We start from the raw sequence: 225,535 nt of genomic DNA on the forward strand, positions 1-225,535 counted from the left end.
GCGGAGTTTGAAAACCTTTGGGTGCGCTGGCGCGGCCCTCTGGGGTTGGCGTGGAAGCAGAAGATTTTCAGCCTGAACCTGCCCGCGCCGGTCCTGACCGATCTTCAGTCCGTCCGCGACCAGGCCGTGCGCCTGTTCGCCCGCGACGCCCTGTTCGGCGCCAAGACCCAGATCGAAATGGGAGAGGGCTCGGAGTTCCAGTCCCTGCGTGATTACCAGGCGGGCATGGATCGTCGCGCCATCGACTGGAAACAGTCGGCCCGCCACGCCGCCTTGCTGGCCAAGGAATTCCGCACCGAACGCAACCACAATGTCATCATGGCGCTGGATTGCGGACGCGCAGCCTGCGAACCGGTCGGCGGCGTGCCCCGCATCGACCGCGCCATCAACGCCGCCCTTCTATTGTCTTACGCCTGCCTGCGATCCGGCGATCGCGCGGGCCTGTTCGCCTTCGATTCCGCGCCGCGCGTGACGACCGGCGCCCTGGGCGGCCTCAACGCCTTCCGCAGCCTTCAAGCGGTCGCAGGACGCATCGACTATTCGACGCACGAGACCAACTACACCCTGGCTCTCTCGACCCTGTCCGGTCAGCTTCAACGCCGTTCTCTGGTCGTCGTCTTCACCGACTTCACCGATTCCACCGCCGCCGAGCTGATGATCGAATCGCTTGGCCGTCTGCTGCGGCGGCACCTGGTGCTGTTCGTGGTCATGCGCGACGAGGAACTGGAAAGCCTGACCGCCGCAGAACCGCAGGAGCCTGAGGATGTCGCCCGCGCCGTCGTCGCCGGATCCCTGCTGCGTGAGCGTGATGTGGTGGTCAGCCGCCTGCGCCGCATGGGGGCCCATATCGTCGACACCCCCGCCGACCGGATCGGCCCGGAAGTCATCAACGCCTATCTGGATCTGAAGCGGAGGGACCTGCTGTGACCGACGTTCGTCCCACCCAATTGCTGAAAAGCCAGCGTTTCCGCCAGCAGCGCGAGGGCGACTGGCGCCGCCTCGAACAACTGATGACCAAGGCCGAGGCGGGATCGGCGTCCAAGCTGACGGACGAGGAGATCCTGGCCATCCCAGTTCTCTATCGTTCGACCCTTTCGGCCCTGTCTGTCGCGCGGGAAACCTCGCTGGACCTGGGGCTGGTCGAATATCTGGAGACCCTGTCCGCCCGCGCCTATTTCTTCGTATATGGGTCTCGCGCCACCCTGCAGGATCGCCTGACCAGCTTCTTCCGCAACGACTGGCCCAATGCCGTGCGTGGTCTGTGGCGCGAAACACTGATCTCGACCGCCCTAATGCTGCTGGGCGCGGCGGTGGCGGCCTGGCTCGTGCTTCACGAACCGGAATGGTTCTACGCCTTCGTGCCGGGTGAGCTGGCCGGCGGGCGCGATCCCGCCGCCTCGACCGAGGCGCTGCGCTCCACCCTGGACGGGTCAGACGGCAATGGCGGCCTGTCCGTCTTCGCCGCCTTCCTGTTCACCCATAACGCCCAGGTCGCCATCCTGGCCTTTGCACTGGGGTTCGCCCTTTGCCTGCCGACGGGGATGCTGATCCTCTATAACGGCGCGACACTGGGCGCCTTCGTCGCCCTGTTCGCCAGCCGGGGTCTGGGCGTTGAGGTTGGCGGCTGGCTGCTGATCCACGGCGTGACTGAACTGTTCGCCGTCATCCTGGCGGGCGCGGCAGGCTTCCGCATCGGCTGGGCCGTGGCCTTCCCCGGACAGAAACGCCGTCTGGACGCCGCAGTAGAGGCCGGACGCACCGCCGCCATCGTCATGGGCGGGGTGGTGGTCATGCTGTTCTTTGCGGGATTGCTGGAAGGGTTTGGCCGCCAATTGGTCGTTCACACCGGTCTTCGCTACGGCGTCGCGGCGTTCACCGCCCTGGTCTGGGCCGCCTATTTCTACTTCCCCCGCAGAGAGGCGCGTCTTGGCCGCTGAACCCGTCGCCCGCTCCGGAACCGCACGCACCTTCGTCACGCCGGAAGGCGTCGATCTGCGTCTGAACATCGGCGAGGCTGGTCAGCGCGCCGCCGCCTTCCTGCTGGACGCCGCCATCATCATCGGCGTGCTGATCGCCTTCACCATCATCGCCTTGTTGATGGGAATCGGCGCGGCCGCAGGGGGCGGCAGACAAGGCGCAGAGATCGTCGCCGTCATCTGGCTGTTGGTCTTCTTCGTATTGCGGAACTTCTATTTCACCGGGTTCGAACTGTCCGCAGCCGCCGCAACGCCAGGCAAGCGCGTCATGGGCCTGCGCGTCGCGTCACGCGACGGCGGGCGGTTGAAGGCGGAATCGGTTTTCGCCCGCAACGCCCTGCGCGAACTGGAAGTGTTCCTGCCGCTGTCCCTGTTGATCAGCCGGGCGGGTCAGGGCGTCAACGCCTGGATGTATCTGCTGGCGCTGGTCTGGGCCGGGATTTTCGTCTTCTTCCCCCTTTTCAACAAGGACCGCCTGCGTGCGGGCGATCTTGTGGGCGGCACCTGGGTCGTGCGTACGCCCAAGCGCAAGCTGACCCGCGACATGGCAGACGACGGCTCGCAACGCCTTACCGCCTACGACTTCACCTCGGCGCAGATTGACGCCTATGGCGCCAAAGAGTTGCATGTCCTTGAAACCGTCCTGCGCCAGCGCGACCGCAACACCATGAAGGCCGTCGCCGAACGCATCGCCAACAAGATCGACTGGTCCCGCACCGACGACCGCGACTACGATTTCCTCAGCGCCTACTACGCCGCCCTGCGCGGTCGGCTGGAGCAACGGCTGCTGATGGGCGTTCGACGCCGCGACAAGCACGACGTCTGAGCGACCTCAGTCGAACACAGACGCCAGTTGCTCTGGCCCCGCGCCTTCCTTGATCGCGCGCAGTTCATAATAAAGCGCCGCCACGCCAGCCGAGGCCACCACGCTGGTCAGGGTGTTGGTCAGGGCATTGGTGATCATGGTCACGACTGCACCGGGCGCGCCGCCGCCGAAGGTTCCACCAGCCGCCAGGTTCACGCCGCCCACCAACATGCCCACGACCATCGACAGGACCAGATAGATCACCAGCAGCCCGAATATGTGCCAGCGATAGCCGCGCGTCAGGTCGCGACTGCGCTGCATGGCTTCCAAAACACCGCGCTTTTCCGCGACCACTGCGGGGGCCGACACCGACCACAGAACCGTCAGCATCACGCCCGGCACAATCAATAGGATGTAGCCGAAGCCCGTCGCTACGCCCGCGACGATCGCCAACCCCAAAAGCGGCAGGAACACTTTCGCACCCGCGCTCAGCGCCTCGCCAAAGGTGGTCTGCTTGTCGTTGAAGCTGTTGATCGCCGCCTTGACGACCATACCCTGCACCACATAGGCGCCCACCAAATACAAGGCCCAGCCCAGGATCATGGCAAGAAACGCCGTAGCGCTGGTCTCACTGGTGGTCAGATCGGCCTGACCGAAGGCCATCAAGGCGCTCGGGATGCCGACGAACAGGGCTGCGGCGGCAAAGAAGGCCATCCAGTTGCCCCTGATGGTCGAAAACGTCCGCCCAATCACCCGCCCAAGATCAAATCCTCCAAAACTGGACGACGTTCGAGGGGTTGCGCTCGCGATCGGCGGCGTCGCCAGGGCCATGATATCCCGCGCCTGGCGGTCGTCGGTGGCGATGAAATCCACGCGCTGCCCCACCTTCAAGGGCGAGGTCGCACGGACGGCGGAAGGCTCAAATCGATAACGCGCACCATCATCGCCAACGATGCTGCCAGTTCCGGCCTCATCGATCCCCAACACTTCACCGCGCATCGTCGCTCCAGCCGCACTGTCGTCCTGCGGCTATAATGACCAGCGATATGCGCGGAGCAAGCCGCCTTCAGGTCACCCGACGCTTTTCCAGTTTCCGCGCCAGGGTGCGTCGATGCATTCCCAGCCTGCGCGCGGCCTCGGAGATGTTGAAATCGGTCTCGACCAGGGTTTCGTGGATACGCTCCCACTCCAGCGTCTTGATAGAGGTGGGACGTGTGCCCAGAGGAGTCTCGGCGTCGCCGTCGGCCCGGCCGAACGCGGTTTCGATGTCGTCGGTGCTGGCGGGCTTGGCCAGATAATGCCGCGCGCCCAGTTTGATCGCCTCCACCGCCGTGGCGATGCTGGCGAACCCCGTCAGAACCACGATGTTCATTTCGGGGTCGAACGCGTGCAACGTCTCCACACAGTTCAGGCCAGATGCGCCGCCCAGCTTCAGGTCGACCACGGCATAGCCGGGCCGATGCACCTTCAACACATCCGCCATCTGCTCAGGGCTGGCCGCGCTGACGACCGTATAGCCCCGGCGTTCGAATGATCGTCGCAAGGTCGTGGAGAAGGATTCGTCGTCCTCGACGATCAGCAGCAGTCGCGTGTCATCGGTCATCAAGGCTCTCCTTCGGCGCCAGCGCCGCCAGCGGCAACGTCAATCGCACCTCGCCCCCGCCCGCAGCGGGATTGGACGCCTCGACCTTGCCGCCCAGCGATCGGATCACGTTCATCAGCAGGAACAGGCCCAGGCCCGCGCCAGGGCGATCCTTGGTCGAGGCATAGGGTTTGCCCAGGTCAGCCAGGATCGAAGGCGCAAAGCCCGGTCCATTGTCGCGCACGATGATGTCCAGGCTGTCGCCGACAAGGCTGATCGTCAGGCCGACACGCCTGGCGCCTGCCTCCACCGCATTGTCGAACAGGACGCCCATCACCTGACGCAGGGCCGGGTCGGCGATGATCACGGGGTTCTGGCTCAGGCGGTCATGGATTTCGGTGACCACGCCATCGCCCTTCCAGGCTTCGACCACGTCGGCGACAAAGGCGCGGACAGTCGTGCGTTCCGGCGCCTGGCCCCTCGCCTCTCCCGCCGACATCAGAATGCCGGTCACGATGGATTTGCAGCGTTCGACCTCGGCCCGCATCACCGCCATGTCCTGCGCCAGGTCTGCGTCATTGGTGAGGGCCGGCATCCGCTTCCAGTCGCTGAGGATCACCGACAGCGACGCCAGCGGCGTGCCCAGTTCGTGCGCCGCACCGGACGCCAGCAAACCCATGCGGACGATGTGGTCATGCTCTGCCGTCTGCTGACGAAGGGCCGCCATCGAGGCGTCGCGCTCACGCAGGTTCTGGCTGATCCGCGTCACGAACAGCACCAGAAGAACCGCCATCAGGACAAAACAGATCAGGCTGCCCTGCAGATACAGGCTCAGCAGCGCATTCTCTCGCGTCGGCGGCAGGTTCAGCGGCAGATTATGAAGGCCCAGGCCCGCAAAGCAGGCGCTGGTGATGGCGATCAACGCCCAGGCATAGACGGGCGCCAGCAGCACGGCGCCCATCACGACCTGCATCAGATAAAGCGCGGCGAATGGGTTGGCCGCGCCCCCCGTCAGGTACAGAAGCCAGGTCAGGGCCGCCACATCGGTCAGCAGGGCGACCATCAACTCCTGGTCCTCAACCCCGTTGCGCCGGGCGGTGATCGGCGCACTGATCAGATTGACGAGCACCAGTCCGGCCGGCGCCACCAACAGCCAGAACAGCGGCAGCGGAATCCGCATCGCATAATGGACCAGCAGAATGGTCGCCACCTGCCCCGCCACCGCCAGCCATCGCAACTGGATCAGCAACAGCATGTTCCGGCGGTTGGCGCCGTCGTGCGACAGCATGGCGACATTCCAGCCGCCCAGGCCCAACAGCCGCTGCAGATTGGTGGTCATGACCTGCGACGACGCTCTTCGCGCAAGAACAGGCCGAACCCGACGACTGTCAGCAAGGCCATGCCGAACCAGGTCAGGGCGTAGATCAGATGGCTGTTAGGGAAACGGATCACCGTCAGCCCGCCCAGCGGCCAGCCGCCGGGATTGGGCGTCGCGTCCGCATCAATGAAATAGGGCGCGGCGTTCGACAGTTCGCGTCGCGCCGAAATCGCCGCCACATCGCGTGAGCGCCAGCGGTCGGCTTGCGGCTCGTTCGCACGCAGGAAACCGCCTTTCGGCTCACTGATGCGCAACAGGCCGACGACCGTCTGTTCGCCCGTCAGCTGACCGTCTGCGCGCAAAGCCGAGTCTCTGCGTTCGGGCGTAACGAAGCCCCGGTTGACCAGAACCGTGAAACCACGGGCGTCCGCTAGAGGCGTCATGACCCAGAAGCCCGCGCCTGCGTCAGTCACCGCCTGCACAAATGTCTCGCGGTCATTCTGGAAGACGCCGTGGACGGACACGCGGCGATACTGATCATTGCTGCGCGTCACCGTCGCCCATTCCGCAGGTCCCGGCGCGGGAACAGGGGTGGCGTGGACCCGGGCGTCGACCTGGGCGATCAAGGCCGTCTTCCACATCAGGCGCTGAACCTGCCAGCCGCCCAACGCCAGAAAGCCGACGAAAAGCACCAGCGCTGCGACCGACACGATGGTCCGTGTCAGTCGCGAACGCGGCGCCTTGTCAGGTTGGGGGTCGATGATCCCGCCCCCGTCAGCCGACCATCTGCGTCATGTCGTGCGTCGGCATCATGTTGGTGTTCAGGTGGTGCATGACCCACAGCGAACCCGCCAGGCAGATGAACACGATCACGATCGTGAAGATCAGGGCCAGCATGTTCCAGCCGCCCTCCGACTTGGTGTTCATGTGCAGGAAGTAGATCATGTGAACCACGATCTGCACGACGGCGAAGGCCATCACGATCAGGGCGGTCGCCTGCGCTGGCAGGGCGCCGGTCATAACCAGGGCGAACGGAATGGCCGTCAGGATCACCGACAGGACGAAACCGATCATATAGCTCTTGAACGAGCCGTGATCGTGGTCGTCGTGCGCGTCGTGACCGTGATGGTCGTCGTGGTGCGCCTCGGCGGCGTGATTGTCAGCGCTCATCGCAGCATGCCCAGCAGATAGACAAAGGTGAAGACGCCGATCCAGATGACATCCAGGAAGTGCCAGAACATCGACAGGCACATCAGGCGGCGCTTGTTGGCGGGGATCAGGCCCTTGAACTTGACCTGAACCATCAGCGTCACCAGCCAGATGATGCCGAAGGTCACGTGCAGGCCGTGGGTGCCCACCAGAACGAAGAAGGACGACAGGAAGGCGCTGCGTTGCGGCGTCGCGCCCTCATGGATCAGGTGTGCGAACTCGTAAAGTTCGATCCCCAGGAAGGCCAGGCCGAACAGGCCTGTGACGGCCAGCCAGATCAGGGTCTGGTTGATCCGGTTCTTGCCCATCGCCAGCATGGCGAAGCCATAGGTTATCGACGAGAACAGCAGCATGGCGGTGTTCACCGCCACCAGATCCAGGTCGAACAGCTCCTTGGGTCCTGGGCCAGCGGCGTAGTTGCCGCCCAGGACGCCGAAGGTGGCGAACAGCATCGCAAAGATGAGGCAGTCGCTCATCAGATACATCCAGAAGCCCAGCCCGGTGCTGGAGCCCTCCGGGTGATGCGGCTCTTCCGGCAGGTGGAAGACGACAGGTTCGTCGGTCTTGATCGCGGTCGCGCTCATGGATCAGGCCTCCGTTCCGGCCAGGGCGCGGGTGCGCGCGTCTTCTGTTTCGCGCACTTCCTCCAGCGGGATATAGTAGTCGCGGTTGTAGTTGAAGGTGTGAGCGATCGCGACGGCGATCACCGCCAGGAAGCTCAACGCCGCCAGCCACCAGATGTACCAGACCAGCGCCAGACCCATCACCAGGGACAGGCCCGAGATGATGATGCCCGTGCCCGTGTTCTTGGGCATGTGGATCGCGGCGAAGCCGGTCTTCGGACGCTTGTATCCACGGCGCTTCATGTCCCACCAGGCGTCGGTGTCATAGACGACCGGCGTGAAGGCGAAGTTGTAGTCCGGCGGAGGCGAAGACGTCGCCCATTCCAGAGTGCGGCCACCCCACGGATCGCCCGTTTCGTCGCGCAGCTTGTCGCGGTTCTTAAAGCTGACAGCGAACTGGACCAGCATGGCCAGGATGCCCACTGCGATGACGGCGACGCCGACGGCGGCGATGACGAACCAGATCTGCAGCGACGGATCATCGAACACCCGCATGCGACGCGTCACGCCCATCAGGCCCAGCACGTAGAGCGGGGCGAACGCCAGCCAGAAGCCGACAACCCAGCACCAGAAGCTGACCAGACCCCAGGTGCGGTCCAGCTTGAAGCCGAACGCCTTCGGGAACCAGAAGTTGATGCCGGCGAACAGACCGAACAGCACGCCTGCGATGATCACGTTGTGGAAGTGGGCGATCAGGAACAGGCTGTTGTGCAGCACAAAGTCAGCAGGCGGCACGGCCAGCATGACGCCCGTCATGCCGCCGACCACGAAGGTCAGCATGAAGGCGATCAGCCACATCATCGGCAGTTCGAAGCGGATGCGGCCACGATACATCGTGAACAGCCAGTTGAAGATCTTGGCCCCTGTTGGGATCGAGATGATCATGGTGGTGATCCCGAAGAACGAGTTCACCGACGCGCCGGATCCCATGGTGAAGAAGTGGTGCAGCCAGACCAGGTACGACAGGATCGTGATGACCACGGTCGCATAGACCATCGACGTGTAGCCAAACAGACGCTTGCCCGAGAAGGTCGAGGCGACTTCGGAGAAGACCCCGAACAACGGCAGGACCAGGATGTAAACCTCCGGGTGACCCCAGATCCAGATCAGGTTCACGTACATCATCGGGTTGCCGCCGAAGTCGTTCGTGAAGAAGTTGGTGCCGACGTAGCGGTCCAGCGTCAGCAGGGCCAGAACAGCGGTCAGGACGGGGAAGGACGCCACGATCAGGACGTTCGCGCACAGCGAAGTCCAGGTGAACACCGGCATCTTCATCATGCCCATGCCCGGCGCGCGCATCTTCACGATGGTCGCGATCAGGTTGATGCCGGACAGGGTTGTCCCCACCCCCGCGATCTGAAGCGCCCATATGTAGTAATCGACCCCGACGCCGGGGCTGTAGCCAATGCCCGACAACGGCGGATAGGCCAGCCACCCGGTGCGGGCGAACTCGCCCACGAACAGCGAGGCCATGACCATCACGGCGCCGGCCGTGGTCATCCAGAAGCTGAAGTTGTTCAGGAAGGGGAAGGACACGTCGCGCGCGCCGATTTGCAGCGGCACGACATAGTTCATCAGGCCCGTGATCAGCGGCATCGCCACGAAGAAGATCATGATCACGCCGTGGGCGGTGAAGATCTGGTCGTAGTGGTGTGCGTTCAGGTATCCCTCAGACCCGCCGAAGGCCATGGCCTGCTGGATCCGCATCATGATGGCGTCGGCGAAACCGCGCAGCAGCATGATGATGCCCAGGATCATGTACATGATCCCGATCTTCTTGTGGTCCACCGTGGTGAACCATTCCTTCCAGAGATAGCCCCACAGTTTGAAATAGGTCAGCGCGCCCAGCAGGGCCACGCCGCCCAGGGCGACGACGATCATGGTCACGACCAGGATCGGTTCGTGCAAGGGCAGAGCTTCGAGCGTCAGACGCCCGAAGATCAGCGGAATGAGTTGGTCAGCGTTCATAGACTCTGTTCGCTCAGGCGGTGGGGGCGGAACGGACGTCGGTCGAAACCGGCCCCGTGGCGACTGGGTTGCGGACGATTGAGGAAAGGGAGGCCATCGGCACGCCCTGCGGCGTCAGGCCCTGCCCGGTGATCCGCGCCAGGCTGACCGGCGCAGAAATGTTGTCCAGTTCGGCGCGGCGGATGCGGTCGGCGGCGGCGGCTTCAGCCTGCAGCGGCGTGCAGATCGTCATGACATAGCTGTCGTTCGAACCGAAATAGGCAGGCGACTTACCGCGTCCGGCGTACTTGTCGTACACCAGCGGCATGGTGTTGCGCACCGAGGCCATGTTCAGACCGCCGCGCTTGTCGATCTCCATCATCTCGCCCATGCACATCTTGCCCGGCTCGACGCACATGTTGAGGATCGAATCCCACAGGGCGCCGTCAACGTTCGCGAAGTGCATGACCGGGACCTTCTCGCTGGGCTTCTCCAGCTCCAGATAGCCTTCACGATCCAGCGAGCGGCTGTCGCTGCGGACACCCGCGATCCACTGGTCGAAGCCAGCCTGATCAAGGCCGTGGAATTTGAAACGCATGTTCGAGAAGCCGTCGCCGGAATAGTTGGCCGAGAAGCCGACATATTCGCCCGGATGGTTGATCACGGCGTGCAGCTTCGTCTCCATGCCGGGCATGGCGTAAATCTGACCGGCCAGGGCCGGGATGTAGAAGGAATTCATCACCGACGACGAGGTGATGTGGAAGCGGATGGGACGATCCACCGGCGCCGCCAGTTCATTGACCGTGGCGATGCCGTACTCCGGATAGATGAACAGCCACTTCCAATCCAGCGCGACCACATTGACCTGCAGCGGCTCGACCTGCTCGCTGGCGGCCTGACCGGGCTTGATCCGATCCAGCGGGCGATACGGGTCCAGAAGGTGGGTTCCGGCCCAGGTGACAGCGCCCAGGAAGACGATAATCAGCAGAGGCGCGCCCCAGATCGCCACTTCCAGCGACGTGGAGTGATCCCAATCCGGATCGTATTCCTTCTCAACGGCCTTGTTCGATTCCCGATACTTGTAGGCGAAGAAGACCACCATCCCCATCACAGGGATGACGATGACCAGCATCAGAAGCGTGGAGAAGACCAGCAGGTCACGCTGCTGCGTGGCGATATCACCCGCAGGATGAAGCACGACCATGTTGCAGGCCGACAGCAGGGCCACGAGGGGCGCGAGCAGGAGTAGGCGCAGACGGCGCAAGGCGGATCCAATCGAAAAGCGTCGGGCAAGGGGGAGGCGCCGCGACGGTTGGCGTTCGAATTGGCGGCGATAGTCAGCTTCGATCTGGAACGACATTGGACAATCTGTCCTATCCTCTCAGCGCGACTTTCGTCGCAAAGGCCGCGCGATCATAATGCGGCAATACGCCGTCGAGTCTAAACCCTAGTTTCAAACGGAGCGACTAAGCCCATGTCCGCCTCGACGACCCCTTCGTCAGAGTCGCTGGAACGCGACGCCGCCGCTATCAACTCGCATCACGGCAAAGTGGATGCAGGCGAAATCGCCATCGGCGTCATTATTGGCAGAACCTCCGAGTTTTTCGACTTCTTTGTGTATGCGATCGCCTCCGTGGTCGTGTTCCCGCAGTTGATCTTCCCGTTCGTTTCGCCGGTTGAAGGCACCCTGCTTTCATTTGCGGTCTTTGCACTCGCCTTCCTGTTCCGCCCCCTTGGAACCCTGATCTTCATCGCCATCGACCGGAAGTTCGGCCGCGGCACGAAGCTGACGGCGGCGCTGCTGCTGCTTGGCACGGCGACCGTGTCCGTGGCCTTCATCCCCGGTTTCGAGAGCATCGGCATGTGGGCGCCGGTGTTGCTAGCCATCACCCGCATCGGCCAGGGCATCGCGCTGGGCGGCACCTGGGATGGTCTAGCCTCTCTGCTGGCCCTGAACGCGCCTGAGAAGCGCCGCGGCTGGTACGCCATGATCCCGCAACTGGGTGCGCCGTTCGGCCTGCTGGTCGCCTCGGCCCTGTTCGCCTTCTTCCTGAACACCCTGTCGGCGGCTGACTTCCTGGACTGGGGCTGGCGCTATCCGTTCTTCGTGGCCTTTGCGATCAACGTCGTGGCCCTGTTCGCGCGCCTTCGCATCGTGGTGACGCCCGCCTTCCAGAAGGCGTTCGAAACCAAGGAATTGCAGCCGACGCCAGTTTCACAAGCCATTCGCGAGGAAGGTCCGCGCATCTGGATCGGCGCCTTCGCCCCTCTGGCCAGCTTCGCCATGTTCCACATGGTGACCGTCTTCCCGCTGTCGTGGGTCTTCCTGTTCACCAACGAAACGCCGGTTCGCTTCCTGTTGATCGAGATGGTCGGCGCGGTCTTCGGCCTGATCGCCATCCTGGCGTCCGGCGTGCTGGCTGACCGTTACGGCCGCCGCACTCTGCTGGCGATCACCGCCGCCGGCATCGCCGCCTTCTCGGGCTTTGCGCCGCAACTGCTGAACGGCGGCGCGGCGGGCGAGCTGACCTTCATGATCTCGGGCTTCATCCTGCTGGGCCTGTCGTTCGGCCAGGCGTCGGGCCCCGTGGCCTCCAGCTTCAGCCTGACGAACCGCTACACCTCGTCCGCCCTGACGTCGGACCTGGCCTGGCTGTTCGGCGCGGGCTTCGCGCCTCTGGCCGCCCTGTGGATCTCCAGCCACTTCGGCCTGATCGCCGCAGGCGCCTATCTGCTGTCCGGCGCGGTCTTCACCCTGCTGGCCCTGTGGCTGAACCGCGAACTGGCGGGCAGCGCCTCTGACCGCCCTCGCAAACGCGCGGCCTGAGACCCAGCGACAAGCTGAAATGACGACGCCGCCCGCTGATCCAGCGGGCGGCGTTTTCGTGTGTGCTCGAATGTGACGTCAGCGACGCGCGGGAAAGCCGCCTACTCCTCATCGGCAAAGGGCGGCGGCAGTTGGCCCGATTTGAAGATGATCGTGGGTTCTTCGTCGTAGTCGCCCAACTCGGTGTCCGCAGATACAGCGAAGGCCACGACGCCCAGACGCAAAGGCGCCAGACGCTCGGCCTTGCGACGCGCCTCCTCTGCGTCCTTGCAGCCGACCTGCGGCTCCGCGCGCAGGGATTTTCCCCTGCCCTGCACATAGGACTGGATAATGTAGACGGTTTCGGTGGCCATCCGCATCCAAGGGGCCTGTTCGGGGCAGACGTCAACCGCCCTGCCCCGAACATCAACTTCAACCCTAGATCAGGCCATGGCCCTTGGGCAGTTCAGCATAGCGGTGAACGCGCGTGGCCATCACCAGGCCAAAGCCAATCATGACAGTCAGCATCACAGTGCCGCCATAGGACAGCAGCGGCATGGGCACGCCCACGACCGGCGCCAGCCCCATCACCATCGCGCCATTGATCAGCACATAGAGGGCGAAAGTCGCGGTCACGCCCGACGACGCCAGCCGCCCGAAATGGCTGTGCGACAGCGAGGCGATACGCAGCGAGATCAGGATGATCCCCGCATAACAGGCCAACAGGGTGAAGGAGCCCAGGAATCCAAACTCCTCGGACACGGCCGAAAAGATGAAGTCCGTCTGCTTCTCAGGCAGGAACTCAAGCTGGCTTTGGCTGCCCAGACCAAACCCCTTGCCCAGCAAACCGCCAGACCCGAGCGCGATCTTGGACTGCATGATGTGATAACCGGTGCCGGACGGATCGGCCTCTGGATCCAGGAAGGTCAGCACCCGGTGTCGCTGGTATTCATGCATGCCGAACATGACATAGGGCGGCACGAAGGCGACGCCTGCCGCCACAACGGCGCCAATGATCTTCCAGCTTAGTCCCGCCATGAACATGATGGCGGCGCCGGTCAGGCCGATCAGCATGGCCGAACCCAGATCGGGCTGGTGCGCCACCAGCAGGAACGGCAGTCCGATGATGCCGATCGGGAAGATCAGCTTCCAATGGAAACTGGCCTCCTTGGCCGATGCCCCGTGATACCAGCGCGCCAGGGCCAACACGACGCCGATCTTCATGATTTCGGAAGGTTGGATGCGCGTAAAACCGATGTTCAGCCAACGCGTCGCGCCCATGGCCGTGTAGCCCAGACCCGGAATCTCGATCAGCGCCAGCATCAGAAGCGCCACCCCATAAACGGGATAGGCCATCGAGAACCAGTAGCGGATGTTGATCATCGACAGGACCAGCATCAGCGCCAGACACATGCCGAAGCGGATCATGTGTTTTGCAGCCCAGGGCGACCAGGATCCGCCACCGACCGAATACAGCATCAGCCCGCCCGTACCGGCGACAACGCAGATCAAGGCCGCCAGACGCCAGTCGATCTGGGTCAATTTGGTCGAAAACCGCTCGCGCTCGCCCGGTCTTGAAATGGCGGAAGCGGTCACTGTGTCACCTCTGGCGGCGGTGCGGCGACATCGACTGCTGGCGCGTCGATGGGCTCTCCCCGGGCCTCGGCCTCACGCACGCCTGCGTCTTCGGGCGCTTCGAAGCCTGCGTGTTCGATACGGGCGCGGATGTCCGGGTCCTTCAGCAGGGCGACCTTCATCACCTCACGGGCGCGCGGCGCGCCTGCCGTGCCGCCGCCCAGACCGCCGTGCTGAACGATCACGGACACGGCGTAGCGGGGATTGTCGGTCGGAGCATAGGCGATGAACAGGTTGTGGTCCTTCTGGGCCCAGGGGCGGCCTGCGCCCTTGCGTGATCCCGCGCCATAGTTCTGGGCCTGAGCCGTGCCGGTCTTGCCCGCCATGCGCACAGCGCCCAGCCCCAGCTGGCTGTTGCGGAAGCCCGTGCCCCCGACGTCCGTCACCGCCTCCATGCCGTCGCGAAGGACTTTCAGCATTTGCGGGTCATAGGGCAGTTCGCCAAACGGCGTGCCCGCCTTCTGCTCGACGCCGCCGATCGACTTGATCAGGCGCGGCATGACGGCCTGGCGGCCATTGGCGATGCGCGACGTATAGACGGCCAACTGCAGCGCATTGACGTTCAAGGCGCCCTGCCCGATCCCATAGCTGGGCGTCTCGCCGGGATACCATTTGCCGTCCCCGCGCACCGGGTTCCGACGCCGCCATTCGCGATCGGGCACCAGCCCCGCCTTCTGTCCGGTCAGGCCGATGTCGAAGGTCTGGCCGAAGCCCAGGTCGCGCGCCGTCTCAGCGATGGCGTCGGGGCCAAACTCGGTGGCGATCGTCATGAAATAGACGTTGCAGGAATTCTTGATCGCGCCGCGCAGGTCCTGCGCGCCATGCCGTCCAAGGCAGGCGAACCGGCGGCCCAGGAAGAAGCTGCCGTTGCACACCACGCGGCGGCTGGGGTCCCAACCGCGCTTCATGGCCGCCAGACCGACAACGGGCTTGAACGTCGAGCCCGGAGCGAAGGTGCCGCCCAGGGCCTTGTCCAGCAGGGGGCGGCGCTCATAGTCGGCCAGCGCGCGGTAAGCCTTGGAGGGTATGCCCGACACGAACAGGTTCGGGTCGAACGACGGCGACGACACCATGGCCAGAATGTCGCCGTTGCGCACATCCATGACGACGCAACTGCCGGATTCTTCGCCAAACACCTCCAGGGCGCGGTTCTGGATGTCGGCGTCCAGCGTCAGGATGACTTCCTGCCCCTGCACCGCCGGACGTGATCCGCCGATGTCCTCGGCGACAACACGGCCACGCGCATCGACCTCGACGCGGTTCCCCCCCGCCTGGCCCCGCAGATCCTGATCCAGCGCCTTTTCGATGCCCTGACGCCCGATGCGGAAGCTGGGATTGAACAACAGGGCCGGCGGCTGCTGCCCCTTGTCGCGAATGGCCTGCACGTCCCGATCCGAGACCTTGGCCACATAGCCGATCACATGGGCGAAGGCGCCGCCGAACGGGTAGTATCGCGCCTCGTTCATGTCAGCCATCACGCCCGGCAGTTCCGGCGCGTACTGATTGACCTTGGCGAACTCCTCCCAGGTCAGGTCGCTCTTGACCGGCACCGGGTTGAACTTGGACGCGGCGTTGACCTCGCGAATGATCGCGCGGCGGCGATCCATCGTGTCGGGCAGAAGCTGCCCCAGCAGATCCAGGGTCTGGTCCAGATCCTTGGTCTCGTCACGCACCACCAGGACGCGGAAACTGGGCCGGTTGCCCGCTATGACCACCCCGTTCCGATCCTTGATCACGCCGCGCGGCGGGGGGACCATGCGGAAGTTGAACTGGTTCTGCGACGACAGGGTCGCATATTCCTGCGCCTGAACGATCTGAAGCTGCGCCAGCCGTCCGACCAAGGCCAGAATGCCCAGACCGCTGAAACCGCCAAACACGAATGTCCGACGCAGGAACGAGCCCTGACGTTCATTGACATCGGAAAAGAAGATTGACGGTTCGCTCATCGGAACCTCGTGTCGCTGTCGTCGAAACGCTCCAGAAGCCAATCGACCGCCGGGTAAAGCAGCAGCGTGGGCAGCACCTGTAGCACCAGCGACAGGATGGCCGGCGGATTGCCCGAACGCATGGCCACGATCAGATAGGCCATCAGGAAGGCGCCCAATGTGCAGGCGGCGTACCAGGCGAAGCGGATCAGTCCTTCATGTCCGGCGATCAGGTTCCTGGCGAACAGGACCGTGCAGTACACGCTCATCAGCGCCAACGACCACAGGCCCAGAGGCCCTTCCCAGAACAGGTCCAGAAACACGCCCAGGCCGAACAGAACCGCCGGTGCGATCATCGACGGCCGGATCAAGGGCCAGCAGAAGGCCAGCACCATCGGGATCACCGGCTCGGGCAAGCGCAATCCGAACAGCTGGACCGGCATGCCGAGGATGATGGTGGCGGCTACAACCGCCAGGGCCGGATAGACAATCCACTGAAGAGGCCCAACGACGCGGACCGCGGTAGACCGTTTCACGGGGCGCCTGCCGGTGCTGGATCAGGTTGCGCAGGCGCAGGCGTCGTGGGGGCCGGAGCAGCCGCCGACGGCTGGACCGGGCGTGCGACGGGGCGCGGCGTCGGCGTACTTGCGGCAGGCGTCGCAGGCGCAGGCGTCGGTGCTGGGGCATTCGCTGCCGCCGCAGCCCGCGCCGCCTGAGCTTCCGCCGCCGCACGACGGCGCGCCGCCGCATCCGCAATGGCTGCGGCCTGAGCCGCATTCGGCTCAGGCGCCGTGGTCAAACCCGCCAGAGGCGCCGCGTTCAAGGCGTCCGGATTAATCAACTGGCCAAAGTCCTGGAACAGCAGCACACGGACATAGTCGATGGCGCCCAGTTCGCTGAACAGCTTGACGCGCCAGCTGCCGTCGACGCCCTTGGCGGCGACGCCTATGGGAATGCCGCGTGGCAGACCGCCGCCGTCGCCGGACGACAGGATGCGATCCCCCGGCTGGACCGAGCCCGTGCCGCGAACAAACTCAAGGCGCGGATTGCCGCTGCCGTCACCCGTCATGACAGCCCGCGCATCCGTGCGGTCGATCAGAACCGGCAGGCGCGACGCCACATCGGTCAGCATGATCATGCGGCTGACGCCGCCGGTCACGCCGCTGATCCGGCCCACCAGACCGTCTTCATTGAGCACAGGATTGCCGACGCGAACGCCCTTGGATGAACCGACGTCCAACAGCTTGGCGCGATTGAAGGGGCCGCGCGCGTCCGAGATCGCCCGTCCGGCGACCATCGCCACGGCAGGCTCGCTGCGCAGGCCCAGCATGGCTTCGTAACGACCGTTGACGTTCTTCAAGGCGATCGCCTCGTCACGCCATGACCGCAGGTCTGCAATCTCGGCCTTCAATCGGCGGTTCTCGGACACGGCGAAGAAATAGCCGCCGACAAAGCTGCTCGCATCGCCAAACCAATGGACCGGCGCAGCCAGGACATTGCTGACCGGCCCGACAACAGTCTCAAACCCGCCGCGCAGAGTGCTGTAGCTGGACTCGGCGTCCGCAGTGCGACGGTCGCTGATAAGCAGAAGCACGGCGCCGATTATGGCGACCACAGCCACGACCGCGGCAGTCCAAGCCAGCGGCACCTTCAGGTTTTCAAAAGGGCCGTCGCGAAACGCCACGGGCGACCTTCCACAAAAGGGGTTTGGAATCGGCGGGACCGGGCCCGCCATTAAGCCTGCCTATCGCAAAATCGAGGCGGGAATGGAACCGTCGATCATGCAACCGGGAAAACTATCGCGGCGCAGATGGCCTGCGCTGCGATTTTAATCAGAGTGCGGACTCAAGCACGCCCTTCATCCAACGCGGATGTTCGAGCACGCGACCGCAACCGACAGCAACGCAGGACAGCGGATCATCAGCGACCGAAACCGGCAGGCCGGTGTGGTCGCGAATTTCGACATCCAGACCGCGCAGCAGAGCGCCGCCGCCCGTCAGCATGATGCCCTTGTCGGCGATGTCGGCGGCCAGTTCAGGCGGCGTGGCTTCCAGCGCAACCTTGACGGCTTCGATGATCTGGGTGACCGGCTCGGCCAGGGCCTCTGCTGCCTGACGCTCCGAGATGCGGACTTCGCGCGGCACGCCCTGCATCAGGTCGCGGCCCTTGACCTCGATCGACAGGCCTTCGCCGTCGGCGGGGATGCGGGCGGTGCCGATATCCTTCTTGATGCGCTCTGCGGTCGTTTCACCGATCAGCAGGTTATGATTGCGGCGCATGTAGCTGATGATGCTGTCGTCCATCTTGTCGCCGCCGACGCGGACCGAACGCGAATAGACGATGCCCGACAGCGACAGAACGGCGACTTCCGTCGTGCCGCCGCCGATGTCGACGACCATCGAACCCGTGGGCTCGTGGATCGGCAGGCCCGCGCCGATTGCAGCCGCCATCGGCTCATCGATCAGGCCGACGCGGCGTGCGCCGGCGTTCAGGCACGAGTCATTGATCGCGCGACGCTCGACCGCCGTGGCGCCCGACGGCACGCAGACGATGATCTTCGGGTTCACGAAACCCTTGCGGTTATGCACCTTGCGGATGAAGTGCTTGATCATTTCCTCGGCGACTTCGAAATCGGCGATGACGCCGTCACGCATCGGGCGGATGGCTTCCATATGACCCGGGGTGCGGCCCAGCATCTGCTTGGCCTCGATGCCCACAGCGTGGACGATCTTGCGTCCGCCGACATTACGCAGCGCAACGACTGACGGCTCATTCAGGACGATGCCTTTGCCCTTTTGGTAGATCAGGGTGTTGGCGGTGCCCAGGTCCATCGCGATGTCGTTCGAGATCGCGCCGAAAAGGGAAAAGCTCATGGAAAATGATACCGTTTGTTCTGACCGAGGGCGTCTGTTCTGCAGTGGACTTGGCGACGCCCTAACTGTCACGGCATCCCCGTGCCGGACAGCGTCCTGATCGTCTTCGCCACGCCTACTCAGGCCCGTTTGCCTGTATGTTTCTGGGATTACAAGCCCTGATCACCGCCTCGTTAGCGTGACATGAATGACAGCGGTCAAGGCTAAGCCGCGCGCGTTTCCAGACATTCCGCCAACGGATAGAGTTCCCGCTCTTCCCGATCCACGCGCTGAGCGACGGCCTCCATCAGCACACGACTGACGACAGCAAATCTATCGGCGTTTCGGCAGATCATTTCGACCGGCCATTGACGCTGATAATCGCACCAGGCTTCGGCCAGACCGCCCATGTCCTCGGCACAGTCTTTTGTGATTTCAACGACGCGGGCATCGTCGCACCCCATCAGGGCGGGATAAAGCTCGATGTCCTCAAGCTCCAGATGAAGGCACAGCACCCGGTCAAGTTGCTCGATCAGGAAGCGCGCGTCTTCGGCGTCGTCCCGACTGCGCACCTCTCGCGACACGCCGATCAGGTCGCTGGCTATGCGAATGATAGCGCGATGGTCCTGATGCAACCTTCGCAAGTCCATAGGCGGCGCTCCGTACACTTATGCACAGCCTGAGCGCTCGCCATGAATGAGGATTGAATTCATCGGTACGCAAAATCCCTGATGAATTTTGTAATTATTCGCCCCGTGACGCCTCTCGACGCTTCACCAGTTCACGAACGCACAGCATGAGAATCAGCCAGGCCAGAGCGACACCAGCCAGGATCACCGAGGTCCAGACGCCGTCGCCGCTGACGGCCGTCATGAAGGATCCGCCGAAGAAGGCCACAAGGGCCGTTTTGGGCAGCACGCCCAGGGCGCAGCCCGCCAAGAACCCAGGGAACGACGCCCGCGCGGCGCCGAACGCCATATTGACCACGATGAAGGGCGCAGACGGGACGTTGCGGATCATGAAGCTGGCGTAGAAGGCGTTCTTGCCGACAAAGCGCGTCAGACGCCCAACGGTCCTGCCGCCGTGCCGCTCCAACAGCCGTGCCGTCGGCCCTCGCCCCAGCCAATAGGTCACGCCTGCCGACACCACAGTGGCGATCCAACTGTAAAGGAAACCGAACCACGGCCCGAAGGCGACCACGCAGGCCGCGATCAGGATGAACTGCGGCGCGCCGAAGAAGGCCGCGATCGTAAACACGGCGATGGCGGCGACCAGCCCCCAGGGGCCATGCCGGAACCCCGCAAGCCACGCCTCAAGCTGGTCTTCCGCCTCCAGACCGAGTTGGCTCTTGCCGACCGCGAACAAGCCGATCATCGCGCCCAGCAGCAAGGCGGTCGCCAGCACAGCGCGCCAACGGCGCGCCTCCATGTTCGACAGGAAATCGATGATCCAGCGCATCAGAAGCGCCGCTTATCACTCCGCCCGCGCATTAGCGAGCATCCACGCATTGTCCCCGGGGGCGACCACGCGTAAGGAACCTCGCCTCCCCGGCAAAAACTTCCAAAACCCACGGGATAATCATGTCCAGCCTGCAATCCTCCGCCCTCTCCCGCGTCAAGCCTTCGGCGACCATCGCCGTCACCGCCCAGGCGCGAAAGCTGAAAGCCGAGGGTCGCGACGTGATTGGGCTCGGCGCCGGCGAGCCGGACTTCGACACGCCCGATAATGTGAAGCAGGCGGCCATCGACGCGATCAATCGCGGCGAGACCAAGTACACCGACGCCGACGGCATGCCTGAGCTGAAGGCCGCCATCGTCGCCAAGTTCAAGCGCGAAAACGGCCTGGACTATACGACGGCCCAGATCCATGTCGCGCCGGGCGGCAAGCCCGTCATCTTCAACGCCCTGGTCGCCACGCTGAACCCCGGCGATGAAGTCATCGTGCCCGCGCCCTACTGGGTGTCCTACCCGGACATGGTGCTGCTGGCGGGCGGCGAGCCGGTCACCGTCGTCGGTGAAGAGAAGGACGGCTTCAAGCTGCGTCCGGAAGTGCTGGAAGCCGCGATCACGCCCAAGTCCAAGTGGCTGATCCTGAACAGCCCGTCCAACCCGACCGGCGCCGCCTACACCCGCGCCGAACTGGAAGCCCTGGCCGAGGTTCTGCGTCGTCACCCCCAGGTCTGGGTGCTGACCGACGACATGTACGAACACCTCGTCTATGGCGACTTCGAATACACCACCATCGCCCAGGTCGCGCCGGATCTCTACGAACGCACCCTGACGGTCAACGGCGTGTCCAAGGCCTATGCCATGACCGGCTGGCGCATCGGCTATGCAGGCGGCCCCAAGCCGCTTATCGACCTGATGCGCAAGGTGGCCAGCCAGACGACCTCCAACCCCGCCAGCATCAGCCAGTGGGCGGCCGTCGAGGCTCTGAACGGACCGCAGGACTTCATGGCCGAGCGCCGCGACGCCTTTGAAAAGCGCCGTGACCTGGTGGTCTCCATGCTGAACCAGGCGACCGGCATCACCTGCGCCACGCCTGAAGGCGCCTTCTACGTCTATCCGTCCATTGCTGGACTGATCGGCAAGACGACCGAGACGGGCGTCGTCATCGACGGCGACAGCACATTCGCCGCTGAACTGCTGAACGCCGAGGGCGTCGCGGTCGTGCAGGGCGAAGCCTTCGGCCTCAGCCCCTACTTCCGCATCAGCTACGCCACCTCGGACGCCGTGCTGGAAGAAGCCTGCAGCCGCATCCAGCGCTTCGCCGCGTCGCTGCGCTGATCCGCACAACAGGCTGAAACAAAAACGGCGGCTCTTTCGAGCCGCCGTTTCTTTTTTGCCTGAAGCCCAGAATCAGGGACGGCTGGCCATACCCAGCTTGACGGGCTTGGCGTCATCCGACGCCCCGCCACGCTTCACGCCCCACAGCAGGATGATCGGCGCACCGACATAGATCGACGAGAAGGTGCCGATGACGACGCCGAAGGCCAGGGTGATCGAGAAGCCGCGCAGGGCCTCGCCGCCGAAGACGGCCAGAACGATCAGGACGATAACCGTGGTGACGCCGGTGATGATCGTCCGCGACAGCGTCTCGTTGATCGACAGGTCGATCACTTCACGCAGCGGCATGACCTTGTACTTGCGCAGGTTCTCGCGCAGGCGGTCGAACACCACGACGGTGTCGTTCATCGAATAGCCGATGACGGTCAGCAACGCCGCGACCAGGTTCAGGCTGAACTCCATCCGCAGGAGGACGATCAGACCAAAGGTCAGCGCCACGTCGTGCAACAGACCCGCAACGGCGCCGATCCCGAACTGCCAGGGGAAGCGGAAGGCGATGTAGAGGAACATCAGCACCACGGCGATGACCAGGGCCAGAACGCCGTTGGTCAGCAGTTCGCCGGACACTTTCGAACCCACGACGCTGACGCCGGAATAGGTCACCTGCCCCACCGCCTGGTCGATGGCGTGTTCGACCTTCTGGACAACTTCCGTCTGGTCGGCGTTGGCCGGGACCTGGAAGCGGACAATGGCGGTCGAGCCGTCATTGGCGTTGGTGTCGCGTCGCGCAATGCCCTGGACCTGGACGTCGCCCATGCTCAGGCCGTTCACAGCCCCGCGCAGACGATCAAGCTCCAGAACCTGACCCGCAGGCTTGGACACCTCCATCGAGGCGCCGCCCCGGAAGTCGATGCCCAGGTTCAGACCGGGATAGAAGCAGCCGACGATCGCCGCCACCGTCAGGATCGCCGACATTATGGCGAATCCCTTGGCGTATTTGACGAACTGGAAGTTCGTCTTGTGCGGCAGCAGTTTGATGATGGGCCAACCGTTCATCGACATCACTCCGCGATCGGCAGTTTCTTGGGCTTGGCCACCTTGAGCCAATAGCCGAGCAGGACTTGGGCCGTCAGCACCGCCGAGAAGACGGAGGTGAAGACGCCGATGGTCAGGGTCCAGGCGAAACCGCGCACCGGGCCCTCACCGAACAGGAACATGATGCCTGCCGCGACCAGCGTGGTCAGGTTGGCGTCGACAATCGTGCCCATGGCGCGGTTGAAGCCGGCGTCCATGGAGGCGATCACCGAACGTCCCTGTCGGGCCTCGTCACGCATCCGCTCGTAAATCAGCACGTTGGCGTCCACGGCGACGGCGAAGGTCAGGATCAGACCGGCGATGCCCGGCAGGGTCAGCGTCGCCTGGGTCAGCGACATGGCCGCCACGATCAGCAGACCATTCAGCGCCAGACCGATGACCGAGATGCCGCCGAACAGGAAGCCGTAGGCCAGGATCATGAAGACCACGATCACGACAAAGCCGAGAGCGGTCGACAGGGCGCCTGCGGCCACGGCGTCGGCGCCCAGTTCGGCGGTGACGACGCGGCGTTCTTCAACCTTCAGGGGCGCAGGAAGGGCGCCGCCGTTCAGCAGGTTCACCAGGGTCGAGGCTTCCTGAATGGAGAAGTTGCCGGTGATCTGGCCCGAACCGCTGGTGATCGCGCTCTGGATCGTCGGCGCCGAGATGACCTTGCCGTCCAGAATAATGGCGAAAGGCTTGCCCAGGTTGGCGGCGGTCGCTTCGCCGAACCGGCGTGCGCCGGCGCCGTCAAAGCGGAAGTCGATGGCGGGACGACCGCTCTGGTCCGAGCCGACGCCTGCGCGGGTCAGGTTCTCACCCGAAACCAGAACGCGCTTCTTCACCAGATAGGGCACGCCCTGCTGGTCTTGCAGCAGTTCGGAATCCGGCGGGACGCGGCCTGCGACAGCGTCGTTCACCGAGTTTTCGGTATCGACCATCTGGAAGGTCAGCTGCGCCGTCTGGCCGATAACTTCCTCAAGCTTGGTCGGATCGCTCTCGCCCGGCGCCTGGACCACGATGCGGTCCGCGCCCTGGCGGGTGATCGAAGGTTCGCGCGTACCCAGACTGTCGATGCGTCGGCGAACCACGGTGATCGACTGGTCAACCGCCGCCGGCCCCATGCCGTTCATCGCCGCTTCGGTATAGGCGAAACGCAGACGACCATCGCCCAGGCGCGACGCCACGCGCTCGGCCTGACCGCCCGGTCCGACCTGTCCGCCCAGTTGCTGCAGCGCCTTGAACGCCGCATCCGTCTGGGACGGGTTGGCCAGCGTCACCACGACGCCGCCCCCTTCACGCTGCAGGCCGCTGGTGGCGATGCCATCGCCGTTCAGGGTGACCCGCACGTCTTCGATCAGGTTCGTGACCCGCTTCTCGCGCATCTGCGGCACGTCGACTTCAAGCAGCAGGTAGGAGCCGCCCTGAAGGTCCAGGCCCAGGTTCAGCCCATGCCTGGGCAGCCACCCAGGCAAGGCCTCACGCTGCGCTGGCGTCAGCAGATTGGGATAGGCCAGGAAGCAGCCGATGATCGCCGAAGCGACAACGAGGATGATCTTCCAGCGCGATAGCTGAATCATGCGGGCGGTCTCGGTTCAGCGATACCGGAAGGGTATCAGGCCTTGGAATCGTTGGCGGCGATGGCGGTGCGGTTGCGGACCTCGGCGATCATCGCCTTGACGACGCGGACGTTGACGCTGGGCGCGATCTCGACATTGACCTCGGCCTCTTCGACGCGAGTCACCTTGCCGATCATGCCGCTGCCCAGGACGACGGTGTCGCCACGCTTCACAGCGCTGATGGCGGCCTGATGCTCCTTGGCGCGCTTTTGCTGCGGGCGGATCAGCAGGAAATAGAACAGGATGAAGATGGCGACGATCGGCAGGAACTGCACGATCACGGCCATGATGCCGCCGTCAGCTTGAGCGCCCATGGTAGTCTCCGAACACGAGGAAGGCTGCCCTCGTCGGCGCCCCCCATTAAAAACGAGGCGCGGAACCTAGGGCCGCGCCTCGACGAATGCAATGTGGCGCGGCGTCAGCGCGGCAATACCGTCAACGGATCAACCGCCACGGGGTCGTCGCCGCGCATCTGCCGGGTCTCGAAATGGATCGACGGACGGCCGTCGCCAGCGGTCAGGCCCACAGTCCCGATCTGCTGACCGGCGCGGACATCGTCGCCGTCCTTGACCGTCGCCGAGCCCAGATGGCCGTAAACCGTGCGCCATCCGCCATTGTGGACGATCAGGACCGTCAAGCCCTGCCCCACCAGATCGTCACCGACATAGGCCACGCGCCCAGCCGCAGAGGCTGCCACGGCTGCGCCTGCGGCGGCGCCGATGTTGATGCCGTTGTTGCGTTCACCCATGCCGACCGGCCCGAACCGGCGTAGCACTTCGCCGCGCACAGGCCATTGCAGGGCGATCGCGGCGGTCGATGTCGGCGGGGCGGCGGACGCCACGGGCGGAACGGGGGCCGTAGGCCGGGTCTGCGCCGGCAGGGCTGCATTGCCTGAGCGCGGCGGCGGCGGCGGCGGGGCGACGCCATTGTTCGGCACCAGAACGCCGACCGGGGACGGGCCGGTCGCATAGGGATCGTGGCCCGTGTCGACGGCTGCGTCCGGCAGGATGATTCGCTGTCCGGTCGTAATGGCGCCGCGCGGGCCCAGGCCGTTCAGGTCGATCAAGGTCTGCACGGGCGTCTGGAAACGACGACCGACGCCGGAAATCGTGTCCCCGGCCTGGATCACATAGGCAGCGCCCGGCGAGACATGCGTGGGCGTGCGTGTCGGCGGCGGCGGCGAATATTCGTCACGCGGCGGGGTGTAGGGCTGCTGCACGGGCGGCTGCACGACCACGGGCGGCGGCAAGGCCCCGCCTTCCACAGACCCGACCGGCGCCGTTGCTGGCGGCGGTGATTCGTAGGGCGCGGTCTGATACGGCTGGGGCGGCGGCGTATTGGGATAACCGCCCTGCGGGTACGGCCCCGCCTGCCCTGCCCCTTGTGTCGGATGGGTCGAATAGCGCGGCTCGGACGGGTAGCTCGTACAGGCCACCGCCGTCAGCGACGCCCCTGCGATCAACGCCGCTTTCATCAAGGCCGATTGTATCGCCACCCGCAACTCCTCACATGGTTAAGACCGGCCCCTGCGGTTTGCCCGCTCAAGCCCTTGAATCCAACCCTTCAATGCGCGCAGAATTGGGGCGTGAAGGTTAACAGGCCCTTCAGATTTCCTTGGCCGTGCCCTCGACCAGCGGCACAAACCGCACTTCCGTCAGGCTTTCGCGGCGGAACGAACCGTCGCCCTGCCCCACATAGCGATGCAGCATCTGCACCGAGGTGCGGCCGACCGGCGCGACCAGAACCCCGTTGGGCTTCAACTGTTTCAGCAGTTCCGTCGGTTCCGCAGGCGAGGCCGCCGTCACCATGATCCGGTCGAACGGCGCCTGCTCGATCCAGCCCAGACCGCCGTCGCCGTGCTTGGTGATGACATTGTCGATACCCAGCGTCCGCAGGCGGCTTTCGGCCTCGACCAGCAGGCTGCGGTAGCGTTCGACCGAATAGACATAGCGCGCCAGCCGCGACAGCACCGCGCACTGATATCCGCTGCCGGTGCCTATCTCCAGCACGCGGTGGCGCGGCTGGACGTCCAGCGCCTGGGTCATCAGGCCGACGATATAGGGCTGGCTGATCGTCTGGGCGCAGTCGATCGGCAGGGCCTGATCCTCCCACGCCTGATCCAGGAACTTCTCGTGCACGAAGACCGCGCGGTCGATGCTTTCCATCGCCGCCAGCACGCGCGGGTCCGTGACCCCCTGCTGGCGCAGCGACAGGATCAGTCGTCCGGCGCGGTCGTCGTGCAGGTTCAAGCGGCCCGGTCCGTCTTCTTGGGCGGGGCGCCGCCCAGCACCTTTTTCAGATCATTGACGCTCTGCATGTGCGTCAGGTCGATATGCAGCGGCGTGACCGAGATGCGGCCCTCGTCGATGGCGCGCAGGTCGGTGCCTTCGGGATGCTCCTGCTTCTCGCCGCGGAAGCTCATCCAGTAATAGTCCCGGCCGCGCAGGTCGGTGCGACGCACGGCGTGCATTTCGCCCACGTCGCGGAACCCCTGTTTCGTCACCTCGACCTGTTCGACCTGTTCCGGGCGGCAGTTGGGGAAGTTCAGGTTCATGACCACGCCGGGCGACCATTTCTGGTCCAGCAGGCGGGCGATGATGGCGGGGGCGAAGGCTTCCGCCGTCTCCCAGTGCGCCACCACCTCGTCATGGAACCGCTCAAGGCTCTGGCTCAGGGCGATTGAACGAATGCCGAAGGCCATCCCCTGCAACGCGCCCGCCACCGTGCCGGAATAGCTGACGTCCTCGCCGATGTTGTGGCCCCGGTTCACGCCCGACAGCACCAGATCGGGCCGCTCCGGCATCAGGTCGTTGACGGCCAGAACCACGCAGTCGGTCGGCGTGCCCGTCACCGCGAACCGCTTTTCACCCAGATGATGCACCCGCAGCGGCTCGGTCAGGGTGATGCCCCGTCCCTTGGCCGACTGTTCGACAGCAGGCGCGCACACCCAGACATCGTCGCTCAGGGTGCGGGCGATCCGTTCCAGACAGGCCAGACCCTCGGCTTCGATGCCGTCGTCGTTGGTAAGCAGAATACGCATCAGGCGCCGACGACCTTCAGGCCGCCCATATAGGGTTGCAGCACGGCAGGCACCGCGATGCTTCCGTCCTCCTGCTGATAGTTCTCCATGATCGCCACCAGCGTGCGGCCGACCGCCAGGCCCGAGCCGTTCAGCGTATGGACGAACTCGGTCTTCTTCTCGCCTGCGCGCTTGAAGCGGGCCTCCATGCGCCGGGCCTGGAAGTCGCCGCAGTTCGAGCAGCTGCTGATCTCGCGATAGGTGTTCTGGCTAGGCAGCCAGACCTCCAAGTCGTAGGTCTTCTTGGCCGCAAAGCCCATGTCGCCCTTGCACAGCAGCATCTTGCGATACGGCAGCTCCAGCGCCTGCAGCACCGCCTCGGCGCAGCCGACCATCCGCTCGTGTTCGGCCTCAGAGTCTTCTGGGCGGGTGATCGACACCATCTCGACCTTGGTGAACTGGTGCTGGCGGATCAGACCGCGCGTGTCGCGTCCCGCCGAGCCGGCCTCGGCCCGGAAACAGGGCGTCAGCGCCGTCATGCGGATCGGCGTCGCCAGTTCGTCCTCAGGCAGGATCTGCTCGCGGACGAGGTTGGTCAGGGAGACTTCGGCGGTGGGGATGAGCCAGCGACGCCCAGCAATAACCTCAACTAAATCTATAGAGTAGGTTTGTTTTGCCTGCGCTCCATCCAACGCAAGGAACAGATCTTCCTCAAACTTCGGTAACTGTCCCGTGCCGAACATCGCCTCGTCGCGCACCAGCAGCGGCGGGTTCACTTCCAGATAGCCGTGTTTGTCCGTCTGCAAGTCCAGCATGAACTGGCCCACAGCCCGTTCCAGACGCGCCAGTTGGCCCTTCAGCACCGCGAACCGCGCGCCGGACATCTTGGCCGCAGCCTCGAAGTCCAGCAGGCCCAGCGCCTCGCCCAAATCGGCGTGATCCTTGGCCGGACCGCCCTCGCGCGGCGTGCCCCAGCGGGACACCTCGACGTTCTGGGCCTCGTCCTCGCCTTCCGGCACGTCGTCAGCAGCCAGGCTCTTCAGGCCCGCCAGCTGGTCGCGCAGTTCCTTGCCGACGCGGTTCTCGACCTCGGCGGCGGCGGCGATGTCGCCCTTCAGGCTCTCGACTTCGGCTTTCAGACGGTCGGCCTCGGCCATGTCCTTCCTGCCCATGGCGGCGCCGATCAGCTTGGAGGCGGCGTTGCGCTTGGACAGGGCGTCCTGCCCCGTCGTCTGAGCCTGACGCAGTTCCGCATCCAGACGCAGAATATCGGCGACCAGACCATCGGCTTCGTCAACGCCGCGCGACGACCAGCCCGCCACGTAAACCTGGGGGTTTTCGCGAATGGCTCTGATGTCATGCATGGCTCTAAACCTTGGTCAGGCGGGAGAAGCCGAACGCTCTACCCGGATGGGCAGAGTCGGGCAACGCGCGACAGAAGCCAAATCCTTCTGCCGCACGGCGATCAGGGTCAGCGGGTCTTGCCCAACAACCGGTCCCGCGCGGCGTTGACCCGCATGGCCAGCCCCTCGGTGCCGCCCTGATCGGGGTGCGCGCGCGCCATGGCGCGTTTCCAGGCTGTGCGGATTTCCGCCTCTGTGGCGTTTCGCCCGACGCCCAGCACGGACCGCGCGTCGGCCTCGCTGATCGGCTCAGACCGCACGACAGGCCGCATCCGCGATGACCAGATGACATAGAGGCCCGCGCCCGCCAGTCCGGCCGCCGCCAGCCATGCGCCGTGCGACGCCGCCAGCACCGCGCCAGCCACCATCACCGCGCCCAGCAGGGTCGCCGTTACGCGCCAGTGCCCGCGACGCGGCTTTTCAGTCTGTCGGCCCAGCCGCACCAGCGCCCAGACGGCGATCCCCGCCAGGGCGACCCAGATCAATCCCATAAACGGCTCAGTCCGCCTTTCAGGCGGCGACGTCCAGCGGCTGCATCGCCTGCTCCAGCCCCATGGCCTTCATCAGGTTGCGAAGCTCCTGGCGCGCCGCGACGTGGGCCAGGGACACCGCCACGGGGCGGATGTCGTTGGACAAATCCGCCACCGTCAGACCGAAGGGGAACAGTTCGCGATAGATGACCCGGTCGCGCAGGCCCGGCCCGACGCGGAAGCCGACCCGCTTGGCCAGCTTGTTCATGCGTTCTTCCAGGCGTTTGCGGTTGCGCGCCTCGGCAACGGCCAGACGGTTGGTGACGACCAGCCAGTCGATGGTGGCGTTGCGGCCCTGGCTGATGGCGCGGACCTTGCGCGCCTCCCAAACGCTCTCAGAATAGATCGACGGCTTCAACAGCTCCAGCGACACCGGATCCACCTCGCCCAGCAGGTCGAAGTCGACGAAGCTGTCGTTCATCGGTGTGACGATCTGGTCCGCCCGCGCGTGCGCGGCGCTGGACACCGCCGTGTCGCCGCCGGGCGTGTCGATCAGGATGCACTCGACGCCCTGGGCCACCGCCTCGTCAAACGCCCGCTCGAAGGCGATGATCTGCTCATCAACCGACGCCTTGGCCAGCACCTTGCCATCGCCCATGTCCGGGATCATCGGCTGCGGCAGCGTATGACCGTTGGCCTCCACCCAGCTGAGCCGATTGGTGAAGAAGCGCTGCATGGACCGCTGGCGCAGGTCCAGGTCGATGATGGCGACCGTCCGGCCCGCGTGCAGCAGGCCCGTCACAATGTGAATGGCCAGGGTGGACTTGCCCGCCCCGCCCTTTTCGTTGCCCAGAACGATCACATGTGGCTGCGTCATGAGGAAATCCTCTGTGCCGGTCGACGCGACTCAAATTCGGCGCGACCCTCAATGGGCGCAGATTCGGCTTCCTGGCGGCAAACGTCAACGGAACCTTAACGCCAGCCTGTGGACGATGTCAGCCCTGACGCGCGCACCAGGCGTCGGCGACCTGAACAGCGTGACAGACGGCCACAGCCGTTTCCGCCGGGATCGGCCCGACCTTCAGCCGTGTCAGGTTGCGCCCGTTGACCTCAACCCCTTCAAACACAGGCGAAAGGGTCGCCAGTTCATCCCTGGTCCTCAGCCGCGCCCACGCCTCGCGCGCGCCAGCCTCGCTGGAAAAGGCGCCCAGTTGGATGGTGCGGCCTTCAACCTTTGCAACAGCGGGGCGAAGCACGGGGGCCTCCAGCGGCTGGACCGGCTCGCGGATCACCGCGCGGACGATTTCGGCCTGTTCGACAATCGGCTCGGCGGGTGCTGTGATCACGCGCTGCGACGGGCTGAAACCACTGCGCAGTCCGTCGGACTGGGCGTCGCGTGCATCCCACATCTCATGCGGGTCCATCAGCGACACTTGTAAAGGCGAGAACCGGCCGGCACGAAGCCCCGCTTCTGCGGCTGAGTTGCTGTGCGGCGCGGCCTTGCCGCCCCCTGACACGTCAATCGCCGCCACCTGTTCGGCCATGGCGTGAAAACGCTGCGGATTTTCAACGACGCCGCAACCGGCAAGCATCGCCCCCCAGGTCATGGCCAGGGCGATCAGAACTGGACGTGTCGCTTGTGCGGGCGTCATAAGCACCACCCTAGTCTCCAGACTTTGAAGTCTGGTGCATGAACAGGCTTAAACTTGAAGGTTAATCGCTTCACCATGACTGACGCCCCGTCCCTGCCCGTTGCCCGCTCCGTCGCCGAGTTGCGCCAGATCGTCGGCGACTGGAAACGACAGGGGCTGAGGGTCGGCATGGTCCCCACCATGGGCGCCCTGCATGAAGGCCACCTGACCCTGGTGCGGGAGGCTGCACGTCGCACCGACCGTGTTCTGGCCTCGAACTTCGTCAATCCCACCCAGTTCGCTGCGCACGAGGATCTGGGCCGCTATCCACGCCAGCAAGAGGAAGACGCCCGCCTGCTGGCCGGCGCGGGCTGCGACCTGATGTTCGCCCCCACGGTGGAGGAGATGTACCCGCAAGGTTTCGCCACCAGCATCGCCGTCTCTGGCCCGGCGCTGGGCCTGGAAGGCGACGCCCGCCCCCAGATGTTCGGCGGCGTGGCCCTGGTGGTCACCAAACTGTTCAATCAGGCCCAGCCGGACGTCGCCGTGTTCGGCGAGAAGGACTTCCAGCAGCTGATGGTCATCCGCCGCTTCGTGCGTGACCTGGACCTGCCGGTCGAGATCATCGGCAGCCCGACCGAGCGGGATGAGCATGGCCTCGCACTGTCCTCGCGCAACGCCTATCTCAGCGAAAAGGAACTGGCCACGGCGCGCAGTCTGAACCTGATCCTGCGCAAGGCGGCGGATGAGGCCGCATCGGGACGCCCCCTGCCCGGCGTCGAGCGTGAGGCCTATTCCGCCTTGCTGAAGGCAGGGTTCGACCGCGTCGACTACGCCACCATCCGCCACGCCGAAGACCTGACGCCGTTCAGGGACGACATCGTCGACGCCCCGGCCCGCATCCTGGCCGCCGCCTGGCTGGGCAAGACGCGGTTGATCGACAATATGGCCGTCGGCGCCTGACAGCCGAAGGGCCGCACCCGTCGCCGGATGCGGCCCTTTTTCAGTTCAAAGGCGCGGCCTAACCGATTGCGCCGACGCAGCCTTCCGCATCGCCCGGCGCCAGTTCGGCGTCCGTCAGGGCGATGGTCCAGCCGTGGTGCGTGTTCAGGCCCCAGCGACGTGCGCCGCCGCCGTCGCCTGCGTCCCCGCCAGCGGTGACCACAACGCGGCGGCCGGTCGGCAGGGCCGGAGGATCAATCTTGCCCACCGCCAGAGACGTCGGCGTCTCGCCGCCGTAACCGTCGAATACGCTCAGCATCGACCATTCGCGACGCAGGCCCATCCACCAGGCGTCTTCGGTGTTGATGGCCAGAACAGCAATGCCGTGCCCCTCCGCCGCGAAGGCCAGCGCCTTCTGCGGATCGCGGACCATGCGGATGTCGGCGGCGGCGCCGAAACGCAGGCGTGCGCCGTCATAGGCGCGGGTCGGCTCGATCGGCGCCCAGACCTGGACCTGCAGACGGCCTTGTCGGGCCAGACCCCAGCCGACGATCTCACGCCACAGATGCTCGACGGCCTCGGCGTTCTCGGGCTGGCATTTGGACAGCATCCGCGCCAGGACGGTCTGCTCGCGGTCAGGCCGCAGCTTGGTGTGCGGGCCGGTGGGGGCGTCCTTGGCGCGACCGACCGTGGCGGCGACGGCCAGACGCTGTTCGAACAGGTTCAGTATCTGATCGTCGATGCTGTCGATCTCGGCGCGCAGGGCGGCCAGAGCCTGTTGCTCGGGGGTCAGATCGGCCACGTCAGGCCACACTTGTTGGACGTTGGAATTCGGCATTGGATTGGGCTTTCAGCATGGGGGAATTTCGATGTGCAGGGGCGAACAGCCGCTCTGATCCAGAACGGTCGCCGGTGAGACTGTCAGGAGCGAAGTAAGCCCGACGCCTCAGCCGGCGTATCGAAAGCCGTAAAAGCCGTAGCCAAAATAATAGCCGGCAACCGCGCGCATACGGTCGGAAGAAACAGAAAGAGCGCGCTGGCGGGACATGGGTCCGGGTCCGGTTATTCAGGATCGTTTGCGATCCGAGCGGCCTTAAAGGACGCAAAGACTATGCGCAGTCAACCCTGCGACACGCCCAAAAGCAGGAAACGCGTCCGATTATCGCTCGAATCTTGCAAATCGTTGCGCAGGATCGACAGGCCATACACCTCAGCCGCACCGACAGGCGCAATCGCCGCCCGCGTGGCGTCGCCTGCTTCGGCGACATCTCGCGCGGCGCCTGCGGTGTCGAAATGTTCGATGATCTTCAGGTGCATGCCCTTCAGCGTGGCGGCGCACTGGGCCAGGGCGATGGGATGGCTTTCGACCGATCGGATATCCGCCAGACGCGCACCTTCAACCGACATCAGGGCATGACGGATAGGACGCCAGACGTCCGCCAGCACCGCCAGACCCGACTCGCGCACCAGCGTCGCTGCGGGTTCGACCGCCCCGATGCTGGAGTTTTCGACCGGGATCAGCGCCATGTCGCAATCACCAGACGTCAGGGCCGCCAGAGCTTCCGCAAAGGTCGCGTGGGGCACAGCTTCATCCCAAGGGCGCAACGCAAGGCAGGCTTCATGACTGAAGGCGCCCAGCGCGCCCTGAAACGCCACGCGGGCGTAGGCGGGTTCATCAGCGGGTGAAGGCGTATCGGTCATGATCGGTCCTGGATGCGCGCCAGTCCTTACAAAGGACCGACGTTGTGGCCGCATCGCGTCCACAACAGATTGCCTTTGCGGCGCCCGCTCGGTCGCGACAAGCCGGGCGGGATAACCGCCTGACCGAAGTCAGGCGGTTTTCTTCAGTTCGTCAGGCCGCAGCCGACTGGTTCACTCGGCCCGACTTCAGGCGTTCGGCCACCAGGAAGGCCAGCTCCAACGCCTGATCGGCGTTCAGGCGCGGGTCGCAGTGGGTGTGGTAGCGGTTGGACAGGTCGTCCTCGGTCACCGCCTGGGCGCCGCCGATGCATTCGGTGACGTTCTGGCCCGTCATCTCTAGGTGGACGCCGCCAGGGTGGACGCCCTCAGCCTCAGCCACGTCGATGAAGGTGCGGACTTCGCCCAGGATGCGGTCGAACGGACGGGTTTTGTAGCCGTTGCCCGCCTTCAGCGTATTGCCGTGCATCGGGTCGATGGACCAGATGACCTTGCGGCCCGACGCCTTCACTTCGCGCATCAGCTTGGGCAGACGCTCGCCGACCTTGTCATGGCCGAAGCGGCCAATCAGGGTCAGACGGCCCGAGATGTTGTCGGGATTCAGGGCGTCGATCAGCGGTAGCAGATCGTCTGCCGTCATCGTCGGTCCGCACTTCACGCCGATGGGGTTCTTGATCCCCTTCATGAACTCGACATGGGCGCCGTCCAGCTGACGGGTGCGCTCGCCGATCCACAGCATGTGCGCCGAAGTGTCGAACCATTCGCCAGAACCGCCGTCCAGACGCGTCAGCGCGCTTTCGACGTTCAGCAGCAGGGCTTCGTGGCTGGTGAAGACCTCGACCCGGCTCAGATCCGGGTGGGTTTCAGGCGTGACGCCGACAGCTTCCATGAAGGCCAGGGCCTCGGTGATCTTGTCGGCCAGTTCGCGGTACTGGGCGCCCGCGGCGTTATCGCCCGCGAAACCCAAGGTCCAGCGGTGGATGTTGTACAGGTCCGCATAGCCGCCGCCCGCAAAGGCGCGCAGCAGGTTCAGCGTCGAGGCCGACTGGTTGTAGGCGCGGATCAGGCGTTGCGGATCAGGCATCCGCTCTTCCGGCGTGAAGCCCATGCCGTTGATGATGTCGCCGCGATAGCTGGGCAGTTCCACCCCGCCGATTTCCTCAAGCGGCGACGAACGCGGCTTGGCGAACTGACCGGCGATGCGGCCGACCTTCACCACCGGCTTGCGGCCGGCGAAAGTCAGCACCACCGCCATCTGAAGGATCAGACGGAAGGTGTCGCGGATATTGTCCGTCGAGAACTCCTTGAAGCTCTCGGCGCAGTCGCCGCCCTGCAGCAGGAAGGCCTCGCCCCGCTCAACCTGCGCCAGCTTCGACGTCAGGTGGCGGGCTTCGCCTGCGAAAACGAGGGGCGGCAGGGCGCGCAGCTCGTCCTCGACGGCTGCGAGCGCTTTAGGATCCGGATAGTCCGCCGGCATGTGCAGGGCGGTCTTCGTTCTCCAACTTTCGGGGGTCCAGCGTGTCATCGCGCAAGAATAAGGCTTCGCAGCGCATCAAACAACGGAAACAGGGACAGATATTGCTTTAATCCGCCGACTGGTCCTCTGGCGGTGATTTTTCGCCCGCCGCCTCGGCTTTTCGCTCGGCTTTCAGGGCCGCCTTCTCCGCCGCCTTCTTCGCCGCCGCCCGCTCACGTTCCTGGCGCTCAAAACTGTAGTTCGGCTTACGGGCCATCGGCGTCTCCATTCGTTGGTCTGATCGCAAGATGGCGACAGGAACATCCGTACACAACGGATGGATTCGCCGCACCACGCGACTGTGCCGACCGATATTTCTCAACATCGGCGTGAAAAGCCCGGCGGACGGCGTGCATCGCCCTCTACGCGATAGGTCGCAGGCCTGACGCCTGAACCTTCCCGTCGCCGGACTCGTTGTCTCTCCATCGAAATGGAGCCGAACATGTCCGCCACATCCATCCGACGCGAATATCTCAGCCGCCCCCTGTACGCCTGGGCCAAAACCGTCCTGCCTGAGATGTCGGCGACAGAGGCCGAGGCCATTCAGGCGGGCGATGTCTGGTGGGATGCCGAGCTGTTCACCGGCGCGCCGGACTGGGACGCCTTTCTGGCCATTCCCCCCCGCCACCCTGACCGCAGAGGAGCAGGCGTTCCTGGACGGCCCGACCGAACAGCTGTGCGCCATGCTGGATGACTGGAAGATCACCTGGGAGGACATGGACCTGTCGTCGGAAACCTGGGACTTCATCAAGCGCGAGAAGTTCCTGGGGATGATCATCCCCAAGGCCTATGGCGGACTGGAGTTTTCCGCCTACGCCCATTCGGAGGTGGTGCGTAAGATTTCCACGCGGTCGGTCGCTGCTGCGGTGACGGTGATGGTTCCCAACTCGCTCGGCCCCGGCGAACTGCTGATGAAATTCGGCACGGAGGAACAGCGTGAACGCTGGCTGCCGCGTCTCGCCGACGGCCGCGATATTCCCGCCTTCGGCCTGACCAGTCCTGAGGCCGGGTCAGACGCCGCGTCGATGACCGACGAAGGCGTCATCTGCGAAGGCGAATATGAGGGCCGCAAGGTCCTCGGCATGCGGCTGAACTGGAAGAAGCGCTACATCACCCTGGGGCCCATCAGCACCGTCCTTGGCCTGGCCTTCAAGATGCGCGACCCCGATGGCCTGTTAGGCGGCGAGGAAGACCTGGGCATCACTGTCGCCCTGATCCCGACGGACACGCCTGGCGTCACCATCGGGCGCCGCCACCTGCCGTCGATGCAGGCCTTCATCAACGGGCCGAACGAAGGGCAGGATGTATTCCTGCCGCTGGACGCCATTCTGGGCGGCCCGGAACGGATCGGCCAGGGCTGGATGATGCTGAACGCCGCGTTGGCCGCCGGGCGCGGCATCTCCCTGCCCTCCCTGTCTGCGGCAGGCGCAGCCCTGGCCGCCCGCACCACCGGCGCCTATTCCCGCGTCCGACAGCAGTTCCGCATCCCCATCGGTCAATTCGAGGGCGTGCAGGAACGCCTGGCCCGCATCGCCGCCAACGCCTATCTGCTGGACGCCGCGCGCCGTTTCACCTGTTCCGGCCTGGCCCTTGGCCATCATCCGTCCGTGGTGTCCGCCATCATGAAACAGGGCGCGACCGAGCGGATGCGCACCGCCGCCAATGACGCGATGGACGTCCACGCCGGCAAGGCGGTGATTGACGGCCCCAGCAACTATCTGGGCAATTTCTATCGGTCCGTCCCGGTGGGGATCACGGTTGAGGGCGCCAATATCCTGACCCGCAGCCTGATCGTGTTCGGTCAGGGCGCCATTCGGGCTCATCCCTACATCCTGAGGGAGATGGAGGCGCTGGCCGATCAGGACATGGAGCGCGGCCTCGCCCAGTTCGACGCCGTCTTCTGGACCCACGTCGTCCACAGCCTGCGCACCGCCCGCCGCGCCTTCACCAGCGCCTGGACGGACGGTCGCTTCGGCGCCGCGCCCCAGTCGGGACCGGCGCGTCGCTACTATCGCCGCATGGGCCGCTACGCCGCCGCCTTCGCCCTGGCGTCAGACATGGCGATGCTGACCATGGGCGGCGAACTGAAGCGCAAGGAGATGCTGTCCGCCCGGTTCGGCGACATCCTGTCCGAGCTCTACATGATGAGCGCCGCGCTGAAGCGCTGGGAGGACGAAGGACGCCAGACCGCCGACCTGCCCCTTGTGGACTATGTGATGCAGGAAGGCTTCCTGACCATCGAGCGTCGGTTGAAGGAGATCCTCGACAACTTCCCCAGCCGTCCTGCCGCCTGGCTGCTGAAGGTGTTCGTCCTGCCGTTCGGGGTCATCCGCTCGGGTCCGCGCGACGCGACCGTGCGCGCCTGCGCCGCCCTGCTGATGGAGCCGTCCGCGACGCGGGATCGTCTGACCGAGAACGTCTATATCGGCGAACAGGCCGTCGGCCGCCTGGAGCACGCGTTCGAGTTGGTGGTCCAGACGCAACCGATCCACGACCGCCTGAAACGCCAACGCATCCGCGACTGGCGCGATGCGCTGGACCAGGGCCTGCTGTCGAAGGGTGAGATCGAACAGCTTCAGGCCGCCGATGAAGCCGTCGCTGAGATTATCGCTGTCGACGACTTTGCGCCGGACGAACTCGCACGGGTCCGCCGCTCGCCGGGCCTGGCCGCAGCCGCCGAATAGGCCGAAGGCAGGGGCGCATAGGCAGTCTGCCGTGCGCCCCGCCATTCTGCATCAGGCGCGTCGCGCCGCCTCCGCCGCGCGCAGCACGCGCAGGAAGTTTCCGCTCCAGATCGCGTTGATCTGCTCCTGCGTATAGCCGCGACGCAGCAGTTCACGCGTCACGTTCGGCGCCTCGGCCTCACTGTCGAAGCCAATGATCCCGGCGCCGTGATTGAAGTCGGTGCCGACGCCGACATGATCCCAGCCGATCCGCTTGGCGACATAGTCCAGTTGGTCGACATAATCGCTGACGGTCGCGCGCGGCAACAGCGGGTTCAGCGCATCAAGGAAGGCCTGTTGACGGTCGCCCAGTCCGCCATAACCGTCGTTCGGCGCAGAAAACTCTGGCGACAGACCATACTGAACCCGCAAGGCGCTGATGGCCGGGCGGGTGCGGCCATCCACCTGCGTCAGATACGAGTTGAACGGCGTCAGCTGCACAATGCCGCCATTCGCCTTGATGGCGTCCAGTTCCGCGTCCGACAGGTTGCGGGTGCTGTCGATCAAGGCCCGCACGTTCGAATGGGTCGCCGCGACCGGCGCCCGCGTCAGGGCCAGGGTCTGAGCCAGGGCCTCGCTGGAAAGCTGCGATACGTCGATCAGGACGCCCAGGTCATTCAGCTTGGCCACCGCTGCTCGACCTACTGGCGACAGGCCGTGATGCTCCGCCACCGGCTGATCGACAGGCCGCGACGAGTCCGAGAAGGCGTTGTGGCCCGCGTGGTTGAAGGCGAACACCCGCACGCCCTCACGATAGAAGGTGTCGATCTGGCTCAGATCGTCACCGATCGACCGAGCATTCTGGAAACCGATGATCACGGCGACCTTGCCCTGCCCCACCAGACGCGTGACGTCGTCCGCGCTCAGGGCGATGCCGACGCGCTGCGGATTGTCGGCTGCAAACGCCTTGATCTTGGCCAGCTTCTCATCAGCCTCGGCCCTCGCCGCGCGCTGGCCTGCCGCATCGCGCGGTCCCGGACCCACCGCGACCGACAACACCACCGCATCCACCCCGCCGCGCGTCAGATGATCCAGATCCACCCGTGATCCGTGATTGGGCAGATAGTATCGCTCGGGCGTGCTGGGCAGCAGCACGTCGGCGTGCCCATCCAGCACCAGCGCCGCCCTGTGCACCGCCTCGGCATTCTGCGCCTGCGCCCAGACCGGCGCACCGCTCAAGAGTGCCAGAGCACTGACTGCTGTCACCAATGATATCGCCCGTGTGATCGCCATTACGACCTCCTCCAAACCAGGTTTCGAAGACGAGGTTAGGCAGGGGGCTGGGCGTTTGGCGCGCCAGAAGGATGCCGCAGCGCTTTAGCGTTTCTGCTGAACCTCATCCTACGCTGCAGAAACAAAAAGGCCGCGCCCGGGGATAGTGGACGCGGCCCAGTTCGAGAATGATCGTCAAGGACGAACACAACCCTTGATACATATTCCCTTCACTTAAATCCCGACAGAAACGCTGACGGCATCGGCAGAAAGTCTCCAGCCTCGGCCATCCCAGACATTTAGATTTGCTGCCGAACCGTCAGACGATCTTGCTTGTCCGCGGCGGGCCAGTCGGCGCTTGATGATGATGCGCCACAGCCAATGGGAGCCCCTTATGCGCATCCAGAACACCGCCTCTTCCGACCGTTCGACGAGCCAGCAGCCGTGCGACCGCATTCGGGTTCCGGTGTCATGTGCGGCGCGCGGCGGTTGGACGATTCACGTCCCCAGGACCGCTGGTCAACAACGGCAGTCTGGTCAGGCCACAGCCTGATTCAAAAGCATTCAGTCTGATTTCAGCGCCGCCCCGTCATGGATGGGGCGGCGCAATCCCATACAACTCCACCAGGCAGGCGATGATCGCCCCCGCACCCGCCACCGAACGCCTGTCCGCATGGGTCGGACCCGGCTGTTCCGTTGTCACGCCCACGGGCAGCACCAGGCGCGGCAGGGTCTGATGCTGCTCTCCAGCCAAGGCCGCCACCGCAGCACGCGGACGTTCAAATGCAATCCGATGCACCCGGATGCGCTCCTCCAGATGCGGATAGGAGTGCAGCACCCCCTCCAGCAATGCAGAGTAGCGGTCGAAATAGACCGCACCCGGAAAAGCCGGGTCCTCGAACCCGGGCGTGAGAAGAAAGAGATCGGCGCGCTGGGGGATGGCGTCTGTCATGACTGCATCTCTCCCCAAGGCGGGCGCATCGCTCAACCTCAGAAAATCTATACCGTCCGTGCAGCGATCTCATTTGCCCCATCAACGCTGCGCGCTGGACAGTCCCCGCCGAAATTGGACCTGAGGGGGACCGCAATGCAACAACCACAGCGACTACACAGACTTAGAGCCTTCACTGCCCTGACGGCCTTGGCTACCTCACTGGGTGGGATGACGGGCATCGCGAATGCTCAGGACGCCACGCACCAGTTGGGTGACGTCGTCGTCACCGGCAAACGCACCTCACAGGCCGCAGTCGCCATCGGCACGGATCAGGTCTCAAACACGATATCGATCACACGCGAAGCCTTGCTGTCGGCGCCCGCAGGCGTTTCTGGATTGAAGATGCTGGAAGGTCTTCCTGGCTTCAATGTTCAGGCCAACGACGCACTCGGCCTCTACGAGTTCGGCAACTCCGTGTCAGTTCGCGCCTTCAACTTCCAGCAGATCGGCTTCGTGCTGGACGGTGCCCCGATGGGGCGGTCAGACCAGTTCGGCGGCAGCCCAATCTTCCGCTACGTCGAGAATGAGAACCTGGCGCGCGTCACGGCCTCCCAAGGCGCTGGTGATGTCACCCTGCCCAGCTACGCGTCGCTCGGACCCATCGTCCAATACGTCACGATCGATCCCGCCCAAAACTTCGGCGTGACCACCACCCTGTCAGCAGGCAGCGACCAGTTGCGTCGTGGCTTCCTGCGTATCGACAGCGGTGAGCATGGCCCGTTCTCCGCCTACGCCAGCTACTCCAAATTCTCCGCCGACCTCTGGCGCGGGCCCGGCGACATCAACCGCGAACATGCCGAAGGAAAGCTACGCTACCGCGCAGCCAATGGCGCCGAGGCAACCTTCGGCATCACCTGGAACGACTATTTCGACTACGATGCGCCCGCCATCACCAAGGCCCAGTACAACGGCATAGCTGGTGACGCGTTCGGGCGCAGCGGCCGCAACTTCGCTTATCTGGGCGAAGTGCCCGTACTGGCCCAAACGGCGCCGGGCGTCATCTACTCGAACCCGCTCTACAATCAGTACTATAAGCAGGCGATCAACAGCCGCACGGACATCCTATACCGCCTGTCCGGCGCACTCCCCTTGTCGAACACCCTTCACCTGGAAGGCACAGCCTATTACGAGGACAAGAAGGGCTACGGCGTCTCGCCAGAAGCCTATGCGACGTCGCTGACAAGCTACAACGCCGAACGCCTGATCCTGACGGACCTTGTTGCGCCAAAGGGTCTGCAATACGGTCTGTCGGAAGTATCTGGTGACAGAAAAGGCGCCGTCGCACGGGCCGTCTGGGATCTTGGGGCGCACCGCCTGACGGCTGGCGCGTGGATCGAAACCGACGATTACCACCGCACCCAGGCCCGTTATAATCAGGCAGGCGGCAGCCCCGACGGCGCCCTGCTCAAGAACGAGCCGGTTCACCGCCAGCGCGATTTTGTCTCGACGCGCGAGACACGCCAGCTGTTCATTCAGGACGTGATCAGCCTGCTGGATGACCGCCTGAAAATCGAACTGGGCGTCAAGGCTCTGGATATCGACTACACGATCAGCGGTTATCGCAACCCCGCCGACTATATAAACCGCCGCCAGCCCTCGATCACCAACAACTGGTCTGACAGCTTCCTGCCCAATGTTGGGCTGGTCTGGAACCTGACGCGCACGGACCAGATCTTCGCCTCGTATGCCGAGAACCTTGCCCTGCCGCGCGGCGCTGACGATGTGTTCGCCCTGGCCAGTCCGAACGCCAAGACGCCGGACGCCGAAATATCCAGGAACTGGGAACTGGGCGTCCGCACGAACCGCCCCACCTTCAACGCCGCACTGGCGCTCTACCGGACCAACTTCGACAACAGGCTTCAGTCCTATGCCGTCACAGTACCGGGCAGCGGCGTCACCGAAAGCTTCTTCCAGAACGTGGGCGAGGTCGAAGCCCACGGCGCCGAGTTCAGCGGCACCTGGAAACCCGAAGGCCTGGGTGGTTTCGTCTATTTCAACGCCAACGCCAGCTACAATGTCGTCGAGTTCAAGAACGATCTTCCCGGTTTCACCCCTGTAACGGGCGCACCGCTGGTCATCTCCGGCAACACTGTTCCCGACAGTCCCGAATGGATCATACAGGGCGGCGTCACCATCGAGCCGACGTCCTGGATCGTGGCCAACGTGTCGGCCCGCCACATCGGTGAGCGCTTTTCGAACTTCACCAACACCGAGACCGTCAGGGGCTATACAATCGTCAACGCCTATGTCGATTTCGGAGATAATTGGTCCATTGGTCCAGCGCGCGATTTAAGGCTACGCTTTAATGTCGATAATCTGCTCGATGAAGACTACCTGGGCACCATCACAACGACTGTGAACACCCCAGCCACCTTCCGTCCCGGCCCGCCCCGCACGGTGCAGGTCTCGCTTACAACGAGTTTCTGATGATCCGATCCAAGTTTCCGTCGCTTCGCCACGCCCTGCACACGTCCACAGCGGCATCTCGTAAAGCCGCCCTTATCGGAGCCGCCCTGGGCGGTCTTATTCTAGCGGCAGGCGGAACCGCATCGGCCCAGGCGACGGCGACGCCTGTGTCCGCCGAGGTTCATGCGCTGCATGAGCGTTTGCTGGTGCTGGATACCCACCTCGATACGCCGATGAACCTGGTCAAGCCGGGCTGGAGCATTCTGGATCGCCACAGCGTCGAGGATGGGTCGCAGGTCGACTATCCACGCATGGTCGAGGGCGGGCTGGATGGCGGCTGGTGGGCCGTCTATTCATCGCAAGGCCCGCTGACGCCCGAAGCCACCGCCGCCTCCTTGGCCGTGGCCCAGGAACGCATCCGCGCCATTCGCGCCCTTGCGACTGACCATCCAGACAAATTCGGCCTGGCGCTAAAGGCGTCGGACGCTGCTCCGATCGCTGCGGCAGGCAAGCGGGTCGTCTTCATCTCGATGGAGAATGCCTACCCCCTGACGGGCCGTCCCGATCAGGTTCAGGCCTTCTATGATCAGGGTCTGCGCATGATCAGTCTGGTTCACTTCGCCAACAATGAGCTGGCGGATTCCGCCACCGATCCTGCGGGTCCGCGCTGGCATGGCCTCAGCCCCGCAGGGCGCCGCATGGTGGCGCAAGCCAATCAGCTGGGCATGGTGATCGACGCCTCCCACGCCTCGGACGAAGTCTTCGACCAACTGATCGCCTATTCGCCAACGCCGATCATCCTGTCCCACTCGGGCGCGCGCGACATCTATGACCATGCCCGCAACATTAACGACGAGCGCCTGCGCCGTCTGGCGGCCTCTGGCGGCGTGATCCAGGTCAATGCGCTGGGCGCCTATCTGAAGGCTCTGCCAGATACGCCTGAACGCGCCGCTGCGCTGGCTGCTCTGCGCACCGAGTTCGGCGCGCCAGCAGATCGCACTCCCGCGCAGAGCACAGCCTATGTCGAGCGACTGCGCGCACTGAACCGCGTCCATCCGGCGACCCAGGCGGACTTTGAGGACTACATCCTGCACCTGCTGCACATTCTGGCGGTCGCGGGGCCGCGCCATGTCGGCATCGGTGCCGACTGGGACGGCGGCGGCGGCGTGACCGGCATGAACGATGTCGCCGCCCTGCCCCGCATCACCGAGCGCCTGCTGGCCGAGGGCTATTCGGAAACCGACCTCGCCGCCATCTGGTCCGGCAACGCCCTGCGCCTGCTGAAACAGGCCGAGGACTACGCCGCATCCCTGAAGCCCGCACCCCGTCGCTAGAACGGAAAAGCCGGGGCGTCGCATCCGACGCCCCGGCTCTGAACATTCCGGCGCCGCTGCAGTGATGCAGCGGCGCTTTTCTATTTATGGATCAGGTCGTCTCCAGCGGCACCGACGGCGTCACATTGGGGAAGATGACCTCGATCCGGTCATCACTGACGTGCGAGGCCATACTGTAGGCGTTCACCGGCTGCGCGCGGTTGACCCACAACGCATAGTACAGATGGTCGGCGCGCGGATCATTGGTGTTGGGATGCAGCAGGATCGTCAGACCCAGGCTGTTGAGCTGCAGCCACGGCACCAGTGTCGGCAGCAGTTCGTTGCTGAACCCGAAATAGAACGACGGCGTCACGTGCGGACCGCGCGGCTCCAGGTTCCAGTTGCCCAGTTCGACGGGGAAACGCTCGGTCGCCCACTTCCGCAGCAGAGCCGCCTTTTCGTAGGTGTCTTCGTCGAAATAGATGTGGGCGTGATAACTCTTGATGTCGGTGTAGGCGCGCGGCAGCGACGGCAACGTCTGCTCGCCGGGACGAACGCTGACGGGCTGAGCCGCCGGTTCCTTGTAGGTCTCATACCCCCAGGGGCTGCGGCCCGTGGCGTTGCGAGGCGTCGAAGGCGCAGCCGCAGCGCCGCTTCGCGGCGCACGGCCCTGGGCCTGAGCCTGGGCTTGGGCGACGCCTGCGTTGGCGACCAGACCGGCGGCCACGGCCAGGCCGGAACCGACCAGCAGATTGCGACGACCAGGAGACAGCAGATCCGCCCAGTCCTGATCGGTTTCTGCCTCGGCGGATCTGCGAGTATCGGATGATTTTGACATGAGCTTCTTCTGGCTTAGCGGCCGCTGTCAGGGCGGTGCGATACCGTTAAAACTTCAGCCTTAACAAGCGTCCGTTCATTGCTCATACGCATATGAGCCCCCGAGAAAACAAGGGTTCCTAAGTAGGCGCTGGGCGCCATGCTGCAATGCAGAACTTCTGACCTGACTTTAGGAAAACTGTCAGCCGCCTGGCTTGATCGACACATGAAATAAGAAAAGCTTCGCTGGCGTGTCGGGGACGCTTGACGATATGTGATGTTATCTCATAACTGACACACCTTCTGGTGAAAGTCCTCCTCCTCATGCGTATGACCTCCCCCTCGCGCGCACTTCTTCTCGGCGTCGCCGCATCCGCCCTGCTATCGGGCGCCGCCACCGCACAGACCGCAACGCCGCCGCCCCAGACAGCGACTGTCGACGACGTGATCGTCACCGGCGCGCCCTACGGCATCAGCCAGCGCGCGACCACTATCGCCACTGACGTCATCGACCAGCAGGCGCTCTCGACTTCGCCCGCCGTTTCGCTGGGCGATCTGGTCAGCAACCGCCCGGGCATCCGCTCGACAGACTTCGCGCCGGGCGCCAGCCGTCCTGTCATTCGCGGCCTGTCAGGCCCGCGCGTTCAGGTGCTGACCAACGGCATCGGCCTGATCGACGCCAGCTCAGTCTCGCCCGACCACGCCGTCGCCACCGACCCGGCCGAAGCCAGTCGGATCGAGATCATCCGTGGACCGGCGACACTGGTTTACGGCGGCTCCGCCATCGGCGGCGTCGTGAACGTGATCGACGACCGCATCCCGACCAAGATCCCCGAAGGCGGCCTGTCGGGCGTCGTTTCAACCCAGGTCTCCAGCGTCGATGACGGGCGCAGCGGCTTTGGCCGCGTCACTGTCGGAAGCGGTCACTTCGCCTTCAATCTGGATGGCGTGCGCCGCAAGACCAGCGACTACGACATCCCCTCACCCGCTATATCCGCCCGCAAGGCCGAGGCTGACGGCATCGATCGCGGTCCCGGCGGAACCCAGCCCAACAGCTACACCGACCTGACCGCCTGGGGCGTCGGCGGCTCCTACATCATCGACAAGGGCTATATCGGCGCCTCCTACAAGGACACCGACAGCGAATACGGCACGGTGGCGGAAGAGAACGTCTTCATCAAACTGAACCAGGAGCGCTACGACGTCCGTGGCGAATACCGTTTTGACGACGGCCCGTTCTCGGCCCTGCGCGGCTCCTACGGCCATGCCAAATACACCCACACCGAGTTCGAGGATGTCGGCGAACCCGGCACCATCTTCAACTCAGACGGCTGGGAAGGGCGCGCCGATCTGGTTCAGCGCGAACGCAACGGCTGGAACGGCGCCGTCGGCGTTCAGGGCCTGTCGCGCAACTTCCAAGCCATCGGCGAAGAGGCCTTCGTGCCCACCGTCGATATCGACGAACTAGGCGTCTATACGGTTCAGCGCCTGGACCGCGCCCACTACGGCTTCGAGGGCGGCCTGCGCTACGACCGCCGCGAACTCAGCGCCACACCCATCGGCGGCGTCAGTCAGGTGAACCGCGAGTTCAACAACTGGTCCGCGTCGGTCGCCGGCTTCCTGCGCCCCGCCCCCGGTCTGTTCCTGGGCCTCAGCCTGGCCCACAACGAACGCGCGCCCAGCGAGGTTGAACTGTTCGCGGACGGCGTTCACATCGCCACCGCCGCCTACGAGACCGGCGACCTCAATCTGAACAGCGAGAAGGTCAATACGCTGGAGGGAACCGTCCACTATGACCGCGGACGCTTCACCGGCGACCTGCACGTCTATCATTCCTGGTACAACGGCTTCATCGACGAGCGCGCCACCGGCGCGGACTACCTCTACGAAGGTGAAGAGTTCCCGATCTTCCAGTTCGTCCAGACCGACGCCCGCTTCTATGGCTTCGAACTGGAGGGCGCCTATTCCCTGTGGGAGAGCGGCGACCGCAAGCTGTCGCTGGAAGGCGCGGCAGACTTCGTCCACGCCCAGACGGACCTGGGTCCAGCGGCGCGCATCCCGCCCTACTCCGTCACCGGACGACTGGCCTTGACCTCCACGCCGTTCGACGCCAGCATCGAGGTTCGCCATGTCGGCGAACAGGATAGGGTCGCCAATGCCTACGAACTGCCGACCGACGACTACACGCTGCTGAACCTGGCCGCCGCCTGGCGTCCGCTGACGGATCACAACGTGACGATCTTCGCCGAAGCCAGAAATCTGACCAACGAAGAGGCGCGCGAACACGTGTCCTTCCTGAAAGACATCGCCCCGATGGCCGGTCGCAACCTGCGTGTCGGCGTCGCCTACCGGTTCTGACCGTCAGACGAAACGAAAAGGACGGCGTCGAGAAATCGACGCCGCCCTTTCTAATTCACGATGGCCCCGGTGCTAGTCGCGATAGTTCAATGCAGGCGAACGCTCGCCCAGCAGGGCGCGGTACTGGAAGTTCGGACCACGGCGCTGTTCGAACTCAGCCTTGGCCTGGGCGATCACATCAGGGCTCTGGAACAGTTCCGCCGTCGTCAGCGCCAGGGTCTTGGCGGCCAAGTGCGCGCCCTTCAGCCCGATGGACGAGCCCGCAGCCACGACATTCTGCCAGCTGTGACCCGCCGAGCCCGGGACGAAGGTCGCCGTCGACAGGCCGACCGTCGGCGTGACCCAGCTGACATCCGATACGTCGGTGGAACCGCCGAAGTCGCCGCCGATCACAGCAGGCTCGATCTCGCCGACGCTGGACAGCGGCGGACGTACCGGGAAGCTTTTCTGGATCTCCGTCGCCAGAGCGATTTCTTCAGGCGTCCAGGTGATGCCGCCGACGCTGCGCAGGTTGCGGTCCATCACATGCATCAGGGCCTCGTTCGGCAGCATGGAATAGACGCCGCCGATGGCTTCGAACTCGACACGTGTGCCGGTGCCCATGGCCGCGCCCTCAGCCGCCGCCTTCACCCGCTCCAGCACATCGCGAACGATGTTGGGATCGGTGTGACGGACGTAATAATAGCTTTCGGCATAGGCTGGCACGACGTTGGGCGCCTTGCCCCCGTCGGTGATGACGTAGTGGATGCGGGTGCGGTCCGGAATATGCTCGCGCATCATGTTGACCATGTTGTTCATGGCCTCGACGCCATCCAGCGCCGACCGCCCCTTGTCCGGCGCCGCCGCCGCGTGGGCCGCCGTGCCGTAGAAGCGGAACTTGCCCGAAACATTGGCCATAGTGTCGCCCTGACGGGCGCTGTTGACGTTGCCCGGATGCCAGTGGATCGACACGTCCACATCATTAAACAGGCCGTCGCGGACCATATAGACCTTGCCCGAGCCGCCCTCTTCCGCCGGCGTGCCATAGACGCGCAACTCGCCCTTGATGTTGTTGGCGACCATCCACTCCTTGACGGCGATGGCCGACTGGACCGAGGCGGCGCCGAACAGATTATGGCCGCAGCCATGCCCGCCCGCCGCGCCAGCCGCCTCCTGAACCGGGCTCAAGGTCTGGGACAGTCCTGGCAGGGCGTCGAACTCGGCCAGAACCGCGATGACGGGTCCGGCGCCGTTCTTGAAGCTGGCCAGGAAGGCCGTCGGCTCACCTGCGATGCCGGGCGTCACGGTGAACCCCGCTTCGCGCAGCTGACCTTGCAGCAAGGCCGTGCTCTGGACTTCCTGATACCCCAACTCGGCGAAACGCCAGATTTCGAGCGCGGCGTGGTCGAGCGCGGGTTGGTTGCGATCAACGGCGGCGACGATCTGGGTCTTGGCTTGAGGCGTCAGTTCGGCGGCGACCGCCGGAGCGGCAAGTCCGGCGAGAGCGGCGGCGAGCGCCAGTGCGCGCATCGAAACAGGTTTCATCGAGAACTCCAGAAAACACAGGCAGATGGGACGGAGAGCGTCACCGCTCTCCGCCCGAGACAGTCAGTTCGGATCAGAAGGACTTGCGGACACTGACGTACCAGTAGCGCCCATAGGGCTGGTAAACGGTGCCGACATAGCCCGCGCCGGACAGCGGCGGCTGCTCATCGGTGATGTTGCGCACGCCGACCCGCACAGCCGTGTTCGACAGACGACCGCCATCGAACTCGTATTCACCGTACAGGTTCGCCGTCAGCGTCGATTCAACAGTCCAGAAATCACCCGCCGAGTTGACCAGAGACGTATCGTTCAGGTCCGAGATGTACTGGGTGAAGGCGCCCACGGTGACGTTCTGATAACGCCAGCTGCCGGACAGCGACCACTTCCATTCCGGCCGGCCCAAATCGCCGATCAGATTGCCCGTGCGACCGCCGAAGGTGATGGCCGGATCAATCGCGCCCGACGCCTTTGCCGCCATCAGCTCCTGCATGCCCGGCGCTGATTCAAGGTAGTACTTGATCAGGTGGGATACGTTCAGGTTCAGGCTGAAATCGCCGTACTTGGTGCCGCGCAGGTTCCACATAGCCCCCAGGTCCAGCCCCTCAACCGTCTGCGGCTGCTGATTGGTGTAGGCGTCCGTGATGTACTGGACTTCACCTGCCGTTGTCAGGCCCGTACCTGCGTAGATGATGTTGTCGGCCGCCGTGGGATCGGCGCGCACGACGTTCGGATTGAAGCTGCCGTTCTTGCGCAGCAGATAGTCCAGGATCAGGGCGTTCTGGCCACGGAACAGGCCGACCATGCCGGTCTGTTCAACCTTCCACCAGTCGGCGGTGAAGGTGAAGTTGCCCAGTTGCTCCGGCAGGAAGCGCGGCTGAATCACAACACCGAACGACGTGGTTTCAGACTCTTCCGGCTGCAGGTTCGGATTGCCCGAGCGCCGTTCGGCCGTCAGCTTGCGCACATGGTTGGTGTTGATGCTGGCCGCATCTGCAAAGCTGGTCGGCGGCGTATAGGACGCGCCGCACTGGTTCATGTTCGTCATCGCGCCACGACGGATCAGCGCTTCGCAATAGGCGTAATCGTTCGAGCTGTTCGAACGCGTGATCACCGTGGCGTTGATCTGCTCCAGGTTCGGCGCCCGGAAGCCCTGCGCCCATGACGCGCGCAGCCGGAAGCCGTCAACGATATCCCAAGCGGCTGCGATCTTGGGCTTAGCCACGTCGCCGAAGTCCGAATAGTGTTCGAAGCGGCCGGCGACCTGGACCTCAAGATTGTGCACGAACGGCACGTTCATCTCCGGCGAAACCAGAGGCGCGGCAAACTCGGCATAGGCCGAGAAGACGTCACGCTCGCCATAGGTGTCCGGGTTTTCCGCCGAGTTGATCAGGTCGCTGTAAACGGCGCCCGATTTGTCGGTGTAGCGGATCGTGCCGTCAATGCGGCTGTCGCGATCATCCAGTTGGGTTTCGGTGCGGGCTTCGATGCCGAATGCAGCCCCGACCGGACCGCCCGGCAGGGTGAAGAGATCGGGACGCGAAATCTTGAAGTCCCACAGTCCCAGCTCTGTCTTGGTCTTGCGGACCATGTCGACGCGGATCGCATCCAGCGCCGCCTGGCTCGACGGCGTCGCGTCGCCGTAACGCGGATGGACGCGGTCACCGCCGTTGAAGAAGTTGTAGGCGTCAGGAGTCGACTTGGCCGCCCATTCCGCCAGACGCGTGGTCGAGATGTTGTCCGACACGTCCTTGGCCGAGGCTTCGGACCACAGAAGCGCCGACTCCCAGTTCCAGCCGCGCCATTCGCCGCGCAGACCGCCCAGGAAGCGATACTGCTGGTTGGTCACATCGACATTGATCGGGCCCATGTCGTTGAACCGGTACCCCGTCAGCAGAACGTCCTGCTTGAAGGGGTTGTAATAGTTCGAGCCCGGGATGGTCATGACGACTGACGACAGGGTGTTGATCGGCGCCTGACGTGCATGGGACTTGGCGTAATAGACGCCCAGTTCGCCGAACGCCTCGACCGAGTCGTTGATCTTGTAGCGACCGGTCAGGAACAGGTTGAAGCGATCAACCTCCGGAATCACGGTCAGATCTTCCTGCGCCGTGTCGCCGCGAAGCGCTGCGTCCACCGTGGTCGTCTTCTTCAGGCACAGGCCATCGCCCAGAGCAGCAGCGCAGCCTGCAATATTGTCAGGCTGAATGGTGAAGGTGGTGAAGCTCTGACCGCCGAACTGGCCAGTCGCCCGATTCGCCAGGGTGAACTGGCCCCAGGGGGTCAGCGAAGACAGACCATTAAGGCTGGAGTTGTTTTCAAAGCCCGTGCCCTCGAACAGAGGACGTTTGTCGTCAGACGCCGTGTACGGCTTGTCCAACGTCGTCATCTCGTCGCGATGGTCATAGTTGAAGAACAACGAGACGTTGCCCCGGCCGTCGTCGATGTCCTTGCCGCCGTAGAGCGAGAAGTTGAACTCCCGCATGCCCGTGCCTTCGGCGGCGCCGTACTGGCTGGAGACGGTCCAGCTGTTCATGTCGTCGCGCAGCACCGTGTTGACCACGCCCGCAACCGCGTCCGCGCCATAGATGGCGGCGGCGCCGTCGCGCAGGACCTCAAGACGCTTCAGACCCGAAACCGGGATCGCGTTGGTGTTGTAGGTCAGGACCGGAACCAGGTGTTCATTCGCCTGAGACGTCGGGTGGCCGACGACGCGGCGGCCGTTCAACAGCACCAGCGTGTTGCCGATGCCCAGGTTGCGCAGGTTGACCGAGCCGGTGTCGCCGCGCGCCGAGTTGGAGGTCGCAGGCAGATAGCTGGAGTTGAAGGTCACGTCGCCCATCTGCGGGATTGAGCGCAGCAGCTCATCGCCCGAAGTCGCGCCGGTGGCCAGGATCTGTTCTTCGCCGACGACCGTGACCGGCAAGGCCGCCGTGACCTTGGCGCCGCGAATCTGAGAGCCGACGACGACGATCTCATCGACCTGGCTGACAGGGCCAGAGTCCGCTTCCTGAGCCATGGCGACGCCTGAGCCGAACAGGGCGGTGGTGGCGAGCATGGCCGCCTTGACGCCGCAACGCACGTTGAATGAACGCATAAACTAGGAACCCCCAAACTGTGAACCGGGCGCAGTATCCCCTCGATGCCCGCGACCGTTTCTGAAATGTCGTTTTCAAAGGACAGTAAACTGAAAGCAACGAGGGATTGTGGAGCCCGCCACCCGAGTGAATTGCCTCATTTCGGACTAGAATGTGTCACACTTTCCGCGTCAAGCTTTGCAGAATAAATATTGTCGTTATACGATAAAGAGCGCAGCAGGATTTCGCGAACTGTGCTTGAATCGACTTTTTCAGCAATGCTATCGCTAAATTTGCAAATTTGAGCTCCACAGCTTTGCCGCGTAAGCATGGCCATGCACGAGACAATGAGGGCGTATTGTGACGAAACGCGTACTGTTTGACCGGGCGGTGAAAACCGCGACGGCGATCTCTGTTTCAGTAATGTTGCTGACCGGGCCAACTCAGGCCCAGGTTGCTCGCGCCGTCGTCCATCCCGGCGCTGGCAGCGGCGGCGATATCGTTGGTTATGGCCAGATTCACAGCCCCGTTGTTGGACGCGGCGGCATGGTCGCCAGCCAAAGCGATCTGGCCACGCGCGTCGGCGTGGACATCCTGCGCCAGGGCGGCAACGCCGTGGACTCCGCCATCGCCATCGCCTTCGCCGAGGCGGTCACCCTGCCCCGCGCCGGCAATATCGGCGGCAGCGGCTATATGCTGGTCCATATGGCGGCGACCGCCGACCGACCGGCTCAAGACATCGCCATCAACTACTACGGCACGGCGCCCGCCGCGACGACGCCGGAACTGCTGCTGGCTGCCGATGGCAAGTTCGACCGCACCAAACCCTCGGGCTTCATCAATGTCGCCGTGCCCGGCACGGTCATGGGGATGTGGGAAGCCCACCAGCGTTTTGGTTCGCTAAGCTGGGCGCAACTGATCGCCCCGGCGATCCGCTTGGCCGAAGACGGCTATGTCCTGACTGACGGCGAAGCCGATGCGACCGGCGGGCGCGCCCGCGTTCTGGCCACCGATCCCGGCGCACGCGAAGCCTATCTGAAACCCGACGCCAGCCCCTATCGGGCGGGTGAAGTCTTCCGCCAACCCCTGCTGGCGGAAAGCCTGCGCAAGGTGGCGCGCGGCGGTGCGGATGAGTTCTACAAGGGCGAACTGGCGCACCAGATCGTGGCGGGAATCCAGGCCCAGGGCGGCGTGATCACCCTGGCCGACATGGCCGCCTATCGCGCCGATGTGTCCGAAGCGATCATGGGCAGCTATCGCGGCGCCCCGATCGCCTTCATGCCCCCCACCGCATCGGGCGTCAGCGTGGCCGAGGCCTTGAACCTGCTTGAGCATTTCGATCTGAAGTCGATGGGCTGGGGCAGCGTCGACACCCTGCATCTGATCTCCGAAGCGATGAAGATCACCTCGTCCGATCGTCGCCTGATCGGCGGCGCGCCGCAGTGGAACACCCCCGCCCAGGGCCTGGCCAGCAAGGCCTTCGCCGCCGAGCGCGTCAAGCTGATCGCTCTGGACCGCAGCCTGAAGGCCGAGGACATTCCCGAGGGCAATCCCTATCCGTATGAAAGCCGCGACACGACCCACTTCTCGGTCGCCGACGCCCACGGCAACGCGGTGTCGAACACCTACACCCTGTCCAACTCCTACGGCGCGCACGTCGCGCCGGTCGGCACCGGCATCCTGCTGAACAACCATCTGGACAACTTCAGCTGGGGCACGCGCGACGAGCCGAACTCTCCTGCCCCCGGCAAGCGGCTGGGCTCGACCATCACGCCGATGATCGTGTTCAAGGACGACAAGCCCTGGCTGGTCACCGGGACGCCAGGCGGCGGCTATATCATCGCCACGATGGTGCAGTTGATCTCGAACGTCATCGACCACAACCTGAACATCGCAGAGGCGGCGATGCGGCCCCGCCTGAACCAGGGTGGCGGCGACAGCCCGCTGGAGCTGGAAGGCGGCTTCTCGCCCGACGTGGAGCGTTTGCTGCGTGAGCGCGGCCACACGGTGCGCCCGTCCATGACCATGGGCAGCACCCAGTCCATCATGATCGAGGGCGATCGCTTCCTCGGCGCCGTGGACACGCGCCGCCCCGACGCCCTGGCGCTGGGCGTCCGCTGAAGCCCGCCTGACCGGAGACATGCCGATGATGCGTAAACTGTTGATGGCCAGTGTCGCCGGCTGCATCGCAGCGACCGGAGCAACCCCCGTTCTGGCCGCAGCCGCCAGTCCGCCAGCCGCCACGGCGACCGCATCACCGACATGGCAGGACGGCCTGTTCGGCGTCCGCCTGGACCAGCAGAAGGCCAAGGTGGCCGTTCGCTTCCCCGCGCCGCAGGCTGACGGAACCCTGGGCCGATACCTGTACCAGCCGGGCCTGTCCGCAGGCCTGGGCATGGATGGCGTCGGTCTGGACCGCGCAGGCCTGGGCCAGGCGCAGATCATCGTCTTCCAGAAGATCGGCGCCCGCGTCTTCGCGCGGTTCGAGAACACCCGCTACCGCGCCGTTGATGCTGACGCCGATCAGGTCAACGCGGTCACGGCCTCCTTCGCCGCTTCTGTCATCTGGTCCGGCGAGATCACGGACACCGGCGCCGATGGATCAGTGTCGGTGGATCTGTCCTCCTTCCTGGAGCGGGATGCGGTCAACGCCGTCGCGCGTTTCAAGCGCGCGCGGCTGGGCGCCTTCAAACTGGCCCCGACACTCAGCTACGTGGACATCGGCCAGACCCTGGTCTTCCCGGACAATGTCGAGTTCGAAACGGTTCAGACCTTCACCAGCGATGAGCCCGGCGCAGACCTGAACCGCGTCACGCCGGACCCCCGGTCAGTGACGCTGGCCGTCCGACACTCCTTCATCCGCCTGCCGGATGAGGGGTTCCAGCCCGTCCCCCACGACCCACGCTCAGGCACCTCGGCCCAGGTGATGGTGACCGACTTCGCCGCCGACTTGGATCAGGCCGTCGTCAGCCGACTGTCGCGGCGCTTCCGTCTGGAAAAGACCGACCCGACCGCCGCCCGATCTACGGTCAAGAAGCCCATCATCTTCTATGTGGACCGCGCCGCTCCGCCCGCCATTCGCCAGGCCCTGATCGAAGGCGGTGGATGGTGGACCGAAGCCTTCGACAAGGCGGGCTATATCGACGCCTTCCGGGTCGAACTTCTGCCCGAGGGCGTGCATCCGATGGACGCGCGCTACAACATCGTCTCCTGGGTCCACCGCGAGACTCGCGGCTGGTCCACAGGGACCAGCGTCAATGATCCGCGCACCGGCGAGATCGTGCGCGGCGTGGTCCAACTGGGCTCCCTGCGCGATCGCCAGGACAAGATGATCTTCGAAGGTCTGGTCGGCGCCGACCGCAGCGGCACGGGCGCGCAGGATGATCCCGACCGCCTCGCCTATCACCGGCTGCGCCAACTGGCGGCGCACGAGATCGGCCACGCCCTGGGCATCGCCCACAACTTCGCCGCCTCGCGTTTCGAAGACCGCGCCTCGGTCATGGACTATCCGGCCCCCTGGGTGATCGCAGACGGCGACCGTCTGGACTTCAGCCGCGCCTATACGACCGGCGTCGGCGCCTGGGACGATTACGTCGTAAACTGGCTGTACGGCGACGCGCCGGGACAAGACGCCAATGCCCGTCGCGCCGCCCTTGCATCTGAAGCCCAAGCCAAGGGCTATCGCTTCCTGAACGACACAGACACCCGCCCGCTGGGCAGCCTGCAGCCCTACAGCGCCATGTGGGACAACGGCGAGGACCCGGTGGCCGAGTTCGCCAATGTCATGGCCGTGCGCCGCATCGCCTTGGCGCGGTTCGGGCTGAACAATCTGCCGGCGGGCGCGCCGACCTCTGATCTGCGCCGCGTGATCGTGCCCATCTATCTGTATCACCGCTATCAGACCACGGCGGTCGGACGCCAGATCGGCGGGGTGGATTACGCTTACTCGGTCAATGGCGACGGGCGTGAACGCGCCGAGGCCACGCCTGCCGCCCAGCAACGAGCGGCCTTGGACGCCCTGATGACGGCCCTGTCGCCCCAGACGCTGGATCTGCGCGACGACCTGATCGACCTGCTGTCCTCGGCCCAGTCGGGCGTCGGCGACCGTCAGACCCAGATCGAGCTGTTCGAGGGCAAGACGGACGCTGTGTTCGACCCATCTTCGGCCGCCGCAGCCGCTGTCGAGGTCGTGCTGGAGACGCTGCTGGCGCCGGAACGGCTGAACCGGCTGGTGGAGCAGCAGCGCCGCGATCCCGGCCAGCTGGGTCTGACCGAGGTGCTGGATCGTGTTTCGGCCACGGTCGGGGCGGGCGCACAACTGTCACCGCGAGAGGCCGAGCTGCGCCGCGTCGCCCGCGCCCGCTACGCCGCCTATCTGGCCAATCTGATGCAGAGCAAAGACCTGTCGTCCACGGCTCAGGGCGCCGTCCGCGACAGCGCGCGCCGCTTCAGCGACCAGTTGAAACGCTGCCGGGGCGATCGGCTGGAAACCGCCCAGTGCGCCTATCTGGCGGACGCCCTGAACGGGTCGCCTGAAAGCCTGAAGGCCCTGATCGACACCCTGCCCGCGGCCCAGCCCGTGCCGCCCGGCGCGCCAATTGGCGGCGGAGACTGGCTGTAGCCGCCTCTCGGTTTCCCTGCCGAAAACGAAAAAGGCCCAGGCGAACACCTGGGCCTTTCTTGTTGTCTGAACCGACTGATCAGTCCTGACGCGTGACCCGCAGGCTCTTGCCCGCATAGTCGCGAGGATCAACGCCGTTGACGCGCTGCACCTTGGGCCCGTCATTGCTCATATAGGTGACTTCGACCGTCACCGGCTCCAGCGTCTTCAGACCGAAGTGGACGGGGATGGCGCTCTGGGCGTTATAGCCGCCGCCTGTGGGCACCTGGCGCGAAGCCAGGATCTTGCCCGTCTGGTCGTACAGACGGACCTCGGCGCCCGGCACGATGGTGCGTCCCGTGGCGTCCAGAACCGTGACGCTGAGGCTGCGGGCGCGCGCTTCGGCCGGCAGATCATTGCGGAACAGGAAGTGTCCGCCAACCGGCCCGTAACCCCGCGTCACCGACAGGTCCAGCGCGCCATCGCCATTGTAATCGACCCATTCAACGCTGTGGTCGGCGGCGTTCAGCAGGCTGTCCTTGGTCAGGACCTGAGTGAAGGTGCCGTCGCCGTTGTTGTGATACAGCAGGTTCAGCGGCGTCTGCGATCCCGGCTCGCCTTCATAGGTGGCGACGAACAGATCCAGGTATCCGTCGTTGTCATAGTCGCCCCAGGCCGCGCCGACGGCATGTCCGTCGTTGTTCACGCCCGCCTGCGCCGCCACCTCGGTGAAGGTGCCGTCGCCATTGTTGCGATACAGCAGGTTCGCCCCGTAAACCGCGACAAAGACGTCGAAAAGGCCGTCATTATTATAGTCGCCGATGGCGCAACCGACGCCGCCCTCGCTGCGATCGCGTCCGGGCGCATCCAGCCCCAGCGCCGGCGCGACATCGACGAAGACGCCATTTCCGTCGTTGCGCCAAAGGGCGTCGGTCGCACCCGACTGGTTGGCCAGGAACAGGTCCAGCCGCCCGTCGCGGTTATAGTCGAACCAGCAGCTTCCGACGGTGGGGCGCAGGTCATTCACTCCGCCCTCGCCGCCCACCTTGACGAACTGGCCGCCCTCGTTGCGGTAAAGCTGGTTCGGACCCGAGCGGTTGGACGCATAGAGGTCCAGTTTGCCGTCGTTGTCGAAGTCGATCCAGTTGGCCTGGCGGCTGACGCGCTCGGGGATGGTCAGGCCGATTTCGGCGGCGACCTCGACGAACTTTTTGCCGCCCTCGTTCTTCCAGACGTAGGAGCGGTTCTGGCCGGGAACGACGGGCACGACGTTGGACCCGCCCAGCAGATCCACAAAGCCGTCGGCGTTGTAGTCGCCCCAGCTGAGGCCGCGGATTTCATCACTGCCCGCCTGAGGCAGGCCGACTTCCGCCCCGATGTTGGTGAAGACGCCGTTGTCGTTGCGGTACAGGCGCACCTCGCCGCTTTTCAGCGAGACAGCGAAGCCCAGGCTGCCGCTGTTGTCGAAATCGGCCCAGGCCGTCGACAGCGAACCGACGACGCCGAAAGTCTCGGGCTGGATCGAGGTGAAGGCGGGTTCCTGGGCCTGAGCCCCCGTCGCCGCAAGGACCATCGGCGTCAGCAGCGTGGCGCCATACAGACGCCAGTTACGCTTGCGATCATTGCTCATCGACGGCTTCCTCCACGGGTGGGTGTGAACGGCGCGCGCTGCTCGACATGGGCCTCGACCTGTTCGCGGCGCAGCCACAGTTCGCGGAACTGGTGATCCGACAGGGCCTGCAGCTGGTCGCTGTGGTGTGTCGTGCCGGGCTGGCGCGAGTTTCCGTAGCTCATCAGGCCATAAGCCTTCACGGGTGTGGAGAATTCGATCATCGCCACCCAGGTCTCGCCATGGTTAGGGGTGCGGACACCCTGAGCATTCAGGTCCGACCAGGTCATGACGCGGAAGGCGCCCAGATTGCCGAAGCCGCCGCTGCCGGGCACGTCCACGCCGTCCAGAATGAAGCGGGACACATCGCCGTAGCGGCGGTCGATGGCGCCATATTTCTGTTTCGTCGTGGCGATTGCGCGTTTCAGTTGATCCACGGCGGCGGCGGTGTCGCGCACGCCGTATGGGGTGCTGATCGGACGCTGTTCCGACCATGGCACGGCGAACCCGCCCTGCCCGGCGAAGTTCGGCCCGGCGAACAGACGCGCCCATTCCTCGAACAACAGACCCGCACGGTTGTCGGCGTCGAAGGTGCGGTTCCAGTTGGCCAGCAGACGGCCCGCCGCCTGAACTTCTGGATCAGGATCGGCCAGTGCGGCGGGAACCAGATCGGTCAGCACACGGTCCGCCATGACGGCGTCCTGCCCCAGCTTCAGCTCCTTGAAGCGGTCCAGGGTGATGCCGTTGTTCTCGGCGATGGCCGTCACGGCATACTGGGCGCGAAGGGATTCAGGGGTGCGCGGGGCCAGATAGGACGGATAGTCGTCCGGCTTGATCGTCACCGGCCAGCTGGCGACCCAGGGCGGATCATTGGCGTTCTGGACAAAGCCGCCGACCGGATCGGTCACACGCGGCAGGTCCTCCAGCGGGTGCGTCTCGGTCCAGAGGTAACGCGAACTGTCGCCCGGGACGAGGCCCGACCAGAAGTTGATGTCGCCTTCGCTGCGCTTGGGCGCGATGCCATTGAAGGTGTAGTCGATATGGCCGTCGCGGTCGGCATAGACGATGTTGAACGTCGGCACCTGCAGGCGTTTCAGCGCCGTCTCATAGGCGCCGAAGTCCTTAGCCGTGACCATGTCGAAATACTGCTGCAGCATATAGGGGCGGTCCAGGCCCGCGACCCGCACGGCCACAGCCGTTCCATCCGCTCGGTCGAACACCGGGCCGTGAATGCTGGAGCGGATGACCAGCGGCTTCTCCAGCTCCGAACCATCCGACTGACGCACGCGATAGCTGGTGCGGCGGGTCTGGAACTGGCGAACCCGGCCGTCATACAGATAGCCGCCGTCCTGCAGCGTCAGCTTGTAGTTGGTCGCCCCCACCATGCCGTTGACGGTGTTGGTGATGCCCATCTGCTGATTGAAGGCGAAACGGACGATGGGCAGGCCGATCTGGGTGGCGCCATAGATTTCGAAATCCGGGCCGGTCAGATGGGCTTCATAATAGATGAAATAGTCCGTCGCCCACGGCAGGTGCGGGTTCTGCAACAGAAGCGCGTGGCCATCGGCGGTCTTCTTGGGCGCGACAGCCCAGGAGTTTGATCCCTGCTCGGACAGGTCGGGCGGATCACCCTCCCCCAGGGTTTTGCCGGGCGAGGCGACATAGACGAAGTTCATCAGACGGTGCGCATGGGCCACCACGTCGACGCCGGTCACGGGCAGGACCTGACGCACGTCCTCGGCGATGGCTTCGGGATGGGCCGTCGCATAGGCGTTGATGCCGGCGGCGAAGGCGTCGAGGTTGGCGCGGAAGGCAGGCGTCTGCTGGTCGTACCAGGTCTTGGCGCGCGCCGGGACGCTGTTGGTCAGCAGCCAGACAGAGGTTTCCTCATACTCCGGGCCCCAGTATTCCGAACCCTTGCCGCGCGCCTCGCCATACAGACGGATGATCGCGCTGGCGTGGCTCTGCGCCTGGGCATAGCCATAGCCGTAGAAGACCGCGTTCCGGTCAGTCCCGTAGATGTGCGGAACGCCATAGGTGTCCCAGAGGATCTCATTGGTGGTCGGCTTGTAGGCCGCCACGGCAGGCGTCGTCGCCGCGCCGGTCGTTGCTGCGCCGGTCTGGGCCAGCACCGGGCCTGAGGCCACGCTGACCAGGGCGGCGGCGGCCAGCCCCATGAAGGTGCGGCGAATGATCATCATATTCTACTCTCCCCGAACACTAAGAAGAGGGGCGCAGCCGAACGGCCGCGCCCCCATTCATCACCACTTGTAGGCGACGCGGACAAACCATGATCCGCCGGTGAAGCCGAACGGCGCAAGGCCGCTGTACTGGTTGGTGCCCAACGCCGCAGACGGCGCATCCACCTGGGTCGGATATTTGTTGAACAGGTTGTTCACCCCCGTGCTCAACCGCACCTGCTCGTTCAGGTCATAGTTGACCTGCGCATCCACGATCCACTCCGCATCAATGTTGCGGTCCTGGGCCGGGTTGGTGGCGTTGCGCGTGACGAAGCTGTCAAAGCGCGTGGCCCGCAGGTTGGCGCTGACACGGCCCAGCGACCAGTTGGCGTTGGCCGAGACCTTGGACTTGGGCAGGGATTCCGTCAGGGCGGCGCGCTTGCTGCGGTCGAACAGTTCGATATTGCCCAGGGCCGCCAGTTGGGGCGGGTTGGCGACAATGCCGGTGATCTCGGTCTTGTTGTGGTTATAGCCCAGACTGAAATCGAACAGGCCAAAGCTGTCGGTCGGCAGCTTGTAGGTGACGACCAGATCCACGCCGCGGGTGCGGGTGTCGATGGCGTTGGTGTAATACTGGCCGCTGATTTCCGGCGACAGACCGTTGGCGACCAGGATGTTCTGGATCTGCTTGCCGATGGTGGTCACGCCGTCCGCCGACAGACGGGTGTCCAGCGGTGAGAATGTCGAGGTCACCGCGATCCGGTCATCCACATCGATCTGATAGGCGTCCAGGGTCAGGGCGAAGTTGCGCCATGGCGTCAGGGTGAAGCCTGCGCTGAGGTTCTTCGACAGCTCCGGCGTCAGCGGTTTGGCGCCCAGAGCAATGGCCTCGGGCGAGTTGACCTGCAGGTTCTTCAGCAACAGCGGCACCAGAATGCCGTTGCCGACCACGTCACGCAGTTGGCTGGTCGTCGCCGAATAGGCCTGCTGAGCCAGGCTCGGCGCGCGGAAGCCGGTGTTGTACGAGGCGCGAACGGCGAACCAGTCGTTGAACTCGTAACGGCCGCTCAGCTTGTAGATGGTCGTGTCGCCCGCCGAGTCGTCGAAGTTCTCGTAGCGGACAGCGGCGCCCAGATAGAGCCGCTCATTCGGGTTCCAGCCCAGTTCGCCATAGACGCTGTAGTTGTTGCGGCTGACGTCGGCCTCGTCTTCGGGACGGAAGCCCGGCGTGGATTGGCTTCCGGGGGCCAGGATCTGACCTGCGCCGGGCTGACCGACCGGACGGACATAGGTTCCCTGGATCCAGCTGGCCTCGTCACCCTGCTTGATCTGATAGTTTTCACGGCGATGCTGAAGGCCGAACGAGACCTGCAGATCGCCTGCATTGTCCAGCTCGAACCCGCGCGTCACGTCCAGGGCGTTGACCCATTCCGCCGAACGAAGCTGGCCGATGTAGAAGTGGCGCGGGCTGCTCGGACCAAGGCTGGCGTTGAAGCTGTTGTTCTCCCAGTCGGAGATGTTCGTGCCGTAGCTGGTGGACAGATCCCAGTCCCAGCCGCGCAGCGTGCCGCGCGCGCCGCCGACCAGTTCATAGTCCTCGTCCTTGATGACGGTCTGGGCGCGGAAACCGTCAGGCGCGATTTCCGGCAGGGCCAGAACATCCGTCGCCGGACGGAAGGTCCAGTTCAGGTCCGACACCCGCTTGCCATAGGTTCCGAAGCCGTAAAGCTCGACATCCGGGTTCAGACGGTACTCGGCGTTCAGGCCGAAGACGTTCGATTCCTGCGGCATCTGGCCGTAGTTCGTCGTGACCAGACGGTCGATGGTCTTTTCGCGCGGGTCAGGCTGACCGTTGACCAGCGGGTACAGGCGCACCGAATCCGCAATCGGCACGGCGCGGTTGGACGCGCCGCGGTCCATGTAGCTGTAAGACAGGTTGGCGAAGCCGTTCTCGCCCAGCGCGAAGCCGATGTCGGCGTCGACGTTGACGAACTTGCCGTCCTGACGATCGAAGTTCTGGCCGTGGCTGACCGAGATCTGGCCGCCCTCGGCGCTCTTGTTCAGTATGACGTTGATCACGCCTGCGACAGCGTCCGAACCATACTGAGCGGCGGCGCCGTCGCGCAGAACTTCGACCCGCGAAATGGCCGACGACGGCAGCATGTTCAGGTCGACGCCGACCGAACCATTGTACAGGGTCGAGACCGAGTTGATCAGGGCGGTGCGGTGGCGGCGCTTGCCGTTCACCAGAACCAGCGTCTGATCCGGGTTCAGGCCCCGCAGCGAGCCGGTGGCGATGACGGTGGCGCTGCCGCCCCCTGCCCGCGTCGGCAGGTTGAACGACGGCACCAGATAACGGATCGACTCGAACACGCCGGTCTGGGCGCCCTGGCTCAGTTGTTCGGCGTTGAACACGTCGATGGGGGTGGGGCTTTCGATCGCGGTGCGCGGCGCGCCGCCCCGGATGCCGGTGACGACCACATCGCCCACTTCCGCAGCCGACTGGTCCTGCGCCATGGCGGCGCCCGCCATTAGGGTCAGGCTGCTGACCGACCCCAATGCAAACAACTTCAGATACGCGTTACTGCACCGACTCGACATAGTTCTTTCCCCCAGGAATGCTCAGGCCAAATACTGATTGGCGGGAGCGTCAAATCCACACTCAAGACGAAACTTGCAACTCAGATATAACTATAAGCGCCTATAGAATTTCTACTCATGCGTAATCTTGCTGTTATGCTTGGTGTCACGCATGCAAACGAAGATAATTAAAGAAAGACCGATCATTCCGGTCACATACCAGAAATAAATACTTTCATTCCCGATCGACTTGAACCACAGGGCCGCATACTCAGCGGTCCCGCCGAAGATGGCGTTGGCCAGGGCGTACGGCAGGGCGACGCCCAGGGCCCGGATGTGCGCGGGGAACAGCTCGGCCTTCACCACGGCGTTGATGGCGGTGTAGCCGGACACGATGACCAGGGCGGCCAGGGCCAGGCCGAACGCCGCCCACGCGTTGTCGACCGACGACAGCGCGGACATGATCGGCACGGTGAACAGCAGGCCCGTCACACCGAAGGCGATCATCACCGGCCGTCGCCCGATCTTGTCCGACAACGCCCCCACGGCGGGCTGAAGCAGCATGAAGATGAACAGGGCCGCCGCGCTGATCTGGGTCGCGGACTCCTTCGAGAAGCCCGAAGTATTGACCAGGAATTTCTGCAGATAGGTCGTGTAGGTATAAAAGGCCAAGGTGCCGCCGGCGGTCAGGCCGAACACCAGCAACGCTTCCTTCGGATGCTTGCGGATCAACAGGGTCGCGCTGGAGCGCGGCGCGGCCTGGGTGTCCTCGGCCTTGAAGGCGTTGGTCTCGTCCAGACGGCGACGAAGCCAGAAGACCACCACGGCCAGAGCGGCGCCGACGAAGAAGGGTATGCGCCAGCCCCAGCTGGCCAAGGCCTCCTTGTCCATCACCTGCTGCAGCACGATCAGCAGGATCAGCGCCAGAAGCTGGCCGGAAATCAGGGTCACATACTGAAAACTGGACCAGAAACCGCGGTTCCTGGCTGTCGCCATCTCAGACAGATAGGTGGCGGACGAGCCATATTCGCCGCCGACGCTGATGCCCTGAAGCAGGCGCGCGAACAGCAGCAGCGCAGGCGCGGCCAGTCCGATGTCCGCATAGCCCGGCGTGCAGCCGATGATCAGAGAGCCGGCGCACATCAGGCTGACCGACAGGGTCAGGCCCGCCTTGCGGCCCTTGCGATCGGCATAGACGCCCATGATCCACGCCCCGACGGGACGCATCAGGAAGCCCACGGCGAACACACCCGCCGCGCTCAGCAACTGGGCGGTCGGGTCTTCGCTCGGGAAAAAGATCGGTGCGAAATACAGGGCGAAGGCCGCATAGGCGTACCAGTCGAACCACTCGACCAGATTGCCCGCCGAACCGCCGACGATGTTGCGCAGCCGCCGCGCCGGGGTCATGGCGACAATCGATGACGCGCCGCTCATGCGGGCGATCCGGACTGAACGATGGCGGACTGAGGAACAATGGTCATGCGAAGCTTCGGCGCCTTTGCGGATGGCGCGGCACGTTCGGGCCGCTGATCGACCATCACTGTGCGCGGAAACGCCTACGCCTCGAAATAAAACTCAGCATGCCGCCGATTTAGGCGCGATTTCTTTGTTTTAGCTCAGCTTTCCCCCCATAGACCCGCCACATTACGGTCATAGACTGTGTGGAACGACACGCATATGCTCCCGCACACTGTGCGTATTCCCATACACATCCTGCGGCGCGCCCTGGCTGCCCGCTATCGCCTCCTGACGCTGACCGGTCTCGGGCTGGCGGCGGCCGCAGCCCTGGCGATCTGGATGTCGGCGCAATGGGTTCACACCGCCGCACAGCAGCAGACCGACGCCGCTGCGCGGGATCAGGCGGAAAAACACGCCCAGATGCTGGCCAGCGAACTGCAGAAGTTCCGACTGCTGCCGTTGGTGCTCAGCGAATACCCCGATGTTCACGCCGCCCTGTCCGGCGGATCACCCAGGGCCGTGCAAAGCCTGAACACCAAGCTGGAGCTTCTGGCCCAACGCACGGACGCCGCCGCCATCTATGTCACCAACAGCCACGGCGACACCCTGGCCGCCAGCAACTGGAACGAGCCAGGCAGTTTCGTCGGTGAGAACTTCAGCTTCCGTCCCTATATTCAGGGCGCGATGGCGCATGGCGAGGCGGAGTTGTTCGCCGTCGGCGCCGTGACCGGACGTCCCGGCCTGTTCATCGCCCGCCGCATCGACGAGGACGGTCGGGCGCTTGGCGTCATTGTGGTCAAGATCGACTTCGCCAAGCTGGAATCGCTGTGGGCCAGAGAAAGCGGCCGCACCGCCATCATCGAATCCCACGGCGTCGTCATCATCACCGGTCATGATCCGTGGCGGTTCCGCGCGACCCGTCCCACCACGCCTGCCGAACAGGCCGAAATTCACCGCACCATGCAATTCGGCAGTCTGTCGCTGGATCAGGTGGACCTGGACCCGAATGCCGAGGGCTATCTGACCCTGCCGGACCATGACGGCCCCTATCGGATTGCTGAAACCCCTGCCGCCCTGCACGGCGCGCGTCTGGTGCATTTCGAACCGCTGGAGCCCGCCCGCACCCGCGCGGCCAGCAATGCGCGACTGACGCTGTTCAGCCTGATCGGCGCAGGCGCTCTTGCCTTCGCGGTCTTCTGGCGCATCCATATGCGCCGTCTGGCCCAGACCGACATGCAGCAGATGCTGGAGGATCAGGTGTCGGCGCGCACCGCCGAACTGCGCCAGGCCAACGACCGACTGAAGTCGGAATCCCAGCGCCGCATGGCCGCCGACAGCCGCTGGCGGGCCGCGCGCGAGGAACTGGCCCAGGCCAACCGGCTCAGCACCATCGGCCAGGTCACCACCGGCGTCGCGCATGAGATCAACCAGCCCATCGCCGCCATCCGCGCCTTCGCCGAAAACACCGGCCGCTTCATCGACCGCAAGGACGTGGACCGGGCCAAGAGCAATCTGACCAGCATCGTCGAACTGGTGGACCGGGTGGGCAAGATCACCACCGAACTGCGCCGCTTCGCCCGACGCGGCACCCCCGCCATACAGGCCGTCAGCCTGACCGAGGCCGTCGACGGCGCCCTGCTGCTGATCGGCGACAGTCTGCGGGCCAATGGCGTGACGCTGGAATGGGCGGGTCTGACCCAGGATGTTCAGGTGACCGCCGACCGCATCCGGCTGGAGCAGATTCTGATCAATCTGATCCAGAACGCCCGCGACGCCCTGGCCGACACGGCTGCGGCGCGGATCGCGATTGATGTCCGCACCGATGATCCGGAGCGGATCTACGTCACCGTGCATGACAATGGCCCCGGCCTTGGGCCGGACATCGCCCGCACGATCTTCACCCCCTTCGTCACGACCAAGCCGGACGGTCTGGGGCTGGGCCTTGGCATCGCGCGGGACATCGCCCGCGAGTTTGGCGGCGCCCTGAACATCGCTCCCTCGCGGCTGGGCGGCGCCGCCTTCTGCATCACCCTGAGACGCGCATGACCGACGCCCTGCCCACGCCTGTTGCGCCCGTCCTGTTTGTCGAGGACGACGCCGAACTGCGCCGCGCCATCACCGAGGCGCTGGAGCTTGCAGACCTTGCCGTCCTGCCCTGCCCTGACGCCGAACGCGGTCTGGCGTCGCTGACGCCCGACTTCCCCGGCGTGGTGGTGTCCGACATCCGCATGGAAGGCATGGACGGGCTTGAGCTGTTCGCCCGCATCCGCGCCATCGACCCCGAAATCCCTGTCATCCTGATCAGCGGCCATGCTGATATCCCGATGGCGGTGCAGGCGTTGCAGGACGGCGCGTTCGACTTCCTGACCAAGCCCTTCCCGCTGGAACGGCTGGTCGGCGCCGTAGGACAGGCGCTGGAGACGCGGCGCAGCGTCATGGAGAACCGCGCGCTTCGCGCCGCGACCGCCACCCTGATCAACACCGACAGTCCCCTGATCGGCGACAGCCCCGTCATGGTGCGGCTGCGCGAAACCATCTCCCACGTCGCCAAGGCCGATCTGGACGTGCTGATCGAAGGCGAGACAGGCACCGGCAAGGAACTGGTCGCCCTGCTGCTGCATCGGCTGGGACGACGACGCGGACGGCCTTTCGTGGCGGTCAACTGCGGCGCTGTGCCGGACGCCTTCGCCGAGGCTGAGTTGTTCGGCCATGCGCCCGACCGCTCCGGCTATCGTCAGCCCCAGCACACGGGCCGCATCGAAGCCTCGGACAAGGGCACCCTGTTCCTGGACGAGGTGGACAGCATGAGCCCCAATCTGCAGGTCAAACTCTTGCGGGTGCTGGAGGAGCGCGAGGTCACCTCGCTGGGCGGCGGCGAACCCCGCCCGGTGGACCTGCGCGTCGTCGCGGCGGCCAAGCGCGACCTGCATGAGGCGGTCAAGGAGGGCAGTTTCCGCGAAGACCTGTTCTATCGGCTGGACGTGGTGCGGCTGCGGGTGCCGGCGCTGCGGGAGCGACGCTCCGACGTCCTGCCCCTGTTCGCCTATTTCGCGGAACAGGCGGCCAGGCGGATCGGCGTCAAGGACTACGCCATGTCCGACAGCGTGCGGCGGCGACTGGTCGAGCACGACTGGCCGGGCAATGTGCGCGAACTGAGAAACTTCGCCGTCAGCGCCGTGCTGGACCTGCCCTCGGCAGGCGGCGTCCAGCCGACCCAGCCCCAGGCGCCGTTGATGGAGCGGGTCGACGCCTTCGAGGCCATGGTGATCCGCGAGGCGCTGCAGTCGACTTTGGGCAATATGACTGAGGCCATGGCCCTGCTGGGGGTGGCGCGCAAGACGCTGTACGACAAGCTGAAGCGCCACGACATCGACCCGAACGACTATCGCCGCCCGACCAGGAGCAGCTAACGCGCCGTTGCGTGCCTGAGCGCGTCAGGCAGCAGGGCCAGGGGCGCCGAACCATGATCGGCGTTAGGCGCAATCAGCAGTCGGGCCGACGACCTCTGGGCGAAGGCCTGAGTCCGGCCGACCATGTCGCGGCGCTGCTCCCGTTCGCCGATGCCCAGCAGCAGGGCGTCGCCGCCCTCAAGCCGCAGGTCGTCGCGCCACCACAACGACGGGCTGATGCTGACCCAGCGGCTGAACAGGTCAGGCTGTTGCGCCAGCGCCTCCAGCACGAATAGCCCGCCCAGCGAATGACCGAACAGAGCGCGGCGGCTGGGATCAAGCGGCAGGTAGTCGCTGACCAGCGGCAGCACCACGTCGGTCAGCGTCCGTCGAAACGCCTCCGCCCCGCCAAAGGCCTTGCCGACTTGCTCTCCTTGCGGCGGCGCGACCGAGGTGTAGTCACGCGACCGTGCGTCGGCGTCCAACGCCCGACCATCACCATGAAAGACGCCGATGACGACCATCGGCTCGACACCGGTCTTCTGCGGACGACGGCTCAGGGCCGATGCGCCGTCGCTCATGGCCGCGAAATGCTGCACCCCGTCCAGCACGAGAATCGACGGATAGCCCTGTGCGGGCGCAGGCGCCTCGGGCGTCGAGACGACGATCCGATAACGGCGCTCATCGGCGGTCACGATGTCCCGCGCCTGCTGGCGGGCGGGTTGATGGGGCGTCCAGTCAAGATCAGCGGCAAGTGTCATGAGGTCGTTCTAGCCCAAGACGGCCCACTGCTGTAATGCGACGCACTATTAATCTCGTGCAGGACGGCGTCGCAGTCGATTGACCCCCATCACCGCTCATCTGACAACGCCTGCCGAAGCCGTCGCCCATCATGGCCGATTACAGGCCAAACGCCGTCTGGTGCTGCTAGCGCTGGCGGTCGGCTGCGTCGCTGCGCTTGCGCTGGACGTGATGGTGGGGCCGTCGTCCATGTCGCCCTGGCGCATTCTTGAGGGCCTGGTGCGGCCCTCGGTCCTGTCGCCGTCAGAGACGGCGATCATCTGGCAAATCCGCCTGCCCTACGCCCTGATGGCCATCATGGTCGGCGCCGCCCTGTCGCTGGCGGGTGCGGAAATGCAGACGGTCCTGAACAATCCGCTGGCCAGCCCCTTCACCCTGGGCGTTTCGGCGGCGGCGGCGTTCGGCGCGTCCCTGTCCATCGTGCTGGGCCTGGGCCTGCCCTTCGTGTCGAACGACACCCTGACGACAATCAACGCCTTCGTCTTCGCCTTCGGATCGGTGCTGGCCCTGCAGGCCCTGGCCAAGGCGCAGCGCGGCGGGGTGCAGAGCATTGTCCTGTTCGGCATCGCCCTGGTCTTCGCCTTCAACGCTCTGACGGCGTTGGTCCAGTATGTGTCGTCGCAGGAGGCGCTGCAGCAGTTGGTGTTCTGGACCATGGGGTCGCTGTCGCGCTCCACCTGGCGGTCCGTGGCCTTCATGGCGGTGGTGATCGTCCTGACGACGCCGTTTTCGGTGCTGGCGGCGCGGGCGCTGACGGCCCTGCGGCTGGGCGAGGATCGCGCCATGAGCTTCGGCGTCAATGTCGGGCGGTTGCGGTTCCTGTCGCTGCTTCGCGTCAGCCTGCTCTCGGCGACGGCGGTGGCCTTCGTCGGCGTGGTCGGTTTCGTCGGTCTAGTGGCGCCGCACATCGCGCGCCTGCTGGTCGGAGAGGATCACCGCGTCTTCCTGCCCGCCAGCATCCTGAGCGGGGCGCTGTTGATGTCGCTGGCCTCGGCGGCGTCCAAGACGCTTGTGCCCGGCGCCCTGCTGCCGGTCGGCATCGTGACGGCGGTAATCGGGGTGCCGGTCTTTCTGCTGCTGATCTTCCGCAATGGAGCCAAGGGGTGAGCCTTTCGGTGCAGAACCTTACGGTCGGCTATCGCGACCGCACGGTGATCAGCGGCCTGTCGCTGGCGCCCATAGCCGCCGGACAGGTGGTCTCGTTGGTCGGCCCGAACGGCGCGGGCAAGAGCACCCTGCTGCGCGCCATCGCTGGCCTGACGCCCGCCAGGGGCGATATGCGTTTGGGCGATCTGAACCTTGGCGCCATGTCGATCAGCGAACGGGCGCGCCACGTCGCCTATATGCCCCAGACCCTGCCGCAGGATGTCGCCCTGACGGTGCTGGAGACGGTGATCGCGGCGCTGGAGGCGTCACCCGTCGCCGAATCTCACACCCATTCGGCGGACCAGGCCATGCAGGCCCTGGTCAAGGTTGGCGCTGCTGAGCTGGCGTCGCGGCGGCTGGATCGCCTGTCGGGCGGCCAGCGTCAGATCGCCGGCCTGGCCCAGGCCATGGTGCGGCGCCCCAAGGTCCTGCTGCTGGATGAGCCGACCAGCGCCCTGGACCTGCGTCACCAGCTGGATGTGCTGACCCTGGCGCGAACCTATGCGCGCGAGAACGACGCCGTGGTCATCATGGTGCTGCACGACCTGCAATCCGCCGCCCGCGCCTCAGACCACATCGTCGTTCTGTCGGATGGCGCCGTGAAGATCGAGGGCGCCCCTCAGCAGGCGATCACGCCAGAAGTCCTGGCTGACGTGTGGCAGGTTCAGGCCCGGGTCGAGAACTGCGGACGCGGCCTGATCCAGGTCATGGTCGACGCGGTCCTCTGAACGCAAAAGAGGCCGGGTCTCCCCGGCCTCCTGAACCCCTCTTACGGGCGGATGATCGTCACCGTGTCGCCGTTCGGATCGACCGGCACAGGCGTGCCTTCCGGTGCGTTGCGGGGCAGACCGCGCGCCTTGTTCGTCACATAGACGGCGTTGGTGGCGCGATCGATGGCGATGGTCTGGGGGAAGGTGCCCGTCGCCAGGTTGGCAAGCACCGAATAGTCGGCGCCGTTCACGACGGTGACCGTGCCCGCCTGGCGGTTCGACACATAGATCTGGCCGTTGCCGGGGTTGTAGGCGACGCTGAGCGCGCCCTCGCCTGTCGGCACCTTGCGGATGATCTCGCCGGTATTGGCGTTCATCACCGTCAGGTCGCCGCTGCCTTGGCTGGCGATGAACAGGCGGCTGCCCGCCTCGTCCACGGCGACGTTGGTCGCGCGGTCGCTGCCGGTCGGATAGGTGGCGGTGGTCGCGCCGGTGGCCAGATCGATGACGCCGACCGTGTTGGAGCCCATGCCCACGACATAGAGGCGGTTGTGGGTGTTATCGATGGCCGCGCCGGTCAGGCTGCCGACGGTGACGTCCAGCTTGCGTTCCAGCTTGTTGGTCGCGCCGTCGATGACCCAGACCTGGTTCGGGCGGCTGGCGTCGCCCGCGTCGCCGCCGACGATGGTGACATAGACCTTGTTGTTGACCTCATCGACGATGGCCTCGCGCACGTGGGCGGACTCTTCGTCGCCGTCCTTGATCGTGGCGATAACGCGGTTGGTGCGCACGTCGATGGCGGCCACCGTGCCGGTGCGGGTCGCGGTGCCGTACAGGGTCTGGGTGCGACTGTTGAAGCCCAGGCCGTACAGGGCGTCCGACGACACGTCGATGGAGGCGCCGGGCGCCAGGGTCGTGGCGTCCAGACGCGCGATGGCGGCGCGGTTCTCGCCGCGCGGGCCGACGGCGGCGACCAGAACCGTCTTGTCGGCGGGGTTGAAGACGATTTCATAGACGCCGCCCGGCGCGACCTTGACCGAGCGGTCAATGGTCGGGGCCGAGGTCGCGGCCGCGGCAGGCGCGCCCTGAACGGTGTAGGCGACGGCAGGCGCCGCTGCGGCCATCAGAACGACGGCGGCGGCCGCCGTCAGCAGGCTTCTGTGGAAGGTCATAGTCGATCTCCTTGGGAAAATAGCGGTCATGCGGGCTTCAGATCGGCCCAGTAGTCGCCGCGATAGGGAACGGCGAGGAAGCGGCTGTTGATCTCGTCCAGCGTTGCGCGCGGATCCAGATCACCGAACAGTTCGGGGTGGATCCACTTGGCCAGCGCCTGAACGGCGACCACGTCGATGGGCGAGTTGATCAGTTGGTGCGACAGGCCGTGGACCCGACCCTCGCGCACCGCCTTGAGGGTCGCGATGCCGGGACGCGAAACGACGCGGCGCAGCCCCGCCTGCGACTGCTCAGGCGTGAAGCCGGGTCCGACGACAAAGCCGCCCGCCTTGGCCAGGTGCGGGCCGCCGGTCGGGATATAGACGTCGGGGTCGCGCTGGATGACATATTCCAGGTTCAGCTTGCCGAACGGCTGGTTCAGCACGTCCGCGCCGATGTTGCGCCCGCCGACGAAGGCGATGTAGTCGCCGACATTGCCCTTGCCCGGCGAACTGCAGCAGTCCGGCGTGATCATGGCGTGGGCTTCCAGGAAGACGGTCGGGCGCTTGTCTTCGGGGATGGTCGCGACCTTGGCGGCGATGGCGTCCAGACGCGTCTGGCGGAAGGCGTTGAAGGCCTCGGCTTCCGCCGTGCGGCCAATGATCCCGCCCAGCAGCTTCAGGCTGCGCGCCTGGTTCTCGAAGGGGTGGGAGAAGAAGTCGATGAAGGCGACAGAGACGCCTGCGGCCTCCAGTTGCGCGGCCTGGGCGTCGGTGGGGCCCGAATCCTGCGACACCACCGACACGGCGGGCGAGGCCGCCAGGATGGCCTCCAGATTGAACTCGCCGCCCGATTGCGCGGTCTTGGGCAGAGTGGCCAGTTGCGGCGACTTGGCCAGGAAGGCCTCGTACATGTCCGGGCTGATGCGGTTGATGTCGCCCGACCACGCCGCCAGCAGCGACACCGGGTCCGGGTGGATCAGCGACAGGGCGATCAGATAGCGGCCATCATCGATGGTCAGCTTCCCCCCCGGCGGAAGCGGCCGCACCGGACGATCCCGCAGGTCCTTGAGCGCCGTCGCGCCCTGCCCCGCCTGCTCACGACCGCAGGCGGCCAGAAAGGCCAGACCGCCGAATGCGGCCAGCGTCGAACGTCGCGACAGGTTCATGAAAGCACATCTCCAGGTGCAGGCGCGACGCCCGCGAAGGACAGAAGGGTTGGGATCAGGGAGGCGGACAGCATTCCGCCGTGCCCCTGACCGGGTATCTCTGCGAAGCGGACATCCACGCCCGCGGCATGCAGTCGTTGCGCCAGGTCGCGTGTCGCGCCTGAGGGGACAGAGGACCACATGGGATTGGTGCGCGTGCGGCCGCCCCGACCCGCGACCTCCTCTTCGCCGACCAGCAGCGTCAGGGACAGGGCGGCGGGATGCGGGCGGCTAAGGAACGGATCGACCTCGGCCAGCACCGACCCGTAGTTCCACCACAGGGACGGACTGACGGAGACGAAACGACCATAGGCGTCCGGCCGGGTCAGGGCCGCGTGCAGCACGCACAGCCCGCCATACGAGTGTCCCCACAGCAGACTACGCGTCGCGTCAACGTAGACGCGCGCCGTCACCTCTGGTGCAATCTGGTCGTGCAACAGCGTCAGAAAGGCGTCCGCCCCGCCGCCGGGCCGCCCTGCCGCATCAACCACATAGGCGCCGTCCTGCGCAGGCGGCGTATAGTCATAGGCGCGGGCAAGAACATCGAACTGACGATCCCCCTGATAGCCGACGGCGACGATGACCGGCGGATCGCCCGCATTCAGCTGCCCCAGCAGCGTCTCGTCGATCCGCGCCATCGCCGCATCGCCATCCAGCAGATAGGCGACCGGATAGCCCCCCGACCCCGGCGCCTTGCGCGGCACGCCGATCTGCACGCGATAGACGCGGGCGCCATCAGCAGACGTCACCGACACCTGCTCGAACCGATAATAGGCGGAACCTACATCGGCGATGGTCGGTCCCACCGCGCGCGGCGCAGGCTGCGCCAGCGCCGCCCCCGCCATCAGGGCGAACAGGGCCGACGCAAGAATAAGACGGGCGCTTCGCATCAGAAGTTGTAGTTCACGCCGAACCAGTAGCGACGACCATCGCCCTGATAGTCATAGTCCCGGACTTCCAGCACCTTGTCGCCGAGGTTGTAGACGCCGAACTTCAGGGTCACATCCTTACGCACAGCCCACGACGCCCCAATGTCGATCAGGGTGTAGTCGGGATAGCGCCGCCCCACCTGACGCGCGCCTTCCAGCACCGGCTGGCCATTCGTGCCGACACGCAGGCCCGCGTTGATCTCCTCGCCGCGATAGGTGACTGTGCCCCACAGGTTGAGGCGGTCCGTCGCCTTATAGTCCAGGCGGGCGTTGGCCATGTGCTTTGGCGTCCGGCCCAGAGGCTGGCCAGCGTAAAGTCCGCCCTTCTGCTCAGAGTCGGTGAAGGTGTAGTTGGTCTTCAGGGTCAGGGCGTCTGTCGCCTTCCAGACGCCGCCGAATTCGACGCCCTGGATCCGCGCGTCGCTGACATTGTACCAGTAATAAAGCTGATACAGCGGGTCCTGGTCCCACCGCGCGACCTCGCTGGGGACATCGCATATGCCGTTGTTGTTCAGGTCCGGCCCGCAAACCCGGTCGTCGGCGATCTTGTCCTTGAAATCGGTCAGGAACAGCGTGGCGTTCAGTGACAGGTTCGCGCTTGGCCGCCACAGCGCGTTCACCTCATAGCTGGTGCTGGTCTCTGGCTTCAGGTTGGGATCACCGATGATCACCCCGCACAGGCCCGCGCCATAGTTGCAGTTGGCGCCGCCGGTCTCATAGGCATAGCCGTCGGCTACGGCCCGCACTTCCGGCGCGCGGAAGCCGGTGGAGACGCCGCCCTTCAGCGTCAGGGTCTCGCTGGGCGTCCAGACCAGATAGGCGCGCGGGCTCCAGTGATCGCCGTAACGTTTGTGATCATCCCAGCGCAGCCCCAGGGTCAAGGCCAGATCGTCCGTCAGACCGATTTCGTCTTCGACAAACAGCGCCCGCTGCCAGACCTCAAACGTCGCCGCGATATTATTGCGGGCGCCGGGGTTCACGTCGACCAGCTTGTTCTGATTGATCTGACCACCGAAGACCAGATTGTGATTGCCCAACAGGGTTCCCGTCAGCGGCACGTTGAACAGAGCGTCCCAGACCGTGTTGGTGATCTCCGGCGCACGCCCGCCCCGGATCAGACTGCCCGTTGCATCCGCCGTATAGGTCACACGCTGGGCCTCTTCACGCATGACGGAAACCGCACTGGTTCCCCAGCTCCAGTCGCCGTTCCAGCTCAACGAGGCGCTGTCGCGGTTGTGGTCGTTGCGGACGCTGCGTCCTGTCGGAGCCACCGTCAGACCCGCCGTGCTGGTGCGCTCGATCTTGGCTGTATCCAGTTGCAGCAGGATTTCCTGGCTGGTCGTCGGCGTCCAGGCGATGCGACCTGCCAGATTATATTCATCCGACCCCATCGAACCCGTGCTGCTGGGCGCATTGTAGATGTGGTCTTCGTCCCGGTTCAGCGACCGCCCCCAGAACTGAAGACCCAGCTTCTCGGACACGACGGGCCCTGCCAGATAGAACTGTCCTTGATGCCAGTCGCCGCTCCGGCCGTTTTCCTGCGACACATAATCGGCGCCGACAGAGCCGCCCCAGCGGGCAGGCACCTTCTTGGTGATGATGTTGACCACGCCGCCCAAGGCGTCCGATCCGTAGAGCGACGACATCGGTCCGCGCACGACCTCAATCCGTTCGATCGCGCCCACGGGCGGGGTGAAGCTCTGCTCCAGCCCCCCATTGCCATTGACCCGCGCCTCACGCGTCGACTGGCGCCGTCCGTCCACCAGTGTCAGGGTGTAGGCCCCCGGCAAGCCCCGGATCAGGATGTCCTGAAAGTTCGATCCGCCGCTGACGGAGACCCCCTCAACATCGCGCACGGCGTCGAACAGATCGACATAGGCCTTGTTCTCCAGCTGTTCGCTGGTCACCACCGAGATGGAGGCTGGCGCCTTGGCCACGGATTGCGCTCGGGTAGAGGCGGTCACGACCACATCATCCACCTGTGACGCCTGCTGGCTCTGCGCAAAAACCAAGGTCGGTGCGGCGGCGCAGGCGCTGGCGAGAAGCAGGGTGCGGAAGGCGGAGATCATGGCGTGTTCCCAACAGAGGCGCTTGCGGTACTGCAAATGGTTCGCATCTGCAACCTGGCAGATCGTCTCAGCCTCGTCATGCCCGCGACAGCCATCAGCAAGACGAGAAGAGTTGCGCTGGGATTCAGCACGGCCTATCTGCTTTTGATTATTACTCGCATTAGAAGTTGCGTATCCAGAGGCCCGCCATGTCCGCCTATGCCCTGTTTGACATCACGCTGAAGTCCCGGCGGGATGTCAGCCCTTCCCTCGCCTGCTTCACATTCGGCGGCGATATCGAGCCGTTGACCACCTTCGCGCCGGATCAGCGCGTCAAACTGTTCTTCGCCGCAGATCGCGCGGCGCCCCGTCTGGCTCAATGTCTGGCCGGCCAGGATGACTGGTACGCCGCCTATCGCGCCCTGTCGGACGATGAACGCCCTGCGATGCGGACCTATACGATCCGGGCCGTGCGCCGCGATCCGGTCGAGGTGGACATCGAGTTTGTCCTGCATGGCGACAGCGGTCCTGCGACACGCTGGGCCACCACCGCCCAACCGGGCGACAGCCTGTCGATCAGCGCCCCGGTCCTAGGAGGGGATCTGGTCGGATTCGAGTGGAAGCCGTCGCCCCACATCGACGATATCGTCCTGGTGGCCGACGAAACCGGCCTGCCCGCCGCTATCGGCATCATCGAGGAACTGGACGCCCGCCCGGTCAAACCTCGCGTCCGCGCCGTTTTCGAAACGCCTCTCGCCGCCGACCGCCAGACTTTGCCCGGCTGGGTCGAGGCCCTGTGGACCTCACGCGAAAACGGCCACGTCGCGCGTGTCGGCCAGACGCTGATCGACGGCGTCGAAGCCCTGAACCTGCAGACCGCCGCCCTGCCCGACGCCGCGCCCGCCGAAACCGATCCAGACGTGGACACGGAAATCTACTGGTTGCCTGCGACGCTGGCGGCTGAAGACCGTCTCTATGTCTGGATCGCCGCCGAGTCCGCCGTCGTGCGTGACATCCGACGCCGTCTGGTCAACGAGCGCGGCCTGTCAAAGCGCAGCGTCGCGGCCATGGGCTACTGGCGCGAAGGCCGCGTGCTGGAGTGAGGCCCTAATAGACGCCTTGCCGCCGGATCACCGCCGGAATGGTCAGCAACAGAATGACGCAATAGGTGCGGACAGAGCGTCGCCGCACCAGGGTGACGTCCATCGCCACCCGCCGTCTGTACGGCACGTCATTGCGCCCCTTCACCTGCCACAGGCCGGTCAAACCGGGGCGAACGGCGGCGTAATGACGGATGCGTTTGCCGTAACGCCATATCTCGTCGGCCACGATCGGACGCGGCCCGACCAGTGACATGTCCCCGCGCAGCACGTTCAGAAGCTGGGGCAGTTCGTCCAGGCTGGACACCCGCAACAGCCGCCCCAGCGGCGTCACACGCGGGTCGTCCCGCAATTTGTGCGTCAACGACCATTCCAGCTGCTGAACGCCGGTGCGGCTGATCAGCTGATCCAGCTTCCGCTCGGCCCCCACGCTCATGCTGCGGAACTTCAGACACTCGAAGACCAATCCGCCGCGCCCAATCCGCGGCTGGTGATACAGGGCCGGACCGCCATCCTGCAGACGGACCAGAATGGCGATCAACACCATCGTCGGGGCCACAAGCACCAGCGCCAGCGTCGCAATGGCGATATCGAGCGCCCGGATCAGCACATCGGACCACACGATCCGGCGCGGCGACGCACCTGCAGGCGCACAGATCCCCGTGCGTATCGCCCCCACCGATGGCATGTCACACTCCCGACCTACCCCACGTCAGGCCACTATCTCATTAAGGTTGACAGATTTGCAACTATGGCGATGCGATTCGCCAAGACCCTTTGTAGTCCTGCCTGGAGGTGTTAAACAGAATCACACTTCAAGGTTGCATTTTGAAATCAGGCCGTGCCCCACGCCAGCGCGACCCGCGCCGGACCGCTCAATCACAACCGCCTCGGGGCAACCCCGCAGGCGCCAAATGGTCTGCGCGAACCACCCTTGCCGTCCTGATCGTCATCAGCCTGCTGCTATGGGGCCTTGTCGCAGGCGCGGCCTATCTGATCGCCCGCCTCGTCGCCTGACTTCAGTCGCCGCCCCACAGGCCCAGCCGCACAGGAATACCGGTTTTTCCGACGGTCAACGTGCCCGTCAGCACTGCGGTCTGGTCACCCAGGTTGCGCCGCGCCGTGGCCAGGTCGCCCTGATCCAGCTTGCCGACAAAGGCGACAGTCTGCCCGCCTGCTGAGACGCCGCTGAACCGGAAGACGTCATCCGTGATCTGATAGGATTCCGGCCCGACGCGGACCGCGCCCTGAGCCGTCTTGAAGGTGACCGTAACCGGCGATGCGCCGCCCTTGCCCTCTTCCCACGCCTTCAGCGCCGACACCTGGCCGACGAAGATGGATTCCAGCTCCGCATCGCCCAGTTGAACCGGCTGGAGAGGTCGGTATTCGCCTGACACATCGCCCGACAGCGCATGGCGATAGGCCTGCTGGGCCGCGGGCGCCGCTGCCTCATCCGGCTTAGCCCCGCCAAACCGGTCGCAAGAGGCCGCCAGCAACGCCAGGGCCAGTACGGGTAGAAGTCGACGCTTCATCGATCCAGAGCCTTGTCGAGTGCGTGGAAGGCGGCGATGGCCAGTTCGCTGGCGCTGATGAAGACCGAGGGCGTGATCCGCTCGAAATCATCAGACGGGCGGTGATAATCGGGGTGATAGTCGACGCCCAGATACAGGAACGGCACGCCCTTCTCCTGGAAGGCGGCATGGTCGGAGGCGTCGACCCAGTTGTCCTCTTCCTTGTCCTGGGGCGTATCCTTGCCAAAGGCCAGCGACACCGCGCCATTGGCGGGCAAGACCTCCAGGATCGGGCGCAGGTTCGGGTTCTGATACGTCCCCGTCACCCACAGATGCCCGTCCGTCTCGGTGCGCGAAATCATGTCGAAGTTCAGGTTCAGGCTCATGGCCGCCAGCGGCACGGGCGGCGAGGCCACGAACTCACGCGCGCCCAGAAGGCCCCGCTCCTCTCCGTCCAGAGCGACGATCAGAACGCTGTGCTCCGGCGGGTTCGCCTTCAGCCGCGCGGCCAGCTCCAGCATGGTCGCCACGCCCGAGGCGTTGTCGTCTGCGCCGTTGAAGATCTGACCGCCGTTGATCCCGACATGGTCATAATGGGCCGTGATGACGATGTAGCGATCCGCCACCCGCGTGCCGGGAATAAAGCCGATGATGTTGACGCCATTGAAGGTCTTCACGCCCTCGCGCGTGCGTCCCGGCGCCTCGAAGCGCTGCAAGCGGCCGAAGGGCGCGGGCTGCACGCCCATCGCGTCCAGGCGGCTGACGATATAGTTGCGCGCCCTCTCGCCCCCCGCCGACCCGGTGTCGCGCCCCTCCATGTCGTCGGCCGACAGGATGCGGACATCGGCCAGCAACTGCTCATGCGACGCCTCGGCGATCACTGCGGGCTGTTCGACCACGGCCACCTTCGGCGATTCGGTGACACAGGCCGACAGCGCAAGAACAGCACAGCCCGTCAGGGCCAGTCGCAGGGCGGAATGTCTCATGCAGCCTCCAGAACCAGTTCCGCGAACCTAGCCGCCCGATACGGCGGCGTCAGCATACGGATCGGTCATGAAACGCAGAAATCGCGCTGGCGGATCGCCGGGCCTGCGCGTGCGTTCGTGCTGGTGTTAGACAGGGGAAATCATGGCCCGCGCGATTCCCGACATCATTCCCCTCGATGACCAGACGCCTCAGACGGCGGCGGACGAACTGGCCTGGCTGGCTTCAGAGATGGCCCGGCACGACGCCCTGTACGCCGAGGCGGCGCCCGAGATCTCCGACGCAGACTATGACGCCCTGCGCGCCCGAAATCTGGAGATCGAGGCGCGGTTCCCCGATCTGGTGCGCCCGGACTCGCCGTCGAACAAAGTCGGCGCCGTCGCCTCCAGCCAGTTCACCGAGGTCCGCCACGGCGTGCCGATGCTGTCGCTGGACAACGCCTTCGACGAGGGCGAGGTGCGCGATTTCGTGGCCCGGATCGCGCGTTTCCTGAAACTGCCCGCCGACGAGCCCATCGCCTTCGTCGCCGAACCCAAGATCGACGGTCTGTCCGCCAACCTTCTGTATGAAAAGGGCAAGCTGACCATTGGCGCCACGCGCGGAGACGGTCGCACGGGAGAGGACGTCACCGCCAATCTGAAGACCATCGCCGACGTCAAACAGACGCTGGCGGGCGACGACTGGCCTGACAGAATCGAGGTGCGGGGCGAGGTCTATGCCCCCAACGACGCCTTTGCGGCCTTCAACGCCGACGCCGAGGCCGAGGGCCGTCGCACCTACGCCAACCCGCGCAATTTCGCCGCCGGCTCGCTGCGTCAGAAGAATGCGAAGATCACGGCGGGCCGCCCGCTGAACTTCTTCGCCTATGCCTGGGGCGAGCATTCCAGCGACTTCGCCGAGACCCAGTGGGAGGCGTTGCAAAAGCTGAAAGCCTGGGGCTTCCCCGTCAACGCCCGGTCGAAACGGGTCGAGGGCGCTGAGGGGCTGATCGCCGTCTATCGCGAACTGGAGCGCGACCGCGCCGCGCTGGGCTATGACATCGACGGCGTCGTGTACAAGGTCGACCGCATCGACTGGCAGCGCCGCCTGGGCTTCGTCGCCCGCAGCCCCCGCTGGGCCATCGCCCACAAATTCCCGGCCCAGCAGGCCACGACCGTACTGGAAGGCATCGACATTCAGGTCGGACGCACCGGCTCCCTGACCCCTGTTGCGCGCCTGCACCCGGTGACGGTCGGCGGCGTGGTCGTGCGCAACGCCACCCTGCACAATGAAGACGAGATCGAACGTCTCGACGTGCGGATCGGCGACACCGTGCGCCTGCAACGCGCCGGCGATGTCATCCCGCAGATTCTGGGCGTCGTGCTGGACCAGCGCCCCGCAGACGCGGTTCCCTATGTCTTCCCAGACAAATGCCCGGTCTGCGGATCAGAGGCCGTGCGCGAAGGTGACGAGGTCAAGCGCCGCTGCACAGGCGGTCTGATCTGTGACGCCCAGATCGTTGAGCGCCTGAAGCATTTCGTCGGCCGCCGCGCCTTCGACATCGAGGGACTGGGCGAGAAGCAGTTGATCGCCTTCCATGCCCGCGGCTGGATCAAGGAGCCCGCCGACATCTTCCGTCTGGCTCGCGACCCCGAGCGCCTGAAGCAGTTGGAGAAGGACGACGGCTATGGCGAGACCAGCATCCGCAACCTGATCGCAGGCATCGACGCGCGCCGCACCATTTCACTGGACCGATTCCTGTTCGGGCTGGGCGTGCGCGATATCGGCGAACAGACCTCCATCGTCCTGGCCCGCGCCTTCGAAAGCTGGGCCGCGCTGAAGGCCGCCTGTCTGCAGGCCGCCAATGGCATACAGACCGATGCCTGGACGGAACTGGCCTCCGCCCACGCCATATCGCCCCGTGTCCTGACCCTGATGACCGAGGCGAGTCCCCCCGCCGATGATCCGTGGCCGGATGCCCCGATGGACCAGAAGATCGCCCTCGCCTTCCCCGGCATGGCCGCCCCCGCCCGCCGTTCTCTGGCGACCATGACGAACGATTGGGCCGGTCTGGTGCGGTTGGCCGGGATCGCCCGCAACGAAGGCCCGTCGGAGATGCTGAACCAGATCAGCGCCGTCACCGGCGTCGGGCCTGTGGCGGCCCTGGCCCTGGCCCACTTCTTCCATGAGCCGCACAATCTGGAAGTCGTCGCCGCGCTGGAAGCCGAGATGACCGAAATCGTCGACGCGGAACGCCCCAAGGCGGACACCCCGGTCGCGGGCAAGACCGTGGTCTTCACCGGCTCGCTGGAACGCTTCACCCGCGACGAAGCCAAGGCTCGGGCCGAAAGCCTGGGCGCCAAGGTGTCGGGCTCAGTGTCGAAAAAGACCGACTATGTCGTCGCCGGCCCCGGCGCAGGGTCAAAGCTGAAGGACGCTGAAAAACACGGCGTCCAGGTGCTGACCGAAGACGAGTGGCTGGCCCTGATCGCCTAGATTAGATCGACAGTCAGCTCAGAGCCGTCATTCCGGGGCATCCGAAGGGCGAACCCGGAACCCAGGAGGCTCGCATCCGGCATGGAATGCGTTCAGCGGCACGGTCGCGGCTCTGGGTTCCGGGTTCTTCGCTCCGCGCAGCCCCGGAATGACGATCGGTGGGAGGTTGGCCACTGATCGACGATCAAACTCAGCCGCGCAACTGCTCCAGCGCCGCCGGGTACCGCCGCGACAGCGGGGCCTCAACGGCGCCCAGCTCCACCGTCCAGTCGCCTGAACCATCGGGGCGCAGGCCCGTGACGCGCTCAGTATTGACCAGCCATGAGCGGTGAACCCGCACAAAACCGAACCGCGACAGTTCCGCCTCCACCGCCGCCAGGGTCGCCCGCATCAGGGGCCGCCGTCCATCCGCCAGCCGGAACTCGACATAGTTCCCCGCTGAACTGACCGCCAGAATGTCGGCCAGAGGCACGCGGATGATCCGAGCGCCGTCGCGGATGTCGAAGCTGACCGGCCGCACCGCCTCATTGCGCCGTCGCCGCAGATAGGCGCTCAGCAAGAAGGTGCCCGCCAGCAGCCCATAGGTCACCAGATCCTTGCGCAGTTCATAAATGAAGGCGCCGCCGAATTCGTACTCACCCGCCCCCATCAGGGCGTACCCGGCCTTTCGCATCATGACGAAACCGATGACGTGCAGGGCGGAAAACGTCAGCACGCCCGCCAGATGGATCAGGGCGAACCGCACCTTCGGCCGCCAACCCTCGCCAGCCGCCTCATCCGGCGGGGCCAGACTGATCGCGCCCCAGGGAATCCACATGGTCGCCAGAATGGTGATGCTGCTGGACACCTCCCAGAGCATCGGCTTCCAACTCGCGATGTTCGGGTTGTCGGCCTGGGCGCTCAACACATTGACCGTCGTATCCACCAGCGAGAAGGCCAGCACCCCCAAGGCGCAGGCCCAAAAGACACGCGCATCCAGTCGCCCCTTGATCCGCCCCCAGCCGCTCGTCACGGCAGGCGCGCCGTTCGTCCCCGCCAGGCCGACATCATCCCGGCCAGACGGCCGCGCGCCCCCTGACGATTGCTGATCCGCCCGCTCATCCGCGAGTACGCGGCTCATATCATTGGCCAAGGAACTCTCGCATGTCTTCACCGCCCCTGCTCGCGTCGCCGCCCGGCATGTCGGACCGACGATACGATCTGGACTGGATTCGCGTCGGCGCCTTCATGCTGCTGATCCTCTATCACGTCGGCATGTTCTATGTGCCCTGGGACTGGCATGTGAACAGCCCGCGTCAGATCGAGGTGCTGGAGCCGATCATGATGCTGACCAGCCCGTGGCGGCTGACGCTTCTGTTCCTGGTGTCCGGCTGCGCGACACGGTTCCTGGCCGACGGATTTGAGGCGCGCGGCAAAAGCGGATGGGCGCTGGCCGGATCACGCACCCTGCGCCTGCTTCCGCCCCTGTTGTTCGGCATGTTCGTGATCGTGCCGCCCCAGAGCTATTACGAGGTTGTGGAGGCCGCCAAGGGTCTGGGCATGGCCGACCCGGCGCACGGCGCCGTGCTGAAGGATTTCTGGATCCGCTACGCCACCTCGACCGGTCACTGGTGCGATGCGGACGGGTGCCTGACCACCCCGACCTGGAACCATCTGTGGTTCATCGCCTATCTGCTGCCCTACAGCCTGATCCTGGCGGCTCTGATCGCCATTCCCGGCGTGCGGCGGGGGCTTCTGGCGGGGGCGGAACGGCTGTTCAGCGGCTGGGGCGTGATCGTCTGGCCGATCCTGTATCTGTTCGCCATCCGCTGGTTCCTGGCGCCCCGCTTCGACATCACCCACGCCCTGACGGATGACTGGTACAACCACGCCCTCAGCTTCGGCGCCTTCCTGTTCGGCTATCTGATCGCGCGATCCGAAGAGGTGCGTCAGACGCTGATCCGCATTCGCTGGCCGGCCCTGATCGTCGGCCTGTGCGGCTGGGCCGGCTGGGCGACCTACGCCTGGGTCTATCGGGGCGACGCCACGCCGCCCGAGCAGCTGCGTCAGGCGATGCGGTTCGTCTATGTGCTGAATCAGGCGGGCTTCATGGCCGCCATACTGGGCTTCGGCGCCCGCTGGCTGAACCGTGGCGGTCCTGTCCTGCGCTATCTGTCGATCGGCGTCTTCCCCTTCTACATCGTGCACCAGACAGTGGCGGTGGTCGCGGCGCACAATCTGGCCCTGCTCAAGCTGCCCTTGGGTCTGGAGGCTGTTCTGGTCATCCTGATCACCGCCCTGGGATGTTTGGCCGCCTATGAGGTCGCACGACGGCTCGGCTGGCTGGGGCTGCTGCTGGGCGTGAAGCCGGGCGCGGCCGCCAGGTCTTCGTCTGCGGTCACGGCCTGACGCCTTGAATGGCGACTGGAAAGTTGACGTAACGTCCCGTCAATTCGTGATTTCCGGTCGCCATTTCCGTCTTGTTTTGGACCGAAACCGGGATCAGCGTGTTCTTCGACAGGCCCGGCGCAGACCGGTTCCAGGAAAGGGAATGACCATGAAGACCAAGATCATGCTGGCCGCCGCCGCACTGGCCGCCGCGCTCGCCTCGCCTGCCTTGGCTGGCGATCCGACCGGCCTGTGGCAGACGCCGACGAATGGCGGCCAGGTCCGCATCGCGCACTGCGGACAGGCCCTGTGCGGCACGCTGGTGACCTCCGACCACATTCGGGCCGATCCTAACACCCTGGATGTCCATAACCGTGATGCAGCCCAGCGAGGCCGCACCCTTCGCAATCTGCCCATGCTGACCGGATTCACGGGAGGCCCGACGGAATGGCGCGGCGGTTCGGTCTATAATCCGGCTGACGGCGGCACATACCGCGGCACCATCACCATGACCGGCGACAACAGCCTGCGCCTGCGCGGCTGCATCGTCGCCCCTCTGTGTAAGAACCAGACCTGGACTCGCATCCAGTAGGCCGCACACCGGACACACAAAGGCCCGGCCGGAGCGATCCGACCGGGCCTTTTTTCATGCCTGTTGACCGATGATCAGCGGTTCAGGGCCGCCCGCGCCGCCTCGGCATAGCGATGGCCCACCGCCGCCCCCTTGGGGAACACCGCCTCGATGCGCGCCAGATCGTCAGGCGTCAGCACCAGATCGACCGCCGCCGCGTTCTGCTCCAGCGTCGCCACCCGCCGCGTGCCGGGGATCGGAACCAGATCCTCGCCCTGCGCCAGAACCCAGGCCAGAGCCAGTTGCGCGGCCGTCACGCCCTTGTCTTCGGCGATGGCCTTCACGGCGTCGACCAGATCGAGGTTCTTCTGGAAGTTCTCCCCGACGAAACGGGGGTTGGTGCGACGGAAATCATCCGCAGCCAGATCGTCGATCGACTTGATGTCGCCGGACAGGAAGCCACGCCCCAGCGGGCTGTAGGGTACGAAACCGATGCCCAGTTCGCGGACGGTGGCGAACAGTTCGTCCTCCGGTTCACGGCTCCACAGCGAGTATTCGGTCTGAAGCGCGGTGATCGGGTGAACCGCATGGGCCTTGCGCAGCGTATCCGGCGCGGCCTCCGACAGGCCCAGGAAGCGCACCTTGCCCTCTGCGACCAGTTCGCCCATCGCCCCCACGGTTTCCTCAATCGGCGTGTCCGGATCGACGCGGTGCAGATAATACAGGTCGATGTGATCGACGCCGAGGCGCTGCAGGCTGCCTTCGACCGCACGGCGCACATTGGCGGGGCTGCCGTCCACCAGCAGCCGAGAGCGATCTTCGTTGTAGTTGATGCCGAACTTGGTGGCGATGAAGGCCTGGTCGCGCCGATCCTTCAACGCCTTGCCGACCAGAACCTCGTTGGTGTGCGGCCCATACATTTCCGCTGTGTCGAACAGGGTGACGCCCAGATCCAGCGCCCGGTGAATGACGTCAATGGATTGGGCTTCGTCAGAGCCGCCGTAGAAGGCGCTCATGCCCATGCAGCCCAGGCCGATGGCTGAAACCTCAGGACCGTTGCGGCCCAGTTTGCGCGTCTTCATGAAGCGCTCTCCTGTCGATGTGGGGGATCGGCGATCATGCCGACGATCAGGAGATGGGCGTCCACCCTGTGCCTGACAAGGCCCGTGGGCGCTTCGAGATGGTACCGCCTCTCAGGCTTGAACTGAGGACCTCCGGTTCCACAAACCGGCGCTCTAACCAACTGAGCTAAGGCGGCCCGCTCATCGCGAGGCGCGTTCTGTAGCGAGGCCTTACGGCCCGATCAAGCACAGAGTGCGCCTTATACAAACAAAAACGCCCCGGCCGAAACCGGGGCGTTCTCGCGATCTTTCGATCAGTCTTATCCGAGGCGGAAGCGAACCGTGAAGCGCGCTTGTCCACCTTGAGCCACACCATCCACGGTGCCCGGCGCAAAACGAGCCGAACGCATGGACGAGAGAGCTTCGCGGCCGAAGCCTGCACCGGACGGCGTTTCCGACACGATGCTGCAGTTGGTCGCGGCGCCATTGGCTTCAACCGAGCACAGCAGAACCACGGTGCCTTCCTCGATCCCACGCTCTTGAGCGCGAGCCGGGAATTCCGGTCGAGGCTGACGCGACCACGAAACGTTCGTGATCGTGGCCGGCCGGGCCGGAGCCGGAGGAGCGGGCGGAGGCGGAGGTCCGGGGACGATAACGGGCGGGCCCGTATATTCGACGCGGTCTTCCTTCTTCGTCGGCTCGATCGGCAGCGTGACCGGAGGCGGCGGCGCTTGCGTGTTGACCACGGGCGGACGCACCTGAAGCTTCGGCGGCGGCGGCGTGTCGGGCGGAGGCGGCGGCGGCGGGGGTGGCGGCGGCGGCGGAACCGGCGCAACCAACTCAACCTTCACGGCCTCGTCGACGTAGTTGAACTCCTTCAGCTTGAACTTCGACTGTTGCAGGAAGAACAGAAGAAGCGCGAACAGAATGGTGACGATCAGGAGGCAGACGATCAGCACGGGGTAGGAAACCCCCATGAAGCCCTTCTGCTTCGGGATGTCGTAACGACTGCGATGATATTCGACGTCTGTCATACTATCTCCGCACCTCAACTCGTCGCTTGGTCTTCGCCGACCAGGGCGACGCTGTAGAAGCCGTTATCCTGCAGAGCGTTCATGACCTGCATGAAATCGCCGTAGCGGGTGTTCTGGTCGGCACGAATGAAGATCCGCTCATCAGCCGGGTTCCGCGCGCCGATCTGATCGCTCAGATCCGCACCCAGAGAACCGACGCTGGTCTGGAAGTCGCCCACATAGACGGAACCGTCTGTCTGGATCGAAATATAGACCGGCTTGGGCGGGTTCGGCGCCGCCTTGGCGACAGCGATAGGCAGTTCCACCGGCACCGACACGGAGGCGAGCGGTGCCGCAACCATGAAGATGATGAGGAGGACGAGCATGATATCAACGAAAGGCGTAACGTTGATATCGCTGTTTGCCTCAACCTGGTTGCCAGCGCCGCCCGTTTTGATCTTGGCGGCCATGCGTATTACGCCCCCTTGTCGAGCTGACGCGAGATGCCGTTCAACAGTTCAGCAGCAAAGCCGTCGGCGCGCGTGCCGTAACCAGCGATGCGGGTGTTGAAGTAGTTGTAGAACACAACGGCCGGGATAGCGGCGAACAGACCAATACCGGTGGCGAGCAGAGCTTCAGCGATACCCGGAGCAACGACGGCCAGGTTGGTCGTGTTGGATTCCGCGATGCCGATGAAGGAGTTCATGATGCCGTACACGGTGCCGAACAGACCGACGAACGGACCAATCGAACCAACCGAAGCAAGGAACTGCTGGCCGCCCGACAGGCGCTTGGCCAGACCGGCTTGAACGGCGTTCACGGCGGCGGTGGCGCGGCCCAGGGCCGAGTCCAGGTGATCGCCGGTGACCGACAGGCCCGATTGACGCGACAGTTCGATTTCTTCGGTGGCGGCGGCTGCCATATCAGCCAGCGGGTTGCCGTCGAACTCTTCTTGCGTCGCGATGGCGCGCATGTCCGAGATCGTGCGAGCGCCACGGAAGGTCTCGAGGAAGTTGTCCGTCTTGCGGTTCAGCGAGCCAAACTCGAAGAGTTTGATCAGCAGCAGGGTCCAAGAGAAGATGGACGCCAGCAGCAGGCCGATCATGACGACCTTAACGATCACGGTCGCTTCCATGAACATCGAGATCGGCGTGATGCCGCCGCCGTGATGCGAGGCAGCGGCTTCTTCAGTTGCCGGTGCTGCATCAGCTGCCGGGGCAGCTGCGGGGGTTGCTGCACCAGCGGCGGGTGCAGTTGCCGGGGTCGGCTCGGCCGTGGCCTGGGCCAGAACCGGCGAGCTCGCCATAAGGGCGGCGGCGCCGGCCATGGCGAGGAGGATATTCGTCTTCTTGCTGTTCAGCATAGTTCGCCAGTTCCTGCTTGGTCTGACTCGTGGAACCAAAGATGCGGCCATAGTCAGCGACCGCATCCCAACCTGAAATGTTTCCTTCAGCCCCCCTTCCGCTCGGGAGCGGGGAACTGAAATCTTTTAAAAAGAGACGTGGGCGGTTGCCCGTCCAGCCTCCGATGTCGAACCGTCGGAGAGCACGCCTCCTGAAATCCGTGACGCCCTATTGATAAGGCGTCTCAACCCCTTTGACGAACCCTTACCGGAGCGTCAAGGGCGAAGCGCCCGATTTCACTTAACGGGATACATGGAGTGAAGTCGTGCGCGACAGCCCTATCTGAGCAGCATCACGCGACATTTTAATGATGTTTGGCCGAACTTCGGAGCAAGGATGTTCGAAAACGCCTGATAACGAAGAAATCGTTCCCCATGGCGTCAGATAGCGGCAATCGCCTTCCCCAAGCGTGGCGGGAGAGCGACCATTTCTGCTACGATTTTTAGGAAAAAACGCAACGACCCCAAAAGTCGTTGAGAGATGGTGCCTGGAGGCGGGTTCGAACCACCGACACGCGGATTTTCAATCCGCTGCTCTACCAGCTGAGCTATCCAGGCGCCGACGCGGCGTCGCGAGAGGCGGGTCTATAGGCGAGGCTTTTCGGCCTGTCCAGCGCCGTTTCAATCCTTTTCCACATCATCTTCAGCGCTCTCGTCCAGAGCGGCCGGAATAGCATAGGCGCCGGTGAACCAGCGCTGCAGGTCGACCTCGGAACAACGGCGAGAGCAGAAGGGCTTGTACTTGGGATCGGGCTCGGCCTTGCGGCAGATGGGGCAGGAAGCCATGGGTCAGTTCTCTTCTATATGTCCGCGGCCCGCGGCGACGGCGGCGTCGCCCAGAACGCCCGCACGCGGCCCCAGCCGCGCCGCCAACGGTCCAGCGATAGCCGCCTCTTCCGGGGCGCAACGCATCAACAGACGCGGCGAAGCCGTGTCCGCCAGCATTTGACGACGCAGGCGGCGCACCAGGGCAATCGCGCGCGTCTGAACCGTGGGGCGTCCGTCCGGGACCAGCAGCCGCTCTTCAATCGGCGTCCGCCGCCAGGGCAAGGCGATCTGCAACAGGCCGAAACGACTGACCGGCGCAAACACCGCCTGAGGTTCATGGGCGAACACAGCCCGCGCGGCCTTCAACTGCGCCTCGCCGTCCTGCCCGTCGCCCACCAGGTCGATCACGACCAGCCCGGCCCAGTTCCTGAGTTCGATCAGCCGCGCGGCCTGGCGCAGGCCTTCGCGATTCGCGATCGCCCTTCCCTGTTTCGGGTCTCGTCCCGCCGTCGGCGCATAATCGATGTCGACCGCGACCAAAGCGCGCGTGCGCTCGATCGACAGGTCGATTCCGGCGCTGGCGAAGGCGTGCGCGCGGCTCAAGGCCTCGTCTTCGGCCTCGAGCACGGCGTCGATCGCTTCGATTCCCGTCACTGATTCCACGCCGGGCGCGAAGCTTTGCAACTGGAGCGCAATGGAAGGGGCGGGCTCCAGCAGACGCGGCGCCCCCTCACCCGGCCCGAGGCGACGAACCGCCGCACCCTTTCCGCCGCGCGATTCGGCGGTGACGACAACCTCAAGACGCTGCCCCTGCGTCAGACGGTCGTTGCGAGGGAAAGGCAGGAAGACCGGCGAATCGGCGCCGATGTCGACGAAGGCGCCGCGCAGGGCCGGATTGACCTCGGTCACGCGCCCGACGGATCGGGCGCCGAGGCGGGTCTGCGGGCAATCGCCCTCACGATGAATCAGAAGATGGGTGTAGCGGCCGTCCCGCATCACGGCGCCGCGCGTCTCACCCGGCGTTTCGTCGAGGAAGACCTCGAGATCGCCGCTCAGCGGGGTCATGCCCGCCAGCCGACGCCGTTCAGCAGTTGGACGGCCTCATAGACCGGCAGGCCCATCACGGAGGGATGGCTGCCGACGATGCGTTGGATAAAGGCGCCCGCAGGCCCCTGGATGCCGTACCCCCCCGCCTTGCCGCGCCAGTCGCCGCTGGCGACATAGGCGGCGATCTCATGGTCAGACAGGGGTTTGAAGGTCACGCGCGTTTCGTTGACCCGCGACGACAGCTTGCCGTCCCGAATGACCGCCACGCCGGTGAAGACGCGGTGATTGCGGCCCGACAGCAGTTTCAGGAAACGGGTCGCCTCCGCTTCATCGGCCGCCTTCTCCAGAAAGCGGCGGCCGACCGACACGACCGTATCGGCGGCGATGATCACGGCCTCAGGACGACGGGCCGCCACGACCTGCGCCTTGGACGTGGCCAGACGCTCCGCCAGACGCGGCGGCGTTTCGCCTTTCAGCGGCGTCTCGTCGATATCGGCAGGGTCGATATGGTCGGGCTTGATGCCGACCTGCGCCAGCAGTTCGATGCGGCGCGGGCTGGACGACGCCAGCACAAGTTCAGGACGGGCCAACTCGGCCTGTCCTTACTTGAAGCGGTAGGTGATGCGACCCTTGGTCAGATCGTACGGCGTCATCTCAACCAGGACCTTGTCGCCGGCCAGCACGCGGATGCGGTTCTTGCGCATCTTGCCTGCGGTGTGAGCGATGATCTCGTGGTCGTTCTCGAGCGTTACGCGGAAAGTGGCGTTCGGCAGCAGTTCGCTGACGGTGCCGGGAAACTCGAGCAGTTCTTCCTTAGCCATGCGGCCTCTCACGCCCGTCTGAAATGCGTTCAACCCCACGCCGGGCGGGCGCGTGGGGCGGAATGGAGGGGCCTAATGCCCGAAAACGTAGAGATAGTCGAGGTCAGCCGCGACGGTAGAGGGCGCAGAGCAGCGTAAACAGCCGCCTGGAGGTCTCATGATCGACCACGATCTTGCCTTCCAGCCGTGTCTCCAGCTGTTCCGCCCCTTCGTTGTGCAGGCCGCGACGGCCCATGTCGACCGATTCGATCTGGCTGGCGGACGAGCCCCGCAGGGCCTCGTAGTAGCTGTCGCAGATCAGCAGATAGTCCTTCACCACCCGCTTCAGCGGCGTCAGGCTGATGGCGTAGGTGCGGGTGAACTCGGTCGCCGTGATGTCGAACACCAGACGATTGTCCTGCAGCGACAGCTTCAGCTGATACGGGCCGCCCTCGGCGCCGACCGGCTCGAAACTGTTCTTTTCGACCAGATCGAAGATGGCCACGCGGCGCTCATGCTCGATCTCTGCGGTCGCCGCCGGGAGCGTCGCGGCGTCCAGTTCGACCGAGGAAAGTCTGTGAGGACCGCTCATGCTGCATCTCCATTATCCAGATGGACCTCATCCAGATGGGTCGGGGCGATCCGCGCCGGCCAGCGTTCCGAAATATCCGTCACCACGGCGTCCAGGCATTCGACATCGACCCGCAGGTCGCCGCCGCCCGCGAACATCAGGATGACCTTGCCGCCGGGCGTCTCGGTCGGAATGAAGTCCAGGGCCAAAAGCTCCAGCGAGGCGTCCGGGCTGCGCGACAGGCGGCGGCTCTTGACCCCCTGCACGTCGCCGAACTGCATGGCGCACATGACGCGCGTGCCTCCGCACTCCCAGCAGAAGCGGCTGAAGGCGATGGTCAGGGTGCGGGCCTGCTTCTCCCAGACGATGTCAACAGGCCGCAGGATGGCGTCCTGAAGCGCGGCGGAAATGATCTGAAGATCGTCGGCGTCCTCCGCCAGCAGACGCAGCGGCTCGACCGGCGTGCTGGGAACAGGCGGGACGCCGTCGATATCAGTGCTCATCACCTGTTCCCTTTATCCGCCGAATGTCAGCCCCGCAGGCGCCGAGCTTTTCTTCCAAACGCTCGAAACCGCGATCCAGATGATAAACGCGTCCGACCGTGGTTTCGCCCAGGGCCACCAGCCCTGCAATCACCAGGCACATCGACGCCCGCAGGTCCGTCGCCATGACCTGCGCGCCGTGCAGAACCTCGACGCCGGTGACGTGCGCCTCGCCCGCATGGACCGAGATGTCGGCCCCCAGGCGCGCCAGTTCCGGCACGTGCATGAAGCGGTTCTCAAAGATGGTCTCGCGGACCGTGCTGACGCCTTCGGCCGTCGTCATCAGGGCCATGAACTGGGCCTGCAGATCGGTGGCGAAGCCGGGATAGATGGCAGTCTCCACATCGACGGCCTTCAGCCGCTGTTTCGGGTCACGCTTGATCAGCACGCCGTCGGCGGTGGGCGACACCTCGACGCCCGCCTCGATCATCTTGTCGGTCAGGGAGCCGATCAGCTCGGGGCGCGCCTTGGTCAGACGCACTTCACCGCCCGCCATGGCGGCTGCGACGGCGTAGGAGCCCATTTCGATCCGATCGGGAATCACCGACCAGGTCGTCCCGTTCAGCGACGACACGCCAGTGATGGTCAGGACGTCGGTGTCGATGCCTTCGATCTTGGCGCCCATCGCCGTCAGACAGTGGGCCAGATCGCCGATTTCCGGCTCACGCGCGGCGCGGCGCAGAACCGTCGTGCCCTGCGCCAGCACAGCCGCCAGCAAGGCGTGTTCGGTGGCGCCCACGGAAACGAACGGGAACTCGATCTCGGCGCCCTTCAGGCCCTTGGGGGCGCGGGCGGTGACATAGCCCTCTTCCAGCTCGATCTCGGCGCCCAGCGCCGTCAGCGCCTGCAGGTGCAGATCCACCGGACGCGCGCCGATGGTGCAGCCACCGGGCAATGACACCTTGGCCTCGCCAGTGCGGGCCAGCAGCGGCCCCAGCACGTTGAACGACGCCCGCATCTGGCGAACCAGATCATAGGGGGCGAAGGTCGAGGTCAGGTCCTTGGCGTGGAACAGGCTCTCCTGTCCGTCCGCGCCGTCACGCTCGGTCACCTCGATGCCGAACTGACGCAGCAACTGCCCCAGGAACCGTGTGTCCGCCAGACGCGGCATATTGGTCAGCAATAACGGCTGATCCGTCAGGATCGAGGCGGCCATCAGCTTGATGGCGGAGTTCTTGGCGCCGCTGACGGGGATGTCCCCGAAAAGCTGGGCGCCGCCCTGAATGGCGATGCTGTCCATGACGTCCTTGAAGCGCGCCCGAAGGAAACGCCTCGGGGGGATCGTTCTCTAGCAAGCCGTCAGCCGCTTGCCAAAGGGATGCGTGGGCCTGCGGCGATGACTTTGCGTTGCCGACTTCAGTTACGCGGCTTGGGCGCTGACGGCGTGCGCTGCGGCGCCTTGCGACGACGCAGGTTGTCGCGAAGGGCGGCGGCCAGACGCATGGCCTTCTCCGCCTTGGCGCGCGCCACTTCAGTCTGGGGAGTCGAATCGCCAGGCGCCCCGGAAACGGGATTCAGGGGCGTATCGGCGTCATGCGGAGGTTGAGTCATGGCCGGATGATGCCGCGATGACGGGCTATTTCCAAACTTTCTTTCGTAAGATCAAAAAGCCGCTTCCCTCCCCCGATCTGTTTGGCTATACGGCCGCTTCCTCAGTCGGGGCCGCCGTAGCTCAGTGGTAGAGCGCATCCTTGGTAAGGCTGAGGTCGTGGGTTCGATTCCCCCCGGCGGCACCATCTGAGAACTGAAAAGGCCCGGCATTCGCCGGGTCTTTTTGCGTTTCCGGGCCAAGGTTTCTGCACGGCGCATCAGGGCGCGCCGGTCGCCTCAACGGCGGCCTCAGCCGAGATCGCGTTTGGAACGGCTGCTGGCGTCGATTGTTTTGTTTGGGCAACGGAGAACACGATGACCCAGCCCGACACCCCCTCGCCCGCCGAAATCGAAGAGCTTCAGCACGAGGCGGACGATCTCGAAGACTGCGCCGAACACGACGGCATCCTGCCCGACGACGAAGCAAAGGGCGACGGCGTAGGAAGCGTGACAGGACTGGTGCCCTGAAACCAGCAGCGCCCCTGAACTCCGTGGGCGTTACTCGTTCAAGGCAAACGCGCGCCTGGCCTCTTCGATCTCAGGCAGATGGGTGCTCACCCAGCCGCAGATGCCCGTAACCAGCGCCAGCAGACTATGGCCAAGCGGCGTCAGTCGATACTCGACCTTGGGCGGCACCACTGGATAGACCTTTCGGCTTATCAGTCCGTCACGCTCCAGCTGACGCAGGGTCTTGGTCAGCATTTTCTGACTGATGCCCTCGATGGAATCGCGCAGTTCCGTGAACCGCATCTGCTCGCTCTGTCCCAGTGTGGCGATGATGAGCAGGGTCCATTTATCACCGATCCGGTCGATCATCTCACGGGCCAGGGCGCGGTCTTCGTCGCCAATCTGCACGGGAATTTCGTTGATGGGGCGCATGGTTTCCACGCGGAAACAGTACCACTTCAAAGTGCCTTCTTCCTAGAAGAAACTCACTCTCCTACGGTTACAGACACAACCAATGGATACTCTATCTCCACTGGCGACATTTTTGACCGATAAGGATGTAATGAGATGCGTGCCTTAGTTGCGACCGGAAACGCGGATCGATTGGTTGAACTGACCAATGTCGATGAGCCTGCGCTCGCCCACGACGAACTGTTGGTTTCCGTCGAAGCCTTCTCCCTCAACCGACCCGATTTCCTGTGGCTATCCGTCCCGAACCCACAATGGCGTGTCGGCATCGACTTCGCCGGCAAGGTGATCCAGGCGGCGGCCGACGGCCATGGGCCAGCCGTTGGCGAACGGGTCATGGTTCACGCGCCTGACGGCGGCGGCGGCGCAGAGCTTGCGACCGCAAAACCGCAGTTCACCACCACGATCCCCGCCAATGTCAGTTCGGAAACCGCCGCCGCCCTGCCCCTGGCGGGCCTGGTCGCCTTGCGCCTGGTGCGTGAGGCAGCCATCAAGAAAGGCCAGCGCGTCTTGATCACCGGCGCAACCGGGGGCGTGGGGCACTTCGCTGTCGAACTGGCGTTGAACGCGGGTGCGTCCGTCACCGCACTGGCCCGCCCCGGAGAACCGGTCGACACCCTGATCCAGCGCGGCGCCCAGGTGATCTATTCGCTCGATGAGGCGACAGAGCCATTCGAGACCATCCTCGAATCGATCGGGGGCGGCGTGCTGACGCAGGCCTTCGCCAAACTGGCGCGAAGGGGCACGATTCTATGGTTCGGCGCCGCCAGCGGCCAGCCTGCCCAGATCGACTTTTTCAGCTTCTTCCCTGATCGATCCAGCATGACGCTCAAACACTTCGTCTACAGCGAGGTCGAGGGCGACGACGCCGCAGACCTGCAAGAGCTGATAAACTTGGTCGCGAAGGGCGTGTTGAACCCACACATCTCAAGGATCGAGGACTGGAGCCAGACCAGCGAAGTCCTGAAATCAATTCAAACCGGGTCCCTGACCGGCAAGGCGGTTCTGACAGTCAAGACGTGACATCAACCCGCAACGAACGTCACGGCCGCCATCCCTGGATGCTCAATAGGGCGGAAAGAACGGCCGGTCGCGGCGTTCGTCCTTGTCGCCGTCCTTGCTCCAGCTCAGGCCCACCGACACGGTGCGGCTGGTGGAGTCCTCGACGCGGTAACGGCCCATGCCATAGCCGGGATAGTAGCCTGGGCGTCCATACCAGCCCGGCGCGCCATACAAGCCCGGCGAACCATACAGCCCCGGCATGCCCCAATAGTCGTTCTTGCCTTCGCGATAGGCCAGATCCAGACGGCCATTCTCGCCAAGAGGCAAGGAAACCGCCGCCCCATAGGTGCGATAGCCGCCGGTGCCGATTCCCGCCTCGACCATGCCGTGCATCTTGCGCTCAGGCGCCGGCCCGGAATCGACCGGTTCGTCGAAGCTGGCGCCCGGCGTGCGCGAGGCGATCCAGTTCTGGATCTGCTGTTCTGTCGTCAAGCCATGCGGCGCCGCATCCTGGGCGGTCGGAACCGCCACGGCGACAGCGGAAGGCGCGGCCATCGCCGCCGCCACGTCCAGGGCGTTGGAAGGCGCGGTGGCCACCACCCCGTCGGGGTCGGTCAGGGCCACAACTGCAAGCAGGCCGGCGATCAACATGGGAACGTCTCCTTCAGGCGCATCCTAGCACAGCGATTAAGGCCAAGGTCAGGCCGTTCCGTCACCCCGATGCAGCGGATCAGGCAACGCCTCGCCTTCTGCAACAAAAGTCAGCGCTACCGAGTTGATGCAGTAGCGATTTCCTGTCGGCGGGGGGCCGTCAGGAAAAACATGACCCTGGTGGCTGCCGCAGCGGGCGCACTGGGTCTCGACACGGATCATGCCGTAGCTGGTGTCCCGGATCGCATGAACATGGCTCTCGTCCACCGGCTTGGTGAAGCTGGGCCAGCCTGTGCCGCTCTCGAACTTGGTCGCGCTGCGGAACAGCGGCAGACCGCATTCACGGCAGCAGAAGACGCCGACGCGCTTTTCGCCCAGCAAGGTGCCGCAGAAGGGGGCCTCGGTGCCATGGGACAGCAGCACGCGCTTCTCTTCGGCGTCCAAGTCCGCTTCCAGCCGCGCACGCTCTTCTTCATTGGGCGGCGTCAGGTCGAAGCCCGAGGGCGAGCGCAGATCGTCGTGGGGTGTGGCGGTGTCGGTCATGGTTCTCAAATGGGAAGGGCCGGGCCGAGGTTCCACCCCTGCCCGGCCCGGATTGGCTGAAGTTCAAACCCGATCCGCTCAGGGCGGACCAGCGCCCCCTAGAACAGGGTTCCGACCCAGGTGCGGACAGCCGCTTCATCCGTGGTCACGCCGGTGTAGGCCAGGCCGGCGGCCGGGGTGAAGGGCGTGTTGTTGGCGCGTGCGCGTGTCGTCCAGGCCTTATGCCCATAGGACAGGTCGGCGTAGTTGGACGGCAGGCGCTGCACGGTCGGTTCGATGAAGATGGTGTCCTGCGCCGTGACGGAACCGGCCAGACGCACGTTGGGCAGCCGCGTCAGCAGGTCCAGCGTATCCAGGCAGCCGCTGGTGCAGCCGCCGTCGACCAGAACGACCACTGGCCCCGCGACTGGATTGGCGACGCCTTCATCCGGCACGGACGGGCGGCCCGGCAGGGTGAAGGTCTGCTGACCCGCCGCCAGGGCCGAGTCGAAGGCGGCGACGATGGCCGCCGTCTGTTCGATGACCGGACCCGATTCCTGCACGAAGCGCGGGTCAGACTGCATCCGGCCCAGGGTGTCGGCGTACCACTGCCGGTTCGCCTGGGTGGCGCGATAGGTGATGGAGCCCGCCGGGGGTTGGCGGCTGACGGTGAACTCCGGCGTCCAGATGCGGTTGGCCAGGCCATAGCCGCGCGAGGTGGCGTTGATCGACTCGCCGCTGGCGCCGCGCAGGTCCAGCACAAAGCCCTGCGGACCGCGGATCGTGCTCAGCTGACCTTCGATGGCGGCGAAGAAGGCGTCCCAACCGGCGTTGTCCGCCAGGCTGTGCACGCTGATCCACGGGCGGCCGTTGACGGTCTCGATCGAGAGCGGAACCGAGCCCGGCGTATAGACGCTGGCGCGATAGGCGGCTTCCAGCGAGGCGGCGTCAGCCGGTTGCGAGGCCAGGGTGTAGTCGCGGTCGCGGCGGCCCTGCTTGAACTTGCACTGAACCGTCGGCACGCCGCCCGTGAACGGGTTGTTGCGGTTCCACAGCAGATAGGGCGCGGTGCGGACGCGGCCCGCCTCGGTGGTCAGGTCGCCTTCCCACTTGTCCAGACGGGTGCTGGCCATGTCGGCCGCGCTCTGATCACCGCAGCTGACCAGAACCGCGCCCAGCGGCGGGGCGTTGCGCACGCCCTCCTTCACATAGGAGACGACATATTCTCCGTTGCGCCAGGCGGTCGCGAATCCGGGCCAGCCGGTGGCGAAGAACGGCCCCAGACCTTCATAGGTCGGGCGGATCGCGATGTTCGAATCGCGGAATCCGTTGGCGTAGTAGCGCATCAGATAGGCGTGGCTGTCGCCGCTGTTGACGCGCGGTGCCTTGGACTGGGCGTCCTGCAGCCCCGCATCGATCCAGCTGCGGAAGGTTTCGCTGGCCGGGCCGGGAATGACGGCGGCAGGGTGGTTGGCGGCCAGGGCGTCGTGCGCAGCCTGAAGGTCCTGTTGCGCCAGAGCGCGGAAATCCTGCGCGACGGCGGCGCCAGCGGCGAGCGTCAGCGCTAGAACGGCAGCCGATGCGGCGGCGGTCATGCGGTTCATAGGTCGGTCTCCTGAGCCTGCTTGGGGGAAGCTTTGGTGGAGCCGTTAAACCTCATGCGTCGCCGCCTTGCCAAGTCCGCCGCCGCGTTTTCGCCGGAATGTCACCCGATCTGCGGCGATGAAACGCGCGTCAGAAGGGCGCGGCGGCCTCTTGCACATCGCCGAACAGGCGGCGGAAGCTGGTCTTCAGCGCCGCGTCCGCCTCATCCAGCGTCGCCAGCACGCCCAAGTCCACCAGACTGGTGACGCCATGCTCCTGGATCCCGCACGGCACGATACCGCCGAAATGCTCCAGGTTCGGTTCGACGTTCAGGCTGATGCCGTGAAAGCTGACCCATTTGCGGACCTTCACGCCGATGGCGGCGATCTTGTCCTCACGCGCCCAGCCCGGCCCCTTGCGTTCGACCCAGACGCCGACGCGGCCCTCGCGCACATCGGCTTCGACGCCGAACTCGGACAGGCCGCCGATCAACCATTGCTCCAGCCCCCGCACGAAGGCGCGCACGTCCTTGCCGCGCCGGTTCAGGTCCAGCATCACATAGGCCACCCGCTGGCCCGGCCCATGATAGGTGAACTGCCCGCCCCTGCCCGTGCGGTGGACCGGGAACCGCCCTGCATCCAGCAGGTCCTCGTCCCGTGCGGAAACTCCGGCGGTGTAGAGCGGCGGATGCTCCAGCAGCCAGACCAGTTCGGACGCCTCGCCCGCCGCAATCGCGGCCACGCGCGCCTCCATGAAGGCCTCGGCGGCGTCATAGGGGACATAGTCGCGCGACACGGCCCATTCGGCGGGTCGGTCGTCGTCGCGGTGCAGCTTTAAAAGCTCGGAATTTAACGGGTCGGCAAGCATGACGCTTCAATGTGCACCCTACGGCGATTGCGCAAGGGTGCGGCGTTCGCCTGAATGAGCAAGACCTTGAGCCAGATCGAAGCCGTAGACGTTGAAATCTCTGTCGTGCTGGGCCGATCGGTGCTGCCCATGTCCCAGCTTCTGCGCATGGGTCGCGGCGCGGTGATTCCACTCGACGCCTCGGAACATGACGAGGTCTGGATTCTGGCCAACAACCACCCGGTTGCGCGCGGCGAGATCGAAATTCGCGACGACCGCATCGCAATCACGGTCACCCGACCGGCCGATCTGTATGACTTCATGGCCGGTGCGGTCTAGTTCGGCGCGCCTTTCGACCAAACTAACAACGATAAGCGCAATAAAGCCGCTTTTCTTTTCCGGCGGCTTCGTCTATTCGCCGCCCTCCGATGCGAGCGGTCGTGGCGGAATTGGTAGACGCGCAGCGTTGAGGTCGCTGTGGGGCAACCCGTGGAAGTTCGAGTCTTCTCGACCGCACCATCTGGCTAAACAGGGCGATTCATCGGCTAACTACGGCTGGACATTCTACCAACGGAGGCGACAACGTGAGCACCACGGACAACGCCTTCAATCCAGCCGAAGCGCCTGAGACCGAAGACCACGCCGCCCTGGATGAGGACTATGTCCTCACACCTTCATTCGTCGAAAAAGTCGTGGACGCCGCTGACGACGGCGACGGCATGCGGCTGCGTTCGCTGCTTGAAGACCTGCACCCCGCCGACGTCGCCGACCTGATGGGCTTCCTGACGGCGGAGCATCGCACCGTCGTGGTGTTGTGGCTGCCGCCGGAGCTGCTGGCCGAGACCCTGCCCGAACTCGACGACGGCATTCGCGAAGAGGTGCTGGAGCGCGTGCCGCACGGCACCCTGGCCGAAGCGCTTCAGGAACTGGATTCCGACGACGCCGCCGCCGTGGTCGAGGACCTGGAGGACGACCAGCGCGAGCGGGTTCTGGCCGCCATGCCGGAAAACGACCGCGCCGCCATCGAGAGCAGCCTGGGCTACGAGGAAGAGTCCGCCGGCCGCCTGATGCAGCGCGAGGTCATGGCCGCGCCCCAGTTCTGGACTGTGGGCGACACCATCGACCACATCCGTCGTCAGGGCGACGACCTGCCCGAACTGTTCTTCGACATCTATGTGGTCGATCCCGTGAACCGCCCCGTCGGCGGCGTCTCGGTCAGCGGCCTGCTGCGCGCGCCGCGCACCGCAAAGCTGACCGACCTGATGGAGCCGGTCAATGTGATCGCCGTCGATCAGGATCAGGAAGAAGTCGCCTACATCTTCGAGAAATATCACCTGATCTCGGCGCCGGTCGTCGATGCTGGCGGGCGTCTGGTGGGCCAGATCACCGTCGATGACATCGTCAACATCATTCAGGAAGAAAACCGCGAGGACATCCTGCGTCTGGCCGGTGTTTCGGACGAGGACCGGGGTTCGTCGGTCACCGAGATCGTGCGCAGCCGCGTGCCCTGGCTGGCCATCAACCTGGCCACGGCGGCCCTGGGCGCCAGCGTCATCGGCCTGTTCGAGGGCACTATCCAGGCCATCGTCGCCCTGGCCGTGCTGATGCCCATCGTGTCCGCCATCGGCGGCAACGCAGGCACCCAGGCCCTGACCGTGACCGTGCGCGCCCTGGCGACGCGCGAGCTGAACTCGGCCAACGCCATGCGGACCTTCCTGCGCGAACTGGTCGTGGGCCTGGCCAATGGCCTGGTCCTGGCGCCCCTGATCGGCGTCGCCGCCGCCGTCTGGTTCCGTGACGAGGACTGGCGTATCGGCGTCGTCATCGCGGTGGCCATGGTGCTGAACCTGCTGGTCGCGGCCAGCGTGGGCGTGCTGACGCCGTTAACCCTGTCGAAACTAAAGTTCGACCCCGCCGTTTCCTCGGCTGTCTTTGTCACAGCAACGACGGACTTCTTCGGCTTCCTGATCTTCCTCGGTCTGGCGACGCTGGTCCTGCTCTGATCCGGGCGGGCGCGGAGCAGAGGCGCCCTCCTTGCTGTGTTCGCTACGGGGGCTGCGCGCCCGTCTCGAATTGGGTCAACTGTGTCCGACGTCGTCCAGAAACCAACCAAGGTGTCCCGCGAGGGCGTGATCCTGATCAAGAGCTTCGAGGGCTTCCGTCCTCGTGCGGTTCAGCGCAACGACGGCCGCTGGATGATCGGCTATGGCCACACCCAGTCCGCGCGCGAAGGCCTGACGATCTCCGAAAGCGACGCCGAACTGCTGTTGCAGCACGACCTGATTCCGGTCGTCCGCGCGGTCAAAGCCATCCAGACGCCGCTGAACCAGCACCAGTTCGATTCCATCGCCAGCTTCGCCTTCTCGGTCGGGGTCGACCGTTTCAAGACCTCCGACGTCCTGGCCCGGCTGAATGCAGGCGCGCCTGCCGAGGCCGCCGACGCCATGACCGGCTGGGCCGATGACGCCGCAGCAGAAGGCCCGCCGCGCCGTCGCGCCGCCGAACGCGCCCTGTTCTTCGCCCGTCCCGGCGCTGCTGTGGCCCTGGCCGACCTGCTGGCCGCCCCCGTGCCGCACCTGCCGCATGTGGTGCGTTTCGACGCGGCCCCCGCAACCCTGGTCTCCACGCCCCTGGCCCTGTCGTCCGACACGCCGCAGGCCGCCGCCTTCCCTCTGGACGAGGCCGCGCCCCACGCGCCCGACAGCACCATTTCGGCCGCCGCCGAGGACGTCGCCCCCTTCCCGCTCGATCCCGACGCCCCGGCGCCGACACCTGTCGAGGAAGAGACCGTATCGAATCTGGCTGACCCCGCCCCCCTCGCGATTGATCCGGTCGAGGCGACGGCGATTTCGACCAAATCCGCCTTCCACAGCTATTCTCCCTTCGGCCAGAAGGTCGTGGGACCGCTGCCGCATTTCGACCAGCCGTCCGGGGTTCTGGCGGGTGATCCGTCCGGCGTGCCATCGACCGTCAAGGATGAGGCCGCCGCCCTGCCCCTGGTCGCCGCCAATGATGTTCAAAACGCCGTGACCGCCCAGGCGGCCTCGACGTCGAACGACACCCTGAACAGCTTCCAGAACGCCGTCGAAGGCCAGTCGCCGATCGTCGCCTCGCCGCTCGCATCGCTGGACAGCCCCGCACTGGCCTTGACGGCGCCTGACGACGCAGAGACGTCCACCGGCGGACAGGCGGCCCGGTTCGATCCGGCCGCCCAGGCTGCAGCCCCCAAGAGCCCGGAGCGCCCCTATAATCCCCGCAAGGCCCTGCCTCGTCGGTCAGGCCTGGGCGAGACATGGACCTTCCTGGCCATGGGCGGGCTGGGCCTGATCGCCCTGGGGACCGCCATCGCCGCCTTTCGCCGCGCGTCGGTCACGCAAGCGCGTGATTCCGCCACCATCGGCTGGGTTCTGGCCCTGATCGCCGTGGCCTGCGTTGGTGTGGCGGGCTGGAACCTGTATCAACGCTGGGGCCGAGCCGAGCGCCGATAAGCGCGCTTTACGAAAAGGAATGCTCAATGCTACGGCTTTGGGCATGAGCATTCCCTTCGCGCCCCAATCCATGGAATTCGGTCTCGGCGAGAACGCCGACGCCATTCGTGACGTCACGGCCCGCTGGGCTGCCGATCGCCTGGCCCCGCTGGCGGCCGAGATCGACGAAAAGAACGAGTTCAAGCGCGAACTCTGGCCCGAGATGGGCGGCCTGGGCCTGCATGGCATCACGGTCGAGGAAGAGTTCGGCGGCCTGGGCCTGGGCTACCTCGAACACGTCGTGGCGATGGAGGAGGTCTCGCGCGCCTCGGCCTCCATCGGCCTGTCCTACGGCGCCCACTCCAACCTGTGCGTCAACCAGATCCGCCGCTGGGGCACGCCCGAGCAGAAGCACAAATACCTGCCCAGGCTGATCAGCGGCGAACACGTCGGCTCCCTGGCGATGTCAGAGGCGGGATCGGGTTCGGACGTCATGTCGATGCGCACCCGCGCCGACAAGAAGGGCGACCGCTACGTCCTGAACGGGACCAAGTTCTGGATCACCAACGCCCCCTCCGCCGACACTCTGGTCGTTTACACCAAGACTGATCCCGAAGCCGGATCAAAGGGTTGCACCGCCTTCCTGATTGAAAAAGGCATGAAGGGCTTCAGCGTCTCCAGGAAGCTCGACAAGATGGGCATGCGCGGCTCCGACACCGCCGAACTGGTGTTCGAGGACTGCGAAGTGCCGGAAGAGAACATCATGGGCCCGCTGGGCGGCGGCGCAGGCGTGCTGATGAGCGGCCTGGACTATGAGCGCGCGGTCCTGTCCGCCGGACCGCTGGGCATCATGCAGGCCGCGCTGGACGTGGTCCTGCCCTACGTCCGCGACCGCAAGCAGTTCGGCAAGCCCATCGGCTCGTTCCAGCTGATGCAGGCCAAGGTCGCCGACATGTATGTCGCCCTGAACAGCGCCCGGGCCTATGTCTACGCCGTCGCGCGCGCCTGTGATCAGGGCAAGACCACCCGCTATGACGCAGCGGGGGCGATCCTGCTGGCCTCCGAAAACGCCGTGAAGGTGTCGCTTGAGGCCGTTCAGGCCCTGGGCGGCGCGGGCTACACCAAGGAATGGCCGGTCGAGCGTCTTGTCCGTGACGCCAAGCTTTACGACATCGGCGCCGGCACCAACGAGATCCGTCGCTTCCTGATCGGTCGGGAACTGCTGGGAAGCTGAGGGCTTGTTCCGGGCGGAAGGAGAAATCCCATGCCCGCCAAATCCGCAGCACAACAGAAGGCCGCCGGCGCCGCCCTGTCGGCCAAGCGCGGCGATACGCCGAAGTCAGACCTGAAAGGCGCCTCCAAATCCATGGAGAAATCCATGACCGAGGCCGAGTTGGAAGAGCTCGCGTCGACCAAACGCAAGGGCAAGCCCGATCATGTGTCGAACTGACACACCGCGAATTATTTGACTTTGTTGCGGTTCTGTAAGTGGCGGCGCAGTCCACGACAGCCTAGATGGGCGCCACCCCTAGCAGAGCGCCCCGTCTGATGTCCGCCGTCCCGCCGCCCCCTACTGACGACCTGAGGCGGTTTTCCGACGTGCTGGAAGACCTTGGCTCCGCGCCCGGCGCCAAGCTGACCATGGCCGAACTGGTCGCGGCGTTCGGAGAGCGCGGCTTCGGGGCCATGATCCTGATCCTGTCGCTTCTGGCCCTGTTGCCCTGGCCGCCCGGCGGCAAGGCGGTCTTCGCCATTCCGATCATCCTGATGTCGCTGGAACTGGCGTTTCAGCGCAAGAGCGTCTGGCTGCCGCGCTGGATGCTCCAATCCTCAGTATCGCGCGCCGCCTTCGCCTCGTTGATCGTCAAACCTTTCGCCGCGCCCGAGTGGCTGCGTCGCTGGGTCTTGACCTTCAAGATCAGGATCGGCCGCCGTCGCTACGTCTTCACCAACCGCGTCCGCCGCATGGTGCGCCGTCGCCCGCACGGCCTCAGCGTGCTGAAGATGGTTCAGGGGATTGAGCGCCTGACCCGCCCGCGCCTGGCCCTGCTGACCGGCGATGTCGCCGACACCTTCACGGGGCTGGTTTGCGTGGTTCTGGCGCTGATCATGGCCTTGCCGATCCCGTTCGGCGACGCCCTGCCCGGCGTCGCCCTGGTGCTGTTCGCCCTGGGCATGATGCAGCGCGACGGCGTCGCCATCCTGCTGGGCGCCGCCATGACCGGCGCCTGCGCCCTCTATATGATCCTGATCTGGACCACGGTCGTCGAGGGCGTCCACCACCTGGCCCATTGGGTCACCCGTCTGTTCGCCTGACCCCGTCCAGACAAGACGCAGATACAACAAAGGGCCGCCGCGTCGCCGCGACAGCCCTCCATTGTCTGACCGCGAACGGCCGGACCGCAACATTCAGCCTGAAAGGATCAGGCCCGGACCTCTCCGAGGACCAGAGTCGCGGCCACCGCACGCGATTGATGACAATGAGACACTGGATCACCTCCTTTCGACTGTTGAACAGGGAAGTCGAAGGTGGGACGCCACGGGCCGCTCGTCAACCGGTCGGGACGATAGATTACGATTCGTCTTGCGTACCTCTTGCGGCCTCTTCCTGAGTGGCGCTCGAATACCCAGATCGACCCGTTGCGGACATCCACGCGGAAAAGCATACTTGGCGGATGTCAGCGCCGGATTACAACGATCCTAGATCCAGACTTAAGCTGCGTTTGAGGCCGATACGCGGTTCAAGTGCCGGCGCCGCGCTTGCCGCAGGCCTATCCACCCTCGCCTCCATTGTCTGCCTGATCGCTTTCTTGGCCAGCTTTCTTCCCGGTGTCGAAGGCAGCGGAAGTCCGATTTGGCACCTAGCAGGCTCCGCAGGCTTCGCTCTCAGCGCAAGAGCCTTCTATTCGGCTCACAAGTTCTTTCGACGCCTGCGCTGACCACCCTGACGGGCGCCAACCGGCCGATCCCGCTTCTCATAGTGCGGCAGTTTCGGCTACCATTCCTCATCTATCGGGGAAATCATGACTGACCAGTTTGCAGCAAGGCAGGGCAATAGAATCTGACGACAATGGCGACAGGAAGCGGGCCACGCCGACCGATGTCCCGGTTGCCAGATCTGAGGGATTTCATCTTGCCAAACGGCTGACTGAGTATTTTTCGGTCGTCACCGCCGCATCGTTCGCCCTGTCAATATTTGCAAATCAGGCGGTATTTGATCGCTGGGGTCTGAACTTCCTCCAACTCGCAACGATCACTGACGTCGTAATGTCGGGACTATCGCTTCTCTTCTTCACCATTCCGCTGGCCATGGCCCTTCTGGCCGCCTGGGTCATCGGCGGCCTTGGAGGGCGTTGGCGTTGGATTGGCCGGATTGCGTTCATCATCGCCGCCCTTATTTTCGCCCTCGGCCTTTTGGGACTAGCCCAAGGCGAAGCCGACCAGGGCGCAGCGGCCGCGGTGTCTTCAAGCGGCCTGGTGCTGGTCGGTCTGCTCGGTCAACCCGCGCTGCGTTTTCGCAGGGAAAAGAGCCTGCGCGCCGGCATCGCAGCCATCGCCGCCGCCCTCCTCGCCGCTGTGACCCTGGCCCAGACAGTCGCATACACCGTGAAGAGGTATGAGGTGCGCGGCTATTCCGCCGACGCCCAGCTCTATCTTCAGTCCGCGATCCCTTCCTGCAAAGGTCGCGCACTGTGGGTTGGCGAGCGCGCCGTAGTGCTCGACTGCAGCGAGCGCAGCGCCCCCCGCAGCATCAGCGTCATCTTTGGACAACAGGATCGTCTCTACCGCGCTGTGGCGCCGCAGCGGGATGGGGAAGTCCGCTAGCCCCCTAACTGGCGTTAGGGACGCGGCGACATAGAGCGTCCCGGGCCGAAGAGCCCAGCGTCCCTTCCAACCCTAGCGTAAGATCGAAACGGCCGCCGTCGGCCTCACGCCGCCTGCTGAGATCCTGACAGGCCCTGCATCATCATGCGGTTGATGTCGATCAGGTCCTGGAAGCTCTCTTCCCCGCGCATCACCGCCGAGGAATGGCGGTTCACGAACAGGCTGAGCGAGATGATCTGGGCGCGCATGGATTGGCCCAGCACATTGCCGGGGTCGCTGCAGTCGTTGGCCAGCACTGACCAGAGGCGGCGGTTCCAGTCTAGGGCGTCTATGCGCGTCGCGATATCGGTCGCATCGACGCTGGCGGCATGAACAAGCGCGCGCGTCACCTGGCCGAACAGCCGGTATTCCAGGTCGCGAGGGGTCTCAGCCCTGGTCGCCGCTGCGGTGTACGCTTGAAGCGACATCCAACACCTTTTCTTCGTAGTCGACGATCTTACGGGCGGCCATCAGGGCCTTGTAGTATTCGCGCGCCAGCACGTGACGCGACACCGAGACGCATTCGGCCAGGATGTCGGTGTTGCGCGTGGCGCCCATGAATTCGCTCAGGCGCAGGGCCAGCTCATCGTGGAATTTGGCGGCGCCCGCCTCATCCAGATACATCATCATGATCGGGAAATAGATGCGGCGTCCGGGCGTGTTCACGTCCTCGACCTGCATGATGTCCTTCTCGCGCAGGACGCTGGCTTTGTTCTGCAGAACCAGCACGCCGCGCCGGTCGCCGTTCTGGACGACAGCGCCGTTGAGCACGAACTTTTCGCCCGGCTTCAGAGATAGTTTCAAAGCCATGGATGGCGGCCCTCACGACCTGGCTTAAGTCGCCCCCGGTTTAGGGCCGCCAGAACGAATCCACCTTAAACAGACAGGGTTAACCATCTCTTGTCTAACAGCTACGCTGGAACGCCGCGGGCGGACGACACGTTTCCTTCAACAGGAGAGGAACACGCCATGTCGGACAATGACTATCAGGACGATCAGGAACAGTCGGAGACCTTCGACGAGACCCATCTGGACGATGAAGGCGACGGCGATTTCCTGCTGGACGAGGCCGATCAGGTTCTGGACGTGACCCAGGCCGACGGCGACGCGGACGAAGAACCGTTCGACGAAGACGATATCGAGCTGGACGATCAGCTCGCTCTGGACGGCATCGAGGCGGAGGCCGACGCGCTGCTGGGCGTCGACGGCGAACGCCGCAACCAGTCGGACGCCGCCAGCAACGGCCTGCGCGGGCCGGACGAGGTCGAGCTGGTCTATTCCGGCCTGATGGAGAACGAGCGCGGCGCCCAGGCCAGCGCGGCCCACTGGGAATCAAAACGCCTGTCGGACGACGACATCGAGGACCTGGGCTACGGCCCCGACGAAACACCCTCGCAACCCACCTAACAGGAGACGAACCATGGATCCCCACACCAAACGCGACTCCAACCAGGACACGCCCCACGCCTCACGCACCAAGGACGAAGGCGGCAAGCCGGACCAGTTGAACGAGGAAACCCGCAAGTGCGAAAGCCGCCAGGAGGCCCTTCTTGACGAAGGCATCGAAGAAACCTTCCCGGCCAGCGACCCCGTATCGGCCAAACGGATCACCTGATCGCTGTTCAGGATCGTTTTGATCCGCTACCCACTCCGCTGAAACAGACGGAGTGGGTTTTCATGAGCCGTTTCGAAGGCACCGATCGCTATATCGCCACCAATGACCTGAAGGTCGCGGTCAACGCCGCCGTGGCGCTGGAACGTCCCCTGCTCATCAAGGGCGAGCCGGGCACCGGCAAGACCGTCCTGGCCTATGAGATCGCCAAGGCCTTCGACTCCCCCCTGATCACATGGCACGTCAAATCCACGACCAAGGCCCACAACGGCCTCTATGAATATGACGCCGTCAGCCGCCTGCGCGACAGCCAACTGGGCGACGAGCGGGTCCACGACGTCCGCAACTATCTGAAAAAGGGCAAGCTGTGGGAGGCCTTCACCGCCCCCGTTCGTCCCGTGCTGCTGATCGACGAGATCGACAAGGCCGACATCGAGTTCCCCAACGACCTGCTGCAGGAACTCGACCGGATGGAGTTCTATGTTCAGGAGACGGACGAGACGATCCGGGCCGAGGTGCGCCCCATCGTCATCATCACCTCGAACAACGAAAAGGAGTTGCCCGACGCCTTCCTGCGCCGCTGCTTCTTCCACTACATCCGCTTCCCCGACGCCGAGACCCTGTCGTCCATCGTCGACGTCCACTTCCCCGGCATCAAGCCGCGCCTGGTGTCGGAGGCGCTGAAGACCTTCTACGAAATCCGCGACACGCCGGGCCTGAAGAAAAAGCCGTCCACATCCGAACTGCTGGACTGGCTCAAGCTGCTGCTGGTCGAGGACATCGACCCCGAGACCCTGCGCGAAAAGACGCCGAACAAGCTGATCCCGCCCCTGCATGGCGCCCTGCTGAAGAACGAACAGGACATCCATCTGTTCGAGCGCCTGGCCTTCCTGGGCCGTCGCGAAGGCGGTCGTCCCGGCGCCTGAAACACGCAAATCCGCCCCCGGCATTACCGCGATTTCACTGGATCGAACGTCGTTCAAGCGCGAAATAGCAACCATGGACGTCACCAAACCGACTCGTCTTCTGATCCCCGCCCTGATGACCCTGGGGCTGGCGGCCGGTCTGACCGCCTGCGACGGTGAAAACTCGATCCGCATCACCGCGACCACCACCAACTCGGACGCCAAGGGCGTGCTGAAGGTGGTCGATACGTTGAAATGCCCGGACACGGTCGGCGTGCTAACCCGCAAGGGCTCGGCCGATCCCGGCGGCGGCTCCTGCACCTATGGCGGGCCGCGCGGCGCAGAAGTGGTCCTGTATCTGGCGCGTCTGGACGGCAAAACCGCGCCCGAGGTGCTGCGCGACTACGAAACCCGCCTGTCGGCCGACATCCCCAACGCCAACGCCCGCGCCAACGTCCGGGTCGCCGACAATGGCTCGAACGACGCTTCGGTTCAGGCGCCGGGCGTGAACATTCAGGCCAAGGGCGAGGACGCAACCGTCAGCCTGCCGGGACTGCACATCGAGACCAAGGGCGACAACGCCACGGTCCGCATCGGCGGCATCAACATCGCGGCCAAGGATGGTCAGGGCAAACGCGTCGAAGCCCCCATCGTGGACATCGACGCCCACGGCGACCGGACCCTGGTCCGCACCCAGGCGCCGGGCGAGGCCACCCGCATGACCTTCGTTCTGGCCGACGACTCGGCGGACACCGGCCCCTGGCGCCGGGTCGGCTTTGAGGCGCGCGGCCCTGCCGGCGGCCCTCTGGTCATCGCCACCGTCCGCACCAAGGCCCGTGACGAGGGCGTGTTCGAGGCCGCCAAGGATCTGGTGACCCAGAACGTCGGCGAATAGAGGGTTTTCCACCCCAAAAGGGCGTCTTGCCTTGATCCTGTCCCCTGTTTGCGTCACCTGACCGACCCGAAAGCGAACAGGATCGAAGCATTGGCCGAGCGCCCCAGGAAGAAAAACGAATCCCGCGCCTGGCAGCGGATGCTGTCCGGCCGTCGCCTGGACCTGCTCGACCCCTCGCCCTTCGACATCGAGATCGAGGACATCGCCCACGGCCTGGCGCGCGTCGCCCGCTGGAACGGTCAGACCATCGGCGAACACGCCTTCTCGGTCGCCCAGCACAGCGTCGTGGTCGAAGAGATCGCCGCCCACATCAAGCCGGGCCTGGATCCGAAATGGCGTCTCGCCGCCCTGCTGCACGACGCCTCTGAATATGTGATCGGCGACATGATCTCGCCGTTCAAGGCGGCGCTGGGTTCGGGCTACAAGGACTTCGAGGCGCGGCTTGAGGCCGCCATCCACGTTCGCTACGGCCTGCCGCCCAAGACGCCGCAGACGATCAAGACCCTGATCAAGAAGGCCGACAAGGCCTGCGCCTTCTTCGAGGCCACCCAGTTGGCGGGCTTCACCGAAAAGGAATCGCTCGGCTTTTTCGGCGCCCCGCCCGAAGGCTACAGCCTGACCATCAAGCCCCTGCCCGCCTCACAGGCCCAGGCGCTCTATCTGGAGCGCTATAATGTGTTGGCCAAGGCGGTCGGACTGATCCCCGCCGACGACGCCTGGCACACGGAATAGATCATGGCGGGCTCGGCGGAACAGGGCGTGCGGATCGGCCTGTCGGTCGTCGTCATGACGCTCAGGGACCGCCGGGCCGTCGTCCTGACCACGGCGGGCGAAGACGGCGCCCGCGCCCTGCCCTTCGGCCCGTTCGATCCGGCGCGCGACCGCACGTTCGAGCGCGCCCTGCGTGACTTTGTGACCGACCAGACGGGCTTTCCGCTGGGGTTCGTCGAACAGCTCTACACCTTCGGTGACGCAGGCCGCGCCTCGCCCCGCGCCACCCCCGGCCCGGACCAGAAGCGCGAAGTCTCGGTCGGCTATCTGGCCCTGACGCCCGACGCCGCAGAGGGCCAGACCCACGACTCGCGCTGGGACGCGCTGTTCGACTTCTTCCCATGGGAGGACCGCCGCGTCGTCGATCCCGCCCTGAACGCTTACATCAGCGAGGGCCTGACCGCCTGGGCCGCCGGCGACGCCCAGCGCCTGACCCGCGCCCGCGCCCTGTTCGCCCTGACGCCCGAACACCGCTGGAACGAGGAGCGGGTGCTGGAGCGCTATGAGCTGCTTTACGAGGCGCGTCTGGTCGCCGAGGCCTTCCGCGACCGCGACACGGCGGCGCCCGCAGACACCGCAGGCCGCCCGATGACCTCCGATCACCGCCGAATCCTCGCCACCGGTCTGGGGCGGTTGCGCAGCAAGCTGAAATACCGCCCGGTCCTGTTCGAACTGACGCCCGGCGCCTTCACCCTGTCCGAGCTTCAGGCCGCCGCAGAGGCCGTGTCCGGCCTGACCCTGCACAAACAGAACTTCCGACGCGGGGTCGAGCGCACGGGCCTGGTCGAACCGACCGGACACGTCACTTCGGCCACTGGCGGCCGCCCCGCCGAACTGTTTCGATTCAAGGGCGTGGACCCTCAAACCGGCGCGGCGCCGGGCCTGTCATTGCCCGCACAAAGATAGTTCGGATTTCTTTCAAGAACGGGTTGCGATACGCCACGGCTCCGATTAGAGAAGCCCCTCGCTCGACCAAGCGACTTGAACACCGCGGAGAGGTGGCAGAGTGGTCGAATGTACCGCACTCGAAATGCGGCGTGCCTGGAAGGGTACCGTGGGTTCGAATCCCACCCTCTCCGCCATTCAACCAATCCCGTAAAACTGATCGCCGCACCGCCGTCCGCGCGGCCTCTCGCCCTGCGTCGTAGGCAAGGTTGAGCGTGCGCCGTTTCATATGAAAACGGGCCGCGCAGTCGTCTGCGCGGCCCGTCTCATTTCAGGGTCTGCTGCGGCTTAGGTCGGGCAGCGGGTCTCGGTCTGGCTGGCGTCCAGCTTGATCTCGGAGACCGAGATGGTCAGCGAGCCGGGCGTGGCCAGATGGAACGGCACCTCGACGCGGGACAGATCGCCGCCGTCGGTGCGGAAGCAGGTCAGCGGGATGCGCGCCACTTGCCAGCGGGCGGCCGGGGCCGACTTCAGCAGGTTGGTCACATCGACCGCCCCGCCGCCCAGCGACAGACGCACCGTATCACTGGGCGCCGCGTCGATGCGGTAGCGGAAGCTGAGCGCCACCGCGCCATTGGCCTGACGGATCAGGTCGACGGGCGTGCCCCAGATCTCGACGCTGGCGGGACCCGTTCCGGCATAGGCGAACTGCTGGCCGCTTTCCTGCGCCAGATCGTCGATCGGGCGCGAGGTGACGCCGCTGCGCGGGCTGGAGGCGGACTTGGCCGTGCCCGGGCGCGTCTGGCCGCCTGCATCGTTCAGCAGCAGACCCCAGGGCGACACGAACCGGCCATCGACGAAATAGCGGTCCAGATTAGCCGCTGCGACGGCGACGCCGCTGTCCTCGGACAGACGCCCGACCCGCGCCGGATGAGCGTAGCTGAGGCCGTAGCCATAGGCGAACTGCGGGTCATAGCCGGGCTGGCCGACATTCAACGGCTCACCCTTGGCGTCCTTGGGCCAGCTGAACGACAGCTTGCCGGTGAAGTCGTTGCGCGGCTTGCCCGCACGATCGCCAATCAGCAGATCGGCAACCCCCGCCCCTTCCGTACCCGGCAGCCAGGCGGCGACGAAGGCGTCGGACTGGTTGATCTCAGGATTGGTCCACATCGGGCGGCCCGACAGGAAGACCGAGACGGTGGGAATGCCCGCCGCCTTCAGGCGCTTCAGCGTCTCCAGCGGCGCGGTCGGCACATAGGCCAGATTGTCGACGTCGCCCTGGAACTCGGCATAAGGGCTCTCGCCGAAGACGACGATGGCCACATCCGGCTTGGTCGTGAACGATCCGTCGGCGCTCAGACTTGCCGTGCCGCCCGACTGGCTGACGGCCTCATTGATACCCGCCCAGATCGACTGGCCCTGCGGGAAGTCGGCGTTGGTGTTGCCCGTGCCCTGCCAGCTCAGGGTCCAGCCGCCCGAGGCCTGGCCGATGTCATCGGCGGCGGTTCCGGCGACCAGAACCCGTGCATTGGCGCGGATCGGCAGGACGCCTTCATTCTTCAGCAGAACCAGCGACTTGCGCACCGCTTCACGCGCCAGGGCGCGGTGGGCGGGCGAGGCCAGCTCTTCGAACCGGCCTTCGACGGGGCGTTCGGCGTTGAACAGGCCGGCCTTGACCTTGGCCGTCAGGATGCGGCGCACGGCGTCTTCGATGCGGGCGGCGGGGATTTCGCCCGAGCGCGCCTGCGCCAGGGTGCTGGCGTACAACGGCTTCCAGCTGTCAGGCGCCATCAGCATGTCGATGCCCGCATTGACCGCCAGCGCACAGCTTTCGTTGGTGCAGCCCGGCAGTTGGCCGTGGGCGTTCCAGTCGGAGACGACGAAGCCCTTGAAGCCCAAGGGCCCGTGCAGCACGTCGCGCAGCAGGGTGTCGTTGCCCGAATGCTTGTAGCCGTTCCAGCTGGAGAAGCTGGCCATGATGGACAGCACGCCCGCATCGATCGCCTGGACATAGCCGCCCAGGTGGATGTCGATCAGCTCCTGCTCCGTGCCGGTGAAATCACCCTGGTCTTTGCCGCCGTTGGTCCCGCCGTCGGCCAGGAAGTGTTTGGCCGAACCTGCGATATGGCCGGGCGCCAGCGGCTGACCGGCGACCAGCGGCCCTTGCAGGCCCAGGGTCATCGGTCCGGCATAGGCGCGCTGCACCTCCGGGTTCTCGGCATAGCCCTCATAGGTGCGGCCCCAGCGGTCGTCGCGCGGCACGGCCAGCGTCGGACCGAACGTCCAGTCGGCGCCGGTCACGGCGACTTCCAGCGCGGTGGCCACGCCGATGCGGTGGATCAGGTCAGGATCGCGCGCGGCGCCCAGGCCGATGTTGTGAGGGAAGATGGTCGCGCCCGGCACGTTGTTGTGCCCGTGAACGGCGTCTATGCCGTAGATCAGCGGGATCACCGTGCCGCCGCGCGCGGCGTTGGCGGCGCGGAACGCCTGGGCCAGCTCCAGCCATTTCGGCGGCGCGGCCTTGTCGTCGCCCCACGGGCCGGAGCTGCCGCCTGCCAGGATCGAGCCCAGCGGATAGGTCTTCAGGTCTTCCGGCGTAATCGAGGAAATGTCCGCCTGGATCAGCTGCCCCACCTTCTCCTCCAGCGTCATGCGCCGGATCAGGTCGGTGACGAAGGCGTCGGTCTGGGCGTCGCTGATGGCGTCCGGCGTAGCGGCGCGCGGCCAGATGGCGGGATTGGCGCGGGCAGCCTCGGGCACCGGAATGGTCTGGGCCAGCACCGAAGAGGCGCCGCCCAGGGCGATCGTCAGGGCAATCAGGGAAGCGGCTGTGCGACGCATGAATCTTCCTCGTGTTTCAGAACGAGGACGTGCGGACTGTGTCGGAAGGCACAGGCCCGCAGAGGCGGAATGCTCCCATCCCTGCCCGACCACGCGGCGCGTCTGCTCCCGAGCGATCGATCCGCCGCCCTTACCTTTACGATAAGGGCGGCGAACGGGGGTATCGTCAAGCGATTTTTGAGAACGTTCTCAAACATTCACCGGGCCATTTGACGCACGGTGAAGGATCATCAGATTTTTGAGCGGCTTAGGCCGGCAGGTCCTCAGCCAGGATCGCCATTTCGAACATGAACGAACCTTCTTCGTCCTCGTCCTCGAAGACGATGCCGATGAACTCGTCGCCGACATAGACTTCCGCCGAGTCGTTCTGCTTGGGACGAGCCTTCACGATAATGCCGCCGGTGTTGAAGGTGCGCTTGAGGTGGGCCTCGATGCGCTTCAGGTCGGTGTCTTTCACGGGTGGCCTCATAGTCCTTGGATTGGCGGCGGACCCTAGAGAAGTCGGGCCTTCAGGGGAACTGGCAGATGAATTTTTCCGCAGCACCTGGAATGCCATCCCCTGCCGACAGAGCGCCTATAATGGCACCATGGCAATGGCGAAGCCCAGACGGTCAGGACGGCGCAACTGCACGACTCTCGCCACGACCCGCTTGACCAAGGCGTCTGCGATCTGCTGATCCACAGACCCGTCGATTTTCGAGAAGCGCGACATGAATAAAAACGAGAGAGTGAAGGTCGCCATCGGCTTTCCGCTGGGCCTGTGCCTGGGCATCATCTTCGGTGCCCTGATCCACAACATGGCCATCGGCATCATCGTTGGCCTGGCGCTGGGCTTCGGCGTCGTGACGTTCAGCCGCAGGAAGCCATAAACGGCCTTCAGATCACGAAGTCGTACACGACCTCGGCCAGGGTGTGGTCCATCGTCCGGGCGGGTTCTGCGCCTGTGGGGCAGTTGACCAGACGGGCCGGAACACCGGCAACGGTGCAGCCCGTCGGCACGTCCTTCAGCACCACCGAACCGGACGCCACCTTGGCGAAATCGCCCACGTGGATATTGCCCAGCACCTTGGCCCCCGCGCCCAGCAGGACGCCGTTGCCGATCTTGGGGTGACGGTCGCCGCGTTCGGCCCCGGTGCCGCCCAGGGTCACATTGTGCAGCATGGAGACGTCGTCGCCGACCACCGCCGTCTCGCCGATGACGATGCCGGTGCCGTGGTCCAGGAACAGGCCCTTGCCCAGCCGCGCCGCCGGATGGATGTCCAGTTGGAACAGTTCGGAAATGCGGCTCTGAAAGTGGAAGGCCAGGGTCTCGCGGCCCTGTCCCCACAGCCAATGCGCCACGCGCCAGGCCTGCAATGCCTGGAAGCCTTTGAAATACAAGAAGGGCTGCAACAGGTTGCGGATCGCCGGGTCGCGCTCGGCGACGGCCTGCAGATCGGCCTCGGCGGCCTCGACAATGCTGGGATCGGCCTTGAAGGCGGACAGGCAGACTTCGCGCACAGACATCGCGCTCATTTCCCCATCGGCCAGCTTGCGCGCGATCTGGAAGCTCAGCGCGCCGGACAGGTCGTCGTGCGACAGGACGACCGCGTTCATCTGGGAGCCCAGTTGGGGTTCTTCGCGCGACGCAGCCTCGGCCGAGGCGCGCAACTGGCGCCACACGCTGTCGTTTTCCGCGACGATTTCCAGCTTGGCCATGATCGGCTCCTTCGGGGGCATCATACGCGCCCAAGCAGGGCGCGCGCCAGCGCTTCGGGCAGTTCCCCGTTCTGGGCCATATGGTAGGCGCGGTAAGCCGTCGCCACCGTCAGGCCGTCTCGCACCGTCCCCCGCCCGATTTCCTCCAGCAGCGCGGCAAATGGAACACGCACGATGGTGATGACCTCGGTGGGATCAGGCGCGACCGGCACGGGGCCAAGCCCCCAGGCCAGCCAGGTGTAGGCCATCTCGGTCGTGACCGAATTCGACACCTCCATCGTCAGGGCAGGCAGCCAATGAGCCGCCTCCAGCCCGGCCTCTTCGGCCAGCTCCCGCCGCACCCCGTCGAACGGATCTTCGCCCACCGGCGCGCCGCCCTCGGGTATTTCCCAGGAGTATGTGCCCAGGGCGAACCTCTGCTGGCCGACCAGAACCACCGTGCCGTCGTCGTGGATCGGCAGCACCCCGGTAGCGACATTCTTGGGCTGCATGATCGTATAGTCGCTGGCCAGCCCCGTCGGCGCCACGACCTGATGCTGGGTCAGGCGCATCCAGGGGTTCTCGAACACCGTCCGCTCGCTCTCGCGACGCCATGCAGGCGGCTTGACCAGCCCCTTGGCCCACTGCGGTTCGTCGACGGGTTTCGGCGTATTGTTCATGCTGCGGGTATGGCGGATCGGGGGTCAAAAGCCTAGCTAGGCGGCATGACCCAGTTGCCCGTTTACGCCCTGAACGACGCCGTTCCCCTGCCCGTCCCGTCGCCTGAGTTCCGTCGGCGACTGGCCCAGCGCCGTTCGGCCCCGGCGCAGTCCCTGACCGCCCCCGGCCCGACCGACGCCGAACTGGACGAGATCCTGCTGCTGGGCGCCCGCACGCCGGATCATGGCAAGCTGTTCCCGTGGCGGTTCGTGGTTCTGGGCCCGCAGTCGCGCGCCGAAATCGCCGAACGCCTGGCGGTCCTGGCCGAGGTCCGCAACAAGCCCGCCAAGGATCAGGCCGTGCTGGCCAAGCTGACGGCGGCGCCGATCACCATACTGGTCATCTCCACCCCCATCCCCGACGCCAAGCCGATCTGGGAGCAGGAGCTGTCGGCGGGTGCCGTCTGCATGAACCTGGAACACGCCGCCAGCGGCTTCGGCTATTCGGCCAGCTGGATCACGGACTGGTACGCCTATGATGCTGAAGGCTCCGCCCTGTTCGGCGTCAAGGACGGCGAAAAGGTCGCCGGCTTCATCCACATCGGAACCCTGACCGAACCGCCTCTGGAGCGTCCCCGCCCAGAAATCGCCACGAAGGTCACACGCTTGCCGTAACTCGGCGGCATAAAGTCGCTTCACGTCGGTTTAGTCTCGACCGCCGCCGCCTCCTCCCCCAAGGCCTCAGTATGGATTCCCTGTTGCAAGCCGTGGGCGACTTCATCGCCCGCAATCATATGTGGGCCGGCGTACTCTTGGGCCTGATCACCTTTCTAGAGTCCCTGGCGGTCATCGGCGCCTTCGTGCCGGCGACCGGTCTGCTGGTCGCGGCGGGCGGTCTGATTGCGGCGGGGGTTCTGGACCCGGCCAATGTCATCATCGGCTGCGTCGTCGGCGCCGTGCTGGGCGACGCCGTCAGCTATTGGGCGGGCCGCCACCTGGGCATCCGCTTCCTGCAGCGCCCCATGTTCAAGCCGCATCGCCGCCGCATCGCCTGGACGCGTCTGTACTGCCGCCGCTACGGGGTTCTGTCGATCTTCGTGGGCCGTTTCTTCGGCCCCTTGCGCGCCTTTGTGCCGCTGACGCTGGGGATGCTGCGGATGCGCCAGCGGTCGTTCCAGTTCGGCAATGTGACCTCGGGCATCGTCTGGGTTCTGGCCATGCTGGCGCCGGGCTATCTGGCGGCCCAGGGCCTGGCGAAGATGGAGCTTCTCAGCGAAGCCCACGGCCCCACCCTGCTGATCGGCGCCATCGCCGTGGCCATTCTGGTGGTCGCCATCGTCTATCGCGCAGTGAAAGCCCGCATGAGCCGCAAGTCGGCCGTCATGCGCGGGGCGCTGGAGAGCCGCTGACCGCCTCCTCTTCCGGTCGGTGCACGATCGACACCAGCACCACCGAAATGATCATCAGCAGGAACCAGCTTCCCAGCTTGGCCAGGGACACCATCTCCCAGCCGTCGGCCTGCCCCGGATAGGTCCAGGCCCGGCCCAGCGTGCCCAGGTTCTCGGCGAACCAGATGAACAGGGCCACCAGCCCATAGCCCAGCAGCAGCGGCATCGACCGGCGCCTGCGGTCTGCCGTGAAATAGAACCAGCCCCGCCCGAACAGCAGCGCCGTCGCCACAAACAGCCCCAGCCGAACGTCCTGCAGCCAGTGGTGCGCAAAGAAGTTCACATAGATGGCCGCCGCCAGCACCCAGGTCGTCCATAGCGGCGGATAGCGCCTGACCCGGATATGGAAGATGCGCTGCACCCGCGCGATGTAGCTGCCGACCGCCGCATACATGAAGCCCGAGAACAGCGGCACGGCGCCGATCCTCAGCAGGCTGTCCTCGGGATAGACCCACGACCCATGCGCCGTCTTGAACAGCTCCATGATCGTGCCGGCGATGTGGAACAGGAAGATGACCCGCGCCTCCTCCCAGCTCTCCAGCCGGAAGGCCAGCATCGCCGCCTGAATGACCAGCGCCCCGACCACCAGAAAGTCATAGCGCGACACCGCCGCCCCATCCGGCCACAGCAGCCAGGTGCCCATGATCAGCACCAGCATCAGCCCGCCGAACAGACAGGCCCACCCCTGCTTCAGCCCGAACCAAAGGAACTCATAGGCGTAACGACGCGGCCGCGATTGGTCGGCCCAGATCTCGGCCCGCGTCATCAGGCGACGGCCCCAGACTTCGAGCGGGAGGCGGGGTGATGGGGTCATGGGCGGAGGCTTAGCGGAAACTACGAACAAGGTGAGGGCCGTCGTATTCAATCACCTCAAACCTTGTAGAAATCTATTGAAGCGTCACAGTATGATAGCGGGAGAGGCAATCAGGTGGGCTAGATGGCAAGCAGTTCTTCGAGAAAACCGGCACCTAAGGGCTCCCTAAAAAGCGACAGCGTGCGCTTCGAGGCGGCAAAGCTCGAGTCACTATTCCAGGTTTTGGATGCAATCGCATGGCTAGACGCGCCTTCAAGTTCTGAGATCGCGCAGTTCGCAGGCATTGACCCACGAACCGCTGGAAAACTCCTGAAGAACGCCCTCCATCTGGACCTCGTGGGCCCTATGGCCTCCGGGTACGTTTTGCTTGTGCCATACCCATACAAAGGCCCCCAAGAACAGAAGGAGGCTGCAGTACGTGAGGCCTTGGTCCGATACCCACTCTTAGTCAGCCTACGCCAATTTCTAAGGCTGGGTGAAAAAATCGAAGCCTCCACGAGGAAAGCTGCCACCCTAGTTGGTATCAGCCCATTCGACCCGGATGCATTAGCACCGCTGCTCCGGTGGGCGCAGACTCTTGGTGCGCTTCAAGCAGATTTGCTCGCTGAGGACCTTGTGGATGCTGCTGCCTCAGGCAAGGAACAGCGGCATAAGTCTGACAAGACTAGCCGGGTCGCGTTCCTATCCCACAGTTCAGCGGACAAACCGTTCATACGACAACTCGCCGCCGACCTTTCCGCGAACGGGATTGGCGTTTGGCTCGACGAGCAACGTATTCACGTGGGGGATTCGATCCCAGAAAAGGTAGCTCAAGGCCTCGCGGATTCTGACTACTTCTTAATTGCAGTAAGTGAACAATCCGTAGAATCCGATTGGGTAAAGAAAGAACTAAACGGAGCTCTCGTTAATGAAGTCGAGCGCCGAAAGGTTCACGTGCTACCGCTGAAGCTGGACTCCAGCAAAATGCCGATGGCAATATCTGACAAAAAATATGCTGACTTCTCTAAATCCTACAAATCTGGTCTCGCTGAACTCGTTGCAGCGCTTAAGGCGAAGATAAATGACTGAGCAGGGCGATACCCACGTCAAGAGAAAAATGCCAAAGGGCGTCCGCAAAGGCGGGACGCGTTTCCCACGACAAACCCTCGGAGATTCGCTGGCCTGGGCAAAGAAGCTGGTGGCAAAAACTCACCTAGGCCCACAGCCAGAAGGAGTTGTCCTATCCGGCGTGGTTGGCAATTCCAATTCGGTCGGCCGGGTCCGGCTATCCACCCTCAAACAATTCGGCCTCATGGAAGGAGATTCCAAAGGCTATATTGCATCTGATCTAGCCAAAAGGATCGAAGCGGCACCCACTGAAGAGCGATCAGCTCTATATCGAGCAGCAGTGTTAGCGCCTCCAGTTTTCAAAGCTTTATTCGATACGTTCCACGGAGATGAAGTCACCCATGCCAAGCTAAAGCAGCGCGCTGCAGAATTGAAAGTTCATCCAGAGGAAACTGGAAAATGCGCTGATGTTTACGTTACGTCGATGGTTACGGCCGGATTGGCCACCCTTGATGGCGATAAGATTGCGCACCTGTCAGCGATAGACATGGGCACACCTCCTCCTAGCCCGTTGATTACCGAGCAGGGGGACACTGATGAACCGAAGGTCGCAGACGACGACGGCGAAGGGCCGGAAGATGAAACCCAGCCCGAAGCACCAAATCCCAAACGCGCCATTTTCAACGTAAATGTGACTCTAGATTCTAGCCTAGACACAGAAAAACTGGAACGACAGCTTCGGCTCCTTAAAAAATTCGGTGCCATCTAACGACGAACACGCAGTCGACAACCTAGCGCGGAGCATCGCCCCTCACCCCCGCCCGCGATACGTCGGCACGCCCTGATCGGGCAGCCACAGGCCTTCCGGCGCCACGCCCGTCTGCCAGAAGACGTCGATGGGGATGCCGCCGCGCGGGTACCAATAGCCGCCGATGCGCAGCCATTTCGGCTGCAGCAGGTCGGCCAGTTTACGGCCGATGGCGACGGTGCAGTCCTCGTGGAAAGCGCCGTGGTTGCGGAAGCTGGTCAGGTACAGCTTCAGGCTCTTTGACTCGACCAGCCAGTCACCCGGCGCATAGTCGATGACGATGTGGGCGAAGTCGGGCTGGCCGGTCACCGGGCACAGGCTGGTGAACTCCGGCGCCGTGAACCGGGCCAGATACAGGGTGTCCGCGTGCGGGTTCGGCACCCGCTCCAGCACGGCGGTTTCGGGGCTGGTCGGGGCGGCGGTCTGGGCGCCCAGTTGGCTCAGGTTGTCGGTGTAATGCGTCATGCCCGCCATTTAGGCGTTCGCGTCATCCATGAAAATCCTCCTTTGCGCGGCGGATGGGCCAGGGCTGCGCCGAAACCCGGCCTAAAGACGCGGAAATGCGAAGACTTAGTCTTTCGATTTCAGCCCTTTGATTTCACGACACCCCAATCAACGCACGGCGGCGCGAACCTGGGTTAAGCTGGCCCCGCCAGTCTCCAAGGCCGCGCATTTCCGACGATTCAGACTATTCAGACTGTGTTTTTTCTTGGCGCACGCAATCCATTGCCTTACCCGGCGACAGCCGGTTATCCGTAGCGAAAGAAAACCAAGGAGACGCTCGTGGCTATTCCCGCATCGCTGCAAAAGGGCCTGACCCTGCCGATCATTTCGGCGCCCATGTTCCTGGTCTCCGGCCCGGACCTGGTGGTCGAGGCCTGCAATGCGGGCGTCATCGGCACCTTCCCGTCCCTGAACCAGCGCACGACCGAGGGCTATCGGGAGTGGATCCACGAGATCAAGGCGCGGCTGACGCCGGACGCCGCCGCCTTTGGCGTCAACCACATCGTCCATCCGACCAACCCCCGTCTGATGGCGGACATGATGGTGTCGGTCGAGGAGAAGGTGCCGCTGATCATCACCTCGCTGGGCGCGGTGCGCGACGTGGTCGATGCGGTCCATGGCTATGGCGGTCAGGTCTTCCACGACATCGCCAACATCCGCCACGCGAGGAAGGCCGCAGAGGCGGGCGTCGACGGCCTGATCCTGGTCGCCAACGGCGCGGGCGGCCATGCGGGCATCATCAACCCCTTCGCCCTGGTCAACGAGGTCCGCAGCTTCTTTGACGGAACCATCATCCTGTCGGGCGCCATCTCGACCGGCCAGGACGTGGCGGCGGCCCTGATGCTGGGCGCCGACTTCGCCTATATGGGCACCCGCTTCATCAACACGACCGAGGCCCTGGCGGCGCCGGCCTACAAGCAGATGATCATCGACAGCGGCTCGACCGATATCGTCCACACGCCCGCCGTTTCCGGCATCCCGGCCAACTTCATGAGCAAGTCTCTGGTCGAGAACGGCATCGACCCCAAACACCTGCCCGAGCACAAGCTGGACATGGGCGACGAGGCCAAGGCGTGGAAGACCGTCTGGTCCGCGGGCCAGGGTGCAGGCGCCATCCACGACGTCCTGCCGACCGCCGAACTGGTGGGCCGTCTGCGGCAAGAGTTCGCTCAGGCGACGGAAGAATTCGCGAAAAAGGCGCCCGCTCGCTAAGAGGGAGCCTGACACGCCCGCCGCGCGTTGGAGCCCTCATGATCCGCATCGCCTCGCCCGCCCCGCTCGGTTTCGCTCTTGTGCTGACCGCCTTCGCCACGCCCGCCCTGGCGCAGGCGGGCGGCGACTGGGACTTCCAGGTGGGCGCGGGCTCGGACAACCGGTCCAAGAACGTCTCCAAGTCGCAGACAGACCCCTACGCCTTCGGTTCGGCGACATGGGAAAGCGCCAACGGCCTGTTCTACGCCGGGCCGGGCTTTGAAACGATCAAGGCCGGCGGCTCCAAGGTCGAGCTGAACATGGTCGCAGGCTATCAGCCCGAGGCCTTCGGCTATCAGTTCGATCTGAACGTTGCCTACAAGAACCGCGCGGGCGCCGACGACGGCTATGACGACGACACCTGGGAGTTTACGGGCAACATCAGCCGCTCCATAGGCCCGGCCCGCGCTCGGCTGCAGGTCCAGTATTCGCCCGACGCCGCCGGATCGAACGAGGGCTTCGTCTGGGTCGAGGGCCGCGTGGGCTGGACCTTCACGCCGAAACTGGACGGCACCCTGGCCGTGGGCCGCCGCGAACAGGACAACGGCCCCGACTACACCGGCTGGAACGCGGGCGTGACCTACGCCCTGACCGAAAAGCTGGATCTGGACCTGCGCTACTACGACACCTCGGCCCATTCGGCGGGGGAACAGTACGGCGACGCCCTGGTCGCCAAGATTTCATACGCGTTCTGAGCGGCGCCCCCTTGCGCATGGGTTGTCGGCTTCCCATCTAGGGCTGGTCGATCTCACTGCGTAACGCCGCTGCTCCCTTTGCATCTACGCACCGAGGTCCAAAAGCCGATCCCATTCAGACCCGACAGGCCGACCAGGGACCCCTCCCTGCGGTCAACGCCAGACGGAGGTCTCCAAATGGCTACCGGCACTGTTAAATGGTACAATCCCACCAAAGGCTACGGCTTCATCGCACCCGATGACGGCGGCAAGGACGTCTTCGTCCACGCCTCGGCTGTCGAAACCTCCGACGTGGGTTCGCTGAACGAAGGCCAGAAAATCGCCTACGAAATCGAGCGTGACTCACGCTCGGGCAAGGAATCCGCAGGCCGTCTCAAGGCGGCGGAGTAGGACAAGCTCCAGGCGTCCAAAACGAACGAACCGCCCACGACCCGGATGGGCGCCATCGCCTTCGACGGCGAGATCACGCGCCTGCTGCCGCTGGGCGGTCGCCGTGTCCGCCTGGACAACGGCCATCTGATCACGGTCTTGCCCTCGCTGGGCGCCCAGACGGGCGTCTCGCTGCTGGGTGACCGTGTGACGGTGGAAATCGCCTTCAATCAGCTGAAGGGCTGGCGCCTCTCGCGCCGGCCCTGACGCCGTTTTCAAAAACGGATGCCGCCATGACCCCGCTCGCTGACATGATCCCCGCAATGACCGATGCAGACCTTGTGACCCTGCGCGCCAATGCTGCGCGTCTGGTCGAGCATGGCGCCTCGACGCAGGTGATCGCCGCCTCGGACATCATCCCGGTCATCGACACCGAAATCGCGCGTCGCGCCGCCCTGCCCAAGGCCGCAAAGGCCCCGGTGAAGCGCGCCGCCCCCAAGAAGAAGCTGCCGCCCGTCACCGGCCACCAGACCGCGCTTCCGGGTTGAGGCTGCACTCCGTCGTCATCCTCGCCACGCGGCCAGGATGACGACTTGAAAGCACTGTCAGCCCAGCGCCTGATCCAGATCCGCGATCAGGTCTTCGACATTCTCCACGCCGACCGACAGACGGATCAGGTTGTCCGTCACGCCGCCCGCCTCGCGGACTTCCTTGGGCACGCTGGCATGGGTCATGATCGCCGGGTGGTTCACCAGGCTTTCCACGCCGCCCAGCGATTCCGCCAGGGTGAAGACCTGAACCCGTTCCAGCACACGCTTGGTGCGCTCCAGATCCCCATCCAGTATCACCGTCACCATCCCGCCGTAGCCGCCGCTCATCTGGCGCGCCGCCAGCTCGTGCTGCGGGTGGGCGATCAGGCCGGGATAGATGACCTTGGCGATCCCTGCCCGCGTCTCCAGCCAGCGAGCGATGGTCAGGGCGTTCTCGCAGTGCGCCTTCATCCGCAGCGCCAGGGTCTTCAGACCCCGATTGGCCAGGAAGGCGTCGAACGGCCCCATGATCCCGCCGACCGAGTTCTGCAGGAACTTGATCCGCGTCGCCAGATCGGCGTCGCCGGTCACCAGCACCCCGCCGATGATGTCCGAATGGCCGTTCAAATATTTGGTCGCCGAGTGCATGACTACGTCCGCGCCCAGGCTCAGCGGCTGCTGGCAGAAGGGGGTGGCGAAGGTGTTGTCCACGACCAGCAGCAGCCCATGCGCCTTGGCCACCTTTGACAGGGCGGCGATGTCAGCCAGCTTCATCAGCGGGTTGGTCGGCGTCTCGACCCACAACATCTTCGTCTTCGGCGTGATCGCGGCCTCGACCGCGGCGATGTCGCTCAGGTCCACATAGGCGAAGTCCAGCCCCATGGTGCGACGGCGCACCCGTTCGAACAGCCGCCACGAGCCGCCGTAAAGGTCGTCGCCTGTGACAATGTGATCGCCCGCATCCAGCAGCTCCAGCGCCGTCGAGGTCGCCGCCATGCCCGAGCCAAACCCGAACCCGTGTGTGCCGCCTTCCAGATCGGCGATACAGGCCTCAAACGCCTCGCGCGTCGGGTTTTTGCCCCGCGCATACTCATACCCCTTGTTCACGCCGGGGCTTTCCTGGGCGTAGGTCGAGGTGGCGTAGATCGGCGTCATCACTGCGCCCGTCGTCGGGTCGGGATGCTGTCCGGCATGGATGGCGCGGGTGGAGAAACCCTGGCTGTTCTTCTTGTCAGTCATCGGCTTAGCGATTCAGGCTGAGGTGGTTGATCAGGTCGGTGCGGGTGATCAGGCCGACGAATTTCTCGCCGTCCAGCACGATGGCCACGCGGTCACGGTCGAAGACAGGGATCAGGGCGTCCAGCGGCTCCTTGACCTGAACCGTGTCCAGATCGCGCGTCATGGCCGAGGACACTGGCTTGGCGAACCGTTCCTTGCGCGTGATTTCGTCGGTGTTCATCACCTGGATCAGGTCGCTTTCATCCAGAATGCCGACCAGGCGGCCGTCGTCGATGATGGGCAACTGGGACACGTCCGCACCCTTCATCCGCTTGAAGGCGGTGTCCAGGGTGTCGTCCGGCCCAGCGACCACGACGTCGCCCTTTTCGTATTTGCGGTTGATCAGGTCCGACAGGTCGCCGTGGATTTCACGCTCGCCCAGGCCCTGATCGGCCAGCCAGGCGTCGTTGTAGACCTTGGACAGATATTTGGCGCCGGTGTCGCAGACGAAGGTGACGCAGGTCTTGGCCTCGGTCTGCTCGCGACACCAGCGCAGGGCGGCGGCGATCAGGGTGCCCGACGACGAACCCGCCAGAATCCCTTCCTTCAGCAGCAGTTCACGCGCGGTGCTGATCGCCTCGGCGTCAGAGATCGAATAGGCCTTGTCGATCAGGCTCATGTCCGCCGTGTCGGGCACGAAATTCTGACCGATGCCCTCGACGGTGTAACCGCCCTCCGGCCCCGGCACGCCGTCGTTGACGATGCCCGCCAGGGTCGAACCGACCGGATCGGCCAGAATGATCTCGGCCTTGGAGCCGACGCTTTTCAGATAGCGCGCCGTGCCTGTGATCGTGCCGCCCGAACCGATGCCCGCGACCAGGGCGTCGATGTCGCCGCCCGTCTGGCTCCAGATTTCCGGCCCCGTGGTCTTCACATGGGCCTCGGCGTTGGCGTCGTTGGCGAACTGGTTGACGTAGAAGCCGCCGGGAATGCCCTGGGCCAGACGCTCGGCCATGTCGGTGTAATATTCGGGATGCCCGTGCGGAACGTCCGAGCGCGTCAGGCGTACATCGGCGCCCATGGCCCGCAGATGCTGGATCTTTTCCTTCGACATCTTGTCAGGAATGACCAGAAGCACCTTATATCCCCGCGCCCGGCCGACCAGTGTCAGCGCCAGGCCCGTATTGCCGGCCGTCGCCTCGACGATCGTGCCGCCCTCTTTCAGGAAGCCTTCCTTCTCCGCCGCATCCAACATCTCGACCGCAATCCGGTCCTTGATCGATCCGCCGGGGTTCTGGGATTCCAGCTTGAGCAGCAGCCGGCATTTCCCGGTGTCGATCTTCGTCACCTCCACCATCGGCGTCTTGCCGATCAGATCCAGCGGCGACTTCACAGGCGCGCTCAGGGCGGGGGCGGATAGGGACATCAACGACTCCATTCGGGGTTCAGCGGAAGCTGAAGCTCCGCAATCACTCGGTCAACTCATGCAAGATTTGACCCAAGGGCGCGGTTCCGCGCTACGAAAGACATAATGAGCAAATCACCCAAGAGGCCGCCCGCCGGTCTCCCCGACAAAGACACCCTCGTCGCCTTCCTGCGCGAGGCCGGATCGGCCGAGAAGACCGATATCGCACGCCACTTCGGGCTAAAGGGCGGCGACCGCCGGGCCCTGCGCGAAATGATCCGCGAGCTGGAGGCCGAAGGCAGGCTGGGCAAACGCGGCCGCAAGGGCTTTTCCGAAGCCGGCGCCCTGCCCCCTGTCGGCGTCGCCGATGTGATCGAACGCGATGTGGACGGCGAACTGTACGTCCGCCTGGTCGAGGCCAGCCCCGATGCGCCCCAGGCCCTGCTGATCCCCGACAAGACCAAGGCCGCCCCCGGCATGGGCGACCGCCTGCTGGTCAAGTTCCAGCGCGGCGCCGAAGGCTGGGAAGCCCGGCTGATCAAGAAACTGGATATCGGCACGAACCGTGTTCTGGGGGTGATCCGCAAATCGGCGCGTGAGACGCGGGTCGAGCCGGTCGACCGCCGCTCCAAGGATGTGCTGCTGGTGCCCCAGGCCCAGTCCGGCGACCTGCGCGACGGCGATCTGGTCCTGGCCGCCATCGAAAAGGGCGAGCATCGCTATGGCCCCAAACGCGGCAAGATTCTTGAGAACATCGGCAAGGAGGACGATCCCCGCGCCGCCTCCCTGATCGCCATCTACGCCCACAGCATCCCGACCGGCTTCTCCGAGGCGGTCGAGCGTGAGGCCGAGGATCAGGAACTGCCGACGCTGAAGGGCCGCGAGGACCTGCGCGAGGTTCCCTTCATCACCATCGACCCCGCCGACGCGCGCGACCACGATGACGCCGTCTATGCCGCCCGCGACGAAGATCCCAAGAACCCCGGCGGATGGATCGTCTGGGTCGCCATCGCCGACGTCGCCGCCTACGTCTGCCCCGGCTCCCAACTGGACCGCGAGGCCCGCGAAAAGGGCAACTCGACCTATTTCCCCGACCGCGTCGAACCGATGCTGCCGGAGGTGCTGTCAAACGGCCTGTGCAGCCTGAAGGAGGGCGAGAACCGCGCCTGCATGGCCGTGCGCATGGTCTTCGACAAGGACGGACGAAAGACGGGCCACAAGTTCGTGCGCGGCCTGATGCGGTCGCATGCCAAACTGTCTTACGAACAGGCCCAGGCCGCAATCGACGGCCAGACAGACGACGCCACCGGCCCGATCATGGAGGCCATCCTCTATCCGTTGTGGAACGCCTATCACACCATGCTGAAGGGCCGCCTGAAGCGCAGCCCGCTGCAGATCGAATCCGCAGAGCGCCGCATCCGCATGGCCCCTGACGGCGGCATCGCCTCCATCGAGAAGCGCACCTCGCTTGAGGCCCACCGGCTAATCGAAGAAATGATGATCCAGGCCAATGTCTGCGCCGCCGAGACCCTGGAGCAGAAGAAGACGCCCCTGATCTACCGCATCCACGATGCGCCCAGTCAGGAGAAGATCTTCAACCTGGCCGACTTCCTGCACACCATCGGCAAGCCGTGGAACAAGGGCGAGCCGGGCACGACCAAGCGGTTCAACAAGCTGTTGGACGAAACGCGCGACACCGAACACGCCGACGTGGTCAACGAGGTCGTCCTGCGGACCCAGATGCAGGCCATCTATTCGCCTGAGAACGTGGGCCACTTCGGTCTGAATCTGGACCGCTACGCCCACTTCACCTCCCCCATCCGGCGCTATTCCGACCTGATCGTGCATCGCGGCCTGATCCGGGCCCTGAACCTGGGCAAGGATGGGCTGACGGATCGCGAGATCGCCGAACTGCCCGCCATCGCCGAACAGGTCACCTCGACCGAGCGTCGCTCGATGGCCGCTGAACGCGATGCGATGGACCGCTATATCGCCGCCTTCCTTGAGGAGCATATCGGCGCGACCTTCGCCGGGCGCATCACAGGCGTGACCCGTTTCGGCCTGTTCATCCGACTGGAGGACACGGGCGCCGATGGTCTGGTCCCCGTCTCGACTCTGGGCAGCGAATATTTCACCCACGACGACCGCGCTCACGCCCTGGTCGGCGAACGTACCGGCAAGCGTTTTACCCTGGGCCGTATGGTCGAGGTCAAGCTGCGTGAGGCAACGCCCGTCACCGGCGGGCTGGTCTTTGAAATGCTCAGCGAACCGGAACCCCGCGATCCCAACGCCCCGGCCCCGCGCTACGGCATCCGTGGAAGGGGCGGCGACGGCCCGCCCATGCGCGGCAAGAACCGTCCCGGCCCCAAGCCCCGCAACGGCTCCAAACCCTCTGGCGGCCTGAAGGGCGTCAGGAAGGGCAAGCGGAAATGAACCAGCCCTTCGACGCTGCACAGGATCTGGCCGACGCCCCGCGCGTCGGCGGCGCCCAGCGGCCGAAGGACGCCGCCACCCTGATCCTGACGCGCGGCGGATCGAAGCCTGAGGTTCTGATGGGGCGGCGAGCGCCCGGCCATGTCTTCATGGCGTCGAAATGGGTCTTTCCCGGCGGACGAATTGACCGGTCGGACTTCACCGCCGCATCCGCTGGCGACCTGTCGTCCGATGCCGCGCGCCGACTGATGGCCGAGGCCCCTGCCCGACGCGCCCGCGCCCTGGCCCTGACGGCGGTGCGCGAGACGTTCGAGGAGACGGGCCTGATCCTGGGCCGCCCCGCCCCGCCCGCCGCCGTCGCCGGGCCTTGGCGGGAATACAGGCAGGCAGGCGCCCTGCCCGATCTGTCGGTCCTGTCCTACATCGCCCGCGCCATCACACCGCCGGGCCGCACGCGCCGCTTTGACGCCCGTTTCTTCATGGCCCCCGCCGAAGCCCTGCTGACGCCCGAACCGACATCGGGCTCTGGCGAACTGGACGAGATCGCGTGGCTTCCTCTGGACGAGGCCCGCACGCTGGACCTGCCCGCCATCACCCGTTTCGTGCTTGGGGAGTTGGCCGAACGGCTTGAACACCCCGACCGCCCCCTGCCTTTCGTTCGCATGGTGCGCGGCCAGCACGTGGTCGAGCACAGGGACTGAACCCATGGCGGGCCAGACCATCACGCTTCGGCTGACGATCCAGGCCCCGGTCCCGGGCGTCGCCTACAGCCTGCAGGACAAGACCAACGCCCCGGTCGAGGTCCGGATCGCCGGCGACGCCCCGCTCAGCTTCGACGCGCCGATCACCTTGACGGACGACAACCGTTTCACCGGCCCGTTCGTGCGGCGTGAAGGCCCCACGCGCCGCTTCGTCTATATCTGCATCGGCGCCTCGGCGGGCCAGCACGGCAGCGAATGGAGCCGCCGCGCCAAGATCGACATTCACGACATCCCCGCCGCGCTGCTGGCTCAGGCGCGTGACGGCGTCGTGTTGGAGGTCGTTCTGCCGGGACGCGGCAAGGACGGGACGCCCGCCTGTGCGACGGTGCGTCCGCTTCAGCCCTGGCGCACTGCCTGACCTAGCTTGCGACCGGCTTGGTCAGATCGAACTCGACCCGGAAATGCCGGTTCGGACGACGCAGTTCATAGGCGAAGGTCTCGTGCGGGTGGACCTCGATCGCCCAGGTGTTTGTCGTCGAAACCGTCGCGTTATTGGCGTTGAACAGGGCGATGGATTCCGCGTCCACCGGGAACGCCTGCCGCTCCGCCGTGCCCTCGTTCACCGTATCGCCGCCGTACCAGTGCAGCACGTCCGTCGTGCCGTCCTCATGCCGGTGATCGTGCTTCAGGCGCAGGCCCACATCTCCCCTGGTCACAACCCAGGTCCGCGAGCGATCGTCACCCACGGCGAAGGGAATGCGAATCTCTCCGTCCGAGCAGTCGCGGACATGCATCAACAGCCGTTTGTTGGTGAAATCCGCGTCGGCAGGATCGGTCGTGACGACCCGCCCCTCGAATCGCTGGCCGCACAGGGCGGTCAGGTTGGAGAAGAAGGCGTCTTGGGGATTCGGGGATTCAGTCCCGCCAGCGCAGGATGAAAGGGCGAAACCCAGGGCCGTCGCGGCCAGCGCATATGCTAATTTCATGCTCCAAGCCTATATGTGCGAAATCCCCCATCAACGTGGCATCACGCCCGTTGACTTTAGGCCGTGTCTGAGTATGTTCCGCGCCTCTTATTTTAAGCGGCTGTCGCCGTCGTAGAGGTATTCCGATGGCCAAACCGGCTTCCATCAAAATCCGTCTGAACTCCACCGCCGACACCGGCTTCTTCTATGTCACCAAGAAGAACGCCCGCACCATGACCGAGAAAATGGTCGTCAAGAAGTACGACCCGGTCGTGCGCAAGCACGTCGACTTCAAGGAAGGCAAGATCAAGTAAGCACTTGATCTGCTAGAAAATACGACGCCCGGCTGATCACTCAGCCGGGCGTTTTTCTTTGTCCGAGATAGGCTGGGGTGGTGGCCGCCGAAGAGACTTCAGGCGGCCTTGGCGATGACGATGTTGCGGCCCTTGGCCTTGGCCTCATACACGCCCTCGTCGGCGCGTTTCAGCAGCAGTTCCGGCGTGTCATGAGGCCCGCAGGTGGCCGCCACGCCGATTGAAATGGTGATGGTCAGCATTTCCTTGCCGCCCATGATGCGGAAGGGTTGGGAGGCCACGTCCCGGCGAATCCGCTCGGCGACGCGCCCTGCGTCCTCCAGATCTGCGCCCGGCATGACGACCACGAACTCCTCGCCGCCCAGACGGCACGGCAGGTCCACGGCCCGCACATTGGTGGCCAGACGCACGGCGAACTCGATCAGAACCTCATCGCCCGCATCATGACCGAAGCCGTCGTTCACCAGTTTGAAGTGGTCGATGTCCAGCACCAGCAGGGCGACAGAACTGCCGCCATGCACGGCCCGGTTCACCAGGGCGTCCAACTGGCCGGTCATGTAGCGGCGGTTATGCAGCCCGGTAAGAGCGTCCGTGACGGCCAGCTCCAGGCTGGAATCCAGCTTGTCGCGCAGGAAGTCGGTGTAGCGCTTGCGGCGGATCTGGGTGCGCGCGCGCGCCGACAGCTCGTCCGGGTCGATGGGCCGGTTGACCACGTCCGCGGCCCCCAGCTCCAGCGCCTTGACCATGCGCGCCCGATCCATCGGATCGACAACGGCCAGCACCGGCGCCCGGCGCGCATCGCCTGACTTGGACAGGGCCAGCACCCGCAGGCCGTCGAAGCTGTCAGCCGCCACATTGACGATGACCAGGTCGAGCGGCCCGCGCACGGCCTTTATCGCCGCGTCAGCGTTCGCTTCAATCGTCACGCGATGCTCGACGCCCAACTGGTCGGCGATCTTCTTGGCCTGGGCTTCATTGTCATCGACGACCAGAACCCGACCGCCCTCGGCGCGCAGACGCCTGTCGCCGTCGGTGCTGACGCCCATGCGGCGGCTGTTTTCCTCACGCTCGCGCAGCTCGTCCATCACCTGTTTCAGGCGGCTTAGCGAGCGCACCCGCGCGAACAGGATCACATCATCCAGCGGCTTGGTGATGAAGTCGTCGGCGCCCGCCTCCAGTCCGCGAATCTTGTCCTCCCGCCCATCCAGCGCGGTGACCAGCACCACCGGAATATGGCGCGTCTCGGCCTGGGCCTTCAGGCGGCGGCAGGTTTCGAATCCGTCCATGCCCGGCATCATCACGTCCAGCAGGATCAGGTCCGGCTGGGTCTCCGCCGCCAGCGTCAGCGCGGTCAGACCGTCGTGACAGGACACCACGTCGAAATATTCGATCGTCAGCTTGGCTTCCAGCAGACGGACGTTGGCCTCAACGTCGTCCACGACCATGACCCGCGCGCTCATCCCAGGTGCTGCCGGACTGTTTCGAGGAAGTGCATCACTGAAATCGGCTTGGAGATATAGGCCTCGCACCCGCCCTGGCGGATGCGTTCCTCATCGCCCTTCATGGCGAAGGCGGTCACGGCGATGACGGGGATGTGGTGCAGCTCCTCGTCATCCTTCAGCCACTTGGTGACCTCCAGACCAGAGATTTCGGGCAACTGGATATCCATCAGGATCAGATCGGGCAGATGCGCGCGCGCCAGCGCCAAGGCCTGCAGTCCCTCGCGGGTCTGCAGGGTTTCATACCCCTGAGAATCGAGCAGATCATGAAAAAGCTTCATGTTCAGCTCGTTATCCTCGACGATGAGGACTTTCTTGGACATCATCACCTGACCTGCGCTCCCCCATACGCGGAACGCTTCGTTGGATGCGATAGTGGACAAGCAGTCTTAAGTTGGGATGAAGCCAACCTTACGGAGACCTTAAGCGTGGCCATAAAGGCCATCTGTCGCGATTGTCTGTGGACCGGCGAAGACCCTGCTGGCCCACCCGATCGCCGCTGCCCGTCGTGCGGATCGCGCCGGATCGTCGCGGACCCCGAACTGGACCAGTTGTCCATCGCCCACATGGACTGCGACGCCTTCTACGCCTCGGTGGAGAAGCGCGACCGCCCCGAGCTGCGCGACAAGCCGGTCATCATCGGCGGCGGCAAGCGCGGCGTCGTATCCACCGCCTGCTATGTCGCGCGCCAGTACGGCGTCGGCTCGGCCATGCCCATGTTCAAGGCGCTGAAGGCCTGCCCCGAGGCTGTGGTCATCAAGCCGAACTTCACCAAATACGTCTTTGAATCCGAACGCATCCTGGGGGCGCTGGGCAAGCTGACACCCTTGATCCAGCCCCTGTCGCTGGACGAGGCCTGGGTCGATCTGTCCGGCACCGAGCGGTTGAATGGCGGCCCGCCCGCCTTCCAGCTGATCCGCTTCCAGAAACAGATCGAAGACGAGACGGGCCTGACCGTCTCCATCGGCCTGGCGCCCAATCGATTCCTAGCGAAAATGGCGTCAGAGATGGACAAGCCGCGCGGCTTCTCGGTCGTGGGCCGGGCCAACGCCCAGTCCCTGCTGGCCCCAAAGCCCGTCACCGCCCTGCCCGGGGTCGGCCCGGTGTTCGGCAAGGCCCTGCGCAGCGACGGCTACGCCACAATCGGCGATCTGGCGCGGGCCGACGTGCGCGACCTGGTCAAGCGGTACGGCGAATCCGGCCTGCGCCTTCATGACCTGTCCCACGCCCGCGACGCCCGCGCCGTGAACCCGACCCACGACCGCAAGGGCATGAGCGCGGAAACCACCTTCAACGAAGACCTGATCGCGGCGCAGGCGCTGGAGGCCGAGCTTTGGCCCCTGTGCGAGAAGCTGGCATCCAAGGCGCGGCGTGATGGGGTGGCCAGCCGCGTGGTGGTGCTGAAACTGCGCCGCACCGACTTCAAGATCCTGACCCGCCGCATCAGCCTGCCTGAGCCGATCCAGACCGCCCGCGCCCTGTTCGCCGCCGGGCGCGACCTGCTGAAGCCGGAACTGGGCCTGCCCTACCGCCTGATCGGCATCGGCATGGCCGACATTCAGGACGCCGACGACGCCCCCTCCGGCCTGTTCCAGACCACCGAAACCCGCGCCCTGAAGACCGAACGCGCCATCGACAAGTTGCGCGAGAAGTTCGGCAACAACGCCGTTGTGGCGGGCCGCGCGCTGAAAGGCTGAGACCTCTAGGCCGCGCGCGTCAGCACCGGCCGCAGCAGCAGATTGGCCAGCAGGCTGACCGCCGCCATTCCGGTCATGGCCAGATAGCCGCCTGCGCCGAAGGCGTCGTACAGGGGCCCGCTGGCCAGGGTCGCCAGGCCCATCAGCACGCCGGCCGACAGCATCGAGTTCAGGGTCTGGGCGGCGGTCTGGCTGTCGCGCGGGACCAGCTTCTCGATCACTTCGACACCGGCCAGGAAATTGGCGGCGAAGCTCAGGGCGTGCAGCGCCTGCAACGGCCACAGCGCCCACAGGGGCGGCGAGGCGGACATGAAGGCCCAACGCACCACCGCCGCGCCCGAGGCGATCATCAATATGGGCCAGGGACCGATCCCGCGCCGACGCCGCCACGGGTCGATCACCCACATGAAGCTGATCTCGACCACCACGGCGAAGGCCCACAACAGGCCCGTCATGTCGGCCTCGACCCCTTGCGCGCGCCACAGGATGGCGGAGAAGCCGTAGTAGAAACCGTGCGCGGCCTGAACCAGACCGATGGCCAGAATGGCCGTCACGACCGCCGGGTCCTTCAACAGTCGGCCCATGCCGCGGAACCGGTCCCAGCCCAGCACGGGCGCCCCGTCATGCACCGGCTCGGGCGGCAGCACCCGCCAGGCCGCCAGGGCGATCCCGGCGCAGGCCAGGGTCACGCCGATGATGATCACCTCTGCGCCCGTCGCGCGCACGATGAAACCGACAACGACATTGGTGACGAAGAAGGCCGCAGAGCCGAACCCGCGCGGCACCGCAAAGGCGAAGCCTTCCTTGCGCGACAGCCGCAGGTTCAACACGTCCGTCAGCGGAATGATGGCCGCCACCCCGGTCGCGGCGATGAACCAGGCGACGGCCCAGGCGGCGAAGCCGTCGACCAGGCCCGCCGTCGCATAGGCAAGAGCCGACATGGCGGCCAGCAAGGCGATAGGGGTACGGCGATATCGGAAGCCATCTGCCCAGACCGCGATGGCTGGCCCCGTGAGCAGACGCGCCAGCATGGGGGCGGCCAGAATGACGCCGATTTCGGCCCCGCTTAGCCCCTGCGACCGCATCCACAACCCGGCGTAAGGCAGGCTGACGCCGGTGCCGATGAACATCAGGGCGTACTGAAGCGCGACGCGGGAACGGGCTGATGGGGACATGACGCCGCATAGCAGACTTCGCGGATTCGTCAGGCTAGGCTCAGCGCATGAATCCGACTCGCAGCCTGATTTTATTCGCCGCCCTGAACGGGGCGCTCGCCGTCGCTCTGGGCGCCTTCGCGGCTCATGGGGCCGAGCCGCAGTTGAAGACCCTGCTGACCACCGGCTCCCATTATCAGCTGGTCCATGCCGTCTTCGGCTTCGGCTGCGCCCTGTGGACGGGTGGCGGCCGACTGGCGCGGACAGCGGGCTGGCTGGGCTCAGTCGGGGGCCTGATTTTCAGCCTGTCTCTGGCCGCGCTGGGCGTTCTCAGCCTGCCGGTTCTGGGCGCCATCACCCCCATCGGCGGCGTGCTGATGATCGCAGGTTGGCTTTGCGTCGCCTTTGCGGCATTCCGGTCCGATAAGTGATTTTCGTGACTCCCTCGTAGAAAGACCTGCAAATCCATGGCCTTCCCTGCACCTGTCGATCCTCGCCGCGAACTCTATCCCGAGATCGAACCTTACGCGTCAGGCTGGATGCCGACCGATGGCGTGCATGAAATCTACTACGAGGTTTCCGGCAATCCGCAGGGCCGTCCGGTCGTGGTGCTGCACGGCGGACCGGGCGGGGCCGTCAATCCGGGAATGCGCCGCTACTTCGATCCGGCCCGATACAAGATCGTGATGTTCGACCAGCGCGGATGCGGCCTGTCGCGGCCCAACGCCTCGCTGGAGGACAACACCACCTGGACCCTGATCGACGACATCGAACGCCTGCGCGAACGCCTGAACATTGATCAATGGGTCGTGTTCGGCGGATCGTGGGGGTCCACCCTGTCGATGGCCTATGCGATCAAACATCCTGAGCGGTGTCTGGCGCTGGTGCTGCGCGGCATCTTCCTGCTGACCCAAAAGGAGCTGCACTGGTTCTATCAGGACGGCGCCTCGATGATCTTCCCTGACGCCTGGGAGCGGTTCCTGGCCCCCATCCCGGAGGCCGAGCGCGGCGATCTGATGGGCGCCTATTACAAGCGTCTGATCGGCGACAATGTCCAAGAGCGTGAGCGCTGCGCCCTGGCCTGGGCCGGTTGGGAGGGTGAGACCGTCAGCGTCGAAGGCCCGAACGCCAAGCCGGACAAGTTCGCCGAACCCGACTTCGCCGTCGCCTTCGCCCGCATCGAGAACTGGTACTTCACCAACGGCGGCTTCTTCGACGACGAGAACTGGATCATCAACAACGTCGACCGAATGCGACACATCCCCTGCTGGATCGCGCAGGGGCGGTTCGATGTCGTGACGCCCATCTCGGGCGCCTGGGCGCTGCACCGCGCCTGGCCCGAGGCTAAGCTGGACATTGTGGGCGACGCGGGCCACGCCTCGTCCGAACCGGGCATCGTCGACAGCCTGATCCGCGCGACCGACTGGGCCGTGACCGTCTAAGAAAAGGCCGCCGCATCAGCAGGATGCGGCGGCCTTTTCGTTTCAGATCTTGCTGCGTTCATCCAGGCTCCACGCGCCCGGTCCGGCGGTGAATATGTACAGGAAGACGAAACAGAACAGGATGGCGGCGTCCCCGCCGTTGACCGCCGGATAGGGGCTCTGGGGGAAATGAACCATCCAGTAGGCCACCGCCATCTGGCCCGAGGCGATGAAGGCGGCGGGCCGTGTGAACAGACCCAACACCAGCAACACGCCCGTCACCAGCTCGATCACGGCGCCCACGCCGAACAGGGAGAGCAACGGCACCTGCCCCGGCTGCGCGCCTTCAGGAAAGCCGAACAGCTTGACCAGACCATGCGCCAGAAACAGCAGACCGGCGACAATACGCAGGGCCGCCAATGCGCGCGGAGACCATCCACTCACTTGATTGAACATCGTGACCTTCCTCCCTGTTAGGGACGCCTGCAAAACGCAGGTCGCCCGGCCGAAACACTGTTCGGCCGGGCAGGTTGCACCTGAGTCCTAGGCTGCGTCCACCAGCACGACTTCGGCGTCCGTCAGCGCCTTGACCGTGATGACGTCTTCTTCGGCGATGGCTGCGCCGTCGCGAGGGCTCAGCTTCACGCCGTTCACCTCGACCTCGCCCAGCGACGCCACCAAATAGGCCCGGCGCGTGGCGCCGACCGGATAGTCGACGCTGTCGCCCGCCTTCAGCGTCGCCGCCGCAACCCGCGCCTCAGTGCGGATCGGCAGGGCGTCGGCGTCATCCTCAAAGCCGGACGCCAGGACCACGAACTGGCCAGAGCGGTCGCCCTTGGGGAAGGGCTTGGTGCCCCAGCTGGGCTTTTCGCCCCGACGGGTCGGCTCGATCCAGATCTGGAACAGACGGGTCAGCTCGGTTTCGGCGTTATATTCCGCGTGACGAATGCCGGTGCCGGCGCTCATCACCTGAACATCGCCTGCGACCGTGCGGCCCTTGTTGCCCAGGCTGTCCTCGTGGCTGATGGCGCCGTCGCGGACATAGGTGATGATCTCCATATCGGCGTGCGGATGGGGCGGAAAGCCGCTGCCCGGCGCGATTTCGTCATCGTTCCAGACCCGCAGGTTGCCCCAGCTCATGCGCTTGGGATCATAATAGTTGGAGAAGGAGAAGTGGTGCTTGGCGTTCAGCCAGCCGTGGTTGGCGCCGCCCAGCGATTCAAAAGGTCTGCGCTCGATCATTGGTCTGTCCTCAGGCCGGGCCGTCCCGGCGTCATCTGCTTGACGACAAGATAGAGATCGGCGACCGAACAGAAATAGAAACCATCGAAACTCATTGTTTCGCTTCACATAGGCCGCCGCATGTCCCGTCTGCCCGATCTTGAGGCCATGGCCATCTTCGCCAAGGTGGCGGAAACTCAGTCCTTTTCCGGCGCGGCGGAAAGCCTGTCCCTGTCCAAGGCGACCGTGTCCAAGGCGGTGACGCGGCTGGAGCAGCAGCTTCAGACCACCCTGCTGCACCGCACCTCGCGTCGGTTCGCCCTGACGGACACCGGGCGGAATCTGGCGGCGCGCGCGGCCCATATGCTGGCCGAGGCCGAAGGCGCGGTGTCAGAGGCCCTGGACATGTCGGTGACGCCGCGCGGGCTGGTGCGCCTGGCGGCGCCGATGTCGTTCGGCATGGCCTATGTCGCCCCTGCCCTGCCCGAGTTTCTGGCCACCAATCCCGACATCTCCATCGACCTGCATCTGGCGGACGAGGTGATTGATCTGGTCGGCGGCGGCTTCGACTGCGCCCTGCGCATCGCGGCCCTGCCCGATTCCTCGCTGACGGCGCGCAAGCTCAGGCCCGTCAAACGCGCTCTGGTCGCCTCGCCGTCCTATCTGGAGCAGCGGGGCCGCCCGACGCACCCCGACGACCTGAACCGCCACGCCTGCCTCTGCTACGCCTATATGCCGACGCCGGACATCTGGCGGTTCAGCAATGCGGCGGGTGAAGAGGTGGTGGTGCGGCCGCAGGGTCCGTTGCGCGCCAACAACTCCGACGCCCTGACGGCGTCGCTGTGCGCGGGTCTGGGCATCTTTCCCCAGCCGGACTTCATCTACTGGAAGGATGTCGCGGGCGGCCATCTGGAGACGGTCATGACAGACTGGAGCCTGCCGCCCATCGCCCTGCATCTGGTCGCGCCCAGCAGCGGACCGCGCCCTGCACGGGTCACGGCGCTGATGGACTATCTGGCCGACCGGTTCAGCAAACCGCTGTGGCCCGGCGATACGGTCGGCCGCTAAAGCATCAGACCGGCGTCAGCCGCACTTCACTTCCTTGATGATGTTGGTGGCTTCGTCGAACACGAAGTTCACGCGGTTCTCGCGGTAATCCATCGTCGCGGCGCAGCTGCTGCACAGCACGCGGAAGGTCTGGCCGTGCGGCGGCTCCGGGATGGTCGAGCGGTTCTGCCCGACGTAGTTCTGGAAATCCTCGACCTTGCAGATCTTGTACGCGGCGTCCGACCAGGTCGGGTCGTCAGCCTTGGGGCTGGACGCACAGGCGGACAGGGCCAGGGCGGCGGCGCTGAGGCAGGCCAGGGTGATGGCGGTCTTCATGGTCGTCTCCGTTGATCTGTCGCGGTTCAGCCGCAACGTACCTGTTCGATTATGCCCGTGTCCTGATTGAAGAAGATGTTCAATCGATAGGCGGAATAGTCCTGCGTCACCGGGCAGGTGGTGCAGGTCACGCGCCGGTTCACCACCTCGACCGGCACAGGGATTTCGGTGCGCGGCTTGCCCACCAGATACTGCATTTCGCCCGCGCGGCAGGTGTCCGCCGTGGGGCTGGTCGGCATCCGCGTGCCGACGGGCTGGTTCAGCTGCGCGCGTTCGACGGCGCGCGGCGCAGGGGCGTCAGCGGCGGGCGTCGAACACCCGGCCAGCAGGGCAAGGCCGATCAGGCCGCCTTTTCCCAGCGCCCCTCGTCCGACTGTTTCCAATAGGCCAGGTTTGCGCCCTGCCCCTTCAGTGTCTTCCACCGACCCCGCGCATGTTGCAGCGCCGGTTCGTCCCGTCCGTCGAATATGATGAAGCATCGTTCAAACCCTTCCGTCGCGCCGAGCTCTGCATCGTCGACGATGAACAGCGCCTGAGCGCCGTTCAGGTTCTCCCCCGATTCGCTCAACAGCACAGGCTGACGCGCGGCATGGTCCTGATCGGCGCGGCCGTGCGGCAGGAAACTGTCGTCGCGATAGGTCCACAGCGCCTCATCGACATCATCCAGCCGATGCGAGTGCGACGATTTGATCAAGGCGCGCCAGCCCCGCTCGAGGGTCTTCTCGAGCAGGGTCGGCAACACCTGGTCCAGCGTCGAACGCTCCAGGTGGTAGAACCAGATTTCGGGTTTGTCGCTCACCCGGCTCTACCTCCGGCGATCAGGATTCGTATGCGTCGGCGACCATGCGGTCCAGCGTGCGCACGGCGAAGCCGACGCCGCCTTCCGGCACGGTGGCGCTGGGGCTCTTGTTGGCCCAGGCGGTCGGGGCGATGTCCAGGTGCGCCCACGGCACGCCGTTGGTGAAGCGTTGCAGGAACAGGGCGGCGGTGATCGAGCCCCCTGCGCGGCCGTTGCCCATGTTCTTCAGGTCCGCGATCTTGGACTCGATGTGCTGCTCGTAGATGGCCGGGATCGGCATGCGCCAGAAGTTCTCGCCCACCTTCTTGGAGGCCGACAGGACGTTGTCAGACACTTCGTCCGAGTTGGAGAAGATGCCTGCATAATCCAGGCCCAGGGCCACGATCATGGCGCCCGTCAGGGTGGCCAGATCGATCATGAACTTCGGCTTGAAACGCTCCTGTGTGTACCAGAGGGCGTCGGCCAGAACGAGGCGGCCCTCGGCGTCGGTGTTGATAACCTCGATGGTCTGGCCCGACATGGACACGACCACGTCGCCCGGACGCTGTGCGTCGCCGTCAGGCATGTTTTCGACCAGGCCCAGCACGCCGACGGCGTTGACCTTGGCCTTGCGGCCCGCCAGCGCAGCCATGGTTCCGGCCACAGCGGCGGCGCCGCCCATGTCCCACTTCATGTCTTCCATGCCGTCAGCGGGCTTGATCGAAATGCCGCCGGTGTCGAAGCAGACGCCCTTGCCGACGAAGGCCAGGGGTTGCGCGCCCGCCTCGCCGCCCTTCCACTGGATTACGGCCAGCTGGCTTTCGCGGCGGCTGCCCTGACCCACGGCCAGCAGCGTGCGCATGCCCAGCTTCTCCATCTCGGCTTCGCCCAGGATTTCGACTTCCAGGCCCAGGCTCTCCAGCGCCTTCACGCGCTTGGCGAACTCGGCCGGGTACAGGACGTTGGCGGGCTCGGACACCAGATCACGGGCGAAGACGACGCCATCGGCGATCGCCGACAGGGGCTCCAGCGCGGCCTCGGCGGCGCGCAGGTCGGTGGTGACGATGCGGATGGTGGTGACCGACGGAATCTTTTCAGGCTTCTGCTGGGTCAGATATTTGTCGAAACGATAGGCGGCCAGACGCGCGGCGAAGCCGACGCGGGCGGCGTGTTCAGGGCTCAGGTGCGAGGCGTCGATGGTCAGGACTTCTGCGCCCGACAGCTTGACCGCCGCATAGGCGCCGCCGCCGAAGGCTTCCACCGCCAGATCGTCGCTCTTGTCCGCGGCGCCCGCGCCGACCAGCAGCACGCTGTCGGCGTTCACGCCCGCAGGCGCCGCCACGATCAGGCTCTGGCCGGTCTTGCCGGTGACGCGGCTCTTGGACAGGGCCTTGGTCAGCGCACCGGCGGCCTTGGCGTCCAACGCCTCGCCGGCGGCCGTCAGCACACGACCCTCATGAACCGGCACGGCTAGAATTTCAGCAGCGTCAACGGCGGCGACGAACTCGATCTTCATTCAGCGACTCCAGCCAGGCCCCACCCGGCATCTGTAAAAGGGCGAAAAGACAATGGCGCGTCCGCTTGCCGCAGACGCGCCCTCATGTGCTACTAGATGCGCCTCAATATCGCCGCCTGCAACCGGGCGAAGTCCATCCGCCCATGAACCTGATTCAAAGATACCTTTTCCGACAGATCTCGCTGCCCGTGGTCGCAGCGTGCGCCGCCCTGGCTGGAATCGGGATTCTGAGCCAGAGCCTGGACCAGCTGAAGTTCATCGTCGAACGCGGTCAGAGCGTCTGGGTGATGGCCAAGCTGACCCTGCTGGCCCTGCCGCAGCTGCTGTCGGTCATCCTGCCCATCGGCCTGTTCGTCGGCGCCCTGATCGCCCTGACGCGGCTTCAGCGCGAGCAGGAGATGACGGCGGCCTTTGCGGGCGGCATGACGCGCTGGCAGGTGATTTCGCCCGCCGCCCGTCTGGCCGTGCTGGTCGCCCTGGTCACCCTGCTGGTCAATCTGTTCTTCCTGCCCTGGGCTCAGCACGAGACACGGCGTCAGGCCTTCGCCATCCGCACCGATCTGGCCGCGCTGCTGGTCGAGGAGGGGCAATTCGTCCAAGGCCCCAACGGCCTGACCGTCTATGTGCAGCAGATCGAGCAGAACGGCCTGATCAAGAACCTGTTCGTCTATCTGGAGGACGGCGCAAAGGTCACCACTTGGAACGCCGCCGAGGCCCGCTTCAGCCGCGACGCCGCCGGAACCCCGATCCTGACCATGATCGAGGGATCGGCCCAGCGCTATTCGTCAGGCGGGGTGCTGGAGACCCTGTCGTTCGACCGTTACGACTTCTCGCTGGCCCCCTTCACCAGCGTGAACGAGACGATCCGCTACAAGCCGTCGGACCTGTATCTGCCTCAGTTGATGAACCCGTCGCCGCGTCTGCTTGAGACGGCAGGGTCGCGCGGCGAACTGCTGGCCGAGGCCCATTCGCGGATGTCATCGCCGCTGTATGCGCTTGTCGCCATGTCGCTGGCCCTGTCGGCCATCCTGGGCGGGGCGTTCAGCCGCACCGGCTATTCGCTGCGAATCGCCAAGTCGGCGGGCCTGTTCCTGCTGTTGCGCGTCGTCGGTTACGCCCTTGTCGCCGCCAGCGCCTGGAACGGCTGGATGAATATCCTGCAGTATCTGGTCCCCATCGCCGCCATCGCCATTTCGCTGCGGGTCCTGTTCCGGGCGTTGAAGCCCCGGCGTCGGCGCCAGTGGCCCGTCCTTGAGAAGCTGAAGGCGAGATTCGCATGAGCACGTCCTTCATGCCGTCGCGCTTTTCGCCTCACCTGCCGCGTCTGGGTCGGATCGAACGCTATGTCCTGATCCAGCAGCTGCGCTCGCTGGGCCTGGCCCTGGCGGTGATCGCCGCCCTGGTCATGCTGATCGACTTCGTGGAGGTGTCGCGCGGCGTCGGCTCGGCCCAGGATCTGTCGGCGGTGCGCATCTTCGGCCTGGTGCTGATGAAGTCGCCGTCGGTGATCGTGCAGCTTCTGCCGTTCGTCTTCCTGTTCGGCACATTGACCGCCTTCATCGGCCTGAACCGCCGCAGCGAACTGGTCGCCATGCGCGCCGCAGGGGTATCGGCCTGGCGTTTCGTGCTGCCGGCCGCAGGGATGGCTTTCGTTCTGGGCATACTGACCGTCACCGTGCTGGGCCCGCTGGCGGCGTCCGGCGACGCCATGTGGCAGCGCGAGCGGGCGCGGATTTCGGGAACCACGCTCGGCGCTGATTCCCAGGAGGCGATCTGGCTGCGCGAGGGCGACGACCAGCGCCAGATGATCATCCGCTCTGCCCGCCAGGACCGCGCCAACGCGCGCCTGCTGGACGTCAGCTTCTTCATCTACACGACCGGCGCCGACGGCGGCCGCACCTTCTCCGAGCGGATCGACGCCCAGTCGGCGACCCTCAGCGCGGGTCGCTGGCGCCTGAACAACGCCACTGGCGCCCAAGTGGGCCAGAAGGCCGTCACCTATTCCACACTCGACCTGCCCTCCAGCCTGGCGGACAAGGAAGCATTCGAGCGGTTCGCCCGGCCTCAGTCGACCCCGTTCTGGTCGCTGCCGAACCAGATTCAGCGAATCGAAAACGCAGGCTTCACCTCGACCGCCTATCGCCTGCGCCTGCAGCAGCTGCTGGCCACGCCGCTGGTGTTCGCCGCCATGTCGATCCTGGCCGCCGCCTTCTCGCTGCGGCTAATGCGTCTGGGCGATCTGGCCAAGATGAGCGTGTCCGCCGTGGTGCTGGGCTTCGCCTTCTTCTTCCTGAACCAATTCTCCTCAGCCATGGGTTCGGCCGAGGTCGTGGCCCCGTTTGTCGCGGCATGGCTTCCGCCCGTGCTGACAGCCCTCGCCGCGTTCACCTTGCTGTTCTATACCGAAGACGGCTAAGCGGGCTCCCTTACTCAGACGACGGATTGCATATGCAGGGTGATCGCCGCGACTGGCGCTCCAACGCCTTTCGGCAAAGGCTTCTGGCTGGCGCAGCGCTGATCGCCTGCGTACCCTTCTCCACGGCTGCGGCGGCTCAGACCGCTCAACCTGCGCCTGCCGCCTCGGGACAGGCCGCTTCGAAACACGCTGTTGAAGACGGCCTGACGCCTCAGGCCCTCTATATCGAGGCCGATTCCGCCACCCGCCAGGGCGACACGGTCACCGCGACCGGCACAGCCGAAGACCGCGTTTACGCCCGCTCACGCGGCCATGTCCTGCGCGGCGAAAGCCTGTCGTACGATCTGGCGAACGGCACGGCGACGGCGGATGGCCGGGTCGAGGCCATCACCCCCGACGGCACGGTCATCTATGCCGATCATCTCGAACTCGACCGCGACCTGACCACAGGCGTCGGCGTGGATTTCGCCACCCGCTTCCAGAACGGCGCCAGCCTGATGGCCTCCACCGTGGTTCGCCGCAGCGAGAAGGTGAGCGAGATGAACTACGCCATCTTCACTCCCTGCCCCATCTGCGACGCCAAGGGCCCCAAGACGCCCAGCATCTCGATCCAGGCCGAGCGCGTGGTTCAGGACGAGGCCCTGCACGCCATCCTGTATCGCAACGCCGTCTTCCGCGTCGGCGGAGTGCCGATCCTCTACACGCCCTATTTCGCCCACCCCGACCCAACGGTGGAGCGGGCCTCAGGCTTCCTGGTGCCCATTGTCAACTATGACGACGGACGCGGCTTCTCGGCAGAGACGCCGTATCTGCACGTCGTGTCGCCGTCGGAAGACTGGCTGATCAGCCCGCAGTTCAACTCCGAGATCGCGCCCTTCCTGAATGCGCAATGGCGTCGTCGCTTCGTGGACGGCGCGATCACGGTGCGCGGCGGCTACACCTACGAGCGGAATTTCGACAAGGCCATCGGCAACAGCCTGGTCGCCAACGACCGCGAAAGCCGCAGCTATCTGTTGTCGCACGGCAATTATGACCCGGCGGGGCCGTGGCGCTTCGGCTTCACGGCCGAGCACACCTCCGACAAGACCCTGTTCGACCGCTACGCCATTCGCGACCCGTACCAGGACAACGGCCTCTATTACGGGGACCGTCGCCGCCTGATCACCCAGCTCTACGCCGAGCGCCAGACCGACCGGTCCTACGTCTCCATCGCGGCCTTCCGCATCCAGAGCCTGCGCCTGGACCCGCGCTTCGCCGACAACGATTTCCGCGACGCCAACGGCAACAAGGTGTTCGAGAGCGACGAGAACCTGCCGATCGTCGCCCCGCTGATCGACGCCCGCTGGGAGCCGCATGATCCGGTCTTCGGCGGCCGTCTGCGTCTGAAGGGTTCGGCCGTGTCCCTGACGCGTGAGGCCTTCGTCGGCGCGCCGATCCTGAACCCCGCCATGGCGCCCCCGGTCACGACCGGTCTGTCAGGCGTCGACAGCCGCCGCGTCACCGGCCAGGCTGAATGGCGCCGCACCGTCATCACGCCTCAGGGCGTGCGGATCGAGCCCTTCGTCGACACCCGCGTCGACTTCTATTCGATGGCCGACCTGCCGCCGATGATGGGCGTCGACAGCGACCAGACCGTCACCCGCTCGCGGCTCAGCGCCGGGGTCGACTTCACCTATCCGCTGGTCAAGCGCACGGCCAAGGGCGACATCATCCTGGAGCCGGTCGCCCAGATTTCGATCTCCAGCAAGACCGACATCGACCCCCGCATCCCCAACGAAGACGCCCAGGTCATCGAACTGGACGAATCCTCGCTGTTCCGCATGGATCGCTTCTCGGGCTACGACCTGATCGAGGGCGGCGCACGCTTCACGGCAGGCGGTCGGGCGACGATTCGCTGGTCGGCCGGCCGCAGCGCCAGCCTGTTCGTGGGCCGCAGCTATCGCGCCGACGATGAAAACGCCTTCCGCACCACCATCCCCGACAGTCTGACGGGCGATCTCTATGATCCCACAGGCTTGGCCTCATCGACCTCAGACTGGGTGGTGCAGGGCAGCTATTCGCCGTCGGACCGCATCCGCAGCTGGGCGCACGCCACCATTGACGGATCGGGCGACATCCGCCGTGCAGAAGCCGCGCTGGATGGCCGCTGGGGCCGCCGCAACGCCGCCACCGTCAGCTATATCGTGGACCGCTCCAACCCGCTGGCGGGCGACCTGAACCGCAACTACGAGTTCGTCCAGCTGGCAGGCCAGCAGTTCCTGTACGGCAACTGGGGCGTGGCCCTGGCCGGGATCGCCGATCTGGAGCAGGACATCATCACCCGCTCGGAAATCGGCGTCCTGTATGACGACGACTGCCTGCGCGTTGAATTCGGCTTCCGCCGCGATAATACGCGCGTTCGCGACAGCGGCCGGTCCGACGGGGTGTATATCCGCCTAAACCTCGCCACTTTCGGAGGTTCAGGTTATGGACAGAGCGACATACGTTGAGCATGACGCTTTACGGGGCGCGACCGCTGACCACGATGGCCGACGGACCGCTGTGAGGAATCAGGAAGACCTATGGGTTTGATGCGTTATTCGACGGGGGCTGCGCTCGCGGCGTTCCTCCTCGCCGGTTCGGCCTACGGTCAGACGGCTCCCGCTCCTGGCGCAGTCGCCGGCGCGCCGAATCCGGCCGCCGAGGTTGCGCCTGCGCCGCACACCGCGACCCAACCCCAGTTCCAGCTGGCCGACGGCATCGTGGCCACGGTCAACGACCAGATCATCACCGGCTTTGATCTGCGCCAGCGGATGCTGATGCTGATCGCCTCGGCCCAGGTCCAGCCGACCGAGGAAAATCTGCCCGCCATCCAGCAGGCCGCGCTGAACAACCTCATCGAAGACCGCCTCAAGGCGCAGGAGATGACCAAGTTCAAGCAGTTGACGGTCACCGCCGCCGACGTCGACGAGGAGATCGCCGACATGGCCCGTCGCGCCGGCGCCACGCCTGCCGACTACATGCATTTCCTGCAGGAAGGCGGCATCAACCCTGACGCATTCCGCGAAAACCTGCGTATCGAGATCGGCTGGCAGCGCTTGACCGGCGGCCGCTTCGGCTCGCGCGCCCGCGCCAGCACCCTGCAGATCGACCAGGAAATCCGCCGCCTGAACGAAGCTGCGGCCCAGCCGCAGTATCTGCTCGGCGAAATCTATATTGAAGCCGCCCGCGTTGGCGGTCAGCAGGCGGCGCTGAACGGCGCGCGCCAACTGGTGCAGCAGATCATTCAGGGCGCGCCCTTCCAGGCCGTCGCCCAACAGTTCTCCTCGGCGCCCTCCGCCTCGTCGCGCGTCCCCGGCGATGCCGGCTGGGTCATCAAGGCCTCGCTGCAGCCGCCGCTTCAGGCCGCGCTGGACCAGCTTCAGCCTGGACAGCTGTCCAACCCGATCCCGGTCGAGGGCGGCGTCTATATCCTGTATCTGCGTGACAAGCGCGACGGCGCCTCCACCAGCCTGGCGTCACTGAAGCAGGTCATGGTCGAACTGCCCGAAGCCGCGACCGAGGCCCAGATCACCGCCGCGACCCGCACGCTGGAAGCCATGCGTCAGGGCCTGACCTGCGACAGCATCCTGTCCACGGCGCGCGCGACCCAGAGTGTGACCGGCGCGGACCTGGGCGAATCGGACATCGCCAACCTGGCGCCCCAGTTCCAGCAGTTCGCCCGCACCAGTGAAGTCGGCGCCATCTCGACGCCGATCCGCACCCCGCTGGGCCTGCATCTGGTCGCCCTGTGCGGTCGTCGCGTCGGCGGGCCGGAAGCCCCGTCGCGCCAGCAGGTGGAAAACCGCCTGCGTGGTCAGAACCTATCGGTGCTCGAGCGTCGCTATCTGCGCGACATCCGCAACGACGCCCTGATCGAGTTCAAATAATGAGGCCTCTGGTTCTGACGCTGGGCGAACCCGCCGGCGTCGGGCCGGAGATCATCGCCGCCTCCTGGCGCGCGCTTTCGACTGAGGCCGCCCCCTTCGCCGTCATTGGCGACGCCGATCTGATGCGGCGTCAGGGTGTGCCTGTGGCGGAGATCATGACGCCAGCGGACGCAGCGTATCGGTTCGCCTCCGCCCTGCCGGTCATTCACCGTCCCCTTCCCCGTCCGGTCGAGGTTGGCCGTCCCGATCCCGCCAACGCCCCCTCCGTCGCCGACGGCATTGAAGAGGCGGTCAGCTTCGCCCTGTCCGGAGAGGCGTCCGGCGTGGTCACCGCCCCCATCGCCAAGGCGCCCATGTATGCGTCGGGCTTCCGCTTTCCGGGTCATACCGAGTTCATCGCCGAACTGACCGCCGACGCCCCCTACCCCGGCACGCGCGGCCCGGTGATGATGCTGACGGCCCAGAACCTGCGCGCCTGTCTGGTGACCATCCACGTCGCTCTGGATCAGGTGCCGGAACTGGTCACCGCCGAGCGCGTCGCCCGCACCGCCCGCGTCGTCCATGAAAGCCTGAAGCGCGACTTCGCCATCGCCCGCCCGCGTCTGGCCATGGCCGCCCTGAACCCCCATGCGGGTGAAGGCGGCGCCCTGGGCCTTCAGGAAATCGACATCCTGATCCCGGTCGCCCGACAACTGCGGGCCGAGGGCATCGACATCACCGACCCCCGGTCCGCCGACACCCTGTTCCATGACGAGGCCCGCGCCACCTATGACGCCGCCATCTGCATGTACCACGATCAGGCCCTGATCCCGGTCAAGACGCTGGACTTCTGGGGCGGCGTGAACGTCTCGCTGGGCCTGCCCGTCATCCGCACCTCGCCCGACCACGGCACCGGCTTCGACATTGCGGGCAAGGGGATCGCACGTCCCGACAGCATGATCGCCGCCATCCGACTGGCATCGGAGATGGCGAAGGCGCGCGGCGCGCGCTAACAGGGCGTGTGACCGACCAACCTTCCCTCCGCGAAACCCTCGACGCCCACGGCCTTTCGGCCAAGAAGAGCTTCGGCCAGCATTTCCTGCTGGACCTGAACGTCACCCGCAAGATCGTGCGGCTGGCTGGCCCGTTCGAAGGCCGCGCCGTGATCGAGGTCGGGCCCGGCCCCGGCGGCCTGACCCGCGCCCTGCAGGAATCCGACGCCGGTCCTGTGGTCCTGGTCGAGAAAGACCCCCGCTTCATCCCCCTGCTGTCCGAACTGGACGACGGCTCCGGCCGCCTGACCATCGTGGAAGCCGACGCCCTGAAGGTGAAGGAGGCCGATCTGGTTTCCGGCCCGGCCCATCTGGTCTCCAACCTGCCCTACAACGTCGGCACGGCCCTGTTGATCAAATGGCTTACGGGGCCGTGGCTGCCGCACAGCCTGACCCTGATGTTCCAGAAGGAGGTCGCCGAACGCGTCGCCGCTGGTCCGGGTGAAGACGCCTATGGCCGTCTGGCCGTGATCTCCCAGGCCGTCTGCACCGCGCGCATCGTCATGCACCTGCCCGCCGCCGCCTTCACCCCTCCGCCCAAGGTGGCCTCCGCCGTCGTGCATCTGGTCCCGCTGGCCGAGCGCCCCAGCCCCGAGCGGCTCAAGAAGCTGGAGCGCGTCACCGCCGCCGCCTTCGGCCAACGCCGCAAGATGCTGCGCTCCAGCCTGAAACAACTGGGCGGCGCCGCCCTGTGCGAAGCCGCAGGCATCGAACCCGACGCGCGCGCCGAAACCATCGACGTGGCGGGCTTCCTGCGCCTGGCCGACGCCCTGGCCTGAACCCTGCCCCCGCTTCTGGCGGGACCGAGCCTGAAAAGAAGACGCCCCATGACCGAGCAAGGACAACCCGCCCCCGCCCTGGACCTGCCCACCGACAACGGTGGGCAGGTTTCGCTTGCTGCGCTGAAGGGGAAGCCTGCCGTCGTCTATTTCTACCCCAAGGACGACACGACAGGCTGCACGCGTGAGGCCTTGGACTTCACCGCCCTGGCCGCTGATTTCGCCGCCCTGGGCGTGTCCGTCATTGGCGTGTCCAAGGACACGGTGAAGAAGCACGACAGGTTCAAGGCCAAGCACGAGCTGAACCTGATCCTGGCCTCTGACGAGGACGGCGCGGCCTGCGAGGCCTGGGGCGTATGGGTGCAGAAGAAGCTGTACGGCCGCGAATATATGGGCATCGAGCGCGCCAGCTTCCTGATCGACGCCGAGGGCAAGGTCGCCCGCGCCTGGCGCAATGTGAAGGTCGCAGGCCACGCCCAGGCCGTTCTGGACGCCGCCCGCACCCTGGGCTGACATCTGCGTCGGAACAGGTCAGGCGACAGTTTCTCTGGCTGTCGATCAGAAGAATTACGCCCCGGAACGGCCCGCCGACGCCGGTTTCCGCCTGTGCGGCGCGCAAACCATATTGCAGCTGTCACGTTTGCCTGAATAACTGCGCCTCTCAACGTGGGGGCGTTGCACATGCAAGAGACGGAACAGCCGCAGCAGGGGTCGTTTGTCGAGCGACGGCTGCCTACTCGTTATCTCTATCTGCGCACCCATGACGACATCCGCGCCTGGGCGCTGACCACCCGGCGCCAGATTCTCATCGGCGTTGCGGCTCTGGCGGGCCTGATCTGGCTGGCGATCGCTTCCGGCGGGTTCATCTTCAATCTGATCAGCGCCCAGCGCGCCGACGCCCAGGTGATGCAGGCGCGTGCGGCGTCGGAGCGGCTGAACGCCGACCTTCAGGCCCGTCTGGAAAGCGCTGTGGCGCAGATGTCCGCCTCCGGCGGCGGCATGGAGCAGTCGCTGGACCTGATCGAGCGGCGCCACGCGGCCCTGACCCTGGTGATGCAGAACCTCCACGGCGTCGAAGGCGCGGCTGAGGCCCTGGCCCCGGCGCCGCCCTCGACCAGCGCCAATCCGATCCAACGCCTCATCGCCGTCCGCATGGATCAGGAGCAGTTGCTGGACCGCGCCGAGACCTTCGCCCAGACGCGCGGCGAGCGCCTGCGCCTGGCCTTTCGTCTGGCCGGCTTGAACCCCGCCGCCTATACGCCCGACGCTAATCAGGCTCTGGGCGGCCCCCTGATCGAGGCGCGCGATCCCCGCGCCCTGGCCGCCATTCTGGATGTGGACGAACCGTTCGCCGTGCGAATCCGTCACGCCGCCCGATCCCTGCACAGCCTGCGCAACCTGACCCAGGCCGCGGACACCCTGCCCTTCAGCCGCCCCACGGCCTCGCGCACCACATCCGGCTTCGGCGTGCGCATCGACCCGTTCGACGGCCGCCCCGCCATCCATGAGGGCCAGGATTTCGCCGACGGGCTGAACACGCCGGTCTATTCGACTGCGCCGGGCGTCGTGGCCTTCGCGGGGGTGCGCACGGGCTATGGCAATACGGTCGAGATCGATCACGGCAACGGTTTCAAGACCCGCTACGCTCATCTGAACACTTTAGGCGTCGAAACCGGCCAGCCCGTCGCCCTGGCCCAGCGGCTGGGCGCCATGGGCACCACCGGGCGCTCAACAGGCGTCCATCTTCACTACGAAGTCTGGCTGAACGGCCGCCCCCAGAATCCCGCACGCTTCCTCAGAGCAGGAGATCAACTTGTTCAACAAGACTAGCAAACCCGCCAGCGACCGCGCCTTTCGTCCCGGCCCGACGGTGATCCCGCCCCTGCCCGATATGCCGCCGCCCCCCAGCACGGAGGTCGTTGAAGCGCCGCTTCGCAGCCTGTCCACCCTGTCCGCAGACCTAGTCTTCGAAGGCCAGATCACCGGCGCTGGCGATCTCCAGATCGACGGCCAGGTCAAGGGCGATGTGCGCGTCGCCCATCTGATCGTCGGTGAGACCGGCCAAGTCGAGGGCAGCATCACCGCCGACGCCATCGAGGTGCGGGGTCGTGTTCTGGGCGGCGTCAAGGGCAAGCAGGTCAAGCTGGTGTCCACCGCCCATCTGGAAGGCGACATCACGGCGGAACAGCTGTCGATCGACGTCGGCGCCTACTTTCAAGGCCGCGTCACCCAGGCTCAGCGACCGGCTGCAGTCGCTGCCCCAACCCCAGCCTCCCAATCTGGCCCCGTGGTCACGCCCGTCCTGACCACGCCCGCCGCCCAGAACACGCCAGAGCCCGTTCCGGCCGAATAGGCCGCCATCCAGCGTCGGAATTGAAAGAGGCGGCCCGGTTCCGGACCGCCTCTTTTTCGTTGGTTCTCTGCGTCGATCAGTCGGCGCTGGAGCCGCGGGTCTCGCCGACACGCGCCGCCAGGGCCGCCCCCATGAACTGGTCCAGATCGCCGTCCAGAACCCCTTGGGTGTCCGAGGTTTCGACCTCGGTGCGCAGGTCCTTCACCATCTGATACGGCTGCAGGACATAGGACCGGATCTGGTGGCCCCAGCCGATGTCGGTCTTGGCGTCGGCCAATGCCTGGGCCGCCGCCTCGCGCTTCTGCAGCTCCAGTTCGTACAGGCGCGCCCGCAGCATCTTCCAGGCCATTTCCCGGTTCTGGTGCTGCGACCGGCCCGCCTGGCAGGCCACGACCGTATTGGTCGGGGTGTGGGTCAGGCGCACCGCCGAGTCCGTCTTGTTGATGTGCTGACCGCCTGCGCCCGAGGCGCGATAGGTGTCGGTGCGCACGTCCGACGGATTGATGTCGATCTCGATCGTGTCGTCCACGACCGGCGACACCCCGATGGAGGCGAAGCTGGTGTGCCGCTTGGCCGCCGCATCATAGGGGCTGATGCGGACCAGACGGTGCACGCCCGATTCCGACTTCAGCCAGCCGTAGGCGTTGGGGCCTTCGATCAGGATGGTGGCCGACTTCACGCCCGCCTGTTCACCCTCTTCGTGGGCCTCGATGGTGACCTCATAACCGTGCGCCTTGGCCCAGCGCGAATACATCCGCAGCAGCATTCCGGCCCAGTCGTTGGACTCGGTGCCTCCCGCGCCGGAGTTCACTTCGAGATAGGCGTCGTTGGAATCAGCCTCGCCGGACAGCAGGGCCTCCAGCTCGGCGCGGGCCGCGCGCTCCTTGATGCCGCGCAGGGATTCGCGGGCGTCCTCCAGCGCGCTTTCGTCGCCTTCCTCGTCCGCCATCTCGGCCAGCATGACCCCGTCTTCAAGGTCCTGCTCCATCGCCTTGACGGTGTTGATCTTGCCTTCCAGCTGCGAGCGTTCGCGGCTGACGGCCTGGGCTTCGTCCGGTTTGTCCCACAGCGTCGGGTCTTCGACCCGCGCGTTCAGCTCATCGAGCTTTCTTAGAGCGACATCCCAGTCAAAGACGCCTCCTGAGCAGAGCGACGCTCTGCTCGATGTCGGCCTTCATGGCCTCGACATCCGGTCTCATCGCAATCTCCAGCGACAGAAAAAGCCCTGAGGTCTGTGCGACAGGGCGACAAAGAACGAAAACGGCGCGCCCGAAGACGCGCCGTTCGAAGTCCCTACCTAAGGCCTCAATACAATCCGCTCAAGTCCTCGGCCGGTTCGCGGCGTTGAGGAATGGGCGGCGGCGCGGCCTGGGTCGGCGGCGGGGCCGATGCGCCCGCGTTCGTGCGGGCCTCCTGCTCGCGGCGGATGACGTCGTTGTAGTTCTGCGGACCGACCGGCGTGGCCGGCGCCTCGACCGCCGGGGCCTGACGCTCTGTGCCGGGCCGGAAGGCCTCCTCGATGCCGTTCACCACGCGGAAGATCGCATTCTTTGGCCGGACGAACGGACGCGCCGGACGCTCTTTCAGCGCCGTCTGCATGAACTGGGTGAAGACCGGCACAGCCGCCGAGGCGCCCGCTTCACCGGACCCCAGCGAACGGTTGTCGTCAAAGCCGATGAAGACACCGACCACGATGTCGGTTGTGAAGCCGACGAACCAGGCCGAACGGTACTCGTTGGTCGTGCCCGTCTTGCCCGCGACCCAGCGGCCCAGGCCGCGCGCGCTGGCGGCGGTGCCGCGCTGGACCACGCCTTCCAGCATCGAACTCATCTGATAGGCGGTGATGGGGTCGATGACCTGGGTTCCACGCGGTTGCAGGCGCGGCGATTCCTGGCCCGAGAAGCCGCGCCCGCATTCGCGGCAGGTGCGGTCGTCGGCGCGGAAGATCGTCTCGCCGTGACGGTCCTGGACATAGTCGATCAGATAGGGGTTCACCCGGCGCCCGCCGTTGGCGAAGGCGGCGTAGGCCGTGGTGATCTCCAGCGGCGTCACCTCCCCCGCGCCCAGCGACACCGACAGGTTCGGCGTCAGGCCGGGAATGCCCATCTTGTCCGACAGGGCCACGATCTTGTTCATGCCGACCGTCGAGGCCAGACGCACGGTCATGACGTTGCGCGACAGCTCCAGCCCGCGCCGCAGGGTCTGCGGGCCATAATACTGGCGGCTGTAGTTTTCAGGCGTCCAGCGCTGGCCGTTCGGCCCGCCCGCAAAGCTGATCGGCGCATCCAGCACGATCGACGCCGGGCTGAAGTCGCCCTCCAGCGCGGTTGCGTAGACGAAGGGCTTGAACGCCGAACCCGGCTGGCGCTTGGCCTGGGTCGCGCGGTTGAAGCTGGACAGCGCATAGGAATAGCCGCCGACCATCGCCAGCACCCGGCCCGACTGGGGCTCGACCGCCACCAGGGCGCCGTTGACGCGCGGCACCTGTTTCAGGGCGAACTGGCTGCCCTTCTTCTCGACGAAGATCAATTCGCCGCGACGAAGCTGGCGATTGGCGTTGGCCCAGGCGGCGTCGCCGGGGATCAGATTGCCCGTCTCATTGCCCTTGGCCGTGATGATGCGCACGCTGGCGCCGCTGACGCTCTCGATGGCGGCGGCTTCCCAGGTGCGGCGTTCGGGCGGCGCCTGCTCCTTCAGCGCGGCGGCCTGCCAGCCGTCGGCGAAGTCGGTCGTGCCCCAGCCCCCGCGCCAGCCGTGGCGACGGTCATAGTTCTCCAGCCCTTGCATCAGGGCCTCACGCGCCGCCGTCTGCAGCGTCGGGTCCAGCGTCGTGCGCATATAGAAGCCGCCCGCGCGCAGTTGCTCGCCGAACTTGGGATTGGCGGCGGCCTGACGTCGGGCCTCTTCAACAAAGAAGTCGGCGTCCTGATATTCGGCCCGCTTGGGCGCATCCTGAGTGGTCAGGGGCCGAGCGCGCGCCTCGGCGACCTGCGCCGGGGTCAGCCAGCCGCTCTGGCCCATTTCGCCCAGCACCCAGTTGCGACGGCCCAGGGCCGCTTCGGGGTGACGCTTGGGATGATAGTTGTTCGGCCCCTTGGGCAGCGACGCCAGGAAAGCCGCCTCGTCCGGCGTCAGCTGGTTCAGCGACTTGCCGAAGTAGTTATAGGCCGCCGAGGCGATGCCGTACGACCGATAGCCCAGGAAGATTTCGTTCAGATACAGCTCAAGGATCCGCTCCTTGGACAGGCTGGCCTCCAGGCGGCTAGCCAGAATGGCTTCCTTCAGCTTGCGGTTCAGGCTGGATTCGTTGGTCAGCAGGACGTTCTTGGCCACCTGCTGGGTGATTGTGGACCCGCCCTCGAGCCGCCGACCGGACGCCAGGTTGAAGACGTTCTTGATCGAGGCCCGGCCGATGCCGCCCACGTCGATGCCGCCGTGCTGGAAGAAGTTGCTGTCTTCCGCCGCCAGGAAGGCGTGAACCACTGTCGCCGGGATCTGGTCGTAGGATACGAAAATCCGCCGCTCGTCTGAAAACTCGCCGATCAGGGTGCCGTCGCCGGCATAGACCCGCGTAGCGGTCGGCGGCGTATAGTCCGCCAGCTCCGACGCATCCGGCAGGTCGTGGAACAGCCACGCCGCATAGACGGCGACAACCAGCCCCGCCAGGGCGATGCCGCCCAACAAGACCATGCCCGCCCATACGAACCAGCGTTCCGCAATCTTCACTTCGTACTCCGACGACGCGTCTCGAAAGCCTGCTTTAGCCCGCGTCGGGGCCATTCCGCTAGAGCCCGCGCCGCGCCTTGTTTGCAACGCCCCTTCAGCTGGGTCGTTAGACGCCCATCTCAGTCATTCCCATTGATAGGAGCCAGACCATGGAAGTTCTGTACCGCGCCCACGCCACTGCATCCGGCGGCGGCCGCGAAGACGGCCGTTCGGCGACCGACGACGGCAAGATCGACGTAAAACTGTCCACGCCCAAGGAAATGGGCGGCAAGGGCGGCGACGGGACCAACCCGGAACAGCTTTTCGCCACCGGCTACGCGGCCTGCTACCTAGGCGCCCTGCGTCTGGTCAGCGGCAAGGCGGGCACGCCCGTCGGCCCTGACACAAAGATCACCGCAGGCATTGGCTTCGGCAAGAACACCAGAGGCGAAGGGTTCAATCTGGATGTCGAACTGGAGATCTCGGATCACGGTCTGGAGCAAGCGGTCATCGACGACCTGATCCAGAAGGCGCACCAGGTCTGCCCCTACTCCAACGCCACGCGCGGCAATGTCGATGTGAAGCTGACGGCGGTCTGACACGCCCCTCAGGAAGAGCGGAGGCCCGCCATGCCGCCTGTGCTGATCATAGGGGCCGGTCCTGTCGGACTGGCCGCCGCCCTCTTCCTGACCCGTCGCGGCGTCTCCGTGCGCATTCTGGACGCAGACGCTGCGCCGCACGCCACCTCCCGCGCGCTCGCCGTCAGCCCGCGCACCCTTGAACTTCTGACAGACAGCGGCGTCGCCGCCGCCATCGTCGCTGAGGGCAACAGGGTCGACGGCATCCGCCTGTTCTACGACGGCCAACCGCTGGCGACCGTCACGCCGGACTGGAGCCGGATGGGATCGCCCTATCCCATGACCATCCTGCCCCAGGCCCGGTCCGAGGCGCATCTGATCGCGGCTCTGTCTGTTCTGGGTGTCACCGTCGAACGCGGGCGCGCCCTGACCGGCGTCCGCCAGACCGACGACGCCGTCACCGCCGTCTTTGCGGATGGAGAGGCGCTGACCACGCCGCTGTTGTTCGCCGCCGACGGCGCCCATTCCGTCGCCCGCCACGCCCTGAACATCAGCTTCCCCGGCGACAGCGCGTCCCAGGCCTGGCATCTGATGGATGCAGAGATCGAGGGGCCACCCACGGATCAGGTCTGGGTCAATTTCGGCGTCGGCCGCGCCTTCATCTGCCTGCCCTATGCGGGCAAGACCGTGCGGCTGTTCACCTTCGGCCAGCCGCTGATCGACAGCATCCCCAGGGATTGGCGGCTGGGTGAAATCCGCTGGCGCAGCGATTTCACGGTGTCGCACCGCATCGCGGATCGGCTGTCCGTCGGTCGGATCGCTCTGGGCGGAGACGCCGCACATATCCACTCACCCATCGGCGGACGCGGCATGAACCTGGGCATAGAGGACGCCTGGGTCTTCTCAGCCTGCGCGGCGGACTTCCTGAATGGCGAAACCAGCTGCATTGACGACTATGACCGCCTGCGCCGTCCCGCCGACGCCGCCGTCGTAAAGACCATCCGCGCCATCACCCGGTTCGTCACGGACGACGGTTTCATCGCCAATACGGCCAAGCGAACCCTGCCGCCCATCGCCACGCGTTTCCCCGGTTTGATCAACCGTGCGCTTCGTGTCGGCATGGGCCTCGACCACCCGATCCCACTGCGCTAATCGAGGGCCATGACCTCGCCGCTCGACGCCTCCCCCGATCCGCTGCTGACGCTTGAACCCCACCGCCGCGTGACGCTTCGCGAAGCGTTCGGCGTGGACAGCGACATGACCGTGCCGTGCTTCAACGAGCGCGACAGCCATGTGCCCGAGATCGACGAGGCCTATCGCTTCGATCCCCAGACGACCATCGCCATCGCCGCAGGCTTCGCCTTTGACCGCCGCGTCATGGTCCAGGGCTATCACGGCACCGGCAAATCGACCCATATCGAACAGGTCGCCGCCCGCCTGAACTGGCCGCTGGTGCGCGTGAACCTGGACAGCCACGTCAGCCGCATCGACCTGATCGGCAAGGACGCCATCGTCCTGAAGGACGGCAAGCAGATCACCGAGTTCCGCGAGGGCATCCTGCCCTGGTCGCTGCAACGCCCCGTCGCCCTGGTCTTCGATGAATATGATGCGGGCCGCCCGGACGTCATGTTCGTGATCCAGCGCGTGCTGGAGGCGCAGGGCCGTCTGACCCTGCTGGACCAGAACCGCGTCATCCGCCCCAACAAGCATTTCCGCCTGTTCGCCACGACCAACACCATCGGTCTGGGCGACACCACGGGCCTGTATCACGGCGCGCAACAGATCAATCAGGCCCAGCTGGACCGCTGGAACATCGTCACGACGCTGAACTACCTCGATCACGACGTCGAGGCCGAGATCGTCGCCGCCAAGGTGCCCGAGTGGTCGGACGCCGAGGGCAAGCGCCGCATCGCCGCCATGGTCCGCGTCGCCGACATGACCCGCAACGCCTTCATGAACGGCGACATCTCCACAGTCATGTCGCCGCGCACGGTCATCACCTGGGCCCAGAACGCCATCATCTTCGGCGGCGATGTGGCCCTGTCCTTCCGCCTGACCTTCCTGAACAAGTGCGACGAACTGGAACGCCCCACCATCGCGGAGTTCTACCAGCGCGCATTCGGCGAAGACCTGCCCGAAGCGGCGACACGGGTGAAGGTGGGGTGATGCGCGCCCTGACGGCATGCCTGGCCCTGCTGGTCTGCATGCCGTCCGCTGCTCTCGCCTGCAGCAGCCCAAGCTACTCAGAGTCGGGCCTCAGAATTCAGGCCGACCGGCTTGCCGAACGCATGGTGGCCGCCGCCGCCTTCATCGAAGTGGTCGTGGTGGATTCAATCACGCCCTGGGACACCACGACGTTTTTCGCCAAGGAACGCGCCGAAGCCCTGGCAAGCGCACGTCCGGAATGGGCCAGCGCAATCGCCGCCGACTATGACGCCTATCAGGCTGAGTATCAGACGTTAAAGGCATCGACCGTGACGTTCCGTGCCGTCGAGATCCTGAAAGGTTCGCCACAGCAGCCATTCTCCGCAGGCGGTTTTGTCACGACGGACGAGAATGCCGACTATGACCTGGCTGATCTGACAGATCGCATCCCTGCGAGCGGCCCCCTTCCCTCAGCGGATAACCTGTACAACTGGTATCCGATCACAGATTTGAACCAGCATGGCGGCCGCGGGTCTTGCAGCACCCCCATCGCCGTCAGGCCCAATGGCCGCTATCTGGTGTTCCGCGCAGCCGATGGCGAATTGCTGCGGGGCGCCTTGCCGACGATGACGACGACACTACGCCGTCGGGGGTTCAGCGTGGACGGGCCGAATTTCGAAGCGGTTTCAGAACCTCATGACCTGTGGCTCGATTAGGTTCGCGCCGCCGTCATCAACACATCCGGCCATTAGCCACCCCCCGCGATTGATCGCTCTTTAAGGACTCACGCCCTACGACACAGTTCGAGTGGGGCCTGGTTCATGATTGACAGCACTGAGTACGTTCGCGCCTACGCGGAGCGGTACAGAGACTTGTTTCCAGTGCGGCTGGCGTCGGTCGCTGCAGTCATCTTTCTGACCGTATGGCTCAGCGGCTGGGTCTGGGGCATCGGCTTCTTCGCCGTGCAAGGGCCGCTCTATGTCATGCTGTGGCGTGTGACCCGGCGCAGTCTGGCGCAGCCGGATGCGCCGGGCGGCGGTCTCAGGCTCAAGCGCTGGACCGAGGCGATCACCCTGGCGCTGGCGGTGCACAACAGCCTGTTCGTGCTGGCCGCCTGGCGTTTGCTGCCAGACCTTCATATCCACCTGATCCTGCTGATCTCGGGCGTGCTGATGGTCGGCGCCCTTCAGGCCCACGCCAGCCGCCTCAGCTTCGCGGCCGCGGTGGTTCCCCCCATGGCCGCCATCTTCTGGATCACCTTCATCGAACCCGGCGTCAGCCCCACCCTGCAGATGCCGGTCCTTATGCTGACGCTCGGCGTCGTCAGCGCCGCCTGGCGCCAATGGCGCACCGACCGCGAGACCGTCCGGCTGATGCTGGAGATGTCCGAACAGTCGCAACAGCTTCAGGCCGCCCTGTCTCAGTCCGAGATCGACCGCGCCGCCGCCGAACGCGCCAACCAGGCCAAGTCCCGTTTCCTGGCCATGATCAGCCACGAGGTCCGCACACCCCTGAACGTCGTCCTGGGTCTGGCCGAGGTTCTGAAACGCCGCCGCCTGCCCTCGGCGGAGGCGGGCATGATCGACGACATGGCGGATGCGGGCGGCATGTTGCTGCGCCTGCTGAACGGCGCGCTGGACATCTCCAAGATCGAATCCGGCCAGTCCGAGGTTCAGATGGCGCCCGCCGATCTGGCCCAGACCCTGACGGCCATCGTCCGCGTCTGGGGCGCCCGCGTCGAGGAGCTGAACCTGTCGCTGGAGCTGGAGTTGCTGGGCCGCCCCGAGGACTTCGTCGTCCAGACGGACGTGGCCAAGGTCGAACAGGTGATCATCAACTTCCTGTCCAACGCGTTGAAGCTGACGCCGAACGGCGTGATCCGCATCGTCGCCCAGGCCCAGCCCGCATCGGACGGCGCCGTCGCCCTGAGCTTCGAGGTTCACGATCAGGGTCCGGGCGTGCCCCAGGACCAGCGGGAGCGCATCTTCCAGCCGTTCGAGCAGCTTGAGGCCGGGCGCGCCGTCGGCGGCGCAGGCCTGGGCCTGGCCATCTGCCGCGCCAGCGTCCTGGCTCTGGGCGGCGATCTGGGCGTCCGCGCCGCCCAGCCGCACGGCGCTGTCTTCTGGTTCGGCTTCACGGCGGAGCGCACGACGGTCCACGCCGTCCCCCTGCCTGTCGAGATCGACCTGCCCCCGGCGCCGCACCGGACCGCCAGCCCGCCTGCGGATGACCGCCCGTCCATCTTGATCGCCGAGGACCACCCCGCCAACCGCAAGCTGCTGGCCCTGCTGCTGGAGCCGTTCGACATCAACCTGGTCTTTGTCGAGAACGGCAAGGAGGCGCTGGACGCTCTGTCCGACGCTTCATTCGACCTGGTGCTGATGGATGCGATGATGCCCGTCATGGACGGCATCACGGCCCTGACCGCCATCCGCGCGACCGAGGCCGCCGCTGGTCGCCCCCGCGCCCTGGTCCATATGCTGACGGCCAATGTGTTCGAGGACGACGTCGCCCGCTACATGCAGGCGGGGGCCGACGGGGTTCTGCGAAAGCCCATAGAGATCGACGACCTCCACCGCGTGGTGCAGCAGAGCTTCAGACAGCCTCTGGCGGCCTGACCGCCCAGCTGGGCTCCGCCATGCCCCGCGCTGTGTCGCGCAGGCCCTGGGGCCAATCGACGGTCGCCGCCGCAAACCCGGTGCGGTCGCCTGCGAACAACATCCGCACAGCCTCTTCATAGTTGGCCAGGTCCCCAGCCAGCGCGGTCATGAACCGATAGGCCGCCTCTTGCGCGCGGCGCGCCCGATCCGGCCCCTCGGCCTCGCGCATCGCCGCCTCGACCATCTTGCGTAGGGCCGCCGAGGCGCCGCCCGGCTGACCGGCCAGCCAGTCCCAGTGACGCGGCAACAGGGTCACCTCGCGCGCCGTCACCCCCAGCCGGGGCCGCCCTGGTCCCTTCTTGGGCTCAGGCGCCGCGACCGGCAGCCGCGCCAGCGCCGTCTCCAGATCGCCGCGCAGATCGAACTCGACGGCATGACCGCTCGCCAGATCGAAGACCAGCACGCCCTCGCCTGCGTCCGTCGCCGCCTTGACTGCATCCAACACGTCCTGCGGCCGCCCTTCGGCGATCAGACGCTGACCGGAAAAGGCCGCGCACTGCATGTCGAAAGTGGGGATCATCTTCGGCTCCTCGTTCGAGGCCCCGAATTGCCCGGATAAAATCACGCCGTCAAATCAACCCGGCGGGCTGGGCAAGGACGGCGGCGCCATGACGCACCGCCGTCCGTCTTTTCATCAGATCACGCCGAAGGCGCGCATGGCCTCGGCCACCCGCACGAAGCCGGTGATGTTGGCGCCCAGCACATAGTCGCCCGGCACGCCGTATTCGTCCGCCGTCTCGGCGCAGCGATCGTGGATCGAGTGCATGATTGTCGCCAGTCGCGCCTCGGTGTCCTCGAAGCTCCAGCTGTCGCGCGAGGCGTTCTGCTGCATCTCCAGGGCCGAGGTGGCGACGCCGCCGGCATTGGCGGCCTTGCCCGGCGCAAACATGACGCCCGCTTCCTGAAAGATACGCACGGCTTCCGGCGTGCAGGGCATGTTCGCCCCCTCGCCCACCGCCAGCACGCCATTGGCGACCAGTTGCCTGGCGTCGTGGCCCGTCAGCTCGTTCTGGGTGGCGCAAGGCAGGGCGATGTCGCCCGCAACATCCCAGATGGAGCCGCCCTCGACATAGTGGGCGCCCGCGCCGCGCAAGGCCACATATTCCGAGATCCGACCGCGCGACTTTTCCTTGATCTGCTTGACCAGATCCAGATCGATACCCTGCTCGTCGACGACATAGCCGTTGGAGTCCGAACAGGCGACGACCTTGCCGCCAAACGCCTGGACCTTCTCGATCGCATAGATGGCCACATTGCCCGAGCCGGAGACGATGGCGCGTTTGCCCTCCATCGCGATTCCCTTGGTGCCCAGCATCCGCTCGACGAAATAGACCGTGCCATAGCCGGTCGCCTCGGTCCGGGCGCGCGATCCGCCATAGACCAGTCCCTTGCCTGTCAGGACGCCCGCCTCATAGCGGTTGGTCAGGCGCTTGTACTGGCCGAACATGAAGCCGATCTCGCGCGCGCCCACGCCGATGTCGCCTGCGGGTACGTCGGTATATTCGCCCAGGTGGCGGTACAGCTCGGTCATGAACGACTGACAGAAACGCATGATCTCGCCGTCCGAGCGACCGCGCGGATTGAAGTCCGACCCGCCCTTGCCGCCGCCGATCGGCAGGCCGGTCAGGGCGTTCTTGAAGATCTGCTCAAAGCCCAGGAACTTGATGATCCCCAGGTTTACTGACGGGTGGAAGCGGATGCCGCCCTTGTACGGACCCAGGCCCGAGTTGAACTGCACGCGGAAGCCGCGGTTGATCTGCACCTGATTGGCGTCATCGACCCACGGCACGCGGAAGATGATCTGGCGTTCCGGCTCGCAGATGCGTTCGATCAGGGCATCGTCGGCATAGTTCGGATGTTTGGCCACGACCCGGCCCAGGCTTTCCAGCACTTCGCGCACCGCCTGATGGAACTCGGCTTCGCCCGCGTTCCGGCGCAGCACTTCCGCCAAGATAGGCTCGAGCTTTTCGTCGATCTGGGTCAAGTCGCACTCCGTCAGGCTAGCCAGCGTCGGGAGGAGCCAACGCCGTTCGGCGTGCTGCATAGCTAGAAATCTTCGAACTTCGCGTCTTTTTTTGACTTGAAACGATATTTTATTCCGAAACCACCCCATTCGACGGTCGGAAGCTGCGGAAAATCCTGTGTGCAGCGCGGCAAAAACTGGGCGGGTTTTGCGCTGACGGCGTACCGTCGAATCGGGTGCTGTGGTGGAGCGGTGGTGCCTCATCGCTTCTTTCGTCATTCCGGGCGCAGCGTAGCGGAGACCCGGAACCTAGCGGCGCCGAAGGCGAAATCCATCCGCCGCAACCTGTTCAAAGATCGAACCATCGACAGGTTCGCGCTCCCGCGCGCCGCTGGGTTCCGGGTCTTCGGGCCAAGCGGCCCTACGCCGGAATGACGAAAGTGGGTGCAGTGCTGGGTATTTCGCTCCAACTCACACAATGACGCTGCTCGATCCCAGCGTTTCCAACGCCTATCTCAATCCCAATCCAATCTACGCGCCTGACCTTCCGCATCCCTTATGCTGACAACGTCCCGTCGCCCGGAGGGCTCGTAAGGCCTGCGACCTTGCGGCGGCGGGAGCGGATGGAGCGGGGGCGGGTTTGCGACAACCCGCGTCGAGGGCGACTTATCGGCTGGACACGGTTCAGCGTCTGAAGCGTCGTCGGAGGGTCGAGGGGGATACTCGGCTGCACCTGGACGGTTCTCGCAGGAGCCGCCAGCCCGTCGCAGGCTTATGGGGTTAGGCGATAAGACCGCCACCATTCAGCGCCCCGAGCTTGCAGGCCAACCATTCGCGCGGGGCGTCAAACCTTCGTCGAAACGGTAATTCTAAAATCACACTCCGGGCGAAGGCCCGGTGCCCCGCCCAGCCCTCCATTTGGGCTTTCCGCCTGCCCCAACCCACGCCCCGCGGCGGCGGGCGCCTCTGCACGTCCAAAATGTTCTTGCTTTGTTCTGAAACTCGTTCCATCGTCAGGACATGGAAGCCGCAAAGGGAAGAGGCGCGCGTTCGAATGCGACCGGCCGCTACGAGACAAATCAGTCCGAGGCCTTTGACGACGGCTGGACCGGCGATGACGCCGCGCCCGCGCCGTTGCGCACCATCCTCACCCCCGAACACGCGCGCACCATCATTGCCCGGAACGACAGTCCGGACATTGGCTTCGACCGCTCCATCAACCCGTACAAAGGTTGCGAACATGGCTGCATCTACTGTTACGCCCGTCCGTCCCATGCCTGGATGGGCCTATCCCCGGGCCTGGATTTCGAGAGCCGGATCTTCTTCAAGCCCGAGGCCGCAGGTCTGCTGGAACAGGCGTTCCTCGCACCCAAATATCGATGCAAGCGAATCCACATAGGCGGCAACACGGACCCCTATCAGCCGGTTGAGCGGACACTGAAATCCACCCGCTCGATCCTTGAGGTCATGCGGCGCTACAACCATCCCTTCACCATCATCACCAAGTCGGTGCTGATCGGGCGCGACGCCGACATTCTGGGACCGATGGGCAAACAGGGACTGGCCTCCGCCATGGTCTCCATCACCACCCTGGACCGCAGTCTGGCCCGAACGATGGAGCCGCGCGCCTCAACCCCCGCCAAACGGCTGGAGGCGATCCGCAAACTGGCCGACGCAGGCTGTCCGGTCGGGGTCGGCTTCGCCCCCGTCATTCCTGGCCTCAACGATCATGAGCTGGAATCGGTGCTTGAGGCCGCCGCCAAGGCCGGGGCGACCTCGGCCATGTATGTCACATTGCGCCTGCCGCTGGAGATCAAGGATCTGTTCCGCGAATGGCTGGCCGACGCCCGGCCCGACCGCGCCGCCCGCGTCATGTCACTGGTCCGCCAGACGCGCGGGGGCCGCGACTATGACCCCGACTTCTCGCAGCGGATGAAGGGCTCAGGCCCCGTCGCCGACCTGATCGCCGCCCGCTTCAAGGCTGCGATCAAACGCTATGGTCTGGACACGCCCCGCGCCCTGCTGGACGAAACCCAGTTCCGCGTCCCGCCCGAGGCCCGGCCTCAGCTTGAACTTTTCGGCTAGTCCTCGTCCGCTGCCGACGGATCGATGGCCCGGGTCACCAGATCGCGCCAGGTCGGATCAGTGTCGTCGACCAGATCGACGTCCTCCATCAGGGCTACGGCCCCCTCCCCGTCCGGCAGGATCAGGCCCAGCACCTGCATCTCTTCGCCGTCCTTACCCAGATGGGTCTCGGCCTGGACGATGACCGCCGCCTGTTCGCCGTCTTCCTCCCACCAGATAACCGGCTGGGGCAGGTCCATGTCGATTACGCGCGGATCGTCCGTCTCGCCCAGGGCGAACACCGCCCGGCGCGCCTGCACGTCGTCCAGCGTCGCCACCGCGCCGGTGAACGGCTTCAGCCGGCTCCAGTCGTCGGCGTCGAACCCGCCGCCGTCCTCATCGAAATCCTGATCGCTCATGTGCTCACGCCTATCGTCTGAAAATACCGACCAGTTCGACGTGCGCCGACCACAGGAACTGGTCCACCGGCGTCACCGTCTCCAGACGGAAGCCCTTGTCGAGCAGCACCCGCGCATCCCGCGCAAACGTCTGCGGATTGCACGACACGCCCACGACCACGCTGGCCTTGGTGTCGGCGATCTGGGCCGTCTGCTCAATCGCCCCGGCGCGCGGCGGGTCGAACACAATGGCGTCGCAGCCCTTCAGGTCAAACGGTGTCAGCGGACGACGGAACAGGTCGCGTGCCTCCGCCGTGATCGCCTTCATCCCCTTGGCCGAACCGACGCCGATCTTCAGCGCGTCGATGCCCGGCTTGGACGCATCCGCCGCGATCACCGGCGCCACGGTCGCCAACGGGAAAGTGAATGTCCCCGCGCCGCAGAACAGGTCCGCGATCTTTTTGGCCCCCTTAACCGCCGCCAGGGCGCGCGACACCATCGCCGCCTCGGCCTCCGGCACCGCCTGCAGGAAGCCGCCCGCAGGCAGGGGCACGGTCGCCGGACCGAACGCCACCTTGGGCTGGCGCGCCATCATCATGACGTCGCCCGCCAGACTCAGCCGCGCCAGATCGGCCCGCTGCGCCGCCGCAATCGCCCGCATCTGGGCGTCGCCGGACAGGCCGCCCGTGCGACGCTCCACCCCCGTCACGTCAACATCCAGCCCCGACAGGGTCCAGGTCACATGCAGGCTCGGCGCGGATTTCGGATGCTCCAGCAGGGGCGCCGCCACCTCGGCCAGCATCGGGATGGCCGCCACGATACGCGGATCGGCGATGGGACAGGCCGTCACCTCGACCAGACGCCACGACCGACGCGCCTTGAAGCCCAACGCCACCCGCCCGTCCGGCATCCGCCGCGCATGCAGCGCCACCCGGCGACGCGTACCCGCTGGCGTCGCCACGGTCGCCTCGATCTCGGTCTCGATCGCTTCACGCGCCAGGGCCAGCCGCACCTGCTCGCGCTTCCAGCCCAGATACGGCTCAGCCGCCCAGTGCTGCAGCGAACACCCGCCGCAATCGCCATACTGGGGCGACACCGGCGCAATCCGGTCCGCGCTGACGGTCACGATCTCGATCTGTTCGGCGCGGCCGTCTGTCACCACCGCCCGGACAGTCTCGCCCGGCAATGTCAGGGGCACGAAGACCGGCCCGTTCGGCGTATTGGCGACGCCATCGCCCTGCCCGCCGACGCGGTCGATGCTCAAGATTTCCATCGGCGGGCTTCTAGCCGTCCCGCCCCATCACGCCAACCCAGCCAATTTCACCCGCAAGATGAACGAAGATGAACAATCCGCTCAAATAGCGTTCAGCTTCGGTCATCTACATCTCACTGCAACAGACACGGGGTTCAGCCGTTCTCCGGTTACGGAACGCGTCCGATCCTCGAAGGGGTTCAAACCAAATGCGCACGAAGATTGTCTCACTGGCCGCCGCCCTCGCCTTCGCAGGCCTGGCCGCGCCGATGGCCGCCGAAGCCCAGAGCTACGGCTACACCCAGAACTACGGCACCGGCGCCTATGGCCGCCCGTACAACTATGACAACCGCGGCTATCAGTATGATCCGTGCCAGACCCAACGTCAGGGCCGCACCGGCGCGGGCGCCGTCATCGGCGGCGGCGCGGGCGCCGTGATCGGCTCACAACTGGCTGCACGAGGCCGCCGCACCGAGGGCAGCGTCCTGGGCGGCGTCGTCGGCGCCCTGATCGGCTCTCAAGTAGGCCGCAGCAGCTCGGACAACTGCGACTATCGTCAGGACGGCTACTATAACCAGGGCTATCAGGGCGGCGGCTATTACAACCGCCAGCCGGTCTACACCCAGCCCCAGTATGGCTACAGCCAGCAGACCTACGGCTATTACGACAACCGTTACGCGGGCGATCAGGGCTACAGCTACGGCTACGACCAGTACGACCGTAACGACTACGCCCGCGATGACCGCGGCTATTACAACGACCGGTCGCAGCCGGTTCAGTCCTACCAGAATTCAGATGGATGCCGTCTCGCCGAGAGCGAAATCCGTCTGCCGGATGGTCGTCGCGACACCCGCTATGTGCGGACCTGCCCCGACCAGTACGGCCGCTATCGCGTCGTCGATTAATAATCAGCCCCCCTGTCGATCGACGACGTGACGGGAGCCGCCGGAGGATCAATCCTTCGGCGGTTTCTCCATTTTTTGGGGCGCCTACCGCGCGGTCGCGCTGCTTGAGGCGCATGTTGCTGGGCCTACCGCGCGGTCGCGCTACTTGAGGCCGTGTTTGGCCCATAGCAGGAACTCGACATTGCCGTCGCCTCCGGTGATCGGGCTTTCGGTCGTGGCCTGCACGGCCCAGCCGACGCCTTCCAGCCAGTCCGCGACGCGCTGCACCGCCGCCGTCTGGGCCTCACGATCCTTGACCACGCCCTTCTTGCCGACGCCGCCTGGGCCATCCGCCTCGAACTGAGGTTTGACCAGCGTCACCAGATCGGCGTCGTCCGCCGCCAGAGCCAAGGCCGCAGGCAGCACTTTCGACAGGCTGATGAAGCTGGCGTCGCATACGATCAGGGACGGCGACTGCGGGATCACCTCATTCGTCAGGTCCCGCGCATCGGTACGCTCCAGATTGACGACGCGCGGATCGCTGACGACCCGATCATGCATCTGGCCATAGCCCACATCGACGGCGAAAACCTTGGCCGCGCCACGATCCAGACAGACCTCGGTGAAGCCGCCGGTCGAGGCCCCGACGTCCAGCGCCACTCGACCCTCAACCGCGACAGGCCACAGACCCAGGGCGTGATCCAGCTTCAAGGCGCCGCGCCCGACCCAGCGGTGCGCAGGCTGGGCCTCCAGCACCGCGTCCTCGGCGATCTGCTCGGACGGCTTCTGCACCGTCACGCCATCGGCGACGACCAGACCGGCCTCGATCGCCGCCCTGGCCCGCGCACGGCTGTCGAACAGACCGCGCGTGACCAGAAGCTGGTCGATGCGGGCCTTCACCCGATCTCGCTGAGGCGCGCCAGCGCGGCCTGCAGCTTGACCTTGCCGGCCTCTGCCTCGGCCAGCTTGGCGCGCTGCTCGTCCACTACTTCCGGCGCGGCGCGCGAGACGAAGTTGGGGTTGCCCAGCTTCTTGTTCACGTGGCCGATGTCGCTGTCGAAGGCGGCGATTTCCTTCTCCAGACGCGCCCGTTCGGCGGTCAGGTCGATGATGCCCGCCAGGGACAGGGCGATGGTCGAACCGCCGGACACGAAGGTCACAGCGCCCGTCGGCGCAGCATCCGCCGAACCGACCTCGGACACACGGCCCAGAGTCAGGATCAGGTCTCGGTGACGGGTGATCCGCTCGGCGGTCGCGGCGTCGGGTGCGACGAAGGCCAGCGGCGGCTTGGCCGACGGCGGCACGTTCATCTCCGCCCGCAGGCCGCGGATTTCACCGACCAGATCGACCAGCCAGCCAATCTCGGCCTCGGCCGAGGCGTCGACGAAGGCGTCCGGCAGGGCCGGCCATTCGGCGCCGATCAGCAGACCGTCGCGCGCCGGGCCTTCCTTGCCGAGTTCCGCCCACAGCTCTTCAGTGATGAAGGGCATGACCGGGTGCAGCAGCTTCAGCGTCTGGTCCAGCGTCCAGGCGGTCATGGCCCGCGTCTCGGCCTTGGCGGCTTCATCGGCGCCGTTGAAGACCGGCTTGGCCAGTTCCAGATACCAGTCGCAGAAGACGTTCCAGACGAAGCGGTAAAGCACGCCCGCTGCGTCATCGAACCGGCCGCCCTCGATGGCCTCTGACACGGCGCGTTCGGCCTTGGTCAGTTCGCCACGGATCCAGCGGTTGATCGTCTGTTCCACAGCGGCGGGATCAAAGCCCTCGACGCGGCGCGCCTCGTTCATCTGGCTGAAGCGGGCGGCGTTCCACAGCTTGGTGCCGAAGTTGCGGTATCCCTCGATCCGCTGTTTCGACAACTTGATGTCGCGCGTGCCCGACAGGATGGCCATGGTGAACCGCAAGGGGTCGGCGCCCAGTTCGTCGATGATGCCCAGGGGGTCGATGACGTTGCCCTTGGACTTCGACATCTTCTGACCCTTCTCGTCGCGGACCAGACCATTGATGATCACGCGCTTGAAGGGAACTTCGCCGTCCATGAAATGAAGGCCCATCATCATCATCCGGGCGACCCAGAAGAAGATGATGTCCGCCGCCGTGACCAGGTCGCTGGTCGGATAGAACCGCTCCAGATCCTCGGTCTTCTCGGGCCAGCCCATGGTCGAGAACGGCCACAGGGCCGAGCTGAACCAGGTGTCCAGAACGTCCTCGTCCTGGGTCAGGACGACTTCGGAGTCATAGTCGGCCATCGCCTGTTCGCGGGCGTCGGCTTCCGTCTCGGCGACATAGATTTCGCCGTTCGGACCGTACCAGGCCGGGATGCGGTGGCCCCACCACAGCTGGCGCGAAATGCACCACGGCTCGATGTTGCGCAGCCACTCGAAGTAGATCTTCTCGTAGGATTTCGGCTCAAACACCGTCGCGCCGGCCTCGACTGCGGCAAGCGCGGGCTGGGCCAGTGTGTGGGCGTCAACGTACCACTGGTCCGTCAGCCACGGCTCGATGACCACGCCCGAGCGGTCGCCGTGCGGGACGACATGCTTGGTCTTCTCGATCTCGCGCAGCCAGCCGTCTTCTTCAGCGCGGGCGACGATGGCCTTGCGCGCGGCGAAGCGGTCCAGACCGACCAGTTCGGCAGGGATTTCCGGCACGTCATCAGCGACGATGCGGGCGAAGGCGTCCAGAATATTCAAGGCCGCCAGCCCTGCCCGCTTGCCCACGCCGAAGTCGTTGAAGTCGTGCGCAGGCGTGATCTTCACCGCGCCCGAACCTTTGGTCGGATCGGCATAGTCGTCAGCGACGATGGGGATGCGGCGGCCGGTGATCGGCAGGGTCACGAACTTGCCCACCAGACCCGCGTAACGCTCGTCCTCGGGGTGAACCGCAACGCCGGTGTCGCCCAGCATGGTCTCGGGCCGGGTCGTGGCCACGACGATGAAGTCGCGGGTTTCGAACTCGGTGGCCTTGCCGTCCTCATCGAAGGCGACGGGGTGTTCATAGGTCACGCCATCGGCCAACGGATAGGCGAAGTGCCAGTAGGCGCCGTCCACCTCGCGCTGCTCGACCTCCAGGTCCGAGATGGCGGTCTGGAAATGGGGGTCCCAGTTCACCAGACGCTTGTCGCGATAGATCAGGCCATCCTTGTGCAGCTGCACGAAGACCTTGCGGACGGCGGCGTTCAGCCCCTCGTCCAGCGTGAACCGTTCACGCGACCAGTCGCACGACGCGCCCAGGCGGCGCAGTTGGCGAACGATCGTGCCGCCCGATTCGGCCTTCCACTCCCACACCTTCTCGATGAAGGCGTCGCGGCCCATGTCGCGACGGCCGATATTGCCGCCCGCCGCCAGTTGGCGCTCGACCACCATCTGGGTCGCGATGCCTGCATGGTCCGTGCCGGGCAGCCACAGCACGGCCTTGCCCTTCATGCGGTGATAACGGGCCAGGATGTCCTGCAGCGTATTGTTCAGCGCATGGCCGATATGCAGGCTGCCCGTCACGTTCGGCGGCGGAATGACGATCGAATAGGCGTCGGCCGCTCCGTCCGTCTGGGCGGCGGCGCGGGGCGCGAACAGGCCGCTTTCCTCCCATTGGGCGTAAAGGCGTGGCTCGGCGGCCTGGGGTTCGAAGGTCTTCTCAAGCATCATCTGGTCTCGAATGAGAAAGGGCGGCTCCTGCGGGAGCCGCCCCTCAAATAGTCTGCGGTCAACTGAAGGGCTAGGCGCTGCGCGCGATGCGTTCGACTTCCTTTTGCACAGCGTCTTGAACGATCCCCGGCAGGTTGGCGTCCAACCACTGTTTCAACAGCGGGCGCAGCATTTCGCCGACCATGGCCTCGACCGTGTTGCCGCTGACGAACGGCAGATCGCTCGTTGCGGCTGGCGCGGGTTCCGGCTTCTTGAAGCTGGCGGCCAGGCCGGCGAAGGCCGACGCGGCGCTGGCGGCGGCGCTTTCACCGACCAGGGCGTCATAGGTCGGCGCGGGTTCCGGGGCGGGCGCAGGCTCAGGCTCGCGGGCATAGACGGGCGCCGGCGCGGGCTCGGCGTAGTAAGGTTCGGGCTCCGGTTCAGGCGTAACGTCGACTACGTCCAGATCGCCGATGCTTTCCGCAGCGGGCGCCTCATAACGGTCCGTCAGCTCCAGCACATCGTCCTCGACGGCTTCGGCCGCGATCTCGTGAACGGGTTCAGCAGGCGCAACCGGCTCGGGCGCGGGTTCCGGCGCCACGGCTGCAGGCGGGGTTTCAGCCGGGGCCTCATCTTCAGAAATGATCCGGCGGATCGACGCCAGGATCTCTTCCATCGTGGGTTCCTGAGCGGACTGATCGGTCATGTCTAAACCTTGTGGAAGGCCGGAAGAAAAACGGCGCCGGGCGAAAACCCGACGCCGATCTGTTGTCGTCGCATCAACGCCCGTCAGAATCAACGGGCGTTTTAGGGGACTTCAGCCCCCAAAGCTTCAGTTGCGCGGGGCGGTCCGCACAACCTCACCCTTCAGTTGGCTGTCGATCGGGGCGTCCGGCGCGTCGCTGGCGGCGACGATCGGGGGCGAGGCCACGCGATCCAGCGCCTCGATCACGCCGTCCCAAGGCAAGGCGCCGCGATTGCGGACGTGGTCATAGTTCGCCTTCGCGTCATAGACGTCCAGATCCGCATTCAGGTTCGGACCTTCCAACTGGCCCATGGCCTTCAACAGCGAGGCGCGTGCGACATATTCGGCCGCCTTGGCGTTGGCCAAAGCGGTCTGGGCCGAACGCAGGGTCACTTCCTGCTGCAGCACGTCCAGCGTGGTGCGCAGGCCGACCTGGGCCTCCTGGCGCACGCCTTCGGCGGCGACCGATGCGGCGCGAACCGCTTCGTTGCCCGCCGCGACGCCAGAGCGGGTCGACAGAACCTGCGCATAGGCCGTGCTGACGTCCTGCAACACCGCACGACGCTGACCCTCAACGCCGATCTGGGCCGCGTTGGCGCGCTCCAGCGCCTGGGCGACGCGCGACTGGTTCAGGCCGCCGGTGAACAGCGGCACCGACAGGGTCGCCCCCGCCTGGAAGCTGCGACGGTCGGTCAGTTCGCCCAGATCGCCAAGATCATTGGTCGAACCGCCGTAGGAGGCGGTGGCGCGAACCGACGGCAGATACTCGGAACGGGCGGCGGCGACAGCGGCCTCGGCGCCCTGCTGGTTGTAGATGGCGGCCAGAACACCCGGATTGCGGCCCAGCGCCGTCTCCATCGCGGCGTCGAAGTCCGTCGGCACTGCAGGCAGGGCCGGAGCCGCTTCCAGATCAGTCGGCGACTGGCCGATCACGGCGGCATAGGCCGCGCGCGACGACGACAGTTGCGCCTGGGCGTTGGCCAGGTCGGCCTCGGACTGCGCCAGCGAGGCCTCGGCCTGGGCGACGTCGGTGCGGGTGATCTCACCCACTTCGAAACGGGCGCTGGTTTCCTGAAGCTGGCGTTGCAGCACGGTCAGGTTTTCCTGGCGGATGCGCAGGATCTCCATGTCGCGCGACACGTTCACATAGGCCTGGATCACCGACAGCAGGACCGTCTGTTCGATATCACGCAGGTTCTCGCGGCCAGCAAGCACATTGGCGCGGGCCTGGTCGATGGCGCGGGTGGTGCGGCCTGCGGTCCACAGGTTCTGCGAGACACTGACGCCGACGTTGCCGCCGTTCGTGTCGGTGTCGCCCGCAATGGTCACGCCGTTGACGGTCGTGTCCGGCGCCCAGGTGCGGGTGTAGTTGGCGCCGGCCGAAGCGCTGAGCGTGGGGCGCAGGCCCGAACGAGCCTGCACCACCGTCTCGTCCAGAGCGCGCTGGTTGGCGCGCTGGGCCAACAGATTGGGATTGGTGCGATAGGCCAGAGCAATCGCTTCCTGCAGGGTTTCGGCCCACGCAGGCGCGTCCAATCCGCTCACAAGAGCCACCACAGCGGCCGAGGCCAGCACACGCGAGCGTTTCAACATTGTCCGTCCTTGCCTGACGCTCCCCCAGGAGCGCCCGATGTTACGCCAGCGTAACTGCGGCCTCACTCGACCATACGCCAGTTAAGTTTTTTTCACGCTCGCGGCCGCGATTTCCTTCGCAGCCGCAAAAACGATTACAGCGCGAAGGTAGGCGCAGGCGTCAGGGCTGCAAGAACCGCGGGCGACGAATCGAAAAGTTCACGTCGTGACAGGCCTTCACGGCCCTTCACATACAGGGCGGCCTTGCCCACGGCGCCGCGGCGCTCAACCGCCACGATGCGACCGCCCGGACGCAGCGCCGCGCCCCAGCTTTCCGGCAGGGCGGCGACGCCGCCCTCGCAGACGATCACGTCCCAGCCCTCGCCCGTCGGCTGGTCCAACGGCGCAACCACCGTGGCCACGCCTTCGGCGGCCAGGGCCTCGCCCACGACATCGAACACGGCCTGATCGGCTTCCTGCGCAGTGACGCTCAGGCCCATGCGGGCCAGGACGGCGGCGGCGTAAGGGGCCGCGATGGCCAACGCCTTCTCGCCTTCGCGCGCATCGGCGGCCTGCAACAGCTTGGCCACATCACGCGCCGGCATCAGGCGACGCTCGCCCGCGATGACGACGGCTTCTTCGGAATAGGCGGCGAAGGCGCGGTCAGGCGCACAGAATGATTCGCGCGGCACGGCCAGCATGGCCAGGTGAATCGCGCGCTCAGTCACGTCGTTCACCCGCACCTGCGAGTCGACCATAGCCTTGCGCTCTGCGGTGAAATCCATCTGTAAACAGCCTTTGACGATGATCCGGGAGGAATTCTGCCGCGCTTATAGGTCCGTGCGTTGCAGCGGACAATCCGATCTGATAGCGAACGCCCCTCGCGATGACCGCCCCCGCAAAAAACGGGGATCAAAAGCGGCCTGATGGCGGAGTGGTGACGCAGAGGACTGCAAATCCTTGCACCCGGGTTCGATTCCCGGTCAGGCCTCCATTGCGATACAGAAAAGGCGCGGACCCCACGGTCCGCGCCTTTTTCGTTTCTGCCGCCCGATCAGCCGTTCGGCCCCAGCCCCGGATCATTGGCGCGCACCTGCCGGATCAGACTGCGGCGAATCTCCTGGCGGATTTCCAGAGTGACCCGCAGCGCTTCCTGCGCGGCCTGACGACGCCCTCGGCGATTCTCTCCATGTCTGAGTTCCGATTCGATCCGTCGCCTCGCTGCTTCCTGCTCAGGGGCGCATTGCTCCAAGGCCGCGTCCACCGTCGCGGCGGGCATTCGCCGCAACGGCTGTCCGGGCGCAGCGTGCCGGGTGACGCATTCGCGCCACCGCGCAACCTCGTCCGCCGCCTCCGGCGCGATCTGCAAGGCGGTCAAAAGAGCGAGCACGATCATGGACTGACGAAACGCCGCCCCTTCCCCGCCGTCAAATCACGCGAGCGGGATCAACCCCGCGCCCATTGCAGGTGATGCAGGGCTACGGCGCTGGTCGCGGCGACATTCAGCGAATCGAATCCACCCGCCATCGGTATGCCCACCGCCGTGCAGCTTTCGATGACGCTGCGGGGCAGGCCTGGGCCCTCAGAGCCTAAAACCACCGCCGCCGGGCCCTTGCGCCGATAGTCCGCCAGCGTCTGGGTCGCGGAAGGCGTCAGGGCCAGAACATCGACGCCCGCCGCCTGCAGGGCTTCGGTGATGGTCTGCGCCCGGTCCATCACCACGAACGGCGTCCTAAGCACCGCGCCGACCGAGACGCGGATGGACTTGCGATAAAAGGGATCGCAGCAGCCGCCGTCCAGCAGCACCGCCCGCGCCCCGAACGCCGCCGCATTGCGGAACAGCCCGCCCATATTGTCATGATTGCCGATGCCGCTGGCGACGACGAACACATCCTGCGCCCTCACCTCGCCCAGCATGGCGTCCAGCGACAGCACCGGCGGCTTTTCGCCCAGGGCCAGTATGCCCCGATGCAGGTGAAATCCTGCGATCTGATCCAGCACGTCCTGAGCCGCAACATAGACTGGCGCGTCGTCCGGCAGGGCGGCGATAACGTCCGCCAGCGCCGCCACCCGCTTCTCGGCCAGCAGCAGGGCACGCGGTCTGCATTGCGAGGCGTCGGACGCCAGCACGCGCACAACCACCTCGCCCTCAGCAATGAACAGGCCTTCGCGGCCCGTCAGGTCACGTTCACGGATATCGCGGAAGGCGGCGATGCGGGGATCCTGAGGATCGGAGACGACGAACTGATTCATGGCGCACTTTTCCCGTTGCACGAATCGAACGGGCACTGCTATAGCGCCGCTCCCGAGCAGTTCCGCGGTAGCTCAGTGGTAGAGCAGCCGACTGTTAATCGGCTGGTCGTAGGTTCGAATCCTACCCGCGGAGCCACTCGGGTGTTTGATATGGTTGAGCTTCCAGCTCCCAACTTAGATAAGTCCAGAGCAGTTCCGCGGTAGCTCAGTGGTAGAGCAGCCGACTGTTAATCGGCTGGTCGTAGGTTCGAATCCTACCCGCGGAGCCACTCAGGTATTTGATCGGATTGAGAAATCCTCCCTGCCCACGGAGCGTCTGTTGGCGATGCGCCTGAACGGCGCCATCTTGGGTCGAACAGGCTCGGGAAGGACAATATGGCTCTAGCGACAGCACACATCGGCGCGACCCGCTACGTCACCCGCATCGCCACGGGCGGCGATCTGCAGCACAGCTTCACAGCGGACGAGCCGGAGCGGCTGGGCGGTCAGGACGCCGGTCCGGCTCCGTTCGACCTGCTGGTGTCGGCGCTTGGCGCCTGTACGGCCATCACGTTGAAGATGTATGCCGACAAGAAGGAATGGCCGCTGGAAGCGCTGGAAGTCCGCCTGGAATACCGAGGTGGAGAGCAGCCGCCGCGAATCGACCGGGTATTGGTTCCGTCAGGCCCGCTGTCCGATGAACAGAAGGCGCGCCTGGCCGACGTGGCGGAACGCACGCCGGTCACCCTGGCGATCAAGAACGGCGTCTCGATTCAGACGACGCTCAGCGCGTCCTAGGCTCTAGGCGCGCCCGCTTCCTGCGCCGCCTTGCGCAAGACGTCAGCCAACACCTCGTCGCCATCCTCCTTGGCCATGCGCGCCATCTCCAGGCACATGGCCCCTATATAATGGCGCGTGGGGAATTGGGGCGAACCCGGCGACAGAGGTGCAGGCGGCTTTGAGCGGGGTCCGGGATGAGCGGTCGCCATGGCTATAACTCTTGGAATCAGTCCGACAACCTATACAAGCACATATTCAGATTAAAACTACCTATACGTGCGTGATGCAGCCGACGATTGACACGCGGCTCCGCTCCAACCACGTTCGCGCCCCTTCCCGAGACCGAACCAATCATGAACCTCGTCATCGTCGAGAGCCCCGCAAAGGCCAAGACCATCAATAAATACCTGGGCTCGGACTACGAGGTCCTGGCTTCATATGGTCACGTCCGCGACCTGCCGTCCAAGGATGGCTCGGTCCTGCCCGACGACGACTTTTCAATGCATTGGGAGGCGGACGCCAAGGGCGCCAAGCGCCTGTCGGAGATCGCCGAGGCCGCCAAGCGCGCCGACCGCGTCATCCTGGCGACCGACCCCGACCGCGAAGGGGAAGCGATCAGCTGGCACGTTCTGGAAGTCCTGAACAAGAAGAAGGCGCTGAAGGACACTCACGTCGAACGCGTCACTTTCAACGCCATCACCAAGTCCGCCGTGCTGGAGGCCATGGCCAATCCGCGCCAGCTGGATATGGAGCTGGTCGAGGCCTATCTGGCCCGCCGCGCGCTGGACTATCTGGTCGGTTTCACCCTGTCGCCGGTCCTGTGGCGCAAGCTGCCGGGCGCGCGTTCGGCCGGACGCGTGCAATCGGTCGCCCTTCGCATCGTCGTCGATCGCGAAATGGAGATCGAGAAGTTCAAGCCTCAGGAATACTGGTCCATCGAGGCCGACCTGAACGCCGACAGCCCGCCGTTCACCGCCCGTCTGGTCAAGCACGCCGGAAAGCGCGTGCAGCGTCTGGACATCAAGGACGAAGCCACGGCCAGCGCCGCGCGCGCCGCGATCAACGCTGGCGACTTCACCATCAACTCGGTCGAGAAGAAGCCGGTCCGCCGCAATCCCTCGCCGCCCTTCACCACCTCGACCCTGCAACAGGAAGCCTCGCGCAAGCTGGGCTTCACCGCCCAACGCACCATGCAGGCGGCGCAGAAACTGTATGAAGGCGTCGATGAGACCGGCGGTCTGATCACCTATATGCGGACCGACGGCGTCTCGGTCAGCCCGGAAGGTCTGGCCCAGGCCCGCGAAGTGATCGGCAAGGAATACGGCCCCGCCTACGTCCCATCCGAACCGCGCTTCTACAAGGTCAAGGCCAAGAACGCCCAGGAGGCGCACGAGGCGATCCGGCCCACCAACATCGCGCGCCATCCCGATTCCGTGCGTCTCGATTCCGATCTGCAGCGCCTTTACGAACTGATCTGGAAGCGGATGGTCGCCTCGCAGATGGAGGCCGCGCGTCTGGACCGCACCACGGTCGAGATCGAGACGCCCGACGGCCAGACCGGCCTGCGCGCCACCGGCCAGGTGGTCACCTTCGACGGTTTCCTGGCCGTCTATGAAGAAGGGCGCGACGAAAAGCAGAAGGGTTCGGAAGAGGACGAAGGCGACGACACCAGCCGCCTGCCCGCCCTGAAGGAAGGCGCGAAAGCCAAGGTCGACGCCATCCGCACCGACCAGCATTTCACCGAACCGCCCCCGCGCTATTCGGAAGCGACCCTGGTCAAGAAGCTGGAAGAACTGGGCATCGGCCGCCCGTCGACCTACGCCTCGACCCTGTCGACCCTGCGCGATCGCGAATATGTCCGCGTCGACAAGAACCGCTTCTATCCCGAGGACAAGGGACGGCTGGTCACGGCCTTCCTGGAGCAGTTCTTCAGCAAATGGGTCGAATACGACTTCACCGCCGCGCTTGAGACGCGCCTCGACGAGGTGTCGGCAGGCGACCTGAACTGGAAGGTGCTGCTGCGCGAGTTCTGGCAGGACTTCCACGCCGCCACTCAAGCGGCTGGCGAACTGCGCACCACGGCCATTCTGGACGCCCTGAACGAAAGCCTGGGCGCCCACATCTTCCCGGACAAGGGCGACGGCTCTGATCCGCGCGAATGCCCGCTGTGTCATGAGGGCCAGCTCAGCCTGAAGACCAGCCGTTTCGGCGCCTTCATCGGCTGTTCGCGCTATCCAGAATGCAAATACACACGCCCCGTCGCCTCGCCCTCGGCCGAGGACGGATCGGCGGAAAGCGGCGACCGCGAACTGGGCATCGACCCGGCGACCGGCCAGCCCGTGCAGCTGAAGATCGGCCGTTTCGGCCCCTATGTCGAAATCACGCCGCCGGATGGAGAGAAGCCCAAGCGGTCGTCCCTGCCCAAGGGATGGTCGCCTGCGTCGCTGGATCTGGACCGGGCGCTGCGCCTTCTGGCCCTGCCGCGCGAGGTCGGGGTTCACCCGGAAGACGGCAAGATGATCACGGCAGGCCTTGGCCGCTACGGTCCCTTCGTGCTGCACGCGGGCACCTACGCCAACGTCTCGGACATCGATGAAGTGTTCGAGGTCGGCCTGAACCGCGCCGTCGCTCTGCTGGCTGAAAAGCGCGCCGGTCGCCCCGGTCGTGGCGCCGCCGCCGCGCCGCTGAAGGACCTCGGCGCCCACCCGGAGACGGGCGAGCCGATCCACGTCATGGCCGGTCGTTTCGGCCCCTACGTCAAGTCGGGCAAGATCAACGCGACCCTGCCCAAGGGCGCCGCACCGGAAGACCTGACGCTGGAAGACGCCCTGCCCCTGCTGGCCGCCAAGGCGGGCGCCGCGCCCAAGAAGAAGGCGCCCGCCGCCAAGAAAGCCGCCTCCCCCAAGAAGGCGGCAGCGCCTAAAAAGGCTGCGGCCCAGAAACCAGCCGCCAAGAAGGCGCCCGCTAAAAAGGCCAAGGTCGAGGAATAGACGTCTCGCCCAGTAAGACGGATGGGGGGGGGAGCGGTCAGTGCATGACCGCTCCCTCTTTCAATTTCAGTCCCGACGCGGCTCTTCCCCGCCGCCGATGAAGGCTCCGGCGATCCAGCTGACCACGCCTGTCACGATCGCCGCGCCGATTCCCGCCCAAAGGCCATGGACGGCGAACCCATCGAGGAACAGCGACGTCAGACCGATCATCGCCGCATTCACGACCAGCAGGAACAGACCGAAGGTCAGCACCGTGAACGGCAGGGTCAGCACCACCATGATCGGGCGCACCACTGCATTGACGACACCCAGAATGATCGCCGCAGCGATCAATGACCCGTTGTTGGTGAAGTCCACGCCCGGCACCACCTTGGCCGAGAGCCAGAGGCCCGCCATTGTGACCAGGGCCTGGGTGATGAAGCGGATCATGTCGTCCTCGATGAAAATGTTTTGAAGCTTGACCATAACGCGCGATGCGGACGAAGGCTCCCGTTCCTCGGCATCGGCTGCTATCCAGCATCGACAACGCGCTTCGGAGCCCCCCCCATGAGCCTGCACGGCGACTATGACCCCGACAATATATTCGCCAAGATCCTGCGCGGCGAAATCCCCTCGGTGAAGGTGTGGGAGGATGAACACGTCCTGGCCTTCATGGACGTTTTTCCTCAGTCGGAAGGCCATGTTCTGATCATCGCCAAGCAGTCGCAGGCGCGCAATCTGCTGGAGGTCGAGCCGGAGGTTCTGGCCCGCCTGACCGCCGCCCTGCAACGCACCGCAAAGGCCGTCGAGCAGGCCCTTCAACCCGAGGGCCTGGCCATCATGCAGTTCAACGGCGACGCAGGCGGCCAGACGGTCTTCCACCTGCATTTCCACATCATCCCGCGCTGGAGCAGCCGCGAACTGAAGGGCCACGGCCATGCGCCGATGGCGGATGCCGACACGCTGAAAGCTCTGGCGGCCCGCATCGCTGAGAAACTGGACTGACCCATCTTGCGTCTTATGCAATCCGTCCGCATAAGGCGCGCCTGTCCGTCAGGGACGCCGGCTTAGCTCAGTTGGTAGAGCGCCAGTTTTGTAAACTGGATGTCGCGGGTTCGATTCCTGCAGCCGGCACCACTTCCCCGCCCTTCCGCGTCAATTCCACACGTCACGCCGTCCTTGCGCTTCGCAACGGCGTGCGATGTCATGAGTTAAGCTGGGACCACGTTTCAGAAATCGTGTCTCATCTCCCACTTGGCAGATGGGGATTTATCCGGTCACTTCACGGCCTTGGGCAGGGAGGACATTGATGTTTCATCGCCGCGGATTGCTGCTGGGCGCAGGTGCGCTGACGCTGGCCGCCTGCTCGCCCCGTTCGGGCGGAGGCTCGGGCGGCGTGTCTCTGTTGAACGTCTCCTATGATCCGACGCGAGAGCTGTACCGCGCCTATAATCAGTTGTTTGATGCGCATTGGCGCGAGATCGGCCAGCCTGGCGTCAATGTCGAACAATCGCACGGCGGGTCCGGCAAACAGGCCCGCGCGGTCATCGACGGACTGCAGGCCGACGTCGTCACCCTGGCCCTGGCCGCCGACATCGACGCCATCGCCGAGCGCGGCCTGACGCACAAGGACTGGGAGACCAGTCTGCCGGACAACGCCTGCCCCTACACATCGACCATCGTCTTCCTGGTCAGGAAGGGCAATCCGAAGGCTATCAAGGATTGGCCCGATCTGGTTCGTCCGGGCGTTCAGGTCATCACCCCGAACCCCAAGACCTCCGGCGGCGCGCGCTGGAACTATCTGGCGGCCTGGGCCGACGCCATTCGTCGCCCCGGCGCGACCGAGGCGACCGCCACCGCCTATCTGCGCGAACTGTTCCGCCACGTGCCGGTGCTGGACACGGGCGCGCGCGGCTCGACCACCACCTTCGTCCAGCGCGGCATCGGCGATGTGCTGCTGGCGTGGGAGAACGAAGCCCATCTGGCGGTCGCGGAACTGGGCGCGGACAAGGTGGATATCGTCGTGCCGCCCTTCTCCATCCTGGCCGAGCCGCCTGTCGCCGTCGTCGACAAGGTGGTGGACCGCAAGGGCACGCGCGCCGTCGCCGAGGCCTATCTGAAATACCTCTACGAAGAGCCGTCGCAGGTTTTGATCGCCCAGAACTATTACCGGCCGCGCAATCAGGCCGTGGCCCAACGGTTCGCCGCCAGCTTCCCGCAGCTTGAGCTGGCCACCATCGCCGACTTCGGCGGCTGGACCGAAACCCAGAAGAAGCACTTCGCCGACGGCGGCGTGTTCGACAGCATCTACCAGCCGAGCGGCGGCGCGTGACGTCCATTCCGCTGCCCCGACGATGGCGCTGGAAGGAGCCGAACGTCCTGCCCGGCTTCGGCCTGACCTTCGGGTTCGTCGTCCTGTATCTGTCGCTGTTTCTGCTGATCCCGCTGGCGGCCCTGATCGTGCGTCCGTGGGAGTTGGGCCTTGACGGGTTCTGGAGACAGATCACCACGCCGCGCGCTCTATCCGCCCTGCAGCTCAGTTTCTACACGGCGGGCGTCGCCGCCCTGATCAACAGCGTCATGGGCCTGCTGCTTGCCTGGGCGCTGGTGCGCTATGATTTTCCGGGCAAGCGGATCATCGACGCCCTGGTCGATCTGCCCTTCGCCCTGCCGACCGCCGTCGCGGGCATCGCCCTGACCGCCATCTATGCGCCGAACGGGCCGATCGGATCGTGGTTCAATGATGTGGGCATCCGCATCGCCTACACTCCGATCGGCATTCTGCTGGCCCTGGTGTTCGTCGGCCTGCCGTTCGTCGTCCGTTCTGTCCAGCCGGTGCTGGAGGATGTGGATCATGAGGTCGAGGAGGCCGCCGAGACACTCGGCGCCACGCCATTCCAGCGGGCGCGTCTGGTCATCCTGCCCGCTGTCCTGCCCGCTCTGATCTCTGGCGCAGGCCTGGCCTTCGCGCGGGCGGTCGGGGAATATGGTTCGGTCATTTTCATTGCCGGCAATATGCCGCTGAAGTCCGAGATCGCGCCCCTGCTGATCGTGATCCAGTTGGAGCAGTTCAACTATGCAGGCGCGGCGGCCATCGGTCTGGCCATGCTGGGTCTGTCCTTCCTGATCCTGCTGGTCATGAACGGGTTGCAGACCCTGTTGCTGCGTCGAGGCCGCAAATGAGCTCCGTGCGCAGATCACCGGTGCGGGGCGCCGCGCCCTTCATCATCGGCATCGGCCTGCTGTGGCTGGCGGTGATCGTGTTGTTGCCGCTGGGCATGGTCTTCGCCGAAGCCTTCCGCAAAGGTGTCGAGGGTTTTCTGAAGGCGTTCGACGAACCGGACGCCTGGGCCGCTGTGCGTCTGACCCTGTTGGTCGCGGCCATATCCGTGCCGCTGAACGCCCTGTTCGGCCTGGCCGCCGCCTGGTGCGTCACCCGCTATGAGTTTCGCGGCAAGGCCCTGTTGACCACCCTGATCGACCTGCCCTTCTCGATCTCGCCCGTCATCTCCGGCCTGGTCTGGGTGCTGTTGTTCGGCTCGGCAGGCTGGTTTGCGCCCCTGCTGGATGCCTTGGGCATACGGATCATCTTCACCGTGACGGGGCTGGTGCTGGCCACCATTCTGGTCACCCTGCCCTTCGTGGCGCGCGAGCTGATCCCTCTGATGCAGCAGCAGGGTGCGGATGAGGAACTGGCGGCGGTGACACTGGGCGCCGGGCCGTGGGCCATCTTCTCCAAGATAACCCTGCCGAACGTGCGCTGGGCGCTGCTGTACGGGGTGCTGTTGTGCAACGCCCGGGCGATGGGCGAGTTCGGGGCCGTGTCGGTCGTCTCGGGCCACATCCGGGGTCTGACGAACACCCTGCCCCTGCACGTCGAGATTCTTTACAACGAATATGACTTCGTCGGCGCCTTTGCGACCGCCACGGTGCTGGCGGGATTGGCCCTGATCACCCTGCTGATCAAGAGCCTGCTGGAATGGCGTTTCGCCGACGAACTCGCCGCCACGAGGCGCCACTGAATGCCGCTGACGATCAAGAACCTGAGCAAGAGTTTTCGGGGTTTCACCGCCCTGCGCAACGTCGACCTGGAGGTCGGCGACGGCGAGTTCCTAGCCCTGCTCGGCCCGTCCGGCTCGGGCAAGACCACCCTGTTGCGCATCATGGCCGGGCTGGAGCAGCCGGAGGCGGGGTCCGTCATCTTCGATGGCGAGGACTTTCTGGCCCAAAGCCCGCGCGAGCGCCGGGTCGGTCTGGTGTTCCAGCACTACGCCCTGTTCCGGCACATGACGGTGGCCGACAATATCGCCTTCGGCCTGAATGTGCGTCCGGGCAAAGACCGCCCTTCGAAATCCGCCATCAGGGAACGGGTCGCTGAACTGCTGCGGCTGGTTCAGCTGGAAGACCTGGGCAAACGTTATCCCGCCCAGCTTTCGGGCGGTCAGCGTCAGCGCGTCGCCCTGGCCCGCGCCCTGGCCATCCAGCCCCGCCTGCTGCTGCTGGACGAACCGTTCGGCGCGCTTGACGCCAAGGTGCGGCGTGAACTGCGGCGCTGGCTGCGTCACATCCACGATGAGACCGGCGTCACCACCGTCTTCGTCACCCACGATCAGGAAGAAGCGCTGGACCTGGCGGACCGTGTCGCCATCCTGAAAGACGGCCATATTGAACAGGTCGACACGCCGCTGGACCTGTACCAGCACCCGTCCTCCGCCTTCGTCCACGACTTCCTGGGCGGCGCCGTCCATCTGCCTGCAAAGGTTCAGGATGGCGTTCTGACCGTCGATGGCTGGACGACAGATGCACCCAAGGACGCCCCCGCGGGGGAGGTCATTCTGGCCGTTCGCGGCGAAGACCTGATCCTGAGCGACAAGGGTATCGCCGCCAGCATCGTCACCCTCAGCCCGCGCGGTCCGCGCACCCGGATCGGCATCGAGATCGAGGGACAGGCGCTGGATCTGGAGCGCCCGGCGCATGATCCGCTGTCGAAACTTAGCGTTGGCCAAACAGTGCGGGTTCGCCCCGATCTGATCCATCTGTTCAAAAGCTGAAACCTGATCGACATTTGCAGGGATTGACGGTTCCGGCTGATTGGATGAAAGCAAACACTTAGACGCATCCGTTTTTTCGGAAACTCGCTAAGCCAGCGTTCGCGTCACCACCGCTCGACCATCTGGGGACATGGCCGAAAACACGAACAAGCTGGGACACAAGATCGGCGCACGCGGCGGACGCACGCGCCAGGCGATCCTCGACGCAACCCGCCAGCTTCTGAACGAGCGCCATTACGGTGAAATCCGTGTCGCTGATCTGGCGTCCCGCGCTGGTGTCTCGCCGTCGAATTTCTACACCTATTTCAAGACGGTGGAGGAGCCGGTTCTGGCGCTGTGCGAAGCCGCCGCCGCCGACTTCCAGGGGCTGTCCAGCCATTTCCAGGCCGACTGGCCGGGCGACAAGGCCTTCGCCATCGGGCGGGCCTTCATTCTCGACATCATGGAAATCTGGCGCACTCACGGCCAGGTTCTGCGCGTTGAGCATATGCTGGCGGACAATGGCGACGCCGCCTTTGTCGAAAGTCGAGTGCGCCGCCTGCGCCGTCTTCACCTGGCCATCGAGCGTCGCGTCGCCCAGGCCCATGCCAGCGGCCTGCATCCCAAGGACTACAGCCCGCGACTGGCTTCGTACCAGATCGCGTCCATCGCGGAATCGACGGCGGCCAGTTTCGACCTGTTGCGGCGCGCCGACACGCCAGAGGCCATTCTGGACACGGCGGCGATCATCATCGTCAAGCTGACGACCGGCCGCTGATCATACCGGCGGGCCGGCGTCAGCCCCCGCCCATCGACACCGCGACATGATAGGTCACGAACGAGGCCAGATAGGCCAGACCGAACATGTAGCCGATCATCACCCAGGTCCATTTCAGCGAGTTCGTCTCACGACGCACCACGCCCAGCGTCGCCACGCACTGGGGCGCGAAGATGTACCAGGCCAGGAACGACAGCGCCGTCGCCAGCGACCAGTGCTGGGCCAGGGTCGAGGCCAGCAGGCCCGTCGCATTCTCGGCGTCGGCAATGGCGTAGGTGGTGCCCAGGGCCGCCACCGCCACCTCACGCGCGGCCATGCCGGGGATCAGGGCGATGACCATCTGCCAGTTGAAGCCGATGGGCGCGAAGATCGGCTCCAGCGCCCGGCCCAGCATGCCCGCGAACGAATAGTCGATGGCCGGCAGGGTCGCGTTCTCGGGCGGATAGGGGAAGGTCGCCAGCACCCACAGAATGACCACGGCAGGCAGGATGATCCGGCCCGCCCGCGTCAGGAATATCTTGGCCCGGAGCCACAGGTTGAAGCCGACGCTTTTCAGGTCAGGAACCTTGTAGGTGGGCAGTTCCATCATGAAGGGCTCGACCGCGCCTCTCCAGAAGATCTTGCGAATGACCAAGGACACGATCAGGGCGCTGAAGATGCCCGCTGCATAGAGTCCGAACATCACCACGCCCTGCAGGTTGGCGAAGCCCCACACCGTCTGGTTGGGAATGAAGGCGGCGATGATCAGGGTATAGACCGGGATGCGCGCCGAGCAGGTCATCAGCGGGGCCACCAGAATGGTGGTCAGCCGGTCGCGCTTTGAATCGATCACCCGCGCCGCCATCACACCCGGAATGGCGCAGGCGAAACTGGACAGCAGGGGAATGAAGGCCCGCCCATGCAGACCCGCCCCGCCCATGATCTTGTCCATCAGAAAGGCCGCCCGGGCCATATAGCCGAAGTCTTCCAGCGCGATGATGAACAGGAACAGGATCAGGATCTGCGGCAGAAAGACCAGCACGCTGCCGACGCCGGAAATGACGCCGTCCACGATCAGGCTCTGCAACAGGCCGTCAGGCAGGATGGCCGCGACCATTTCCCCGATCCAGCCGATGCCGCCCTCGATGCCGTCCATCAGGGGCGCGGCCCAACTGAACACGGCCTGGAACATGACGAACAGAATGGCCATCAGGATCACCAGCCCGCCGACCGGATGCAGCAGGACGGAATCGATCTTGCCGGTCAGGGTGTCAGGCCGCTCGGGCGGGCGGACGCAGGCCTTCATGATCCGCTCGGCCTCACGCGCGGCGGAACGCAGGGCGGCGGCGTCGGGGCTATGCCATTGGCTTTCAGACAGTGCGGCGACATCCACCTGCTGTTCGACGGCGGCGATCAGATCGTCGATCCCCCGTTTGCGCGTGGCGACCGTGGTGATGATCGGCACGCCCAGTTCGGCGCCCAGCTTCTCCAGATCAATCCGCAGGCCCTGACGCTGGGCGATGTCGTACATGTTCAGCGCCAGGACCATCGGACGTCCGACGGCCTTCAGCTCCAGGATCAGGCGCAGCACCAGACGCAGGTTCGTGGCGTCGGCGACGCAGACCACCACATCCGGCGGCGTTTCGCCCGCCAGACGGCCCAGAACAGCGTCGCGGGTGACCTCTTCATCCGGGCTGCGGGCGCGCAGGGAATAGGTGCCGGGCAGATCCAGCACCGACAGGGTGCGGCCTGATGCGGCGCGGATCAGGCCTTCTTTCCGTTCGACCGTGACACCGGCGTAGTTGGCGACCTTCTGGTGCGCGCCGGTCAGGGCGTTGAACAGGGCGGTCTTGCCGCTGTTGGGGTTTCCCACCAGCGCGACGCGGGCGGCTTTCAGCGCAACATCCATCAGGCGGCGTCCAACTGGATCATCAGGCTTTCGGCTTCGTGGCGACGCAAGGCAACCCGCATGTCGTCCACCTTCATGGCGATGGGGTCACGTCCGAACAGGCCCTCATGCAGCAGTTCGACATGGGCGCCTTCGACGAAGCCCAGCTCCAGCAGGCGGCGCTCCAGTTCGACCGCGTCGGCCTGGTGATGGCAATGGGCGCCGACCTGGACGATCACTCCGCGATCGCCGCGACGGGCCTGACTCAGCTTGATGGTGTCGGTCAAATCTACGCTCGCACGGAAGGGCGGCGCACCCCTGCGGCCCTATATTCAGTGACAGTGATTATCAGCCGCGCGCGCGCCGCGCCAGCAGGACAGCTTGCCCAATTGCCGCGCTGGACGATTGCGGTATCAGGGGCCAAACAGGAACCGCCATGAACCGCTTCGCCCCGCTTGCCGTCGCCCCGATCCTGATGCTCGCCGCCTGCGGCAATGGTGGAGCGGACACGTCCTCTGCGCCCGCCGCCGCGCCGGCCAAACCGGCCCGCGTTCTGTCCGATGCGGAAAAGGCGACGCTGCTGGCGTCCCTGCCCGCACCGTACAACGAAGGTGATCTGGAGAATGGCCGCCGCGCCTTCGCCCGCTGCCGCTCCTGCCACACCATTGGCGAAGGCGGACCGGACATGGCGGGTCCGAACCTGTACGGCGTCTTTGGCCGTAAGGCGGGCGAGCGTCCCCGCTACAGCTACTCCAACGCCATGCGGACCGCGGACTTCACCTGGGACGCCGAAAAGCTGGATCACTGGCTCCAGAACCCGCGCACCTTCCTGCCGGGCAACAAGATGACCTTCCCCGGCCTGCCCGACGACAAGGACCGCCGCGACGTCATCGCCTTCCTGAAGGTGGAGACGGGCTACCAGGCGGAACCTGCACCAGCGCCCGCTTCCTGAGACCGAAGCCTATTCCACCGGAATAGGCTTCTCGCCGCCCCGCTCCAGTTCCTGGGCTTCCCATTCCTCGATCTTGCGGGCCGTCCACTCGGGCGACTTGGTGAAGCGCGCCAGAACGCCATAGATCACCGGCACCACGAACAGGGTCAGCACCGTGGCGAACATGGCGCCGGTGAAGATAACCACGCCGATGGTCTGACGGCTGCCTGCGCCCGCCCCCTGCCACAGCACCAGCGGCAGAGCGCCGAAGGCGGTGGCGATGGAGGTCATGATGATCGGGCGCAGACGCAGGGACGAGGACTCGATGATCGCCTCGCGAATCGACCGTCCCTGATCCCGCAACTGGTTGGCGAACTCCACGATCAGAATGCCGTTCTTGGCCGCGACCCCGATCAGGATGATCAGACCGATCTGGCTGTAGATGTTGAGGCTGGACCCGGCCATCAGCAGACCAAACAGACCGCCCGCCGCCGCCAGAGGCACCGTCAGCATGATGACCGCAGGCGTGATCCAGCTTTCGAACTGGGCCGCCAGCACCAGGAAGACCAGCAACAGCGCCAGTCCGAAGGCTGCAACGACCGCGCCGCCCGCCTGTTGTTGGTCGCGCGCCGCGCCGCCCCACTGAATGGTCACGCCGCTCTGAGATTGTTTGGCGGCCTCGGCCTGCAGGAACTGGATGGCGTCGTCGATGGTCGTGCCGGGGTTCAGGTCGGCCTGCAGCGAGATCGACCGCTGGCGATCCAGACGGCGCCGATCCGGCGTGTCGCCCGTCGTCTTGGTGGTGACGACCGCTGACAGGGGCACCAGCTGCCCGCCACCGGTCGCGACATACAGGGCCTCCAGGTCCGCGACCTCGCGCCGGTTGTCGCGGTCGGTCTGGAGGATGACGTCATATTCCTTGCCGCCCTTGATGTAGGTCGTGGCGCGGCGTGAACCGAACATGGTCTCCAGCGCACGGCCGATGGACTGGGACGACACGCCCAACGCCGCCGCCTTCTGCGGATCGACATCGACCAGCAGGCGCGGAGAGTTCGGCTCGTAGTTCAGGCGCGGGCGCGAAAAGCCGGGATTGGCCTGTGCCGCCGCCAGCATGGGCTGAAGCCAATTGTAGATCTGGCGGTAGTCATTGCCTGTGGCGACCAGCTCGATGGAGTTGGAGTTGCCCCCGCCCCGTTGGAAAGCGCCGGGCGTCGAGGCGTTGACCTGGGCGTCCGTCTGACTGCGCAGCTTGCCGTTCAGCTCTTGTGCAATATCGGCGGCGCTGCGGTCACGCTTGGACCAGTCGGCCAGGTTCAGCACGGCGTTGCCGGAGTTGAAGCTGCCGCCGCCAAAACCGGGCGCGGAGATCAGGAAGGAATCCGCCTCGCCATTGGCCCGGTATTCGGCCAGCAGCGGCTCCAGCCCCAGCATGATCTTGCGGGTGTAGTCGAAACCGGCGCCCTCCGGTCCGGCGACACGCACCTGAACCCGGCCCCGATCCTCGTTCGGCACCAGTTCATTGGGCAGGACCATGAAGATGCCCAGCGCGCCTGCGGCCACCAGGGCGATCACGGCGCCGACGCCGACCACGGCGATACGACGCCCCAGCAGCATGTCCAGCGAACGAGCGTAAGAGCTCTTGAGCCGTTCCATCGCCCAATCCACGCGCCGCGCCACCCATCCGCCGGTCTGGGCCGGTTTCAGGATCTTGGAGGCCAGCATCGGCGACAGGCTCAGGGCCAGGAAGGCGGAGAAGGCAACGGCGGCGGCGATGGCGGCGGCCAGTTCGACGAACAGACGCCCCACATAGCCGGGCAGGAACAGCAGAGGCGCGAACACCGACAGCAGCACGATGGTCGTGGCCACAACGGCGAAGAAGACCTGACGTGCGCCACGCTCGGCGGCGACAAGAGGCGGCTCTCCGTGATCCAGCCGCCGCTGGATGTTCTCGACCACCACGATGGCGTCATCCACCACCAGGCCGATAGCCAGCACCAGGGCCAGAAGCGTCAGCAGGTTCAGAGAGAAGCCCAGCGGGGCCAAGACGATGAAGGTCGCCAACAGGCAGATCGGCGCCACGATGGACGGGATCAACGCCGCCCGCAGGCTGCCCAGGAAGATGAAGTTCACCAGGGCCACCAGCGCCATCGAAATGCCGATGGTGATCCAGACCTCGTCAATCGCGTGCGAGGTGAAGACCGAGTTGTCGGATCCGATTTCGATGGTCACGCCGGGCGGCAGGGTCGGCCGGATCTCCTCGATCATCTTCTTGACGCCGTCAGAGATGGCCAGGTCGTTCGACTGGGCCTGACGGGTCACGGCCAGACCGATCTGGTCCATGCCGTTGCCACGGAACAGGCGGCGCGCCTCGGCGGGCGCCTCCTCGACACGGGCGATGTCGCCCAGGCGCGTCACATAGGTCGGCTGACCCTGAATGATGGCCGATGATCCGCTGCCTGATCCGGTCGCCACGGCATTGGTGACCGACGCCGCGCCCCGCACGCCGATCGGCAATTGGCGGAAGTCTTCCGGCCGCGAATAGGTTCGGGCCACGCGGACGGTGTAGTCCTTGTCCGTGGATTCCAGTGAACCCGCAGGCAGTTCGACGTTCTGGCTCGCCAGCGAGGTTTCGACGTCATTGACCGTCAGTCCGCGCGCGGCCATCGCCGTGGCGTCCAGCCATATCCGCATGGCATAGCGCTGCTCGCCATAGATGTTGACCGTGGCCACGCCCGGAACGGTTGCGATGCGGTCCACCAGGTAACGGTCGGCATAGTCCGTCAATTGCAGACGGTTCATGCTGGTCGAGCGCAGGAAGACGATCATGATCGGCTGACTGTCGGAATCCGCCTTGGCCACCTCGGGCGGGTCGGCCTGATCCGGCAGACGGCCCACCACGCGGCTGACGCGGTCGCGCACGTCATTGGCGGCGTCGTCGATCTTGCGGTCCAGCGAGAACTCGATGTTCACGTTGGAGCGGCCGTCACGACTGACGGAGGTGATCCTTTCGATCCCCTGAATGCCCGCCACCTGCTGCTCGATGGGCTCAGTGATCCGGCTCTCGATGACCTCGGCCGAAGCGCCGGCATAGGTGGTGTTGACCGAGACAATCGGCGGATCCACGTCGGGCAGTTCGCGCACCGGCAGGAAGAAGAAGGCGGCGGCGCCGATGACACACAGTACGATCGCGGCGACCGCCGCGAAAACCGGACGCCGGACCGAGACGTCGGAAAGCATCATTTGCGGGCGCCTTGCTGGGCTGCGCTCTGCTGACCCTGGGCGGCGCCTGCGACGCTGATCGGAGCGCCAGGCTGGATGCGGTTCAGGCCGGAGCCGACCAGACGCTCGCCCGCCTCGACGCCCGACAGGATTTCGACATAGCCGTTCTCGACCGCGCCAGTCGTGATCTCGACCCGCTGGGCGTTCGAGCCGTTCTGGCCGGAGGCGATGCGATAAACAAAGGCCCCCGCGCCTTCATATTGAATGGCGGCTTCGGGCGCGGCGACGGCCTGGCGCTGACCCTGTTGCACCGCGACGCGCATCATCATGCCCGGACGGATGCGGCCGCCCGGATTGGAGAAAATGGCCCGCGCCGTGGCGGCGCGCGTCGTTTCATTGACCCGTGTGTCGATCAGCTCGATCCGTCCCTGGAACGGCTCTTCGCCATAGGCGTCTGCGGTGGCGGTGATCGGCGTGCCGGGCTGAAGGCGGCTGAGGTAACGCTCAGGCAGGGGGAAATCGACGCGAATGCTGGAGGTGTCGTCCAGGGTTGCGATCACGGCGCCCGGATTGATTAAGGTTCCCGGCGTCACAGACGTAAGACCCAGAGTTCCTGCGAAGGGCGCGCGGATCACGCGGTCGCCACGACGGGCCTGCGCCGCCTGCAAGGACGCCTGGGTCGTGGCCAAAGCCGTCTCTGCCTGCTCCAGCAGGATGCGCGGGGCCACGCCCCGGTCGGTCAGATTCTTGTAGCGGTCATATTCCCGCTGCGCCTGGGCGACCCGCGCCCGGGCCTCGATGACAGTCGCCTCTTCTTCGCGCGCCTGCAGTTCGACCAGAGGGGCGCCTGCCGACACCTGCTGGCCGTCAACGAACATCACGCGCGTGATCAACTGGGTCGTCGGCGAGGTGATGTTGACCGACTTGACGCCGCGTGCCACGCCCAACACCCGGATCTGGTCCGAGAACTGGCGCGTGCCGACCACGGCTTCGGACACCTGCTGCCCACGTGCGCCGCCGCGGCCAGCGCCCGGCCCTGCTTGCGGACCATCCTGGGCGAATACAATTTTCAGAACCGCCGCAACGACCATGAGCGCCAGCAACACGCCAGCAGCGATCAGGAAAAAGTGCCGTTTGAACACGCGGTGTCTCTCACATGGTGAAGCCGCGCACGCTTAGCGACTCGGGGAACAGGCGCAACATTAAGTGTCTGTAATGAAGCGCCGAACGTTCTGAGTCTAACGCCGATCGAAGAGAAATCCGTCGCAAGTTCCGTCGCGTCAAAAACGTCGCCAGATCGCGAGGGTGAAACCGCGTGCAATCGGCGTCTCGCGACCCGCCACGGTTTCGCGCCACCCGGCCTGGACGCTCCATTCACCCAGGTCCCGCACCAGCGATCCCTCGATCGAAGCCCAGCGCGCGCCGCCGTCAGCCGCACCGCCAAACGCCTGTCCCATCACCATCCAATGGCCGCCGAACCGTCCGCCCACGGTGAAGTCCGCGCGCGTTTCATCAGGCAGATCGCTGCGCAGCCGCCTCGCCGCCTGGACCTCCACGAAGGCGCTGTCCAACCCCAAGCGATCCCCCGCTTTCAACGACCGGCCTGCAGAGACGCGCATCTCCCAGTCGTGCCCGCCGACACCCGGCGCCGCGTAACCGGCGTTTCGCCCCTCTCCCGCCTCGGCGTATCCGGCATACAGGCTGACGGCATTGTGATCGTCCCGCCAGGCCTTCCATGTCAGCCCCAGTTCGACGGGCCCGCGGCCCTCATAATCGACGAAGGCGTCTTCGCCGCTCTGCCAGTCAGCCTTCAACTGCAGCGTCAGCCGATCCGTAAGACCATATTCTGCAAACAGGCCCACCGCTGCGTCCCTGCGCCGCGCAAGCAGGGACAAGGTGTCGCCGGAAGGGTCGAAGCCTTCGTCGGCGCGCATGTCCTCGTATTTCACGATCACCTGTCCTTGGCCTTTCGGCTGGGTCCAGGCGCCGGCGGCGGCCATCGCGGGGATCAGGACCAGGACGCACGCCCCGGCCCCCGCTGTCGTCAGACGTCGTAACCGGGCGACTTGCGATCCAGTTGGCGAAGCGCGCCCGGCCAGGCCAGGCCCGAGATGAAGCCGATCCCCCGACCCTGCTCCCTGGTTTCGTTCTGCGCCTCGTCCGGTGCGATCAGGACATGGTCGCGCCCGCCTGACAGCGCCGCGACCTGCTGCGCGCAGGCCCTCTCCAGGAAGAAGATGCCGATCCATGCTTGAGCCGCCGTTTCCCCGACCGCCAAGGTGCCGTGATTACGCAGCAACATCAGCGGCTTGTCCCCCAGGTCGGCGACCAGACGTTCGCGTTCGTCATGGTTCAGGGCCAACCCCTCGTACCCATGATAAGCAACCTGATGCTGCAGTAAACACGCGTTCTGGCTGATGGGCAGCAAACCGTGCTGCTGGGCGGCGACGCCGACGCCGTTCACGGTGTGCAGGTGGACGACGAACTTGGCGTCCTCACGCGCCGCATGGACCGCCGAGTGGATGGTGAAGCCCGCCGGATTGATGAAGCTGGTCGTGTCCTGAACGATGTTTCCTTCGAGATCGACCTTCACCAGCGACGAGGCGGTGATCTCTTCGAAATAATAGCCGTAGGGGTTGATCAGGAAATGATGCTCAGGCCCCGGCACCCGCGCCGAAATATGGGTGAAGATCATGTCGTCCCACCCGTTCAGCGCCACCAGACGGTATAGGGCGGCCAACTCCAGACGGGTCTGCCATTCGGCCTCCGACACGCGGGTTTTCAGTGATGCAGCGCTGCCGTCGGCCATGATTTCCTCTTGTCATCGATTGCGCCTCTGTCGGGCTTTTTGTCAGCGTCCACCGGCTTGAAGACGGCGTCAAGGCGCGCAGAACAAGGCTGACGTTACGTCATGCGGCAGGCGACGGGCGTAGTTAACCCGCCCTTCATGACCTCCGCCGTAGCGTTTGAACCTCAAAGCCCGTCGGGGGATGTGTCGTGCCTGCTGTCGTTCAAATGCGGACGCCCGAAAAGGCCGTCTCCGATCGGGACGGACGGGGCCTCGTCGAACTGGCGCGCAGCCGCGACATTGACGATCGTCAACGGCTGCTCCTGTCCATCGTCGCCCTGTGCGAAGCTTCACCGCCCGAGAGCGGCGCCGCCCCGGTGCTCAGTGAAGTCTTCCTGACCCTGGCGCGCCAGGCTGAGCGGGATGTGAGAAAAGTCCTGTCCCAACGACTGTCGCAGGTCGACTGGGCGCCGCCCGCCCTGATCAACATGCTGGCGCTGGACGAGATCGAGATTGCGGCGCCGATCCTCGCCGCCAGCCCCCTGTTGCAAGACGCAGACCTGATCCGCGTCCTGGTTGAGGCGACCCTGGAGCATCAGATCGCCGTCGCCCGCCGTCCCTACCTGTCGGGTGTTGTTGCGGACGCCATCATAGATCGCGGCGACGCCGTGACCATGACGGCGCTGGCTTCCAACCGCACCGCCCTAATCACGGACACCTCGATGGGGCGCCTGGTGGATCAATCGCGCCGCATCGCGGGTTTGCGCGCCCCCCTGTCCCGGCACCCGCGCCTCAGCGAAGCCCAGGCGCAACAACTGTATCAATGGGTCGGCCAGGCCCTGCGCCAGTCCATCGGCGAACGATTCCGCATTGATGATCAACTGCTGGACGCGGCCATACAGCAGGCCGCCGACGACGCATCCAGAACGGCGGGCGCTGCAGGCTGGCGCGCCATGTCGGCACAAGGCCGCCGAACAGAACAGGACGACCGACCGGAGATGGAGCGCCGTCTGGTCGACAAGTTGAAAACATCGGGCCAGCTTCGCCCCGGCCTGCTGGTCCGCGCGCTGCGCGAAGAACGCCTCAGTCTGTTTGAGGAAGCCCTGGCCGCCCTGGGCGGTTTTCCGATATCGGCCATACGCGCCGCCGTGCGCGCGCCCACCGCAGAAGCCCTTTATCTGGCCTGCGTCGCCGTGGGCGTGGATCGGGCCGTCTTCGCCTCCCTGCTGACAGAGGTGCGCAAACTGGCAGGGGGGCTGCCGACGGAAGCCCGCTGGAGCGCCAGCGCCATGCACCCTCAAGCGGCGGCGCGCGCCTTTCGCCAAATGATGGAAACGCCTTCTAACGTTTGACTTGAGCCGCCGCGTCGGTTCACGTCCGCCCGTGACCAAGCTTGAATCACCCCCTGCCCTGGCCTTCATCGCCAGCGACCGCCCGGAAGCCCAGGCGTCGCGGCGAACCCTGATTGCGCGCTATGGCGCCGTATCCGAGGCCGAGGCGGATGTGATCGTCGCCATCGGCGGCGACGGCCAGATGCTGGAGACGCTTCACGCCAACCTGAAACGCCGCACCCCCGTCTATGGCATGAACCGCGGCTCGGTCGGGTTTCTGATGAACGACTATGAGGAAGACAATCTGCTGGAGCGGATCAGCGCCGCCGAGCGCACGGTCATTCACCCGCTGCAGATGGACGCCTGGACTGAAAGCGGGGAAGTGCAGACAGGCCTGGCGATCAACGAAGTTTCGCTGCTGCGTCAGACGCGCCAGAGCGCCAAGCTGAAGATTTCGGTCGATGGCCGGGTGCGTCTGGAGGAGCTGTCGTGCGACGGCTGCCTGGTGGCGACGCCTGCCGGGTCCACAGCCTACAACCTGTCGGCGCATGGCCCGATCATTCCGCTGGACGCCCGCGTTCTGGCGATGACGCCGATCAGCGCCTTCAGGCCGCGTCGCTGGCGCGGCGCTCTGTTGTCACACGGCGCCAAGGTGCGTTTCGATGTTCTGGAGCCGGGTAAGCGCCCTGTCTCCGCCACCGCCGACAATTTCGAAGTCCGCCGCGTCGCCACCGTGGAGGTGCGCGAACGTCGCGACGTCACCCTGACCATGCTGTTCGACGCAGGGCGCTCTTTCGAAGAGCGGGTCATGGCCGAGCAGTTCACCAACTGACCGGTCACGCCTTCTTAAGGGCGCGCGCTTAAGCTTTGGGCGATAGCTTTTGGAGATCGCCATGAGTAACCCGGCGCATATCAGCCGTCCCCCCAACACGCTTCGCATGAAGGTCGGCGGCGGGTTCAACATCAACGCCGACGCCATCGCCAAGGCGGAAGAAGCGTTGAAGGCCATGTCGGCCCAGTTCGGGCAGTGGCTGAACGACGAAATCACCAAGCTGGACAAGGCTCAGGCCGACATCCGTGAAAAGGGCTACACCCCCGAAACTGCCGAGGCGCTGTATTTCCGCGCGCACGACCTGAAGGGGCTGGGCTCGACCTATGAGTATCCGCTGGTCACGCGCATCGCCGGGTCGCTGTGCAGGATGCTGGATGATCCGGCACGACGCATGACGGCCCCCGCCGTCATTCTGGACGCCCATGTCGACGCCCTGCGCGCCATCGTCCGCGATCAGATCAAGACCGACGAAAACCCCACGGGTCGGGTTTTGGCCGAAACCCTGGAAGCCAAGGTCGCCGAACACAGGGCAGGCTGAATACCGGGCAGGCTGAATACTGACGCCTCAGACAGACAAAAGGCCCGCCGATCCGGCGGGCCTTTTTCGTTTCGTTGGACTGGCATCAGGCCGCGTTGGCGGCGATGGCCTGCCCTTCACGCAGCGGCGCGTGATCCAGCCGCTCCATCAGATAGGCCAGATCGTCGCGCATCACATTGGGGCGCTGGGTCACGAACCGTTCGAGCATTTTCTGGCGAAAGGGCGCGCCAGAGGTGTCCGCCCCTTCGGCCGCCAGGGCCCGCCAGGTGTCGACCCCGGCGCGGAAGGCCTGGAACAGGCGCGGCGGAAGACCCGCACGGTCATAGATGGCCTTCAGGCCCAGCGGCCCGGCGTCATGAACCATCAGCCATGCGCGCTGATGCGGCGTATGCGCCAGTTCGGCCAACCCATGTTCAAACAAGGCCATCTGCCCGCGCGCCAGTCCGCGCAGCAGCAGCGACGCGGTCAGAGCCTTGCGGTTGTTCAGCTGGGCGACAAAGGCGGGCAGATCGGCGCTGGCCGCCGCCTGGTCGATCAGGTCGATCGTGGCCCGCTCACGCGCAAACTGGGCCAGTCGGATGGCGGTTTCGGGGGCAACGGCATGACGCGTCACCAGATGCTCGCGCACCGTGTCGCTGGCCAGTTCGATCAGTCTTTCGGTGACCGACAAGGGCAGAACCTGACGATAGGCGACCGCCGTGACGACGTCGGACGAGGTCGAAAAACGATCCACGACCACGCCCAGCGCCGCTTCGCTGATATCTGCGTTGTCGTTCGCGGCCAGGGTCCGCACCGACTGTTCGCATCCTTCATTGGCCAAAGCCGTCGCTACGTCCCGCGACACGCGCTGACGCCCCGCAACCGCAGTCTGGCGCACCGGCGACCCGGCGCGGACGATCTCGATCAGGTCATCGTCTCTAAACGCAGGGCTCGCAGCTATGATCGGCAGGGCGATGCTGTCCAGATCTGACGCCAGTTTACGCGCCACATCATTGGGAATCAGGTCCGAGGCCTTGAGCGTGATCGCCATGGCCCGGCGCACCATTTCGGCGGCATCCTGCGACATCAGGCGGATGATCTTCTGCGCGGCCTCACGGCCCGTCTCATCCAGATCGGCGGCCTCCATGCTGCGGCACATCTTGTGCGCCGCCTCAGCCCGCTCGTCCTCGTCCGTCGCCTTGATCAGGCGGCGAATGTCCACTTCGGTCAATCGTGCGCGGTAGGCGGTCATGGACAGCTCGTGAAGGAATCGGACGTTGCCCTTACGATCACACTGCCATGCTTAACGTCCGGTTTACCATCGGCCTGTCGAAACCGGTTTCAGGTCGATTCCTTGCCGCGTGGCGAGAAGGCGCCGCCGAAGCCGCTGCTGGACTGTCCGTCCTGGCCCAGCAGCAGGGCCAGAAGCCCCTGATCCTGCTTCAGACGGTCCAGCCGCGCGGCCAACATCTGGTCCCGCTCGCTCAGGCTGGGAGCCGCAACTGCTGGCTCGCCCGCCCCCGCCGCCGGCGCGCCCTGGCCTGCGGTGCGTTGCAGGTTGGCGTGAACTTCTGCGACCGTCGCCGCCCGCCCATCACGATAGAAGATGCTGCGGTTCGCCCGCGCCGCATCGGGGAAAAGAGCCGCCGCGCTGCCGTTCGGATTGCGGTCCATCGCCTGCATCAGGTTGGCCGCCCCTGCCGGTCCCAGGAAGTGGGCGGCGTACAGATCACCTGCCCCCGGCTCCTTGCCCGTTCGCCCGCGCAGATAGGCGGCGTTAGAGGCCGTCAGCTCCGCCGCCATGGTCGAGGCCGCCTGCGGATCGAACCTCAGATCCAGCACCACATTGCGCGCCGATCCATCGACCCGCCAGCGTCCGTCCGATCCACGCTGGATCAGGTCAGCGTACTGGCCGTATCCATGCTGGGATCCGTGTTGTTTGACCGTGGACAGCCAGGTTTGTTCGATGAACTGAAACAGGCCCGCCGCCGATGATGTCCGGGCCTTGGCCGATGGGTTCATCGCGCTCTCGCGGCGGGCGGTCTTCATCAGGAAATCGAAGTCCACGCCTACGGCGTTGGAGGCGCGCCGGATGGCCGTCTCTACGCCGCTGGAAGAAGGAATCGATCCGATGCCCATGCGCGGAGGGTCTGCGACCATGGTTAATGAAACCCTAATCCTTAACAGCGCCGTTAAGGATCGACGTTGGTCGAACCCGAAACCTCCGCCGTAAAGCCGCCACAACCTTGACGCTCAACTTCACCTTACGGGCGCTGCGGGGGCGGTGAACGAGGGAGTGCATATCATGATGATTCGCGCCGCCGGAGGTCCCGGCCTGATCAGCCCCATCGACTTCGGGGAACGCAGAAAACCCATCCCTCGCTGGATGTGGGGCGCTATTGGCGTATCGGTCGTCCTGCACGTCGCGGCAGGGGTCGTTCTGTATAATCAGCGTTTTGAACTGAGCGGGATGGTTGCGCCCGATCAGCCGGACACACCGGTCGATATCGTCATGTTGAGGCCGCCTGAGACCAAACCCTTGCCGCCGACCGTGACGGCAGCCCCGCCGACGCCGATCCACAAGCCGGTCCTGACCGTGCCGATCGACGTGCCGACGATCCCGCTGACGCCGCCGGACAACCCAAGCAACATCGCACCCCCCGGCCAGATCATCGTCAGCACGGCGCCGACCGGCGTGGAAGGCGGCACGGCTCCGGTCGAAACCCCGCCCCGCGCCGCCTCGGTGATCAACAACCCGACCTGGGCCAGTCGCCCGTCCGCCGCCCAGATGGCGCGCGCCTATCCGACCCGCGCCGCTGAAAACGGCACGTCGGGTTCCGCCAGCCTGAGCTGTGTGGTCCGCGTCGATGGCGGCCTGACCGGCTGCCGCGTGGTGGGCGAAACCCCGAACGGCCAGGGTTTTGGCCGTGCGGCGCAAAGTCTGACGCGTGACTTCCGCATGAACCCGCGCACAGTTGACGGCCATGCCGTCGATGGCGCGACGGTCAACTTCACCGTCCGCTTCGCGATGGCGGACTAGAACCGTCGAGGGTCGAGGGCGCGAGCTTCCTGCGAAGGGGCGCGCCCCTCGACCGCATCGGCGACGACGGCTGCAACCAGCGGCCCCAGCAGCCAGCCGTTCCGACGCGGCGCCAGGGCGAAGAACAGGCCTTCGTCATCCGGGGCAGGCCCGGCCATGGGCAGTCCGTCGGCTGACGCCCCACGCACGCCTGCGCGCCATTCAATCTCCAGCAGCTCAGGCGGCTGGCCCAGCACGCGCCATGCCGCATCCGTCAGCCGTTCCCCGGTCGTGACATCCGGCGCCGTGTCGCGACGGCCCGGCTCCATCGTCGCCCCGATCACCGACCCGCCCGCCATCGGCGCGACATAGGCGCCCGGTCCGCGCACGGTGTGGTCGACCAAGGCTCGTGTCAGCACGCCGATCTGGCCTCGGATCGGCTGGATCGCGGCGACAAGGTCATGCGCCGCTGGCGGCAGGCCGGCGACGGCGTCCGCCGCCCCCGTCGCCAGCACCACAGCCGACGCCTCAAGGATTTCACCGTCCCCTGAGACACGCCACAGGCCGCCCGCGCGCTCGACGGAACTCACACGGCCCTGCACCACCGCATCGCCCAGCACCTGCCTCAGTGCAGAAACGGCCTGCGCAGGCTCGACCTGGTAATCTTCATCCGTGAGGACGCGGTCGCCCGCGCGACGGGCCTCGAAACCCAGCGCCTGCATCCGCGCCTCGATCCCATCAACATCGCCGCCACGCCATTCCGCCGGACGGCGCGCCAGATTGATTCCTGCTGCTTCGGCGAACAACGGCCAAAGGTCACGACCCGCACGGAATATCTGGGCCTGCTCCACCGACGCATCGTCAATGGCCGCTTCCATCGCCGGGGCCACCATGCCCGCCGCGACCAGGGACGCGTTCGCCGCGCCCGGATCAATCACACGCACGGCATGGCCCCGGCGTTGAAGCTCGAACGCCGTGCAGAGGCCCAGAACGCCCGCGCCGATGATCACGATGGGAGGAGATGTCGTCACGGGCCTCAGATCGACCCGTGACGCTCTTATTGCAACCCAGTTTGGACCGGAAACCCCAGCTTATTCCGCAGCGATGACCGTCTTGTCGCGCGCCTCCAGCCGCTCGACCAGGGCTGCATGCTGCGCCCAGAGGGCCTGCGGCAGGCGGTCGCCGAACTTCTCATAGAAGGCCGGAATCAAGGCCGCTTCTTCGCGCCAGACCTCGGCGTCCACGTCCAGCAGGGTCGACAGATGGGCTTGGGACAAATCAAGACCCGAAAGGTCCAGCGACCCTTGCGTCGGGACACGCCCGACGGCGGTGTCCACCGCGTCCGCCTCGCCGTCGATCCGCTCGGAAATCCACTTCAGGACGCGCGAATTGTCGCCAAAACCCGGCCAGACAAACTTACCGTCCTGATCCTTGCGGAACCAGTTGACGAAGAAGATGCGCGGCAGTTTCGAGGCGTCGCGCCCCTGCCCCATCTTCAGCCAATGTGCGAAATAATCGCCCATGTTGTAGCCGCAGAAGGGCAGCATGGCGAATGGGTCACGGCGCAGCTCGCCGACCTTGTTCTCTGCCGCCGCCGTGCCTTCCGATGCGACGGTCGAGCCCATGAAGACGCCGTGTTCCCAGTCGAAGGCCTCGGTGACCAGCGGCACCGCGCTGGCCCGGCGACCGCCGAACAGGATGGCGTCGATCGGCACGCCCCTGGGGTCTTCCCATTCCGCCGCGATGGCCGGGCATTGACCGGCAGGGGCGGCGAAGCGGGCGTTGGGGTGCGCCGCCGGTTCGCCGGACGCATGGTCGTGCGGTTGACCCTTCCAATTGGTCAGGCCTTCCGGCGCCTGTTTGGTCAGGCCTTCCCACCAGACATCGCCGTCGTGCGTCAGAGCTGTATTGGTGAAGATGGTGTTGGACGCCAGCGTCTCCAGCGCATTGTGGTTGGTCGCGCGACTGGTGCCGGGCGCCACGCCAAAGAAGCCGGCCTCCGGGTTCACCGCATACAGCCGCCCGTCATCGCCGAACCGCATCCAGGCGATGTCGTCGCCGATCGTCTCAGCCTTCCAGCCCGGCAGCGTCGGCTGCAGCATGGCCAGGTTCGTCTTGCCGCAGGCCGACGGGAAGGCGGCGGCGACATATTTCACGCTGCCCCTTGGATCGGTCAGCTTCAGGATCAGCATATGTTCGGCCAGCCACCCCTCGTCGCGGGCCATGATCGAGGCGATGCGCAGGGCGTAGCATTTCTTGCCCAGCAGGGCGTTGCCGCCATAGCCGGAGCCATAGGACCAGATCTCCCGCGTCTCGGGGAAATGGACGATCCATTTATCGTCATTGCAGGGCCACGGCACATCGGCCTGCCCCTTCGCCAGCGGCGCGCCCAGCGTATGAACAGCAGGCACGAACACGCCCTTGTCGCCCAGTTGGTCCAGAGCGGGTTTGCCCATGCGGGTCATCACGCCCATCGAAATGGCGACATAGCCGCTGTCGGTGATCTCGACGCCCAGGGCGCTGATTTCTGACCCCAGCGGCCCCATGCAGAAGGGCACGACATACAGGGTCCGCCCGGCCATGCAGCCGTCGAACAGGCCATCCAGCCGATCCCGCATCTCGATGGGATCGGCCCAGTTGTTGGTCGGGCCTGCGTCCGCCTCATCTTCCGAACAAATGAAGGTGCGGCTCTCGACGCGCGCCACATCGCGCGGGTCAGACGCGGCGTAATAGCATCCGGGACGTTTGGCCTGATCCAGTTCTTTCAGCGTGCCCTTGGCCAGCAGGTCCGCAATGATCGCCTGCTTCTCAGCGTCGGACCCATCACACCAGTGAACCCGGTCGGGCTTGGTCAGAGCGGTGATCTGCTCGACCCAGGCGATCAGTCCGGCATGGTTGGTGGGCGCTGGACGGAGTCCGGGCGTTACGGGAATCGACAAAGGGCTTCTCCTGAGCATCCAAGCCCGACGATCTGACGCCGCCGTGGCCATCAGCACGCGACGTTCACGCACTGTTACAGGCGAATTGCTCCGCTCTTTCCGCCACGTCAAACTGCGCAAGAAACCATCCATGTCCACCGGTGTCTGAGGCAAAAGATCACGGATGCCATGGCGCCGGTTCGGCGCTAGAAAGGCATCCGTGCAAACTCTCGACATCATCGCCGCCCTGCCCGACGGCGCCCTGACCTCGCCTGCCGCGCGACGCAACAGCGACGCCATCCTGAACGTGCTTCGCGCCCACTTGTCGGCGCGCGGCTCACTGTTGGAAATCGCCTCCGGTTCCGGCGAACACGCCGTCAGCTTCGCCACCGCCCTGCCCGGCCTGACCTGGACGCCCAGCGACCCCAGCACCGAAGCCCGCGCCAGCATCACCGCCTGGGTCCAGCAGGTCGGCGCCGCCAATATCCGCCCCGCCCTGCCTCTGGACGCCGCCAACGCCTCAACCTGGCCGATGGGTCCATTTGACGCGATCTTTTGCGCGAACATGACGCACATCAGCCCCTGGTCGGCGACCGAGGGGCTGATGGATTTGGCCGGTCGCGTCCTGCGACGCCCCGGCGGCCTGCTGGCTCTTTACGGGCCTTATCGCGAGGCCGAGGTCCCGCTGGCCGCGTCAAACGCCGCGTTCGACGCCAGCCTGAAATCACGCAATCCCGCCTGGGGTCTGCGCGACCGCACCGAGGTCGAAGCTTTGGCCAAGTCACATGGCCTTGCGGCCACGCTCAGGATCGAGATGCCGGCCAACAACCTGACGCTGCTGTTCCGGCGTTTCTGATCAGGCGATTGCGGAGACGATTTTCGACAGTTGAGCGCCTTCGTTCAACAGGGTCACGCCGCCGTCGCTGAACACAGCGCCGTGGGCTTCTGCGGCAACGCCGAAGCTTTCTGCCGCCACCGCGACCGCATCCGCCAGGGCGATGACCGCCAGGCTGTTGGCGCGCGCCAGATCGACCAACGAACGCACGGCCGCCAGACCGGCCTCGTCCGCCGAACCACCCGGCACGACCAGACCCTTCAAGCGTCCCTCGACGATGTCAGTCGCCGTTGCAGTGGCCAGAACAGTCACGCCGCCCGCGACTAGGCTGCCTTCGCCCGTCGAGATCGGAGCCAGACCAACGCCCTCGGCCCGAAGCGCGCCCTCCACGTCACCCAGTTCGCCGAAGTCCATGCCACGCCGCATCACCAGACCCATGCGCAGACGGGTGGGGACCGGACGGTTATAGCCAGTGCGCGAGCGGGGAGCGGAAGATTTGCTTTGAGCGTACAAGACGTCTCCTTTGTGGGTTTCAATAATACGACAGATCATGCAGCCCATGCCGCCGAACCGCCGTCACAACTGATCAGAGAAATGAAAATCGACAGGATCGACGACCGTCGTCCCGCACTTTCGATCATTTGTGGAATGCCGCGAGATATAGTGGCAAACGACCGAATATCAACCTTGATGCGCCACCGTCGGTCATCGCTGATTTAGATGGCACGCTGCGGCTTGCTGACATGTCCGCACGGCCTTAGACAGCGCCATCGATTTGGACGGAACACGATGGCCTTCACCCGCACCTATGACGGCGACGAACCGGTTCGCGTGAACAAATGGTTGGGCCAGACCGGCGTCTGCTCACGTCGCGAGGCCGAAAGCCTGATCGCCGAAGGTCTGGTCTCCATCGACGGCGAAACCATCAGCGACGCTGGCCGCAAGATCGAACCCGGCCAGACCCTGACGCTGAACGACACGGCCCAGCATGCTCTGGCGTCGGGCATGACCATCCTGCTGCACAAGCCGGTCGGCTATGTCTCGGGCCAGCCCGACCCCGGCAAGATCCCCGCGGTGCGCCTGCTGAAAACGCCGAACCGCGTCGGCGAAGGCGAGACGCCCGCCCGCGACGCCTCCCTACCGCCTATCGGCCGTCTGGATGAGGATTCGCGCGGCCTGTTGCTGCTGTCGTCCGACGGCGTGGTGGCCAAGGCCGTGATCGGCCCCGCCTCCGAGTTGGATAAGGAATATCTGGTCGTCGTCGACGGCCATGTCACCGAAGGCAAGCTCAGTAAGCTGCGCCACGGGCTGGAGTTGAACGGCAAGGCTCTGAAACCCGCCCGCGTCACCCAGATCGAACCGCAACGCCTGCGTTTCATCCTGACGGAGGGCAAATACCGCCAGATCCGCCGCATGTGCGAACTGGTCGGGCTGGAGGTGATCGACCTCTACCGCGTCCGCGTCGGCCCGCTGCTGCTCGGCGACCTGCCCGAAGGCCGCTGGCGCCATCTGACGCCAGCGGAACGCGACGCCCTGATCACCCAGGCCAAGGGCGAAGGACGCTAGACGGAAATACCCGCCAGTCCCGCCAATCGCGTCAACTCGGCGACGTGACCCGCGAACGCTTTGCGCCCCCCTGCCGTCAGTGACAGCCATGTGCGCTGCCGCCCTGCGAAGGCGGCCTTGCGCAGCTTCACATGACCGGCTTCCTCCAACTGCTTGACGTGCTTGGACATTACAGAGTCCGACACGCCGATGCCATCGCGGGCGACACTGAACTCAACCTCGTCCGCCGCTGACAACATGGCGCAGATCTGCAGGCGCCCCGGCGCATGAATAACCGCGTCGAAGACTGGCGCAGTCATGGGCGATACGCTGTTTCTGCCCGATAGACCCTCATCCACAAGCTGGACAGGATCATCGCCAACACGAAGCCGCTGACCGCCAGAGGCGCCCCCCACCAGTAGTGACCGGTCCGTCCTGCATAGACACCCGCCAGCATCAGCCCGCCGATCAGCGCGCCCAAGAGGATCGCAACCCATCGGGCATGTTTCGGCGTATAGCCCATGACGCTGACGCCGGTCTTTTCCGACCACCTGCGCCAAAGCAGCATCAACACGCCAGCCGACCCTGCCGAAGCCAGGACATTGAGCGGCATCGGCGCGACCTGACCGCCCACCATCACAGCCGCAAACGCGGAATAGACCAGCTGATAACGCCAGGACGCCTTGGCCACACGGTTTCTCACAGCGTCCTGCGAACGTTTGATTTCCGCCAACATGGCGCCGCTGTTTTCTAGGTCTTGTGACATGGCGATGTCCTCACTTTCCGCATTGGAAAATGACAATGACTTTCCACATCGTCAAGTCATAACTTTCCGTGATGGAAAGTTATTGCGCGAGAGCAGAAAACCATCGTTCCAGCAATGAGGCTTCCGCCCTGCGCGCTTCGGTGCGCTCTGCCGCCTCGGCGTCCACGCCCCACTGCTCCTCCTGAAACAGTTCGTCGATGCGAGAGAGGTCGAACGCCTCCTCACCGGAAAGAGCGCCCTGCTCCAGCGCCAGTCCCAGGACGGCGGAACCCAGCAGCGGCACAGCCGTCGCCAGACCAGTCAGGCGGAAATCATTCAGCGTCAGGGCGTGTGCCTTCACCCGTGCGATCGCATCCTCCGACTGCGGTTGGTGAATGATGCCAACTGCAGGCTCCAGCACCACGCCCATCTCGCGTGCAGCCCATTCGCGCCATGGCGTCCAGGCCGCCTCCTGTCGCTTGACCAGCGGTGTTGGATGCTCGGCCAGATAACAGACCACGTCCGTCCCGGCATAGGCCGCGATCTCATCCGCCACCGGCTCGCGCGCCTGACCGATGCGGTCGATGGCGGTCGAGGCCAGGCGCGTGGCGGGCATGGCGTGCGGGTCCAGAAACTCGCCCTGCGCCGCCCATTCATCCGCGACCAGACGCGCAGCCGCCTCGGTCGGCAAGACCAACGGGGCCTTGGCCGGCGTCTTGGGCGTGCGGCCGTCCAGCAGCACCGCCCAGCCGTCCTCGCCGTGAGGCGCGACCGTCACCTCTTTCCAGAAACGCCGAGTGCGGTCCTCGAGCTCTCGAAACCCCTTACGGGCGGCGACCATCGGGTCCAACGGGGGAATGTGGCTCATCGAATTCTCTTCACGCCCAGGAAGGGATCATCTTCGGCTTCGTCTTCTGAAAAGCCGAAGTGGGCGAAGCCGGCCTTCATTTCGGGGCTCAGCGGCGCCGTGACTTTCAGGACGCCGCCGCGCGGGTGATCCAGCTCAATGCTGCGGGCGTGCAACTGCAGCTTCAACGGACCCGACAACTCCTTGGATTTGTCGTCGCCGTATTTCGGGTCGCCCAGGATCGGATGGCCGATGCCCGCCATGTGGGCGCGCAATTGGTGGGTCCGGCCGGTGAAGGGCCGCAGCGCCATCCAGGCGGCGCGGTGCGAGGCGCGGCTGATGGTGCTGAATGCGGTCTCTGCCGGTTCGGCGCGCGGGTCCTTACGCTCGGCGGGGCGCATCATCTCGAAGTCGTTGATGCCGGTCTTCTTCAGCGGCATGTCGATCTGGCCCGAATAGGGTTTCGGGTTGCCGATGACGATGGCCCAATAGGTCTTCTTGGCCTGACGCCGGGCGAAGGCGCCCGCCAGTCGCTTGGCCGCCTCAGGCCCCTTGCCCAGCAGCAGGACGCCAGACGTGTCGCGGTCCAGGCGGTGAACCAGGCGCGGGCGTTCCAGCCCTTCACCCCAGGCCGACAGAAGACGGTCGACATGGCGGCTGGTCTTGGTGCCGCCCTGAACGGCCAGGCCGTGCGGCTTGTTGATGGCGATGACCATGTCGTCTTCGTACAGCACCAGCGACTTGGCGAAGGCGATGTCCTTTTCCGACAGCGTGTGCACGTCCCCGGCCTGACGCGAGGTGTCGTCCGGAATCGGCGGCACGCGCACGGCAGCCCCGGCGGTCAGTCGGCCCTCGGGTTTGATGCGGGCGCCATCCACGCGGATCTGGCCGCTGCGGGCCATCTTCTGCACCTGGATATTCGACAGGTGCGGCCAGCGCCGACGAAACCAGCGGTCCAGGCGGATGCCGTCTTCGTCCTCGGCGACATAGATGGTCAGGACTTCCCGCTTGGGGGCTTCTGCGGGCGGTTGATCAGTCAAAGGGGGGCTCCAAAGGCGCGGCGGGCGATCATCAGGCCGACAAACAGGGCGACGATGGCCAGTACGACTGAGCCGACGACATAACAGGCCGCTAGGGCCAACTGACGGCGCTCGATCATCTGCGCCGCCTCAAGCGAATAGGAAGAAAAGGTCGTGAACCCGCCCAGCACGCCGACGGCGGCGAACAAACGGATCATTTCCTGATGCGCGCCGCCGCGGAAGGCCAGCCAACCGACCAGCAGCCCCATCAGCAGGCCGCCGATGATGTTGGCTCCAAACGTCCCCAGCGGCCAGACGGCGTTGGGCGCCAGTCGACCAGCGGCGACGCCCAGGCCATAGCGCGCCATGGAGCCGATGGCCCCACCCGCTGCAACGAGAAGAAAACGCGTCATTATGCGGCGCTATATACGCCGCTGGCGACGAAAGCGAAGGGCGGCTGTGATCAGCGCGGGATCGAACCCTGCACCGAGCGCGCATCATAGGCGTTCGGACGGTCCGGCTTCGGCCCGCGGCCCAGCACGATCTCCAGCGTGGTCGAGGTCGGCTGCGGTCCCGAGAAGTTCAGACCCAGCCCGACGCCGACGCCCGATGCGGAATAGCCGCCGTAACGTCCCGTGCTGCCGCCGACCGAGACGCTGGGGCTGACGCCGCCTGCCCCGCCCGGTCGCCCATCAGTCCAGCTCTGGGTGATTTCGAACCAGTCGTAGCCCTGTTCCGTCGTCACGTCCGCAGCGCGCACCAGCGCCCAGTCCGCCACGCGGCCCGCCGCGCCCACGCCATTATAAGTGACGCGGTATCGGTTGTTTTCGATACGCTGTTCCGAATAGCCCTGTCCGCCCGCTCCGCGCTGCGCGCCATAGGGCGCCAGACTGGCGCAGGCCGTCAGGGCCAGCGCGGAAAGACCGGTCATCAAAATCGCCAAGCGTTTCATCACAGGCATCCTTTCATCGACATAGCGTCGCAGCGCCCCCGCCGTTCCCTATATTAGACACCTGCCAGCAGCGCGATCAAAGCCAATGCGGCCGGCAGAGCCTGAATGAACAATATCTTGCGGCTGGCCGTCGCCGCGCCAAACAGGCCCGCGATCACCACACAAGCCAGGAAGAAGACCTTGATCTGAAAACCGCCCGCGCCCAGCCACAGTCCCCAGATCAGACCCGCGACCAGAAACCCGTTATAGAGCCCCTGATTGGCGGCCAGAACCTTGGTGCGCTGGGCGTCCTCGACACTCATGCCGAACGCCTTGCGACCGCGCGGCGTGGTCCACAGCACCATCTCCAGCACGACGATATAGACGTGGATCAGCGCCACCAGGGCGATCAGGATTGTCGCGGCCATCAAGGCGCTCCAAAAAAAGCTTCGACCTTCAGTCGATCACGCCGCGCCCACGTCGGCAAGCAGCGTGTTCTACAGACCCAATGCGGTTCGCAGCCTGGCGAAATCTTCAGGCGGCGGGGCTTCGACGGTTGTCGTTCCCCCCTCTGGATGCGGGAAACTGAGCTTGGAGGCGTGCAGCATCAGGCGCGGTGCAGGCCCGACTTCGGTCGTCAGGGCGCCCCCGTAACGCACGTCGCCGATCAGGGGGCGGCCCAGATGCGCCATGTGCACCCGCAATTGGTGCATCCGCCCGGTCAGCGGCTCAAGCTCGACCACCGCGCCCCGATCATTGGCCGCCAGCGTCCGGTACCGGCTCTGCGAGCCTTGGGCGCCGGGCGCGTCGAAGGCGACGACGCGCATATAGGATTCACGCCCGATCTCCTCGCGACGCAGGGGCGCGTCGATCGCGCCAGACGCCGGTTCGGGCGCGGCGGACAGCAGGGCCAGATACTGTTTCCTGAACCGGCGCATCTGCAACGCCTTGCCCAGAAACCCGGCCGCCGGTTTGGTCTTGGCCGCCAGGATCACGCCCGACGTGTCGCGGTCCAGACGATGCACCAACTCCGGCCGCTTGCCGTTCGAGCGGGCAAATGCCCATAACAGGTCGTCCAGCGTGTGCGCCTTGATCCGACCGCCCTGACTGGACAGGCCCGAGGGCTTTGAGAAGGCGATGACATGGGCGTCCTCATGGATCACCCACGAACGGACGGCGGCGATCTCTTCTTCGGACAGGGCGACGGGCTGGCGGGTGGTCATCCGCCGCTTCTTAGACAGGCCCGCCGCATTGGTCAGCGAAATAATGGTTCAGGCGATCAGGTCGCGCGTAATCCCGGCGATGGATTTGGCGCCCGTCAGAGTCATGGCCACGCGCATCTCCTTCTCGAACAGATCCAGCAGGTTCTCCACCCCCGCCTGCCCGTTGGCCGCCAGCGCATAGACAAACGCCCGGCCCAGCATGACCGCATCCGCGCCCAGAGCAATCGCCCGCACCACGTCCAGACCATTGCGGACGCCGGAATCCGCCAGAATGCGGATGTCGCCCTTCACCGCATCGGCGATGGCGGGCAAGGCGCGGGCCGATGACAGGACCCCGTCCAACTGCCGTCCGCCGTGGTTCGACACCACGATTCCGTCGGCGCCGAAACTGACGGCGTCGCGAGCGTCCTGCGGATCAAGAATACCCTTGATGATCATCGGCCCATCCCAGAAGTCGCGGATCCATTGCAGGTCCTTCCACGAGATCGACGGATCGAAGTTGGCGCCCAGCCAGCCGATATAGTCGGCTAGCCCCGTCGGCTTGCCCAGATAGCGCGAGACATTGCCCAGATCGTGCGGCACGCCACGCAGCCCAACATCATAGGCCCACATCGGATGGGTCATGGCCTGCACCATCCGGCGCAAGGCGGCGTTCGGGCCGCTCATGCCCGAGTGGGCGTCGCGATAACGGGCGCCGGGCGTGGGCATGTCGACGGTGAAGACCAGCGTCTTCACGCCCGCCGCTCTAGCTCGCTCCAAAGCGTTCTTCATGAAGCCCCGGTCACGCAGCACATAGAGCTGGAACCACATGGGCCGGTCGATGGCGGACGCCACCTCCTCGATCGGGCAGACAGAGACGGTGGACAGGGTGAAGGGCACGCCGCGCGACGCCGCCGCCCTGGCCGCCTGCACCTCGCCGCGCCGGGCGTACATGCCAGTCAGGCCAACCGGCGCCAGCACGACCGGGAGACGCAGCGTCTCGTCGAACAGCTTCGTCTCAAGGCTGAGGCTGGTCATGTCCTGCAGCACGCGCTGGCGCAGGGCGATGGCCTGATAGTCCTCGACGTTCCGTTTCAGAGTCTGCTCGGCGTAGGCGCCACCGTCGATATAGTGGAACAGGAAGGGCGGCAGCTTGCGGCGCGCAGCCTCACGATAATCGCCGGGCGAAGAAATGATCACCGTCGCGTCCTATTGGAAGTTGGCGAAGGCGCCGCCGTCGACCAGCAGGGCCGACCCCGACATATAGCTGGCCATGTCCGACGCCAGGAAGGCGACCACAGAGGCGATGTCCTCTGGTCGGCCCAGACGGCCCAGCGGAATGCGGCCCTCCATGTATTCGCGCTTGGCCGGATCGGCCAGGTCGTCCTTGTTGATGTCGGTGGCGATGGTGCCGGGCAGGACCGAGTTGCAGCGGATGCCGTGGCGGCCCAGCGCAACGGCGCACGACTGCATCAGGCTGTGCACCCCCGCCTTGGTCGGGGTGTAATGGGTCTGCATCTCGCCGCCGACCAAAGCCGAGATCGAGCTGATGGCGACAATCGAACCGCCGTCCCCTTGCTTGACCATCTGGTTGGCCGCCGCCTGCACCATGAAATAGGCGCCGTGCAGATTGACCTCCATCGTGCGGCGCAGCGTCTCGACCGGCATGTCGAGAAAGGCGTGGAACGGACAGATGCCCGCGTTGGACACGAACACATCCACCCGCCCCAGTGCGTCCACCGCAGCCTGCACGAACCCCGTCGCGCTATCTGGCTGGGCCACGTCAGCGTCGAACACCACGGCCTTGCGCCCCAGCGCCTCGATTTCGGCCACAACCTCAGCCGCGACCGCATCATCGCGGAAGGTGTTGATGGCGACGTTTGCGCCCTGACGCGCGGCCTCGATCGCCGTCGCCCGTCCGATACCCCGCGATGCGCCCGTAATCAGGACGACCTTGTTCTCAAGCAGCATGGGGGCTCCGGCGTTTCTCTAAAGGATCAGGATTTGGGCAGCCAGCCGAGGTCAGCGCTAATGGCGTTGGCGGCGTCGGTGACGGTCTTGGTCAGGTCCGACATGCGGGCGTCTGACATATATTGTGCGGCGGACGAGACGCTGAGGGCGGCGACGATATGGCCGTCCACCGAACGGATCGGTGCGGCGACGCAGCGGATCTGGTCCTCGTTCTCTTCCAGATCGAAGGCGTAGCCGTTGCGGGCATAGCCGCGCATCCGCTCCAGCCACACCGTGCGCGCCGTCGAATCAAAGGCTGCGCCTTCGGGGGCGTAGAAGTCGATCCACTCGGCCTCGGTCTTGTCCAGGATCAGCGCCTTGCCCAGTCCGGTCGAGGCGATGGGATGACGCTCGCCCAGACGCGAACCGATATTGATGCGGCGGCGGCCCGCAACCTTGTCCAGATAAAGAGCCTGCCGACCATCCAGTACGCCCAGATGCACGGTGTCGTCCGTCTGAGCCGAAAGCTGCTCCAGCCAGGGCCGGGCGATGCGCGGCAGATGCATCTGCTGGCTGGCGGCGTGACCCAGCTCCAGCAGCTTCGGGCCCAGGCTGTAGCCCTCACGCGGGCGGAACGACAGCAGGCGCCGCTCGACCAGGGCCGAGGCCAGGCGGTGCGTCGTGCTGCGCGTCAGCTCCAGCTTTTCCGACAGTTCCGCCAGCGGCAGCGAGCCTTCCATCAGGGCGTCGATGACGTCCAGACCACGCAGCAGGGTCTGGCTGCCGGACGCCTTGGCGCCGACATCTTCTTCCCCATCGACCTGTGCGGTCTTGATTGACGGCGTTCGTCCCATTTCGTAGTCCTCATTCTCAGAATGTAGCAAAACGCGCAAGTCGCTCGGCCACACTGACCCGACTTTGCCGCTTCGCCCGGAGGAAAGCCAGTGAAATCCCGCATGATGGGAACTGATCACCAAATGCCGGTGATCGCCCAATGAGCCGCCTGCCGAAGATCAAGCACGTCCGCGCTTATGTTGTGAAAAACGACGGGACGGGCGGCGGCGCCGATTATCACGATCAGGGCGACGGGCACTGGATCGACGACCATATCGCCACCCCGATGGCGAAATATCCTGAATACCGCCAGAGCCGCCGCAGCTTCGGCATCAATGTGCTGGGCACGCTGGTGGTCGAGATCGAGGCCGAGAACGGCGTCGTCGGTTTTGCGGTGACCACGGGCGGCGAACCCGCCGCCTATATCGTCGAGAAGCATCTGGCCCGCTTCCTGGAAGGCCGCGATCCGTCCGAGGTCGAGAAGATCTGGGACCAGATGTATTTCTCCACCCAGTATTATGGCCGCAAGGGTCTGGTGGTGAACGCCATCTCCGGCGTCGATCTGGCGCTGTGGGACCTGCTCGGGCGCCTGCGTCAGGAACCGGTCTTCGCCATGCTGGGCGGCGCGGTTCGCGACGAACTGACCTTCTACGCCACAGGCGCGCGCCCCGACAAAGCCAAGGAACTGGGCTTCATCGGCGGCAAGATGCCCCTGCACCACGGCCCCGCCGAGGGCGAGGAAGGCCTGCGCAAGAATCTGGCCGAACTGGAGGCCATGCGGAACGCCTGCGGCGACGACTTCTGGCTGATGTTCGACTGCTGGATGGCGTTGGACCTGAACTACGCCACCCGTCTGGCCCATGAGGCCCACAAGCTGGGCCTGAAGTGGATCGAGGAGGCGCTCAGCCCCGACGACTACTGGGGCTATCAGGCGCTGAAGAAACGAGCCCCTCCCGGCATGTTGGTGACGACCGGCGAGCATGAGGCCACCCGCTGGGGCTTCCGCATGCTGCTGGAGATGGAATGCTGCGACATCATCCAGCCGGACGTGGGCTGGTGCGGCGGCGTGACCGAACTGATCAAGATCTCCGCCATGGCCGACGCCAAGGGCGTGCTGATGATCCCGCACGGCTCATCGGTCTATTCCTACCACTTCGTCGTGACCCGCCATAACAGCCCGTTCGCGGAGTTCCTGATGATGGCCCCCGGCGCCGACGAGGTCGTGCCGATGTTCCATCCGCAGCTGATCGGCGAACCCGTCCCCGTGAACGGCCGCCTGAAGGTGCCGGATGCGCCCGGCTTCGGCGTCGAGCTGAACCGCGACATCGCCCTGCACCGCCCCTACGCGCGTTAAGACCGAAAGACCCCAATGAAACTGTTGCGTTACGGCCCCAAGGGCCAGGAAAAGCCAGGCACGCTGGATACCGAGGGCCGCATCCGCGACCTGTCGGGCGTCATCGCCGACATCACCCCGGACCAGTTGCACGGCCCGGCGCTTGACGCCTTGAAGGCCATTGACCCGACGACCCTGCCGGTGGTCGAGGGTCAGCCCCGCTATGGCGTGCCGGTCAACGGCGTGCGCAAATTCCTGGCCATCGGCCTGAACTACGCCGACCACGCGGCGGAATCGAACCTGCCCGTTCCGGCTGAACCGATCCTGTTCACCAAGGCCACATCGTGCCTGACCGGCCCCGACGACGAAGTCATGATCCCGCGCGGCTCGCAGAAGTCGGACTGGGAAGTCGAACTGGGCGTCGTCATCGGCGCCCGCGCCCGCTACGTCTCGGTCGAAAACGCTCTGGACCACGTCGCCGGCTATGTTCTGGTCAATGACGTTTCCGAGCGCGCCTTCCAGAAGGAAATGGGCACCCAGTGGGACAAGGGCAAAGGCTGCGACACCTTCGGCCCTGTCGGCCCGTGGCTGGTGACCTCTGACGAACTGGGCGATCCGCAGGACCTGGACATGTGGCTGGACCTGAACGGCCAGCGCATGCAGACCGGCAACACCCGCACCATGATCTTCGATGTGAAGACCCTGGTCAGCTACGTCAGCGAGTTCATCACCCTTGAGCCGGGCGACATCCTGACCACCGGCACGCCCCCAGGCGTGGGCGAAGGCAAGAAGCCGCAGGTCTTCCTCAAGGCCGGGGACGTCATGACCCTGGGCATTCAGAAGCTGGGCCAGCAGCGTCAGGTCGTCGTCGGCTGGACGCAGGAAGGTGCGGCATGAGCGCCTATCAGGGTCGTTTCGCGGGCCGCACCGCCGTCGTCACTGGCGGCGCATCGGGTCTGGGCAAGGCGTCCGCCGCGCGCATCGTCGCCGAGGGCGGCAAGGTCGTGCTGTGGGACCTGAACCCCGAGGCGCTGAAGGCTGCGGCTGAAGACGTCGGCGCAACCCACGTCGTGGCGCTGGACGTGTCCGACGCCGACGCCGTCGCGGCCGCTGCGGAAGAATCGAACAAGGCCCTGGGTCGGATCGACATCCTCGTCGCCTCGGCCGGCATCACCGGCGCCACCACGCCCGTGCATGAGTTCCCGATCGACAGCTGGAAGCGGGTCGTCGACATCAATCTGAACGGCGTCTTCTACTGCTCGCGCGCCATCGTCCCCTATATGCTGGCCAACAGCTATGGCCGCATCGTCAACGTCGCCTCGGTCGCAGGCAAGGAAGGCAATCCGAACGCCAGCGCCTATTCGGCGTCCAAGGCCGGCGTGATCGGCTTCACCAAGTCGCTGGGCAAGGAACTGGCCGGCAAGGGCGTCATCGCCAACAGCCTGACCCCCGCCACCTTCGAAAGCCCGATCCTGGCTCAACTGCCGCAAAGCCAGGTCGACTACATGCGCTCCAAGATCCCGATGGGTCGTCTGGGCGAAGTCGAGGAAAGCGCCGCCATGGTCTGTTTCATGGCGTCCGAGGAATGCAGCTTCACCACCGCTTCGACGTTCGACACGTCGGGCGGGCGCACCACCTACTAAGGGCTGATCGTGGGCTCCGACCTCCGCATCGTCGACAGCCACGTCCACCTGTGGGACCTGTCGCGGGCCCGCTACGGCTGGCTGCAGGATGATCCCCTGCCGAACAATCCGGCGGGGGACATGTCCCCTATCGCCCACAGGAACTATCTGCTGGACGACTATCTGGCGGACACCGCTGGCTGGCGCGTGGACAAGATCGTCCATGTCGAGGCCGGTCAGCCCATAGGCCAGCAACTGGCCGAGACCGACTGGCTGCAATCCATCGCCGACCAGCGCGGCTATCCCCACGGCATCGTCGCGGGCGCCGACCTGCTGGACCCCGATCTGGATGGCCTGCTGGAGGCCCACGCCGCCCGCCCCAACGTGCGCGGCGTGCGCCAGATCGTCTGCTGGCATGAAGACCCGCTGAAGACCTACACCGACCGCGACCTGCTGCGTGACCCGCAATGGGTCGAGGGGTTCGGCAAGCTGGCCAAGCACGGCCTGTCGTTCGACCTGCAGCTCTATCCGTCGCAGATGGCCACCGCCGCCATCATCGCCGCGCGGCATCCCGACATCCCGATGATCGTCAATCACGCGGGCCTGCCGACGGACCGCAACGACATCGGCATGGAGCGCTGGCGCATCGTGCTGCGCCTGCTGGCCGCCCAGCCGCACGTCTCGATCAAGATTTCCGGCCTCGGCATCACCGACCGCAACTGGACGCAGGAAAGCATCCGTCCTGTCGTTCTGGAGTGCATCGACGCCTTCGGGACCGAGCGCGCCATGTTCGCCTCCGACTTCCCGGTCGAGCGCGTCCACGGAAGTTTCGACGCCTTCTATTCCGCCTTCGACGCCATCACGGCGGGCTTCTCCGCCGACGAGCGCGACCGCCTGTTCGCAGGCAATGCCGAGACGATCTACCGCATCTGATCCTTCAACCGCCCAGACCGCATCAAGACGGCCGGGTCCATCCCAGGAATGACAACATGGCTATCGAGACCGACGCCGCCCACACGCCCGGCGGCCTTGCGAAACCCGGCAGGTCGCTGAAAGGGCCGCTGTCCTTCGCCATCGCCTGCTTCCTGATCTGGGGTCTGGCCTATGGACTGCTGGACGTGCTGAACAAGCATTTCCAGGAGACGCTGAGCATCAGCCAGGCCGACAGCGCCTGGCTGCAGATCGCCTATTTCGGCGCCTATCTGCTGCTGTCGATTCCGGCGGGCATGCTGCTGCACGCGCGGGGGTACAAGTTCGGCATCGTCACCGGCCTGGCCGTCACCGCCGTCGGCGCCCTGTTGTTCATTCCGGCGGCGGGCGCAGGCGCCTTCCTGCCCTTCGTCGGCTCCATGTTCGTGCTGGCCGCAGGTCTGTGCGTGCTGGAGACCAGCGCCGACACCTACGTCAACGTTCTGGGCGATCCCGCCAAGGCGTCACAGAGGCTGAACCTGGCCCAGTCGTTCAATGCGCTGGGCGTCTTCTTCGGCCCCTTGATCGGCGGCGCGGTCTTCTTCAGCCCGACCACGACCGAGGCTCTGGGCGGGCCGACCCGTTCGATCCAGATCGTCTATGGCCTGATCGCCGTCGGCGTCGTGCTGTTCGCCATCGCCGTCTGGCGCGCGCGCCTGCCGGAAACCGGCCTGTCCGACCACGGCGGCGCCGTCGAAGGCGACGCGCCCGCCCTGCCCCTGTCCAAACAGCCCCACTTCGTCGCGGGCGTCATCACCCAGGCCCTCTACATCGGCGCCCAGGTCGGCATCGGCGCCTATTTCATCAATCTGGTGACCCATAACTGGGAAGGCCTGTCCTCGCAGAAGGGCGCCTTCATGCTGTCCCTGGCCGCCATCGGTTATCTGGTCGGTCGTTTCGCGGCCACCGCCCTGCTGCTGAAGGTCAAGCCGCGCGTGCTCCTGACCACCTATGGCGTCATCAACGTCATCCTGACCCTGATCGTGGCGGCGGGCGTCAACATCATCTCGCCGGTCGCCCTGATCGCCGTCTTCTTCTTCATGTCGACCATGTTCGCGACCATCTTCGCCCTGGGGACCACGGGCCTGGGCGCGGCGACCAAGAAGGCGTCTTCGCTGATGGTCATGGCCATCGGCGGCGGGGTGCTGCTGCCCTGGCCGATGGGCAAGATCGCCGACACCTATGGCGCCAACATCGCCTTCCTGCTCCCCGCCGCCTGCTTCGTCGTCGTCGCCTGGTACGGCTGGAAGGGCGCGGGCCTGGGACAGAAGACGACCGCCATCTGAGCAAACCGCTTCAAAGCCGGGCTTCGACAAAAAAGAAGCCCGGCGGGGCCGCCGGGCGAAAACTAAGGTTCGGTGATGGTGTTGTCCCGAAAAGGAACAATCCAGTCTATTTGCCGAATTGGTTACGCAGATATTAACGAACCGGATCCGGCAGCCACGTCGACTGACGCCCGCCCGCCGCCACCGGCCACGACAGACGCCAGCCCGCCTCGATCCGCTCCACCGAAAAGCCCGCCCCGCCGCCCGCGCCCGGATAGGCATAGGCGCGGCCATCGACCATGATCGTCGTCGCGGCCCCGCCGGACGCCATGGCCCGCCAGGTTCCCTTGCCTGCAAGAGGACGCACGGCTTCGCCGCCGATCTTCACATCGGGCGCGGCCTCGCCTCGATGACCGGAAGCAATGATGGCGCTGCCGTCCGCATCCACGGCGTCCAGCGCATTCTGGCTGTCCAGACGCAAGCTCGGCTCTCCCGCCGCGATCAGAACCACCGGCCCTGCCCCGCCCTGAATGACCACCAGCGTCTCTGGGGAAACCGCCGTGTCCTGCCCCAGTTGAACCTCTGGCGTGAACTGCACATCACCCGCCACCGGCGGCAGGCGCAGTTCGAACCGCCCCGCCGCATCAGCGCTGGCGGCGATGGCGCTGCCGTCCTGTCCGCGCAGGACCACGCGCGCGCTGGGCGCCGTTCCGCCACGCACCACCAGCCCGCCAGAATCCCTGACCACCCCGTCGATATGGGGCGGCTGGACCCAGGCCAGGGGCGCCGAACCATTTTCCGCCGCCGCATCCTGTCTGACCGGGCTGGAGCAGGCCGAAGCCATCCCGGCCAGGGCGACCATGATGATGATCCGGCGTTTCATCCTGCGGCTCGACACTATATGGCTAGCGCCCCAATCGGCGCGGAAACTGTTTGCCTCGCCGACGCGTGTTTGGCCATGGTTGACCGCGTATTCGTTCTGTTAGAGGCCCCATGTCCCTGCCCCCGGTTTCGATCCTGCCTTTCGACGGCCCCTCCGTCTGCCTGTTCTGCGGTGCATCCGATGCGGCGGATCCCGCCTATACCCAGGCCGCCCGAGACTTTGGCAAGGCGGCGGCCGAGGACGGCTGGCGTCTGGTCTATGGCGGCGGCGGCGTCGGCCTGATGGGCGCGGCGGCCCGTTCAGCCCATGCGGCCGGCGGCCGTGTCGTCGGCATCATGCCTGCCTTCCTGCGCAGCCGTGAACGTCTGTTCGACGACGTTGAAACCGTGGTCGTCACCTCGATGCACGAACGCAAGCAGCTGATGTACGATCAGTCCGACGCCTTCGTGGTCGCGCCCGGCGGCATCGGCACGCTGGAGGAAGTGGTCGAACTGCTGTCGTGGAAGCGTCTGGACCTGCACCACAAGCCGGTCGTTTTTTTGAATCTGAACGGTTTCTGGAACGGCTTCTTTGAGCTGATGAAGCACAGCGTCGCCGAAGGCATGACGCCCGCATCCTTCCTGCAGGCCTGGACGGTGGCCGATACGGTCGAGGACGCCATGGCCCAGATCAAGGCCAGCGACGATGCGCCTCAGTTGCAACATGATCGTAGGTAAGTGATCAACTTTCACCAACGCAACCTGCGGCACGTGCTCCGCACTTGACAGTTTTCATAGAAAACTGACAGTGGCGAGAACGGCACGACGCCGTTCTCGCATTTTCGGAGAGTATCCATGCGCGCACTGCTTCTCGCCGCAGTTCTTTTTGCGGCTCCGGCTGTCGCTCAGACGCCTGCCGCAACCAGCCTGACCCTTGCCGACGCCTCCAAGGCCCCTGCCCGTCCGACCATCGTCGATGGCGCGCGCTGGTCGTGTGAAGGCGCCGTCTGCACCGCCTCGGGCGGTTCGGAACAGCCCGCACACCGCGCCTGCCGCCGCGTGGTTCAGAAGTTCGGTCCCGTGACCGCCTTCTCCTACAAGGGTGAAGCCCTGTCGGCCGAACAGCTCGCCGTCTGCAACGCCTGATCAGATTATAGGTTTTAGCGAGAGCCTGATCCCTCAGGCTCTCGCAACGGCCTTCAGGCCGCTTCGCCTTTCAGGCGCCGCACGATGGTCTCACGGCCGATCAACGGCGCCATGGCCGCCATGTCAGGCCCATGCGGTTGTCCGGTCAGCGCCAGACGCAGCGGCATGAACAGCCCCTTGCCCTTGGCGCCCGTCTCCGCCTTGACGGCGTTGGTCCAGGCCGACCAGGCGTTCTCGTCGATCACATCCGGAAGCAGACGCAGCGCCGCTTCCGCGAAGGCGGCGTCCTCGATCACCGGCGTGATCGGCCCCTTTACGATCTTCGCCATATCAACGACATCGGCGAACTTGTTCAGGTTACCCCTGACCGTGTTCCAGAAGCCTTCGCCCAGGTCTGCATCCGCTGCGGCCAGACGCGGCTGGGCCGTTTCATAGCTCATGACATGCAAAGCCTGCGCATTCAGACGGTCCAGGTCGGCGGTGTCGTAGCGCGCTGGCGAGCGGCCCATCTTGGAAAAGGCGAAACTGGCGCCCAGGGCCTGAACCGACTCAGCGACTTCGAGTGCGTCAGAGGTGCCGATCTTGCCCAGGTGGCTGGTGATGGCGATGGGCTCATAGCCCTGGTCGCGCATGTCGCTGATCGACAGCGACCCCAGACGCTTGGACAGGGCGGCGCCATCTGCGCCGACCAGCAGGGGCATATGAGCGAACCCCGGAACAGTCGCGCCCAGAGCTTCGAAGATTTCGATCTGCGCGCCGGTGTTGGTGACGTGGTCTTCGCCCCGGATGATGTGGGTGATCGCCATGTCGATGTCATCGACGACCGACGGCAGGGTGTAGAGGAACAGGCCGTCCTCGCGGATCAGCACCGGGTCCGACATGGACGCCGTGTCCACCTCGGCATGACCGCGCGCCAGGTCTTCCCAGGAGACGCGCTTGCCTTCCAGTTTGAAGCGCCAGTGCGGGCGACGGCCTTCCGCCTCATAGGCGGCCTTCTGTTCGTCGGTCAGGTCCAGAGCGGCGCGGTCATAGATCGGCGGCAGGCCGCGCGACAGCTGCACCTTGCGGCGGCGATCCAGTTCGTCTGCCGTCTCATAGGCGGGATACAGACGACCCGAGGCCTTCAGGCGCGCCGCAGCTTCTTCATAACGGTCGAACCGCTTGGACTGGTTGTCGCGCTCGTCCCAGGTCAGGCCCAACCAGGTCAGATCGTCTTCGATCCCCTGCTCGAACTCGGGCGTCGAACGGGCCAGGTCCGTGTCGTCGATACGCAGCACGAACGAACCGCCCTGCCCTTTGGCGAACAGCCAGTTCACCAGAGCCGTGCGGACATTGCCGACGTGCAGCTTGCCGGTGGGCGACGGAGCGAAACGAACCTTGACGGACATGGGGGATCAACGACCTCAACAGCGAGGCGGCTAGGTCGCGCTCCAACCCGGCGAAGTCAAGGCGTAGAGGCGTCTTTCGCCTCAGTCGTCGCGGTGAACCCGCTCGCGCCGCTCGTGACGTTCCTGCGCCTCGACAGACAGGGTCGCCGTAGGCCGCGCTTCCAGACGCCCCAGGCTGATGGGCTCGCCAGTATCCTCGCAATAGCCGTAGGAGCCGTCCTCGATCCGACGCAGCGCATCCTCGATCTTGGAGATCAGCTTGCGCTGACGATCCCGCGTCCGAAGCTCCAGCGCGCGGTCGGATTCCGAAGATGCGCGATCGACGAGATCCGGGTGGTTCTCCGTCTCGGCCTTCAGGTTCACGACCGTGCCCTTGGACTCGCGAAGGATGTCATCCTTCCAGTCCAGCAGCTTCTTTTTGAAATAGGCTAACTGCCGTTCATTCATGAACGGTTCGTCGTCAGACGGCCGGTATTGTTCGGCCGAATCTGCAGATAGGACAGACGCTAATGCGTTCATCGCACTCACGCTCAAATAGCACGCCCCCCTGTGGCGTAAGGGCCGTATAATCAGGAGTACGAGTCGCAGCAACGCGCATCGCGATTCCGTGATCGCTATTGTCTGGCCAAACGCCAATCCGTGACAATTCTCACGCAGTCAGCTTACGGCTAAGCTTTGAAATCCTGCGACTTTCCCTCATCAGGCGAAGTATCAGCCGCGACTGTTGCGCGGCTCCGCCTTGGCCAGTTCGACCTGGGCGCGCAGATCGATCTGATCCAGCAAAGCCGTCAGTTCGGCGTCGCTGTCGTCGGGCCGTTCTTCGCGCAGGACGCGAGCCAGGCGTTCAAGGGCCGGTCCGCCCGACTCTCCGGACAACAACGCCATCTTCAACTCATCCAGACGGTCCAGCAGCCCGCCGCCGCGTCTGACCGCGCGCCGACGCCGCTCGAGCGGGCCTTCAACCTCCTGAAGCGCCATCAAGGCTGAAACGCCAGCCATGCTTGAGGTCGCCGCCACAGAGGCCGCCGCAGCAGGCGTCGCCGCCCCCGACGTCGGCCCCAGGGAAAAGCCGCTTGCCCCGCCGCGCGCGGCGCGCGAACCCGTGGCGGCGTTGGGACCGCCCGTGCCGACAACCTTCATTCTCGGATGCTCCGGATCATACGATCATGCTTGAGCCCCCGGGGTGACTGTTTGGTTAACGGCCCGGCAAAAACTGCCGCTGAAACACCACTGAGCAGCCCTCGTCACGTTGATTCAAATGAACTTTTTTAACGGCACGATCCTCGCATCAACAGGCGCGTTACGCTGCATGGACGCCTGACCGATGCAAAATCTGCTTGCCCGCCTTATCGCCCCCCTCGCCGCAACTCTTGCGCTGGGCGGATTGGCGAGCCCGGTTCTGGCCCAGTCGCGCATCAAGGACATCGCGTCAGTCGAGGGCGTCCGCACCAACCAGCTCGTCGGCTACGGCCTGGTCGTCGGCCTGAACGGCACGGGCGACAGCCTGCGCAACTGCCCCTTCACCCGCCAGTCGCTGGAAGGCATGACCGAGCGTCTGGGCGTCAACATCCGCGGCGCCACAGCCAACTCCAAGAATATGGCGGCCATCATGGTGACCGCCGACCTGCCCGCCTTCGCCACCCCCGGTTCGCGCATCGACGTGTCCGTGTCGTCCATGTGCGACGCCAAGAGCCTGCTGGGCGGCACCCTCTTGGTCACCGGACTGCAGGGCGCAGACGGTCAGGTCTATGCCGTGGCCCAGGGCTCGATCCAGACCGGGTCCGTCTCGGCGTCCGGCGCCTCGGGCTCGTCCGTGACGCGCGGCGTTCCCACCGCCGGGCGCATCGCTTCCGGCGCCACGGTCGAACGCGAGACGGGCTTTGAACTGTCGAACATGAATGAGGTTCGCCTGAACCTGCGCAACCCCGACTTCACCACCGCCCAGCGGGTGGCGGGCGTCATCAACGCCTCCTTCCCCGGCTCGGCCCTGGCGGAAAGCGGCACGGTCGTAGCCCTGCGTTCGCCCGGCCAGCTGGGGATGGCGGGCTTCATCAGCCGTATCGAGAACCTGCCGATCACCGTCGACACCCCCGCCAAGGTCATCATCGACGAAGTGAACGGCGTCATCGTCATGGGCGACGCCGTACGCATCTCCCGCGTCGCCATCGCCCAGGGCAACCTGACCATCTCTGTCGATGAACAGCCGCTCGTCAGCCAGCCCGCGCCGTTCAGCCGTGGTCAGACCGCCGTGGTCCCCAGCACCCAGGTTCGGATCGAAGAGGATCTGGGCACGGAGATGCGGCTCATCGACGGCGGCGGCAACCTGTCCACCCTGGTCCACGGCCTGAACACCCTTGGCGTCAGTCCGCGCGACATGATCAGCATCCTGCAGGCCATCAAGGCCGCAGGCGCCCTGCAAGCCGACATTCAGGTGATGTGAGCATGAGCGAACTGTCCGTCTCCGCCGACCTGCTGCGCCCGGCGCCCAGCCTCGGCGCCGCTGCCTCCGACCGGATCAAGAAGACCGCACAGGACTTCGAAGCCTCCTTCCTGTCCCAGATGATCAAGCCCATGTTCCAGGGCCTCAAGACCGACGGCCTGTTCGGCGGCGGTCAGGCCGAAGAAATGTGGCGCAGCTTCCTGGTCGATGAAATGGCCAAGAAGACCGTCGCCGCCGGTGGCATCGGCCTGGCCGACACGGTCATGAGCGAAATGCTGAAAATGCAGGAGCAGGGACAATGAGCGAACCCGAACTGGCCCGCGCCCGCGTCCGCCAACTGCTGGACCTGACCCAACGCCTGACCGAACGCCTCATGGTCGAGACGCGCGCCTTTGAGGACAGCCGACCACAGGACATCGTCGCCGGTTTGACCGAGACGCAGGACATGGCCAATGTCTATCGCCGCGATTCCGGTCATGTGAAGGCCAATCCTTCCTTGCTGAAAGACGCTCCGCTGGAAGACCGCAAGGCGTTGCTGGAGGCGACCGAGACCTTCAACACCGTGCTGGCCAACCATGCTCAGGCCGTCGAGGCCGCCCGCACCATTTCCGAGGGTCTGGTCCGCGCCATCGCCCATGAAGTCACCGCCGCGCGCACGCCTGCCTCTGCCTATTCCGCCGACGGACGCGCTGCTCAGGGCGACGGGCGCGCTGTCGCCCTGAACCGCATGGCCTGACGATCAATCAGAAGACGCAGCACGCCCGCCTTGTTGCCGTTTCCTTAAGCGGACGCATGCAAGGGTTGCAGCATGTCGCTGACTACACGTCTTCTTGGTCTCGCCTTTGCGTCCGCCGATGCTCTTGTTGAGCTGACCCCACGGGGCGATGTGGTCTTTGCGATAGGCGCAGCCGCCCAACTCGGCCATGACGCAGGCGTGGCGTGGAAAAACAGGCCTTTCGCCGACGTGCTGCATGATGGTTCGTCGGCCATGGCGGCGATCCGCCACACCAGACCCGGCGCACGCTCGGCGCAGATGGACATTCTGATCGCCGCAGGGCCCGGTCAGGTTCGTCGCGCCTTTCTGCGGGCTTTTGTCCTGCCCGAACTGGCCCCGGCAATCTCCTGCGCCATCGCCTATGATGGTCCCGCCTTCTCGATAGCGGATCTGCAGCCGGCTGCGCTGTTGGATGTGCAGACCTTCCTGGCTGACGCAGGGCGCATCGTCGCCGAAACGCCCGGACTGTCGCTGGCCTTCCTCGATGTTCAGGGCGTCGCGGGCCTGTCTGGCGATGCAGCGGACCGCGTGCACCAGCGTATTCAGGCGACACTCCAGTCGGCGGCGGCTCAGGGTTCGTCCGCCGCCAAGATCACCGCCGAACGGTTCGCGTTGCTGCGCCCAGCGGACGACCAACGCGACCTGGCCGCCGAGATCATCGAGGCCGGAAAGACGGAAGGCGTGACCCTGAACGCCGAGGCCTATGCCGCGCCCGTGCCCGAACAATCCGACAATCTCTGCGTCCTGCGGGCCATGCGTTTCGCCATCGAGGACTGCCTGAAGGACGGCGGCCTGGCCAATCCGCAGATCGCCTTCTCGGAGTCGCTGAAACGCACCCTGCGTGACGCGGAGTTGTTCCGTAACCTGGTCAAGGCGCGCGCTTTTCAGATCCATTACCAGCCGATTGTCGATCTCTCGACGCGGGACGTGCACCATTTTGAGGCCCTGGCCCGTTTCAGCCCGAACAACAGCCCCGCCGACGCCATCCGCATGGCCGAGGAGCTGGATCTGATCGAATCCTTTGATCTGGCCGTGGCGGAAAAGGTGCTGAAGCGGATGCGGCGGCCCGGTGCGGGCCTGCTCAAGATGGCCATCAATGTTTCGGGCGCATCGCTCAGTTCCGACGCCTATGTCGAACAGTTGCTGCACATGACATCGGGCGCGCCAGAAGAGCGATCGCGCCTGATCGTAGAGGTCACCGAAACAGCAGCCCTCGCCGACATCGAAGCCGCGAACCGCCGCATCGCCGCCCTGCGCGCCGCGAACATCAAGGTCTGCATCGACGACTTCGGCGCAGGCTCCGCCGCCTATGACTATCTGCGCAATCTGTCGGTTGATGCGGTCAAGATCGACGGCTCTCTGGTGCGCGACATCGACACTGACAACCGCGCCCGCACCATGTTGCGC

The 225,535-nt window shown here is 65.3% G+C and carries 222 protein-coding genes and 9 tRNA genes (2 of these 231 running past the window's edge); 103 read left to right on the plus strand and 128 right to left on the minus strand.

Going from position 1 to position 225,535, the window contains the following annotated elements:
- The 3 genes in view from KWG56_RS06315 to KWG56_RS06325 are tightly spaced (each overlapping or abutting the next) and all read left to right on the plus strand, a layout consistent with a single transcriptional unit that may run on beyond the window.
- On the plus strand, positions 1-927 hold the 3' portion of the coding sequence (locus KWG56_RS06315; RefSeq protein WP_219354141.1) for a DUF58 domain-containing protein. Its footprint begins 390 nt before the window's first position; 927 of the gene's 1,317 nt are visible here — the last part of the coding sequence; its start codon lies off the left edge, out of view; the stop codon is at positions 925-927.
- Positions 924-1,937 (plus strand): stage II sporulation protein M, encoded by a 1,014-nt coding sequence (locus KWG56_RS06320; RefSeq protein ID WP_244999669.1) that lies wholly within the window; start codon positions 924-926, stop codon positions 1,935-1,937. Before KWG56_RS06315 ends, KWG56_RS06320 begins: the two co-directional genes overlap by 4 nt.
- A complete protein-coding gene (locus KWG56_RS06325; protein WP_219354142.1) occupies positions 1,927-2,802 on the plus strand; it encodes an RDD family protein in 876 nt (291 codons plus the stop codon). Before KWG56_RS06320 ends, KWG56_RS06325 begins: the two co-directional genes overlap by 11 nt.
- Before the next feature lie 6 nt (positions 2,803-2,808).
- Here the strand turns inward: KWG56_RS06325 and KWG56_RS06330 are convergent, their stop codons facing one another.
- The 8 genes from KWG56_RS06330 to cyoA form a co-directional block, all read right to left on the minus strand.
- Entirely contained in the window at positions 2,809-3,654 is an 846-nt protein-coding gene (locus KWG56_RS06330; RefSeq protein ID WP_219354143.1) for a YciC family protein, read from the minus strand.
- A 193-nt stretch (positions 3,655-3,847) separates the two neighbouring features.
- Positions 3,848-4,384, minus strand: coding sequence for a response regulator transcription factor (locus tag KWG56_RS06335; RefSeq protein ID WP_219354144.1), 537 nt, complete (start codon positions 4,382-4,384; stop codon positions 3,848-3,850).
- Complete coding sequence (locus KWG56_RS06340; protein ID WP_219354145.1) at positions 4,374-5,702, minus strand: ATP-binding protein; 1,329 nt, start codon at positions 5,700-5,702, stop codon at positions 4,374-4,376. The genes KWG56_RS06335 and KWG56_RS06340 overlap by 11 nt, the downstream gene beginning before the upstream one ends.
- Positions 5,699-6,391 carry an SURF1 family protein gene (locus KWG56_RS06345; RefSeq protein ID WP_280638405.1) on the minus strand — a complete coding sequence of 231 codons (693 nt, stop codon included), beginning with the start codon at positions 6,389-6,391 and terminating at the stop codon, positions 5,699-5,701. Before KWG56_RS06345 ends, KWG56_RS06340 begins: the two co-directional genes overlap by 4 nt.
- Positions 6,392-6,455: 64 nt before the next feature.
- On the minus strand, positions 6,456-6,851 hold the full coding sequence (gene cyoD / locus KWG56_RS06350; protein ID WP_201097680.1) for a cytochrome o ubiquinol oxidase subunit IV: 396 nt from the start codon (positions 6,849-6,851) through the stop codon (positions 6,456-6,458).
- Positions 6,848-7,474 (minus strand): cytochrome o ubiquinol oxidase subunit III, encoded by a 627-nt coding sequence (cyoC, locus tag KWG56_RS06355; RefSeq protein WP_219354146.1) that lies wholly within the window; start codon positions 7,472-7,474, stop codon positions 6,848-6,850. Before cyoC ends, cyoD begins: the two co-directional genes overlap by 4 nt.
- A gap of 3 nt (positions 7,475-7,477) precedes the next feature.
- Positions 7,478-9,481, minus strand: a complete 2,004-nt coding sequence (cyoB, locus tag KWG56_RS06360) for a cytochrome o ubiquinol oxidase subunit I (protein ID WP_219354147.1) — start codon at positions 9,479-9,481, stop codon at positions 7,478-7,480.
- A gap of 13 nt (positions 9,482-9,494) precedes the next feature.
- Positions 9,495-10,724, minus strand: coding sequence for a ubiquinol oxidase subunit II (gene cyoA / locus KWG56_RS06365; RefSeq protein ID WP_244999670.1), 1,230 nt, complete (start codon positions 10,722-10,724; stop codon positions 9,495-9,497).
- Between the two features lie 210 nt (positions 10,725-10,934).
- Between cyoA and KWG56_RS06370 the strand changes: the two genes are divergently transcribed.
- The gene (locus KWG56_RS06370; RefSeq protein ID WP_201097689.1) at positions 10,935-12,287 is read left to right on the plus strand and encodes an MFS transporter; all 1,353 of its coding nucleotides are present in this window, start codon (positions 10,935-10,937) and stop codon (positions 12,285-12,287) included.
- A 101-nt stretch (positions 12,288-12,388) separates the two neighbouring features.
- On the opposite strand, the gene KWG56_RS06375 is transcribed toward KWG56_RS06370, so the two are convergent.
- From KWG56_RS06375 to KWG56_RS06410, 8 genes are all read right to left on the minus strand, one after another.
- Entirely contained in the window at positions 12,389-12,640 is a 252-nt protein-coding gene (locus KWG56_RS06375) for a hypothetical protein (RefSeq protein ID WP_201097691.1), read from the minus strand.
- Between the two features lie 64 nt (positions 12,641-12,704).
- Positions 12,705-13,862, minus strand: a complete 1,158-nt coding sequence (gene rodA, locus KWG56_RS06380; RefSeq protein WP_201097693.1) for a rod shape-determining protein RodA — start codon at positions 13,860-13,862, stop codon at positions 12,705-12,707.
- Entirely contained in the window at positions 13,859-15,847 is a 1,989-nt protein-coding gene (gene mrdA, locus KWG56_RS06385; protein ID WP_201097695.1) for a penicillin-binding protein 2, read from the minus strand. Before mrdA ends, rodA begins: the two co-directional genes overlap by 4 nt.
- Complete coding sequence (locus KWG56_RS06390; protein WP_219354149.1) at positions 15,844-16,362, minus strand: hypothetical protein; 519 nt, start codon at positions 16,360-16,362, stop codon at positions 15,844-15,846. Before KWG56_RS06390 ends, mrdA begins: the two co-directional genes overlap by 4 nt.
- Entirely contained in the window at positions 16,359-17,510 is a 1,152-nt protein-coding gene (gene mreC, locus KWG56_RS06395; RefSeq protein WP_219354150.1) for a rod shape-determining protein MreC, read from the minus strand. The genes KWG56_RS06390 and mreC overlap by 4 nt, the downstream gene beginning before the upstream one ends.
- A 148-nt stretch (positions 17,511-17,658) precedes the next feature.
- Positions 17,659-18,699, minus strand: coding sequence for a rod shape-determining protein (locus tag KWG56_RS06400; protein WP_201097701.1), 1,041 nt, complete (start codon positions 18,697-18,699; stop codon positions 17,659-17,661).
- 203 nt (positions 18,700-18,902) lie between these two features.
- On the minus strand, positions 18,903-19,346 hold the full coding sequence (locus KWG56_RS06405; RefSeq protein ID WP_219354151.1) for a hemerythrin domain-containing protein: 444 nt from the start codon (positions 19,344-19,346) through the stop codon (positions 18,903-18,905).
- Positions 19,347-19,422: 76 nt separating this feature from the next.
- Positions 19,423-20,136: a TVP38/TMEM64 family protein gene (locus KWG56_RS06410; RefSeq protein WP_219354152.1), complete on the minus strand. Its 714-nt coding sequence runs from the start codon at positions 20,134-20,136 to the stop codon at positions 19,423-19,425.
- Between the two features lie 122 nt (positions 20,137-20,258).
- Here KWG56_RS06410 and KWG56_RS06415 point away from each other — a divergent pair, with 122 nt between their 5' ends.
- Positions 20,259-21,464, plus strand: a complete 1,206-nt coding sequence (locus KWG56_RS06415) for a pyridoxal phosphate-dependent aminotransferase (protein ID WP_219354153.1) — start codon at positions 20,259-20,261, stop codon at positions 21,462-21,464.
- A 72-nt stretch (positions 21,465-21,536) separates the two neighbouring features.
- On the opposite strand, the gene secF is transcribed toward KWG56_RS06415, so the two are convergent.
- From secF to KWG56_RS06465, 10 genes are all read right to left on the minus strand, one after another.
- Complete coding sequence (gene secF, locus KWG56_RS06420) at positions 21,537-22,526, minus strand: protein translocase subunit SecF (protein WP_201097709.1); 990 nt, start codon at positions 22,524-22,526, stop codon at positions 21,537-21,539.
- Positions 22,526-24,118 (minus strand): protein translocase subunit SecD, encoded by a 1,593-nt coding sequence (secD, locus tag KWG56_RS06425; RefSeq protein WP_219354154.1) that lies wholly within the window; start codon positions 24,116-24,118, stop codon positions 22,526-22,528. The genes secF and secD overlap by 1 nt, the downstream gene beginning before the upstream one ends.
- A gap of 35 nt (positions 24,119-24,153) precedes the next feature.
- Positions 24,154-24,471 carry a preprotein translocase subunit YajC gene (gene yajC, locus KWG56_RS06430; RefSeq protein ID WP_201097713.1) on the minus strand — a complete coding sequence of 106 codons (318 nt, stop codon included), beginning with the start codon at positions 24,469-24,471 and terminating at the stop codon, positions 24,154-24,156.
- Positions 24,472-24,575: 104 nt separating this feature from the next.
- Positions 24,576-25,652, minus strand: coding sequence for a M23 family metallopeptidase (locus KWG56_RS06435; protein ID WP_244999671.1), 1,077 nt, complete (start codon positions 25,650-25,652; stop codon positions 24,576-24,578).
- A gap of 109 nt (positions 25,653-25,761) precedes the next feature.
- Positions 25,762-26,406 carry a protein-L-isoaspartate(D-aspartate) O-methyltransferase gene (locus KWG56_RS06440; protein ID WP_219354155.1) on the minus strand — a complete coding sequence of 215 codons (645 nt, stop codon included), beginning with the start codon at positions 26,404-26,406 and terminating at the stop codon, positions 25,762-25,764.
- Positions 26,403-27,197, minus strand: a complete 795-nt coding sequence (surE, locus tag KWG56_RS06445) for a 5'/3'-nucleotidase SurE (protein ID WP_219354156.1) — start codon at positions 27,195-27,197, stop codon at positions 26,403-26,405. Before surE ends, KWG56_RS06440 begins: the two co-directional genes overlap by 4 nt.
- Positions 27,197-28,540 carry a serine--tRNA ligase gene (gene serS / locus KWG56_RS06450; RefSeq protein ID WP_219354157.1) on the minus strand — a complete coding sequence of 448 codons (1,344 nt, stop codon included), beginning with the start codon at positions 28,538-28,540 and terminating at the stop codon, positions 27,197-27,199. Before serS ends, surE begins: the two co-directional genes overlap by 1 nt.
- 107 nt (positions 28,541-28,647) lie before the next feature.
- Positions 28,648-29,070 carry a J domain-containing protein gene (locus tag KWG56_RS06455; protein WP_219354158.1) on the minus strand — a complete coding sequence of 141 codons (423 nt, stop codon included), beginning with the start codon at positions 29,068-29,070 and terminating at the stop codon, positions 28,648-28,650.
- Between the two features lie 19 nt (positions 29,071-29,089).
- Positions 29,090-29,926 (minus strand): division plane positioning ATPase MipZ, encoded by an 837-nt coding sequence (locus tag KWG56_RS06460; protein ID WP_219354159.1) that lies wholly within the window; start codon positions 29,924-29,926, stop codon positions 29,090-29,092.
- Between the two features lie 118 nt (positions 29,927-30,044).
- Complete coding sequence (locus KWG56_RS06465) at positions 30,045-30,701, minus strand: SPOR domain-containing protein (RefSeq protein ID WP_219354160.1); 657 nt, start codon at positions 30,699-30,701, stop codon at positions 30,045-30,047.
- Positions 30,702-30,776: 75 nt separating this feature from the next.
- Here KWG56_RS06465 and panC point away from each other — a divergent pair, with 75 nt between their 5' ends.
- Positions 30,777-31,643 carry a pantoate--beta-alanine ligase gene (gene panC, locus KWG56_RS06470; protein WP_219354161.1) on the plus strand — a complete coding sequence of 289 codons (867 nt, stop codon included), beginning with the start codon at positions 30,777-30,779 and terminating at the stop codon, positions 31,641-31,643.
- A 58-nt stretch (positions 31,644-31,701) separates the two neighbouring features.
- Here the strand turns inward: panC and KWG56_RS06475 are convergent, their stop codons facing one another.
- The 4 genes from KWG56_RS06475 to KWG56_RS06490 all read right to left on the minus strand — a co-directional run bounded on the left by KWG56_RS06475 (position 31,702) and on the right by KWG56_RS06490 (position 35,053).
- Positions 31,702-32,424, minus strand: coding sequence for a chorismate mutase (locus tag KWG56_RS06475; protein ID WP_244999672.1), 723 nt, complete (start codon positions 32,422-32,424; stop codon positions 31,702-31,704).
- Positions 32,425-32,741: 317 nt separating this feature from the next.
- On the minus strand, positions 32,742-33,323 hold the full coding sequence (locus tag KWG56_RS06480) for a prephenate dehydratase domain-containing protein (protein ID WP_219354163.1): 582 nt from the start codon (positions 33,321-33,323) through the stop codon (positions 32,742-32,744).
- A 151-nt stretch (positions 33,324-33,474) separates the two neighbouring features.
- The gene (locus tag KWG56_RS06485; protein ID WP_219354164.1) at positions 33,475-34,845 is read right to left on the minus strand and encodes a class II 3-deoxy-7-phosphoheptulonate synthase; all 1,371 of its coding nucleotides are present in this window, start codon (positions 34,843-34,845) and stop codon (positions 33,475-33,477) included.
- 58 nt (positions 34,846-34,903) lie between these two features.
- Positions 34,904-35,053 carry a hypothetical protein gene (locus KWG56_RS06490; protein ID WP_201097735.1) on the minus strand — a complete coding sequence of 50 codons (150 nt, stop codon included), beginning with the start codon at positions 35,051-35,053 and terminating at the stop codon, positions 34,904-34,906.
- 225 nt (positions 35,054-35,278) lie between these two features.
- Here KWG56_RS06490 and KWG56_RS18745 point away from each other — a divergent pair, with 225 nt between their 5' ends.
- Together KWG56_RS18745 and KWG56_RS06495 are read left to right on the plus strand one after the other, a co-directional pair.
- Entirely contained in the window at positions 35,279-35,530 is a 252-nt protein-coding gene (locus KWG56_RS18745) for a hypothetical protein (protein ID WP_244999673.1), read from the plus strand.
- The gene (locus KWG56_RS06495; RefSeq protein WP_244999735.1) at positions 35,511-37,520 is read left to right on the plus strand and encodes an acyl-CoA dehydrogenase; all 2,010 of its coding nucleotides are present in this window, start codon (positions 35,511-35,513) and stop codon (positions 37,518-37,520) included. The genes KWG56_RS18745 and KWG56_RS06495 overlap by 20 nt, the downstream gene beginning before the upstream one ends.
- A gap of 51 nt (positions 37,521-37,571) precedes the next feature.
- Here KWG56_RS06495 and KWG56_RS06500 read toward each other — a convergent pair whose 3' ends face one another.
- Positions 37,572-38,765: a dipeptidase gene (locus tag KWG56_RS06500; protein WP_219354166.1), complete on the minus strand. Its 1,194-nt coding sequence runs from the start codon at positions 38,763-38,765 to the stop codon at positions 37,572-37,574.
- A gap of 595 nt (positions 38,766-39,360) precedes the next feature.
- On the minus strand, positions 39,361-39,723 hold the full coding sequence (locus tag KWG56_RS06505; protein ID WP_219354167.1) for a DUF3088 family protein: 363 nt from the start codon (positions 39,721-39,723) through the stop codon (positions 39,361-39,363).
- A 210-nt stretch (positions 39,724-39,933) separates the two neighbouring features.
- On the opposite strand from KWG56_RS06505, the gene KWG56_RS06510 reads away from it, so the two are divergent.
- The gene (locus KWG56_RS06510; protein ID WP_244999674.1) at positions 39,934-42,192 is read left to right on the plus strand and encodes a TonB-dependent receptor domain-containing protein; all 2,259 of its coding nucleotides are present in this window, start codon (positions 39,934-39,936) and stop codon (positions 42,190-42,192) included.
- On the plus strand, positions 42,192-43,505 hold the full coding sequence (locus KWG56_RS06515) for a dipeptidase (protein WP_219354169.1): 1,314 nt from the start codon (positions 42,192-42,194) through the stop codon (positions 43,503-43,505). Before KWG56_RS06510 ends, KWG56_RS06515 begins: the two co-directional genes overlap by 1 nt.
- A 91-nt stretch (positions 43,506-43,596) precedes the next feature.
- On the opposite strand, the gene KWG56_RS06520 is transcribed toward KWG56_RS06515, so the two are convergent.
- Entirely contained in the window at positions 43,597-44,322 is a 726-nt protein-coding gene (locus tag KWG56_RS06520; protein WP_219354170.1) for a DOPA 4,5-dioxygenase family protein, read from the minus strand.
- A gap of 302 nt (positions 44,323-44,624) precedes the next feature.
- Between KWG56_RS06520 and KWG56_RS06525 the strand changes: the two genes are divergently transcribed.
- A complete protein-coding gene (locus tag KWG56_RS06525; RefSeq protein WP_219354171.1) occupies positions 44,625-46,658 on the plus strand; it encodes a TonB-dependent receptor in 2,034 nt (677 codons plus the stop codon).
- 72 nt (positions 46,659-46,730) lie between these two features.
- Here KWG56_RS06525 and KWG56_RS06530 read toward each other — a convergent pair whose 3' ends face one another.
- Together KWG56_RS06530 and KWG56_RS06535 are read right to left on the minus strand one after the other, a co-directional pair.
- The gene (locus KWG56_RS06530; RefSeq protein ID WP_219354172.1) at positions 46,731-48,182 is read right to left on the minus strand and encodes an amidohydrolase; all 1,452 of its coding nucleotides are present in this window, start codon (positions 48,180-48,182) and stop codon (positions 46,731-46,733) included.
- 73 nt (positions 48,183-48,255) lie between these two features.
- On the minus strand, positions 48,256-51,276 hold the full coding sequence (locus KWG56_RS06535; protein WP_219354173.1) for a TonB-dependent receptor domain-containing protein: 3,021 nt from the start codon (positions 51,274-51,276) through the stop codon (positions 48,256-48,258).
- A gap of 340 nt (positions 51,277-51,616) precedes the next feature.
- On the opposite strand from KWG56_RS06535, the gene ggt reads away from it, so the two are divergent.
- Both ggt and KWG56_RS06545 read left to right on the plus strand, forming a co-directional pair.
- Positions 51,617-53,377, plus strand: coding sequence for a gamma-glutamyltransferase (gene ggt, locus KWG56_RS06540; protein WP_244999675.1), 1,761 nt, complete (start codon positions 51,617-51,619; stop codon positions 53,375-53,377).
- A 25-nt stretch (positions 53,378-53,402) separates the two neighbouring features.
- Positions 53,403-55,877, plus strand: coding sequence for a zinc-dependent metalloprotease (locus KWG56_RS06545; protein ID WP_219354174.1), 2,475 nt, complete (start codon positions 53,403-53,405; stop codon positions 55,875-55,877).
- A 79-nt stretch (positions 55,878-55,956) separates the two neighbouring features.
- Here KWG56_RS06545 and KWG56_RS06550 read toward each other — a convergent pair whose 3' ends face one another.
- From KWG56_RS06550 to KWG56_RS06565, 4 genes are all read right to left on the minus strand, one after another.
- Complete coding sequence (locus KWG56_RS06550) at positions 55,957-57,486, minus strand: CRTAC1 family protein (RefSeq protein WP_219354175.1); 1,530 nt, start codon at positions 57,484-57,486, stop codon at positions 55,957-55,959.
- A complete protein-coding gene (locus KWG56_RS06555; protein ID WP_219354176.1) occupies positions 57,483-59,666 on the minus strand; it encodes an acylase in 2,184 nt (727 codons plus the stop codon). Before KWG56_RS06555 ends, KWG56_RS06550 begins: the two co-directional genes overlap by 4 nt.
- Before the next feature lie 60 nt (positions 59,667-59,726).
- A complete protein-coding gene (locus KWG56_RS06560; protein ID WP_219354177.1) occupies positions 59,727-62,204 on the minus strand; it encodes a TonB-dependent receptor plug domain-containing protein in 2,478 nt (825 codons plus the stop codon).
- Positions 62,205-62,357: 153 nt separating this feature from the next.
- A complete protein-coding gene (locus tag KWG56_RS06565) occupies positions 62,358-63,659 on the minus strand; it encodes an MFS transporter (RefSeq protein WP_219354178.1) in 1,302 nt (433 codons plus the stop codon).
- A 243-nt stretch (positions 63,660-63,902) separates the two neighbouring features.
- On the opposite strand from KWG56_RS06565, the gene KWG56_RS06570 reads away from it, so the two are divergent.
- Both KWG56_RS06570 and KWG56_RS06575 read left to right on the plus strand, forming a co-directional pair.
- Positions 63,903-65,729: a sensor histidine kinase gene (locus KWG56_RS06570; protein ID WP_219354179.1), complete on the plus strand. Its 1,827-nt coding sequence runs from the start codon at positions 63,903-63,905 to the stop codon at positions 65,727-65,729.
- Positions 65,726-67,093, plus strand: coding sequence for a sigma-54-dependent transcriptional regulator (locus KWG56_RS06575; protein WP_219354180.1), 1,368 nt, complete (start codon positions 65,726-65,728; stop codon positions 67,091-67,093). The genes KWG56_RS06570 and KWG56_RS06575 overlap by 4 nt, the downstream gene beginning before the upstream one ends.
- On the opposite strand, the gene KWG56_RS06580 is transcribed toward KWG56_RS06575, so the two are convergent.
- Positions 67,090-67,833 carry an alpha/beta hydrolase gene (locus tag KWG56_RS06580; RefSeq protein WP_219354181.1) on the minus strand — a complete coding sequence of 248 codons (744 nt, stop codon included), beginning with the start codon at positions 67,831-67,833 and terminating at the stop codon, positions 67,090-67,092. The two genes, KWG56_RS06575 and KWG56_RS06580, sit on opposite strands and share 4 nt — an antisense overlap.
- Positions 67,834-67,912: 79 nt before the next feature.
- On the opposite strand from KWG56_RS06580, the gene KWG56_RS06585 reads away from it, so the two are divergent.
- Together KWG56_RS06585 and KWG56_RS06590 are read left to right on the plus strand one after the other, a co-directional pair.
- A complete protein-coding gene (locus KWG56_RS06585) occupies positions 67,913-68,980 on the plus strand; it encodes a FecCD family ABC transporter permease (RefSeq protein ID WP_219354182.1) in 1,068 nt (355 codons plus the stop codon).
- Positions 68,977-69,747, plus strand: a complete 771-nt coding sequence (locus KWG56_RS06590; protein ID WP_219354183.1) for an ABC transporter ATP-binding protein — start codon at positions 68,977-68,979, stop codon at positions 69,745-69,747. The genes KWG56_RS06585 and KWG56_RS06590 overlap by 4 nt, the downstream gene beginning before the upstream one ends.
- Positions 69,748-69,788: 41 nt before the next feature.
- Here the strand turns inward: KWG56_RS06590 and KWG56_RS06595 are convergent, their stop codons facing one another.
- From KWG56_RS06595 to KWG56_RS06610, 4 genes are read right to left on the minus strand one after another with little or no spacing between them, the layout of a single operon-like run.
- Positions 69,789-70,901 (minus strand): YncE family protein, encoded by a 1,113-nt coding sequence (locus KWG56_RS06595; RefSeq protein ID WP_219354184.1) that lies wholly within the window; start codon positions 70,899-70,901, stop codon positions 69,789-69,791.
- A 26-nt stretch (positions 70,902-70,927) separates the two neighbouring features.
- Positions 70,928-72,049: an ABC transporter substrate-binding protein gene (locus KWG56_RS06600; protein ID WP_219354185.1), complete on the minus strand. Its 1,122-nt coding sequence runs from the start codon at positions 72,047-72,049 to the stop codon at positions 70,928-70,930.
- Positions 72,046-72,978 carry an alpha/beta hydrolase gene (locus KWG56_RS06605; RefSeq protein ID WP_219354186.1) on the minus strand — a complete coding sequence of 311 codons (933 nt, stop codon included), beginning with the start codon at positions 72,976-72,978 and terminating at the stop codon, positions 72,046-72,048. Before KWG56_RS06605 ends, KWG56_RS06600 begins: the two co-directional genes overlap by 4 nt.
- Entirely contained in the window at positions 72,978-75,086 is a 2,109-nt protein-coding gene (locus KWG56_RS06610; RefSeq protein ID WP_219354187.1) for a TonB-dependent receptor domain-containing protein, read from the minus strand. Before KWG56_RS06610 ends, KWG56_RS06605 begins: the two co-directional genes overlap by 1 nt.
- A gap of 188 nt (positions 75,087-75,274) precedes the next feature.
- On the opposite strand from KWG56_RS06610, the gene KWG56_RS06615 reads away from it, so the two are divergent.
- Positions 75,275-76,168, plus strand: a complete 894-nt coding sequence (locus KWG56_RS06615; RefSeq protein ID WP_219354188.1) for a siderophore-interacting protein — start codon at positions 75,275-75,277, stop codon at positions 76,166-76,168.
- A gap of 4 nt (positions 76,169-76,172) precedes the next feature.
- Here the strand turns inward: KWG56_RS06615 and KWG56_RS06620 are convergent, their stop codons facing one another.
- The 3 genes from KWG56_RS06620 to KWG56_RS06630 form a co-directional block, all read right to left on the minus strand.
- Positions 76,173-76,853 (minus strand): sugar transferase, encoded by a 681-nt coding sequence (locus KWG56_RS06620; protein WP_219354189.1) that lies wholly within the window; start codon positions 76,851-76,853, stop codon positions 76,173-76,175.
- A 331-nt stretch (positions 76,854-77,184) separates the two neighbouring features.
- The gene (locus tag KWG56_RS06625) at positions 77,185-77,697 is read right to left on the minus strand and encodes a hypothetical protein (RefSeq protein ID WP_219354190.1); all 513 of its coding nucleotides are present in this window, start codon (positions 77,695-77,697) and stop codon (positions 77,185-77,187) included.
- Positions 77,694-78,662 (minus strand): M28 family peptidase, encoded by a 969-nt coding sequence (locus tag KWG56_RS06630; RefSeq protein ID WP_219354191.1) that lies wholly within the window; start codon positions 78,660-78,662, stop codon positions 77,694-77,696. Before KWG56_RS06630 ends, KWG56_RS06625 begins: the two co-directional genes overlap by 4 nt.
- Positions 78,663-78,804: 142 nt before the next feature.
- Between KWG56_RS06630 and ligA the strand changes: the two genes are divergently transcribed.
- The gene (gene ligA / locus KWG56_RS06635; protein ID WP_219354192.1) at positions 78,805-81,135 is read left to right on the plus strand and encodes an NAD-dependent DNA ligase LigA; all 2,331 of its coding nucleotides are present in this window, start codon (positions 78,805-78,807) and stop codon (positions 81,133-81,135) included.
- A gap of 190 nt (positions 81,136-81,325) precedes the next feature.
- Here the strand turns inward: ligA and KWG56_RS06640 are convergent, their stop codons facing one another.
- Positions 81,326-82,255 carry a LytTR family DNA-binding domain-containing protein gene (locus KWG56_RS06640; protein ID WP_219354193.1) on the minus strand — a complete coding sequence of 310 codons (930 nt, stop codon included), beginning with the start codon at positions 82,253-82,255 and terminating at the stop codon, positions 81,326-81,328.
- Between the two features lie 23 nt (positions 82,256-82,278).
- Here KWG56_RS06640 and KWG56_RS06645 point away from each other — a divergent pair, with 23 nt between their 5' ends.
- Positions 82,279-83,523 carry an acyltransferase family protein gene (locus tag KWG56_RS06645; RefSeq protein WP_244999676.1) on the plus strand — a complete coding sequence of 415 codons (1,245 nt, stop codon included), beginning with the start codon at positions 82,279-82,281 and terminating at the stop codon, positions 83,521-83,523.
- A gap of 148 nt (positions 83,524-83,671) precedes the next feature.
- Positions 83,672-84,094: a DUF2147 domain-containing protein gene (locus tag KWG56_RS06650; RefSeq protein ID WP_201098203.1), complete on the plus strand. Its 423-nt coding sequence runs from the start codon at positions 83,672-83,674 to the stop codon at positions 84,092-84,094.
- Positions 84,095-84,168: 74 nt separating this feature from the next.
- On the opposite strand, the gene KWG56_RS06655 is transcribed toward KWG56_RS06650, so the two are convergent.
- From KWG56_RS06655 to KWG56_RS06720, 14 genes are all read right to left on the minus strand, one after another.
- Positions 84,169-85,155, minus strand: a complete 987-nt coding sequence (locus KWG56_RS06655) for an aldo/keto reductase (RefSeq protein ID WP_219354194.1) — start codon at positions 85,153-85,155, stop codon at positions 84,169-84,171.
- 99 nt (positions 85,156-85,254) lie between these two features.
- Positions 85,255-85,331: transfer RNA gene (locus KWG56_RS06660), tRNA-His, on the minus strand.
- Between the two features lie 123 nt (positions 85,332-85,454).
- Positions 85,455-86,168: an energy transducer TonB gene (locus tag KWG56_RS06665; protein ID WP_201097796.1), complete on the minus strand. Its 714-nt coding sequence runs from the start codon at positions 86,166-86,168 to the stop codon at positions 85,455-85,457.
- Between the two features lie 14 nt (positions 86,169-86,182).
- A complete protein-coding gene (locus tag KWG56_RS06670) occupies positions 86,183-86,617 on the minus strand; it encodes a biopolymer transporter ExbD (protein WP_201097798.1) in 435 nt (144 codons plus the stop codon).
- A gap of 5 nt (positions 86,618-86,622) precedes the next feature.
- Positions 86,623-87,510: a tonB-system energizer ExbB gene (gene exbB, locus KWG56_RS06675; RefSeq protein WP_219355222.1), complete on the minus strand. Its 888-nt coding sequence runs from the start codon at positions 87,508-87,510 to the stop codon at positions 86,623-86,625.
- A gap of 521 nt (positions 87,511-88,031) precedes the next feature.
- Positions 88,032-88,107, minus strand: a tRNA-Phe gene (locus KWG56_RS06680).
- A 63-nt stretch (positions 88,108-88,170) separates the two neighbouring features.
- Entirely contained in the window at positions 88,171-88,335 is a 165-nt protein-coding gene (locus KWG56_RS06685; RefSeq protein ID WP_201097802.1) for a DNA gyrase inhibitor YacG, read from the minus strand.
- Positions 88,336-88,338: 3 nt separating this feature from the next.
- Positions 88,339-89,382 carry a ribonuclease E/G gene (locus tag KWG56_RS06690; RefSeq protein WP_244999677.1) on the minus strand — a complete coding sequence of 348 codons (1,044 nt, stop codon included), beginning with the start codon at positions 89,380-89,382 and terminating at the stop codon, positions 88,339-88,341.
- Positions 89,379-89,954: a Maf family protein gene (locus KWG56_RS06695; RefSeq protein ID WP_201097804.1), complete on the minus strand. Its 576-nt coding sequence runs from the start codon at positions 89,952-89,954 to the stop codon at positions 89,379-89,381. The genes KWG56_RS06690 and KWG56_RS06695 overlap by 4 nt, the downstream gene beginning before the upstream one ends.
- Positions 89,955-89,966: 12 nt before the next feature.
- A complete protein-coding gene (gene infA / locus KWG56_RS06700; RefSeq protein WP_008261544.1) occupies positions 89,967-90,185 on the minus strand; it encodes a translation initiation factor IF-1 in 219 nt (72 codons plus the stop codon).
- A gap of 103 nt (positions 90,186-90,288) precedes the next feature.
- Complete coding sequence (locus KWG56_RS06705) at positions 90,289-90,756, minus strand: UPF0262 family protein (RefSeq protein WP_201097806.1); 468 nt, start codon at positions 90,754-90,756, stop codon at positions 90,289-90,291.
- A complete protein-coding gene (locus KWG56_RS06710; protein ID WP_201097808.1) occupies positions 90,753-91,238 on the minus strand; it encodes a DUF2948 family protein in 486 nt (161 codons plus the stop codon). Before KWG56_RS06710 ends, KWG56_RS06705 begins: the two co-directional genes overlap by 4 nt.
- On the minus strand, positions 91,228-92,517 hold the full coding sequence (gene murA, locus KWG56_RS06715) for a UDP-N-acetylglucosamine 1-carboxyvinyltransferase (RefSeq protein ID WP_219354195.1): 1,290 nt from the start codon (positions 92,515-92,517) through the stop codon (positions 91,228-91,230). Before murA ends, KWG56_RS06710 begins: the two co-directional genes overlap by 11 nt.
- A gap of 116 nt (positions 92,518-92,633) precedes the next feature.
- Positions 92,634-92,828, minus strand: a complete 195-nt coding sequence (locus KWG56_RS06720) for a hypothetical protein (RefSeq protein ID WP_201097812.1) — start codon at positions 92,826-92,828, stop codon at positions 92,634-92,636.
- Positions 92,829-92,938: 110 nt separating this feature from the next.
- Here KWG56_RS06720 and KWG56_RS06725 point away from each other — a divergent pair.
- A tRNA-Thr gene (locus tag KWG56_RS06725) sits at positions 92,939-93,013 on the plus strand.
- Positions 93,014-93,182: 169 nt separating this feature from the next.
- Positions 93,183-93,335 carry a hypothetical protein gene (locus KWG56_RS06730; RefSeq protein ID WP_219354196.1) on the plus strand — a complete coding sequence of 51 codons (153 nt, stop codon included), beginning with the start codon at positions 93,183-93,185 and terminating at the stop codon, positions 93,333-93,335.
- 30 nt (positions 93,336-93,365) lie between these two features.
- Here the strand turns inward: KWG56_RS06730 and KWG56_RS06735 are convergent, their stop codons facing one another.
- Positions 93,366-93,746 (minus strand): winged helix-turn-helix transcriptional regulator, encoded by a 381-nt coding sequence (locus KWG56_RS06735; protein ID WP_219354197.1) that lies wholly within the window; start codon positions 93,744-93,746, stop codon positions 93,366-93,368.
- 135 nt (positions 93,747-93,881) lie between these two features.
- Between KWG56_RS06735 and KWG56_RS06740 the strand changes: the two genes are divergently transcribed.
- On the plus strand, positions 93,882-94,805 hold the full coding sequence (locus tag KWG56_RS06740; protein WP_219354198.1) for a zinc-binding dehydrogenase: 924 nt from the start codon (positions 93,882-93,884) through the stop codon (positions 94,803-94,805).
- Positions 94,806-94,847: 42 nt separating this feature from the next.
- On the opposite strand, the gene KWG56_RS06745 is transcribed toward KWG56_RS06740, so the two are convergent.
- The 4 genes from KWG56_RS06745 to lipB all read right to left on the minus strand — a co-directional run bounded on the left by KWG56_RS06745 (position 94,848) and on the right by lipB (position 98,408).
- Positions 94,848-95,435: a hypothetical protein gene (locus KWG56_RS06745; RefSeq protein WP_219354199.1), complete on the minus strand. Its 588-nt coding sequence runs from the start codon at positions 95,433-95,435 to the stop codon at positions 94,848-94,850.
- 48 nt (positions 95,436-95,483) lie between these two features.
- On the minus strand, positions 95,484-95,978 hold the full coding sequence (gene msrB / locus KWG56_RS06750) for a peptide-methionine (R)-S-oxide reductase MsrB (protein ID WP_219354200.1): 495 nt from the start codon (positions 95,976-95,978) through the stop codon (positions 95,484-95,486).
- A gap of 98 nt (positions 95,979-96,076) precedes the next feature.
- Positions 96,077-97,561, minus strand: coding sequence for a hypothetical protein (locus KWG56_RS06755; protein ID WP_201097824.1), 1,485 nt, complete (start codon positions 97,559-97,561; stop codon positions 96,077-96,079).
- 130 nt (positions 97,562-97,691) lie between these two features.
- The gene (gene lipB / locus KWG56_RS06760; RefSeq protein ID WP_201097826.1) at positions 97,692-98,408 is read right to left on the minus strand and encodes a lipoyl(octanoyl) transferase LipB; all 717 of its coding nucleotides are present in this window, start codon (positions 98,406-98,408) and stop codon (positions 97,692-97,694) included.
- A 54-nt stretch (positions 98,409-98,462) separates the two neighbouring features.
- Between lipB and KWG56_RS06765 the strand changes: the two genes are divergently transcribed.
- From KWG56_RS06765 to KWG56_RS06800, 8 genes are all read left to right on the plus strand, one after another.
- Positions 98,463-98,726 carry a FliM/FliN family flagellar motor switch protein gene (locus KWG56_RS06765; protein WP_201097829.1) on the plus strand — a complete coding sequence of 88 codons (264 nt, stop codon included), beginning with the start codon at positions 98,463-98,465 and terminating at the stop codon, positions 98,724-98,726.
- Positions 98,727-98,821: 95 nt separating this feature from the next.
- Positions 98,822-98,906 (plus strand) — tRNA-Leu (locus KWG56_RS06770).
- Between the two features lie 65 nt (positions 98,907-98,971).
- Positions 98,972-100,390 (plus strand): magnesium transporter, encoded by a 1,419-nt coding sequence (gene mgtE, locus KWG56_RS06775; protein ID WP_219354201.1) that lies wholly within the window; start codon positions 98,972-98,974, stop codon positions 100,388-100,390.
- Positions 100,391-100,471: 81 nt separating this feature from the next.
- Positions 100,472-101,875, plus strand: a complete 1,404-nt coding sequence (locus KWG56_RS06780) for a lysozyme (RefSeq protein ID WP_219354202.1) — start codon at positions 100,472-100,474, stop codon at positions 101,873-101,875.
- A gap of 43 nt (positions 101,876-101,918) precedes the next feature.
- The gene (locus KWG56_RS06785; protein WP_219354203.1) at positions 101,919-103,088 is read left to right on the plus strand and encodes an isovaleryl-CoA dehydrogenase; all 1,170 of its coding nucleotides are present in this window, start codon (positions 101,919-101,921) and stop codon (positions 103,086-103,088) included.
- A gap of 30 nt (positions 103,089-103,118) precedes the next feature.
- Positions 103,119-103,304 carry a DUF3008 family protein gene (locus KWG56_RS06790; RefSeq protein WP_219354204.1) on the plus strand — a complete coding sequence of 62 codons (186 nt, stop codon included), beginning with the start codon at positions 103,119-103,121 and terminating at the stop codon, positions 103,302-103,304.
- A 98-nt stretch (positions 103,305-103,402) separates the two neighbouring features.
- Positions 103,403-104,170, plus strand: coding sequence for an exopolysaccharide biosynthesis protein (locus KWG56_RS06795; RefSeq protein ID WP_219354205.1), 768 nt, complete (start codon positions 103,403-103,405; stop codon positions 104,168-104,170).
- Positions 104,171-104,890: 720 nt separating this feature from the next.
- The gene (locus KWG56_RS06800; protein WP_244999678.1) at positions 104,891-105,679 is read left to right on the plus strand and encodes a hypothetical protein; all 789 of its coding nucleotides are present in this window, start codon (positions 104,891-104,893) and stop codon (positions 105,677-105,679) included.
- Between the two features lie 104 nt (positions 105,680-105,783).
- Here KWG56_RS06800 and flaF read toward each other — a convergent pair whose 3' ends face one another.
- The gene (gene flaF, locus KWG56_RS06805; protein WP_219354206.1) at positions 105,784-106,146 is read right to left on the minus strand and encodes a flagellar biosynthesis regulator FlaF; all 363 of its coding nucleotides are present in this window, start codon (positions 106,144-106,146) and stop codon (positions 105,784-105,786) included.
- Positions 106,106-106,528 carry a flagellar biosynthesis repressor FlbT gene (flbT, locus tag KWG56_RS06810; protein ID WP_201097853.1) on the minus strand — a complete coding sequence of 141 codons (423 nt, stop codon included), beginning with the start codon at positions 106,526-106,528 and terminating at the stop codon, positions 106,106-106,108. The genes flaF and flbT overlap by 41 nt, the downstream gene beginning before the upstream one ends.
- Positions 106,529-106,687: 159 nt before the next feature.
- Between flbT and KWG56_RS06815 the strand changes: the two genes are divergently transcribed.
- From KWG56_RS06815 to KWG56_RS06845, 7 genes are all read left to right on the plus strand, one after another.
- Positions 106,688-107,125, plus strand: coding sequence for a hypothetical protein (locus KWG56_RS06815; RefSeq protein ID WP_219354207.1), 438 nt, complete (start codon positions 106,688-106,690; stop codon positions 107,123-107,125).
- A gap of 13 nt (positions 107,126-107,138) precedes the next feature.
- A complete protein-coding gene (locus tag KWG56_RS06820) occupies positions 107,139-107,333 on the plus strand; it encodes a hypothetical protein (protein WP_219354208.1) in 195 nt (64 codons plus the stop codon).
- A gap of 62 nt (positions 107,334-107,395) precedes the next feature.
- A complete protein-coding gene (locus KWG56_RS06825; RefSeq protein WP_219354209.1) occupies positions 107,396-108,256 on the plus strand; it encodes an AAA family ATPase in 861 nt (286 codons plus the stop codon).
- Between the two features lie 73 nt (positions 108,257-108,329).
- Entirely contained in the window at positions 108,330-109,130 is an 801-nt protein-coding gene (locus KWG56_RS06830) for a methyltransferase type 11 (RefSeq protein ID WP_219354210.1), read from the plus strand.
- A 90-nt stretch (positions 109,131-109,220) separates the two neighbouring features.
- On the plus strand, positions 109,221-109,862 hold the full coding sequence (locus tag KWG56_RS06835) for a YfbR-like 5'-deoxynucleotidase (RefSeq protein WP_373274044.1): 642 nt from the start codon (positions 109,221-109,223) through the stop codon (positions 109,860-109,862).
- Between the two features lie 3 nt (positions 109,863-109,865).
- Positions 109,866-110,807: an NUDIX hydrolase gene (locus KWG56_RS06840; protein ID WP_219354211.1), complete on the plus strand. Its 942-nt coding sequence runs from the start codon at positions 109,866-109,868 to the stop codon at positions 110,805-110,807.
- An 86-nt stretch (positions 110,808-110,893) separates the two neighbouring features.
- A tRNA-Ser gene (locus tag KWG56_RS06845) sits at positions 110,894-110,983 on the plus strand.
- 151 nt (positions 110,984-111,134) lie between these two features.
- Here the strand turns inward: KWG56_RS06845 and KWG56_RS06850 are convergent.
- Positions 111,135-113,627 (minus strand): glycoside hydrolase family 3 protein, encoded by a 2,493-nt coding sequence (locus tag KWG56_RS06850; RefSeq protein WP_219354212.1) that lies wholly within the window; start codon positions 113,625-113,627, stop codon positions 111,135-111,137.
- Between the two features lie 247 nt (positions 113,628-113,874).
- Positions 113,875-114,084 (minus strand): DUF3126 family protein, encoded by a 210-nt coding sequence (locus KWG56_RS06855; protein WP_017504669.1) that lies wholly within the window; start codon positions 114,082-114,084, stop codon positions 113,875-113,877.
- Positions 114,085-114,337: 253 nt separating this feature from the next.
- Here KWG56_RS06855 and KWG56_RS06860 point away from each other — a divergent pair, with 253 nt between their 5' ends.
- A complete protein-coding gene (locus KWG56_RS06860) occupies positions 114,338-114,496 on the plus strand; it encodes a glycine zipper domain-containing protein (protein ID WP_201097864.1) in 159 nt (52 codons plus the stop codon).
- Positions 114,497-114,503: 7 nt separating this feature from the next.
- On the opposite strand, the gene cysE is transcribed toward KWG56_RS06860, so the two are convergent.
- Positions 114,504-115,325 (minus strand): serine O-acetyltransferase, encoded by an 822-nt coding sequence (gene cysE, locus KWG56_RS06865; RefSeq protein ID WP_219354213.1) that lies wholly within the window; start codon positions 115,323-115,325, stop codon positions 114,504-114,506.
- Between the two features lie 20 nt (positions 115,326-115,345).
- Positions 115,346-115,984 (minus strand): NUDIX domain-containing protein, encoded by a 639-nt coding sequence (locus KWG56_RS06870; protein WP_219354214.1) that lies wholly within the window; start codon positions 115,982-115,984, stop codon positions 115,346-115,348.
- Positions 115,985-116,029: 45 nt separating this feature from the next.
- Here KWG56_RS06870 and KWG56_RS06875 point away from each other — a divergent pair, with 45 nt between their 5' ends.
- Positions 116,030-116,638: a nitroreductase family protein gene (locus KWG56_RS06875; protein ID WP_219354215.1), complete on the plus strand. Its 609-nt coding sequence runs from the start codon at positions 116,030-116,032 to the stop codon at positions 116,636-116,638.
- Positions 116,639-116,709: 71 nt separating this feature from the next.
- On the plus strand, positions 116,710-117,372 hold the full coding sequence (locus KWG56_RS06880; protein ID WP_219354216.1) for a DedA family protein: 663 nt from the start codon (positions 116,710-116,712) through the stop codon (positions 117,370-117,372).
- Here KWG56_RS06880 and KWG56_RS06885 read toward each other — a convergent pair.
- Positions 117,344-118,225 carry a DUF817 domain-containing protein gene (locus tag KWG56_RS06885; protein WP_244999679.1) on the minus strand — a complete coding sequence of 294 codons (882 nt, stop codon included), beginning with the start codon at positions 118,223-118,225 and terminating at the stop codon, positions 117,344-117,346. The genes KWG56_RS06880 and KWG56_RS06885 overlap by 29 nt on opposite strands.
- A gap of 123 nt (positions 118,226-118,348) precedes the next feature.
- On the opposite strand from KWG56_RS06885, the gene KWG56_RS06890 reads away from it, so the two are divergent.
- Both KWG56_RS06890 and KWG56_RS06895 read left to right on the plus strand, forming a co-directional pair.
- On the plus strand, positions 118,349-119,293 hold the full coding sequence (locus tag KWG56_RS06890) for a toll/interleukin-1 receptor domain-containing protein (protein ID WP_219354217.1): 945 nt from the start codon (positions 118,349-118,351) through the stop codon (positions 119,291-119,293).
- Positions 119,286-120,041 (plus strand): hypothetical protein, encoded by a 756-nt coding sequence (locus KWG56_RS06895; RefSeq protein ID WP_219354218.1) that lies wholly within the window; start codon positions 119,286-119,288, stop codon positions 120,039-120,041. The genes KWG56_RS06890 and KWG56_RS06895 overlap by 8 nt, the downstream gene beginning before the upstream one ends.
- Before the next feature lie 42 nt (positions 120,042-120,083).
- On the opposite strand, the gene queF is transcribed toward KWG56_RS06895, so the two are convergent.
- Positions 120,084-120,545: a preQ(1) synthase gene (queF, locus tag KWG56_RS06900; protein WP_201097879.1), complete on the minus strand. Its 462-nt coding sequence runs from the start codon at positions 120,543-120,545 to the stop codon at positions 120,084-120,086.
- Between the two features lie 318 nt (positions 120,546-120,863).
- Between queF and KWG56_RS06905 the strand changes: the two genes are divergently transcribed.
- The 5 genes from KWG56_RS06905 to KWG56_RS06925 all read left to right on the plus strand — a co-directional run bounded on the left by KWG56_RS06905 (position 120,864) and on the right by KWG56_RS06925 (position 123,447).
- Positions 120,864-121,796, plus strand: coding sequence for an NAD(P)H-dependent flavin oxidoreductase (locus tag KWG56_RS06905; RefSeq protein ID WP_219354219.1), 933 nt, complete (start codon positions 120,864-120,866; stop codon positions 121,794-121,796).
- Between the two features lie 38 nt (positions 121,797-121,834).
- Entirely contained in the window at positions 121,835-122,530 is a 696-nt protein-coding gene (locus tag KWG56_RS06910) for a TorF family putative porin (protein WP_219354220.1), read from the plus strand.
- Between the two features lie 177 nt (positions 122,531-122,707).
- Positions 122,708-122,920, plus strand: a complete 213-nt coding sequence (locus tag KWG56_RS06915) for a cold-shock protein (RefSeq protein ID WP_201097883.1) — start codon at positions 122,708-122,710, stop codon at positions 122,918-122,920.
- A gap of 45 nt (positions 122,921-122,965) precedes the next feature.
- Entirely contained in the window at positions 122,966-123,166 is a 201-nt protein-coding gene (locus KWG56_RS06920) for a S1 domain-containing protein (RefSeq protein WP_219354221.1), read from the plus strand.
- A 26-nt stretch (positions 123,167-123,192) separates the two neighbouring features.
- On the plus strand, positions 123,193-123,447 hold the full coding sequence (locus KWG56_RS06925; RefSeq protein WP_201097886.1) for a hypothetical protein: 255 nt from the start codon (positions 123,193-123,195) through the stop codon (positions 123,445-123,447).
- Between the two features lie 57 nt (positions 123,448-123,504).
- On the opposite strand, the gene KWG56_RS06930 is transcribed toward KWG56_RS06925, so the two are convergent.
- Both KWG56_RS06930 and KWG56_RS06935 read right to left on the minus strand, forming a co-directional pair.
- A complete protein-coding gene (locus tag KWG56_RS06930; protein ID WP_219354222.1) occupies positions 123,505-124,668 on the minus strand; it encodes a cystathionine gamma-synthase in 1,164 nt (387 codons plus the stop codon).
- 4 nt (positions 124,669-124,672) lie between these two features.
- Positions 124,673-126,073 (minus strand): pyridoxal-phosphate dependent enzyme, encoded by a 1,401-nt coding sequence (locus tag KWG56_RS06935; RefSeq protein ID WP_219354223.1) that lies wholly within the window; start codon positions 126,071-126,073, stop codon positions 124,673-124,675.
- A 105-nt stretch (positions 126,074-126,178) separates the two neighbouring features.
- Here KWG56_RS06935 and rnr point away from each other — a divergent pair, with 105 nt between their 5' ends.
- The 3 genes from rnr to KWG56_RS06950 are packed head-to-tail and all read left to right on the plus strand — an operon-like array spanning position 126,179 to position 129,604.
- Positions 126,179-128,485 carry a ribonuclease R gene (gene rnr, locus KWG56_RS06940; RefSeq protein WP_219354224.1) on the plus strand — a complete coding sequence of 769 codons (2,307 nt, stop codon included), beginning with the start codon at positions 126,179-126,181 and terminating at the stop codon, positions 128,483-128,485.
- The gene (locus KWG56_RS06945; RefSeq protein WP_219354225.1) at positions 128,482-129,186 is read left to right on the plus strand and encodes an NUDIX hydrolase; all 705 of its coding nucleotides are present in this window, start codon (positions 128,482-128,484) and stop codon (positions 129,184-129,186) included. Before rnr ends, KWG56_RS06945 begins: the two co-directional genes overlap by 4 nt.
- A gap of 4 nt (positions 129,187-129,190) precedes the next feature.
- Positions 129,191-129,604, plus strand: coding sequence for a DUF5990 family protein (locus KWG56_RS06950; RefSeq protein ID WP_219354226.1), 414 nt, complete (start codon positions 129,191-129,193; stop codon positions 129,602-129,604).
- 1 nt (position 129,605) lies between these two features.
- Here the strand turns inward: KWG56_RS06950 and KWG56_RS06955 are convergent, their stop codons facing one another.
- Positions 129,606-130,172 (minus strand): hypothetical protein, encoded by a 567-nt coding sequence (locus tag KWG56_RS06955; protein ID WP_219354227.1) that lies wholly within the window; start codon positions 130,170-130,172, stop codon positions 129,606-129,608.
- Between the two features lie 125 nt (positions 130,173-130,297).
- Between KWG56_RS06955 and rpmG the strand changes: the two genes are divergently transcribed.
- The gene (rpmG, locus tag KWG56_RS06960; RefSeq protein ID WP_008262536.1) at positions 130,298-130,465 is read left to right on the plus strand and encodes a 50S ribosomal protein L33; all 168 of its coding nucleotides are present in this window, start codon (positions 130,298-130,300) and stop codon (positions 130,463-130,465) included.
- Positions 130,466-130,563: 98 nt separating this feature from the next.
- On the opposite strand, the gene KWG56_RS06965 is transcribed toward rpmG, so the two are convergent.
- Together KWG56_RS06965 and KWG56_RS06970 are read right to left on the minus strand one after the other, a co-directional pair.
- Positions 130,564-131,925, minus strand: a complete 1,362-nt coding sequence (locus KWG56_RS06965; RefSeq protein ID WP_219354228.1) for a PleD family two-component system response regulator — start codon at positions 131,923-131,925, stop codon at positions 130,564-130,566.
- A complete protein-coding gene (locus KWG56_RS06970; RefSeq protein ID WP_201097901.1) occupies positions 131,922-132,287 on the minus strand; it encodes a response regulator in 366 nt (121 codons plus the stop codon). Before KWG56_RS06970 ends, KWG56_RS06965 begins: the two co-directional genes overlap by 4 nt.
- A gap of 105 nt (positions 132,288-132,392) precedes the next feature.
- Between KWG56_RS06970 and KWG56_RS06975 the strand changes: the two genes are divergently transcribed.
- A complete protein-coding gene (locus KWG56_RS06975) occupies positions 132,393-133,661 on the plus strand; it encodes a DNA polymerase IV (protein WP_219354229.1) in 1,269 nt (422 codons plus the stop codon).
- A gap of 5 nt (positions 133,662-133,666) precedes the next feature.
- On the opposite strand, the gene KWG56_RS06980 is transcribed toward KWG56_RS06975, so the two are convergent.
- Positions 133,667-134,836: an MFS transporter gene (locus KWG56_RS06980; RefSeq protein WP_219354230.1), complete on the minus strand. Its 1,170-nt coding sequence runs from the start codon at positions 134,834-134,836 to the stop codon at positions 133,667-133,669.
- A 47-nt stretch (positions 134,837-134,883) separates the two neighbouring features.
- On the opposite strand from KWG56_RS06980, the gene KWG56_RS06985 reads away from it, so the two are divergent.
- Entirely contained in the window at positions 134,884-135,246 is a 363-nt protein-coding gene (locus KWG56_RS06985; protein ID WP_219354231.1) for a DUF423 domain-containing protein, read from the plus strand.
- A gap of 36 nt (positions 135,247-135,282) precedes the next feature.
- Complete coding sequence (pip, locus tag KWG56_RS06990) at positions 135,283-136,257, plus strand: prolyl aminopeptidase (protein ID WP_219354232.1); 975 nt, start codon at positions 135,283-135,285, stop codon at positions 136,255-136,257.
- Between the two features lie 42 nt (positions 136,258-136,299).
- Here pip and KWG56_RS06995 read toward each other — a convergent pair whose 3' ends face one another.
- Positions 136,300-136,692 (minus strand): DoxX family protein, encoded by a 393-nt coding sequence (locus KWG56_RS06995; protein WP_219354233.1) that lies wholly within the window; start codon positions 136,690-136,692, stop codon positions 136,300-136,302.
- An 87-nt stretch (positions 136,693-136,779) separates the two neighbouring features.
- On the minus strand, positions 136,780-137,478 hold the full coding sequence (locus KWG56_RS07000) for a pirin family protein (RefSeq protein ID WP_219354234.1): 699 nt from the start codon (positions 137,476-137,478) through the stop codon (positions 136,780-136,782).
- Positions 137,479-137,598: 120 nt separating this feature from the next.
- Between KWG56_RS07000 and KWG56_RS07005 the strand changes: the two genes are divergently transcribed.
- A complete protein-coding gene (locus KWG56_RS07005) occupies positions 137,599-138,525 on the plus strand; it encodes a LysR family transcriptional regulator (protein WP_219354235.1) in 927 nt (308 codons plus the stop codon).
- Between the two features lie 15 nt (positions 138,526-138,540).
- Here KWG56_RS07005 and KWG56_RS07010 read toward each other — a convergent pair whose 3' ends face one another.
- Genes KWG56_RS07010 through KWG56_RS07025 form a run of 4 tightly spaced genes read right to left on the minus strand, consistent with a single transcriptional unit; the run spans position 138,541 to position 141,134 of the window.
- Positions 138,541-138,840, minus strand: a complete 300-nt coding sequence (locus tag KWG56_RS07010; RefSeq protein WP_201100753.1) for a hemolysin — start codon at positions 138,838-138,840, stop codon at positions 138,541-138,543.
- 26 nt (positions 138,841-138,866) lie between these two features.
- The gene (locus tag KWG56_RS18750) at positions 138,867-139,223 is read right to left on the minus strand and encodes a DUF1996 domain-containing protein (protein ID WP_236261430.1); all 357 of its coding nucleotides are present in this window, start codon (positions 139,221-139,223) and stop codon (positions 138,867-138,869) included.
- A complete protein-coding gene (locus KWG56_RS07020; RefSeq protein ID WP_201100752.1) occupies positions 139,181-139,639 on the minus strand; it encodes a DNA polymerase III subunit chi in 459 nt (152 codons plus the stop codon). Before KWG56_RS07020 ends, KWG56_RS18750 begins: the two co-directional genes overlap by 43 nt.
- A 19-nt stretch (positions 139,640-139,658) precedes the next feature.
- Entirely contained in the window at positions 139,659-141,134 is a 1,476-nt protein-coding gene (locus KWG56_RS07025; RefSeq protein ID WP_201100751.1) for a leucyl aminopeptidase, read from the minus strand.
- Positions 141,135-141,277: 143 nt separating this feature from the next.
- On the opposite strand from KWG56_RS07025, the gene KWG56_RS07030 reads away from it, so the two are divergent.
- From KWG56_RS07030 to KWG56_RS07070, 9 genes are all read left to right on the plus strand, one after another.
- Positions 141,278-142,414, plus strand: a complete 1,137-nt coding sequence (locus tag KWG56_RS07030; protein ID WP_219354236.1) for an LptF/LptG family permease — start codon at positions 141,278-141,280, stop codon at positions 142,412-142,414.
- A complete protein-coding gene (gene lptG / locus KWG56_RS07035; protein ID WP_236261429.1) occupies positions 142,411-143,550 on the plus strand; it encodes an LPS export ABC transporter permease LptG in 1,140 nt (379 codons plus the stop codon). The genes KWG56_RS07030 and lptG overlap by 4 nt, the downstream gene beginning before the upstream one ends.
- 32 nt (positions 143,551-143,582) lie before the next feature.
- Positions 143,583-146,039, plus strand: a complete 2,457-nt coding sequence (locus KWG56_RS07040) for an LPS-assembly protein LptD (RefSeq protein ID WP_219354237.1) — start codon at positions 143,583-143,585, stop codon at positions 146,037-146,039.
- A gap of 72 nt (positions 146,040-146,111) precedes the next feature.
- The gene (locus KWG56_RS07045) at positions 146,112-147,458 is read left to right on the plus strand and encodes a peptidylprolyl isomerase (RefSeq protein WP_244999680.1); all 1,347 of its coding nucleotides are present in this window, start codon (positions 146,112-146,114) and stop codon (positions 147,456-147,458) included.
- Positions 147,458-148,450 carry a 4-hydroxythreonine-4-phosphate dehydrogenase PdxA gene (gene pdxA, locus KWG56_RS07050; protein WP_219354238.1) on the plus strand — a complete coding sequence of 331 codons (993 nt, stop codon included), beginning with the start codon at positions 147,458-147,460 and terminating at the stop codon, positions 148,448-148,450. The genes KWG56_RS07045 and pdxA overlap by 1 nt, the downstream gene beginning before the upstream one ends.
- Before the next feature lie 8 nt (positions 148,451-148,458).
- Positions 148,459-149,268 carry a 16S rRNA (adenine(1518)-N(6)/adenine(1519)-N(6))-dimethyltransferase RsmA gene (gene rsmA, locus KWG56_RS07055; RefSeq protein ID WP_219354239.1) on the plus strand — a complete coding sequence of 270 codons (810 nt, stop codon included), beginning with the start codon at positions 148,459-148,461 and terminating at the stop codon, positions 149,266-149,268.
- A gap of 48 nt (positions 149,269-149,316) precedes the next feature.
- Entirely contained in the window at positions 149,317-149,781 is a 465-nt protein-coding gene (gene bcp / locus KWG56_RS07060; protein WP_219354240.1) for a thioredoxin-dependent thiol peroxidase, read from the plus strand.
- 168 nt (positions 149,782-149,949) lie between these two features.
- Positions 149,950-151,098 (plus strand): M23 family metallopeptidase, encoded by a 1,149-nt coding sequence (locus tag KWG56_RS07065; RefSeq protein ID WP_219354241.1) that lies wholly within the window; start codon positions 149,950-149,952, stop codon positions 151,096-151,098.
- Positions 151,082-151,621 (plus strand): bactofilin family protein, encoded by a 540-nt coding sequence (locus KWG56_RS07070; protein WP_244999681.1) that lies wholly within the window; start codon positions 151,082-151,084, stop codon positions 151,619-151,621. Before KWG56_RS07065 ends, KWG56_RS07070 begins: the two co-directional genes overlap by 17 nt.
- A 76-nt stretch (positions 151,622-151,697) precedes the next feature.
- On the opposite strand, the gene prfB is transcribed toward KWG56_RS07070, so the two are convergent.
- Together prfB and KWG56_RS07080 are read right to left on the minus strand one after the other, a co-directional pair.
- Positions 151,698-152,820 (minus strand): peptide chain release factor 2 gene (gene prfB / locus KWG56_RS07075; RefSeq protein ID WP_219354242.1). Its coding sequence is split into 2 segments (ribosomal slippage): positions 151,698-152,750 and positions 152,752-152,820, totalling 1,122 coding nucleotides; the frame shifts between segments, so codons are not numbered across the junction.
- A gap of 106 nt (positions 152,821-152,926) precedes the next feature.
- Complete coding sequence (locus KWG56_RS07080) at positions 152,927-155,401, minus strand: penicillin-binding protein 1A (protein ID WP_219354243.1); 2,475 nt, start codon at positions 155,399-155,401, stop codon at positions 152,927-152,929.
- Positions 155,402-155,496: 95 nt separating this feature from the next.
- Here KWG56_RS07080 and KWG56_RS07085 point away from each other — a divergent pair, with 95 nt between their 5' ends.
- The 5 genes from KWG56_RS07085 to KWG56_RS07105 all read left to right on the plus strand — a co-directional run bounded on the left by KWG56_RS07085 (position 155,497) and on the right by KWG56_RS07105 (position 160,667).
- Positions 155,497-155,925, plus strand: coding sequence for an organic hydroperoxide resistance protein (locus KWG56_RS07085; RefSeq protein ID WP_219354244.1), 429 nt, complete (start codon positions 155,497-155,499; stop codon positions 155,923-155,925).
- A 30-nt stretch (positions 155,926-155,955) separates the two neighbouring features.
- Entirely contained in the window at positions 155,956-157,056 is a 1,101-nt protein-coding gene (locus tag KWG56_RS07090) for an FAD-dependent oxidoreductase (protein ID WP_219354245.1), read from the plus strand.
- 9 nt (positions 157,057-157,065) lie between these two features.
- Positions 157,066-158,070 (plus strand): cobaltochelatase subunit CobS, encoded by a 1,005-nt coding sequence (gene cobS / locus KWG56_RS07095; protein WP_201098001.1) that lies wholly within the window; start codon positions 157,066-157,068, stop codon positions 158,068-158,070.
- A complete protein-coding gene (locus KWG56_RS07100) occupies positions 158,070-158,765 on the plus strand; it encodes a hypothetical protein (protein WP_219354246.1) in 696 nt (231 codons plus the stop codon). Before cobS ends, KWG56_RS07100 begins: the two co-directional genes overlap by 1 nt.
- Positions 158,766-158,870: 105 nt before the next feature.
- A complete protein-coding gene (locus KWG56_RS07105) occupies positions 158,871-160,667 on the plus strand; it encodes a response regulator (RefSeq protein WP_219354247.1) in 1,797 nt (598 codons plus the stop codon).
- On the opposite strand, the gene KWG56_RS07110 is transcribed toward KWG56_RS07105, so the two are convergent.
- Complete coding sequence (locus tag KWG56_RS07110) at positions 160,645-161,229, minus strand: DUF2239 family protein (RefSeq protein ID WP_244999682.1); 585 nt, start codon at positions 161,227-161,229, stop codon at positions 160,645-160,647. The two genes, KWG56_RS07105 and KWG56_RS07110, sit on opposite strands and share 23 nt — an antisense overlap.
- 114 nt (positions 161,230-161,343) lie before the next feature.
- On the minus strand, positions 161,344-162,693 hold the full coding sequence (gene gdhA / locus KWG56_RS07115; protein ID WP_244999683.1) for an NADP-specific glutamate dehydrogenase: 1,350 nt from the start codon (positions 162,691-162,693) through the stop codon (positions 161,344-161,346).
- A gap of 999 nt (positions 162,694-163,692) precedes the next feature.
- Here gdhA and KWG56_RS07120 point away from each other — a divergent pair.
- Positions 163,693-164,757, plus strand: a complete 1,065-nt coding sequence (locus tag KWG56_RS07120; RefSeq protein ID WP_219354249.1) for a PA0069 family radical SAM protein — start codon at positions 163,693-163,695, stop codon at positions 164,755-164,757.
- On the opposite strand, the gene KWG56_RS07125 is transcribed toward KWG56_RS07120, so the two are convergent.
- Both KWG56_RS07125 and KWG56_RS07130 read right to left on the minus strand, forming a co-directional pair.
- Positions 164,754-165,155: a hypothetical protein gene (locus KWG56_RS07125; RefSeq protein ID WP_219354250.1), complete on the minus strand. Its 402-nt coding sequence runs from the start codon at positions 165,153-165,155 to the stop codon at positions 164,754-164,756. The two genes, KWG56_RS07120 and KWG56_RS07125, sit on opposite strands and share 4 nt — an antisense overlap.
- A 10-nt stretch (positions 165,156-165,165) precedes the next feature.
- A complete protein-coding gene (locus tag KWG56_RS07130; RefSeq protein WP_219354251.1) occupies positions 165,166-166,407 on the minus strand; it encodes a class I SAM-dependent RNA methyltransferase in 1,242 nt (413 codons plus the stop codon).
- 188 nt (positions 166,408-166,595) lie between these two features.
- On the opposite strand from KWG56_RS07130, the gene KWG56_RS07135 reads away from it, so the two are divergent.
- Positions 166,596-167,291, plus strand: a complete 696-nt coding sequence (locus KWG56_RS07135; RefSeq protein WP_219354252.1) for a glycine zipper 2TM domain-containing protein — start codon at positions 166,596-166,598, stop codon at positions 167,289-167,291.
- Between the two features lie 141 nt (positions 167,292-167,432).
- On the opposite strand, the gene KWG56_RS07140 is transcribed toward KWG56_RS07135, so the two are convergent.
- The 5 genes from KWG56_RS07140 to KWG56_RS07160 all read right to left on the minus strand — a co-directional run bounded on the left by KWG56_RS07140 (position 167,433) and on the right by KWG56_RS07160 (position 173,995).
- The gene (locus KWG56_RS07140) at positions 167,433-168,170 is read right to left on the minus strand and encodes a TlyA family RNA methyltransferase (protein ID WP_219354253.1); all 738 of its coding nucleotides are present in this window, start codon (positions 168,168-168,170) and stop codon (positions 167,433-167,435) included.
- Complete coding sequence (locus KWG56_RS07145) at positions 168,167-170,911, minus strand: valine--tRNA ligase (RefSeq protein WP_219354254.1); 2,745 nt, start codon at positions 170,909-170,911, stop codon at positions 168,167-168,169. The genes KWG56_RS07140 and KWG56_RS07145 overlap by 4 nt, the downstream gene beginning before the upstream one ends.
- Before the next feature lie 73 nt (positions 170,912-170,984).
- On the minus strand, positions 170,985-171,599 hold the full coding sequence (locus KWG56_RS07150) for a DUF2497 domain-containing protein (RefSeq protein ID WP_219354255.1): 615 nt from the start codon (positions 171,597-171,599) through the stop codon (positions 170,985-170,987).
- A gap of 126 nt (positions 171,600-171,725) precedes the next feature.
- Positions 171,726-173,231 (minus strand): TolC family outer membrane protein, encoded by a 1,506-nt coding sequence (locus tag KWG56_RS07155; protein ID WP_219354256.1) that lies wholly within the window; start codon positions 173,229-173,231, stop codon positions 171,726-171,728.
- A 134-nt stretch (positions 173,232-173,365) separates the two neighbouring features.
- Positions 173,366-173,995: a protein-L-isoaspartate O-methyltransferase family protein gene (locus tag KWG56_RS07160; RefSeq protein ID WP_219354257.1), complete on the minus strand. Its 630-nt coding sequence runs from the start codon at positions 173,993-173,995 to the stop codon at positions 173,366-173,368.
- A gap of 135 nt (positions 173,996-174,130) precedes the next feature.
- Between KWG56_RS07160 and KWG56_RS07165 the strand changes: the two genes are divergently transcribed.
- Positions 174,131-174,204, plus strand: a tRNA-Cys gene (locus tag KWG56_RS07165).
- 60 nt (positions 174,205-174,264) lie between these two features.
- Here KWG56_RS07165 and KWG56_RS07170 read toward each other — a convergent pair.
- Both KWG56_RS07170 and KWG56_RS07175 read right to left on the minus strand, forming a co-directional pair.
- A complete protein-coding gene (locus tag KWG56_RS07170; protein WP_219354258.1) occupies positions 174,265-174,606 on the minus strand; it encodes a hypothetical protein in 342 nt (113 codons plus the stop codon).
- A 50-nt stretch (positions 174,607-174,656) separates the two neighbouring features.
- Positions 174,657-175,463, minus strand: coding sequence for a TrmH family RNA methyltransferase (locus KWG56_RS07175; RefSeq protein WP_219354259.1), 807 nt, complete (start codon positions 175,461-175,463; stop codon positions 174,657-174,659).
- A 61-nt stretch (positions 175,464-175,524) separates the two neighbouring features.
- Between KWG56_RS07175 and KWG56_RS07180 the strand changes: the two genes are divergently transcribed.
- The 3 genes from KWG56_RS07180 to KWG56_RS07190 all read left to right on the plus strand — a co-directional run bounded on the left by KWG56_RS07180 (position 175,525) and on the right by KWG56_RS07190 (position 176,240).
- Positions 175,525-175,599, plus strand: a tRNA-Asn gene (locus KWG56_RS07180).
- 58 nt (positions 175,600-175,657) lie between these two features.
- Positions 175,658-175,732, plus strand: a tRNA-Asn gene (locus tag KWG56_RS07185).
- A 106-nt stretch (positions 175,733-175,838) separates the two neighbouring features.
- Complete coding sequence (locus KWG56_RS07190) at positions 175,839-176,240, plus strand: OsmC family protein (protein ID WP_219354260.1); 402 nt, start codon at positions 175,839-175,841, stop codon at positions 176,238-176,240.
- On the opposite strand, the gene KWG56_RS07195 is transcribed toward KWG56_RS07190, so the two are convergent.
- Entirely contained in the window at positions 176,237-176,431 is a 195-nt protein-coding gene (locus KWG56_RS07195) for a hypothetical protein (protein ID WP_219354261.1), read from the minus strand. The two genes, KWG56_RS07190 and KWG56_RS07195, sit on opposite strands and share 4 nt — an antisense overlap.
- Before the next feature lie 144 nt (positions 176,432-176,575).
- Here KWG56_RS07195 and topA point away from each other — a divergent pair, with 144 nt between their 5' ends.
- Positions 176,576-179,212, plus strand: coding sequence for a type I DNA topoisomerase (gene topA, locus KWG56_RS07200; protein WP_219354262.1), 2,637 nt, complete (start codon positions 176,576-176,578; stop codon positions 179,210-179,212).
- Positions 179,213-179,278: 66 nt separating this feature from the next.
- Here topA and KWG56_RS07205 read toward each other — a convergent pair whose 3' ends face one another.
- Positions 179,279-179,641 (minus strand): phage holin family protein, encoded by a 363-nt coding sequence (locus tag KWG56_RS07205; protein WP_219354263.1) that lies wholly within the window; start codon positions 179,639-179,641, stop codon positions 179,279-179,281.
- A gap of 117 nt (positions 179,642-179,758) precedes the next feature.
- On the opposite strand from KWG56_RS07205, the gene KWG56_RS07210 reads away from it, so the two are divergent.
- The 7 genes from KWG56_RS07210 (at position 179,759) to KWG56_RS07240 (ending at position 184,999) form a co-directional block, all read left to right on the plus strand.
- On the plus strand, positions 179,759-180,196 hold the full coding sequence (locus tag KWG56_RS07210; RefSeq protein WP_201100361.1) for an HIT family protein: 438 nt from the start codon (positions 179,759-179,761) through the stop codon (positions 180,194-180,196).
- Between the two features lie 56 nt (positions 180,197-180,252).
- Positions 180,253-180,328 (plus strand) — tRNA-Thr (locus KWG56_RS07215).
- 172 nt (positions 180,329-180,500) lie between these two features.
- Positions 180,501-181,523, plus strand: a complete 1,023-nt coding sequence (locus KWG56_RS07220; protein ID WP_219354264.1) for a sulfate ABC transporter substrate-binding protein — start codon at positions 180,501-180,503, stop codon at positions 181,521-181,523.
- Positions 181,520-182,374: a sulfate ABC transporter permease subunit CysT gene (gene cysT / locus KWG56_RS07225; RefSeq protein WP_219354265.1), complete on the plus strand. Its 855-nt coding sequence runs from the start codon at positions 181,520-181,522 to the stop codon at positions 182,372-182,374. The genes KWG56_RS07220 and cysT overlap by 4 nt, the downstream gene beginning before the upstream one ends.
- The gene (cysW, locus tag KWG56_RS07230) at positions 182,371-183,213 is read left to right on the plus strand and encodes a sulfate ABC transporter permease subunit CysW (protein ID WP_219354266.1); all 843 of its coding nucleotides are present in this window, start codon (positions 182,371-182,373) and stop codon (positions 183,211-183,213) included. The genes cysT and cysW overlap by 4 nt, the downstream gene beginning before the upstream one ends.
- Positions 183,214-184,242 carry a sulfate/molybdate ABC transporter ATP-binding protein gene (locus KWG56_RS07235; protein ID WP_219354267.1) on the plus strand — a complete coding sequence of 343 codons (1,029 nt, stop codon included), beginning with the start codon at positions 183,214-183,216 and terminating at the stop codon, positions 184,240-184,242. It begins immediately after the preceding gene.
- 130 nt (positions 184,243-184,372) lie between these two features.
- A complete protein-coding gene (locus tag KWG56_RS07240; protein WP_219354268.1) occupies positions 184,373-184,999 on the plus strand; it encodes a TetR/AcrR family transcriptional regulator in 627 nt (208 codons plus the stop codon).
- Between the two features lie 19 nt (positions 185,000-185,018).
- On the opposite strand, the gene feoB is transcribed toward KWG56_RS07240, so the two are convergent.
- Both feoB and KWG56_RS07250 read right to left on the minus strand, forming a co-directional pair.
- Positions 185,019-186,887 carry a ferrous iron transporter B gene (gene feoB, locus KWG56_RS07245; protein ID WP_219354269.1) on the minus strand — a complete coding sequence of 623 codons (1,869 nt, stop codon included), beginning with the start codon at positions 186,885-186,887 and terminating at the stop codon, positions 185,019-185,021.
- A complete protein-coding gene (locus KWG56_RS07250) occupies positions 186,887-187,153 on the minus strand; it encodes a FeoA family protein (protein WP_201100354.1) in 267 nt (88 codons plus the stop codon). Before KWG56_RS07250 ends, feoB begins: the two co-directional genes overlap by 1 nt.
- Positions 187,154-187,302: 149 nt before the next feature.
- Here KWG56_RS07250 and KWG56_RS07255 point away from each other — a divergent pair, with 149 nt between their 5' ends.
- Positions 187,303-187,818, plus strand: coding sequence for a c-type cytochrome (locus tag KWG56_RS07255; protein ID WP_219354270.1), 516 nt, complete (start codon positions 187,303-187,305; stop codon positions 187,816-187,818).
- A gap of 9 nt (positions 187,819-187,827) precedes the next feature.
- On the opposite strand, the gene KWG56_RS07260 is transcribed toward KWG56_RS07255, so the two are convergent.
- The 4 genes from KWG56_RS07260 to KWG56_RS07275 all read right to left on the minus strand — a co-directional run bounded on the left by KWG56_RS07260 (position 187,828) and on the right by KWG56_RS07275 (position 193,825).
- Entirely contained in the window at positions 187,828-191,034 is a 3,207-nt protein-coding gene (locus KWG56_RS07260; protein WP_201100395.1) for an efflux RND transporter permease subunit, read from the minus strand.
- The gene (locus KWG56_RS07265) at positions 191,034-192,158 is read right to left on the minus strand and encodes an efflux RND transporter periplasmic adaptor subunit (protein ID WP_219354271.1); all 1,125 of its coding nucleotides are present in this window, start codon (positions 192,156-192,158) and stop codon (positions 191,034-191,036) included. Before KWG56_RS07265 ends, KWG56_RS07260 begins: the two co-directional genes overlap by 1 nt.
- A 138-nt stretch (positions 192,159-192,296) precedes the next feature.
- Positions 192,297-193,016, minus strand: a complete 720-nt coding sequence (locus KWG56_RS07270) for a hypothetical protein (RefSeq protein ID WP_219354272.1) — start codon at positions 193,014-193,016, stop codon at positions 192,297-192,299.
- Between the two features lie 44 nt (positions 193,017-193,060).
- Complete coding sequence (locus KWG56_RS07275; RefSeq protein WP_219354273.1) at positions 193,061-193,825, minus strand: class II aldolase/adducin family protein; 765 nt, start codon at positions 193,823-193,825, stop codon at positions 193,061-193,063.
- Between the two features lie 188 nt (positions 193,826-194,013).
- Between KWG56_RS07275 and KWG56_RS07280 the strand changes: the two genes are divergently transcribed.
- The 3 genes from KWG56_RS07280 to KWG56_RS07290 all read left to right on the plus strand — a co-directional run bounded on the left by KWG56_RS07280 (position 194,014) and on the right by KWG56_RS07290 (position 196,505).
- On the plus strand, positions 194,014-195,156 hold the full coding sequence (locus KWG56_RS07280) for a DUF2336 domain-containing protein (RefSeq protein ID WP_244999684.1): 1,143 nt from the start codon (positions 194,014-194,016) through the stop codon (positions 195,154-195,156).
- 31 nt (positions 195,157-195,187) lie between these two features.
- Positions 195,188-195,967: an NAD kinase gene (locus KWG56_RS07285; RefSeq protein WP_201100349.1), complete on the plus strand. Its 780-nt coding sequence runs from the start codon at positions 195,188-195,190 to the stop codon at positions 195,965-195,967.
- Between the two features lie 61 nt (positions 195,968-196,028).
- Complete coding sequence (locus KWG56_RS07290) at positions 196,029-196,505, plus strand: Hpt domain-containing protein (protein WP_201100348.1); 477 nt, start codon at positions 196,029-196,031, stop codon at positions 196,503-196,505.
- An 85-nt stretch (positions 196,506-196,590) separates the two neighbouring features.
- Here the strand turns inward: KWG56_RS07290 and spbR are convergent, their stop codons facing one another.
- Complete coding sequence (gene spbR, locus KWG56_RS07295; protein ID WP_219354274.1) at positions 196,591-197,736, minus strand: SpbR family protein; 1,146 nt, start codon at positions 197,734-197,736, stop codon at positions 196,591-196,593.
- Positions 197,737-197,825: 89 nt separating this feature from the next.
- The gene (locus KWG56_RS07300; protein ID WP_236261368.1) at positions 197,826-198,644 is read right to left on the minus strand and encodes a transglycosylase SLT domain-containing protein; all 819 of its coding nucleotides are present in this window, start codon (positions 198,642-198,644) and stop codon (positions 197,826-197,828) included.
- A gap of 145 nt (positions 198,645-198,789) precedes the next feature.
- On the opposite strand from KWG56_RS07300, the gene KWG56_RS07305 reads away from it, so the two are divergent.
- Entirely contained in the window at positions 198,790-199,524 is a 735-nt protein-coding gene (locus KWG56_RS07305; protein ID WP_244999685.1) for a TonB family protein, read from the plus strand.
- Here KWG56_RS07305 and KWG56_RS07310 read toward each other — a convergent pair.
- Positions 199,521-200,534: an NAD(P)/FAD-dependent oxidoreductase gene (locus KWG56_RS07310; RefSeq protein WP_244999686.1), complete on the minus strand. Its 1,014-nt coding sequence runs from the start codon at positions 200,532-200,534 to the stop codon at positions 199,521-199,523. The genes KWG56_RS07305 and KWG56_RS07310 overlap by 4 nt on opposite strands.
- Positions 200,535-200,594: 60 nt before the next feature.
- The gene (locus KWG56_RS07315) at positions 200,595-202,442 is read right to left on the minus strand and encodes a phosphoenolpyruvate carboxykinase (GTP) (RefSeq protein WP_244999687.1); all 1,848 of its coding nucleotides are present in this window, start codon (positions 202,440-202,442) and stop codon (positions 200,595-200,597) included.
- A 199-nt stretch (positions 202,443-202,641) separates the two neighbouring features.
- Between KWG56_RS07315 and KWG56_RS07320 the strand changes: the two genes are divergently transcribed.
- Positions 202,642-203,277, plus strand: coding sequence for a DUF938 domain-containing protein (locus KWG56_RS07320; RefSeq protein WP_219354275.1), 636 nt, complete (start codon positions 202,642-202,644; stop codon positions 203,275-203,277).
- Here the strand turns inward: KWG56_RS07320 and KWG56_RS07325 are convergent, their stop codons facing one another.
- A complete protein-coding gene (locus KWG56_RS07325) occupies positions 203,278-203,769 on the minus strand; it encodes a hypothetical protein (protein ID WP_244999688.1) in 492 nt (163 codons plus the stop codon).
- A 276-nt stretch (positions 203,770-204,045) separates the two neighbouring features.
- Here KWG56_RS07325 and KWG56_RS07330 point away from each other — a divergent pair, with 276 nt between their 5' ends.
- Positions 204,046-204,822: a pseudouridine synthase gene (locus tag KWG56_RS07330; protein WP_219354276.1), complete on the plus strand. Its 777-nt coding sequence runs from the start codon at positions 204,046-204,048 to the stop codon at positions 204,820-204,822.
- Here KWG56_RS07330 and KWG56_RS07335 read toward each other — a convergent pair.
- From KWG56_RS07335 to KWG56_RS07385, 11 genes are all read right to left on the minus strand, one after another.
- On the minus strand, positions 204,819-205,121 hold the full coding sequence (locus tag KWG56_RS07335) for a transcriptional regulator (RefSeq protein WP_219354277.1): 303 nt from the start codon (positions 205,119-205,121) through the stop codon (positions 204,819-204,821). The two genes, KWG56_RS07330 and KWG56_RS07335, sit on opposite strands and share 4 nt — an antisense overlap.
- On the minus strand, positions 205,118-205,567 hold the full coding sequence (locus KWG56_RS07340) for a hypothetical protein (protein WP_219354278.1): 450 nt from the start codon (positions 205,565-205,567) through the stop codon (positions 205,118-205,120). Before KWG56_RS07340 ends, KWG56_RS07335 begins: the two co-directional genes overlap by 4 nt.
- Before the next feature lie 79 nt (positions 205,568-205,646).
- Positions 205,647-206,414 carry an ATP12 family chaperone protein gene (locus tag KWG56_RS07345; RefSeq protein WP_219354279.1) on the minus strand — a complete coding sequence of 256 codons (768 nt, stop codon included), beginning with the start codon at positions 206,412-206,414 and terminating at the stop codon, positions 205,647-205,649.
- The gene (locus tag KWG56_RS07350) at positions 206,411-207,433 is read right to left on the minus strand and encodes an RluA family pseudouridine synthase (protein WP_201100341.1); all 1,023 of its coding nucleotides are present in this window, start codon (positions 207,431-207,433) and stop codon (positions 206,411-206,413) included. The genes KWG56_RS07345 and KWG56_RS07350 overlap by 4 nt, the downstream gene beginning before the upstream one ends.
- Positions 207,430-207,825 (minus strand): fluoride efflux transporter CrcB, encoded by a 396-nt coding sequence (gene crcB / locus KWG56_RS07355; protein ID WP_219354280.1) that lies wholly within the window; start codon positions 207,823-207,825, stop codon positions 207,430-207,432. The genes KWG56_RS07350 and crcB overlap by 4 nt, the downstream gene beginning before the upstream one ends.
- A 50-nt stretch (positions 207,826-207,875) precedes the next feature.
- A complete protein-coding gene (locus KWG56_RS07360) occupies positions 207,876-208,343 on the minus strand; it encodes a CC0125/CC1285 family lipoprotein (RefSeq protein WP_236261364.1) in 468 nt (155 codons plus the stop codon).
- Positions 208,344-208,417: 74 nt separating this feature from the next.
- Positions 208,418-208,771 (minus strand): DUF1304 domain-containing protein, encoded by a 354-nt coding sequence (locus tag KWG56_RS07365; protein WP_219354281.1) that lies wholly within the window; start codon positions 208,769-208,771, stop codon positions 208,418-208,420.
- 69 nt (positions 208,772-208,840) lie between these two features.
- Positions 208,841-209,566 carry an RluA family pseudouridine synthase gene (locus KWG56_RS07370; RefSeq protein ID WP_219354282.1) on the minus strand — a complete coding sequence of 242 codons (726 nt, stop codon included), beginning with the start codon at positions 209,564-209,566 and terminating at the stop codon, positions 208,841-208,843.
- Positions 209,567-209,614: 48 nt separating this feature from the next.
- Complete coding sequence (lldD, locus tag KWG56_RS07375; RefSeq protein ID WP_219354283.1) at positions 209,615-210,745, minus strand: FMN-dependent L-lactate dehydrogenase LldD; 1,131 nt, start codon at positions 210,743-210,745, stop codon at positions 209,615-209,617.
- 9 nt (positions 210,746-210,754) lie between these two features.
- Positions 210,755-211,516, minus strand: a complete 762-nt coding sequence (lra1, locus tag KWG56_RS07380; RefSeq protein WP_219354284.1) for an L-rhamnose 1-dehydrogenase Lra1 — start codon at positions 211,514-211,516, stop codon at positions 210,755-210,757.
- 26 nt (positions 211,517-211,542) lie between these two features.
- Positions 211,543-212,349 carry an IclR family transcriptional regulator gene (locus KWG56_RS07385; protein ID WP_219354285.1) on the minus strand — a complete coding sequence of 269 codons (807 nt, stop codon included), beginning with the start codon at positions 212,347-212,349 and terminating at the stop codon, positions 211,543-211,545.
- 140 nt (positions 212,350-212,489) lie between these two features.
- Here KWG56_RS07385 and rhmD point away from each other — a divergent pair, with 140 nt between their 5' ends.
- The 5 genes from rhmD to KWG56_RS07410 are packed head-to-tail and all read left to right on the plus strand — an operon-like array spanning position 212,490 to position 217,539.
- Positions 212,490-213,683: an L-rhamnonate dehydratase gene (gene rhmD, locus KWG56_RS07390; protein WP_219354286.1), complete on the plus strand. Its 1,194-nt coding sequence runs from the start codon at positions 212,490-212,492 to the stop codon at positions 213,681-213,683.
- Positions 213,684-213,698: 15 nt separating this feature from the next.
- A complete protein-coding gene (locus KWG56_RS07395; RefSeq protein ID WP_219354287.1) occupies positions 213,699-214,559 on the plus strand; it encodes a 2,4-didehydro-3-deoxy-L-rhamnonate hydrolase in 861 nt (286 codons plus the stop codon).
- Positions 214,556-215,305, plus strand: coding sequence for an SDR family NAD(P)-dependent oxidoreductase (locus KWG56_RS07400; protein WP_219354288.1), 750 nt, complete (start codon positions 214,556-214,558; stop codon positions 215,303-215,305). The genes KWG56_RS07395 and KWG56_RS07400 overlap by 4 nt, the downstream gene beginning before the upstream one ends.
- Positions 215,306-215,314: 9 nt before the next feature.
- Entirely contained in the window at positions 215,315-216,217 is a 903-nt protein-coding gene (locus KWG56_RS07405; protein ID WP_219354289.1) for an amidohydrolase family protein, read from the plus strand.
- A 56-nt stretch (positions 216,218-216,273) separates the two neighbouring features.
- On the plus strand, positions 216,274-217,539 hold the full coding sequence (locus KWG56_RS07410; RefSeq protein WP_219354290.1) for a sugar MFS transporter: 1,266 nt from the start codon (positions 216,274-216,276) through the stop codon (positions 217,537-217,539).
- Between the two features lie 133 nt (positions 217,540-217,672).
- Here KWG56_RS07410 and KWG56_RS07415 read toward each other — a convergent pair whose 3' ends face one another.
- Positions 217,673-218,401, minus strand: a complete 729-nt coding sequence (locus tag KWG56_RS07415; protein WP_219354291.1) for a hypothetical protein — start codon at positions 218,399-218,401, stop codon at positions 217,673-217,675.
- A 110-nt stretch (positions 218,402-218,511) separates the two neighbouring features.
- Here KWG56_RS07415 and KWG56_RS07420 point away from each other — a divergent pair, with 110 nt between their 5' ends.
- A complete protein-coding gene (locus tag KWG56_RS07420) occupies positions 218,512-219,117 on the plus strand; it encodes an LOG family protein (RefSeq protein ID WP_219354292.1) in 606 nt (201 codons plus the stop codon).
- Between the two features lie 117 nt (positions 219,118-219,234).
- Positions 219,235-219,525: a DUF8200 family protein gene (locus KWG56_RS07425; protein WP_201100326.1), complete on the plus strand. Its 291-nt coding sequence runs from the start codon at positions 219,235-219,237 to the stop codon at positions 219,523-219,525.
- 53 nt (positions 219,526-219,578) lie between these two features.
- Here the strand turns inward: KWG56_RS07425 and gltX are convergent, their stop codons facing one another.
- From gltX to KWG56_RS07440, 3 genes are all read right to left on the minus strand, one after another.
- Positions 219,579-220,913: a glutamate--tRNA ligase gene (gene gltX / locus KWG56_RS07430; RefSeq protein WP_219354293.1), complete on the minus strand. Its 1,335-nt coding sequence runs from the start codon at positions 220,911-220,913 to the stop codon at positions 219,579-219,581.
- An 81-nt stretch (positions 220,914-220,994) separates the two neighbouring features.
- On the minus strand, positions 220,995-221,432 hold the full coding sequence (dksA, locus tag KWG56_RS07435; protein WP_201100324.1) for an RNA polymerase-binding protein DksA: 438 nt from the start codon (positions 221,430-221,432) through the stop codon (positions 220,995-220,997).
- A 192-nt stretch (positions 221,433-221,624) separates the two neighbouring features.
- Positions 221,625-222,053, minus strand: coding sequence for a flagellar assembly protein FliX (locus tag KWG56_RS07440; protein ID WP_219354294.1), 429 nt, complete (start codon positions 222,051-222,053; stop codon positions 221,625-221,627).
- A 184-nt stretch (positions 222,054-222,237) separates the two neighbouring features.
- Here KWG56_RS07440 and KWG56_RS07445 point away from each other — a divergent pair, with 184 nt between their 5' ends.
- The 4 genes from KWG56_RS07445 to KWG56_RS07460 all read left to right on the plus strand — a co-directional run.
- The gene (locus KWG56_RS07445) at positions 222,238-223,353 is read left to right on the plus strand and encodes a flagellar basal body P-ring protein FlgI (protein ID WP_219354295.1); all 1,116 of its coding nucleotides are present in this window, start codon (positions 222,238-222,240) and stop codon (positions 223,351-223,353) included.
- 2 nt (positions 223,354-223,355) lie between these two features.
- A complete protein-coding gene (locus KWG56_RS07450) occupies positions 223,356-223,655 on the plus strand; it encodes a rod-binding protein (protein WP_219354296.1) in 300 nt (99 codons plus the stop codon).
- Positions 223,652-224,089: a flagellar basal-body protein FlbY gene (locus KWG56_RS07455; protein WP_219354297.1), complete on the plus strand. Its 438-nt coding sequence runs from the start codon at positions 223,652-223,654 to the stop codon at positions 224,087-224,089. The genes KWG56_RS07450 and KWG56_RS07455 overlap by 4 nt, the downstream gene beginning before the upstream one ends.
- A gap of 72 nt (positions 224,090-224,161) precedes the next feature.
- Positions 224,162-225,535, plus strand: the 5' portion of a protein-coding gene (locus KWG56_RS07460) for an EAL domain-containing protein (RefSeq protein WP_219354298.1). 204 nt of this gene lie beyond the right edge of the window; 1,374 of the gene's 1,578 nt are visible here — the first part of the coding sequence; the start codon lies at positions 224,162-224,164; the stop codon falls past the right edge of the window.

This window comes from Brevundimonas nasdae (assembly GCF_019395145.1).
GTDB classification, from domain to species: Bacteria; Pseudomonadota; Alphaproteobacteria; order Caulobacterales; family Caulobacteraceae; genus Brevundimonas; species Brevundimonas nasdae.

Coding starts and splice junctions, on each gene's coding strand:
- bcp (WP_219354240.1), top strand. CDS start 149,317: ATGACCGAGCAAGGACAACCCGCCCCCGCCCTGGACCTGCCCACCGAC.
- KWG56_RS06945 (WP_219354225.1), top strand. CDS start 128,482: ATGAACCAGCCCTTCGACGCTGCACAGGATCTGGCCGACGCCCCGCGC.
- KWG56_RS06735 (WP_219354197.1), bottom strand. CDS start 93,746: ATGCGCCCCATCAACGAAATTCCCGTGCAGATTGGCGACGAAGACCGC.
- KWG56_RS07395 (WP_219354287.1), top strand. CDS start 213,699: ATGAAACTGTTGCGTTACGGCCCCAAGGGCCAGGAAAAGCCAGGCACG.
- KWG56_RS07235 (WP_219354267.1), top strand. CDS start 183,214: ATGCCGCTGACGATCAAGAACCTGAGCAAGAGTTTTCGGGGTTTCACC.
- KWG56_RS06490 (WP_201097735.1), bottom strand. CDS start 35,053: ATGGCCCGTAAGCCGAACTACAGTTTTGAGCGCCAGGAACGTGAGCGG.
- KWG56_RS06545 (WP_219354174.1), top strand. CDS start 53,403: ATGATGCGTAAACTGTTGATGGCCAGTGTCGCCGGCTGCATCGCAGCG.
- KWG56_RS07360 (WP_236261364.1), bottom strand. CDS start 208,343: ATGACCGGTCTTTCCGCGCTGGCCCTGACGGCCTGCGCCAGTCTGGCG.
- KWG56_RS06520 (WP_219354170.1), bottom strand. CDS start 44,322: ATGTCAAAATCATCCGATACTCGCAGATCCGCCGAGGCAGAAACCGAT.
- KWG56_RS06630 (WP_219354191.1), bottom strand. CDS start 78,662: ATGAGACATTCCGCCCTGCGACTGGCCCTGACGGGCTGTGCTGTTCTT.
- KWG56_RS07005 (WP_219354235.1), top strand. CDS start 137,599: ATGTCCCGTCTGCCCGATCTTGAGGCCATGGCCATCTTCGCCAAGGTG.
- KWG56_RS06335 (WP_219354144.1), bottom strand. CDS start 4,384: ATGACCGATGACACGCGACTGCTGCTGATCGTCGAGGACGACGAATCC.
- KWG56_RS06885 (WP_244999679.1), bottom strand. CDS start 118,225: ATGACCCCATCACCCCGCCTCCCGCTCGAAGTCTGGGGCCGTCGCCTG.
- msrB (WP_219354200.1), bottom strand. CDS start 95,978: ATGACCGACACCGCCACACCCCACGACGATCTGCGCTCGCCCTCGGGC.
- KWG56_RS07000 (WP_219354234.1), bottom strand. CDS start 137,478: ATGATCGAGCGCAGACCTTTTGAATCGCTGGGCGGCGCCAACCACGGC.
- KWG56_RS06670 (WP_201097798.1), bottom strand. CDS start 86,617: ATGGCCGCCAAGATCAAAACGGGCGGCGCTGGCAACCAGGTTGAGGCA.
- KWG56_RS06860 (WP_201097864.1), top strand. CDS start 114,338: ATGAATAAAAACGAGAGAGTGAAGGTCGCCATCGGCTTTCCGCTGGGC.
- KWG56_RS07415 (WP_219354291.1), bottom strand. CDS start 218,401: ATGAAACGCCGGATCATCATCATGGTCGCCCTGGCCGGGATGGCTTCG.
- KWG56_RS06690 (WP_244999677.1), bottom strand. CDS start 89,382: ATGACCCCGCTGAGCGGCGATCTCGAGGTCTTCCTCGACGAAACGCCG.
- secF (WP_201097709.1), bottom strand. CDS start 22,526: ATGTCGATGAACGGTTGGCCCATCATCAAACTGCTGCCGCACAAGACG.
- KWG56_RS07270 (WP_219354272.1), bottom strand. CDS start 193,016: ATGGCCGCCGCCGGCGCCTGGACCCAGCCGAAAGGCCAAGGACAGGTG.
- KWG56_RS06850 (WP_219354212.1), bottom strand. CDS start 113,627: ATGCGTCGCACAGCCGCTTCCCTGATTGCCCTGACGATCGCCCTGGGC.
- KWG56_RS07455 (WP_219354297.1), top strand. CDS start 223,652: ATGAGCGAACCCGAACTGGCCCGCGCCCGCGTCCGCCAACTGCTGGAC.
- gltX (WP_219354293.1), bottom strand. CDS start 220,913: ATGTCCGTCAAGGTTCGTTTCGCTCCGTCGCCCACCGGCAAGCTGCAC.
- cysW (WP_219354266.1), top strand. CDS start 182,371: ATGAGCTCCGTGCGCAGATCACCGGTGCGGGGCGCCGCGCCCTTCATC.
- KWG56_RS06655 (WP_219354194.1), bottom strand. CDS start 85,155: ATGAAGACGCGCAAACTGGGCCGCAACGGTCCTGAGGTTTCAGCCATC.
- KWG56_RS06575 (WP_219354180.1), top strand. CDS start 65,726: ATGACCGACGCCCTGCCCACGCCTGTTGCGCCCGTCCTGTTTGTCGAG.
- KWG56_RS06880 (WP_219354216.1), top strand. CDS start 116,710: ATGGATTCCCTGTTGCAAGCCGTGGGCGACTTCATCGCCCGCAATCAT.
- KWG56_RS07065 (WP_219354241.1), top strand. CDS start 149,950: ATGCAAGAGACGGAACAGCCGCAGCAGGGGTCGTTTGTCGAGCGACGG.
- KWG56_RS06625 (WP_219354190.1), bottom strand. CDS start 77,697: ATGAAGCGTCGACTTCTACCCGTACTGGCCCTGGCGTTGCTGGCGGCC.
- KWG56_RS07105 (WP_219354247.1), top strand. CDS start 158,871: ATGATTGACAGCACTGAGTACGTTCGCGCCTACGCGGAGCGGTACAGA.
- KWG56_RS06765 (WP_201097829.1), top strand. CDS start 98,463: ATGAGCAAGACCTTGAGCCAGATCGAAGCCGTAGACGTTGAAATCTCT.
- KWG56_RS07030 (WP_219354236.1), top strand. CDS start 141,278: ATGAACCTGATTCAAAGATACCTTTTCCGACAGATCTCGCTGCCCGTG.
- KWG56_RS07100 (WP_219354246.1), top strand. CDS start 158,070: ATGCGCGCCCTGACGGCATGCCTGGCCCTGCTGGTCTGCATGCCGTCC.
- KWG56_RS06485 (WP_219354164.1), bottom strand. CDS start 34,845: ATGACACGCTGGACCCCCGAAAGTTGGAGAACGAAGACCGCCCTGCAC.
- KWG56_RS06595 (WP_219354184.1), bottom strand. CDS start 70,901: ATGACCTTCCACAGAAGCCTGCTGACGGCGGCCGCCGCCGTCGTTCTG.
- KWG56_RS06685 (WP_201097802.1), bottom strand. CDS start 88,335: ATGGCTTCCTGCCCCATCTGCCGCAAGGCCGAGCCCGATCCCAAGTAC.
- rnr (WP_219354224.1), top strand. CDS start 126,179: ATGAGCAAATCACCCAAGAGGCCGCCCGCCGGTCTCCCCGACAAAGAC.
- KWG56_RS06400 (WP_201097701.1), bottom strand. CDS start 18,699: ATGAGCTTTTCCCTTTTCGGCGCGATCTCGAACGACATCGCGATGGAC.
- KWG56_RS06565 (WP_219354178.1), bottom strand. CDS start 63,659: ATGAGCGGCGCGTCATCGATTGTCGCCATGACCCCGGCGCGGCGGCTG.
- KWG56_RS07190 (WP_219354260.1), top strand. CDS start 175,839: ATGGCTCTAGCGACAGCACACATCGGCGCGACCCGCTACGTCACCCGC.
- KWG56_RS06645 (WP_244999676.1), top strand. CDS start 82,279: ATGTCTTCACCGCCCCTGCTCGCGTCGCCGCCCGGCATGTCGGACCGA.
- KWG56_RS06920 (WP_219354221.1), top strand. CDS start 122,966: ATGGGCGCCATCGCCTTCGACGGCGAGATCACGCGCCTGCTGCCGCTG.
- KWG56_RS07400 (WP_219354288.1), top strand. CDS start 214,556: ATGAGCGCCTATCAGGGTCGTTTCGCGGGCCGCACCGCCGTCGTCACT.
- KWG56_RS06815 (WP_219354207.1), top strand. CDS start 106,688: ATGTCGGACAATGACTATCAGGACGATCAGGAACAGTCGGAGACCTTC.
- KWG56_RS06510 (WP_244999674.1), top strand. CDS start 39,934: ATGACGGGCATCGCGAATGCTCAGGACGCCACGCACCAGTTGGGTGAC.
- KWG56_RS07080 (WP_219354243.1), bottom strand. CDS start 155,401: ATGGCCCCGACGCGGGCTAAAGCAGGCTTTCGAGACGCGTCGTCGGAG.
- KWG56_RS06705 (WP_201097806.1), bottom strand. CDS start 90,756: ATGAGCGGTCCTCACAGACTTTCCTCGGTCGAACTGGACGCCGCGACG.
- KWG56_RS07130 (WP_219354251.1), bottom strand. CDS start 166,407: ATGGAAATCTTGAGCATCGACCGCGTCGGCGGGCAGGGCGATGGCGTC.
- KWG56_RS07125 (WP_219354250.1), bottom strand. CDS start 165,155: ATGAGCGATCAGGATTTCGATGAGGACGGCGGCGGGTTCGACGCCGAC.
- KWG56_RS06995 (WP_219354233.1), bottom strand. CDS start 136,692: ATGTTCAATCAAGTGAGTGGATGGTCTCCGCGCGCATTGGCGGCCCTG.
- KWG56_RS06580 (WP_219354181.1), bottom strand. CDS start 67,833: ATGACACTTGCCGCTGATCTTGACTGGACGCCCCATCAACCCGCCCGC.
- KWG56_RS06710 (WP_201097808.1), bottom strand. CDS start 91,238: ATGAGCACTGATATCGACGGCGTCCCGCCTGTTCCCAGCACGCCGGTC.
- KWG56_RS06375 (WP_201097691.1), bottom strand. CDS start 12,640: ATGGCCACCGAAACCGTCTACATTATCCAGTCCTATGTGCAGGGCAGG.
- KWG56_RS18745 (WP_244999673.1), top strand. CDS start 35,279: ATGTCCGCCACATCCATCCGACGCGAATATCTCAGCCGCCCCCTGTAC.
- KWG56_RS07425 (WP_201100326.1), top strand. CDS start 219,235: ATGCGCGCACTGCTTCTCGCCGCAGTTCTTTTTGCGGCTCCGGCTGTC.
- KWG56_RS07210 (WP_201100361.1), top strand. CDS start 179,759: ATGAGCCTGCACGGCGACTATGACCCCGACAATATATTCGCCAAGATC.
- KWG56_RS07135 (WP_219354252.1), top strand. CDS start 166,596: ATGCGCACGAAGATTGTCTCACTGGCCGCCGCCCTCGCCTTCGCAGGC.
- KWG56_RS07045 (WP_244999680.1), top strand. CDS start 146,112: ATGGGTTTGATGCGTTATTCGACGGGGGCTGCGCTCGCGGCGTTCCTC.
- infA (WP_008261544.1), bottom strand. CDS start 90,185: ATGGCTAAGGAAGAACTGCTCGAGTTTCCCGGCACCGTCAGCGAACTG.
- KWG56_RS07145 (WP_219354254.1), bottom strand. CDS start 170,911: ATGCTTGAGAAGACCTTCGAACCCCAGGCCGCCGAGCCACGCCTTTAC.
- KWG56_RS06610 (WP_219354187.1), bottom strand. CDS start 75,086: ATGATCTCCGCCTTCCGCACCCTGCTTCTCGCCAGCGCCTGCGCCGCC.
- KWG56_RS07275 (WP_219354273.1), bottom strand. CDS start 193,825: ATGGCCGACGGCAGCGCTGCATCACTGAAAACCCGCGTGTCGGAGGCC.
- KWG56_RS07205 (WP_219354263.1), bottom strand. CDS start 179,641: ATGATCCGCTTCATCACCCAGGCCCTGGTCACAATGGCGGGCCTCTGG.
- KWG56_RS06785 (WP_219354203.1), top strand. CDS start 101,919: ATGAGCATTCCCTTCGCGCCCCAATCCATGGAATTCGGTCTCGGCGAG.
- feoB (WP_219354269.1), bottom strand. CDS start 186,887: ATGGATGTTGCGCTGAAAGCCGCCCGCGTCGCGCTGGTGGGAAACCCC.
- KWG56_RS07305 (WP_244999685.1), top strand. CDS start 198,790: ATGATGATTCGCGCCGCCGGAGGTCCCGGCCTGATCAGCCCCATCGAC.
- KWG56_RS07150 (WP_219354255.1), bottom strand. CDS start 171,599: ATGACCGATCAGTCCGCTCAGGAACCCACGATGGAAGAGATCCTGGCG.
- KWG56_RS07085 (WP_219354244.1), top strand. CDS start 155,497: ATGGAAGTTCTGTACCGCGCCCACGCCACTGCATCCGGCGGCGGCCGC.
- KWG56_RS06745 (WP_219354199.1), bottom strand. CDS start 95,435: ATGTTGATCGCCGGCCTGCTTGCAGTTGTGGCCCTGACCGACCCCGAC.
- KWG56_RS06910 (WP_219354220.1), top strand. CDS start 121,835: ATGATCCGCATCGCCTCGCCCGCCCCGCTCGGTTTCGCTCTTGTGCTG.
- KWG56_RS06340 (WP_219354145.1), bottom strand. CDS start 5,702: ATGACCACCAATCTGCAGCGGCTGTTGGGCCTGGGCGGCTGGAATGTC.
- secD (WP_219354154.1), bottom strand. CDS start 24,118: ATGATTCAGCTATCGCGCTGGAAGATCATCCTCGTTGTCGCTTCGGCG.
- yajC (WP_201097713.1), bottom strand. CDS start 24,471: ATGGGCGCTCAAGCTGACGGCGGCATCATGGCCGTGATCGTGCAGTTC.
- KWG56_RS07345 (WP_219354279.1), bottom strand. CDS start 206,414: ATGAGCCACATTCCCCCGTTGGACCCGATGGTCGCCGCCCGTAAGGGG.
- panC (WP_219354161.1), top strand. CDS start 30,777: ATGACTGACGCCCCGTCCCTGCCCGTTGCCCGCTCCGTCGCCGAGTTG.
- KWG56_RS07025 (WP_201100751.1), bottom strand. CDS start 141,134: ATGAAGATCGAGTTCGTCGCCGCCGTTGACGCTGCTGAAATTCTAGCC.
- KWG56_RS06895 (WP_219354218.1), top strand. CDS start 119,286: ATGACTGAGCAGGGCGATACCCACGTCAAGAGAAAAATGCCAAAGGGC.
- KWG56_RS06615 (WP_219354188.1), top strand. CDS start 75,275: ATGTCCGCCTATGCCCTGTTTGACATCACGCTGAAGTCCCGGCGGGAT.
- surE (WP_219354156.1), bottom strand. CDS start 27,197: ATGCGTATTCTGCTTACCAACGACGACGGCATCGAAGCCGAGGGTCTG.
- KWG56_RS06755 (WP_201097824.1), bottom strand. CDS start 97,561: ATGAACCGCATGACCGCCGCCGCATCGGCTGCCGTTCTAGCGCTGACG.
- KWG56_RS07410 (WP_219354290.1), top strand. CDS start 216,274: ATGGCTATCGAGACCGACGCCGCCCACACGCCCGGCGGCCTTGCGAAA.
- KWG56_RS07370 (WP_219354282.1), bottom strand. CDS start 209,566: ATGACCACCCGCCAGCCCGTCGCCCTGTCCGAAGAAGAGATCGCCGCC.
- KWG56_RS07090 (WP_219354245.1), top strand. CDS start 155,956: ATGCCGCCTGTGCTGATCATAGGGGCCGGTCCTGTCGGACTGGCCGCC.
- KWG56_RS06530 (WP_219354172.1), bottom strand. CDS start 48,182: ATGAAACCTGTTTCGATGCGCGCACTGGCGCTCGCCGCCGCTCTCGCC.
- KWG56_RS06605 (WP_219354186.1), bottom strand. CDS start 72,978: ATGCGAAGCGCCCGTCTTATTCTTGCGTCGGCCCTGTTCGCCCTGATG.
- KWG56_RS07445 (WP_219354295.1), top strand. CDS start 222,238: ATGCAAAATCTGCTTGCCCGCCTTATCGCCCCCCTCGCCGCAACTCTT.
- lipB (WP_201097826.1), bottom strand. CDS start 98,408: ATGCTTGCCGACCCGTTAAATTCCGAGCTTTTAAAGCTGCACCGCGAC.
- KWG56_RS06515 (WP_219354169.1), top strand. CDS start 42,192: ATGATCCGATCCAAGTTTCCGTCGCTTCGCCACGCCCTGCACACGTCC.
- KWG56_RS06790 (WP_219354204.1), top strand. CDS start 103,119: ATGCCCGCCAAATCCGCAGCACAACAGAAGGCCGCCGGCGCCGCCCTG.
- KWG56_RS07255 (WP_219354270.1), top strand. CDS start 187,303: ATGAACCGCTTCGCCCCGCTTGCCGTCGCCCCGATCCTGATGCTCGCC.
- KWG56_RS06935 (WP_219354223.1), bottom strand. CDS start 126,073: ATGTCCCTATCCGCCCCCGCCCTGAGCGCGCCTGTGAAGTCGCCGCTG.
- KWG56_RS06570 (WP_219354179.1), top strand. CDS start 63,903: ATGCTCCCGCACACTGTGCGTATTCCCATACACATCCTGCGGCGCGCC.
- pip (WP_219354232.1), top strand. CDS start 135,283: ATGGCCTTCCCTGCACCTGTCGATCCTCGCCGCGAACTCTATCCCGAG.
- topA (WP_219354262.1), top strand. CDS start 176,576: ATGAACCTCGTCATCGTCGAGAGCCCCGCAAAGGCCAAGACCATCAAT.
- KWG56_RS06525 (WP_219354171.1), top strand. CDS start 44,625: ATGCGTATGACCTCCCCCTCGCGCGCACTTCTTCTCGGCGTCGCCGCA.
- KWG56_RS06640 (WP_219354193.1), bottom strand. CDS start 82,255: ATGAGCCGCGTACTCGCGGATGAGCGGGCGGATCAGCAATCGTCAGGG.
- KWG56_RS07340 (WP_219354278.1), bottom strand. CDS start 205,567: ATGTCACAAGACCTAGAAAACAGCGGCGCCATGTTGGCGGAAATCAAA.
- KWG56_RS06840 (WP_219354211.1), top strand. CDS start 109,866: ATGGCGGGCTCGGCGGAACAGGGCGTGCGGATCGGCCTGTCGGTCGTC.
- KWG56_RS06825 (WP_219354209.1), top strand. CDS start 107,396: ATGAGCCGTTTCGAAGGCACCGATCGCTATATCGCCACCAATGACCTG.
- cobS (WP_201098001.1), top strand. CDS start 157,066: ATGACCTCGCCGCTCGACGCCTCCCCCGATCCGCTGCTGACGCTTGAA.
- KWG56_RS06455 (WP_219354158.1), bottom strand. CDS start 29,070: ATGGGATTGATCTGGGTCGCCCTGGCGGGGATCGCCGTCTGGGCGCTG.
- KWG56_RS07290 (WP_201100348.1), top strand. CDS start 196,029: ATGAGTAACCCGGCGCATATCAGCCGTCCCCCCAACACGCTTCGCATG.
- KWG56_RS07040 (WP_219354237.1), top strand. CDS start 143,583: ATGCAGGGTGATCGCCGCGACTGGCGCTCCAACGCCTTTCGGCAAAGG.
- mrdA (WP_201097695.1), bottom strand. CDS start 15,847: ATGAGCGAACCGTCAATCTTCTTTTCCGATGTCAATGAACGTCAGGGC.
- KWG56_RS06955 (WP_219354227.1), bottom strand. CDS start 130,172: ATGAAATTAGCATATGCGCTGGCCGCGACGGCCCTGGGTTTCGCCCTT.
- KWG56_RS06875 (WP_219354215.1), top strand. CDS start 116,030: ATGACCCAGTTGCCCGTTTACGCCCTGAACGACGCCGTTCCCCTGCCC.
- lra1 (WP_219354284.1), bottom strand. CDS start 211,516: ATGCTGCTTGAGAACAAGGTCGTCCTGATTACGGGCGCATCGCGGGGT.
- cyoC (WP_219354146.1), bottom strand. CDS start 7,474: ATGAGCGCGACCGCGATCAAGACCGACGAACCTGTCGTCTTCCACCTG.
- KWG56_RS06555 (WP_219354176.1), bottom strand. CDS start 59,666: ATGATGATCATTCGCCGCACCTTCATGGGGCTGGCCGCCGCCGCCCTG.
- cysE (WP_219354213.1), bottom strand. CDS start 115,325: ATGGCCAAGCTGGAAATCGTCGCGGAAAACGACAGCGTGTGGCGCCAG.
- KWG56_RS07155 (WP_219354256.1), bottom strand. CDS start 173,231: ATGTTGAAACGCTCGCGTGTGCTGGCCTCGGCCGCTGTGGTGGCTCTT.
- KWG56_RS07110 (WP_244999682.1), bottom strand. CDS start 161,229: ATGATCCCCACTTTCGACATGCAGTGCGCGGCCTTTTCCGGTCAGCGT.
- KWG56_RS06620 (WP_219354189.1), bottom strand. CDS start 76,853: ATGCCATCGGTGGGGGCGATACGCACGGGGATCTGTGCGCCTGCAGGT.
- KWG56_RS06415 (WP_219354153.1), top strand. CDS start 20,259: ATGTCCAGCCTGCAATCCTCCGCCCTCTCCCGCGTCAAGCCTTCGGCG.
- KWG56_RS06650 (WP_201098203.1), top strand. CDS start 83,672: ATGAAGACCAAGATCATGCTGGCCGCCGCCGCACTGGCCGCCGCGCTC.
- KWG56_RS07365 (WP_219354281.1), bottom strand. CDS start 208,771: ATGGCCGCGACAATCCTGATCGCCCTGGTGGCGCTGATCCACGTCTAT.
- KWG56_RS06970 (WP_201097901.1), bottom strand. CDS start 132,287: ATGTCCAAGAAAGTCCTCATCGTCGAGGATAACGAGCTGAACATGAAG.
- KWG56_RS06465 (WP_219354160.1), bottom strand. CDS start 30,701: ATGACGCCCGCACAAGCGACACGTCCAGTTCTGATCGCCCTGGCCATG.
- KWG56_RS07440 (WP_219354294.1), bottom strand. CDS start 222,053: ATGAAGGTTGTCGGCACGGGCGGTCCCAACGCCGCCACGGGTTCGCGC.
- KWG56_RS06925 (WP_201097886.1), top strand. CDS start 123,193: ATGACCCCGCTCGCTGACATGATCCCCGCAATGACCGATGCAGACCTT.
- KWG56_RS06915 (WP_201097883.1), top strand. CDS start 122,708: ATGGCTACCGGCACTGTTAAATGGTACAATCCCACCAAAGGCTACGGC.
- KWG56_RS06930 (WP_219354222.1), bottom strand. CDS start 124,668: ATGACTGACAAGAAGAACAGCCAGGGTTTCTCCACCCGCGCCATCCAT.
- crcB (WP_219354280.1), bottom strand. CDS start 207,825: ATGACGCGTTTTCTTCTCGTTGCAGCGGGTGGGGCCATCGGCTCCATG.
- murA (WP_219354195.1), bottom strand. CDS start 92,517: ATGGACAGCATCGCCATTCAGGGCGGCGCCCAGCTTTTCGGGGACATC.
- KWG56_RS07240 (WP_219354268.1), top strand. CDS start 184,373: ATGGCCGAAAACACGAACAAGCTGGGACACAAGATCGGCGCACGCGGC.
- KWG56_RS06730 (WP_219354196.1), top strand. CDS start 93,183: ATGACCCAGCCCGACACCCCCTCGCCCGCCGAAATCGAAGAGCTTCAG.
- KWG56_RS07300 (WP_236261368.1), bottom strand. CDS start 198,644: ATGGTCGCAGACCCTCCGCGCATGGGCATCGGATCGATTCCTTCTTCC.
- KWG56_RS06480 (WP_219354163.1), bottom strand. CDS start 33,323: ATGACCGATACGCCTTCACCCGCTGATGAACCCGCCTACGCCCGCGTG.
- KWG56_RS06505 (WP_219354167.1), bottom strand. CDS start 39,723: ATGACAGACGCCATCCCCCAGCGCGCCGATCTCTTTCTTCTCACGCCC.
- KWG56_RS07120 (WP_219354249.1), top strand. CDS start 163,693: ATGGAAGCCGCAAAGGGAAGAGGCGCGCGTTCGAATGCGACCGGCCGC.
- KWG56_RS06795 (WP_219354205.1), top strand. CDS start 103,403: ATGTCCGCCGTCCCGCCGCCCCCTACTGACGACCTGAGGCGGTTTTCC.
- dksA (WP_201100324.1), bottom strand. CDS start 221,432: ATGAACGCATTAGCGTCTGTCCTATCTGCAGATTCGGCCGAACAATAC.
- KWG56_RS06535 (WP_219354173.1), bottom strand. CDS start 51,276: ATGCGTTCATTCAACGTGCGTTGCGGCGTCAAGGCGGCCATGCTCGCC.
- KWG56_RS06830 (WP_219354210.1), top strand. CDS start 108,330: ATGGACGTCACCAAACCGACTCGTCTTCTGATCCCCGCCCTGATGACC.
- KWG56_RS07450 (WP_219354296.1), top strand. CDS start 223,356: ATGAGCGAACTGTCCGTCTCCGCCGACCTGCTGCGCCCGGCGCCCAGC.
- rhmD (WP_219354286.1), top strand. CDS start 212,490: ATGAGCCGCCTGCCGAAGATCAAGCACGTCCGCGCTTATGTTGTGAAA.
- KWG56_RS06460 (WP_219354159.1), bottom strand. CDS start 29,926: ATGACGCAGCCACATGTGATCGTTCTGGGCAACGAAAAGGGCGGGGCG.
- KWG56_RS06870 (WP_219354214.1), bottom strand. CDS start 115,984: ATGAACAATACGCCGAAACCCGTCGACGAACCGCAGTGGGCCAAGGGG.
- KWG56_RS07170 (WP_219354258.1), bottom strand. CDS start 174,606: ATGATCGTGCTCGCTCTTTTGACCGCCTTGCAGATCGCGCCGGAGGCG.
- KWG56_RS07175 (WP_219354259.1), bottom strand. CDS start 175,463: ATGAATCAGTTCGTCGTCTCCGATCCTCAGGATCCCCGCATCGCCGCC.
- KWG56_RS07010 (WP_201100753.1), bottom strand. CDS start 138,840: ATGAAGACCGCCATCACCCTGGCCTGCCTCAGCGCCGCCGCCCTGGCC.
- KWG56_RS06370 (WP_201097689.1), top strand. CDS start 10,935: ATGTCCGCCTCGACGACCCCTTCGTCAGAGTCGCTGGAACGCGACGCC.
- KWG56_RS06665 (WP_201097796.1), bottom strand. CDS start 86,168: ATGACAGACGTCGAATATCATCGCAGTCGTTACGACATCCCGAAGCAG.
- serS (WP_219354157.1), bottom strand. CDS start 28,540: ATGCATGACATCAGAGCCATTCGCGAAAACCCCCAGGTTTACGTGGCG.
- pdxA (WP_219354238.1), top strand. CDS start 147,458: ATGAGGCCTCTGGTTCTGACGCTGGGCGAACCCGCCGGCGTCGGGCCG.
- KWG56_RS07260 (WP_201100395.1), bottom strand. CDS start 191,034: ATGCTTTCCGACGTCTCGGTCCGGCGTCCGGTTTTCGCGGCGGTCGCC.
- KWG56_RS07385 (WP_219354285.1), bottom strand. CDS start 212,349: ATGGGACGAACGCCGTCAATCAAGACCGCACAGGTCGATGGGGAAGAA.
- KWG56_RS06410 (WP_219354152.1), bottom strand. CDS start 20,136: ATGCGCTGGATCATCGATTTCCTGTCGAACATGGAGGCGCGCCGTTGG.
- KWG56_RS06950 (WP_219354226.1), top strand. CDS start 129,191: ATGGCGGGCCAGACCATCACGCTTCGGCTGACGATCCAGGCCCCGGTC.
- KWG56_RS06550 (WP_219354175.1), bottom strand. CDS start 57,486: ATGAGCAATGATCGCAAGCGTAACTGGCGTCTGTATGGCGCCACGCTG.
- rpmG (WP_008262536.1), top strand. CDS start 130,298: ATGGCCAAACCGGCTTCCATCAAAATCCGTCTGAACTCCACCGCCGAC.
- queF (WP_201097879.1), bottom strand. CDS start 120,545: ATGACGCATTACACCGACAACCTGAGCCAACTGGGCGCCCAGACCGCC.
- KWG56_RS07220 (WP_219354264.1), top strand. CDS start 180,501: ATGTTTCATCGCCGCGGATTGCTGCTGGGCGCAGGTGCGCTGACGCTG.
- KWG56_RS07335 (WP_219354277.1), bottom strand. CDS start 205,121: ATGACTGCGCCAGTCTTCGACGCGGTTATTCATGCGCCGGGGCGCCTG.
- KWG56_RS06740 (WP_219354198.1), top strand. CDS start 93,882: ATGCGTGCCTTAGTTGCGACCGGAAACGCGGATCGATTGGTTGAACTG.
- flaF (WP_219354206.1), bottom strand. CDS start 106,146: ATGTCGCTTCAAGCGTACACCGCAGCGGCGACCAGGGCTGAGACCCCT.
- KWG56_RS07420 (WP_219354292.1), top strand. CDS start 218,512: ATGTCCCTGCCCCCGGTTTCGATCCTGCCTTTCGACGGCCCCTCCGTC.
- KWG56_RS06985 (WP_219354231.1), top strand. CDS start 134,884: ATGAATCCGACTCGCAGCCTGATTTTATTCGCCGCCCTGAACGGGGCG.
- KWG56_RS06600 (WP_219354185.1), bottom strand. CDS start 72,049: ATGAACCTGTCGCGACGTTCGACGCTGGCCGCATTCGGCGGTCTGGCC.
- KWG56_RS06890 (WP_219354217.1), top strand. CDS start 118,349: ATGGCAAGCAGTTCTTCGAGAAAACCGGCACCTAAGGGCTCCCTAAAA.
- ligA (WP_219354192.1), top strand. CDS start 78,805: ATGGCCCGCGCGATTCCCGACATCATTCCCCTCGATGACCAGACGCCT.
- KWG56_RS07195 (WP_219354261.1), bottom strand. CDS start 176,431: ATGGCGACCGCTCATCCCGGACCCCGCTCAAAGCCGCCTGCACCTCTG.
- exbB (WP_219355222.1), bottom strand. CDS start 87,510: ATGCTGAACAGCAAGAAGACGAATATCCTCCTCGCCATGGCCGGCGCC.
- KWG56_RS06720 (WP_201097812.1), bottom strand. CDS start 92,828: ATGACTCAACCTCCGCATGACGCCGATACGCCCCTGAATCCCGTTTCC.
- cyoD (WP_201097680.1), bottom strand. CDS start 6,851: ATGAGCGCTGACAATCACGCCGCCGAGGCGCACCACGACGACCATCAC.
- KWG56_RS07330 (WP_219354276.1), top strand. CDS start 204,046: ATGGCCTTCACCCGCACCTATGACGGCGACGAACCGGTTCGCGTGAAC.
- KWG56_RS07160 (WP_219354257.1), bottom strand. CDS start 173,995: ATGGATTTCACCGCAGAGCGCAAGGCTATGGTCGACTCGCAGGTGCGG.
- KWG56_RS06980 (WP_219354230.1), bottom strand. CDS start 134,836: ATGTCCCCATCAGCCCGTTCCCGCGTCGCGCTTCAGTACGCCCTGATG.
- lptG (WP_236261429.1), top strand. CDS start 142,411: ATGAGCACGTCCTTCATGCCGTCGCGCTTTTCGCCTCACCTGCCGCGT.
- spbR (WP_219354274.1), bottom strand. CDS start 197,736: ATGACCGCCTACCGCGCACGATTGACCGAAGTGGACATTCGCCGCCTG.
- flbT (WP_201097853.1), bottom strand. CDS start 106,528: ATGGCTTTGAAACTATCTCTGAAGCCGGGCGAAAAGTTCGTGCTCAAC.
- cyoB (WP_219354147.1), bottom strand. CDS start 9,481: ATGAACGCTGACCAACTCATTCCGCTGATCTTCGGGCGTCTGACGCTC.
- KWG56_RS06820 (WP_219354208.1), top strand. CDS start 107,139: ATGGATCCCCACACCAAACGCGACTCCAACCAGGACACGCCCCACGCC.
- KWG56_RS06965 (WP_219354228.1), bottom strand. CDS start 131,925: ATGAGCGCGCGGGTCATGGTCGTGGACGACGTTGAGGCCAACGTCCGT.